The organism is Mesorhizobium sp. BR1-1-16, from assembly GCF_020165495.1.
Lineage (GTDB): Bacteria > Pseudomonadota > Alphaproteobacteria > Rhizobiales > Kaistiaceae > Kaistia.
The window spans coordinates 165,747-391,318 of the sequence record NZ_JAIUIE010000001.1; the positions used below are offsets into that span (position 1 = coordinate 165,747).

220 protein-coding genes and 2 tRNA genes (2 of these 222 cut by a window edge) are annotated in these 225,572 nt (G+C 65.4%); 125 read left to right on the plus strand and 97 right to left on the minus strand.

Annotated elements, in window-relative coordinates; genetic code table 11:
• On the minus strand, positions 1-617 hold the 5' portion of the coding sequence (locus tag LB518_RS00835) for an HAD family hydrolase (RefSeq protein ID WP_224571978.1). The gene continues 13 nt to the left of window position 1, outside the view; 617 of the gene's 630 nt are visible here — the first part of the coding sequence; its start codon is at positions 615-617; its stop codon lies beyond the left edge, outside the window.
• A 63-nt stretch (positions 618-680) separates the two neighbouring features.
• Positions 681-1,781: an A/G-specific adenine glycosylase gene (gene mutY, locus LB518_RS00840; protein ID WP_224571979.1), complete on the minus strand. Its 1,101-nt coding sequence runs from the start codon at positions 1,779-1,781 to the stop codon at positions 681-683.
• Positions 1,782-1,908: 127 nt separating this feature from the next.
• Between mutY and LB518_RS00845 the strand changes: the two genes are divergently transcribed.
• Positions 1,909-3,402 carry a pyruvate kinase gene (locus LB518_RS00845; protein WP_224571980.1) on the plus strand — a complete coding sequence of 498 codons (1,494 nt, stop codon included), beginning with the start codon at positions 1,909-1,911 and terminating at the stop codon, positions 3,400-3,402.
• Positions 3,403-3,405: 3 nt separating this feature from the next.
• Here the strand turns inward: LB518_RS00845 and smc are convergent, their stop codons facing one another.
• From smc to LB518_RS00860, 3 genes are all read right to left on the minus strand, one after another.
• Positions 3,406-6,867, minus strand: coding sequence for a chromosome segregation protein SMC (gene smc, locus LB518_RS00850; protein ID WP_224571981.1), 3,462 nt, complete (start codon positions 6,865-6,867; stop codon positions 3,406-3,408).
• 54 nt (positions 6,868-6,921) lie between these two features.
• The gene (locus LB518_RS00855; RefSeq protein WP_224571982.1) at positions 6,922-7,557 is read right to left on the minus strand and encodes a DsbA family protein; all 636 of its coding nucleotides are present in this window, start codon (positions 7,555-7,557) and stop codon (positions 6,922-6,924) included.
• A gap of 106 nt (positions 7,558-7,663) precedes the next feature.
• Positions 7,664-8,179, minus strand: a complete 516-nt coding sequence (locus tag LB518_RS00860) for a DUF721 domain-containing protein (RefSeq protein ID WP_224571983.1) — start codon at positions 8,177-8,179, stop codon at positions 7,664-7,666.
• A 234-nt stretch (positions 8,180-8,413) separates the two neighbouring features.
• Here LB518_RS00860 and LB518_RS00865 point away from each other — a divergent pair, with 234 nt between their 5' ends.
• The 5 genes from LB518_RS00865 to LB518_RS00885 all read left to right on the plus strand — a co-directional run bounded on the left by LB518_RS00865 (position 8,414) and on the right by LB518_RS00885 (position 11,190).
• Positions 8,414-8,800, plus strand: coding sequence for an AtpZ/AtpI family protein (locus LB518_RS00865; RefSeq protein ID WP_224571984.1), 387 nt, complete (start codon positions 8,414-8,416; stop codon positions 8,798-8,800).
• Between the two features lie 108 nt (positions 8,801-8,908).
• A complete protein-coding gene (locus LB518_RS00870; protein ID WP_224571985.1) occupies positions 8,909-9,661 on the plus strand; it encodes a F0F1 ATP synthase subunit A in 753 nt (250 codons plus the stop codon).
• 57 nt (positions 9,662-9,718) lie between these two features.
• A complete protein-coding gene (locus LB518_RS00875) occupies positions 9,719-9,946 on the plus strand; it encodes a F0F1 ATP synthase subunit C (RefSeq protein WP_073051441.1) in 228 nt (75 codons plus the stop codon).
• Between the two features lie 94 nt (positions 9,947-10,040).
• Positions 10,041-10,694 (plus strand): F0F1 ATP synthase subunit B, encoded by a 654-nt coding sequence (locus LB518_RS00880; protein WP_224571986.1) that lies wholly within the window; start codon positions 10,041-10,043, stop codon positions 10,692-10,694.
• Positions 10,695-10,704: 10 nt separating this feature from the next.
• A complete protein-coding gene (locus LB518_RS00885) occupies positions 10,705-11,190 on the plus strand; it encodes a F0F1 ATP synthase subunit B family protein (RefSeq protein WP_224571987.1) in 486 nt (161 codons plus the stop codon).
• A gap of 135 nt (positions 11,191-11,325) precedes the next feature.
• Here the strand turns inward: LB518_RS00885 and rnhB are convergent, their stop codons facing one another.
• Together rnhB and LB518_RS00895 are read right to left on the minus strand one after the other, a co-directional pair.
• Positions 11,326-12,036, minus strand: a complete 711-nt coding sequence (gene rnhB, locus LB518_RS00890) for a ribonuclease HII (protein WP_224571988.1) — start codon at positions 12,034-12,036, stop codon at positions 11,326-11,328.
• A 260-nt stretch (positions 12,037-12,296) separates the two neighbouring features.
• Positions 12,297-13,427: a PA0069 family radical SAM protein gene (locus LB518_RS00895; RefSeq protein ID WP_224571989.1), complete on the minus strand. Its 1,131-nt coding sequence runs from the start codon at positions 13,425-13,427 to the stop codon at positions 12,297-12,299.
• A 111-nt stretch (positions 13,428-13,538) separates the two neighbouring features.
• Here LB518_RS00895 and LB518_RS00900 point away from each other — a divergent pair, with 111 nt between their 5' ends.
• Positions 13,539-14,222 (plus strand): glycosyltransferase, encoded by a 684-nt coding sequence (locus tag LB518_RS00900; RefSeq protein ID WP_224571991.1) that lies wholly within the window; start codon positions 13,539-13,541, stop codon positions 14,220-14,222.
• Between the two features lie 12 nt (positions 14,223-14,234).
• Here LB518_RS00900 and moaB read toward each other — a convergent pair whose 3' ends face one another.
• The 4 genes from moaB to LB518_RS00920 form a co-directional block, all read right to left on the minus strand.
• Positions 14,235-14,789 carry a molybdenum cofactor biosynthesis protein B gene (gene moaB / locus LB518_RS00905; protein WP_224571992.1) on the minus strand — a complete coding sequence of 185 codons (555 nt, stop codon included), beginning with the start codon at positions 14,787-14,789 and terminating at the stop codon, positions 14,235-14,237.
• 23 nt (positions 14,790-14,812) lie between these two features.
• Complete coding sequence (locus LB518_RS00910) at positions 14,813-15,760, minus strand: 4-(cytidine 5'-diphospho)-2-C-methyl-D-erythritol kinase (protein ID WP_224571994.1); 948 nt, start codon at positions 15,758-15,760, stop codon at positions 14,813-14,815.
• A 65-nt stretch (positions 15,761-15,825) separates the two neighbouring features.
• The gene (locus tag LB518_RS00915) at positions 15,826-17,781 is read right to left on the minus strand and encodes a tetratricopeptide repeat protein (RefSeq protein ID WP_224571996.1); all 1,956 of its coding nucleotides are present in this window, start codon (positions 17,779-17,781) and stop codon (positions 15,826-15,828) included.
• A 95-nt stretch (positions 17,782-17,876) separates the two neighbouring features.
• On the minus strand, positions 17,877-18,896 hold the full coding sequence (locus LB518_RS00920; RefSeq protein WP_224571998.1) for a polyprenyl synthetase family protein: 1,020 nt from the start codon (positions 18,894-18,896) through the stop codon (positions 17,877-17,879).
• A gap of 191 nt (positions 18,897-19,087) precedes the next feature.
• Between LB518_RS00920 and LB518_RS00925 the strand changes: the two genes are divergently transcribed.
• The 4 genes from LB518_RS00925 to LB518_RS00940 all read left to right on the plus strand — a co-directional run bounded on the left by LB518_RS00925 (position 19,088) and on the right by LB518_RS00940 (position 21,339).
• Complete coding sequence (locus tag LB518_RS00925) at positions 19,088-19,321, plus strand: putative signal transducing protein (protein ID WP_224572000.1); 234 nt, start codon at positions 19,088-19,090, stop codon at positions 19,319-19,321.
• Complete coding sequence (locus LB518_RS00930) at positions 19,321-20,121, plus strand: tRNA1(Val) (adenine(37)-N6)-methyltransferase (protein ID WP_224572019.1); 801 nt, start codon at positions 19,321-19,323, stop codon at positions 20,119-20,121. Before LB518_RS00925 ends, LB518_RS00930 begins: the two co-directional genes overlap by 1 nt.
• A 35-nt stretch (positions 20,122-20,156) precedes the next feature.
• Positions 20,157-21,035, plus strand: coding sequence for a S49 family peptidase (locus tag LB518_RS00935; protein ID WP_224574236.1), 879 nt, complete (start codon positions 20,157-20,159; stop codon positions 21,033-21,035).
• A gap of 112 nt (positions 21,036-21,147) precedes the next feature.
• Complete coding sequence (locus LB518_RS00940; RefSeq protein WP_224572021.1) at positions 21,148-21,339, plus strand: hypothetical protein; 192 nt, start codon at positions 21,148-21,150, stop codon at positions 21,337-21,339.
• Between the two features lie 25 nt (positions 21,340-21,364).
• On the opposite strand, the gene glyS is transcribed toward LB518_RS00940, so the two are convergent.
• From glyS to LB518_RS00955, 3 genes are all read right to left on the minus strand, one after another.
• Positions 21,365-23,512: a glycine--tRNA ligase subunit beta gene (gene glyS / locus LB518_RS00945; RefSeq protein ID WP_224572023.1), complete on the minus strand. Its 2,148-nt coding sequence runs from the start codon at positions 23,510-23,512 to the stop codon at positions 21,365-21,367.
• 75 nt (positions 23,513-23,587) lie between these two features.
• Complete coding sequence (locus LB518_RS00950; RefSeq protein WP_224572025.1) at positions 23,588-24,508, minus strand: glycine--tRNA ligase subunit alpha; 921 nt, start codon at positions 24,506-24,508, stop codon at positions 23,588-23,590.
• Between the two features lie 164 nt (positions 24,509-24,672).
• Positions 24,673-27,102, minus strand: a complete 2,430-nt coding sequence (locus tag LB518_RS00955) for a mechanosensitive ion channel domain-containing protein (protein WP_224572027.1) — start codon at positions 27,100-27,102, stop codon at positions 24,673-24,675.
• Between the two features lie 338 nt (positions 27,103-27,440).
• On the opposite strand from LB518_RS00955, the gene acuI reads away from it, so the two are divergent.
• Positions 27,441-28,433 (plus strand): acrylyl-CoA reductase (NADPH), encoded by a 993-nt coding sequence (gene acuI, locus LB518_RS00960; RefSeq protein WP_224572028.1) that lies wholly within the window; start codon positions 27,441-27,443, stop codon positions 28,431-28,433.
• Here acuI and LB518_RS00965 read toward each other — a convergent pair.
• The 7 genes from LB518_RS00965 to ygfZ form a co-directional block, all read right to left on the minus strand.
• Entirely contained in the window at positions 28,430-29,044 is a 615-nt protein-coding gene (locus LB518_RS00965) for a 3'-5' exonuclease (RefSeq protein ID WP_224572030.1), read from the minus strand. The genes acuI and LB518_RS00965 overlap by 4 nt on opposite strands.
• Before the next feature lie 66 nt (positions 29,045-29,110).
• A complete protein-coding gene (locus tag LB518_RS00970) occupies positions 29,111-30,340 on the minus strand; it encodes a cell wall hydrolase (RefSeq protein ID WP_224572033.1) in 1,230 nt (409 codons plus the stop codon).
• 147 nt (positions 30,341-30,487) lie between these two features.
• Entirely contained in the window at positions 30,488-33,190 is a 2,703-nt protein-coding gene (ppdK, locus tag LB518_RS00975; protein ID WP_224572034.1) for a pyruvate, phosphate dikinase, read from the minus strand.
• Positions 33,191-33,275: 85 nt separating this feature from the next.
• Positions 33,276-33,635, minus strand: coding sequence for a YbaN family protein (locus tag LB518_RS00980; protein WP_224572037.1), 360 nt, complete (start codon positions 33,633-33,635; stop codon positions 33,276-33,278).
• A 16-nt stretch (positions 33,636-33,651) separates the two neighbouring features.
• The gene (locus tag LB518_RS00985) at positions 33,652-34,167 is read right to left on the minus strand and encodes a tyrosine phosphatase family protein (protein ID WP_224572039.1); all 516 of its coding nucleotides are present in this window, start codon (positions 34,165-34,167) and stop codon (positions 33,652-33,654) included.
• 80 nt (positions 34,168-34,247) lie between these two features.
• On the minus strand, positions 34,248-34,832 hold the full coding sequence (locus LB518_RS00990) for an HD domain-containing protein (RefSeq protein ID WP_224574239.1): 585 nt from the start codon (positions 34,830-34,832) through the stop codon (positions 34,248-34,250).
• A gap of 35 nt (positions 34,833-34,867) precedes the next feature.
• The gene (ygfZ, locus tag LB518_RS00995) at positions 34,868-35,752 is read right to left on the minus strand and encodes a CAF17-like 4Fe-4S cluster assembly/insertion protein YgfZ (protein WP_224572040.1); all 885 of its coding nucleotides are present in this window, start codon (positions 35,750-35,752) and stop codon (positions 34,868-34,870) included.
• A gap of 116 nt (positions 35,753-35,868) precedes the next feature.
• On the opposite strand from ygfZ, the gene LB518_RS01000 reads away from it, so the two are divergent.
• Entirely contained in the window at positions 35,869-37,203 is a 1,335-nt protein-coding gene (locus tag LB518_RS01000; RefSeq protein WP_224572042.1) for a dihydroorotase, read from the plus strand.
• 13 nt (positions 37,204-37,216) lie between these two features.
• Here the strand turns inward: LB518_RS01000 and LB518_RS01005 are convergent, their stop codons facing one another.
• From LB518_RS01005 to LB518_RS01025, 5 genes are all read right to left on the minus strand, one after another.
• On the minus strand, positions 37,217-37,624 hold the full coding sequence (locus LB518_RS01005) for a VOC family protein (protein ID WP_224572043.1): 408 nt from the start codon (positions 37,622-37,624) through the stop codon (positions 37,217-37,219).
• 60 nt (positions 37,625-37,684) lie between these two features.
• Entirely contained in the window at positions 37,685-38,380 is a 696-nt protein-coding gene (locus LB518_RS01010) for a hypothetical protein (protein WP_224572045.1), read from the minus strand.
• Between the two features lie 143 nt (positions 38,381-38,523).
• Complete coding sequence (locus LB518_RS01015; protein WP_073051422.1) at positions 38,524-38,772, minus strand: hypothetical protein; 249 nt, start codon at positions 38,770-38,772, stop codon at positions 38,524-38,526.
• 149 nt (positions 38,773-38,921) lie between these two features.
• Entirely contained in the window at positions 38,922-39,341 is a 420-nt protein-coding gene (locus tag LB518_RS01020; protein WP_224572047.1) for a TIGR02301 family protein, read from the minus strand.
• 84 nt (positions 39,342-39,425) lie between these two features.
• A complete protein-coding gene (locus LB518_RS01025) occupies positions 39,426-39,872 on the minus strand; it encodes an NUDIX hydrolase (protein WP_224572048.1) in 447 nt (148 codons plus the stop codon).
• 132 nt (positions 39,873-40,004) lie between these two features.
• Here LB518_RS01025 and LB518_RS01030 point away from each other — a divergent pair, with 132 nt between their 5' ends.
• Entirely contained in the window at positions 40,005-40,769 is a 765-nt protein-coding gene (locus LB518_RS01030) for an SOS response-associated peptidase (protein ID WP_224572050.1), read from the plus strand.
• A 34-nt stretch (positions 40,770-40,803) separates the two neighbouring features.
• Entirely contained in the window at positions 40,804-41,430 is a 627-nt protein-coding gene (locus LB518_RS01035) for a LysE/ArgO family amino acid transporter (protein ID WP_224574241.1), read from the plus strand.
• Between the two features lie 168 nt (positions 41,431-41,598).
• Here LB518_RS01035 and LB518_RS01040 read toward each other — a convergent pair whose 3' ends face one another.
• The gene (locus tag LB518_RS01040) at positions 41,599-41,802 is read right to left on the minus strand and encodes a hypothetical protein (protein ID WP_224572052.1); all 204 of its coding nucleotides are present in this window, start codon (positions 41,800-41,802) and stop codon (positions 41,599-41,601) included.
• Positions 41,803-42,039: 237 nt separating this feature from the next.
• On the opposite strand from LB518_RS01040, the gene LB518_RS01045 reads away from it, so the two are divergent.
• Entirely contained in the window at positions 42,040-42,885 is an 846-nt protein-coding gene (locus LB518_RS01045; RefSeq protein WP_224572054.1) for a DUF1499 domain-containing protein, read from the plus strand.
• On the opposite strand, the gene LB518_RS01050 is transcribed toward LB518_RS01045, so the two are convergent.
• Together LB518_RS01050 and wrbA are read right to left on the minus strand one after the other, a co-directional pair.
• Entirely contained in the window at positions 42,872-43,789 is a 918-nt protein-coding gene (locus tag LB518_RS01050) for an MBL fold metallo-hydrolase (protein WP_224572056.1), read from the minus strand. The two genes, LB518_RS01045 and LB518_RS01050, sit on opposite strands and share 14 nt — an antisense overlap.
• A 146-nt stretch (positions 43,790-43,935) precedes the next feature.
• Positions 43,936-44,535 (minus strand): NAD(P)H:quinone oxidoreductase type IV, encoded by a 600-nt coding sequence (gene wrbA / locus LB518_RS01055; RefSeq protein WP_224572057.1) that lies wholly within the window; start codon positions 44,533-44,535, stop codon positions 43,936-43,938.
• A 196-nt stretch (positions 44,536-44,731) separates the two neighbouring features.
• Here wrbA and LB518_RS01060 point away from each other — a divergent pair, with 196 nt between their 5' ends.
• Entirely contained in the window at positions 44,732-45,655 is a 924-nt protein-coding gene (locus LB518_RS01060) for an SMP-30/gluconolactonase/LRE family protein (RefSeq protein ID WP_224572060.1), read from the plus strand.
• Positions 45,656-45,744: 89 nt separating this feature from the next.
• Here the strand turns inward: LB518_RS01060 and LB518_RS01065 are convergent, their stop codons facing one another.
• Positions 45,745-46,167, minus strand: a complete 423-nt coding sequence (locus LB518_RS01065) for a MerR family transcriptional regulator (RefSeq protein ID WP_224572061.1) — start codon at positions 46,165-46,167, stop codon at positions 45,745-45,747.
• An 80-nt stretch (positions 46,168-46,247) separates the two neighbouring features.
• Here LB518_RS01065 and LB518_RS01070 point away from each other — a divergent pair, with 80 nt between their 5' ends.
• The 3 genes from LB518_RS01070 to LB518_RS24795 all read left to right on the plus strand — a co-directional run bounded on the left by LB518_RS01070 (position 46,248) and on the right by LB518_RS24795 (position 49,729).
• Positions 46,248-48,548 (plus strand): heavy metal translocating P-type ATPase, encoded by a 2,301-nt coding sequence (locus LB518_RS01070; protein ID WP_224572063.1) that lies wholly within the window; start codon positions 46,248-46,250, stop codon positions 48,546-48,548.
• A gap of 114 nt (positions 48,549-48,662) precedes the next feature.
• A complete protein-coding gene (locus tag LB518_RS01075; protein WP_224572065.1) occupies positions 48,663-49,409 on the plus strand; it encodes an invasion associated locus B family protein in 747 nt (248 codons plus the stop codon).
• 62 nt (positions 49,410-49,471) lie between these two features.
• The gene (locus LB518_RS24795) at positions 49,472-49,729 is read left to right on the plus strand and encodes a DUF2934 domain-containing protein (RefSeq protein ID WP_353619922.1); all 258 of its coding nucleotides are present in this window, start codon (positions 49,472-49,474) and stop codon (positions 49,727-49,729) included.
• A gap of 10 nt (positions 49,730-49,739) precedes the next feature.
• Here the strand turns inward: LB518_RS24795 and LB518_RS01085 are convergent, their stop codons facing one another.
• The 4 genes from LB518_RS01085 to LB518_RS01100 form a co-directional block, all read right to left on the minus strand.
• A complete protein-coding gene (locus LB518_RS01085; RefSeq protein WP_224572066.1) occupies positions 49,740-49,937 on the minus strand; it encodes a hypothetical protein in 198 nt (65 codons plus the stop codon).
• A gap of 168 nt (positions 49,938-50,105) precedes the next feature.
• Complete coding sequence (locus tag LB518_RS01090) at positions 50,106-50,900, minus strand: SDR family NAD(P)-dependent oxidoreductase (protein WP_224572068.1); 795 nt, start codon at positions 50,898-50,900, stop codon at positions 50,106-50,108.
• A 44-nt stretch (positions 50,901-50,944) separates the two neighbouring features.
• Positions 50,945-52,507 (minus strand): GMC family oxidoreductase, encoded by a 1,563-nt coding sequence (locus LB518_RS01095; RefSeq protein ID WP_224572070.1) that lies wholly within the window; start codon positions 52,505-52,507, stop codon positions 50,945-50,947.
• Positions 52,508-52,585: 78 nt separating this feature from the next.
• A complete protein-coding gene (locus LB518_RS01100; protein ID WP_224572072.1) occupies positions 52,586-53,299 on the minus strand; it encodes a GntR family transcriptional regulator in 714 nt (237 codons plus the stop codon).
• A gap of 172 nt (positions 53,300-53,471) precedes the next feature.
• On the opposite strand from LB518_RS01100, the gene gbd reads away from it, so the two are divergent.
• From gbd to LB518_RS01115, 3 genes are all read left to right on the plus strand, one after another.
• Positions 53,472-54,584 carry a 4-hydroxybutyrate dehydrogenase gene (gbd, locus tag LB518_RS01105; RefSeq protein ID WP_224572074.1) on the plus strand — a complete coding sequence of 371 codons (1,113 nt, stop codon included), beginning with the start codon at positions 53,472-53,474 and terminating at the stop codon, positions 54,582-54,584.
• A 107-nt stretch (positions 54,585-54,691) separates the two neighbouring features.
• Positions 54,692-55,723 (plus strand): aldo/keto reductase, encoded by a 1,032-nt coding sequence (locus tag LB518_RS01110; protein WP_224572076.1) that lies wholly within the window; start codon positions 54,692-54,694, stop codon positions 55,721-55,723.
• A gap of 99 nt (positions 55,724-55,822) precedes the next feature.
• On the plus strand, positions 55,823-56,071 hold the full coding sequence (locus tag LB518_RS01115; protein ID WP_224572085.1) for a BrnA antitoxin family protein: 249 nt from the start codon (positions 55,823-55,825) through the stop codon (positions 56,069-56,071).
• A 76-nt stretch (positions 56,072-56,147) separates the two neighbouring features.
• On the opposite strand, the gene LB518_RS01120 is transcribed toward LB518_RS01115, so the two are convergent.
• From LB518_RS01120 to LB518_RS01140, 5 genes are all read right to left on the minus strand, one after another.
• On the minus strand, positions 56,148-56,303 hold the full coding sequence (locus LB518_RS01120) for a hypothetical protein (protein ID WP_224572087.1): 156 nt from the start codon (positions 56,301-56,303) through the stop codon (positions 56,148-56,150).
• A 106-nt stretch (positions 56,304-56,409) separates the two neighbouring features.
• Positions 56,410-57,237, minus strand: a complete 828-nt coding sequence (gene ppk2 / locus LB518_RS01125) for a polyphosphate kinase 2 (protein WP_224574243.1) — start codon at positions 57,235-57,237, stop codon at positions 56,410-56,412.
• Between the two features lie 84 nt (positions 57,238-57,321).
• Complete coding sequence (locus LB518_RS01130; protein ID WP_224572089.1) at positions 57,322-57,564, minus strand: hypothetical protein; 243 nt, start codon at positions 57,562-57,564, stop codon at positions 57,322-57,324.
• A gap of 18 nt (positions 57,565-57,582) precedes the next feature.
• Complete coding sequence (locus LB518_RS01135) at positions 57,583-60,735, minus strand: efflux RND transporter permease subunit (protein WP_224572091.1); 3,153 nt, start codon at positions 60,733-60,735, stop codon at positions 57,583-57,585.
• Positions 60,732-61,865: an efflux RND transporter periplasmic adaptor subunit gene (locus LB518_RS01140; RefSeq protein WP_224572092.1), complete on the minus strand. Its 1,134-nt coding sequence runs from the start codon at positions 61,863-61,865 to the stop codon at positions 60,732-60,734. Before LB518_RS01140 ends, LB518_RS01135 begins: the two co-directional genes overlap by 4 nt.
• A gap of 304 nt (positions 61,866-62,169) precedes the next feature.
• Here LB518_RS01140 and LB518_RS01145 point away from each other — a divergent pair, with 304 nt between their 5' ends.
• From LB518_RS01145 to LB518_RS01175, 7 genes are read left to right on the plus strand one after another with little or no spacing between them, the layout of a single operon-like run.
• Positions 62,170-63,519, plus strand: a complete 1,350-nt coding sequence (locus LB518_RS01145) for a V-type ATP synthase subunit B (protein WP_224572094.1) — start codon at positions 62,170-62,172, stop codon at positions 63,517-63,519.
• A gap of 2 nt (positions 63,520-63,521) precedes the next feature.
• Positions 63,522-64,139 carry a V-type ATP synthase subunit D gene (locus tag LB518_RS01150; RefSeq protein ID WP_224572095.1) on the plus strand — a complete coding sequence of 206 codons (618 nt, stop codon included), beginning with the start codon at positions 63,522-63,524 and terminating at the stop codon, positions 64,137-64,139.
• Positions 64,136-65,929 carry a V-type ATP synthase subunit I gene (locus tag LB518_RS01155; RefSeq protein WP_224572097.1) on the plus strand — a complete coding sequence of 598 codons (1,794 nt, stop codon included), beginning with the start codon at positions 64,136-64,138 and terminating at the stop codon, positions 65,927-65,929. The genes LB518_RS01150 and LB518_RS01155 overlap by 4 nt, the downstream gene beginning before the upstream one ends.
• On the plus strand, positions 65,926-66,372 hold the full coding sequence (locus LB518_RS01160) for an ATP synthase subunit C (RefSeq protein ID WP_224572098.1): 447 nt from the start codon (positions 65,926-65,928) through the stop codon (positions 66,370-66,372). The genes LB518_RS01155 and LB518_RS01160 overlap by 4 nt, the downstream gene beginning before the upstream one ends.
• Positions 66,373-66,381: 9 nt before the next feature.
• Positions 66,382-67,074 carry a V-type ATP synthase subunit E family protein gene (locus tag LB518_RS01165; protein ID WP_224572100.1) on the plus strand — a complete coding sequence of 231 codons (693 nt, stop codon included), beginning with the start codon at positions 66,382-66,384 and terminating at the stop codon, positions 67,072-67,074.
• Positions 67,071-67,751 (plus strand): DUF2764 family protein, encoded by a 681-nt coding sequence (locus LB518_RS01170; protein ID WP_224572102.1) that lies wholly within the window; start codon positions 67,071-67,073, stop codon positions 67,749-67,751. The genes LB518_RS01165 and LB518_RS01170 overlap by 4 nt, the downstream gene beginning before the upstream one ends.
• Positions 67,748-69,541: a V-type ATP synthase subunit A gene (locus LB518_RS01175; protein ID WP_224572103.1), complete on the plus strand. Its 1,794-nt coding sequence runs from the start codon at positions 67,748-67,750 to the stop codon at positions 69,539-69,541. The genes LB518_RS01170 and LB518_RS01175 overlap by 4 nt, the downstream gene beginning before the upstream one ends.
• Before the next feature lie 26 nt (positions 69,542-69,567).
• Here LB518_RS01175 and LB518_RS01180 read toward each other — a convergent pair whose 3' ends face one another.
• From LB518_RS01180 to LB518_RS01190, 3 genes are all read right to left on the minus strand, one after another.
• The gene (locus LB518_RS01180) at positions 69,568-70,563 is read right to left on the minus strand and encodes an ABC transporter permease (protein WP_224572105.1); all 996 of its coding nucleotides are present in this window, start codon (positions 70,561-70,563) and stop codon (positions 69,568-69,570) included.
• A gap of 31 nt (positions 70,564-70,594) precedes the next feature.
• Positions 70,595-72,133 carry a sugar ABC transporter ATP-binding protein gene (locus LB518_RS01185; RefSeq protein ID WP_224572107.1) on the minus strand — a complete coding sequence of 513 codons (1,539 nt, stop codon included), beginning with the start codon at positions 72,131-72,133 and terminating at the stop codon, positions 70,595-70,597.
• Positions 72,134-72,247: 114 nt separating this feature from the next.
• A complete protein-coding gene (locus tag LB518_RS01190) occupies positions 72,248-73,171 on the minus strand; it encodes a sugar-binding protein (protein WP_502845781.1) in 924 nt (307 codons plus the stop codon).
• A 488-nt stretch (positions 73,172-73,659) separates the two neighbouring features.
• Between LB518_RS01190 and ggt the strand changes: the two genes are divergently transcribed.
• Complete coding sequence (gene ggt, locus LB518_RS01195) at positions 73,660-75,411, plus strand: gamma-glutamyltransferase (RefSeq protein WP_224572111.1); 1,752 nt, start codon at positions 73,660-73,662, stop codon at positions 75,409-75,411.
• A gap of 423 nt (positions 75,412-75,834) precedes the next feature.
• Here ggt and LB518_RS01200 read toward each other — a convergent pair whose 3' ends face one another.
• From LB518_RS01200 to LB518_RS01230, 7 genes are all read right to left on the minus strand, one after another.
• Positions 75,835-76,641, minus strand: coding sequence for a DUF1684 domain-containing protein (locus LB518_RS01200; RefSeq protein ID WP_224572113.1), 807 nt, complete (start codon positions 76,639-76,641; stop codon positions 75,835-75,837).
• Positions 76,638-77,411 (minus strand): ABC transporter ATP-binding protein, encoded by a 774-nt coding sequence (locus LB518_RS01205; protein WP_224572115.1) that lies wholly within the window; start codon positions 77,409-77,411, stop codon positions 76,638-76,640. The genes LB518_RS01200 and LB518_RS01205 overlap by 4 nt, the downstream gene beginning before the upstream one ends.
• Entirely contained in the window at positions 77,408-78,211 is an 804-nt protein-coding gene (locus LB518_RS01210) for an ATP-binding cassette domain-containing protein (RefSeq protein ID WP_224572116.1), read from the minus strand. The genes LB518_RS01205 and LB518_RS01210 overlap by 4 nt, the downstream gene beginning before the upstream one ends.
• Entirely contained in the window at positions 78,208-79,053 is an 846-nt protein-coding gene (locus tag LB518_RS01215) for an ABC transporter permease (RefSeq protein ID WP_224572118.1), read from the minus strand. Before LB518_RS01215 ends, LB518_RS01210 begins: the two co-directional genes overlap by 4 nt.
• Positions 79,050-80,009, minus strand: coding sequence for an ABC transporter permease (locus LB518_RS01220; protein ID WP_224572120.1), 960 nt, complete (start codon positions 80,007-80,009; stop codon positions 79,050-79,052). Before LB518_RS01220 ends, LB518_RS01215 begins: the two co-directional genes overlap by 4 nt.
• Before the next feature lie 118 nt (positions 80,010-80,127).
• Entirely contained in the window at positions 80,128-81,579 is a 1,452-nt protein-coding gene (locus tag LB518_RS01225; RefSeq protein ID WP_224574245.1) for an ABC transporter substrate-binding protein, read from the minus strand.
• Between the two features lie 358 nt (positions 81,580-81,937).
• A tRNA-Gln gene (locus tag LB518_RS01230) sits at positions 81,938-82,012 on the minus strand.
• 262 nt (positions 82,013-82,274) lie between these two features.
• Here LB518_RS01230 and LB518_RS01235 point away from each other — a divergent pair.
• The 7 genes from LB518_RS01235 (at position 82,275) to LB518_RS01265 (ending at position 89,035) form a co-directional block, all read left to right on the plus strand.
• The gene (locus LB518_RS01235; RefSeq protein ID WP_224572122.1) at positions 82,275-82,487 is read left to right on the plus strand and encodes a DUF4287 domain-containing protein; all 213 of its coding nucleotides are present in this window, start codon (positions 82,275-82,277) and stop codon (positions 82,485-82,487) included.
• A 249-nt stretch (positions 82,488-82,736) separates the two neighbouring features.
• A tRNA-Pro gene (locus tag LB518_RS01240) sits at positions 82,737-82,813 on the plus strand.
• A gap of 323 nt (positions 82,814-83,136) precedes the next feature.
• Positions 83,137-84,570 (plus strand): DUF3300 domain-containing protein, encoded by a 1,434-nt coding sequence (locus LB518_RS24585; RefSeq protein ID WP_286198532.1) that lies wholly within the window; start codon positions 83,137-83,139, stop codon positions 84,568-84,570.
• Positions 84,571-84,583: 13 nt separating this feature from the next.
• On the plus strand, positions 84,584-85,492 hold the full coding sequence (locus tag LB518_RS01250) for a DUF2950 family protein (protein ID WP_224572124.1): 909 nt from the start codon (positions 84,584-84,586) through the stop codon (positions 85,490-85,492).
• 152 nt (positions 85,493-85,644) lie between these two features.
• Positions 85,645-86,658: a phosphotransferase family protein gene (locus LB518_RS01255; RefSeq protein ID WP_224572126.1), complete on the plus strand. Its 1,014-nt coding sequence runs from the start codon at positions 85,645-85,647 to the stop codon at positions 86,656-86,658.
• Entirely contained in the window at positions 86,651-87,964 is a 1,314-nt protein-coding gene (eno, locus tag LB518_RS01260; protein ID WP_224572128.1) for a phosphopyruvate hydratase, read from the plus strand. The genes LB518_RS01255 and eno overlap by 8 nt, the downstream gene beginning before the upstream one ends.
• Before the next feature lie 84 nt (positions 87,965-88,048).
• Positions 88,049-89,035 (plus strand): NAD-dependent epimerase/dehydratase family protein, encoded by a 987-nt coding sequence (locus LB518_RS01265; RefSeq protein WP_224572129.1) that lies wholly within the window; start codon positions 88,049-88,051, stop codon positions 89,033-89,035.
• Positions 89,036-89,038: 3 nt separating this feature from the next.
• Here the strand turns inward: LB518_RS01265 and LB518_RS01270 are convergent, their stop codons facing one another.
• The 6 genes from LB518_RS01270 to LB518_RS01295 all read right to left on the minus strand — a co-directional run bounded on the left by LB518_RS01270 (position 89,039) and on the right by LB518_RS01295 (position 95,869).
• Complete coding sequence (locus tag LB518_RS01270) at positions 89,039-90,073, minus strand: energy transducer TonB family protein (RefSeq protein ID WP_224572131.1); 1,035 nt, start codon at positions 90,071-90,073, stop codon at positions 89,039-89,041.
• Positions 90,070-90,516 (minus strand): TonB system transport protein ExbD, encoded by a 447-nt coding sequence (gene exbD / locus LB518_RS01275; protein ID WP_224572133.1) that lies wholly within the window; start codon positions 90,514-90,516, stop codon positions 90,070-90,072. The genes LB518_RS01270 and exbD overlap by 4 nt, the downstream gene beginning before the upstream one ends.
• A 3-nt stretch (positions 90,517-90,519) precedes the next feature.
• A complete protein-coding gene (gene exbB / locus LB518_RS01280; protein WP_502845766.1) occupies positions 90,520-91,383 on the minus strand; it encodes a tonB-system energizer ExbB in 864 nt (287 codons plus the stop codon).
• A gap of 206 nt (positions 91,384-91,589) precedes the next feature.
• Positions 91,590-93,896, minus strand: a complete 2,307-nt coding sequence (locus LB518_RS01285; protein ID WP_224572134.1) for a putative bifunctional diguanylate cyclase/phosphodiesterase — start codon at positions 93,894-93,896, stop codon at positions 91,590-91,592.
• 64 nt (positions 93,897-93,960) lie between these two features.
• Positions 93,961-95,322: a glutamine synthetase family protein gene (locus LB518_RS01290; RefSeq protein ID WP_224572136.1), complete on the minus strand. Its 1,362-nt coding sequence runs from the start codon at positions 95,320-95,322 to the stop codon at positions 93,961-93,963.
• A 340-nt stretch (positions 95,323-95,662) separates the two neighbouring features.
• On the minus strand, positions 95,663-95,869 hold the full coding sequence (locus LB518_RS01295) for a hypothetical protein (protein ID WP_224572138.1): 207 nt from the start codon (positions 95,867-95,869) through the stop codon (positions 95,663-95,665).
• Positions 95,870-96,544: 675 nt separating this feature from the next.
• Between LB518_RS01295 and LB518_RS01300 the strand changes: the two genes are divergently transcribed.
• The 5 genes from LB518_RS01300 to LB518_RS01320 all read left to right on the plus strand — a co-directional run bounded on the left by LB518_RS01300 (position 96,545) and on the right by LB518_RS01320 (position 101,667).
• The gene (locus tag LB518_RS01300; RefSeq protein ID WP_224572140.1) at positions 96,545-97,798 is read left to right on the plus strand and encodes an ROK family transcriptional regulator; all 1,254 of its coding nucleotides are present in this window, start codon (positions 96,545-96,547) and stop codon (positions 97,796-97,798) included.
• A gap of 113 nt (positions 97,799-97,911) precedes the next feature.
• Entirely contained in the window at positions 97,912-98,913 is a 1,002-nt protein-coding gene (locus tag LB518_RS01305; protein ID WP_502845767.1) for a sugar ABC transporter substrate-binding protein, read from the plus strand.
• A gap of 95 nt (positions 98,914-99,008) precedes the next feature.
• Positions 99,009-100,127 carry an ABC transporter permease gene (locus LB518_RS01310; protein WP_224572142.1) on the plus strand — a complete coding sequence of 373 codons (1,119 nt, stop codon included), beginning with the start codon at positions 99,009-99,011 and terminating at the stop codon, positions 100,125-100,127.
• A complete protein-coding gene (locus LB518_RS01315) occupies positions 100,124-100,903 on the plus strand; it encodes an ATP-binding cassette domain-containing protein (RefSeq protein ID WP_224572143.1) in 780 nt (259 codons plus the stop codon). The genes LB518_RS01310 and LB518_RS01315 overlap by 4 nt, the downstream gene beginning before the upstream one ends.
• 374 nt (positions 100,904-101,277) lie before the next feature.
• On the plus strand, positions 101,278-101,667 hold the full coding sequence (locus LB518_RS01320; RefSeq protein ID WP_224572145.1) for a DUF3307 domain-containing protein: 390 nt from the start codon (positions 101,278-101,280) through the stop codon (positions 101,665-101,667).
• Here LB518_RS01320 and LB518_RS01325 read toward each other — a convergent pair.
• The 3 genes from LB518_RS01325 to LB518_RS01335 all read right to left on the minus strand — a co-directional run bounded on the left by LB518_RS01325 (position 101,657) and on the right by LB518_RS01335 (position 103,972).
• The gene (locus tag LB518_RS01325; protein WP_224572147.1) at positions 101,657-102,163 is read right to left on the minus strand and encodes a cyclic nucleotide-binding domain-containing protein; all 507 of its coding nucleotides are present in this window, start codon (positions 102,161-102,163) and stop codon (positions 101,657-101,659) included. The genes LB518_RS01320 and LB518_RS01325 overlap by 11 nt on opposite strands.
• Before the next feature lie 49 nt (positions 102,164-102,212).
• Positions 102,213-102,698 carry an iron-responsive transcriptional regulator RirA gene (gene rirA, locus LB518_RS01330; RefSeq protein WP_224572149.1) on the minus strand — a complete coding sequence of 162 codons (486 nt, stop codon included), beginning with the start codon at positions 102,696-102,698 and terminating at the stop codon, positions 102,213-102,215.
• 182 nt (positions 102,699-102,880) lie between these two features.
• Positions 102,881-103,972, minus strand: coding sequence for an ABC transporter ATP-binding protein (locus tag LB518_RS01335; RefSeq protein WP_224572151.1), 1,092 nt, complete (start codon positions 103,970-103,972; stop codon positions 102,881-102,883).
• Positions 103,973-104,190: 218 nt separating this feature from the next.
• On the opposite strand from LB518_RS01335, the gene LB518_RS01340 reads away from it, so the two are divergent.
• The 6 genes from LB518_RS01340 (at position 104,191) to LB518_RS01365 (ending at position 111,270) form a co-directional block, all read left to right on the plus strand.
• Positions 104,191-105,087, plus strand: coding sequence for a helix-turn-helix domain-containing protein (locus LB518_RS01340; protein ID WP_224572153.1), 897 nt, complete (start codon positions 104,191-104,193; stop codon positions 105,085-105,087).
• A 92-nt stretch (positions 105,088-105,179) separates the two neighbouring features.
• Complete coding sequence (locus LB518_RS01345) at positions 105,180-106,370, plus strand: efflux RND transporter periplasmic adaptor subunit (RefSeq protein WP_224572155.1); 1,191 nt, start codon at positions 105,180-105,182, stop codon at positions 106,368-106,370.
• A gap of 3 nt (positions 106,371-106,373) precedes the next feature.
• Positions 106,374-109,622, plus strand: a complete 3,249-nt coding sequence (locus tag LB518_RS01350; RefSeq protein WP_224572156.1) for an efflux RND transporter permease subunit — start codon at positions 106,374-106,376, stop codon at positions 109,620-109,622.
• A 138-nt stretch (positions 109,623-109,760) separates the two neighbouring features.
• Positions 109,761-110,363 carry a sigma-70 family RNA polymerase sigma factor gene (locus tag LB518_RS01355; protein ID WP_224572158.1) on the plus strand — a complete coding sequence of 201 codons (603 nt, stop codon included), beginning with the start codon at positions 109,761-109,763 and terminating at the stop codon, positions 110,361-110,363.
• Positions 110,360-110,818 (plus strand): hypothetical protein, encoded by a 459-nt coding sequence (locus LB518_RS01360; RefSeq protein WP_224572159.1) that lies wholly within the window; start codon positions 110,360-110,362, stop codon positions 110,816-110,818. Before LB518_RS01355 ends, LB518_RS01360 begins: the two co-directional genes overlap by 4 nt.
• Positions 110,818-111,270, plus strand: a complete 453-nt coding sequence (locus tag LB518_RS01365) for a periplasmic heavy metal sensor (protein WP_224572161.1) — start codon at positions 110,818-110,820, stop codon at positions 111,268-111,270. Before LB518_RS01360 ends, LB518_RS01365 begins: the two co-directional genes overlap by 1 nt.
• A 125-nt stretch (positions 111,271-111,395) precedes the next feature.
• Here LB518_RS01365 and LB518_RS01370 read toward each other — a convergent pair whose 3' ends face one another.
• From LB518_RS01370 to LB518_RS01395, 6 genes are all read right to left on the minus strand, one after another.
• Positions 111,396-112,538, minus strand: a complete 1,143-nt coding sequence (locus LB518_RS01370; protein WP_224572163.1) for a Gfo/Idh/MocA family protein — start codon at positions 112,536-112,538, stop codon at positions 111,396-111,398.
• An 8-nt stretch (positions 112,539-112,546) separates the two neighbouring features.
• A complete protein-coding gene (locus tag LB518_RS01375) occupies positions 112,547-113,302 on the minus strand; it encodes a sugar phosphate isomerase/epimerase family protein (protein ID WP_224572165.1) in 756 nt (251 codons plus the stop codon).
• Positions 113,303-113,367: 65 nt separating this feature from the next.
• Positions 113,368-114,456, minus strand: a complete 1,089-nt coding sequence (locus tag LB518_RS01380; protein ID WP_224572167.1) for an ABC transporter ATP-binding protein — start codon at positions 114,454-114,456, stop codon at positions 113,368-113,370.
• Positions 114,457-114,459: 3 nt separating this feature from the next.
• Positions 114,460-115,350, minus strand: coding sequence for a carbohydrate ABC transporter permease (locus LB518_RS01385; protein ID WP_224572169.1), 891 nt, complete (start codon positions 115,348-115,350; stop codon positions 114,460-114,462).
• Positions 115,350-116,237 (minus strand): carbohydrate ABC transporter permease, encoded by an 888-nt coding sequence (locus LB518_RS01390; RefSeq protein ID WP_224572170.1) that lies wholly within the window; start codon positions 116,235-116,237, stop codon positions 115,350-115,352. Before LB518_RS01390 ends, LB518_RS01385 begins: the two co-directional genes overlap by 1 nt.
• Positions 116,238-116,338: 101 nt before the next feature.
• Complete coding sequence (locus LB518_RS01395; protein ID WP_224572172.1) at positions 116,339-117,580, minus strand: ABC transporter substrate-binding protein; 1,242 nt, start codon at positions 117,578-117,580, stop codon at positions 116,339-116,341.
• Positions 117,581-117,780: 200 nt separating this feature from the next.
• Here LB518_RS01395 and LB518_RS01400 point away from each other — a divergent pair, with 200 nt between their 5' ends.
• The gene (locus LB518_RS01400; protein WP_224572174.1) at positions 117,781-118,827 is read left to right on the plus strand and encodes a LacI family DNA-binding transcriptional regulator; all 1,047 of its coding nucleotides are present in this window, start codon (positions 117,781-117,783) and stop codon (positions 118,825-118,827) included.
• Positions 118,828-118,836: 9 nt separating this feature from the next.
• Here LB518_RS01400 and LB518_RS01405 read toward each other — a convergent pair whose 3' ends face one another.
• Positions 118,837-120,648: an ABC-F family ATP-binding cassette domain-containing protein gene (locus tag LB518_RS01405; protein ID WP_224572176.1), complete on the minus strand. Its 1,812-nt coding sequence runs from the start codon at positions 120,646-120,648 to the stop codon at positions 118,837-118,839.
• Between the two features lie 131 nt (positions 120,649-120,779).
• Here LB518_RS01405 and LB518_RS01410 point away from each other — a divergent pair, with 131 nt between their 5' ends.
• The 3 genes from LB518_RS01410 (at position 120,780) to LB518_RS01420 (ending at position 123,668) form a co-directional block, all read left to right on the plus strand.
• Positions 120,780-121,346 (plus strand): sigma-70 family RNA polymerase sigma factor, encoded by a 567-nt coding sequence (locus LB518_RS01410; RefSeq protein ID WP_224572178.1) that lies wholly within the window; start codon positions 120,780-120,782, stop codon positions 121,344-121,346.
• A 22-nt stretch (positions 121,347-121,368) separates the two neighbouring features.
• Entirely contained in the window at positions 121,369-122,052 is a 684-nt protein-coding gene (locus LB518_RS01415) for an anti-sigma factor (RefSeq protein WP_224572180.1), read from the plus strand.
• Positions 122,053-122,318: 266 nt separating this feature from the next.
• Positions 122,319-123,668 (plus strand): PAS domain-containing HWE histidine kinase family protein, encoded by a 1,350-nt coding sequence (locus LB518_RS01420; RefSeq protein WP_224572182.1) that lies wholly within the window; start codon positions 122,319-122,321, stop codon positions 123,666-123,668.
• Positions 123,669-123,672: 4 nt separating this feature from the next.
• Here LB518_RS01420 and LB518_RS01425 read toward each other — a convergent pair whose 3' ends face one another.
• Complete coding sequence (locus LB518_RS01425; RefSeq protein ID WP_224572184.1) at positions 123,673-124,851, minus strand: aminotransferase; 1,179 nt, start codon at positions 124,849-124,851, stop codon at positions 123,673-123,675.
• 351 nt (positions 124,852-125,202) lie between these two features.
• Here LB518_RS01425 and LB518_RS01430 point away from each other — a divergent pair, with 351 nt between their 5' ends.
• Positions 125,203-125,775: a fasciclin domain-containing protein gene (locus LB518_RS01430; RefSeq protein WP_224572186.1), complete on the plus strand. Its 573-nt coding sequence runs from the start codon at positions 125,203-125,205 to the stop codon at positions 125,773-125,775.
• 91 nt (positions 125,776-125,866) lie between these two features.
• Here the strand turns inward: LB518_RS01430 and scpA are convergent, their stop codons facing one another.
• From scpA to LB518_RS01445, 3 genes are all read right to left on the minus strand, one after another.
• On the minus strand, positions 125,867-128,026 hold the full coding sequence (scpA, locus tag LB518_RS01435) for a methylmalonyl-CoA mutase (RefSeq protein WP_224572188.1): 2,160 nt from the start codon (positions 128,024-128,026) through the stop codon (positions 125,867-125,869).
• Positions 128,023-129,402: a methylmalonyl-CoA mutase family protein gene (locus LB518_RS01440; RefSeq protein ID WP_224572190.1), complete on the minus strand. Its 1,380-nt coding sequence runs from the start codon at positions 129,400-129,402 to the stop codon at positions 128,023-128,025. Before LB518_RS01440 ends, scpA begins: the two co-directional genes overlap by 4 nt.
• Before the next feature lie 106 nt (positions 129,403-129,508).
• Entirely contained in the window at positions 129,509-129,916 is a 408-nt protein-coding gene (locus LB518_RS01445) for a DUF4332 domain-containing protein (protein WP_224572192.1), read from the minus strand.
• A 158-nt stretch (positions 129,917-130,074) separates the two neighbouring features.
• Between LB518_RS01445 and LB518_RS01450 the strand changes: the two genes are divergently transcribed.
• The 3 genes from LB518_RS01450 to LB518_RS01460 all read left to right on the plus strand — a co-directional run bounded on the left by LB518_RS01450 (position 130,075) and on the right by LB518_RS01460 (position 133,771).
• Positions 130,075-131,667, plus strand: coding sequence for a helicase HerA-like domain-containing protein (locus LB518_RS01450; RefSeq protein ID WP_224572194.1), 1,593 nt, complete (start codon positions 130,075-130,077; stop codon positions 131,665-131,667).
• A 131-nt stretch (positions 131,668-131,798) separates the two neighbouring features.
• Positions 131,799-133,196, plus strand: a complete 1,398-nt coding sequence (locus tag LB518_RS01455) for a M20/M25/M40 family metallo-hydrolase (protein ID WP_224572195.1) — start codon at positions 131,799-131,801, stop codon at positions 133,194-133,196.
• Positions 133,193-133,771, plus strand: coding sequence for an LOG family protein (locus LB518_RS01460; RefSeq protein ID WP_224572197.1), 579 nt, complete (start codon positions 133,193-133,195; stop codon positions 133,769-133,771). The genes LB518_RS01455 and LB518_RS01460 overlap by 4 nt, the downstream gene beginning before the upstream one ends.
• Before the next feature lie 3 nt (positions 133,772-133,774).
• On the opposite strand, the gene LB518_RS01465 is transcribed toward LB518_RS01460, so the two are convergent.
• The 4 genes from LB518_RS01465 to LB518_RS01480 form a co-directional block, all read right to left on the minus strand.
• Entirely contained in the window at positions 133,775-134,998 is a 1,224-nt protein-coding gene (locus tag LB518_RS01465) for an RNA polymerase sigma factor (protein WP_224572199.1), read from the minus strand.
• A 69-nt stretch (positions 134,999-135,067) separates the two neighbouring features.
• Complete coding sequence (locus LB518_RS01470) at positions 135,068-135,421, minus strand: YciI family protein (protein WP_224572201.1); 354 nt, start codon at positions 135,419-135,421, stop codon at positions 135,068-135,070.
• 116 nt (positions 135,422-135,537) lie between these two features.
• Positions 135,538-136,470, minus strand: a complete 933-nt coding sequence (locus LB518_RS01475; protein WP_224572203.1) for a c-type cytochrome — start codon at positions 136,468-136,470, stop codon at positions 135,538-135,540.
• 6 nt (positions 136,471-136,476) lie between these two features.
• Positions 136,477-136,917 carry a c-type cytochrome gene (locus LB518_RS01480; RefSeq protein WP_224572205.1) on the minus strand — a complete coding sequence of 147 codons (441 nt, stop codon included), beginning with the start codon at positions 136,915-136,917 and terminating at the stop codon, positions 136,477-136,479.
• A gap of 297 nt (positions 136,918-137,214) precedes the next feature.
• On the opposite strand from LB518_RS01480, the gene LB518_RS01485 reads away from it, so the two are divergent.
• Both LB518_RS01485 and LB518_RS01490 read left to right on the plus strand, forming a co-directional pair.
• The gene (locus tag LB518_RS01485; protein ID WP_224572207.1) at positions 137,215-137,814 is read left to right on the plus strand and encodes a superoxide dismutase; all 600 of its coding nucleotides are present in this window, start codon (positions 137,215-137,217) and stop codon (positions 137,812-137,814) included.
• 119 nt (positions 137,815-137,933) lie between these two features.
• On the plus strand, positions 137,934-138,371 hold the full coding sequence (locus tag LB518_RS01490; protein ID WP_224572208.1) for a VOC family protein: 438 nt from the start codon (positions 137,934-137,936) through the stop codon (positions 138,369-138,371).
• A gap of 58 nt (positions 138,372-138,429) precedes the next feature.
• On the opposite strand, the gene LB518_RS01495 is transcribed toward LB518_RS01490, so the two are convergent.
• Both LB518_RS01495 and LB518_RS01500 read right to left on the minus strand, forming a co-directional pair.
• Complete coding sequence (locus LB518_RS01495) at positions 138,430-138,789, minus strand: hypothetical protein (protein WP_224572211.1); 360 nt, start codon at positions 138,787-138,789, stop codon at positions 138,430-138,432.
• 78 nt (positions 138,790-138,867) lie between these two features.
• Complete coding sequence (locus tag LB518_RS01500) at positions 138,868-140,967, minus strand: S9 family peptidase (protein WP_502845782.1); 2,100 nt, start codon at positions 140,965-140,967, stop codon at positions 138,868-138,870.
• A 164-nt stretch (positions 140,968-141,131) separates the two neighbouring features.
• Between LB518_RS01500 and LB518_RS01505 the strand changes: the two genes are divergently transcribed.
• The 13 genes from LB518_RS01505 to LB518_RS01565 all read left to right on the plus strand — a co-directional run bounded on the left by LB518_RS01505 (position 141,132) and on the right by LB518_RS01565 (position 150,613).
• Positions 141,132-141,620, plus strand: a complete 489-nt coding sequence (locus LB518_RS01505) for a Na+/H+ antiporter subunit E (RefSeq protein ID WP_224572215.1) — start codon at positions 141,132-141,134, stop codon at positions 141,618-141,620.
• Positions 141,617-141,898 (plus strand): MrpF/PhaF family protein, encoded by a 282-nt coding sequence (locus LB518_RS01510; RefSeq protein WP_224572217.1) that lies wholly within the window; start codon positions 141,617-141,619, stop codon positions 141,896-141,898. The genes LB518_RS01505 and LB518_RS01510 overlap by 4 nt, the downstream gene beginning before the upstream one ends.
• Positions 141,895-142,338, plus strand: a complete 444-nt coding sequence (gene mnhG, locus LB518_RS01515) for a monovalent cation/H(+) antiporter subunit G (protein ID WP_224572219.1) — start codon at positions 141,895-141,897, stop codon at positions 142,336-142,338. Before LB518_RS01510 ends, mnhG begins: the two co-directional genes overlap by 4 nt.
• On the plus strand, positions 142,335-142,889 hold the full coding sequence (locus LB518_RS01520) for a DUF4040 domain-containing protein (RefSeq protein WP_224572221.1): 555 nt from the start codon (positions 142,335-142,337) through the stop codon (positions 142,887-142,889). Before mnhG ends, LB518_RS01520 begins: the two co-directional genes overlap by 4 nt.
• A gap of 2 nt (positions 142,890-142,891) precedes the next feature.
• Positions 142,892-143,311, plus strand: coding sequence for a Na(+)/H(+) antiporter subunit B (locus tag LB518_RS01525; protein ID WP_224572223.1), 420 nt, complete (start codon positions 142,892-142,894; stop codon positions 143,309-143,311).
• On the plus strand, positions 143,308-143,709 hold the full coding sequence (locus tag LB518_RS01530) for a cation:proton antiporter subunit C (RefSeq protein WP_224572225.1): 402 nt from the start codon (positions 143,308-143,310) through the stop codon (positions 143,707-143,709). Before LB518_RS01525 ends, LB518_RS01530 begins: the two co-directional genes overlap by 4 nt.
• Positions 143,706-145,202, plus strand: a complete 1,497-nt coding sequence (locus tag LB518_RS01535; protein WP_224572227.1) for a monovalent cation/H+ antiporter subunit D family protein — start codon at positions 143,706-143,708, stop codon at positions 145,200-145,202. The genes LB518_RS01530 and LB518_RS01535 overlap by 4 nt, the downstream gene beginning before the upstream one ends.
• Positions 145,199-146,674 carry a proton-conducting transporter transmembrane domain-containing protein gene (locus LB518_RS01540; RefSeq protein WP_224572237.1) on the plus strand — a complete coding sequence of 492 codons (1,476 nt, stop codon included), beginning with the start codon at positions 145,199-145,201 and terminating at the stop codon, positions 146,672-146,674. Before LB518_RS01535 ends, LB518_RS01540 begins: the two co-directional genes overlap by 4 nt.
• Before the next feature lie 38 nt (positions 146,675-146,712).
• Complete coding sequence (locus tag LB518_RS01545) at positions 146,713-146,946, plus strand: hypothetical protein (RefSeq protein WP_224572239.1); 234 nt, start codon at positions 146,713-146,715, stop codon at positions 146,944-146,946.
• Entirely contained in the window at positions 146,939-148,615 is a 1,677-nt protein-coding gene (locus LB518_RS01550) for a proton-conducting transporter transmembrane domain-containing protein (RefSeq protein ID WP_224572248.1), read from the plus strand. Before LB518_RS01545 ends, LB518_RS01550 begins: the two co-directional genes overlap by 8 nt.
• A 272-nt stretch (positions 148,616-148,887) precedes the next feature.
• Positions 148,888-149,301: a Ros/MucR family transcriptional regulator gene (locus LB518_RS01555; RefSeq protein WP_224572250.1), complete on the plus strand. Its 414-nt coding sequence runs from the start codon at positions 148,888-148,890 to the stop codon at positions 149,299-149,301.
• A gap of 176 nt (positions 149,302-149,477) precedes the next feature.
• Positions 149,478-149,846 carry a helix-turn-helix domain-containing protein gene (locus tag LB518_RS01560; RefSeq protein ID WP_224572252.1) on the plus strand — a complete coding sequence of 123 codons (369 nt, stop codon included), beginning with the start codon at positions 149,478-149,480 and terminating at the stop codon, positions 149,844-149,846.
• 8 nt (positions 149,847-149,854) lie between these two features.
• Positions 149,855-150,613 carry a DUF6456 domain-containing protein gene (locus tag LB518_RS01565; protein WP_224572254.1) on the plus strand — a complete coding sequence of 253 codons (759 nt, stop codon included), beginning with the start codon at positions 149,855-149,857 and terminating at the stop codon, positions 150,611-150,613.
• 4 nt (positions 150,614-150,617) lie between these two features.
• Here LB518_RS01565 and LB518_RS01570 read toward each other — a convergent pair whose 3' ends face one another.
• Positions 150,618-151,061, minus strand: coding sequence for a SufE family protein (locus tag LB518_RS01570; protein ID WP_224572256.1), 444 nt, complete (start codon positions 151,059-151,061; stop codon positions 150,618-150,620).
• A 120-nt stretch (positions 151,062-151,181) separates the two neighbouring features.
• The gene (locus tag LB518_RS01575; protein ID WP_224572257.1) at positions 151,182-151,577 is read right to left on the minus strand and encodes a DUF5330 domain-containing protein; all 396 of its coding nucleotides are present in this window, start codon (positions 151,575-151,577) and stop codon (positions 151,182-151,184) included.
• A gap of 280 nt (positions 151,578-151,857) precedes the next feature.
• Here LB518_RS01575 and LB518_RS01580 point away from each other — a divergent pair, with 280 nt between their 5' ends.
• The 3 genes from LB518_RS01580 (at position 151,858) to LB518_RS01590 (ending at position 154,944) form a co-directional block, all read left to right on the plus strand.
• The gene (locus LB518_RS01580) at positions 151,858-153,627 is read left to right on the plus strand and encodes a PAS domain-containing sensor histidine kinase (RefSeq protein ID WP_224572259.1); all 1,770 of its coding nucleotides are present in this window, start codon (positions 151,858-151,860) and stop codon (positions 153,625-153,627) included.
• Positions 153,620-154,492, plus strand: a complete 873-nt coding sequence (locus LB518_RS01585) for a peptidoglycan-binding domain-containing protein (RefSeq protein ID WP_224572261.1) — start codon at positions 153,620-153,622, stop codon at positions 154,490-154,492. The genes LB518_RS01580 and LB518_RS01585 overlap by 8 nt, the downstream gene beginning before the upstream one ends.
• Positions 154,493-154,605: 113 nt before the next feature.
• Positions 154,606-154,944: a DUF1491 family protein gene (locus LB518_RS01590; protein ID WP_224572263.1), complete on the plus strand. Its 339-nt coding sequence runs from the start codon at positions 154,606-154,608 to the stop codon at positions 154,942-154,944.
• Here the strand turns inward: LB518_RS01590 and LB518_RS01595 are convergent, their stop codons facing one another.
• Entirely contained in the window at positions 154,945-156,327 is a 1,383-nt protein-coding gene (locus LB518_RS01595) for a DUF2336 domain-containing protein (protein ID WP_224572264.1), read from the minus strand. It lies immediately after the preceding gene.
• Between the two features lie 190 nt (positions 156,328-156,517).
• Here LB518_RS01595 and LB518_RS01600 point away from each other — a divergent pair, with 190 nt between their 5' ends.
• Complete coding sequence (locus LB518_RS01600) at positions 156,518-156,685, plus strand: hypothetical protein (protein ID WP_224572266.1); 168 nt, start codon at positions 156,518-156,520, stop codon at positions 156,683-156,685.
• Positions 156,686-156,866: 181 nt separating this feature from the next.
• Here LB518_RS01600 and LB518_RS01605 read toward each other — a convergent pair whose 3' ends face one another.
• From LB518_RS01605 to LB518_RS01625, 5 genes are all read right to left on the minus strand, one after another.
• Positions 156,867-157,448, minus strand: coding sequence for a DUF1254 domain-containing protein (locus tag LB518_RS01605; RefSeq protein WP_224572268.1), 582 nt, complete (start codon positions 157,446-157,448; stop codon positions 156,867-156,869).
• A complete protein-coding gene (locus LB518_RS01610) occupies positions 157,445-158,017 on the minus strand; it encodes a DUF1214 domain-containing protein (protein ID WP_224572270.1) in 573 nt (190 codons plus the stop codon). Before LB518_RS01610 ends, LB518_RS01605 begins: the two co-directional genes overlap by 4 nt.
• A 96-nt stretch (positions 158,018-158,113) precedes the next feature.
• A complete protein-coding gene (locus LB518_RS01615) occupies positions 158,114-159,247 on the minus strand; it encodes a serine hydrolase domain-containing protein (protein WP_224572272.1) in 1,134 nt (377 codons plus the stop codon).
• The gene (locus tag LB518_RS01620; RefSeq protein WP_224572274.1) at positions 159,244-159,681 is read right to left on the minus strand and encodes a VOC family protein; all 438 of its coding nucleotides are present in this window, start codon (positions 159,679-159,681) and stop codon (positions 159,244-159,246) included. The genes LB518_RS01615 and LB518_RS01620 overlap by 4 nt, the downstream gene beginning before the upstream one ends.
• Before the next feature lie 199 nt (positions 159,682-159,880).
• Positions 159,881-162,046 (minus strand): transglycosylase domain-containing protein, encoded by a 2,166-nt coding sequence (locus LB518_RS01625; protein ID WP_502845783.1) that lies wholly within the window; start codon positions 162,044-162,046, stop codon positions 159,881-159,883.
• A gap of 278 nt (positions 162,047-162,324) precedes the next feature.
• On the opposite strand from LB518_RS01625, the gene LB518_RS01630 reads away from it, so the two are divergent.
• The 3 genes from LB518_RS01630 to LB518_RS01640 all read left to right on the plus strand — a co-directional run bounded on the left by LB518_RS01630 (position 162,325) and on the right by LB518_RS01640 (position 164,596).
• Entirely contained in the window at positions 162,325-162,810 is a 486-nt protein-coding gene (locus tag LB518_RS01630; RefSeq protein ID WP_224572285.1) for a YcgN family cysteine cluster protein, read from the plus strand.
• 123 nt (positions 162,811-162,933) lie between these two features.
• Positions 162,934-163,914, plus strand: a complete 981-nt coding sequence (locus tag LB518_RS01635; RefSeq protein WP_224572295.1) for an aldo/keto reductase — start codon at positions 162,934-162,936, stop codon at positions 163,912-163,914.
• Positions 163,915-164,011: 97 nt separating this feature from the next.
• Positions 164,012-164,596: an NAD(P)H-dependent oxidoreductase gene (locus LB518_RS01640; protein ID WP_224572297.1), complete on the plus strand. Its 585-nt coding sequence runs from the start codon at positions 164,012-164,014 to the stop codon at positions 164,594-164,596.
• 204 nt (positions 164,597-164,800) lie between these two features.
• Here the strand turns inward: LB518_RS01640 and LB518_RS01645 are convergent, their stop codons facing one another.
• Complete coding sequence (locus LB518_RS01645; protein WP_224572299.1) at positions 164,801-165,754, minus strand: cation diffusion facilitator family transporter; 954 nt, start codon at positions 165,752-165,754, stop codon at positions 164,801-164,803.
• Positions 165,755-165,916: 162 nt separating this feature from the next.
• Here LB518_RS01645 and LB518_RS01650 point away from each other — a divergent pair, with 162 nt between their 5' ends.
• Both LB518_RS01650 and LB518_RS24595 read left to right on the plus strand, forming a co-directional pair.
• Positions 165,917-166,357: a toxin-antitoxin system HicB family antitoxin gene (locus LB518_RS01650; RefSeq protein WP_224572300.1), complete on the plus strand. Its 441-nt coding sequence runs from the start codon at positions 165,917-165,919 to the stop codon at positions 166,355-166,357.
• Positions 166,354-166,482 (plus strand): hypothetical protein, encoded by a 129-nt coding sequence (locus LB518_RS24595; RefSeq protein WP_286198533.1) that lies wholly within the window; start codon positions 166,354-166,356, stop codon positions 166,480-166,482. Before LB518_RS01650 ends, LB518_RS24595 begins: the two co-directional genes overlap by 4 nt.
• A 45-nt stretch (positions 166,483-166,527) precedes the next feature.
• On the opposite strand, the gene LB518_RS01655 is transcribed toward LB518_RS24595, so the two are convergent.
• Complete coding sequence (locus tag LB518_RS01655) at positions 166,528-167,040, minus strand: hypothetical protein (protein WP_224572302.1); 513 nt, start codon at positions 167,038-167,040, stop codon at positions 166,528-166,530.
• A complete protein-coding gene (locus LB518_RS01660) occupies positions 167,003-167,827 on the minus strand; it encodes a DUF4747 family protein (RefSeq protein WP_224572303.1) in 825 nt (274 codons plus the stop codon). Before LB518_RS01660 ends, LB518_RS01655 begins: the two co-directional genes overlap by 38 nt.
• On the opposite strand from LB518_RS01660, the gene LB518_RS01665 reads away from it, so the two are divergent.
• From LB518_RS01665 to LB518_RS01685, 5 genes are all read left to right on the plus strand, one after another.
• Positions 167,827-168,612, plus strand: a complete 786-nt coding sequence (locus tag LB518_RS01665) for a hypothetical protein (protein WP_224572305.1) — start codon at positions 167,827-167,829, stop codon at positions 168,610-168,612. The two genes, LB518_RS01660 and LB518_RS01665, sit on opposite strands and share 1 nt — an antisense overlap.
• A 715-nt stretch (positions 168,613-169,327) precedes the next feature.
• Entirely contained in the window at positions 169,328-169,813 is a 486-nt protein-coding gene (locus tag LB518_RS01670; protein WP_224572307.1) for a hypothetical protein, read from the plus strand.
• Positions 169,800-171,053, plus strand: a complete 1,254-nt coding sequence (locus tag LB518_RS01675; protein ID WP_224572308.1) for a DNA-packaging protein — start codon at positions 169,800-169,802, stop codon at positions 171,051-171,053. Before LB518_RS01670 ends, LB518_RS01675 begins: the two co-directional genes overlap by 14 nt.
• A gap of 23 nt (positions 171,054-171,076) precedes the next feature.
• Positions 171,077-172,291 (plus strand): phage portal protein, encoded by a 1,215-nt coding sequence (locus LB518_RS01680; RefSeq protein ID WP_224572309.1) that lies wholly within the window; start codon positions 171,077-171,079, stop codon positions 172,289-172,291.
• Complete coding sequence (locus tag LB518_RS01685) at positions 172,279-172,467, plus strand: hypothetical protein (protein ID WP_224572310.1); 189 nt, start codon at positions 172,279-172,281, stop codon at positions 172,465-172,467. The genes LB518_RS01680 and LB518_RS01685 overlap by 13 nt, the downstream gene beginning before the upstream one ends.
• Positions 172,468-172,597: 130 nt before the next feature.
• Here LB518_RS01685 and LB518_RS01690 read toward each other — a convergent pair whose 3' ends face one another.
• Both LB518_RS01690 and LB518_RS01695 read right to left on the minus strand, forming a co-directional pair.
• Positions 172,598-173,032: a type II toxin-antitoxin system VapC family toxin gene (locus LB518_RS01690; RefSeq protein WP_224572311.1), complete on the minus strand. Its 435-nt coding sequence runs from the start codon at positions 173,030-173,032 to the stop codon at positions 172,598-172,600.
• Positions 173,033-173,041: 9 nt separating this feature from the next.
• Entirely contained in the window at positions 173,042-173,281 is a 240-nt protein-coding gene (locus LB518_RS01695) for a type II toxin-antitoxin system Phd/YefM family antitoxin (RefSeq protein ID WP_224572313.1), read from the minus strand.
• 124 nt (positions 173,282-173,405) lie between these two features.
• Between LB518_RS01695 and LB518_RS01700 the strand changes: the two genes are divergently transcribed.
• From LB518_RS01700 to LB518_RS01725, 6 genes are all read left to right on the plus strand, one after another.
• The gene (locus LB518_RS01700; RefSeq protein ID WP_224572315.1) at positions 173,406-173,978 is read left to right on the plus strand and encodes an HK97 family phage prohead protease; all 573 of its coding nucleotides are present in this window, start codon (positions 173,406-173,408) and stop codon (positions 173,976-173,978) included.
• A 44-nt stretch (positions 173,979-174,022) separates the two neighbouring features.
• A complete protein-coding gene (locus LB518_RS01705) occupies positions 174,023-175,267 on the plus strand; it encodes a phage major capsid protein (RefSeq protein WP_502845784.1) in 1,245 nt (414 codons plus the stop codon).
• Between the two features lie 314 nt (positions 175,268-175,581).
• On the plus strand, positions 175,582-176,151 hold the full coding sequence (locus tag LB518_RS01710) for a head-tail connector protein (protein WP_224572318.1): 570 nt from the start codon (positions 175,582-175,584) through the stop codon (positions 176,149-176,151).
• Positions 176,148-176,480 (plus strand): phage head closure protein, encoded by a 333-nt coding sequence (locus LB518_RS01715; RefSeq protein ID WP_224572320.1) that lies wholly within the window; start codon positions 176,148-176,150, stop codon positions 176,478-176,480. The genes LB518_RS01710 and LB518_RS01715 overlap by 4 nt, the downstream gene beginning before the upstream one ends.
• Positions 176,477-176,743, plus strand: a complete 267-nt coding sequence (locus LB518_RS01720; RefSeq protein ID WP_224572322.1) for a hypothetical protein — start codon at positions 176,477-176,479, stop codon at positions 176,741-176,743. Before LB518_RS01715 ends, LB518_RS01720 begins: the two co-directional genes overlap by 4 nt.
• On the plus strand, positions 176,740-177,144 hold the full coding sequence (locus LB518_RS01725; protein ID WP_224572324.1) for a DUF3168 domain-containing protein: 405 nt from the start codon (positions 176,740-176,742) through the stop codon (positions 177,142-177,144). The genes LB518_RS01720 and LB518_RS01725 overlap by 4 nt, the downstream gene beginning before the upstream one ends.
• Here the strand turns inward: LB518_RS01725 and LB518_RS01730 are convergent.
• Positions 177,141-177,662, minus strand: a complete 522-nt coding sequence (locus tag LB518_RS01730) for a GNAT family N-acetyltransferase (protein ID WP_224572326.1) — start codon at positions 177,660-177,662, stop codon at positions 177,141-177,143. The genes LB518_RS01725 and LB518_RS01730 overlap by 4 nt on opposite strands.
• 83 nt (positions 177,663-177,745) lie before the next feature.
• Here LB518_RS01730 and LB518_RS01735 point away from each other — a divergent pair, with 83 nt between their 5' ends.
• Genes LB518_RS01735 through LB518_RS01775 form a run of 9 tightly spaced genes read left to right on the plus strand, consistent with a single transcriptional unit; the run spans position 177,746 to position 185,494 of the window.
• Positions 177,746-178,159, plus strand: a complete 414-nt coding sequence (locus LB518_RS01735) for a phage major tail protein, TP901-1 family (RefSeq protein ID WP_224572329.1) — start codon at positions 177,746-177,748, stop codon at positions 178,157-178,159.
• A gap of 2 nt (positions 178,160-178,161) precedes the next feature.
• Entirely contained in the window at positions 178,162-178,506 is a 345-nt protein-coding gene (locus LB518_RS01740) for a gene transfer agent family protein (protein ID WP_224572330.1), read from the plus strand.
• On the plus strand, positions 178,503-178,709 hold the full coding sequence (locus LB518_RS01745; protein ID WP_224572332.1) for a rcc01693 family protein: 207 nt from the start codon (positions 178,503-178,505) through the stop codon (positions 178,707-178,709). Before LB518_RS01740 ends, LB518_RS01745 begins: the two co-directional genes overlap by 4 nt.
• Before the next feature lie 3 nt (positions 178,710-178,712).
• The gene (locus tag LB518_RS01750) at positions 178,713-179,282 is read left to right on the plus strand and encodes a phage tail tape measure protein (RefSeq protein WP_224572334.1); all 570 of its coding nucleotides are present in this window, start codon (positions 178,713-178,715) and stop codon (positions 179,280-179,282) included.
• Between the two features lie 8 nt (positions 179,283-179,290).
• Positions 179,291-179,938: a DUF2460 domain-containing protein gene (locus tag LB518_RS01755; protein WP_224572336.1), complete on the plus strand. Its 648-nt coding sequence runs from the start codon at positions 179,291-179,293 to the stop codon at positions 179,936-179,938.
• Positions 179,935-180,825, plus strand: a complete 891-nt coding sequence (locus tag LB518_RS01760) for a phage/gene transfer agent baseplate hub protein (RefSeq protein WP_224572338.1) — start codon at positions 179,935-179,937, stop codon at positions 180,823-180,825. The genes LB518_RS01755 and LB518_RS01760 overlap by 4 nt, the downstream gene beginning before the upstream one ends.
• A 19-nt stretch (positions 180,826-180,844) precedes the next feature.
• The gene (locus LB518_RS01765; protein ID WP_224572339.1) at positions 180,845-181,285 is read left to right on the plus strand and encodes an NlpC/P60 family protein; all 441 of its coding nucleotides are present in this window, start codon (positions 180,845-180,847) and stop codon (positions 181,283-181,285) included.
• Positions 181,285-185,157, plus strand: coding sequence for a baseplate multidomain protein megatron (locus LB518_RS01770; RefSeq protein ID WP_224572341.1), 3,873 nt, complete (start codon positions 181,285-181,287; stop codon positions 185,155-185,157). The genes LB518_RS01765 and LB518_RS01770 overlap by 1 nt, the downstream gene beginning before the upstream one ends.
• A complete protein-coding gene (locus tag LB518_RS01775) occupies positions 185,150-185,494 on the plus strand; it encodes a DUF2793 domain-containing protein (protein WP_224572343.1) in 345 nt (114 codons plus the stop codon). Before LB518_RS01770 ends, LB518_RS01775 begins: the two co-directional genes overlap by 8 nt.
• 20 nt (positions 185,495-185,514) lie before the next feature.
• Here LB518_RS01775 and LB518_RS01780 read toward each other — a convergent pair whose 3' ends face one another.
• From LB518_RS01780 to LB518_RS01790, 3 genes are all read right to left on the minus strand, one after another.
• Positions 185,515-185,925: a hypothetical protein gene (locus LB518_RS01780; RefSeq protein WP_224572345.1), complete on the minus strand. Its 411-nt coding sequence runs from the start codon at positions 185,923-185,925 to the stop codon at positions 185,515-185,517.
• Between the two features lie 29 nt (positions 185,926-185,954).
• Positions 185,955-186,725 carry a DUF2092 domain-containing protein gene (locus tag LB518_RS01785; protein WP_224572347.1) on the minus strand — a complete coding sequence of 257 codons (771 nt, stop codon included), beginning with the start codon at positions 186,723-186,725 and terminating at the stop codon, positions 185,955-185,957.
• 261 nt (positions 186,726-186,986) lie between these two features.
• Positions 186,987-187,211 (minus strand): hypothetical protein, encoded by a 225-nt coding sequence (locus LB518_RS01790; RefSeq protein ID WP_224572349.1) that lies wholly within the window; start codon positions 187,209-187,211, stop codon positions 186,987-186,989.
• Positions 187,212-187,311: 100 nt separating this feature from the next.
• On the opposite strand from LB518_RS01790, the gene LB518_RS01795 reads away from it, so the two are divergent.
• The 13 genes from LB518_RS01795 (at position 187,312) to LB518_RS01855 (ending at position 201,678) form a co-directional block, all read left to right on the plus strand.
• Positions 187,312-187,698, plus strand: a complete 387-nt coding sequence (locus LB518_RS01795; RefSeq protein WP_224572351.1) for a hypothetical protein — start codon at positions 187,312-187,314, stop codon at positions 187,696-187,698.
• A gap of 71 nt (positions 187,699-187,769) precedes the next feature.
• Positions 187,770-188,066: a PepSY domain-containing protein gene (locus LB518_RS01800; protein ID WP_224572353.1), complete on the plus strand. Its 297-nt coding sequence runs from the start codon at positions 187,770-187,772 to the stop codon at positions 188,064-188,066.
• 16 nt (positions 188,067-188,082) lie between these two features.
• Positions 188,083-188,751: a response regulator transcription factor gene (locus tag LB518_RS01805; RefSeq protein ID WP_224572354.1), complete on the plus strand. Its 669-nt coding sequence runs from the start codon at positions 188,083-188,085 to the stop codon at positions 188,749-188,751.
• The gene (locus LB518_RS01810) at positions 188,748-190,109 is read left to right on the plus strand and encodes an ATP-binding protein (protein ID WP_224572356.1); all 1,362 of its coding nucleotides are present in this window, start codon (positions 188,748-188,750) and stop codon (positions 190,107-190,109) included. Before LB518_RS01805 ends, LB518_RS01810 begins: the two co-directional genes overlap by 4 nt.
• Before the next feature lie 101 nt (positions 190,110-190,210).
• The gene (locus LB518_RS01815) at positions 190,211-190,672 is read left to right on the plus strand and encodes an RT0821/Lpp0805 family surface protein (RefSeq protein WP_224572358.1); all 462 of its coding nucleotides are present in this window, start codon (positions 190,211-190,213) and stop codon (positions 190,670-190,672) included.
• A gap of 67 nt (positions 190,673-190,739) precedes the next feature.
• Entirely contained in the window at positions 190,740-191,840 is a 1,101-nt protein-coding gene (gene ccmI / locus LB518_RS01820) for a c-type cytochrome biogenesis protein CcmI (protein ID WP_224572360.1), read from the plus strand.
• A gap of 27 nt (positions 191,841-191,867) precedes the next feature.
• A complete protein-coding gene (gene ccmE / locus LB518_RS01825; RefSeq protein WP_224572362.1) occupies positions 191,868-192,338 on the plus strand; it encodes a cytochrome c maturation protein CcmE in 471 nt (156 codons plus the stop codon).
• A complete protein-coding gene (locus tag LB518_RS01830) occupies positions 192,335-194,314 on the plus strand; it encodes a heme lyase CcmF/NrfE family subunit (RefSeq protein ID WP_224572364.1) in 1,980 nt (659 codons plus the stop codon). The genes ccmE and LB518_RS01830 overlap by 4 nt, the downstream gene beginning before the upstream one ends.
• A gap of 5 nt (positions 194,315-194,319) precedes the next feature.
• Positions 194,320-194,775, plus strand: coding sequence for a cytochrome c-type biogenesis protein (locus LB518_RS01835; RefSeq protein WP_224572366.1), 456 nt, complete (start codon positions 194,320-194,322; stop codon positions 194,773-194,775).
• Between the two features lie 137 nt (positions 194,776-194,912).
• Positions 194,913-196,439, plus strand: coding sequence for a Do family serine endopeptidase (locus LB518_RS01840; RefSeq protein ID WP_224572368.1), 1,527 nt, complete (start codon positions 194,913-194,915; stop codon positions 196,437-196,439).
• 182 nt (positions 196,440-196,621) lie between these two features.
• A complete protein-coding gene (locus LB518_RS01845; protein ID WP_224572370.1) occupies positions 196,622-197,302 on the plus strand; it encodes a response regulator transcription factor in 681 nt (226 codons plus the stop codon).
• The gene (locus tag LB518_RS01850; protein WP_224572372.1) at positions 197,286-198,680 is read left to right on the plus strand and encodes a sensor histidine kinase; all 1,395 of its coding nucleotides are present in this window, start codon (positions 197,286-197,288) and stop codon (positions 198,678-198,680) included. Before LB518_RS01845 ends, LB518_RS01850 begins: the two co-directional genes overlap by 17 nt.
• Positions 198,681-198,726: 46 nt before the next feature.
• Entirely contained in the window at positions 198,727-201,678 is a 2,952-nt protein-coding gene (locus LB518_RS01855; protein WP_224572375.1) for a bifunctional [glutamine synthetase] adenylyltransferase/[glutamine synthetase]-adenylyl-L-tyrosine phosphorylase, read from the plus strand.
• Here the strand turns inward: LB518_RS01855 and LB518_RS01860 are convergent.
• Positions 201,644-203,965 carry a sensor histidine kinase gene (locus LB518_RS01860; protein ID WP_353619923.1) on the minus strand — a complete coding sequence of 774 codons (2,322 nt, stop codon included), beginning with the start codon at positions 203,963-203,965 and terminating at the stop codon, positions 201,644-201,646. The two genes, LB518_RS01855 and LB518_RS01860, sit on opposite strands and share 35 nt — an antisense overlap.
• 289 nt (positions 203,966-204,254) lie before the next feature.
• Entirely contained in the window at positions 204,255-206,885 is a 2,631-nt protein-coding gene (gene pepN / locus LB518_RS01865) for an aminopeptidase N (RefSeq protein WP_224572379.1), read from the minus strand.
• A 254-nt stretch (positions 206,886-207,139) separates the two neighbouring features.
• Between pepN and LB518_RS01870 the strand changes: the two genes are divergently transcribed.
• The 4 genes from LB518_RS01870 (at position 207,140) to LB518_RS01885 (ending at position 213,035) form a co-directional block, all read left to right on the plus strand.
• Positions 207,140-208,195, plus strand: a complete 1,056-nt coding sequence (locus LB518_RS01870; RefSeq protein ID WP_224572380.1) for a LacI family DNA-binding transcriptional regulator — start codon at positions 207,140-207,142, stop codon at positions 208,193-208,195.
• 60 nt (positions 208,196-208,255) lie between these two features.
• Complete coding sequence (locus tag LB518_RS01875; protein WP_224572383.1) at positions 208,256-209,311, plus strand: sugar phosphate isomerase/epimerase family protein; 1,056 nt, start codon at positions 208,256-208,258, stop codon at positions 209,309-209,311.
• Positions 209,312-209,424: 113 nt separating this feature from the next.
• Positions 209,425-210,597: a Gfo/Idh/MocA family protein gene (locus LB518_RS01880; protein WP_224572385.1), complete on the plus strand. Its 1,173-nt coding sequence runs from the start codon at positions 209,425-209,427 to the stop codon at positions 210,595-210,597.
• A gap of 488 nt (positions 210,598-211,085) precedes the next feature.
• The gene (locus LB518_RS01885; RefSeq protein ID WP_224572386.1) at positions 211,086-213,035 is read left to right on the plus strand and encodes a potassium transporter Kup; all 1,950 of its coding nucleotides are present in this window, start codon (positions 211,086-211,088) and stop codon (positions 213,033-213,035) included.
• 13 nt (positions 213,036-213,048) lie between these two features.
• Here the strand turns inward: LB518_RS01885 and LB518_RS01890 are convergent, their stop codons facing one another.
• Both LB518_RS01890 and LB518_RS01895 read right to left on the minus strand, forming a co-directional pair.
• Positions 213,049-214,212: an MFS transporter gene (locus tag LB518_RS01890; protein WP_224572388.1), complete on the minus strand. Its 1,164-nt coding sequence runs from the start codon at positions 214,210-214,212 to the stop codon at positions 213,049-213,051.
• A gap of 52 nt (positions 214,213-214,264) precedes the next feature.
• On the minus strand, positions 214,265-215,224 hold the full coding sequence (locus LB518_RS01895; protein WP_224572390.1) for a hypothetical protein: 960 nt from the start codon (positions 215,222-215,224) through the stop codon (positions 214,265-214,267).
• Between the two features lie 284 nt (positions 215,225-215,508).
• Here LB518_RS01895 and LB518_RS01900 point away from each other — a divergent pair, with 284 nt between their 5' ends.
• The 3 genes from LB518_RS01900 (at position 215,509) to LB518_RS01910 (ending at position 221,293) form a co-directional block, all read left to right on the plus strand.
• Positions 215,509-217,704: a putative bifunctional diguanylate cyclase/phosphodiesterase gene (locus tag LB518_RS01900; protein WP_224572392.1), complete on the plus strand. Its 2,196-nt coding sequence runs from the start codon at positions 215,509-215,511 to the stop codon at positions 217,702-217,704.
• 70 nt (positions 217,705-217,774) lie between these two features.
• Positions 217,775-219,010, plus strand: a complete 1,236-nt coding sequence (locus LB518_RS01905) for a winged helix-turn-helix domain-containing protein (RefSeq protein WP_224572394.1) — start codon at positions 217,775-217,777, stop codon at positions 219,008-219,010.
• A 102-nt stretch (positions 219,011-219,112) separates the two neighbouring features.
• Positions 219,113-221,293, plus strand: coding sequence for a putative bifunctional diguanylate cyclase/phosphodiesterase (locus tag LB518_RS01910; protein WP_224572397.1), 2,181 nt, complete (start codon positions 219,113-219,115; stop codon positions 221,291-221,293).
• An 11-nt stretch (positions 221,294-221,304) separates the two neighbouring features.
• Here LB518_RS01910 and LB518_RS01915 read toward each other — a convergent pair whose 3' ends face one another.
• Complete coding sequence (locus LB518_RS01915) at positions 221,305-221,949, minus strand: SGNH/GDSL hydrolase family protein (protein WP_224572399.1); 645 nt, start codon at positions 221,947-221,949, stop codon at positions 221,305-221,307.
• 211 nt (positions 221,950-222,160) lie between these two features.
• Here LB518_RS01915 and LB518_RS01920 point away from each other — a divergent pair, with 211 nt between their 5' ends.
• The 4 genes from LB518_RS01920 to LB518_RS01935 all read left to right on the plus strand — a co-directional run.
• Entirely contained in the window at positions 222,161-222,739 is a 579-nt protein-coding gene (locus LB518_RS01920; RefSeq protein WP_224572401.1) for a nitroreductase family protein, read from the plus strand.
• 403 nt (positions 222,740-223,142) lie between these two features.
• Entirely contained in the window at positions 223,143-224,435 is a 1,293-nt protein-coding gene (locus tag LB518_RS01925; RefSeq protein WP_502845785.1) for an ABC transporter substrate-binding protein, read from the plus strand.
• A 113-nt stretch (positions 224,436-224,548) separates the two neighbouring features.
• Positions 224,549-225,439, plus strand: a complete 891-nt coding sequence (locus tag LB518_RS01930; RefSeq protein ID WP_224572405.1) for a carbohydrate ABC transporter permease — start codon at positions 224,549-224,551, stop codon at positions 225,437-225,439.
• Positions 225,436-225,572 carry the start of a carbohydrate ABC transporter permease gene (locus tag LB518_RS01935; RefSeq protein ID WP_224572407.1) on the plus strand. The gene runs 676 nt beyond the window's last position, so 137 of the gene's 813 nt are visible here — the first part of the coding sequence; the start codon lies at positions 225,436-225,438; its stop codon lies beyond the right edge, outside the window. Before LB518_RS01930 ends, LB518_RS01935 begins: the two co-directional genes overlap by 4 nt.

The window sequence follows — 225,572 nt, forward strand, 5'->3', positions numbered from 1 at the left end:
CTGATCCCGTAGCGCTCGAGGTCGGCGCGCAGCGTCGCCGGGTCGATGAAACGCTCGGCGTTCCAGCCGGCCGCGCGCGCCGCTTCGATATTGGCCGGCATATCGTCGAAGAAGAGGGTTGCGGCGGGGTCGAGGCCATGGCTCGCGACGTGATGGTGATAGATTGCGACGTCTGGCTTCACCAGGCGGATATTGCCCGAGACCGTGATGCCCCTAAACGTCGTCAGATAAGGGAAGCGCGCCTGCGCCTCGGCGAAGGTATCCTCAGCGAAATTGGTCAGCGCGGTCACGTCATAGCCGGCGTCGATCAGCGCCTGAAGAATGGCGGCCGATTCCTCGATCGGGCCGGGGACCATCTCGTGCCAGTCGCGGCGCCAGGCGCGGATGTGATCGGCGCGGTGCGGATGCAGCGCGATCGCCTCGGCTTCGGCCTCGGCCCAGCTCCGACCGCGATCCTGCGCGAGATTCCAGTCATGTGTGCAAACCTCGGCGAGGAAGGCAGCACGCTCGGCGTCGTCAGGAATGAGCCGCCCATAGAGCAATTCCGGGTTCCACTGGATCAGCACATTGCCGATATCGAAGACGATGTGGCGGATCTCGGGGGTCGATTCAGGCATGGGCTGGCCTCCAGCTGTTGTTTGTGGCCCCGATCGGGGGCAGCGGCGGGAACTCGGGCGCGATCAGCGGCGCCTTTTGGTGATTCCAGGATGCGCTGCTTCGATGGCCTTTTTCATGACGCTCGGCAACGCTTCGCCGGGGAGATCATCCGGGCGCGACCACCAATGCCCATCCGGCGGGTTGAAACCGCGCGGCGGCGCGGCGGCATAGATGTCGAGCGTCAGGCGGAAATGCGTGAAGACATGCACCACCGGCGCCGCGCCCCGCTGCCAGTCCGCCCGGAAGGGCGCGTCGTCAAGCGCCTTATGGGATGGAAACGCCGGCAACCACTCCGTCCCGGGTACTTCGGTCATCGCGCCGAGCAAGCCCTTGTCCGGCCGCCGGCGCAGCAGGATCGCGCCATCGTCACGTCTGGCGACAAAAGCAGCGCCCGCGCGCTCCGGACGCGCTGACTTGGCGGCCTTGCGGGGAAAGCTCTCCTCAATGCCGGCGGCATGCGCGGCGCAGGATGCTTCCCATGGGCAAAGCACGCAGGCCGGGCGCCGCGGCGTGCAGATCGTCGCGCCGAGATCCATCATCGCCTGTGCATAGTCGCCGGGCCGGCTCGTTGGCGTCAGCTGCTGCTGAAGCGCGCGGATCTCCGGCTTTGCCGCCGGCAGTGGCGTTTCCACAGCGAAGACGCGGGTCAGCACACGCTCGACATTGCCATCGACCACCGCGGCCGGCTGGTCGAAAGCGATCGAGGCGATCGCCGCCGCCGTATAGCTGCCGATGCCGGGCAGCGCCGTCAGTCCGGATTCGGTTTGCGGGAATTTTCCGCCCAGCGTGCCGGCAACGGCTTCCGCCGCCGCCTTCAGATTGCGCGCCCGCGAATAATAGCCGAGCCCCGCCCAGGCCTTCATCACCTCCTCGGAGGCGGCAGCGGCCAGCGCATCGACATCAGGCCAGCGCGCAAGAAACGCCTCGAAATAGGGCTTCACCGCCGTCACGGTTGTCTGCTGCAGCATGATTTCCGACAGCCAGACACGATAGGGATCAGGCGCGACGCCGCGCTGACGCTCGGCCGGGCCAATGCGCCAGGGCAGCTTCCGAGCATGGCGATCATACCAGGCGAGAAGATCGGCGGGCGAGGGGGCGGGCCATTTCGGCGCAATTGTCATCATGAGCCCGAGTGTCGCCGAGCGCGCCGGCCCGCGCCAGTGGCCGATTGGCCGCTGGCGGATTGATCCGTGTCATCTCGTCTCCGCGGGCAGTCGCTATGGGGAAAGGGCAACCAAGCGGAGCGAGCCGATGACAGACGACGCCATGATCCTGCGGAGCGATGTCGAGACATTGCGCAGTGATGTCGAGGCCCTGGCGCGTGCCGTCGCGGCCGAGGGCGCGACGCTCTACGACCACTGGTCCGGCACCATTGAGCGCGCCGACTTCCAGCCAAGCGCCCGCAATCTCGCCCATTATCTCGCGCTTCGCCGGCGCGACAACCGTCCGCTGCAACGCCGGCTGATGGCGCATGGCCTTTCCTCGATCGGAAGGCTTGAAAGCCGCGTAATGCCGACGCTCGATGCTGTTCTCGCCGCGCTCGACGCGATTACCGAAAGGTCGCAGCGCCGCCCTTTCCCCAGCGAGGCGGAGTTCTTCGCCGGTGAGCAGCACCTCGCCGATCGCACGGCCGAAATCCTTGGGCCGCCGGCAACAGGGCGCGCTGTGCATCTGCTTGTGACCTGTCCGAGCGAGGCAGCCGACGGGCCGGACTTCATGCAGGGGTTGGCAAGGCTCGGCGTCGAGGCGGTGCGCATCAATTGTGCCCATGACGATCGTGACGCCTGGGCGCGAATGATCGGCCATGCCCGCGCGGCGGGGCTCGCCGCCGGCCGGCCGATCAAGGTGCTGATGGATCTCGCCGGTCCGAAGATCCGCACGGGCGCGATCCGCGAGCTCGATGGGCAGAAGCGGGTGAAGGACGGAGAGCGTTTCGCCATTGCCGCGCCGGGGCGCCTCATGGATGCGCCGGCGGACGTTCTGGCAGTCGAATGCACGCTGCCGCAGGCGCTCGCCGCCTGCCAGAAAGGCGAGCGCATCTTCATCGACGATGGCAAGTTGCCGACCATCGTGGTCGCGGTCGCCGATTGGGGCGTCATCGTCGAGGCGACCGGCTCGCCGGACGAGGACGGCTACAAGCTGAAGCAGGAAAAGGGCGTCAATTTTCCCGATACCGAATTCTCGATCCCAGCGCTGACGGAAAAGGACATCGAGGATCTCGATTTCGTTGCCCGCAATGCCGATGGCATCGAGTTTTCCTTCGTCCAGTCGGCTTCCGATATCGACGACCTGCACGCGGCGCTGGCCGCGATCCGACCCGATTGGCAGCGCCTTTCGCTGATCTTGAAGATCGAGACGACGCGGGCCCTCGGCAATCTGCCGGACATGATTGTCCGTGCCGGCTCGAAACAGCCGACCGCGATCATGATCGCGCGCGGCGATCTCGCCGTCGAAATCGGCTTCAACCGTCTCGCCGAAATGCAGGAGGAAATCCTCTGGATTGGCGAGGCGGCGCAGGTGCCGGTGATCTGGGCGACACAGGTGCTCGAGCACCTGATCAAGAAGGGCTTCCCCTCGCGCGGCGAGATGACCGACGCCGCCATGGCCGCCCGCGCCGAATGCGTGATGCTCAACAAGGGCCCGCATCTGATGAAGGCGATCGCCGAGCTTGAGACGCTCCTCGCCCGCATGGGCGGCCACCAATACAAGAAGACCCCGACGCTCCGGCGGCTGGCGAGTTGGTAGGCGTCAGCTCGCCTCCAGAAACCGCTCGGCGGTCTCCAGGTCGACCGAGACGAGCTGGCTGACGCCGCGTTCGGCCATGGTGACGCCGAAGAGGCGGTTCATGCGCGCCATGGTGATCGGGTTATGCGTGATTGTTATGAAGCGCGTGTCGGTGGTGCGCGCCATCTCGTCGAGCAGATTGCAGAAGCGCTCGACATTATGGTCGTCGAGCGGCGCGTCCACCTCGTCCAGCACGCAGATCGGCGCGGGATTGGTCAGGAACACCGCGAAGATCAGCGCCATCGCCGTCAGCGCCTGTTCGCCGCCCGAAAGCAGCGTCATCGTTTGCGGCTTCTTGCCGGGCGGCCGCGCCATGATCTCAAGGCCTGCTTCGAGCGGATCGTCGGATTCGGTCAATTGCAGTTCGGCCGTGCCGCCACCGAACAAATGCGTGAACAGCCGCTGGAATTCAGCATTCACCACGGCGAAGGCGGCCAGCAACCGCTCACGGCCCTCGCGATTGAGGCTGCCGATACCCTGGCGCAGCCGGCGGATCGCTTCGATGAGGTCGTCGCGATCCGTCGTCAGCTTGTCGCGCCGTGAGAGGTTCTCGTTGACCTCGTCTTCGGCGCGCAGATTGACGCCGCCGAGCTTCTCGCGCTCCTGCCGCAGCCGCTCGAGCCGCTTGTCGACCTGATCGAGATCAGGCAGCGGCGCCGCTGGATCGATTTCCGCGATCTTGGCGACTTCATGCGGTTCGCAATCAAGCGTCTCGGTGATGCGGGCCTCGATCTCCGATCGCCGTTCCTCGCTCGCCTTCAGCCGCTCCTCGGCGCGGCCGCGCTGTTCGCGCGCTTCCGAGAGCGCTGTCAGCGCGTCGCGAGCCGCCGTGTCTGCGAGCGCCTGTTGCCGTTCGGCCGCCGCCAGCTTTTCCGCCGCCTCGCGCCTGACGACCTCGGCCTTGCCGATCTCGAACACCACGGCACGGCGGCGGACCTCGAAATCAGCCGGCTGCTCGAGAAGCCTGGTGCGCTCGCTCTCGAGCGCGGCGCGCCGGGCTGCGAGACTTTCCATTTGCGTGGCCGCGTTTGCCGCGCGGCTCTGCCAGTTGCCGCGCTCGGTGCCGATCGCGGCCAGCCGCCGCCGTCTGAGTTCACCTTCGCGCAGCAGGCTCTCGGTCGCGGCGCGGGCTTCGGTATGGGCGGCGCGACGCTCGGCGAGTGCGGCGCGAAGCTGGTTGCAGCGCTCGGCCGCGGCGGAAGGATCGTCGGCCGCGCCGAGCGCCGCCCCCGCTGCGGCGCGGGTGGATTCGGCGTCCTGAAGCGCCGCGTCAACGCGGCTGCGCGCTTCCGCGACGGCGGCGCGACGGGCTGCCAGCCGGCCCTCTTCGCGTTCGGCGGCAGCGAGACGGCTGCGCGCGTCGTCGAGCGCCTTCTGTGCGTTCCGCGCGGCTTCGCGCGAGATGCGTTCGGCATCGCCCGCCATCCGCGTCGCCGAAACGGCGGCCTCCAGCGTCGCGCGGCCGTCCATCACCGCAGCCCGGGCCGCGCCGATCTCGCCGCGCAGTTCGGCGAGGCGATTGCGATTGGCGAGCCGGATCGCGGCGGCTGTCGGCGCTTCGGCGGTCGCGACAAAGCCGTCCCAGCGCCAGAGATCGCCCTCGCGCGAGACGAGCCGCTGGCCGGTCTTCAAGCGCGGCTGCAGCGCTGCGCCGGCGGCGCGCGACACAATTCCCGTCTGCGCCAATGCCCGCTGCAACAAGGCTGGCGCCTCGACATGGGCCCCGAGCGGCTCGGCGCCGGAAGGAAGCAGCGGATCCTCGTCCGCCGTCTCGGCGCCGGCCCAATGGGCGGCAGCGGACGGATCGTCGGACATATCGAGATCATCGCCAAAGGCTGCGGCGAGCGCTGCCTCGAAACCACGCTCCACCTGCAGCGCGTCGAGGATCGGCGGCCGTCGGCCCGAGCGGACACCAGCGGCGAGGATCTTTTCGAGCGTCCGCATCTCGGTTTCAATGCCCGAATGGGTGCGCTCGGCCTCGGCGAGCGGCGCCCGCGCTGCGCCCTCGCGCTCGCGCGCCTCGGCGAGTACCCGCTCCGATGTCGTCACGCGGGCTTCGGCAGCGCCGCGGGCGCGTTCAGCGGTCGCGACGGCCTCCTCGGCTGCGGCAAGCCCCGGCAGCCGCGCGATTTCGGCGGCGAGCGCGGCTTCGTCGCGGGCGACCCCGGCCGCTTCAGATCGAGCCCGCGTCAGCCGCTCGTCGGCCGTCTTCACCGCGCGTTCCAGTTCGGCCCGGCGCGCGGCCAGTGCGGCATGCGCCGCGGTCGCCTCGCCAAGTCGCCGCTCGGCTTCGCCCATCGCCGTCTCGGCTGCGCTCCGCCGCGTTTCCGCCGCCGCGCCGAGCGCCACCGACTGCTCCTCTTCGGCGCCGAGCCGCGCCTCCTCGGCGTCGAGCGCGTCCATCATGCCGGCATTCTCGCGCTGCAGCTTCTCCTCGCGCGCGATATCGGCGGCGAGATCCTTGAGGCGGCGCTCGAGATCGGCGAGCCGCTCGCGCATGCGCCGTTCCTCGGCCTCGATGCTGTCACGCGCCATGCCAAGCCGCTGCAGCGCGGCGGCCGCCTTGGCCTCGTTCTCGCGGGCCGCAGGAAGGGCGCTCGCCGCCACAGCCTGGTCTCGGGCCGCGCCGCTCTGCGCGTCGGAGCGTTCGCCGACCTTGGCCGTCGCGGCGGAAAGGTGGGCCTCCGCCTCGCGCATCTGCGCGGTCGCTGCGGTGAGGCGAAGATAGAGCGCCAGCGCCTCGGCCTTGCGAATGTCGCCAGAGAGGTTGCGATAGCGGTTGGCTTGCCGCGCCTGGCGGCGCAGCGCCTCGATCTGGCCCTCGATCTCGCCGAGCACATCGTCGAGCCGCTCGAGATTCTGTTCCGCCGCCTTCAGCCGCGTCTCGGCCTCGTTGCGGCGGGAATAGAGTCCGGAAATGCCGGCGGCTTCCTCAAGGATCGCACGGCGGGCCTGCGGCTTGGCGGAAATCAGCTCTCCGATGCGCCCTTGCCCAACCATGGCCGGCGAACGCGCGCCGGTCGAAGCATCGGCAAAGAGGAGTTGCACATCGCGCGCGCGCACCTCGCGGCCATTGATGCGGTAGACCGAGCCCGCCTCGCGCTCGATCCGCCGTGTCACCTCGAGCATGTCGGCGTCGTTGAAGGCGGCCGGCGCCGTGCGGGAGGAATTGTCGATCGCCAGCATCACCTCGGCGGTGTTGCGGGCCGGACGATTGCCGCTGCCGGAGAAGATGACGTCGTCCATGCCGGACGCGCGCATGTTCTTATATGAGCTTTCGCCCATCACCCAGCGCAGCGCCTCGACAAGGTTCGACTTGCCGCAGCCATTCGGGCCGACGACGCCGGTCAGTCCCGGTTCGATGACGAAATCGGACGCTTCGACGAAGGATTTGAAGCCGACGAGGCGCAGGCGCGTGAATCTCATCGCCACGCCCCTCGGGGCAACGGCCAGTCGGCCGTTCCCCTTTCGGTGGGAGCGTTAAGAAAGAAGCGCGTCAAAATCCTCGAGCGAGAGCGCACCCGGCTTTTTCACCCCGTCCACGAAGAAGGTCGGTGTCGCATTGACGCCAAAAGTGGTCGCGCCACGATCCTTCACCGCATTCACTGCATCGAGCAGCGCCTGGTTTTTCAAGGCGAGCTCGAAAGTATCCTGTGTAAAACCGACCTGCTTGGAAAGCTGCTGCAGCGCCGAGACCGGATCATCGACGAAGGCCCACTTGTCCTGCTGGTCGAAAAGCAGGTCGACCATCGGGAAGAAATTGTTGTTCGGGGCGGCATGCGCCAACATGAACCCGGCCGTGGCCAGCGGATCGAGCGGGAAGTCGCGCAGGATGAAGCGCACCTTGCCGGTATCGACATACTTTTCCTTGAAGGGCTTCCAGGTCGTATCGTGGAAATGCTTGCAATGCGTGCAGGTGAGCGAGGCGTATTCCACCACCGTGTGTGGCGCCTTCTCGTCGCCGAGGGACATGTCGCCGAGCGGGCCCGGCTTCAACAATTCGGTGACGTCGACCTTGTCGTCAGCGAAAGCCGCCGCGGGCAGCATGGCGACAGCTCCGGCCGCCAGCGTGCCAGCGCCGAGCCGGATCAAGAACTGTCTGCGGTTGAAGTCCACGGTCTCAGTCTCCCTGGAAAATAGCGACGTCGGTTCGACGCCACGATTGCCACGCCTCTGGTGAACAATGCCAGTGAAAATGCGGCGCTTTGCCGGCCGGACGCGTTCACGATCGCTCGACCTCGCCATAAACCGCCCGTCCGAGGCGCTCCAGCGCCTGCCGAAGTCCGTCGTTCTCCACGCCGGCAACCGCAGCTGCCGCCTCCCGCGCCGCCGCCGGCGACGTGGTCTTCGGCTTCCGGGGCTGCGGAGGGCCGTCGACCGGCCCCTGGATGATCCGCAGCGCGGTCACGGCGCCGAAGCCGAGAAAGCCATTGACCCGTTCGAGGATCACCGCCGTCTCATGCTGCAGATAGACGGCCATGCCGGCATCGACGCGCACGACCAGCGTCGCGCCCTTGCGCGCATTGGCGCCGGCTGCTGCACCCTCGCGCCGTGGCCAGATCAGCTTGTCCGGCTGGGTGGCGAGGGCATAACGCGGCCCGACCACCTCCGCCCAGGCCTGGATGAGATCGGCCGTCGCAAAGCCGCGCTTGGCGCAGACCGGCTCGATGACGGCGCCGACAAGGGCGCCGATCGCCGCTGCGTCGCGGGAACGGCCGGGTTTTGGTGAGCTCGCCATGACCGCTCTTGTCGCATGAGGCGACCGCCCCTTGAAGGGCCATGACGGCGGGATTCGGCAGCGCCCGGTGGACAAGGTGTGGACAGCAGTATAATAGATAAGCCGAATCAATGGCTTAAGTGGTGTTCACGCTGCCTTGACACGATTTATGCCCGTCACTATTGTGCGCGCGGTTTCAAGGGGGAAGGCAGGACGGTCAGGCGGCTTTTCCGAATACCCGACGAGGATGACGCGATGAGCGACAACGGATCGGCGGGGGACGGGAAAAGCGGCAGGGCCACTGCCAGTGAAGAAGCCGCGCTGTCCGAACGGCTGCGCGCGCTCGGCACCAAGCTGGATAAGGCTGAGGCCGAGGCGAAGCAGCAGGCGAAGGTCGAGGTTGCCAAGTCTGGCGGAATGCAGGGCATGGGCTTTGCGCTCCGCGTGGCGAGCGAGTTCGCTTCGGGCGTGCTGGTCGGTGCCGGCCTCGGCTGGCTCATCGACCGATGGCTGGGGACATCCCCGTGGGGATTGATCGGGTTGCTTCTGCTCGGCTTCGCGGCGGGCGTGTTGAACGTGCTGCGAGCGGTCGGCAAGGTGGCGCAGCCGGAAGAGCGGGTGAAGCCGCGCTCCGGCAAGTGAAAATGGCATGTCGAGGCTGGCATGCATCGCGGTAACGCCGCGGATATGACTGGCGAAGACGCCGCGGCATTCGCCGTGGCGGGGCACTAAGGCGAAGAGGCGGGCTCGGTGGCGAACGATCCGATCCATCAGTTTCAGATCCACGAGTATTTCCCGCTCGGCCAGTTCGGCGGAATGGAGTTCCATTTCACCAATTCGGCCTTGACGATGATCGCCAATGTGGCGGTCGTGACCGGCTTCCTCTATTTCGCCACCACCAAGAAGTCGCTCGTTCCCGGCCGTGTCCAGTCGGTCGCGGAGATGGCTTACGAGTTCGTTGCCTCGACGCTGAAATCGTCGGCCGGCACCGAGGGCATGCGGTTCTTCCCGTTTGTGTTCTCGCTCTTCATGTTCATCCTGACGGCCAATCTCTTTGGCATGTTCCCCTATTTCCTGACGGCGACGAGCCAGATCATCATCACCTTCGCGCTCGCGATGACCGTGATGCTGGTCGTGGTCGGCTACGGCTTCTATCGTCATGGCATGCATTTCCTCGGCCTGTTCGTGCCGAGCGGCGTGCCGGGCGCGGTCATTCCGCTGGTTTCCGCGATCGAGGTGATCTCGTTCCTCTCGCGGCCGATCAGCCTCTCCGTCCGTCTCTTCGCCAACATGCTGGCGGGTCACATCACACTGAAGGTCTTCGCCGGCTTCGTGGTGACCCTGGCGGGCCTTGGTGTCGCCGGCATCGGCGGCGCGATCGTCCCGCTGCTCATGACGGTGGCGCTGACGGCGCTCGAATTCCTCGTCGCTTTCCTGCAGGCCTATGTGTTCACGATCCTGACCTGCATGTACCTGAACGACGCCCTGCATCCCGGCCACTGAGCCGACGCAGGCGGAACGATCTCATCAGACTGAATTACCCTTCAAAGGAGAATGGAAATGGAAGCGGAAGCCGCGAAGTTCATCGGTGCTGGTCTCGCCTGCTTTGGCATGGCGGGCGCCGCCCTCGGCCTCGGCAACATCTTCGGCAGCTTCCTGTCGGGTGCGCTGCGCAATCCCTCGGCTGCTGACGGTCAGTTCGGCCGCCTCATCCTCGGCTTCGCCGTGACGGAAGCGCTGGGCATCTTCTCGCTGCTCGTCGCCCTGCTGCTGCTGTTCGTCGTCTGATTTCGGAGCGGCCGCCTTTCGCGGCGGCCTCCCGGTTCCTCATGCGGTGGCGTCCTGCCGCCGCATGACGCTCTTCCTCGATTCGGGGTCTCAGATGACTTGGCTCGTCACGTCCGCATCGGCCCAGGAAGCCGCGCCTCCGGCGCCGGCCGCTCCGCAGCCGAACTCGGCGCCTCCGCCGGCGCCCGCCGCCGACGCGCATGCGCCGTCGCCGGATGCAACGCATAGCGCCGTCGGCGCGCCGGAAGGGCACAAGGGTGCGTTTCCGCCCTTTGACGTGCACACGTTCCCGTCCCAGATCTTCTGGTTCGTGATCTGCTTCGGTGTGCTTTATCTCCTGATGAAGCGCCTCGTCGTGCCGCAGATCGCGGAAATCGTCGAGGGTCGCGCCGCCAAGATCGCCGGCGATATCGCCGAGGCGCAGCGTCTGCGTCTGCAGTCCGATACCGCCCTCTCGACTTATGAGAAGGCGCTGGCGGATGCCCGCGCGTCGTCGCAGAAGATCGCCCAGGCCGCGACCGACAAGGCCAAGGCGGAGGCCGATGCCCGTCGTCATGCGATCGAGGCCGAATTGACGGCCAAGCTCGCCGATGCCGAAGGCCGGATTGGTGACATCAAGACCAAGGCGCTCGCTGATGTCGGCGCGATTGCCGAAGATGCGGCCGGTGCTGTGGTTCATGCGCTGATCGGCCAGCAGCCGAGCCCCGAGGAAGTCTCCGCGGCGGTTTCGACCGTTCGCGGCAGCTGAGGACGACGCCATGGAGTTCGACGCCACATTCTACGCCCTCGTCGGCCTGATCCTCTTCCTGGTCCTGCTCGGCTATCTCGGCGTGCACAAGACGATCGGCAAGGCGCTCGACAACCGCGCCGGCGCCATCGCCAAGGAACTTGACGAGGCGAAGCGTCTTCGCTCCGAGGCGGCGCTGCTGCTGGCGGAATACCAGAAGAAGGCACGCGACGCCGAGGTCGAAGCGCGCGCGATCGTCGATCAGGCGAGCCGCGAAGCTGCTGCGCTCGCCGAGGAAGCCAAGACTGCGATGGAAGATTACGTCACCCGCCGCACCAAGATGGCGGAAGACAAGATCACCCAGGCCGAGCATGTGGCGATGCAGGAAGTCCGCTCCCTGTCGGCCGATCTCGCCGTCGCTGCCGCCGAGAAGATCCTTGCCGCCCGCCTCAAGGGCGACGCAGCGGCCGAACTGGTCACCTCCGCAATCAACGACGTCCGCAACCGTCTCAACTGAGACGCCGCAACGAATGCGTCCATTCAGACGGCCGGGCATCGCCCGGCCGTTTGCATTTCGCGTGTTGGCACTCAGGCGAAAGGGCAGGGACGCCGCAGATGCGAGCGACCGTCGCCCGGTGGTTGCGGCCGCTGATCAGGCGACGGCTTCAGCCAGAAGATCGTCCTCCGCCAGCAGCGCCGCAGGCGCGCAGCCTGCGAGAAGCGCGCGGATCGGCGCGAAGGTCGAGCGGTGCAGCGGCGTGGCGCCATGTGTGCCGAGCGCCATGAGATGTGCCGGCGTGCCGTAGCCCATATGGCGTTCGAAGCCATAGGCCGGATAATGCGTCGCAGCGCGGATCATCATGCGGTCCCGCGTCACCTTGGCGACGATCGAGGCCGCGGCGATGGAAACCGAGCGGGCGTCGCCCTTGACGAAGGCCTCCCCGGGACAGCCAAGCCCAGACGGCACGTCGATGCCGTCGATGATGGCGTGTTCCGCCGCATGGCTGAGGCCAGCCACGGCCTGGCGCATCGCCCAGAGTGTCGCCTGGCGGATATCGGTCGTGCAGATGCGGGTGACCGACCCGGCCGCGACGGAAACAATCGACGTCGCCATGATGACCGTGAACAACGCCTCGCGCTGCTCGCGGTCGAGCTTCTTCGAATCATCGAGGCCTGGCGGCACGCGTTTCGGATCGAGAATGACGGCAGCCGCAACCACCGGCCCGGCGAGCGGACCGCGTCCGGCCTCGTCGACGCCTGCAATCGCCCGAAGGCCAGACCGCCGCAGCCGCCGCTCGATCGCATCGGTCGGCGCGGGGGGCACATCAAAAAGCGGCGGCGAATCGGCGGAACGTCTGGCCATGCTGGAGAATCGCCGGATGTCATGGCCGAGGCAAGGCGGCGTCATGGCGCGGCGGCGCGCGAATTGCCGAAGATGGGTGGCCGACGACGCACCGCGCTCGCATCCGGCGGTCGCCGCTCATCGCTTACCCCTTGTCATTGCCGGGCTTGACCCGGCAATGACAGAGGAGCCGGGTATTGAAAGAGGAGGTTGTAAAGGAGCCGGCACAGGGCTGTGGCGAGGACTGCCGCAGCTCAGCCTCCGCCGCCTGTCGATCCGTCCTAGAACAGGCTCAGCTGGGACTCGGCCCTGGCTGGCGGCGAGAACAGATCGGTGCGGAGTTTCAGATTGCGGCGGTTGAGGCCGAGGCGCTTGGTAGCAATCTCGAAGCGGCGGCCGATCTGCCAGGCATAGGGGCCTTCGCCCTTTTGTCGCTTGCCGAAGGTCGCGTCGTAATCCTTGCCGCCGCGCATCGAACGCAGCACCGAGAGGACATGGCGGTAGCGATCCGGATAATGCCGAAGCAGCCATTCGCGAAAGAGTTCGCTGACCTCGAGCGGCAGCCGCAGCAGCACATAGCCGGCCTCGGTGGCGCCCGCCGCCGCAGCGGCGTCGAGAATGCGCTCGATCTCGGAATCGTTGAGCGCAGGAATGATCGGCGCCGTCAGCACGCCGACGGGAATGCCGGCCTCGGCAAGACCGCGAATCGCTTCGAGGCGCCGGGTCGGCGTTGCGGCGCGCGGCTCCATCGCACGGGCGAGCCGACGGTCGAGCGTCGTGACCGAGAGGGCGACCTTGGCAAGGCCACGCTCGGCCATGCGCTGAAGAATATCGATATCGCGCAGGACGAGCGCCGACTTGGTGACGATGCCAACCGGATGGTTGAAACGCTCGAGCACTTCGAGGATGTCGCGCATCATCCGGTGCTGGCGCTCGATCGGCTGATAGGGGTCGGTATTGGTGCCGATCGCGATCGTGCGCGGACGATAGGAGGACGCCGACAGCTCCTTTTCCAGTAGAGCCGCGGCCTCGGGCTTGAAGAACAGCTTCGATTCGAAATCGAGCCCCGCCGAAAGGCCCATATAGGCATGGCTCGGCCGCGCGAAGCAGTAGACGCAGCCATGTTCGCAGCCGCGATAGGGATTGATCGACCGGTCGAAGGCGATGTCGGGCGAATCGTTGCGAGTGATGATCACCTTCGCCTTTTCCGCCTGAACCTCGGTCTTGAACGGCGGCAGTTCATCGAGGCTTTCCCAGCCATCATCGAACGGGATCGACTGCAGCCGCTCGAAACGGCCCGATGCATTGCTCTCCGCACCCCGTCCACGCCGGCGTTCGGGATCGATGCCAGGCTGTACCGGGGCGACCAGCAGCGGATCGCGATCGGGATCAAGGGGACGAGCGAGCGACATGCCCTCAGAAATAGGAGAGCGCGTAGAACAAATCAAGAACATTAACTGCGAGCTGCAGAGTTCTGCGCATTCGCGTCGCGATTGATGAAAATTGCAGTTAAGAATGGAGCCATGATTAGCGTGATCATTCCCACTCGTAACGACGAGACGGCGCTGGCCCATGCGCTGGCCGCGCTGGTGCCCGCCGCGGCCGACGGCATCGTGCGCGAAGTGATCGTGGTCGACGGCGGCTCGACCGACGGAACGGCTCTGGTGGCGGACGCAGCCGGCTGTCGCTTCGTTGCCGGAAGTGGTGATATCGGCAAGGATCTGGCGGCCGCCGCCGCGGGCGCGCGCTCGGACTGGCTGCTGTTCCTGTCGCCTCAGGTCGCGCTCGAGCCGGCCTGGCAGCGCGAGGCGCATGATTTCATCGACCGCGTGCAGATGTCCGGCGAGACGGAACGCGCAGCTGCATTTCGTCATGCCCGCGCGGATTTCGGCTTCGCCCCGCGTTTCTCCGAGGTCATGGCCTCGGTTCGCGCGCGGCTGTTCACGGCGCCCTATCTCGACCAGGGTCTGCTGTTGACGACGCGGCTCTATCGCGATGTCGGCGGCCATCGCGCGCTGCCTGGCATGGTCGATGTCGATCTCGCCCGCCGCATTGGCCGCCGCAGGCTTTCGTTCCTGCGGGCGCGCGCCGTGCTGCGCGGCGATGGACGGACGCGCCAGCGCGCCGCGGCATTGCGCAATTCGGCCTGCCTGGCGCTGTTCGTGCTGCGAGTCCCGCCGCGCCTGATCGGCCGGCTGGCGGCCTGAAAGCGTCTCGCCTCAGACGCGGAGCTTGCCGCGCTTCAGGTGCTCGTCGAGGCGCGGCATGATCTCGACGAAATTGCACGGCTGGTGGCGGTAGTCGAACTGCGGCGCAATGATGCCGTCAAAGGCATCCTTGCAAGCGCCGGTCGAGCCGGGAATGACAAAGATGAAGGTTGAGTTGGCGAGTCCGGCCGTAGCGCGCGACTGCACGGTCGATGTGCCGATCTTGTCATAGCTGATGCGGTGGAAGACCGCCGAGAAGCCGTCCATTCGCTTTTCGAACAAGGGTTCGATCGCCTCTGGCGTCACGTCGCGGCCGGTGAAGCCGGTGCCGCCGGTCGTGATGATGACGTCGATGGTCGGCTCTGCGATCCAGCACGTGACGATCGTACGGATCTCATCGATATCGTCTGGCACGATTGCCCGCTCGGTCAGTTCATGGCCGGCAGCCACGATGCGGTCGGCCAGCGTCTGGCCTGACTTGTCCGTCTCGAGCGACCGGGTGTCCGATACGGCGAGGACGGCGAAGCGCACGGGAATGAAGGGTAGCGTTTCGTCGATACGGCTCATGGTCTCGCCTCCGCAGGAACGGCCTATCCTCCCACAATTTCGTCATGTCCGCGAGGCGCGGCCTCTGCCCCCGTTATCGTGGTGGCGGCTCTGACCCACCAGTCGGGCCGCGCGGCCGCGATCGACGATGCCGCGCGTCCCGCAGCTTCGGCATCGGCGAAGAGACCGAACACCGTTGCCCCCGAGCCGGACATCCGCGCCAGCAGGCAGCCGTCCGCAGCCGCGAGTGCGCGCTCCGCTGCGCTGATCTCCGGCGCCTCGGCGGCCGCCGGCGCGGCTAGGTCATTGCGCGTGCGCGTCGTCAGGAACGCTGCGAGCGTCGCGCTATCGTCGAAGGACGGCAGCGTATCCGACAGTGGAGGGTTGCCGGGACGGTCGAGACGACGGAACACCGCCGGCGTCGACACGGCAACCCCGGGATTGACCAGAACGAGGTCGAGCTTCGGCGCGCGGTCCCAAGGCTCCAGCATCTCTCCGATCCCCCGCGCGCGCAGCGGCGTCGAGCGGAGACACATCGGCCCGTCGGCGCCGAGCGTCAGGGCCAGCGCTTCAAGATCGGTGTTGCAGGTCGTGCCGGCGAGAAAGGCCAGAAGCCGCAGCGTTGCCCCGCCATCGGCCGAACCGCCGCCGATCCCGGATGAAACCGGAAGGTGCTTTGAAAGCCGCAGCGCCAGCGGCGGAAGCGCCGGGCAGCGCTGGCGGAAGGCCCGGTCGGCGCGCGCGATGAGATTGTCATCGCCTGCCGAAAGACCGGCCGCGAACGGCCCATCCACCATGAGGGCCGGTCCGGCATCACCCGGGAACGCCGTAATCTCGTCGCCGACTGAAGCGAACACGACGAGGCTGTCGAGACAGTGATAGCCGTCGGCACGGCGTCCGACGACATGGAGGGCGAGATTGATCTTGGCCGGCGCAAACACGGCGCCAACAGGCTGAGGATCAGCGGACAGCCCGGCTGAATGCAGCGCCATGAGTTTGGCCGGTCAGGCTGCGACCGCGCCGGAGCGCGGCGCCGTCCTCGCGCGGGCGCGGCGCATCAGGGCGCCGGCGGTACTTCGAGCACGGTGCCGGGTACGATCCGGTTCGGATTGCGCAGCTTGCCGCGATTGGCCTCGATCAGCTTCTGGTAAAGCTCGCCATTGCCATAAAGGCGGAGCGCGATCTTCCAGAGGCTATCGCCTTCGCCGACCGTGACGGAGCCGGGCACCGTGACCGGCGTCTGGTCTGCGCCCATCGTCGCATCGGTCACCGTATTGCCGGTGGCGGAAGCGACCTTGCTCTCCTCGACCTTGTCGAGGCCATGCGCGAGCTTCGCCAGGATGCGTTCCTTGGCGGCGGGCGTAGGATCCATGTCGCGGGCATGCGCCCACTGGAACGTCGCCTCGAGCTTGCGGCCGACCTTCCAATAGGCGTCGCCGAGATGGTCGTTGATGGTCGAATCGTCCGATTTCAGCGCGATCGCCCGCTCGAGCTGGCCCACGGCCTCGTCATAATGGCCGGTGCGATAATAGGCCCAGCCGAGGCTGTCGACGATGTAGCCATCATCGGGCTTCAGGTCGACGGCCTTCTTGATCATCGCCATGCCGCGATCGAGGTTGATCGACTTGTCGACCCAGCTATAGCCCAGATAATTGAGCACCTGCGGTTCATTGGGCGACAGCTTCAGCGATTGCAGGAGGTCGGCCTCGGCCTTTTCCCAGTCGCCCGCCTGCTCATAAGCGACGCCCCGGAAATAATAGAGCAGCCAGTTGCGCGGATCGGACGGGTCGATGGCGGCGATCGCCTTCGAATACATGTCGGCCGATTCGAGGAAGCGCTTATTGCCGCGATAGATCGTGCCAAGGCTCGTCAGCGCCTCGAAATCCTTCGGGTTGGCGGCAACGAGGCGCTTCAACTGGCGGATGGCGTCATCGGAGCGGCCGAGCGCGTCGAGGTCGACGGCAATCTGCATCTCGGCGGCACGGCGCAGCGGCGAGGCCTTCGGAATCTGCTGGAAAATGGCGATCGAGCGGTCGAACTGCTGCGCGCCCTGCAGCAGGTCACCAAGCGCCATGGTGATCAGGTCGGATTTCGGGTCGAGATAGCGGCCAAGCTGCAGATAGACCGTGCCGAGTTCATCGCCGCCCTTCTCGGTGCTGAGGGCCGAGCCGATGCCGTAAAGCACTTCAGCTGCGCCCTGCTGCACCGTCGTGATCAGCGGCGCGGGCGTTTTTCCGGCCTTGATCTCGTCGGCGAGCTTCTGGATCAAAGGCTGGGCCGGGCTCGTCTTCGTGTAGGTGTCGAGCGCCTTCAGCGCCTCGTCCTTCTTGCCGGCGCGCGCTTTCAGCCGGGCATAGGCCTCGACGATGCGCATCGAGGCGCTATCGGTCTGGTAGGCCTTGTCGATCGAGGCGAGCGCCGCGTCCTGGCGCCCGGCGACATCGGCGATCAGTGCCATGTTGAAGTTCTTGAACGTGCCGTACCATTCAGGGCCGTTCATCGTATCGACGATCTTGAGCGCCGCGTCCGTCTCGTTCTGGCCCTGTGCCGCCCAGGCGGCGAGGAGGCTCGCGGTCACATTGGCCAGCGGCCCGCGGTCGCCCTTGGCGAGGCGGGTCGAACTTTCGCGATAATTCTTGTCCTTGAGCGCCTGGATGCCGAGGACGATCTGGCCCATCCGGTTGGCATCGGACGAGAGAATCAGCCGCTCCGCGATCGGCAGCGATTCCTGGATGCGGCCATTCACCAGCAGCATCGAGAAGGTGCGGTCGAGCAGCATCGGATTGTCGGGATCCTGGCTGAGCGCATCCTCGAAAAACAGAGTCGCCGCATCGACATCGGCGGCGCGGGTCGCGCTGAGCGCGGCCAGATAGCTGCCGGAAAGCGTCGTTTCCAGATCGTCGGGCAGATAATCCGACAGCGTCTTCTCCGCATGCGCCGGACCTGTGGCGAGAGCGAGGAGAGCGAAGCCGGCCGCCGCTTGGCGAAGCCGGCGGGCACGCGAGGTCGTCATGCGGAGCACCGTGAGTTCGAACGTGACCGATACGGCCGAGGTTCAGCCACAAGCATGGCTGTTTTGCGGCTATGCAGCAAGCGAGGGGTCCCGCGTCAATGGGCCCGCTCGATGCAGAAGTCGACGACTTCGATCAGCGCGTTGCGATGGGCGCTGTCAGGGAAGGGCGCCAGGGCGTCGCGCGCGACCGCGCCATAATGGCGGGCCCGCTCGACCGTATCCTCGATAGCGCGATGCGAGCGGATGAGGCCGATGGCCTTTTCGAGATCGCCGTCGCCGATCTCCGCCTTTTCAAGGACGCGGCGCCAGAAATCGCGCTCCTGGTCCGAGCCGCGCCGATAGGCGAGCACGACGGGCAGCGTGATCTTGCCCTCGCGGAAATCGTCGCCGACCTTCTTGCCGAGATCGGCCTGCGAGCCGCCATAATCGAGCGCGTCGTCGATAAGCTGGAAGGCGAGGCCGAGATTGGTGCCGTAGGAGCGGAAGGCGGCGCGCATGGCGCGGTCGCCGCCGGCAATGATCGGGCCGACTTCGGAGGCGGCCGAGAACAGCGCGGCCGTCTTGGCGCGGATGACGGCGAGATATTCGTCCTCGGTCGTCGACATGTTCTTGGCGACCGAAAGCTGCATCACCTCGCCCTCGGCGATGACGGCGGCGGCGGTCGACAAGACATCAAGCGCCTCGATCGAGCCGACCTCGACCATCATGCGGAAGGCCTGCCCGAGCAGATAATCACCGACGAGCACGCTCGCCTGGTTGCCCCACAGCATGCGAGCCGCCAGTTTGCCACGGCGCATCTCGCTTTCATCGACGACATCGTCATGCAGCAGCGTCGCCGTATGCAGGAATTCGACGCTGGCCGCGAGCTTGACGTGACCCTCGCCGCGATAGGCGAACATCCGCGCCGCCGCGAGCGTCAGCATCGGCCGCAGCCGCTTGCCACCCGATGAAATCAGGTGATTGGCGACTTCTGGTATCATCGAGACATTGGAGCCGGCCTTTGACAGGATCAACTCGTTGACCCGCTGCATGTCGGCTGCGACGAGGTCAAGAAGAGGCTCGAGACTCGCCGAGGCTCTCTTCTTGCTGTCCTCGAGCGGAATGACCAAACCCACGGGCGCGCTCCCGGATTGCATTTTGACGGGACAATAGGGGCGCAAGCCGTCTGGAACAAGTGACAGGATGGCTCAGGGCGGTTGCATTGCCATTCTCGCCGCTCGCGACCGGCGTGGACGGGCATCCGCCTGTTGCTGTTCGCAGCGCCAATGCCTAGGCTGGGTTGTGCCTTTCGCACCGCCGGGGAACCATGGACGAACTCATCAGAACCAACGACATGGTCCTTATTTCCTTCGTCGACGCACTGCTCAAGGAGGCGGGTATCGACCATATCCTCGCCGATCAGAACATGAGCGTCATCGAAGGGTCGCTCGGCGTGCTGCCGCGCCGGATTCTCGTCGCGAGCGAGGATGTCGATGCAGCCCGACGCCTCCTGACCGAGGCGGGAATCGCCGACGAATTGAGGCCAAAGGGGCGCGGCTGATGGCAGCTGCGACGCGCGACGCCTTTCTTGGCGGCCGCGTGACGGCGCTTCAGCCAGTCGCCGGCCATCATCGTTCCGGCCTTGACGCCGTGCTGCTGGCCAGCGCCTTCGGCGCCGAGACAGCGGGAGAGGTGATCGATCTCGGCGCTGGCGCCGGTGTTGCCGGCATGGTGCTCGCGGCGCGCGCGGTCAATTGCACCGTGACGCTCGCCGAACGCGAAACCGAACTCGTTGCCTATGCGCGTGAAGCGGCGAACCTCACGGAAAACGCTGCCTTCGGCGCGCGGCTGAAGCCGGTCGCGGTCGACCTGCTCGATCCCGCCGCGCGCACCGGCTCGGGTCTCATCCCGGCGGCGTTCGATCATGCGCTGATGAACCCGCCCTTTCACGACGAGGGCAGCGTGCGCGTCTCGCCCAAGGCCGAGCGCGCCCGCGCACATGTGCTCGAAGCTGGCGGCCTCGACGCATGGTTCCGCGCGGCGAGTGCGCTGGTGAAGCCCGGCGGTACACTCGCGGTGATCCTGCCGGCGGCGCGTCTTCCTGATCTTCTCGCCGGCCTCGCCGGCCGTTTCGGCGGCGTCGCGCTCCTCCCGATCCATCCGCGCCCCGACGATGCGGCGATTCGCATCCTCGCCCGCGGCACCAAGGGTAGCCGGGCCCCGCTCGCCATCCTGCCGGGCCTCAAGCTCCACGCCGCCGCCGGATCGGCCTTTGGCGAGGCGGCGCAGGCGATCCTGGGGGATGGCGCTTCGCTTGGCGATGTCCATATGTCATGGGGTGCGCTGGCATTCCCTTCCTAGGCGCAGTCCCTTCATCCACGAGGTCCTGATTGTCGATGTCCTTCCTCGCTCCCGTCCGGCGCCTGCTGCCGGCTCGCTTCCGCAAGGAGGAGACCGTTGTCCCCGTCGTGCGGCTTTCGGGCGTCATCGGCCAGGTTTCGGCGTTCCGCCAGGGCATCACGCTCGCCGCCGTCGCGCCGCAGCTGCAGCGGGCCTTCACGATGAAGGAGGCGCCGGTGGTCGCGATTGCGATCAATTCGCCCGGTGGTTCGCCGGTGCAGTCGCATCTTGTCTTCAAGCGCATCCGCGCGCTCGCCGAGGAGCACAAGAAGGAAGTCATCGTCGTCGTCGAAGATGTCGCGGCCTCCGGCGGTTACCTGATCGCGCTCGCGGGTGATCGGATCATCGTCGATGCGTCCTCGATCGTCGGCTCGATCGGTGTCGTCTCGGCCGGCTTCGGCTTCACCGGCCTCATCGAGAAGCTCGGCATCGAGCGGCGGGTGCACACCGCCGGCGAGAACAAGGCGATGCTCGATCCGTTCCAGCCCGAACGCGAAAGCGATGTGCAGCATCTGAAATCGCTGCAGCGCGATGTGCATGACATGTTCATCGAACTCGTTCGCAGCCGCCGCGGCACGCGCCTCTCCGATGAGCCGACGATGTTCACCGGCGCGTTCTGGTCCGGCGCGCGGGCTGTCGAGCTCGGTCTTGTCGACGGTCTTGGCGATCTCCGGTCACATCTGCGCGAGCGCTTCGGCGACAAGCTGCGCCTCGCGTTGATCGAGCCGAAACGCGACCTGATGGCGCGCTTTGGTGGAGATCGCGGCGGCATCGGCGCGGCCGGCCCTCGTTCCGGCGCAATCCTGGCCGAAGCTGTCGATCACGCGATTTCAGCCGTTGAATCGCGTGCGCTCTGGAATCGCTACGGCCTCTGATTGAGGCCGCCGTTGCAGTGCGCTGCGGAAAGAGTCATGCTTCGTTTTCGCGAGGCCGCAATGCGCTTTCGGGCGCGGCGCTTTCGCCCGGCCATATGTGAGGAAAGGTCAGATGCCGCAAGTCGTTTTTGTTGCTCTCGTCGGAGCCCTCGGCATCGTCGCGCTGCGCGCCCTGGCTCGCCAGAAGGCCGCTGTCGCCATCCGCATCCGTGAAGCCGAGCGCGCCATGGCCAATCGGCCGCTGGCAACGCTGGTGCAGGATCCGGTCACCGGCATCTATCGCCCCGTGAACCGCGACTACTGATCAAGCCGATCCCAGACCGGCGGCCTCAGCCGCCGATCTTCGAGAAATCTGCCACGGCGCGCGTCGCCGAGCGGATGGCTGCGAGCAGCCGCAGCCGATTGACCCGCACGGCTGGGTCGTCGGCATTGACCAGCACCTTTTCGAAGAACGCATCGACCGGCGCTCGGAGCTTGGCGAGTGCGGTCATAGCGCCAGCATAATCCTCGCGCGACACTGCCTGCTCAGCCGCCGGCAGCGCAATGCCGATTGCCTCGGCGAGAGCTCGTTCCTCCGGCTCGATCAGCAGCGCCGGATCGACCGCGCCATCGAAGCGCTCGCCGCCCTTTTCCTCGGCCTTCAGGATATTCGCCGCGCGGCGATAGCCACCCAAGAGGTTCCGGCCGTCCTCGGTCGCGAGGAATGCACCAAGCGCTTCCACCCGTCGGACGATGAGCAATGGGACATCGTTGGTATAGGTCAATACCGCGCCCGTGAGGGAGGCGCCGCGCGCTGCCTGAGCACCGTGATCGACGTCTTGCCCAACAGAAAGAACCGCGTCGACTAGATCGTGGCGGGCACCACTGTCGCGCAACTGAACCTTGAGTCGGTCCATCAAGAAAACCAGGAGGTCGAAGCCAACCCCCGTTTTGTCGAACTGCCCCTCGAGTCGATCGAGATGGGGAAGCAGTATCGGCAGAAGTGGAAGCGGCAGTCCGTTCTCCAGCACGATCCTAATCACACCAAGTGCCGCGCGGCGGAGCGCGAACGGGTCTTTCGAGCCGGTCGGCTTCTCGTCGATCGCCCAGAATCCGGCGAGCGTATCGAGCTTGTCGGCGAGCGCGACGGCGATCGAGACCGGATTGTTGGGCACGCGGTCGCCAGGGCCCTGCGGCTTGTAGTGCTCCTCGATCGCGGCGGCGACGGCGGGCGCCTTGCCCTCGGCAGTCGCGTAATAGCGGCCCATCAGGCCCTGCAGTTCCGGGAACTCGCCGACCATCTCGGTGACGAGGTCAAGCTTGGCGAGCCGTGCCGCTTCCTGCGCTTCCGCGAAATCGGCGCCGACAAGCGGTGCGATCTCGGCGGCGAGGCGGACGATGCGCTCGATGCGCTCGGCCTGTGTGCCGAGCTTCTCGTGGAACACGATCTGCTCGAATTTCGGCAGGCGGCTTTCGAGCGTTTCCTTGCGGTCGGTATCGTAGAAGAACTTCGCGTCTGAAAGGCGGGCGCGGATGACGCGGCCATTGCCGGCGGCGATCGCCACGCCGCCATCACGCGCCTCGATGTTCGAGACGAGCACGAAGCGGTTGGCCAGATCGGTCGTACCGGGCTTGCGCAGCACGAAGCATTTCTGGTTGGCGCGGATCGTGGCGCGGATCACCTCCGGCGGAATTTCAAGGAAATTCTCCTCGAAAGTCCCGGTCAGGACGACCGGCCATTCGACCAGCCCGGCCACTTCGTCGAGCAGCCCCTCGTCCTCGACAAGTTCGAGGCCGAGCGCCAGCGCACGGTCGCGGGCGTCATGCAGGATGATGTCCTTGCGCCGCTCGGGATCGAGCACGACCTTCGCCTTTTCGAGCTTCTCGGCATAATCCTCGAACCGGCGAACGGCGAAGGCGTCCGGCGCGAGGAAGCGATGGCCGCGCGTCTCGTTGGACGACGCAATGCCATCGACCTCGAAGCGCACGATTTCCGGGTCCTCGGTCTCGGGCCCGAAGGTGCAGAGGATCGATTGCAGCGGCCGCACCCAATGGAGCCGGCCAGAGCCCCAATGCATGGATTTCGGCCACGGGAACGACCGGATGATCGCCGGCAACGCCTCGGCCAGAATGTCGGTTGTGTGGCGGCCGTGCTTCTCGATCACCGCGACATAGAAGTCGCCCTTTTTGGGGTCGGACTGGATCTTGGCTTCGTCGAGCGAGGCGAGACCGGCCGAGCGCAGGAAGCCCTGCACAGCCTGCTCGGGCGCGCCAACCTTGGGTCCCTTCCGCTCCTCGCGCGTCGGCGCGGAATGGGCGGGAATGCCGGTGATGGTCAGCGCGAGACGGCGCGGCGTCGAAAACGCCTTCGCGCCTTCATAAGTGAGCCCGGCGTCGACCAGCGCGCCGGTCACCAGCTTCTGAAGGTCGTCCGCCGCCTTCCGCTGCATCCGCGCGGGAATTTCCTCGGAGAAAAGCTCAAGCAGGAGTTCGGGCATTGGTTCGGACTCTAGCCCCTCGGTTCGGGAGGAGGGGACGAAAAAAGGAAGTCTTGATGGCGGCGGAGGCGCAAACTACGCCGCCTTGCCGCCGGCCTCGGTCTCCAACCAGGCGGCGCCGCAGGCCTTGGCGAGCTCGCGCACGCGCAGGATATAGCTCTGCCGCTCCGGCACTGAGATCACGCCGCGCGCGTCGAGCAAATTGAAGCGGTGGCTCGCCTTGATGCATTGGTCATAGGCCGGCAGCACCATCTTGTGACGCTGGTCGTTGGATTTCGGGTCGGGCGTACCGGCTTCCAGAAGCATCCGGCACTCGCGCTCGGCATCCTCGAAATGGCGCTTCAGCATCTCGATGTCGGCGTGTTCGAAATTGTGCCGCGAATACTCTTCTTCGGCCTGCTTGAAGACATCGCCATAGGTCACCTTCTCGGCGCCTTCGCGGCCGTTGAAGTTGAGCTCATAGCCGTTGTCGACGCCCTGCAGATACATCGCGAGACGTTCGAGGCCGTAAGTCAGCTCGCCCGAGACGGGGAAGCACTCGATGCCGGCGACATACTGGAAATAGGTGAACTGCGAGACTTCCATGCCGTCGCACCAGCACTCCCAGCCGAGGCCGGAGGCGCCGAGCGTCGGGCTTTCCCAATCGTCCTCGACGAAGCGGATGTCATGCAGCAAGGTATCGATGCCGATCGCCTTGAGGCTCTCGAGATAGAGCTCCTGCAGGTTCGGCGGGTTCGGCTTCAGGATCACCTGGAACTGGTAATAATGCTGGAACCGGTTGGGGTTCTCGCCATAGCGGCCATCCTTCGGCCGGCGCGACGGCTGCACATAGGCGGCGCGCCAGGGCTTCGGGCCGAGCGCGCGCAGTGTCGTCGCCGGATGGAACGTGCCGGCGCCGACCTCCATGTCATAGGGCTGCAGGATCACGCAGCCCTTGTCGGCCCAGAAGCGCTGCAGCGCCAGGATGAGGCCCTGGAACGACTTCTCGGGTCGCATATGCGGGGGAAGCTCTTGCGTGAGAGGCTCTTGGGACACCGGCAGACCTTCGCGGAAAAGTGGGGCGGCAGCGACCGCCTGAAAGGCGGCGCACCCTAATCGCGTCGCGAGCGCCCGGTCAAGGAAGCTCGGCCGATTGGCGCTGCCGCCGCTGACCACTCCGCTCAGTTCTCCTCGTGTTCCGGGCTGCGGGGCACGTCGAGCGTTTGGGCCGGCGTCAGGTCGGCGGCGCCGTCCTCGCGTTCCGCCTGGCCGCTGCGCCGCGTTGCCGCCGGCCGCGCCTCGCGCACCCGACCGGTAAATGTCAGCGGCGGTGCCTCGCCCGATTTCGGTTGGCCGAACCAGAGGGTGCGTTGCGGGAAGGGGATGTCGACGCCGTGTTCGTCGAGCACGGTCTTCAGCAGTTCGGTATAAGCCCTGCCAACCGACCATTGCTGGCCGGGGCTCGTCTTGATCCGGGCGCGGATGGTCACCGCGTTGTCGCCGAGCGAAATCACGCCCTGCATGTCGAGAGGCGCCAGGATATGGGCCTTGTGGGGCGTTTCCTGGAGCCTGTCGAAGGCGTCGAACATCAATTGCTTCACCTCGCCGACATCCTCGCGATAGGCGACACCGAGTTCCTCGACATGGAAGGCGAAGCCACGCATGAAATTGGACACGCTGTCGACCGAGGAAAACGGAATGACGTGGTAGACGCCGGACAGATCGCGAAGGCCGACCGAACGGATGGTCAGCCGCTCGACGACGCCGGAGATGCCGCCCGCGGTCACCACCTCACCCTCGTTCATCGCATTCTCGAGCTGGATGAACGCGCCGGTGATGATGTCTTGAACGAGCTTCTGCGATCCGAAGCCGACGGCAAGACCGACGACGCCGGCACCAGCGATGAGCGGCGCGATATCGACGCCGAGTTCGGACAGGACCAGCATCAGGCCGATCGCCGCAAAGACGATGGTCAGTGCGTTGCTGAGCAATGAGAACAGCGTCCGGGTTCGCGCCCGCATGTCGCGGCCGGAATGGGGATGAAGCTGGTATTCGATCCAGGACGTCGCCGCGAGCCAGCCTGCGATCATCAGCAAGAGGACGATGAGCGCGGCACCAAGCCGTCGGATCATCCCGGCATTGCCGGCGTCCGTGACCCAGCCGGACAAATCGACCAAGGCCCAGGCGTTGAGGACGGCGAAGAATACGACGACGGCGGTCGCGATCCGAACCGCAGCGACCATGGTCGGCACGAACAGGTTCACGCGGCGCTCGAGCATCGGCAGGCTCGTTTTCAGCGAATCGGGCAGTCGAACGCCGCTGCTGCCGGCCTGACGCGTGAAGCGCATGACGAGCGCACCGACGATGATCGAGACCATGCTCCACAAGGTCGCCCACAGCATGAAGCGAAGCGCATCCGCCGGCCTAGTCGACCAGACAACGAAGCCGGTTAGCAGATAGGCAATGAGCAGCACATGCCAGATGCCGGACATGCGGATGAGAATCTGCGCAAGCGCCCGGCTCTTGACCGTGTTCGACGCTTCCACGAGCTGATCGCGCACCGAATGCCGGTTGCGCAGGATGAGGATGATCGCGGTGAGCGTTGCGGCAACGACGATCGCCATCCGCACGCCGATGCCGAGGCGGAAGGCAATGACGTAGCTGACGGTTGGTCCCACGAATAGCAGGCCGTAGCCGACGAAGCTGACCAACGCGCTGGCGCGGCCCGACCAATATTGCGCGAACCCATCGGGGCAGGGCAGCAGTCGCAGATGACGATAGCGCCGGCGGAAAATGATGCGGAGCACCTGGCGGGCGATCTCAGACGCGACATAGGCCGCGGCGAATTGTGTCTCGACGAAGCCGAGCCTGGTGCTGCCCGTCATCTTGAGCCCGACGCCGATCATCGCAAATAGGGCGATCACCGTGGGCACAAAGTCGACCAGCGCCGCCACCGCGCCGATGAGCAGGCGCTGCCAGCGCCGCCGATGGGCGGCCCGCTGATCAAGATAGGCCAGCAGCCATTGTGCCATCGCCCGCAACAATGTGGTGAGCACGACGGCGATCACGATCATCGCAGCCGTGATTTGGGTTCGATCAAGCAAGCTCGACCATTCGACGGAAACGCTGCCATCGAAGATCGCGCGGAGATTGAGCAGGCCCGCCAAGGTGCGCTGGGCGATGTCCGAAACGTCCTGGCCGATCGATGCCGTCAGCGCATCGACATCTGCGGCAATGTCCACGGGGATCAGCGAGGAAGCCGCGGATTTGCTGCTCTCGTCCGGCTGCGCGGCAGCGGGCGTGGCGGCGTTCTGTAACTGCTTCAGGAACAGATCACGCGCCGTCGGATCGGCGAGAACCCGGGCCAGGGCTTCGCTGACGGCTTTCACCTCCGCTTGAGGATCAGCCTTGGTGGACTGGGTCGACGTTGTTGATGGCGCACTTTGAAGGTTCAGCTGCGCCCGGGCACCGCCGCAGCCTCCCGCAAGCGCGATCAATGCCACCACGACCAGAAGCAGAGCGTGGCCCGGCCAGGCGGTCCGTGCGCATGCCTGCCGTTCTGGGGCTCGGCTGCCATGGTTGGTCGCCCTCTCGCCAATCGCGCTGTCCATCCTGGTTCCTTCTCTTCCTGGAAATCCTCCCACCGCCGATACGCGTCGATCGCGTCGCCGGCTCCGCGGATATGCCGCGCATCCAATGCGCAGGCCGCGCGTCATGCCATTTCAGCATGCGCCCAGGAGGGAACGCCTCAATCGTCGACGGGTTCGACCCTCCGGCCGTCTTTATGCCCGGCGATGGCTGCCGGGTCGAGGCTGCAGGCCGGTTTGCTCTGGCCGCCGAGGCCCGATCTGGCGGGCAGCGCTTCGCCAAGACGGTCCAGAAAGACTAGGATATCGCCTGGCCATACCTAGATGTCGAAGACAGACCCGCGGAAAACGGAGATCATTTCATGTCGTCGTTCAAGGCCGTTGTGATCCGTCAGAACGAGGCGGCAGCGACGCAATCGGTGGGATTCGAATCGCTTGATGATGCCGATCTCATGGAGGGCGACGTCACCGTCCGCGTTGAACGCTCGACCGTCAATTACAAGGACGGGCTCGCAGTCACCGGCCGGGCGCCCGTCGTGCGTCGCTTTCCGATGGTTCCCGGCGTTGACGCGGTCGGCACCGTGGAGACGTCGGAAAGCGCCCTGTTCGCGCCGGGCGACCGCGTATTGCTCAATGGTTGGGGCGTCGGCGAGACCCATCTTGGCGCCTTCGCCGAACGCGCGCGCTGGAAGAGCGATTGGCTACTGCCTTTGCCTTCAGGCTTCTCGCCCGATGAGGCGATGGCGATCGGTACGGCCGGTTATACCGCGATGCTCGCCGTGCTGGCGCTGGAGCGCCATGACATCAAGCCGGGCGCCGGTCCCGTTCTCGTCACCGGCGCCGCCGGAGGCGTCGGATCCATCGCGATCGCTCTGCTGGCCGGCCTCGGCCATCACGTCGTCGCTTCGACTGGAAGAACCGAGGAGGCGGATTATCTGAAAAGTCTTGGCGCCGCCGAGGTGATCGACCGTGCGAGCCTTACAGGTCCGCCAAAGCCGCTCGCCAGGGAGCGCTGGGTCGGGGCCATCGATGCTGTCGGCGGTGCGACGTTGGCGAATATCCTCTCGATGATTCGCTATGACGGCGCGGTTGCGGCGTGCGGCATGGCCGGCGGTCTCGATCTTCCTGGCAGCGTCGCGCCATTCATCCTGCGCGGGGTGACGCTTTACGGCATCGATTCCGTCTATGCGCCGAAGCCTGTGCGTCTCGCCGCCTGGGAGAGGCTCGACCGCGATCTCGATCGCGCGAAGCTCGCCAGAGCCATGCGCCGCGTTCCATTCGACGGGGTCATCGAGGCAGCCCGCGATATCGTCGACGGCAAGGTGCGGGGACGGCTGGTGGTGGAGATCGGCTAGTCGGTACCGAATGCCTCTGCCTGCAGGCGGCCGCTGCGCATGAGGTGCTGCAGCGTGTAGGCGACCGAAAGGGCGTCATCGAGAGCGTCGTGCCCGCGCAGCGGCGGGTGCTCGACGCCGTAATAATCGGCAAGCTTGTTGCTCGGCGTTCTGGCGAGATCTTCGATCGGCATGCCGGCGGCGAGCAGCAGCTTGACCGCATTGTCGAACCGCCACGCCGGGATCGATGGCGCAATGCCGGCGACATAGCAGCTGATCGCGACCATATTCAGCTCGTCCTTGCCCCATGACCAGAACCTTGCTCCGCACGAGAACCGGTCGACGGCGGCCAGCGCTTCAGCAAGACCCACGCCTTTGGTCTCGATGTCGTCCTCGGTGATGCCGGTCAGCGCCGTGAAGAACGGATCGAGGCGGTAACGATTGCCGAAACGATCGACTGGACGGACATACGCCGAGAAGCGATCGAGGATAGCCACGTCGCCGTCGAGTCCGAGCTTCACAGCACCGATCTGCGCGATAACAGGATCCGGGTCGTGCGCGGCGCACCAGAACCGGCGCTGCGAGCCTTCGAGGCACAGGAATTCGCAATCGAACAGGATCGCGGTGTTCATCGCGATGCTCCCTCGCAGTCTCGCCGGGTGGCGCGTCGACCGGCTAGATGTCGCGCAGCGCGCCGCTCAGCTCCAGCCGCCGCCGAAGGTCTTGTAGAAGATGTGGTGCCCGATACGCTCCATCTTCTTCATCGTGCGTGCCCAGCGCGGCTTGACGTAGTTGGCGTGGTAGTGCGTCGCCGAGCCGACATCGGCATTCCACCAATTGTCCTGCGTGACGACACGGCGAGCCAGTTCCTGCGCCCGCCGCCAGGACGACATGTCGGTGATGCGGTCCTTGATGCCGTCACAGGCAAAGGAAAACTGGCAGGCGTCGCGCATGTCCTTGTTCTGGTAGACGACGCCGCAGATCGTATTCGGATAGGCGGGGTTCTTCAGGCGGTTGATGACCACCTGCGCCACCGCGAGTTCGCCCTTCACGGGTTCGCCGCGCGCCTCGAAATAGATCGCCGTGGCCAGGCATTTCTGCTCCGTCTTGGAGCGTGCATTCAGCGGAATTGGATTGGTGACCCACCAATGATCGGGCTTGCCGTCCTTGCCGATCGCCATCGGCTTCGCCAGCACCGCGTTGAACGGCGCCTCGATGGCGGCGGTGTCGTCGGGATTGGCATAGGCCTGCACCGCGAGGTCGTCGGCTGTCTTGCCGGGATGCGGCGCCCGCGTTTCGCCTGCGATCGAGGCGAGCACCGCCACGGGCGCGGCGACCGGCTTCGGCGGAACGACGGCAGCGACCGCCATCTTCGCGGCGTCGGTCGGCATCAGCATCGCCACCGCTTCGCTCGCCGCAGGCGCGCCAAACACCATGCCGAGCACGTCATGCTGCAGCACGCCGGCCGAAAAGCGAGATGGCGCGATCGGGCGCGGCCGTGACATCGCGGCATCGCGCTTGTCGTCGCGATTGACGCGCGGAGGGATGAAGTCCGGCGCAGAGACGAGACCCTTGCGCACGAGATCGAGCGTCGGTTCGACCGTGACATCTGTGCGCATGGCGAAGACCGGGTGCGCCTCGGGCGTGACGAGCGTCGGCACATAGCTGGCACCGGCCGGCGTCGGGACGAGCCGCGCGAGCCAACGCTGCGAAAGCGGAACGTCGCGTCCAAAAAGGCTTGCGACATCCTGGAAGGCAACGGTTGTCGAGGACAGGGCCAGCAGGCCGGTCGCGACAAGGCCTGAAAGCAGGGCGATCCGGCTGCGATTGGGGCGTCGACGACGGCGGCGAGCAACATAGAGGACGGCCGGCGGGCCGGGCGGCTGATAAATCGTCAGCGAGGACGAAGACGGCTCATGGCTGACCATCGGGCACGCAACTCCACGCGTACAGTCCGCTAAAGGCCGGTGTGGCACTCCGGCAACGCTCCTGAAATCTGCCGGATTAACCTTGAGAGCAGGTTAACGCCGGCGATCGCTGCGGCGGTTGTGTGCCGTTTCGGGAGCGAGCGGCGTTCAGGCCAGTTCGGGGAGGTCGGCGTTGGCCGCCGCCAGACCCCTGGCGGCGATCGCGGCTTGCGCGGCTGCGAGGCGGGCGACCGGCACGCGGAAGGGCGAGCAGGAGACGTAATCGAAGCCGAGCCCGGCGAAGAAATGGATCGAGGCCGGGTCACCGCCATGCTCGCCGCAGACGCCTAGCTTGATATCCGGCCGCGTTGCCCGCCCGCGCTCGGTCGCGATGCGGATCAATTCGCCGACGCCCGCCTGGTCGAGCGTGGCAAACGGATCGGCCGGCATCAGCCCGAGTGCCAGATAGGCATTCAGGAACGGCGCCGCGTCGTCGCGCGAGATGCCGAAGGTCGTCTGGGTCAGATCATTGGTGCCGAAGGAGAAGAACCGCGCCGTCTTGGCGAGGTCTCCGGCGGCGAGCGCGGCGCGCGGCAGCTCGATCATCGTGCCGAGTTCATAGCGCGGCGCGCGCCCATGCTGCCGCACGACTTCAGCCTCCGCGGCGCGGATCCGCTCATAGATGAGATCGAGCTCCGCTTTGCTGGCGACGAGCGGCACCATGATCTCGAGATCGACGGCAACACCGCTTGTGGCCTCGATTTCGAGCGCCGCTTCCAGCGTGGCGCGAATCTGCATCTCGACGATCTCGGGGAAGGAGATGGCAAGGCGTACGCCGCGATGGCCGAGCATCGGATTGGCTTCGGCCAGCGCCTCGCTGCGGGCGCGAATGCGGGCCGGCGGAATCCCCATCGTTGCCGCCAGTTCCGCGATCTCGGCCTCGCCAGTCGGTAGGAACTCGTGCAGCGGCGGGTCGAGGAGGCGGATTGTCACCGGCAAACCCGCCATGATCTCGAACAGGGCGGCGAAATCGGTCCGCTGCATCGGCAGAAGACGCGACAGCGCATCGGCCCGCGCCGCTGTCGGCTCGGCGAGGATCAACTCGCGCACCACCCCGATGCGGCGCTGGTCGAAGAACATGTGCTCCGTCCGGCAGAGCCCGATCCCTTCGGCGCCGAAGCCGCGAGCGGCGCGGGCGTCGGCCGGCGTGTCGACATTGGTGCGCACCTTCAGCGTGCGGAACGTATCGGCCCATTGCATGAGGAGCGCGAAATCGCCGGAGAGTTCGGGTTCGCGAAGCGGAACCGCGCCGACCAGCACGAGGCCGGTGCCGCCGTCGATCGTGATGATGTCGCCGCGGCGAATGGTCCGTCCGCCTGATGTCATCGTGCCGGATTTGAAGTCGACGCGGATCGTGCCGGCGCCGGAGACGCAGGGCTTGCCCATGCCGCGCGCGACGACCGCGGCATGGCTGGTCATGCCGCCGCGTGTCGTCAGGATTCCGCGTGCGGCGTGCATGCCATGCACATCCTCGGGGCTGGTCTCGACACGAACGAGGATCACCTTGCGCCCCTGCGCTCGCGCCGTCTCCGCCTCGTCGGGCGTGAAGACAACGGCGCCGCTCGCCGCGCCCGGCGAGGCCGGCAGGCCACGCGCAAAGATGTCGCCGCTGTCATCGGGGTCGATGGTCGGATGCAGCAGCTGCTCGAGCGTCCGCGGCTCGATCCGTGCCACCGCCTCCGCGCGGCTGATCAGGCCTTCACCGGCCATTTCCACGGCCGTGCGCAGGGCGGCACGAATCGTTCGCTTGGCCGGGCGCACCTGCAGCATCCACAGCCGGCCGCGTTCGATCGTGAATTCGAGATCGAGCATGTCGCGGTGATGCCGTTCCAGCCGCTCGGCAACAGCCGCGAAATCGGCATAGGCCGTGGGCATCAACTGTTCGAGCGACGGGGTTTCCGAGCCGGTTTCTCGGCGCGCACGCTCGGTCAGGTCCTGCGGGGTGCGCGTGCCGGAAACGACATCCTCGCCTTGCGCGTTGGGCAGGAATTCGCCCCAGAGGATCTTTTCGCCTGTTGAGGGATGGCGCGTGAAGGCGACGCCGGTTGCCGAGGTTTCACCGAGATTGCCGAACACCATCGCCTGCACCGTGACAGCCGTCCCGGCTTCGGCGTCGATGCCGTTGATCCGGCGATAGGCGATGGCGCGCGGATTGTTCCACGAGGCCATGACCGCGCCGATCGCGGCCCAGAGCTGCGCGTCCGGCGCCTGGGGAAACGCCGCCTCAGTCTCCTCGAAGACGATGCGCTTGAAGATCTCGCAGACCTGCTCCCAGTCGCTCGCCGAAAGCTCGGCGTCGAGCACGAGGCCGCGTGCGAGCTTCAGATCCTCCAGCCGCTCCTCGAACAGCGCATGGTCGAGACCGAGCACGATATGGCCGAACATCTGGATGAAGCGGCGATAGCTGTCGAACGCGAAGCGGCGGTCTTCCGAGGCGCGCGCAAGCCCTTCGACGGTTTCGTCGTTGAGCCCGAGGTTGAGCACAGTGTCCATCATGCCCGGCATCGACGCCGCGGCGCCGGAGCGGACCGAGACCAGCAGCGGATCATCGGCGTCGCCAAAGCGCCGGCCGGCGATGCGGCCGATCCCGTCGAGTGCTGCCGCGACTTCGCCGGTGAGCCCATCTGGAAAGACATGGCCACTGGCGAGATAATGTTTGCCGATCTCGGTCACGATCGTGAAACCGGGCGGCACCGGCAGGCCGAGCGCGCTCATCTCGGCAAGGCCCGCGCCCTTGGCGCCGAGCCGTTCCATTTCGGCGAGGCCGCCCTCGGCGGAACCGCCGCCGAATGCATAGACCCACTTCGCCATGTCGACGCGCTCCTGTCGGCGCCCCGTCGCGCCGCTTCTAGCTAAATCAGGCGCTTGCTGCATCGCAATACGAATTTAATCGGCTTCAGTGGCTGGGCCGAGACAGCACGAAGCCGGCAGAGGCGAGAAGCGCTGCCGCGACGAGAGTGGCGAGCCACGGCGCCGGGCGGACGAGGAACCAGAACATCGCGAAGCCGCCCGCCATGCCGACCACTGCGAACGCCTTGGCGAGCGGGGGGATGGCGCCATTTTCCCGCCACTGAACGATTGGCGGTCCGAAGATCGGGTGGGCGAGGAGCCAGGCCTCGAATCGCGGCGAGGAGCGGGCGAAGAACCAGGCGGCGAGGATCATGAAGACGGTCGTCGGCATCACGGGCAGCACGAGACCGATCACGCCAAGCGCCACCATCAGCCAGCCGGCGACGGCATAGAGCGGACGCTTCATGCCGCGCCGCCGTCCGCTAACGGTCGAGCGCGAGCGCGAAGGGATGGCCCTCGAACGCGTCATGGCCGCGGCCGATGCTCTCGATCGCCTGCACCATGCGGCCGCGACGGCCGAGCATCTCATCGGCGAAGCGCACGAGACGGAGATTGGGGGTCGCGGAGGCCGAGCCGGCGCGGATCAACGCGGCGATTTCAGCCTCGTCGCGTTCGGGACGCAGCGCGCAGACCGTGATGAAGGCGGCGGCGGTCGAGCGGCTGATTCCGGCGAAGCAATGGACGACGATCGGCTTCTCCGCCTTCCAGCCCTCCAGGAAATCGAGCAATTGCTCGACATGCTCGGCCGCCGGCGGCGTCATGCCTTCCATCGGTTCGAGGATGTCGTTGAAGCCGAGAAAGAGATGACGCTCCTCCGGGATCGAGGCGGGCCGTTCAACCGGCGTGTCGGCGTTGATCAGCGTGACCAGATGGCTGGCGCCGGTCTGCGCCACGGTCGAACCGATCCGGGACAATGAACAGACATAAACGCGCGGCATCATGAAACTCCTGTCATGCGAGGGCTGGCGCAAACGCCGCCCGCTTCTCTGCCTTCATGTAGTGCGGCACCGGCGCGGGGTCACGCCGAAAGCGCGGCGTCGCCCATGGCCGTCGTGAGCGCGCCGAAGCTGTCGAGAAAGCGCTGCTGCGCCATCGCGGTCGGCCACGGCTCCAGCGAGAGATGCGCCGGATCGATGCCGCGCGGCCTTCCGAAAAACGATGTCGCTTCGGCGCTTCCGAAGCCGGCCAGCTTCGTCGCCTCATAGTAAGCGGCGACCTTGTCCGCTGCCTTGATGGCGCGTGTCAGCGCCGGAGGGCGGTCGGCCGGCAGGCCGAAACGCAGATGGATCGCTGCCAGCAGACGCGCCTCGACCGCCTTGTACTCGCCGCCGACCAGGGCCTTGAACGGCGATATCATATCGCCGACGACATATTCAGGGGCGTCATGCAGCAGGGCTGCGAGTTGATCGGCGGGCGGCATCGCCGGAGCCAGCGCCAGCGCCACTTCGACAACCAGAACCGAGTGCTGCGCGACGGAAAAGGCATGGTCGCCGCGCGTCTGGCCGTTCCAGCGCGCGACGCGGGCAAGCCCATGCGCGATGTCGGAAATCTCGATGTCGAAGGGCGAGGGATCCGCGAGATCGAGCCGGCGGCCCGATAGCATGCGCTGCCACACCCGGGGTGTGGCGTCGGCCCGGCTCACGCCGCGCCCTCGTCATCGGCGCCGGCCGGCCAGGTGAACCGGGCAAAGGGCGGCAGCGTGACCGTCAGCGGAACGCCGCCGGCCATCGCCGCGCCGCCGCTATCGAGCGCCAGCTTTGTCCGATCGAGCCGAAGAAGGGCGATGCCGTGGTCGCCGGCGCTGGTGCCGAGGATTCCGAGCGCCTTGCCATCGGCCTCGACGGGCGTGCCGGGCGCCGGCAACGGCCCTCCCGAAACCATCACGGCGCGGCGGCGGGCCGTGCCGCGATGCTGCATGCGCGACACGATCTCCTGCCCGACATAGCAGCCCTTGCGGAAATCTAGCCCGCCGAGATCATCCATGTCGGCGTCATGCGGGAAGGCATCCCCGAACGCGAAATCGCGTCCACCCTCGGGAACGCCGAGCGCGATGCGATGCGCATGCCAGTCCTCGGCCGTCCGCTCGTGATAACCCGGCGCCGAGGGATCGATGCCGTTTGGCAGGATCGCGCGGAAGCCGAGCGCGGCAAGGCGCGGATCGGCGATGACCGTGCCCATGACGGCCGGTGCGGCCGTGCCGTCCCAATAGGCGACGACGGCGTGGCTTTCAGCGAGGCTCGCGATCTCGACCTTGGCGCGCAGCCGATAAAGCGTCATCCGCTTGGTGAAATCGGCGAGCGCAGCCCGGGGCAGGTCGATCAGGAAGCCGTCCACTGTCGCGGCGACCAGAAAATCGGCGAGAATCTTGCCCTGTGGAGAGAGTAGGGCGCCGAAACCCGCGCCGGTTGCAACAGCGCGCTCCATGTCGGTCGTCACGATGTTCTGCAGAAAGCGCTCGGCGTCCGGCCCGCCGATCTTGAGAACGGCGCGGTCGGCGAGGATGGCGAACGACCCCTCACGCATCGACATGGTTCCCATGCATTTCGGGAACTTGTGCAGCCGGCGCCTCTTCCTTAAGCCGGGAAAGAGTTGCCGCCGGGGCAGGGGCGGGACACGCGCAAGCACTGGGGAGGGCGGCCATGAACACTACCTATGAGCTTCTGTTTCGTAACGGCACCGTCGTCAATCACGACGGTATCGGCACGCCCGACATCGCCGTGAGGAACGGCCGTATCGCCGCGATCGGCGATATCGATCCCCGCCGCGCCGGCCGCGTCGTCGACTGTACCGGCCTCCATATATTGCCGGGGGTGATCGACAGCCAGGTTCATTTTCGCGAACCGGGCGCCGAACACAAGGAAGACCTCGAGACGGGCTCGCGCGCCGCTGTGATGGGCGGCGTCACCGCCGTCTTCGAGATGCCGAACACCAAGCCAACGACGACCAGCGCCGAAGCATTGGCCGACAAGGTGCGGCGCGGCACCGGCCGCATGCATTGCGATTTCGCCTTCTGGGTGGGCGGCACGCGTGAGAATGTCGCCGATATTCCGGAGCTCGAGCGGCTGCCGGGTGCTGCCGGCATCAAGGTGTTCATCGGTTCCTCGACCGGCGATCTCCTGGTCGAGGACGACGCCGGCATCGCGGCGATTCTCGGCAAGACTCGCCGCCGTGCCGCCTTCCACGCCGAGGACGAGCCGCGTCTCAACGAGCGGAAGCCGCTGCGCGTGCCCGGTGATCCGTCCTCCCATCCCGTCTGGCGCGATGCCACGGCGGCGCTGATGGCGACCGAGCGCCTCGTTTCGATCGCCCGCCGGGCCGGCGCACGCATCCATGTGCTGCATATCTCGACCGCCGAAGAGATCGCCTATCTCGCCGATCACAAGGATGTCGCGACCGCCGAGGCGACGCCGCATCACCTGACGCTCTCGGCCGATGATTATGCCCGGCTTGGAACACTCCTGCAGATGAACCCGCCGGTGCGCGACCGTGCGCATCAGGCCGGCGTCTGGCAGGGGCTGACCAATGGGATCATCGACGTACTCGGCTCCGACCACGCGCCGCACACGCTGGAGGAGAAGGCCAAGCCCTATCCGGACAGCCCTTCCGGCATGACCGGCGTTCAGACGCTGGTGCCGATCATGCTCGACCACGTCAATAATGGCCGCCTTTCCCTGGAGCGGCTGGTCGACCTGACCTCGGCCGGACCGGCACGAATCTTCGGCATCGCCCGCAAAGGTCGCATCGCGGTCGGCTATGACGCCGATTTCACCATCGTCGACATGAAGCGCCGCGCCACCATCACCAATCGCTGGATCGCCTCGCGCGCCGCCTGGACACCCTATGACGGCAAGCGCGTCATCGGCTGGCCTGTCGGCACGGTGGTGCGTGGCCGCGAGGTGATGTGGGACGGTGAACTCGTGTCGCCGTCGATGGGCGCGCCGGTTCTGTTCGGCGAGGCGCTGCCGCGCGGCTGAGCGGCCGGCGCCGTCACTGATCATCGATCTCCAGCTCGACCGACGGTACGGAGCGCCTGTGCGGGCCGTGATAGACCGCCTCGATATTGTTGCCGTCTGGATCGAGCAGGAAAGCGGCGAAGTAGCCCGGATGATACGGGCGCTCGCCTGGCGCACCATTGTCGCGGCCGCCCGCAGCGAGCCCCGCGGCATAAAAAGCCGCCACCTGATCGGCATCGGCGGCCTGGAAGGCCAGATGGCAGCGCCCGGTCAGTGGCGAACCGCCCGAGACGAACAGCTCATCGGCATAGAAATAGCCGTTCTCGACCGTCAGCTCGATCCCCAGCGGCGCGAGCACCGCTTCATAGAAACGGCGGCTCGCATCGAGATCCGCCGTCACGATCTGGATGTGGTCGATCATTCGGCCACGATGAAGCTTCATGTCGTCCTCCCACTTTGATGAGAGGAACAAAACACGAACGCTCTAGTCCGTCAATATGGATCAGTCACCGGCCTGGAACTCCGCCCACTTCCCGTCGGGCGTGATGCCGACCCGGTAGAACAGATAGGCGCCGTAGTTCTTCATCTCGTCGAAATCGGAGGCGGTCAGCAGGCGGAACAGTTGGACCATCTGTTCGGGTGTCAGCTTGTCGAGCGGATAGCGCGCGAAATAGGGCCAGAGATAGACCTCGTTCGGCGTGCCGACATCGACATGCACATAGCCGGCTTCGAGCACCTCGCTGAGAATCGCCAGGATCTCGCGCCCGTCCGGATCGCCGGACAGCGACTTCAGATAGGTGATCGGATCGCTGCTGTCACCTTCGTCTGCCCCGAGATTGGGCGGATGCGGGCCGGACTCGATGATGGGCTTCAGCTTGTTGATGTCGCCGGTCTTCGCTGCCGCGAGGATGTCGTTGCGCAGTTTCTGCACGGCCGGCGGCAGCTTGGAGAAGTCGTATTCGACCACGGGAACCGGCTCGTCGTCTGCCGGAGCAGCGCTCGCCGGCTGGTCGGGTGTCGGTCCCGCCGGCGGGCCATCTGCATCGCCGTCATCGCCTTGATCGGGCGGCGCGGTGATCGTCTGCGTCTGCACCGGCTTCGCGTCGACTGGCGCTGCCGCCCATGCCGGTGCACTGGCCGCGATGAGAACGGCGAGAATTGCGGTTCCGATCGGCGCCGCCAGATTTTGCCCGCGCATCGCTTACTCCCTGATGATCTGGTCTGCAGGGCCGAGGTGGTCAACCCGGCCGAGACAATGCTGGGCCAAGCGCCAAAAAGCGCTTCTGCCCGAGTTCGCGATCGGATCAGGAGATTGCGGCAGAACCGGGTTCCGACGAAAAACTACTGGATGGTCCGCAGCAGTGTGAACTCGCCACGGCGTACGCGATCCGGCAGCGAGACCGTGAGATCGGCAACCGCATCTTCGCCATAGGTGTCGATCAGGTCCGACAGGGCGGCGAACAGAGCGGCATGCGCCATGATGTCCGTGTCGATGCCTTCAGCAACAGCCTCGTCCCAGGCCTCGGTCAGATAAGCGAGAGCGGCGCGCTTCTGCTCGGCGATCTCGACGCGTTCGCGTTCCTCATCCATGAGCAGTTCACCTTCCGTTTGCTTGGGATCGATTCGATCTGCAGCGCGATCCGAATCGCCGACGGAAAAAACCTAGCACGCACAGACTCAGCGAGGACAGCTATCCTGAAGAAGGGGTTAATCCAACACTAAAAATCCGGTTAATTTGGTTAACGTGGCAGCGGTGCATCACCTCCATAGCGGGTGGTCACATCCCGCGTCAGACGTGCTCCCTCATCCAGATAGCGATCGACGGCGGCGATGGCAGCCGGCGTGCAACTCCGATAGAGCGCTGCAAAGCCCGAATAGCCTTGGTTGAACGCCGCCGTCAGGCGAGCCCGGCGCTCGGGAGAGGGTGCCTCGGCCGCCACCAGGGCCGCCATCTGGTCGCGCCAGAGCGTTGGTTCCGCGGCGCCGCAAAGCGGCCGCAGGTAGTGCAGCGCGCCGAGGATCTCGGCAAGACGCACCAGGGGCGCATCATAGGGCGGCTCGGCGGCCCGGACGCTTGCGGCTGCGAGCAGCACAGCGACCAGCATCGACGCGATGGCGCCAATGCAGAGGCGATGAATCAAAAGAGAGGCGGAACGCATGGCTGCCGGCGCTGGGGCCGGGAGGCCGGCCGTCTGATGGGGCGGATCATGGTCCGCCCGCCGAACGGGCGCAAGGCGCCGGCGTCACGCCATCGTCCGGGCTCGCTTGAGCACGCGGACGAGGTCCGGCGTGGTCGGCAGTTGCATCGCCTCGTCGATGGTCACCCAGGCCGCTTCAGCCGCATCGCTGGCCGCGACGGCATCGCCCTCGGCGTTTCCGGCATAGCTGACCACCACGAAATGGCTGTCGACGGCGTCGCTCTCGCCGATGATGACGTCGAGCGCTTCGACGAGACGCAGCGGCCCGGCGTTAAGGCCGGTCTCCTCCTGCAGTTCCCGCCGCGCCGCATCCTCGAGGCGCTCGCCCCATTCGACACGGCCGCCGGGCAGCGACCATTGGCCTTCGAAAGGCGGCTGGCCGCGCTTGACCAGCAGCACGCGTTCATCGCGCCAGAGCGCAATGCTGACGCCAAGGCCCGGACGCCGGGGCGCGGCGACTGTTTGGGGCGGAGCGGGTGCTTTATCGGGCATCGCGTCGGATTCCGGTTGAACGACGAAAGTTTCGCCGGGATTCGCCGCCCTGGGAAGAGCGCGCCCTGCAGGATGGGCATGACGAGCCCCTTTGCCGCTGCTAAAAGCGGAGCGTTGTGACGGATGATTGCGATGTGCGGACGTTATGCGCTGGCGGTGACGCCGGAAGATCTCGAACAGGAATTCTCGCTCATCCGTATCGAGTGGTTTCCGCCGCGCTACAACATCGCGCCGACCCAGCCGATTCACGTCGTTCGCGCCGAAAAGGGCGCGCGGATGCTTGGCCTCGTACGCTGGGGCCTGGTGCCGTCCTGGGCCAAGAACCCGGCCGATCTGCCGCTGTTCTTCAATGCCCGCTCGGAAACGGCGCCGGACAAGCCGGCCTTTCGTGGCCCGTTCCGTCATCGACGCTGCCTGATTCCCGCCACGGGTTTCTATGAGTGGAAGCGCGAGGGCGGGCGCAAGCAGCCCTTTCTTGTCCGCTCGCCGGAACGCCGCATCTTCGCCTTTGCAGGGCTTTGGGATGAATATGCCGACGCAAACGGCAATCTGCTCGACAGCGCCACGATCCTGACCACGGCCGCCAACGAGGATCTTGCGCCGATCCACGACCGGATGCCGGTGGTGATCGAGCCCGCCGATTATGATCGCTGGCTCGGCCTGGTCCCCGCAGGCAAGGAGGAACTCGTCTCCACGCTGGTGCCGGCGCGACAGGGCTTCTTTGAGACGGTTGCGGTCGATACGCGCGTCAACAGCGCCCGCGATGATGATGCGGGGCTGCAGGCGCCGCTTGCGGAGCGTCCGATGGCGGATCCGCCGAAAAGATTGCCGCCGCAGGGTGATAAGGGCTCCATCGCACCAGCCGATGACGACGATCGGCAGATGAAGCTGCTCTGACAAACCACATTTCCCCGGAGACACAATGATGGCCATGCCGCTCGCAGCGCCAGCGCTGGAGGGCTTCCTGCTCGGTGCCAGCCTCATCGTCGCGATCGGTGCGCAGAACGCCTTCGTGCTGCGGCAGGGGCTCGCGCGGCGGCATGTCTTCGCCATTGCGAGTTTCTGCTTTCTCGCCGATGCGATGCTGATCGCGGCCGGTGTCGCCGGCCTCGGCACCATTGTGCAGCAGTCGCCGCGCCTGCTGACGGTGGTGACCCTGGCGGGAGCCGCGTTCCTGTTCACTTATGGCATCATGGCGCTTCGCCGCGCGCTGCACCCGGGCGGACTTTCGGCGCGCGGGGCTGCGGAGACGAAGCTCGGCCCGGCGCTGTTGACCGTGGCGGCGCTGACCTTCCTCAATCCGCATGTCTATCTCGACACGGTGGTCCTGCTGGGCTCGCTGTCGGCGCGACACGAAGGCTGGGCGCGCTTTGCCTTCGGCGCCGGCGCCGCGCTGGCCTCTGCGACATGGTTTTTCGGGCTCGGCTATGGCGCTCGCCTGGCAGCGCCGCTCTTCGCCCGACCCGCCGCTTGGCGCGTGCTGGATGCGGTGATCGCGCTCGTGATGGCGGCGATTGCGATCTCTCTGCTGGCACAGGTGCTCGTTCCGTTGCTTTGAACGGTTCGCCAGCGGAATTGAGTTCTGGGGGTCGCGCTTCGCGCAACAGGTCCGGGCGCATGGCCATGGGCCATGTCGACGCTGTTACAACCGCTTGCCATCCGGAAGCGCATGGCCGTCCACGCGCTACCCCGATATGCTGCAGCCCTTACGGGCTGGTGTCAGGTGTCAGTCCTGCTCGCGTGCGGCGATGGCCATCTGCATCTGTTCGGATTTCTGAGCCGTCTTGGCGGCCGTCTTTCCGGACTTCTGCTGCTGGCGGATCGCAGCGACCAGCTCGGGATTGCCGAGCTCGCCATATTTCGAGCGCAGGTCGTGTTCCTGCTCACGTTGTGCTTTGGTCGTAAATGTAGAGTGATCTTTGCTGGTCATGATCTTTGCTTCAGTCCTTGGCGTATTCGCGTCGCCGTTCCGATCTTTCGCCGGTTGGCAAGCGCGAATGACGCATATGATCATTTAATATGGCAGATTCGTGTTTTAGAAATCCGTTAACGACGGCTAGACATTCGTCATGCAAGGTTTTGGACTTGAAAGACGTACTCTGTTGCCATTTCGACACATGATCGCGTTCACACTTTATTTCCATCTTGCATCAATGAGGCGCGGCTGATGCGCCGTCCGCAGCGCCCGATCCCGCTTGCCGCCATTTGGGCGCTCCGCCTTGCGGCGCTGCCGATCCCGCTGCTCATTCTTGCCGGACTGCTTCACCGCGCCTCGATGATCGCTCTGGCGCCGCTCTTCATCGTCATCGGCCTCGCCTGGCTGATGGCGGGTCTGGCCTTGATGGCCGCAGTCGTTGCCTTCCGCTCGATCTGGGTGAATGGCGGCGGCGGCGCCGCTCCGGCAGTCGGCGCGACGGCGCTGGCGCTGCTGGTGCTGGCAGTGCCCGCCGCGATCATCGTCGATCTTGTCCGCCTGCCGCGGATCGCAGATCTCTCGACCGATCTCAGCGATCCGCCGCTCTTCACGGCGGCTCCGGACAGCGTCGTCATGCGGCCTCTACCGAACGAGGTCGAGCGGGCCGCCCAGCTCGATGCCTATCCGGACATCCTGCCACGCCACTATCCCCAGTCACCCGAGCGCGTTTATCTGGCGATCGCGGGCCTCGTCGCGGCGCATGGCTGGACCGTGACGGACGCGCGGGCGCCGGACAGCGACAACGAGGTCGGATGGATCGAGGCGACGGCGCGCACCTTGCTGCTGGCGCTGCCGGCCGATGTCGTCATCCGCATCATCGCCGATGGTTCCGGCGCGTTGGTCGACATGCGCTCCGCCTCGCGGATTGGCGCGCATGATCTCGGCGATGATGCGCGACGCATCCGCGATTTCTTCGCAGACCTCGACGCGGCGTTGCAGGGCGTCCCGGAAGGGGAGGACGACGCGCGGCCGCAGGCCTTGGAGGGTGACGGCGTTCTGCCGCCCCTGCCAGAGCCGGCGCCCGTCAGCCGGAGCTGACCGGCGAGTAGGTGGCGGCGAGCCCGCTGCCGCTCATGACATTGAGCCGCCCGCGCGCCACGAGGTCCTCGATATGCGCCAGAACCGAGAGCGCTGCCGCGCCTTGCAGCGCGGGCGGCGTCTCCCGGTAGATCACGGCGACGATCTCGGCGATGGTGCGGTCGCCGCGCTCGATGCGGGCGAGGATGGCTGCCTCGCGCAGTTTGCGATGGGCCTTCAATGCGCGCACGAAGGTCGGCGCATCGGCGATCGGCGCGCCATGGCCGGGCAGATAGATCGTCTCCGGTCGCGCGGCGAGGACGTCGAGTGACCGCAGATAATCGGCCATCGAGCCGTCCGGCGGCGCGACGACTGTCGTCGACCACCCCATGACGTGATCGCCGGAAAACAGCATGTCGCTGCCGTCGAGCGCGAAGACCATGTGGTTGGCGGCATGGCCCGGCGTCGCGATCGCCTGGAGCGACCAGCCATCGCCGGAGAGGCGCTCGCCATCCGCGATCTGCTGGTCCGGCACGAAGGCACGGTCGGCGCCAGCTTCGAGCGTCGCGTCCTCGCCCGGACGCGGTGGCCGCGCGAAGCGATGCGCGCCAGCGGCGTGAACGGGCGCGCCGCAGGCCGCCTTGAGGCGCTCTACCCCGGCGGAATGGTCGCGATGCGTGTGGGTGACGAGAATCGCGTCTATCGTTTCGCCGGCCGTTGCCGCGATCAACGCGTCGATATGGGCGCTATCGTCCGGGCCAGGATCGATGATCGCGACGTGGCCGTGACCGACGATATAGCTGTTGGTGCCCCGAAAGGTGAACGGGTTGGCGTTCGGCGCGGTCACGCGGCGGACGCGGTCCCCCAGCGCCACGGCGGTGCCGGTCTGCGGATCAAAGTCGCGGTCGAAACAGATCTCTGCCATGAGCGGCAGTTAGAGACCATCGGCTGCCACTTCAACCTGAAATCCGCCACTGGCGGTTCCGGACACCCAAACAAGAACGCCCCGGACGAGCCGGGGCGTTCGATCCGTCACCGACGATGGGGGACGGAAATCTGCAGCGCCCGGGATCAGGCGGACTGCTTCGCGGCGATCTTGGCGACATGCGCGCCCTGATAGCGGGCGGCCTCGAGTTCGATGGCGGAGGGCTGGCGCGCGCCGTCGCCGCCGGTGATGGTCGAAGCGCCGTAGGGCGAGCCGCCCTTGATTTCCTCGAGGCCCATCTGGCCCTGGAAGGCGTAGGGCAGGCCGACGACGATCATGCCGTGATGCAGGAGGGTGGGGATGAAGCCGAGGATGGTCGATTCCTGGCCGCCATGCTGGGTCGCCGACGAGGTGAACACCGAGCCGACCTTGCCGACCAGCTTGCCCTGTGCCCAGAGAGCACCGGTCTGGTCCCAGAAATTGCGCATCTGCGAGGTCACGGTGCCGTAGCGCGTGCCCGAGCCGACAATGACCGCATCATAGTTCTCGAGCTCCGCCGGAGTGGCGATCGGCGCGGCCTGGTCCATCTTGTAGTAGGACGCCTTGGCGAGTTCATCCGGCACCAGTTCCGGGACGCGCTTGATGTCGACTTCCGCGCCGGCCGAGCGAGCGCCTTCGGCAACGGCCTCAGCCATTTTCTCGATATGGCCGTAGGCGGAATAATAAAGCACGAGAACTTTGGTCATGAATCTCAGTCCCTTTTGCGTTTGGTGAGCTTGTTTGGTCTGTTAGCGGCCCGAGGGGAAGCGCTTTTGCGGTGAACAGTCTGTCGCCCACGGACGATTGCGGCTGCAAGAGCGACTGGCGCGGCGTCCTTGCCTCTTCCAAACGCGATGACAGGCAGTATGCTCCGGCACGGGAGCGAAACGAGCCGGAGGAACCATGCTCGACAAGGAATTCATAACGCTGGACGAGCGGTTCCGTCGCTATGCGATGGGCAATGTCCATATCGAGAAGCTGTGGACCGGGAGCCGATGGGCCGAAGGACCGGCCTATTTCCCGGCCGGCAAATACCTGATCTGGTCCGACATCCCCAACGACCGGCTGCTGCGCTTCGACGAGACCGACAACTCGGTTTCCGTCTTCGCTTCGCCCTGCAACAATCAGAACGGCCACACGGTCGATCTCGAGGGCCGGCTGATCGCGTGCGAACATCGTGGCCGCGCCGTGACGCGGATCGAGCATGATGGCTCACGCCGCATCCTCGCCGATCGCTTTGAAGGCAAGAAGCTGAACTCGCCGAACGATGCCGTCGTGAAGTCGGATGGCTCGATCTGGTTCACTGATCCGAGCTACGGCATCGACGGCGAATATGAGGGCGATCACGCCATTTCCGAGATCGGCGCCTGCAACGTCTATCGCATCGACCCGATCAACGGTGCTGTCACAGCTGTGATCACCGACATGGTCAGGCCGAACGGCCTTGCTTTCTCGCCGGACGAGAAGCTGCTTTACGTCGCCGACACCGGCCTGACGCACAAGGCCGACTGTTCGCCGGATATCCGCGTCTACCACGTGGCCCCTGATGGCCGCAGCGTCAGCGCGGGACGCCGCTTCGCCACTTGCGACAATGGCCTTTTCGACGGCTTCCGCGTCGATATTCACGGTAATATCTGGAGTTCGGCCGGCGACGGCGTCCATTGCTTCGCGCCTGACGGAACGCTGATCGGCAAGATCCTCATTCCCGAGGTGGTGGCCAACGTCACCTTCGGCGGCCGCAAGCGCAATCGCCTTTATATCTGCGGCACCACCAGCCTCTATTCGGTCTATCTCAACACCCAGGGTGCCCTGCGCCCGAAGGTTTGAGCCGGACCAAGGCCCTCACCCCGACCCTCTCTCGCTCGCGGGAGAGGGCAGGGGTGAGGGTCTCGCCCGCCTGAAAAACCGCCCGTTCCTCAATGCGACTCGTGCAGGCAGGCCGTGTGGTCGCCGAGCACCTCGATGACGCGGCATTCGGCAACGCGGCCATGCTCGCCCTCGTCGACCATGCGCTTGACCTCGGCCCTCAGCGCCGTCAGTTGCGCGATCTTCTCATCGATCTCGGCAAGGTGCCGCCGCGCGATCGAATCGACATCACTGCAAGAATGGTCGGGCTGGTCGGAGAGATTGAGCAACTGCCGGATCGCGTCGACGGCGAAGCCGAGATCGCGCGCATGACGGATGAAGCGCAGCCTGCTGACCGATGCCGCATCATAGCTGCGGCGGTTGCTCTCCGTCCGGTCGGCCACGGGAAGCAGGCCGACATCCTCGTAGTAGCGGATGGTGGGAACCTTGACGCCCGTCGCTTTGGCGACGGCGCCGATCGAGATGGCGCGCATGCGAATTTCCTGCTTGATCCTCTAGTCGCTTGAGCATTTAGCCTCTCATCATCCGAATGCAAGGGATGAGAGGCATTGCCATGAACGCGCCGCTGACCACCGAGGAGCGCTACCGCATCGGCGGCATGGATTGCGCCGCCTGCGCCGCCAAGATCGACAAGGCCGTGCGCCGCATCGATGGCGTGCTGGAGGTTTCGGTTTCGGTGGCTGCAGGGACGATGACGGTGGCGCGCCGCAGCGAGACGTCGGTCGAGGGGGCGGTGACGCGCGATGTCAGGCTGCTCGGCTACAGCGCTGCCCGCATCGCCGGCCGCAGTGCGCCCGCCGCCGAGCACGATGTCCATCATGATCATGTCCATGATCATCACCACGACCACGACCATGACCATGCGGATCATGATCATGCCGCCCATGATCACGGCTCGCATGCGCCTGACGCCAAGGCCTCTGGCACCGACGCCGCACTGCCGGCCGGATTGCACGGTCATGACGAGGACGACGAGGCTGCCGGTATCGCCTGGTGGCGGACGCGCAAGGCTCGCCTGACCATCGCGGCCGGCCTCGCCATTGTCGCCGCCTATGGCGTCATGCTGGCTTTTCCGCCGCTCGGCCACTGGCCGTTCGCCGTGGCCATGCTGGTCGGCCTGGTGCCGATCGCCCGCCGCGCCTTCATGGCCGCGCGTTTCGGCAGCCCATTCTCGATCGAGACTCTGATGACGATCGCCGCGGTTGGAGCCGTCGCCATCGGCGCCAGCGAAGAAGCGGCCATGGTCGTGTTCCTGTTCCTGATCGGTGAGATGCTCGAAGGCGCTGCCGCCCGGCGGGCCCGCTCCAGCATCCGCGCGCTCTCGGAACTCCTCCCGGAAACGGCGCTGCTGGAGGTGGATGGCGCCACGACAACCGTTCCCGCCGACGCACTTGCAATCGGCAACATCATCCGCGTTCGGCCGGGAGACCGCATCGCCGCCGACGGGCTGATCCTTTCGGGGACGAGTGCCATCGACGAGGCGACGGTCACCGGCGAAAGCGTCCCGAAGCGCAAAGGCGAGGGCGATGTGGTCTTCGCCGGCACGATCAATGCCGATGGCCTGCTGCGCGTCGAGGTGACGGCGGCGGCCACCGACAATACGATCGCCCGCATCGTTCGCCTCGTCGAGGAGGCGCAGGAATCGAAGGCGCCGATGGAGCGCTTCATCGATCGTTTCGCACGGGTCTATACGCCCGGCGTACTGGTCGTGGGTGCGCTCGTTGCAGTGGTGCCACCGCTTCTCCTCGGCGCATCCTGGGATGAATGGATCTACAAGGGCCTCGCCATCCTGCTGATCGGCTGCCCCTGCGCATTGGTGATCTCGACGCCGGCCGCCATTGCCGCAGGCCTCGCCGCCGGCGCGCGGCAGGGCCTCCTGATGAAGGGTGGCGCCGTGCTGGAACGGTTGGCGGCAATCAACCGCGTTGCCTTCGACAAGACCGGGACGCTGACGCTTGGTCGCCCGATCGTGAGCGCGCTCGTCCCGTTCGGGACGGCGGACGAGACCGAATTGCTCACATTGGCAGCAGGGCTCGAAGCCGGATCGAGCCATCCTCTCGCCAAGGCGATCCTCACCCGCGCGGCCGAAGCCGGTATCGCGCCGCCGTCTGCCGACGACGCGACGGCTGTTGCCGGCAAGGGCATCGCCGGGCGGATCGGCGGTCGCTCGCTGTTTCTCGGCGCGCTGTCCGCGGGCGCGGACCGCGTGTCGCTGGACGAGGAAGCGCGCGCGAAGGCCGAGGCCATGGCGGCGGCCGGCGATAGCGTTTCCGTGCTGATGGCCGACGGCATCCCGCTCGGCCTCATCGCGATCCGTGATGGCGCAAGGCCCGATGCTGGGGCCGGCCTGCAGGAACTGAAGCAGATGGGAATCGGCTCGATCATGCTGACGGGCGACAATGTGCGGGCTGCGACCCGCGTCGGCTCGGAAATGGGTATCGAGGTCCGCGCCGAGCTTCTGCCCGAAGACAAGCAGCGCATCGTGACCGAACTGCGCGCTGCCGGCTTTCATGTCGCCAAGATCGGCGACGGCATCAACGATGCGCCAGCGCTGGCTGCCGCCGATGTCGGCATCGCCATGGGTGGAGGCACCGACGTCGCACTCGATACGGCAGACGCCGCGATCCTCAACAGCCGCATCGGCGACGTCGCCCGCCTGATCCGTCTCGCGCGGCGCACGATGGCCAAGATCCGCCAGAACATCGTCATCGCGCTCGGACTGAAGGCGGTGTTCCTCGTCACGACAATCCTCGGCATCACCGGTCTCTGGCCCGCCATTCTCGCCGATACCGGGGCGACGGTTCTGGTGACGATCAACGCGCTGACGCTTCTCGCCCCGCGGCGCAACAGCTGAGCGATATGGCGGCCGGCTTGCTCTGGCCGGCCGCCGCCTCCGCCGCCCTCAAGCAATTGTTAACGATAATTCCCGATGGTCGATCCTGCAGCTTGTCGGGATTGAAGCGGCCATATGAGCGATTCGTTTGAAGACCTGGAACCGCCGGACCCGCAATCGACCCTTTATAGGGTCGTCGAAGGGCTGACCGTGGTTGCCTTCCTGGCCGCGATCGTTCTCTGGCAATCCGACGAAACGCTGCAGGCCGCCCGGCATCTGTTTGCCCCGAGCGAAGATGCGGTGGCCCCGGTGGTCGTCGCCATGCAGCCGAGTTCGTCCGACATCCGCCTCGTCAATCCCTCGGCTCAGGCACCGCGCCGCACCACCGATCTCGATCTGGTGGAAACGGGCTCGGTCGCACGGCCGCAACAAGCCGCCGTCGCATCGGCGGCGGGCAGCGCCGCCACGGCACAGCCTATGCCGCTGGGCGAAGGCTGGTCTGCGGCATGTGATGGCGAAGACGGCCATTTCTGCACGGCGTCGCAGGCGCTGCGCGAGGCTGACGATCCGACGGTGGAAACGTCCTGGACCATCCAGCGTAGTGATCGCGGGCTCTATGGCATCTGGACGACGCCGACCGACGTGCTCGTGTCGCGCGGGATGGTGCTGATCATGGGCGACGGCCAGCCCAAGACGGTGCCTTATTCCGGCTGCGGGGCGCATTCCTGCCAGGTCCGGGCGCGGCTTGCCGGCGATTTCGTCGAATTGCTGAAGCGCTCAAAGCGAGTCTCGACCGAGATCGTGCTGAAAAACGGCAAGACGGTCACCTTCGACTTTTCGCCGGAAGGCCTGGACGCGGCCCTCGACAAGCTCGGCGTCTGAACCTTGAGCCTCCAGAGGCATTGACGCCTCGACGCGGTATGACACCGCAGAAGGAGGCAGTCATGGCATCACGCGACGAACGCATCCGCGAGCGGGCCTATTATCTCTGGCAGCAGGCTGGCGCCCCGGAGGGCAGGACCGAGGAATTCTGGCGGGACGCCGAACAGCACGAGGGCGTCGAGGGAGACGTGCGCACCGATCTTCCAAGCGCCGGCCCGCATGCCCGTCCCGATCTCATCAACAAGGACGCCACCATCGGCTCCGGCATGTTTTCAGATGCCAACGAGAATGACGATGGCAATGCCCAGCCGTCCGGCTGACCGAGCGGCGTCACTCACATAGGAGTGGCAGCGCCGGCGCACGGCCGCGCACATAGCCAAAGCTGATCGTCTCGGCGCGTGCGTCGGCGACGATCAGCAGCGTCTCCAGTGCAGCGCGCCAATCGCCATTATGCATGGCGATGATGTCGTCGATGCGCTCATCCAGTGCCGTCTGCTCGGGGTCGACCGGTTCGGTTCTTGCGCCCATGTTTTCCGTTCCGCGTGAGAAGATGTTCCTATTTTGTTCTCATTTGGCCTGGTGTCAATCGGTTGGCGTGGGTTATCCCCTCCAGGTCCGTCGATCGTTGGGGTAAGAGGCATTCGGGCGGCGCACTCGCCAGCGCGCCGCACCTTCGCTGCAGATGTTCTTTCCGACTCAGCGGAGAGTCAGGCCGCCGTCCACAGTGATGACTTCGCCCGTGGTGAACGAGGCGGCGTCGCTGGCGAGATAGACGACCGAGCCGGCCAGTTCGTCGACCGTGCCGATCCGGTTCATCACCGCGTCCTTGGCCCAGTGATTGGTCGCGACCTCGGGATGCTCGCGCAGAACTTCGATCGTGAGTTCAGTGGTGATGTAGCCCGGAGCGAGCGCATTGACGCGGATATTGTGCTCCGCCCATTCGGTCGCGAGCGCCTTGGTCAGCATATGCACGCCGGCCTTCGAGACATTATAGGCGGCCTGGCGGAACGGCCAGTTGACGATCCGGCCCGACATCGAGCCGATATTGATGATCGAACCGCTCTTCTGGGCGATCATCATCTTGCCGATCTCGCGGCTGACGAGGAACAAGCCGTCGAGATTGACGCCCAAGGTCGTGCGCCAGTCCGCGAGGCTATAGGTCTCGGCATTGCCCGGGATGATGATGCCGGCGTTGTTGACGAGGATGTCGCACCGGCCCCAGCGCGCGGCAACTTCCTGCGCCATGCGCTCGACATCGGCTTCCACCGAGACGTCGGCCTGGATAACGAAGTGATCGCCGCCCCTGCTGTTCAACTCTTCGGCCAGTTCCTGCGCCAGCGCGGTCGACGACCGCACGACGATGGCGATATCGGCCCCCTGCGCGGCCAGCGCTTCGCTGAGCGCGCGGCCAATGCCGCGTGAGCCGCCGGTGACGATGGCCTTGCGGCCGGTGAGATCGAACAGACGCGTGTAATCGCGCGGGGCTGCCATGGTTCAGTTCCTCCCGAATAAACTGAAAATTGTCGCCGGATAAGTCAGGCCGCGTCCTGCCGCCTGGACGGCTCGACCGTAGGATCTTCCCCCATCTGCTTCAACAGATGCTCGCCGGTGCGCAGCGCTTGCGCCACGATCGTCAGCGAAGGGTTGAAGCCTGTGGACGAGGGCAGGAACGAGGCATCGACGACATAGAGATTGTCGATGTCCCAGACCCTGCAATGGGTGTCGAGCACGGAGGTGGCCGGATCGGTGCCGAAACGGGCCGTGCCGCACTGATGCATCGCAACCTTGATGTCCATCTTCTGCGTGAGGATGATCGGATAGCCGAGCGCGCGCATATGGTGGCCCCAGACCTTCACCAGTTCGCCATGCGACTTGAGATTGTTCGCCGTATAGGCAACGCGGATATGGCCGTCCGGATCGACGCTGACGCGGTTCTCCGGGTCGGGCAGGTCTTCCGACATCAGCCACCAGTCGACGCTCCGCTCGGCGAAAAGAGCCATCAGCCATTCGGGCGCCCAGGGCGCCGTAACCGTGAGCATGCCGGCCTGCAGTTTACCGAGCCCCTGAACATTGCCGAGCGGGTAGGGCTTCTCCCTGTTGGCGAGGTAATAGTCGTTGATCGCCATCGACTTCTGGAACTTGACCCTGTTCTTCTTGAACGGCGAGACGGCCATCATGGCGGTGTTGTTGTGCGCCATGTAGTTGCGGCCGAGCTGGTCGGACTGGTTGTTGCCGAGGCCGCGCGGATGCTTGTCATTGGCCGAGCGGAGCAAGAGCGCCGCCGAGTTGATCGCGCCCGCCGCCGAGATGAAGGTCCCGCCCGAAATGGTACGCGTCTCGCCGTCATGATCGATCTCGACCGCCGTCACGCGGCGGCCGCTCGGATCGGTGATCAGCCGCCGCACATAGGCTTCGGTGACCAGCGTGACACCGCCCTTGGCCAGCGCCGGATTGACCAGCCGCACCTCGGCATCGCCTTTCGCGCCAATCTTGCAGGCGAAGCCGTCGCAGGTCATGCAGCGGGCGCAGGCGCCGCCATCGTGATAGTCGACCGCCATCGGCAGCGGGAAGGGATGCAGCCCGCGGGCACGCAGTTTCGCGTCGAACCAGGCGATCTCCGGCTCGTGGCCGATCGGCGGATTGGGCATCGGGCCCGAGCGCGGCGGCTCGATCGGGTCGATCCCGGCCTCGCCATGCGTGCCCATCAGCCGTTCGGCCCGCGCGTAATAGGGCTCGAACGTGTCGTAGGAGACGGGCCAGGCCGGGGCGATGCCGGCCTCGTGCTGCAGCTCCTCGAAGTCCTGCTTGCGGAAGCGCACCGTCGCGGCACCGAAGAATTTCGAATTGCCGCCGACATAGTAATAGGTGCTTGGGCTGAACAATTTGCCGTCGCGGTCGCGCCACTGCTCCTTGGCGGCGTATTTCCGCGTGTGGAAGATGGCGTCGACGCTCCAGTTGTCCGGCTCGCGCGGCAGGCGCGGGCCGCGCTCGATCATCAGGATGTCGCGGCCGGGCGCGGCGAGGCTGTTCGCCAGCGCGCCACCGCCGACGCCTGCGCCGATGATGATGATGTCGTAGCTGTCCTTGAGCGTCGTCATGGTCGTCTCCTCCAATCGCGGCGCAGTCTTCGCTGCATCCGCGCCTGAACGCGTGGGGTTTGTAGATGGCGCCGCCGGTCACGGGCTCTTGCGCCTGAAATAGCGTCCGTCCTCGTACATCGCGCTCATCACAGCGAAGGATGCGTCGAGATGAATCTTCATCGCGAGTTCGGCCTGATCGGCGTTGCGCCGCTCGAGCGCGCGCACGATCGCCGCGTGCTGTTCCGTGACTTCTGCGAGATGCCCGGGCACCGGCGCGCTCAACTGGCGCATCCGGTCGAGATGCGATTTGACGAGATTGATGAATTTCCACATGCGCGGATAGCGGCTGATCGCGGCGATCGTGCCGTGAAAGGCGTCGTCGACCTCGATATAGTCCGTGAGGGCCTCGCGCTGGAGAATGACGCGCATCGACGCGATCAACCCGTCGAGCCGCGCGATATCGGCATCATCGACGAAGGCGACGGCCCGGCGGACAGTCTCGATTTCGAGCGCCCGGCGGATAACGAAGCCTTCCTCCGCTACCTCGTAGGAGATCTTGCTGACATAGGTGCCCGAGTGCGGAAACATGTCGACGAGGTCTTCGTCGACCAGCCGCTTCAACGCCTCGCGGACGGGCGTGCGCGACACGCCATAATGCGCGCAGAGTTCCTTCTCCGAGATGGCGGCGCCCGGAACCATGGCCAGCCGGACGATCGCATGTCGGAGCTTCTCGTATATCTGGTCGGCCTTCTGAGGCGGCCGATCGCTGGCAGCACGCAGACCTCTTGGTGCGAAACCCGCGATTTCCATTGTCCTCGCCCGGCAAGCCCTGTCGGCGACCCCGCCGCAAATCTGGACCGGATCGAATAACTCATATATCGGTTGCCCTCGCAAGCGGCATTCGTCAGGATGACGTCCGGCGAGGGGACGCCTCCGCTTGCCTGCCGCCCTGAAGTCCCCCAGCATCTGGAATCCCGCCGCGATGGCCCTCATCACCTATCTGACCCGCATCGAATTCGACGAAGGCGCTGTGGCGAAGCTGCCCGCCATCCTCGATGGGCTCAAGGTCGCCCGTCCGCTGATCGTGACGGATCGCGGCCTCGTCGCCACTGGCATGGTCGAGCGGGTGGCGGGGCTGTTTTCGGCGCGCCCGGCCATCTTCAGCGAAACGCCGGCCAATCCCACCGAGGAAGCCGTGCTCAAGGCTTTCGCGTTGTTCAAGGAAGCCGGCTGCGACGGCATTGTCGGCCTCGGCGGCGGCTCGTCGATCGATCTCGCCAAGGCTGTGCGCCTCTTGTCAGGCCATCCCGGTCCGCTGGCGCAATATACCGCGGTCGAAGGCGGCGCGGCCCGGATTCATGGCAATATCGTGCCGATGGTCGCAGTGCCGACCACCTCAGGCACCGGCTCGGAAGTTGGCCGCGCGGCCGTGATCATCACCGCCGAGGGACGCAAGCTCGGCATCATCAGCCCGCATATGCTGCCGAGCGTCGCGCTCTGCGATCCGGAGCTGACCTACGGTCTGCCGCCCTATCTGACCGCCGCGACCGGCATGGATGCGCTGTCGCATTGCCTCGAGACCTTCATGGCGCCGGCCGTCAACCCGCCGGCCGACGCGATCGCCATCGACGGCCTGAAGCGCGGCTTCAAGGCGATCCGCACCGCCGTCAAGGATGGCGCCCACCGCAAGGCGCGCTGGGAGATGATGATGTGCGCGCTCGAAGGCGCGATGGCGTTCCAGAAGGGCCTCGGCGCCGTGCATGCGCTGACCCATCCGCTCGGCGCGGTGCGCGAACTGAACCTTCATCACGGCACGCTGAACGCCGTGCTGACGCCGGCCGTGCTTCGCTTCAACCGGCCGGTGATCGGAGACAAGTGGGATGTGATCGCCGAGATCGTCGGCGGCCCGCCGGATGAAGTCTGTGCAGCACTCTCGGCCGATATCGGACTGCCGTCGGGCCTCGATGCGATGGGCGTCACCGAAGCGATGATGGAGCATGTCTCCGGCGAGGCGCTGAAGGATCACTGCCACGCCACCAATCCGCGCCTCGCGACGCGCGCGGAGTATCTCGATATTCTCCACGCTTCCCGATGAAGCGACGTGTAGCACTGCGAAGCGCGGTTACTCGATCGTTCCGGCTGCCTCCATGCTATTGAAGGCGGCATAGCCCTCTATTCGATCATCCAACGGGAGGAAACGCCATGAAGGCGTCCGACAAGAAGCGCCTGAAGCGCGCGGGTATCGACCTGACCCTGCTCGGCCTTGGCACCGCACCGCTCGGCGGGCTCTACGCGCCCGTGCCGACCGCTGACGCCCGCGAAACCTTCGCGGCGGCTTGGGAGCGGGGCATCCGCTATTACGACACCGCGCCCATGTATGGGCTTGGCCGCTCCGAGCATCTCGCCGGCGAATTCTTGCGCGAGCAGGACCCCGAAGCCTTCCGCATCAGCACCAAGGTCGGCCGCCTGATGAGCTTCGACCGCCCCGGCCGCACGCTGCCGCCGGAACCGCCGAAGAACGAGTTCGATTCCGGCTGGAACAACGGCCTGCCGTTCCGCGAAGTGTTTGACTACAGCTATGATGCGATCCTGCGCTCTTATGACGACAGCCGCCAGCGCACCGGCCTCGGCCGACTCGATATCCTGTTCGTTCATGATATCGGCCGCGTCACCCATGGCGACCTGCACGAGCAGCATTGGAATGCCCTGACCAAGGGCGGCGGCTTCCGTGCGTTGACGGAGTTGAAGGCTGCCGGGCTGATCGCCGGCTTCGGCCTCGGCGTCAACGAGTGGCAGGTGACGCGCGATGCCATGCAGGAGACCGATCTCGACGTCTCGATGCTCGCCGGGCGTTTCTCGCTGCTCGATGACAGCGCGGTAGAGACCTTCCTGCCGCTTGCGCTGAAGCATGACGTTGACCTCGTCATCGCGGGCGTCTTCAATTCCGGCATTCTCGCGTCCACTTCCGGCCGCAAGAAGTTCAACTATGCCGACGCGCCGGCCGAAGTGATCGCCAAGGCCGAAAAGCTCGCCGCCGTCTGCCAGAGCTTCGACGTTCCGCTGCCCGCCGCCGCGATCCAGTATCCGTTCCGCCACAAGGCGACGACCGTCGTAGCGGTGGGGGCCAAGACGGCGAAGCAGATCAACACCAATGTCGACTGGTTCGAGCAATCGATCCCCGAGGAATTGTGGACGACGCTGGAGAAGGACGGGCTGATCCCGTCATTCAGCTGACCAGAAAGCGGCCCGGCCGGATCGATCGGCCGGGCCATCTCCATGCTGCTGGACGCGCCATCGGTAGCTGCGATCCGCAAGAGCTCGAGGAAGTGCCCGATGCCGTCTGATAGACCCCGCCGCCCGAAGGATCCGTTCGCGGCCGCCGAGGCGATGTTCGCCAAGAAGCGGGAGCCGGACATCAAGACGACTGTGCTGCCGAATGTCCGCGAACCCTTGTCGCTCAGGATCGATCGCGACGTGATCGAGCATTTCCAGAGTGACGGCCCCGGCTGGCAGGACCGCATGAACGCCGCCTTGCGCGCCGCCGCCATCGCAGGCGGCATGAAGACCGACGACGGAGAATAAGGCTAGCATTCGGTCGCGCCGCCGGGACGCGACCGCAGCAGCACTCAAGCTGGAATATAGGACGACGAGACGCGGCTCAGCAGGCGTCGATATCGCGCTTGAAGCCGGGGCCGCAGGCATTCGGCTGGTTGTTCATCGTCTGATAGACGCGCGAATTCGGGTTCGCCGTCGTGCAGGCCGCAAGCCCGGCCATCCCGGTGGCGAGCGCAAGTGAAAGAACAAGCATGCGCATGATGAACTCCTGATTGTGCCAATCTGACGGTCGCCACAGCGGCCAGCGGAGAGTCAATGATCAAGATGCGAAGTTGTTCAATTGGAGAGGGCGCAGTCAGCTTTGACTAGAACAACTCCGGGATCCTGTGCAGCGGCTGATCTGGCTCGACATAGTCGCCGGCCTTCTGGCGCTTCGGCAGCTTGACCTTGTCGACCTTGATCCGTTCATAGGGGACCTTCGACAAGAGGTGGCTGATGATGTTGAGGCGGGCGCGCTTCTTGTCGTCTGATTGCGCCACGAACCAAGGCGCCCAGCCGGTGTCGCTCGCCTCGAACATCGCATCGCGGGCCCGCGAATAGTCGTACCAGCGCTCGTAGGACAGCACGTCCATCGGCGACAGCTTCCAGACTTTCTTCGGATCGTCGATGCGCGCTTCGATGCGGCGCGTCTGTTCCTCGGGGCTGACCTCGAGCCAGTATTTCAGCAGGATGATGCCGGATTCGACCATGGCGCGCTCGACTCCGCCGACGCTGGCCAGGAACTTCGTCGCCTGTTCCTCTGTGCAGAAGCCCATCACGCGCTCGACGCCGGCGCGATTGTACCAACTGCGGTCGAAAACGACGACCTCGCCGGCCGCCGGCAGATGCGGCAGGTAGCGCTGCACATAAAGCTGCGACTTCTCGCGCTCCGTCGGCGGTGGCAGCGCGATGACGCGGAACACGCGCGGATTGACCCGCTCCATGATCGCTTTGATGACGCCACCCTTGCCGGCCGCGTCGCGCCCTTCGAAGAGGACGCAAATCTTGGCGCCGGACTGCTTCACCCATTGCTGCAGCCGCACCAGTTCGATCTGCAGCTTCTCAAGTTCGTCCTCGTAGGTCTTGCGTCCAAGCTTGGCCTTGACGCCAACAAGGCGCGTTCCCGCTGTCAGCGTCTTGAGGTCGACGCGCATCTCGTTCTTGCCATGGTCGCTCCTGCTCTTGTCGTCCTTGTTCTTTTCGCCCATCGCGCGTCTCCCATGGATTCAGCGGCTGCGCTACGCAGCCTGCGGACAGTCGTCGGCCATAATCGAGTAGGCCGCGTCGAACAGTTTCATCGTGATATCGCCATCCATCCGGTCGGGATCGGTAACGGCGTAGTAGATGGCGCGGCGGAGGATCGCGATCGGCTCGTCGGGATAGGCCCGCCGGATCGCCGCCGCGAGCTCATGCGCGTCACCGGCGCGGCGGGCCATGGCGTCGATCGCCAGTGCCAGTTCTTCGACATGGGGATCAATCATCATTCCCTCCTGTCCTGCTCATGCCGCCGCTCCGGCCGATCGTGCTTGCGCGGCCGATGGCGGCGGGGGTGCCTCGACGGCCTTCTTGTCCCGCTTCAGGCCATAGAAGGTGGAGTAGAGCACCGGAACCAGGACCATGGTCAGCAGCGTGCCATAGGTGAGGCCCGCCATGATCACGACGGCAAGGCCGATCCAGAAGACGTCCGAAAGCAGTGGGATGACTCCGAGGACGGTGGTGCCGGCGGCCAGCAGCACCGGGCGAAGCCGCGAAACCGCAGCCTCCACCGTCGCGTCATAGCGATCGAGGCCGCGGTCGATGCCGGCATTGATCTCGTCCAGCAGAACGAGCCCGTTCTTGATCATCATGCCGGCGAGGCTCATAGCCGCGAGCAGGGCTACGAAGCCGAAGGGCACGCCGGTGACGAGGAGCCCGAAGATGACGCCGGCCAGCGCAAACGGGATGGTAAGTGCGATCACCAGCGGCGGGCGCAGCGCATTGAACAGCGCCACCATGATGAAGATGGTGATGCCGAGCGCCGGAATCGCACCTGGAAGCAGCGAGGCCTGGCTCTTCGCGCTGTTCTCCTGCTCACCGCCCCATTCCATGCTGTAGCCGGGCGGCAGCGGCAGCGCCTCGATCTTCGCCCTTACGTCCTGGTAAAGCGTCGGGAAAGTCTTGCCCGGCGCTGCATTGGCCTGGACCGTCAGCGTGCGCCGGCGGTCGTACCGGGCGATAACCGCCTCCTGCGGCGCGATGCCGACGCCATCGACGATCTGGGCGAGCGGCACGCTGCGCGTGTTGGCGATGCCGCGAACGCCGAGCACGTCGATGTCGCCCGGCCGGTCGCGTTCGCTTGCGACATTCCGCATGACGATCGGGATGAGCTCGTCGCCGTCGCGGAAGGTTCCGATCGGCAGGCCGTCATAGGTGCGCCGGGTCGTCCGCGCGAGATCCTCGCGACTGACACCGGCCCAGGCGGCACGGACGGGATTGTAATCGGGCCTGACCTCCAGCACCGCTTGGCGCCAGTCGGTCTGCATCAGCCCTGCATCGGGACTGGCACGCAGAATGGCGAGCACGTCGTCGCCGAGCCCGCGTAGCACCGAAGGATCAGCCGTGCCGGGGCCACTGATCCTGAGTTCGAATTTCCAGGTGTCGCCGGGGCCGACGCCGAATTTGCGCAGCGGTGTCAGGGCCGTCGGAAAATTCTCGGTCAGCCAGGGCTGCAACTCGGCGATCAGGCCGTCGATATCGGCGAGGTCACGGACATTGACCACGAGCTGGCCATAGGCCGAGTTCTGGGCCTCCGGCTCGACCGGCAGATAGAAGCGTGGCGGGCCGGCGCCAACGAAGGTGGCGACTTCGGCGACGCGCGGATCGGCGCGCAGATGTTGGTCGATCGCGGCGAGATCGGCCGAGACCCGCTCGATGCGCGTGCCTTCCGGCATCCAGTAATCGACCATGAACTTCGTCATCGCCGCGTCCGGAAAGAACAGCTTGGTCACGCCGCCGAACGAGCCGAGCGCGGCAATGAGAACCGCGACGGCGATCGCGATGGTGGCAAAGCGAAAACGGATGGCCGTGTGCAGCAGCCTGCGAAAGCCATTGAAGAATGGCCCGCCAAAAGCCTCCGCGCTTGGACTGCCGGCTGGCTTCAGCATGGCGATGCATTGCAGCGGCGTGACTGTGACGGATAGCACCCAGGAGACGAGCAGCGAGATCGCGACGACCGAGAACAGGCTGGCGCAATATTCGCCGGCGCTCTCCTGCGAGGCGAAGATCGGATAGAAGGCCATGACCGCGATGACGGTCGCGCCGAGGAGGGCCATGGCCGGCTGGCTGGCGGCCTCGATCGCGGCGGCGCGGCGGTCCATGCCCTGATTGATGCGCACGGCATAGCCGTCGGCGATGACGATGGCATTGTCGACCATCATGCCAAGCGCAATGACCAGCGCACCGAGTGACATCCGCTGCAGGTCGATGCCGAAAATTGCCATCAGCAGGAATGTCGCCATGACCGTCAGCATCAGCGCGGTGCCGATCACCACGCCCATGCGCCAGCCGGACGGCACGGTGAGCACGACGAGCACGATCAGGATCGATTCGATCAGGCTGATGAAGAAGCCGCGCACCGACTGGTCGATGGTGTCGGATTGCCAGTTGACCTTCTCGACGCCGATCCCGATCGGCAGATCGAGCATCAGTTCGGCGAGCCTATTGTCGACGGCCTTGCCGACCGTCACGACATTCTCGCCCGGCCGGTTGGTAATGGCGATGCCAATCGCCGGCCGGCCGTTGAAGCGCATGATCTGGCTCGGCGGATCGACATAACCCTCTCGCACGGTGCCGACATCGCGCAGGCGGATGACCTCATTGTTGCCGCCCTGCGATTGCCGGTTGGCATTCTGGAGGAGATCGAGCGCCGTCGGCTGCAAGGCGAGGTCGCTGATTTCCTCGGCGAGGTTGAACGTTCCCGTCGGGACGATGCGCAGCTTGCTGTCGTTCACATACATCTGGCCGCCATCGACCACGGCATTCTGCGTCGCGAGGGCAGTGGCGATGGTCGCCTCGGAGATCCCGAGCTGGGCGAGCTGGCTCTGGCGGACATCGACATAGATCTGGCGATCCTGCACGCCCCAGAGATCAACGCGGGCGACGCCGGGCACGAGGCTCAGCTCGCGTTTGAGTTCGTCGGCATAGGTCTTGAGCTCGCTCGGCGAATAGCCGTCGCTGGTGACGGCGAGCAGCAGTCCGAACACATCTCCGAAATCGTCGATCACTCGCGGCTTGCCGGCGCCGGGCGGAAGCTCGCGCGCGGCCTCGTCCACGCGGGCGCGCACCTTGTCCCAGATGCCGGGCAGTTCCTCGGAGCTGTAGGAGGCCTTGATGTTCACCTTGATGCGCGAATGACCGGCGCGGGAAAAGCTCTCCAGCGAATCGAGCTCCTTCAGCCTCTGCAGAGCGAGCTCGATCTTGTCAGTCACCTCCAGCTCGACTTCCTCGGGGCTCGCGCCCGGATAACTGGTCGTGACGACGGCGGTCTTGATGGTGAATTCGGGGTCTTCGAGCTGGCCGAGCGTGAAGAAGGCGGCGAGCCCGCCCATCAGGATCAGCGTGGCCGCAAACCAAGTGACGGTCGGGCGATCGACGGCGAATTCGACGATCTTCATGATTTCGTCCCCGCCGCAGGCTGCGAGGGCGCGATCGCCGTGTCGGGAAGGCGGACGAACTCGCCTTCGGTGAGGCTGTTGGCTCCGGCGGTCACGACCCATTCGCCGGCCTTGAGCCCATCGGTGACCTGGAGACCGCCCTGTACGACGCGACCCACGGTGACAGGGCGGAGCGAAACCTTGCCCGTCGCCTTGTCGACGATCCAGACGGCGAGCGGCGCCTTGCCCGGATCGAGGGGGCGGAGCGCCGCCGGCGGCACGACGAGCTGCTTCGCGGCCTCGCCTTCATCGACGCTCGCGACGCGGAAATTGCCGGCCATGCCAGGCAGGATCACGACATTGGCGTCGGGGGATTGGTCGATTGCGATGGTGACGGGGTAGGTCCGCGTCAGCTGCGACGCCTCGGTGCCGATCTCGACCACCTTTCCCTTCAGAACCACATCCGGAAAGGCGTCGAAGCGAGCTTCCATGTCGCCAACGAGCGGCACCAGCGAGATCAGCGTTTCGGGAACGTCGATGACGGCCTCGATCTCGCGCAGATTCAGAAGGCGCACGATCTGCTGCTGCGCCCGCACCTCCTCGAACACCTCGGGATAGATGGCGACGACCCGCCCGGCGAACGGCGCCGTCAGCACGGTCCGGTCGAGATCGATCTGGGCGCGCTGCAATGCCGAGCGCACGGACTCGACCCGCGCCGCGGCGCCTTGCCGGGCGCTGAGCGCATCATCGCCCCGCGCCTTCGGATAGGTTCCGCTCTCCACCAGCGGCAGGATACGGTCATACTGGTCGCTCTTCAGCTGCAGATCGGCATTGGCCTGGTCGAGATCAGACCGAAGTCGTTCCATCTCCGCGCGATACGAGCTGTCGTCGAGGGTTGCCACCGTCGCGCTCTGCTCGACCTTCTGGCCGACTTTCACCGGCAGCGAGAAGATCTGCCCGGAGACGCGAAACGAGAGCATCGCCTCCTGCGCCGCCTTGGCGAGGCCAGGGAATTGCCGTTGGCCGAGCTCGGTCGCGGCGCCGACCTGGATCGCGGAAACAGGACGCGGCGGAGCGATCTTCGCCTCTTCCTTGTCCGAACATGCCGCGAGCAGCACGAGCAGCGGCAGCGCGAGAATGATCGTCTTCATGTTTGCGCCTCATCGCGACCACCCGAGCGATTGTTCTCGCGTGCACAAGGAGATGTACCCGTCAAAATTGATATGCGCGCCATATCAATAATAGTATGGCCGTACATGCATGCATCGATTGCAGATGGCGTGTACATTCTTCCAATCCATGCAGAAAGCGCGCGCCAACTTGATGGAAGTTCAAGCACATTACAGTCAAATATGACACTAGAGGATAATTCGATTTGATCCACGTCAATGTCTTGTTGGCGGCATGAAGTATTAATGCGCTGCAGCAAGTGCGTTGCGGGAGGACGGTTCGGCGATGTCTTTGGTGCCGATCACCTATGACCGGGTTCTGTCCATCATCGGCGATGTCCTCAGGATCGCCCTGCCGCCAGGTACGGCCGAGGATCCGAACGGCCCCCGCTTCGGAGATCTCGCGCTTGTCGGCGACGCCGGCGAGCTGCCGCGCCTTGCTCAGGTTGTGAAGCTTGCCGAAGGCGAGGCCTCGCTGCAGATCTTCCCTGGCTCACGCGGGCTCTCGACCCGCAGCCGGACCCGCTTCCTCGGCCATCCGCCCGAGGTTGCCTTCTCGCCGAACATCTTCGGCCGCGTCTTCGATGGTGCCGGCCGCGTGTCCGATGGCGGGCCGGCGCTCGACGACGAGCCGGTGGTCGAAATCGCCGGCCCCTCCGCCAATCCGGCGCGCCGGGCGCTCGCCTCACGCATGATCCGCACCGACGTTCCGATGATCGACGTGTTCAACTGCCTCGTCGAAAGCCAGAAGATCCCGATCTTCTCCACATCCGGGGAGCCGCATGACACGCTGCTCGCCCGCATCGGCATCCAGGCCGATGCCGATGTCGTCGTCTTCGGCGGCCTGGGCCTCGGATTCGACGAGTTCTGGCGTTTTCGCACGGCCTTCGAGGATGCTGGCGTGTTCGGCCGCACGGTGATGTTCGTCAACCAGGCTTCCGATCCGGTGCTGGAACGATTGCTGGTCCCGGACATGGCGCTCGCCGTGGCCGAGAAGTTCGCCAGCGAGCAGAAGAAGCGCGTGCTGGTACTTTTGACCGACATGACTGCCTTCGCCGACGCGCTGAAGGAAGTCGGTATCGCACTCGACCGGGTTCCCTCGAACCGCGGCTATCTCGGCGACCTCTACTCACAACTGGCCCGCCGCTACGAAAAGGCGGCCGTGTTCCCCGGCGGCGGGTCGGTCACGATCCTCTCCGTCACCAGCATGCCGGGCGGCGACGTCACGCATCCTGTGCCCGATAACACCGGCTACATCACAGAAGGGCAGTTCTATCTGCGTGGCGGCCGGATCGATCCGTTCGGCTCGCTGTCGCGGCTTAAGCAACACGTCATCGGCAAAGAGACGCGCGAGGACCATAGCGCGGTCATGAACACGATGATCCGGCTCTATTCGGGCGCGCGGGATGCCCAGCGCAAGCAGGCGATGGCGTTCGCGATGTCCGATCTTGATAACAGGCTGCTGAAATTCGGCGCCCTGTTCGAGGCGCGCTTCATGGATCTGGCGGTGTCGATACCGCTCGACGCGGCGCTCGATCTTGGCTGGGCGACCATGGCGGAATGTTTTTCGCCCGAGGAACTGCTGGTTCGCCAGAACCTGCTCGACAAATACTATCCCGCCCGGAAGGCGGCCTGATCATGGCCCGCATCCCGCTCAGCAAATCGCAGTTGCGCAAGGAGAAGGAAAATCTCGTCTCCTTCCGCCGTTATCTGCCGGCGTTGGACTTGAAGCGCCAGCAATTGATGGGCGAGCGGGTGCGTGCCGAACGTGGCATCGGCGAAGCCGAGCGCAAGGCCGCGGCGGCCGCGAGCGAAGCCGGCGCGGCATTGCCGATGCTGGCCGACGAGCGCATCGACGTGGCCGGACTGGTCACGATCAGGCAGGTTCGGCTTGGCACGCAGAATGTCGCCGGCGTCAAGCTGCCCGTGGTCGAGGCCATCGAAGTCGAGCGGGCGCCCTACGGCCGCATGGTGCGGCCGCATTGGGTCGATGCCCTGGTGCAGCATCTCGAAGCGGCCATCCGTTTGTCGGTTGAGGTCGAGGTGGCGCGCCAGCGTGTCGACGCGCTGCGCAAGGCGGTCGCGACAGTGACGCAGCGCGTCAACCTCTTCGACAAGGTGCTCATCCCCGAGACCGAACGAAACATCCGCCACATCCTCGTCTATCTCGGCGATGCCGAGCGCGCAGCCGTCGTCGGCGCCAAGATCGCCAAGCGCGCCCGCCAGGCACGCTCGGCGTCGGAGGCGCAGCCATGAGCATCGCACCGATGTGCCGCGTTACGATCTGTGGACCACTCGCCGAGAAGGAGCCGATCCTCGACGCCTTGCAGGGGCTTGGCGTCCTGCACGCGGTGCCGCTGAAGGCGCCCGATCCGCTGGCGCCGATCGATGCGGCCGGGCGACGCCGCGCCGAGATGGCCTTCCGCCATATCAGCGAGGCGCCGGAGCAGCTGCGGATCTATCGCAAGGGAACCGCCTTCGACGTCGACGCAGTGATCGCCGCAATCACGGCCAACCGGCTCAGACTGAAGCAGCTCTCCGATCGCCGGGACGCACTCGTGGCGCGCATTGAGGATGTTTCGGATTGGGGCGAGTTCCGCTTCCCCGAACCGGCGGCGCTTGGCGGTCAGCGGTTCTGGTTCTATTGCGTGCCTGTCAGGCAGAGAACGACGCTGGCTGCCCTGGTGCTTCCCTGGGCGATCGTCGGCCGCGCGCCAGACCGGCTGTTCGTCGTCGTGATCGCGCCCGACGAACCGCCTGTCGACTTGCTGCCGGTGCACCGCGTCCATATGGGCGCGAAGCCGCTGACCGAGCTTCGGGATGAACTCGACGCGGTGGAGATCGAGATCGAGCGGTCGGGCGCCGAGCGGGGCGAACTGACACGCTGGCGGCTGCTCCTGGCGCAGGACCTCGCCGCTGCCGAGGACAGGGACGCCCGCAACGCGCTCGCCGCCGAGACGCTCGACCGCGAGGCGCTGTTCGCCATCGCCGGTTGGGCACCGGAGGCGAGCCGTCCCCAGATCGAGCGCTTCGCCGGTGGGAGCCGCGCCGCGGTCGTCTTCGACGCGCCCGGCGAGGATGACCGGCCGCCGACCCTGCTGCAAACCGCAGATCCGCGCTTCGGCGCCGGCAGCGACTTGACCAATTTCTACACGACGCCTTCCTATCGCAGCTGGGACCCGAGTTTCATCGTTCTCGTCTCCTTCGCGATCTTCTTCGCGATGATCATGGCCGATGCCGGCTATGCGCTCGTCATAGGCCTCATCACCGCGTTCTACTGGAAGCGTATGGGCGCGACCGCGAGCGGGCGCAGGTTCCGCATCATGCTGGCGATGATCACGGTCGCATGCCTCGTCTATGGCGTGATGGCAGGGTCCTATTTCGGCGTCGCGCCACGCAAGGGCAGCTTCCTTGCCGCCATGGCGCCGATCGACATCACGTCGTTCGACGCGATGATGAAGCTGTCGGTGCTCATCGGCGCTGTTCATGTCGGCATCGCGCTCGCCATGGCCACATGGCGGAAGCGGTCCTCGCTCGCCGCGCTCAGTTCCGGCGGCTGGATCGTCGTGATCGCCGGCGGCCTTGCGATGTGGCTCGGCGAAGGGGCTCTCAAGGGCGCGGGGCCTCTTCTCCTCGTCGCGGGGTTTGGCGCGGTCTTCGTCGGCGGTGCCGCCGGTCGCAAGGTGACCGGGCCGAAGGACTGGCTGCTCAAGGCGGTCGATGGGCTGATGGGGCTTACGTCAGTCACCAAGCTCTTCGGCGACATTCTCTCCTATCTGCGGCTGTTCGCGCTCGGCCTTGCCAGCGCCTCGCTCGCCACGACCTTCAACACGATGGCGACAGGGGTCGATCTCGCGCGACCCGGCCTTGGACTGCTGCTGTCGATCCTGATCCTCGCCTTCGGCCACGCCATCAACTTCGTCATCGGCATCATGGGCGGCGTCGTGCACGGCCTGCGGCTCAACTACATCGAATTCTTCGGATGGGGCCTTCCTGACGAAGGCTACCCGTTCAGCGCATTCGCCAAGAAGGAGATCCGCGAATGAACGAGCTCATGGTCATTCTCGGATGGCTCGGCGTGTTTTCGCCCGTCGGTCTCGGGGCGATTGGCAGCGCCATCGGCGTTGCTGTCGCGGGTCAGGCGGCGATCGGTGCGATGCTGGAGACCGACAGCGGCTATGGCCGGTTCGTCGGTGTCGCCGCCATCCCGTCATCGACCGTCATCTACGGCATCGTGGTGATGTTCGCGCTGCAGCGGACGATCACGCCGGAGAACGGCGCTGGCCTTTTCGCGATCGGCATCCTGACCGGCCTCGCGCTGGCCTATGTCGCCGTCTGGCAGGGCAAGGCCTGCGCCAGCGCCATTTCGGCGTCGAAGTCCAAGCCGGAGATCTTCGGCCTGGCGCTTGCGCCGGCCGCCATCGTCGAGGGCTTCGCGGTGTTCACCTTCGTCTTCGCCCTCGTCCTCGCCGGCAACATCAAGGGATAGGAGGCCGGCATGGCAACGCAGCCCAGCAGCATGCCCGCCTCGGCCGGCGTCGAAGCCCTGATCGCGCGACTTCGCGACGAGGGCGTCGCCGCCGGACGGAGCGAGGCTGACAGGATCATCGATGCCGCGAAGGACAAGGCGCGCGCGATTGTGGCGAAGGCCGAAGCGGAGGCCGAGGCATTGACGAAGCAGGCGCGAAGCGAAGCCGAGAGCTATCGCCGCGCCGCCGAAGACGCGCTGAAGTCGGCTGCCCGCGACGCGGTGCTGCAGCTCAAGGAGCGGCTCGTGCGCCGCTTTGCCGATGAGATCGCGGGAGCGGTCTCCAAGGCCATGGTCGACGAAACGCTGCTGCAAAAGTTGATCGTCGCGCTGGTCGGCCGGGCGCGCGACGATGCGCAGATCGATCGATCCGGGGACGTAGAGATCGTGCTGCCGCGCGAGGCGATCGCGATCGATTCGCTGCGCCGCCGCCCCGAATCCGTCGACAAGGATCCGCTAACCGCCTTCGTGGCCGCGCGAACCGGCGACATGCTGCGCGAAGGCATCCGCTTCAGCCGCGCCGACGACACGGAAGGCGGCATCCGCATCGTGATGCATGACAGCGGAATCTCGGTCGACCTGACCGATCGTGCCGTGGCCGGTGCGCTTCTCGTTCATCTCCAGCCGCGCTTCCGCGCGCTGCTCGAGGGCGTCGTCTCATGAGTGGGCCGGAACGCTATGTGATGCTGATGGCGAGCCTCCCGGCCATCCGCTTCCTCGCCGACAAGGCGCTGCCGATAAACCAGGCGCGCCTCGGTGAGCGGCTGAAGCTGCTCGAGCCCGAGGATCGCGACGAACTGCTCGGCATCGCCTCGATCATTTCGTGGAACCGGATCGATGTCGGCGATGATGACGCGGCCTATCTCGTCCGTGCCGAGCGCATCATCGCCGGCATCCGCAGCGCGGCGCTGCGCGACGGCGTGCAGGAGCGTCTCGAGATCCGCACGGTCATCGCCGCGCTCCGGCGCCGTGCCGCGGGGGAAGATGTTCCGGCGTCGAATTCCGCCTTCGGCCTCGGCCGGCATGTCGAGACGATCCGCCGAAACTGGGCGCTGCCGGATTTCGGCCTCGCCCGCTTCTATCCATGGCTGGCCGCCGCGAAGGAGAAGCTCGACCAGGGCGATGCTTCCGGGTTGGAGCGGCTGATCCTCGACGTCACCTGGAATGCCGCCGCCCGTCGAGAATTCGGCCACGAATTCGATCTCGAGGCCGTGGCCTTCTACCTGATGCGCTGGCAGCTCGCGGACCGATGGGCCCGTTACGACGCCGACGCCGCGGCGCTGCGCTTCAAGGCGTTGCTCGATGCAGCCCTGTCAGACCGGCACGAGGTGAATGCATGACCGAGATCGCAACCGCGCGCATCACCGCAGTGCAGGAAGACATTGTCCGCCTGCGGCTGGACAACGCCTCGACGGGCCGGCTTGTCAAGAACGAGGTGGTCTATATCCGCCCGGCACGCGCGCCCGATGAGCGGCTGAAGGCCGAGGTGCTGCGCGTCGATGGCGACAGCGCCGATGCGCAGGTTTTTGAGAGCACCGGCGGCGTCGGGCTCGGCGACATGGTCGAGCAGGAGGGGCGGCTTCTCTCGGTGAAGCTCGGCCCTGGTCTGCTCGGCAAGGTCTATGACGGGTTGCAGAATCCACTTGAGGCACTCGCGGCCGGCCACGGACAGTTCCTGCCGCGCGGCGTCGCGGCGCCAGCGCTAGACCAGGCTGTGAAATGGTCGTTCTCCGCCGTGCGCCGGAGCGGCGACAGCGTCAGGGGCGGCGAGGTGATCGGCATGGTTCCGGAAGGGCCGATCCAACATAAGATCATGGCGCCCTTCGATCTCAGCGAGCCGCATGAGATTAGCTGGATCCGCGATGGCTCGGTGACGATCGAGGAGCCGGTCGCACGCCTCAAAGGTCCTTCCGGCATCGAGCGCGAGATCACGCTGGCGCAGGACTGGCCGGTGCGCGAGCCGCTGCCGCGTCGGCTGATCGCCAGCGGCGTGGCAGCGCGGCTTTATCCCGACGCGCCGATGATCACCACGCAGCGCATCGTCGATGTGTTCTTCCCGATCGTTCAGGGCGGCGCCGCCTGCATTCCCGGCCCGTTCGGAGCCGGCAAGACCGTGCTGCTGAACCTCATCGCGCGTCACAGCGACGTCGACGTCGTCATCCTCGTCGCCTGCGGCGAGCGCGCCGGCGAAGTGGTCGAGACGATCACCGAGTTTCCCCAATTGAAGGACCCGCGCACGGGTGGTTCGCTGATGGACCGCACGGTCATCATCTGTAATACCTCCTCGATGCCGGTCGCCTCGCGCGAGGCCTCGATCTATACCGGGATCACCATCGGTGAATATTACCGCCAGATGGGCCTCAGGGCGCTGGTCATCGCGGATTCCACCTCGCGCTGGGCGCAGGCGATGCGCGAGACCTCCGGCCGTCTCGAGGAAATTCCGGGCGAGGAGGCCTTTCCCGCCTATCTCGACAGCGCCATCAAGGGTGTCTACGAGCGCGCCGGCGTGATGCGTACCGCCGATGGCTCGGTCGGCGCGTTGACGATCATCGGTTCGGTGTCGCCCGCCGGCGGTAATTTCGAGGAACCGGTGACGCAATCGACACTCGCAGCCGTCAAGTGCTTCCTGGGGCTCTCCTACGACCGTGCATACAAGCGGTTCTATCCGGCCATCGATCCGCTGATCTCCTGGTCGCGCTATCGCCAGCAGCTTGCCGCCTGGTCGGCGAAAACGCTCGGCGATGATTGGGCGGGCAAGGTCGAGGCCATGATGGCGCTGCTCGTCCGCGGCGACGAGGTAGCGCGCATGGAGCAGGTGACCGGCGAGGAGGGGATCAGCCTCGAGGATTTCGTCGCCTCCGAGGCGGCGCGTTTCCTCGACATGGTGTTCCTGCAGCAGGACGCCTATGACGCGATCGATTCCTCCTCGTCGATCGAACGCCAGCGCGAGCTGTTCGGTCGCGTGCACCGGATCTGCGCCCGCGACCGATCCTTCGCTGACAAGGACGCGGCGCGACAGCATTTCACCAAGCTGACGGGGCTGTTCAAGAACTTCAACTACGCCGCCCTCGGCTCGCCGGAAGCAGAGCGGTTGCTCAAGGAGATCGATGCGCTCGACGCGACAACGTGAAACGTCGATCGCCGGGGATTCGCCGCCTATTCCCCGGCGGCCGTAGGCAGCGCCGCCACCTGCTTGCGGTCGTTCGTCCGCCTCGCCCGGAAGCGCACCAGCTGCTGGTCGGCAATCACGCCGATCAGAATGACCGTGCCCATCACGGCGAAGTTGAGCGAACTTGGAATGCCGAGCAGATTGACGAGGTTCTGCAGTTCCTGCAGCAGCACGACGCCGAGCAGCGCGCCGATGATCGAGCCTTCGCCGCCGCGGAGTGAAAAGCCGCCGAGCACCGCCGCGGCGATGGCGTAGAGCTCATAGAAATTGCCGTGGGCGGACGGGGCGATGGACCTTGTGTACATCGCGAAATAGACCGCCGACACCACTGTCAGCACCTGGCAGATGACATAGGCGGCGATGATGACGACGCTGGTCCGGATACCGGAATAACGCGCCGCCTCCTCGTTCTTGCCGACCGCGTAGAGATGCCGGCCGAAGATCGACCGGTGCAGCACCACCCACATGATCACCGCGATGATGAGCAAGGCAATGAAGGAGTTGGGCACGCCGAAGCTGCGGCCGGCCGTGATGAATTCGAGCTCCGGGAATTTCTGGCCGAAGCCGAAGCCGGCGGTCGAATCCTTGGTGTAGAAGCGCGCGAGGCCGCGATAGATCAGAAGGCCGCATAGTGTCACGACGAAGGGCTGCAAGCGGAGCTTGGTGATCAGCAGCCCGTGCACGAGGCCGATCACGACGCCCATGACGAGGACGATGGCGAGGGCCAGCGGCCAGGGCACGTTCTGGTTGGCGACGAGATCGACGAACAGGACGCCGGTCAGGGCGATGACCGAGCCGACCGAGAGCTCGATGCCGCCGGTCATGATGACGAAGGCCTGGCCGAGCGCCGATATGCCGAACATGCCGACAAGGTTGGCGGTATTGGCGAGATTGATCGGCAGCAGGAAGCGCGGATTAATCGCGGCGACGACGGCGCCGACCACCAAGATCAGGATGAGAAGCCCCAGATCTTTCTTTGTCATTGTTGCGTTCGTCCCTGTATCGCTACCGGCCCTAGCCGATGGATCGTCCCACTGCCAGCAACAGGATGTTCTCCTGGCTGAAGTCTTTCTTGTCGAGCGTGCCGGAAATCAGGCCTTCATGCATGACGGCGATGCGATCGGACACGCCGATGACTTCCTCCATGTCGCTGGAGATCATCAGGACGGCCACGCCGTTGTCAGCGAGGCCCCGCATCAGCCGGTAGATCTCGGATTTGGCGCCGATGTCGATGCCCCGGGTCGGCTCGTCAAAAATCATGACTTTCGGGCTCATCGCCAGCCATTTGGCGAGCACGACCTTCTGCTGGTTGCCGCCCGACAGCGAGCCGGTCCGCGTCATCACGGACGGGGCGCGGATTCCCAGTCGCTGGCGCTCGCGCTCGGCCGTGGCGACCTCCTTGCGGCGGGAGACCAGCAGGCCGGTTGCATGCGTCCCGAGATCGGGCAGCGTTATGTTCTCGGCGATCGGCAGATCGAGCAGCACGCCGGCGGCCTTGCGGTCCTCGGGAACCAGGAATACGCCCCGCTTGATGGCTTCGGTTGCCGAAGGGATCCGCACGTCCGCGCCCTCCAGAGCGATCGAGCCGCCAAGCGGCGCATCGATGCCGAACAGCACCCGCGCCAGCTCCGTTCGACCAGCGCCTACGAGGCCGGCAAGGCCAAGGATCTCGCCGCTCCTCAGCGAGATATCGAGCTCGTGATGCGGATAGGCCTCCGTCCGGATGCCCTTGGCCGCCAGGACCACCGGCCCCACCTTCGCCTCATGCGTCCCGACCTGCGCCTTGAGATCGCGCCCGATCATCAGCTTCACCATCCGGTCATGCGTGATCTCGCCGCGATCGAGGTTTCCCGCGAGCACCCCATCGCGCAGGACGACGACCCGTTCCACGGCGCGCTCGATCTCGTGCAGCCGGTGGGAGATGAAGATGACGGCGATGCCCTCGCCGCGGAGCGCCTCGATGGTCTCGAGCAACCGCTCGGTCTCGGAGATCGGCAGGCTCGACGTCGGTTCGTCGAGGATGACCAGTCGCGCATCCATCGACAGCGCCTTGGCTATTTCAACCATCTGGCGCTGCGCCAGCGACAGGTCGGCAAGGGGGGTCGACGGTCCGAAGCCTGCACCGAGACGCCGCAGCAGCGGCGCCGCCATCGCATGCATGCGGTCGTTGTCGACGAGGGCGAGGAAGCCGCCCCGCCGCGGTTCGCGGCCGATGAAGATATTGGCGGCAACGTCGAGATTGTCGAACAGGTTGAGTTCCTGATGCACGAAGGCGATGCCCGCCTTCATGCTATCGGCGACGTTGAGCGAACTCCGCTCGACACCGTCGATTGTGATCATGCCGGCGTCGGGCGCCGCCACGCCACCGAGTATCTTCATCAATGTCGACTTGCCGGCGCCGTTTTCCCCCACGAGGCCGATCACCTCACCCGGGCTGACCGTCATCGAGAAGTCGGACAGCGCGACGACGCCCGGATAGGCCTTGCGGATTCCGGCGAGCGACAGGAAGGGCTGGCGCAAATCATGCGCGGCGGTAGCGGCGACACTGGTCATGGCGGCTCGAACCCGGGGGCAAATGGCGCCGGCCGCGAGCGATCGCAGCCGGACGCCAGGCTCAACGTCACATGATCCGGCCGCGGTCTAGTCCGCGACCGGTGTCTGGGGCGTCTAGTTGCCCTGCATGGCCTTCAGATTGGCCACATAGGCGTCGATATCGGCAGCGTGCAGGATCTGTCCGGGAACGATGATCACGCCGTCGGCCGGGATGCCCGACTTGTCGCCCTTGAGGTAGGCAGCCATCAGCTTGAAGCCCTGATAGGCCCACTGGAACGGCTGCTGCACCACGGTGCCGGCGACTGAGCCTTCCTTGACGCCACCGAGCGTGATCGGATCGTCGTCGAACGCGATGACGGTGATCTTGCCGAGCTTGTCGGCATTGGTGAGCGCCTGGTAGATCGCGGGCGTGCTGTAGGAGTAGAAGCCGACCATGCAGGTGATGTCGGGATTGGCGACGAGGACGTCCTCGACGTTCTTCTTGGCGACCGTCTGGTCACCGCCGTCCGAGCGGGTGTCGACGAGGGTGATCTTCGTGCCCTTCACGCCCTCGTTGAAGCCCTGCGCGCGCTCCTTGTAGTTCGCCGCGTCGAGATGGCCGACGAAGCCCATGCACTTGCCGCCATCGGGCATCGCCGCCTTGGCGATCTCACCGGCCTGCTGGCCGAGCGAGACGTTGGACGAGCCGATATAGGCGATGCGCTTGCTCTGCGGCGCGTCGGAATCCGTGGTGAACAGCGCGGTCTGGCCGGCAATCTTGTTCAGATTGTCGGTCGCATTCGGATCGATGGCCGAGACCATGATCGCACTCACGCCGGCCGTGACGAGGTCATCCATGATCTGGTTCTGGATGGCAACGGTCGACTGGTCCGGATACTTGAAGACGAGATCATAGTCGGGCAACTCGCCCTGGGCCTTCTTCATGCCGGCCTCGGCGGCCTTCCAGAAGTCGGCAGCGATATTGACGACGAACGCCAGTTGCTTCTTGTCTTCCGCATGCGCGCCGGTGGCGAAACCGGCGAGCAGGACAGCACTCATCGCAAGTGATGTAATACGCTTCATGAGCATCTCCTCCCAAAGATGTAGCTTTTGAATACGACGGAGCTTTTGGCATTCGTCGGACTTTTCCACGGGCGCAGGACGCCCTTGGAATTTTCCCGGCAGCGTGTCGCCGGCCGGTCTCTCCCGGCGCCCCGTGGAGCGCGCCGGATCAGGCTCCTCCTTCCCGATCCGATTTCAATAGTCGTATTAATAGCGCCGGCGCAGCCTGATCGTCAATGAGAGGGAAGCGACGGAAACGCATCGTCGAGGGAGTGCTTGTTCTTCTCGGAGGCCCCGTCCGTGATCATCGGATTGACGTCGAAGACAATGGCCGGCGTCAGACAAAGCCGTCCTTCATGTCGGCAGCGCCGCGGGCTCATAGGATGCCGGCAACTTGGCTTCCATGAAGACCGGGCATTGTTGTTCGCTCTCAGCCAATTCCATGTAGCATTGCCGGATCTGTTGTTGCGGTGAGGGTAATCGCGATGCTGCGGCTTTTGATCGTTCTGATCGGCATGGGCTTTCTGGCCAGCCCGGCGCCGGCGGCTTCGCCAGGGCCTGTCGAGGGGCAGCGCGGCATGGTGGTCAGTGACCAGGCGCTGGCGGCAGAGGTCGGCGCGGAAATCCTGCGCGCCGGAGGCAACGCGGTCGATGCTGCGGTTGCGGTCGGATATGCGCAGGCCGTCGTCAATCCATGCTGCGGCAATCTTGGCGGCGGCGGCTTCATGACGCTTCACCTTGCGGATGGACGCGCCGCTTTCATCGATTTTCGGGAGGCTGCCCCGAAGGCCGCAGGCCCGAATGTCTTCCTGGACGGGGAGGGCAAGATCATCCCGCGCGCCAGCCTCGACGGCTGGCGGGCCGCTGGCGTGCCGGGCTCGGTTGCCGGGCTCGACAGCGCACTCGCGCAGTTCGGCACGATGAAGCGCGCCGACGTCATGGCTCCGGCCATCCGATTTGCGCGCGACGGATTCGTGCTCACGCGTCCCGATGCAGACATCATCGCGGCAGGATTGGCGGCCTTCAAAGCGGATCCGACGCTTGCGCAGGACTGGTTGCACAATGGCGAAGCGCTGAAGGCCGGCGATCGGCTCGTTCAGCCGCAGCTGGCGACGACGCTGCAGGGGATCGCCGATCTGGGTCCGGACTACTTTTACAAGGGACCGATAGCGGCGGCGATCGTGGCAGCCAGCGAGAAAAACGGGGGACTGTTCAGCCTTGAGGACTTCGCCGACTACAAGGCACGGACAGGCAGGCCGGTCGAATGCTCCTATCGGGGATATGACATCCTGACGGCAGCGCCGCCAAGCGCTGGCGGGCTCGCCGTTTGCGAGATCCTCAACATTCTCGAATTCTATCCCATCGGCTATCTCGGCTTTGGTTCGGCCGATACGGTCCATCTGATGACGGAAGCCATGCGGCATGCTTTCGTCGACCGCAACTCAGCGATCGGCGATCCGGCATTCGTCGCAAATCCCGTCGAGAAGCTGGTCTCCAAGGACTATGCGGCGGCACTCCGCCTGACCATCGATCCGCATAGGGCGACGCCTTCCGAGGCGTTGTCGGGCACGACGCCGCCTCATGAGGGCACGGAGACGACGCATTTTTCCGTCGTCGACAGAGCGGGCAATGCGGTTGCCGTCACCTATTCGCTCAACGCGTATTTCGGCGCCCGCGTCATGGCGCCGGGGACAGGCTTTTTCCTGAACGATACGATGGACGACTTCACCATCAAGGTCGGTGCCGCCAATATGTTTGGCCTGGTGCAGGGCGCGGCCAATGCCATCGCGCCCGGCAAGAGGCCGGTGAGCTCGATGGCGCCGACCATCGTGCTCAAGGACGGCAAGCCGTTCATGGTGCTCGGAAGTCCCGGCGGATCACGCATCATCACGGCCGTGGTCGAGACGATCCTCAATGTCGTCGATTTCGGCATGACCATCCAGGAGGCGGTCAATGCGCCGAGGGTGCATGCGCAATGGCTGCCGGATATTCTCTTTGCGGAGCCCTATGCCCTGTCGCCAGACACCAGCCGTGCGCTTGCGGAACGAGGCCATACGGTTCGCGTGCAAAAGCCCTGGGGCGCGGTCGAGGCCATCCTGCTTGGCGACGGCGCGGCCCAGAAGGGGGAACTGCCGTCGTTTGGCGATGATTCCGTACGGGGAGAGGTGCCGCGCGCGGGATATGTCTATGGCGGCAGCGACGCTCGACGTCCGGCTGGAGCTGCGAGCGCAGAATGAGGGCCAACGGGATCTGTTCATCTGAGGCCAGACGACAGCCGTGTAGACCTCGCCTTGTAGTCAAATTGCGAGGATTACGCCGCGGCCGGTGATCCATCCTCCGCGTCATCGACGATCGTCGGCGCCGGTCAGTTGATCAGCAGGACCAGAACACGCGCAATAGTCGCCCCATCCAGTGTCACCTCGGGTGGCCAGGACCCTTTGGACGGCAGACCGTTGGTGGCGATGGGCTGAACGCGTCGACGGAATCGAGTCCGCCTGGCGCCGTACGAGCAAAGGCGGAAAGAAGCCGTCATCGGATTTGGCGAGTTGTGGACAAATCAACGGGTTGCGCGGGGACGGGCAACGGCTCATCGCCGCGCCCATTCGCGAGACGCGCCAACAATGAGGTCGTTGACGACGAGCCCCGTCGCCAAACGCCGATCAGTGCCCCCAGCCTTCGGGCAGCCGCTTTTCGCCGGCCTCGATGCGGATCGGCAGCACGTTTTCGGGCGGCGGCAGCGGGCAGACCGCGAAATCGGTGAACGCGCAGGGCGGATTGATCGCCTTGTTGAAGTCGATGACGATCGACGTCGCCGTGACGTTCTCCCCATAGACGAAGCGCCCGGCGGGATAGGTCGCATCGCTTGCCGTCCGATCGCGGAAGACGAATTGCGGCGCCTCTGGCGTCCCATGCGTCGCGGTCAGCGAAAAGCGCTGACCCGCGAGCGTGAACACCGCCTGATGCGTCGCCTCGACATCCGTTGCAATCTGCTTGCTCGTGTCGACTGTCAGGCCGCGCGGGGCATCGAAGGCGACCCAGTCGGCGACGATCCGGAGATCTGGCTCGACCGGAAAAGATTCGATGCCCGGAAAGGCAGCCGGCGCAGCCGACCGTGTATCGCGGACGCGAAGCGCGTTCTCCCCGTTGATCGTCGTCAGTTCAAGCAACAGACCATCGACGAGCACTTTCGGGGGCAGCTTCTTGCTCGGCGAAAGATGCGCAGGCGGCGTTCCGTCCGCCGGCACGAAGTCGACCTCGCCATTGGCATGCTGCGTCAGGACGCCGAGGCGCGCGGGTCCGACCGGCAGCACGATATCGTTCGCGCCGTCGCTCCCGACGCTGAAGACGCCCGACGAGAGCCAGTCGCGCGAGATGAGATTCAGCCAGCCATCCGGCGCCTTCAGCGCGGCGAGGCGCTTCGCCCTCCAGCTTTCGAGATCGGCGAGATAGTCGCTGTCATTGGTCATGGGGAGGGTGCTCCGGAAACGAAGTCGGGAAGGCGCGGCACGCTGGCGAGCAGCTGCTGCGTATAGGCATGGGCGGGCGCTGCCAGAATGGCGCGAGTCGGACCGGCCTCGACGATCCGCCCACCGTCGAGGATCACGATCTCGTCGCAGAGCGAGGCCACGACGCCAAGATCATGCGAGACGAAAAGCAGCGTCGTCTCACGCGCGAGATCGCGGAAGAGATCCACCACCCGGACCTTGGTCGTGAGATCGAGCGCGCTCACCGCCTCGTCGGCGAGGACGACGCGTGGTCCGGCAACAATGGCCCGGGCAATGGCGATCCGTTGCCGCTGGCCACCGGAAAATGCCGCAGGGAAGCGATCGAGGATATCGGCATCGAGGCCGACCGATCGGAGAGCGGCGACGACCATGAACCGGCGATCGCCACCGACGCCGAGCGCCCTGAGTGGCTCCGAGACGATGGCCTGCACCTTTTGGCGCGGATCGAGCGAGGCGTAGGGGTCCTGGAAAACGGCCTGGACGCTCCTTCGATAGGTCCGCATCATCTGCTGGTCGGAAAGATCGAGCCGAGCACCGTCAAACAGCACGTTGCCGGTTTGCGGTCGCATCAGGCCGAGCAGCAGCTTCAAAATGGTGCTCTTGCCCGATCCCGACTGTCCGACAAGACCGATCGAGCGCCCGGCCGCGACAGAGAGCGAGACGTCGCGAAGCACCGGCCGTCCGCCTGGATAGGAATAGCTGACGCGATCGAGGCTCAGGATGTCGCTCATGCCGCCCCCAGCGCGCGATCGAAGCGCTCGGCGGCGGCAAGAAGCTCGCGCGTATAGGGATGGACCGGCGTCGCGAAAACCCGTCGCACCGGACCTTCCTCAACCACGGCGCCGGCCCGCATGACCACGACCCGCTCGACGATGCCGGCGACGACGGGCAGGTCGTGGCTGATGAAGAGGAGCGTCATGCCGCGTTCGGCGACGAGCCGCGCCAGCAGCGCGAGCATCTCTTTCTGTGTGGTGACGTCGAGCGCGGTCGTCGGCTCGTCAGCGATCAGCAGCTTGGGGCGGCAGGCCAGCGCCATGGCGATGGCAACGCGCTGGCGCTGCCCGCCGGAAAGCTCGTGTGGAAAAGCGCCTGCGATCCGCTCAGGCTCAGGCAGGCTTACTTCGTCCATCAGGCCCGACACGGCCTGGCGGATATCGCTCTTCCCATGGGGACGTCCTGCTCGACGCTCTGTTCGCTCCACGACTTCGCCAATCTGGCGGCCAACCCGCATCAACGGGTCCAGCGCTGTCAGCGGCTCCTGGAATACGGTCGCCGCAACGGCGCCCCGGAGCGCGGTCAGTTCGCGCTCAGTCGCGCCGATGATTTCGTGGCCATCAAGCCGCACCGATCCGGTTGCGCCGAGGCCAGCCGGGAGCAGGCCGATGATCGCAGAGGCCGTCAGTGACTTCCCCGAACCGGACTCGCCGATGATCCCCAGCCTCTCGCCGGCATCAAGTTTGAACGAGACGGAGTCGACGAGGCGTCGCCCGCGCGCGACGATGGAAAGATTGTGGACTGTGAGCAGGCTCATGCGCGCGCCCTCCTGAGTGGATCGGCAAGATCGCGCAGGCCGTCGGCAAAAAGATTGACGCCGATCGTCAACGAGACGAGGGCAAGGCCGGGCGCGATGGCGCCGAATGGCGCGCTATAGACAGTGCCCTGCGCCTCCTGCAGCAGCCGGCCCCAGGATGCGTTCGGCGGCGGCGCGCCGAGGCCGAGATAGGACAGCGACGCCTCTGCGATCACGGCAAGCCCGAATTGCAGCGCGAGATTGACCGAGAGCGTCGGCCAGATATTGGGCAGCACGTGCTCGCGCACGATCGCGAGCCAGGACGAGCCGGAGACGCGGGCGGCGGTGACATAGTCCGTCAGAATGACCCGCTTGGCGAGGATGCGCGTCAGCCGGGCGACCACCGCCGAAAGCGCGATGCCGAGCGCCAGGATGGCGGTGCCGAGCGAGGCCTGCTCGCTGGCGGCGACCACCAGCATCGCGATGAGCAGTGTCGGGAAGGCGATCAATATGTCGAGCGTCGCCGCGAGCGCGTCGTCGCGCCATCTGGTGGCGAAGGCAGCGATGATCCCGATCGTGACCCCGATCGCGGCTCCGATTGCAACAGCGCCAATCCCGACTTGAAGCGCGATGCGCGATCCGATCATGACCTGTGTCAGCACATCCCGTCCGAGGCGATCGGTGCCGGCCCAGTGGGCGAGCGAGGGCGGGCTGAGCCGGCCGCCGGTCATGGCGCCCGGATCATAGGGCGTCCAGACGAGTGTCAGCAGGCCAACAATGACATGGAGGCCGACCAGAGCGAGGCCGATCCGCCATGTCCAGGAGGCGGTGCGCCGGGGGGCTGAGGCAGCGACGGCCGTCATCGGCCGGTCCCCGTTGTGCGGAGCCGCGGATCGATGAATCGTTGCAGGATATCCGCCGCAAATCCGATCAGCAGCACGATCAGCGTCGAGACAAAAAGGACACCCTGGACGTTTGGATAGTCGCGCTGCTGGATGGCCAGCAGAAGCATCAAGCCGAGGCCGGGCAGCGCGAACACCTTCTCCACGACGACGGCGCCGAGCAGGGTGGTCGCCAGTTCGATGCCGAGGATCGAGACGACCGGGACCGCGCCATTGCGGATGCCGTGACGCACCAGCGCTTCCGGAAAGCGGGCGCCAAGCGCACGGGCAGTGCGCAGATAATCGGATGTGAGGACGTCGAGCGTCGACGCCCTGACATAGCGGATGAGCGATGCCGCGATGACCAGCGCGACGGTCAATACCGGCAGGGCGAGTGCGACCGCCGCTTCCCCCGGCCGCTCCCAGCCCTTCAGTGGGAAGCCGCCCGAAGGAAAGATCCGCCAGCGGATGGCGAAAAGCGCGACGAGCAGGATCCCGAGCCAGAACACGGGGATCGCGATTCCGAACTGGCTGAAGATCGAGATCGCCGCGCCATACCAGCGGTTGGCCCGCGCTGCCGCGACAATGCCGAGCGGCACGGCGATGACGACAGCGACCAGGAAGCCGCCGAGGGTCAGTGGCGCGGTCACGCTCATGCGGTTGGCGATCTCGCCGAGAACGGGGGCTTTGCTGACGAAGGATGTGCCGAAATCGAAGCGGGCAAGGCTGGTGATGAAACGCAGGAACTGCACCATTAGCGGCTGGTCGGAACCGATCTGTGCGCGGGCCGCGGCAATCTGTTCAGAGGTTGCGCCGACGCCGAGCAGCGCATTGGCTGGATCGCCCGGCAAGAGGCGCAGGAGGGCGAACAGCACGATGGCCGCGACGAACAGCGACAGGATGAGGATCACAGATCGCCGCGCGATGTAACCGGCCACGTTCAATCCTCTCGCCGCTTTGCCCGCACCCGAGCTATCACCAGTCAGGCCGGATGCGAAGCCTCGCGCCACCACGATCACCCTGCGAAAGGCGTCGTGGCGGCGTCAGGAGCGGACGTCAGGGCGTCTTCTTGATGTCGTAGGCGTAAAACTGGGAATTCAGACCGTTGACCGGATAGCCCGACACATTCGCCGCTGAAACGACGATCTGCGGATAGAGGTAGAGCCAGTTGCTCGCCGCATCCTCGGCGATCAGACGATTGGCTTGCTTGAGCTTCGCCGTCTGCTCATCGGCCGAGGTGGCCGTCTCGGACTCGGCGATCAGCTTGACGACTTCGGGGTTGTTGTAGCCCCAATAGAAATCCGGATTGCCATAGAAGACGATGTCGCGGTGGTTGACGTGCTCCTGCAGCGTCGCCTGGAAATCATGGCTCTTGTAGATCTTCGTATACCACTCGTTGGGCGTGATGATGTTGATGTTCATCTTGACGCCGATCTTGGCGAATTCAGCCTGCAGGAACTGCGCGACGATCGGATGGGGGTCGTAATCGGGCGTATCGAGCGTGAAGCTGAAGCCGTCCTTGAATCCGGCCTCGGCCAGCAGCGCCTTCGCACTCTCGACGTCGTACGGATCGACCTTGGTCAAGTCCTCATACCAGGGGTCGGTCGGCGGCACGAAAGAGCCGATGAGCGTGCCGTAGTCGCCCCAGATGGAATTGAGTAGCTTGGCCTTGTCGACAGCGCGGGCCAGCGCCTTGCGCACCTTCACATTGTCGAACGGCGCGACGCGATCGTTATAAGCGAGGATCTCCTTCGTCGTCGAAACGCCGTCAGTCACCTTGAACGCCGGATTGTCCTTGAACTGCGCCAGCGAGTCCGGGCTCTGCACCGAGGTGATCACGTCGACGGCGTTGGTCAGGAGCGCATTGTTGAGCGCGGTCGCGTCGGTGAAATAATTGAACACGACCTCGTCGTTTGTAGGCGCCGTGCCCCAGTAGCCGTCGAACTTGTCGAGCGCCAGCGCCGATCCGCGCCGCCATTCCGAAAGCTTGTAGGGGCCCGTGCCGTCTTCCTTGCCCGTGATGTCGCCCGCGGCGTCGTTGACGATCCAGACATAGGAGAGATTGTAGGGCAGCGAGATCGACCGGCTGGAGAGCGTGATCACCACGGTCTGGTCGTCAGGTGTCTCGATCTTGGCGATCGAGGAGAGGCTCTTCTTGCGGGAGCTCTTCGAGGCCTCGGCCGTCACCCGTTCGATCGACGCCTTGACGTCGGCCGACGTCAGCGGATCGCCGGAATGGAATTTGACGCCGCCCTTCAGCTTAAAGGTATAGGTCAGCCCGTCGTCACTTGTGGTGAAGCTTTCGACCAGCCGCGGTTCGACCGTTCCGGCATCTGTCAGCTGGAACAGCGCCTCATACACATTGCCGTTGAAGGCCTCGTTTATGCCCTGGCCGGCGCCCGCAGTGTTGTCGAGGTTCTGCGGCTCGTAGAGCGATCCGATGCGGATCGTCGCCGTGGGGTCGAAATCGGCGGCTGCCGCCACAAAGCCGGAGGCCGAGAGCAGCATGGCCGAAGCGAGAAGCCCCTTGCGTAGGAAAGCCTTTGTCGTCCGCATCATGACTCCTGTGGTCGCGAAACTGCACCGTGCCGACAAAATTATACCAAATGACGCGGCATCGCAGCGCCCGGACGCGCAATCGACGGCTGATATTTGGCTTCGGTGTAAAACAAAATACCAGGGGCGAGAGCTGTGAATGGCATCGGCGTAAATCGTCCCTTCCGGGAGCACAACGGTGCAAGAACGACCGTGGCGCCGGTGTCGAGGGGGCTGCCGTCGTGGTCTGCCGGTCAATACACTGCACGGCCGCTATTCGCGTTCGATGAGCGACATCCAAGAAACAGCCGACTTCCGCGTCTTCGGGAAGTGGCTGGGGCGGGAGGATTCGAACCTCCGAATGGCGGTACCAAAAACCGCTGCCTTACCGCTTGGCGACGCCCCATCGTGTCGAGCGGCCTGGCGCCGCAACGCTGGTGCTATAGCCGGAAGGCGAACGGGCTGCAACGGCGGCGACGGTGCGAACGCTCCGCATACCGGATGGTCCGTGATACGCAGTCGTTGCCCGTATCATGCCCCACTCGGACGGACAGGCGCCGCCGCTGCGACGATACTAGCCAGACGGCACGAGGCGTTGGCGAAGGCTTGCGCCTTGCCGGCCTTCTGATGAAACTGGCGTCAGCGCGTGATCCGGAGGAATGACCGCCATGACTGACCAGCCAATCAAAGGACCGGCTTCTTACTTTCCCTCCATCGAAAAGAAGTACGGGAAACCCATCGCCCATTGGCAAGAACTGGTGCGCAGCCACCTTCCAGCAAAGCACATGGACCTGGTAGCGATGCTGAAGAATGACCATGGCATGGGCCACGGCCACGCCAATGCGGTGGTGGCATACACGCTGGCGGCAGGGAGCGGCTGAAGACGCCGCATCTCGCTGCCGCAGACCTTGCCGCCTTTGGTTTCGTTCCATCCACGCGTCACTGCACCCGGCACCGCAGCGGCGTCCCCGACGATCCGCCGCGCGCACAGCCTTCGTCCCGCCATTCGGGCGTCCCGCTGCCCATCCGCTTCACCGTGACATCGAACGCCGCTTCCTATTCATCCACAGGGGCATTTCGGCGCTTGCGGCGCATCGAGGGCGTCGCTATAACCCCGCTCGCGATGGTCACGGAGTGTAGCGCAGCCTGGTAGCGCACGTCGTTCGGGACGACGGGGTCGCAGGTTCAAATCCTGCCACTCCGACCATCGCCAAATCCCCATCATCAATGTCTGATGCCGCGTGTTCCCGTGGGCGAGCGTCATGCCGTCCATGCGATCGCGTGCGCCCGCCGCCGCAGATTGCCGAGGCGTGCGCAATTGATCTGGCGCAATGCGGTTGTGTCGTGACCGTCTTCCATTGATGGCAGCGCACGTTTCTGTCGGTGTCCCTTCCAGGGGCAAATGTCTTTTTCGCCGGCTCCGTGCTAGAATAAAGTAAAAGCGTGGCCGGGGAGGGCGACATGACAGTTGGGAACAGGCTGGACGGCCGGAAGAAGCTTGGCTTCTTGTTAATGGCGACTGTCGCTTGCTTGACGTTCGCGGTCCCGATTCATGCGGCCGAGACGTCTGGGGAAGCGGCCACTCCCGCCGCCGGCCAGACGAGCGATGCGCCCGTGCCGGCCGATGCGGTGTTCACGACGGAAGAGTTGCGCACGCTGCTGGCGCCGATCGCGCTCTATCCCGATGCGTTGCTCGCGCAATTGCTTCCCGCGACGGCTTATCCGGTCGATATCGTGATGGCGGCGCGCTGGCTGGACAAGAACGCGGCGGCCGTCGGGAAGGGCGATTTCTCGGGTGCCGATGCGCAGGGTTGGGATCCTTCGGTGAAGGCGCTGGTACGCTTCCCCGACATCATCGAGCGGCTCAACACCGATCTCGATGCGACGAGCGATCTCGGCGATGCCTTCGTCAACCAGCCCGACGACGTTGCGGCGGTGATCCAGGACCTTCGCCGTGAGGCGCAAAAGGCCGGGTCGCTGAAATCGACGCCGCAGCAGACCGTGACGGTGCAGCAGCAGACCGGCAGCAATAATGCGACGACCGACTATGTCGTGATCGAGCCGGCCGAGCCCGGCGTCATCTATGTGCCGAGCTATGATCCGGCGACGGTCTATTACGAGGACAACAGCAATGTGGCGGCCGGCGTGATTGGCTTCGGCGTCGGCGTGGCGGTCGGTGTCGCGATCGACAATGCCTGGGACTGGGGCCGCGGCTGGGTCTATCCGCCACGCTGGCCCGGCTATCCCGGTTATCGTCCCGGCTATGGCGGCGGCATTAACAACGGCAACATCAATATCGGCAACGACGTCAATATCGGTGCCGGCAACATGCGCCCCTGGCGGCCCGATGCCGGGAAATATCATCCAGGCCAGGGCTCGAAGCCGGGCCTCGCCAATCGCCCGGGTTCGGGCGGCGCCAATCGCGTGAGCGGCGCCGGTCCCGGCACACGGCCGGGCGCTGGCAATCGGCCGGATGGCATCGCCAACGCACGGCCGGGCGGCGGCGAGCGCGGCGCCGCCATGTCGTCCGCCGGCGACAAGCTGTCAGCAGCCAAAGCAAGCGGCGCGGGTGCGGACAGGCTCAAGAATTCGGGTGCTGCCAAGAATGCTGGCGCCAAAATGTCTGGTGCCAAAAGCGCGGCTGTCGGCAAGGGCGGTGGCTCGAGGCAGGCGGCCGCTGCCAGGGCTGACAACAAGCCGTCAGCCAAGGCAGCCAGCAGGGCAGCCAGCAAGCCAGCGATGGCAAAGGCGCGTCCCGCTCCGAATCGGCCTTCAAACACCGCGTTCAGCGGAGCAAGCCTCGGTGGCGGCGCGTCCGGCGCGATGGTCAATCGCGGCGCGATCAGCCGCCAGTCGGTCGCGCGCCCGGGGGGCAGCCGGCCGCAGATGTCGCATGGCGGTGGCGGGCGCGGGGGACACGCCCCGATGCCGCGAGGCGGTGGTGGTCGTGGCGGCCGGCGCTAGGGGGAGAACGATCATGCGGATATTCGTCATCATCAGGGCGGCTCTTCTGCTCGGCATGGTCGCCGTCAGTCCCGCCGCATGGGCTCAGACCGTCTTCACCTCGCCTGCGGCGGCGGCGACGGCGCTCGTCGACGCCGCCAAGGCGCCCGGCAGCGGCAAGCTCGACGCCATCTTCGGTGGTGAAGCGACCGCCTTGCTGTCGTCGGGCGATGCCGAAGCCGATGCCCGCAATCTCGCGGATTTCGTCAGTCTCGCGGCACAAGGCCAGTCGGTCGTCGATGGCGACGATGGCCGGAAGGTCCTGGTTTTCGGTGAGGGCGGCTGGCGTTTCCCGGTCCCTCTCAAGGCGGACGGCGCTGGCTGGGCTTTCGATATTGCCGCCGGGCGCCAGCATGTCCGCGATATGACGATCGGCGAGAACGAACTCGTCGCGATCGGCGCCTGCGCGGACTTCGTCGCCGCGCAGAACGAGTATTTCCAGAGCTTGCACGACGACCAGCCGGTGCAGCAGTTCGCCCGAAAGCTCGTCAGTACGCCGGGCAGGCATGATGGTCTCTACTGGGAGCCGGCGAGCGCGAGCGATCGCAGCCCGCTCGGCGATCGCATCGTCGCGGCCGCCGTCGCGACCAGCGATGACCCGGCGGCGCCGCGTTCCTATCATGGCTATCGCTTCAAGATCTTGACGCGACAGGGAACGGCCGCGCCTGGCGGCGCGTATGACTATCTGGTCGGCGGACGGATGCTTGCCGGCTTCGCCATGCTGGCCTGGCCTGCGGCTTGGGGCGAGAGCGGCATCATGACCTTCCTCTGCGATCAGCGCGGCACGGTCTATGAGCGTAATCTCGGCTCGACAACCAGTGAGGTCGCGTCCGCGCTGCGGACCTTCAATCCGACCCCGGCCTGGCAGGAGGTCGCGCCTTAGCGGCGCGACTTCCAGTCTCGCCGCGGCGGATATGGTGCTTCACCTCCCGTGCGGCTAAAGGAGAGAGACCCAGCGCCTCGGGAGGAAATCGGGATGCGTCGCGGGATGAGCGCTGCCGGCCTTGAGCCGGCGGCAGGGCGGAGCGTCTCGCGATGACGGCCGCTGATTTCGAGACGCGGGTGCGGCGGCTCGTCGCCGATCTCGACCTTGCGCCGGCAGAGGCCGTGCGGAGCGCCGAACGACTCGCGGGCGGGGTTGCGTCGGATATCGGTGTCGTCGATCTCGGCGATCGCAAGATCTGTGTCAAATTCGCGCTCGAAAGGCTCAAGGTCGCGGCCGAATGGCATGCGCCGGTGCGTCGCAACCGGGCCGAATATGCCTGGCTCGCCTTCGCAGGCAGCGTCGTGCCGCGCTCCGTGCCGGCGCTCTTTGGCTGGTCGGCGGCTGAAAACGGCTTCGCGATGGAGTATCTCGACGGCTCCGACATCGTGCTCTGGAAAGCGGCACTGCTCGCGGCAACGACCCCAAAAGACGAGGCCGCCACGGTCGGCGATCTGATCGGGCGCATCCATGCGGCCTCGACGGCTGGAGATTTCGACGACGGGCCGTTCAAGAATGCCGAGGATTTCCGCGCGCTGCGGCTCGATCCCTATCTCCGCTTCACCGCCGGACGCCATCCGGCGCTGGCAGAACGTCTTGATGCGCTGTCCGATGGTCTCGATGTCGCACGGAGGGTATTGGTGCATGGCGATGTCAGCCCCAAGAACATCCTGCTGCGCGGCGGCACGCCGATCCTGCTCGATGCGGAATGCGCGACCATGGGCGATGCGGCGTTCGACGTGGCCTTCTGCCTCAATCATCTGGTCTTGAAGGCGGTGCATGTCCCGGCGATCCGTCCGGCCCTCATCGAAGGCATCCGCCGGTTCTGGATTGCCTATGCAGCCCATGTGACATTCGAGGATGCGGACGCGTTGGAAGTGCGTGTCGCGGCATTGTTGCCGGCGCTGATGCTCGCTCGCATCGACGGCAAGTCGCCGGTCGAATATCTCGGCGAAGCCGAGCGCGAGCGTGTCCGCCAGCTCGCGATCCCGCTTCTCGCATCACCGCCGTCGGGGCTGTCCGCTTTCCTCGATCGGCTTGTATGGGACGCCTCGATCCATGGCTGAGATTATCGCGATACGCGGCCGCCGCGTCTGGGATTCGCGCGGCAACCCCACTGTCGAGGCGGAAGTGGCGTTGGCGGGCGGTGTGCTCGGTCGCGCCATCGCGCCGTCAGGCGCATCGCGGGGCACGCGGGAGGCTCTGGAACTGCGCGATGGCGGCGACCGGTTGCGCGGCAAGGATGTTCAGGCCGCAGTTGCCCATGTCGGCGGGCCGATCGCGGCGGCGCTTCTCGGCTGGGAGGCAAGCGACCAGGCGGGGGTGGACGCGGCGTTGATTGCGCTCGATCCCTCGCCATTGAAGGCGACCATTGGCGGCAATGCGACCGTCGCCGTGTCTCTGGCGGTGCTGCATGCTGCTGCTGCCGCGGCCGGCAAGCCGCTCTGGCGCCATGTCGCGGATCACTACGGCCGCGTGCCGTCGCTGCCGCTGCCGGAAATCCAGATCTTCGGCGGCGGCGCCCATGCCGGCCGGCGCGTCGACATCCAGGACTTCATGGTGATGGTGCCCGGGGCCACGAGCTTCGACGAGGTTATGGAACTCACCAGCGGCGTCTACTTCGCCGCCGGCGAACTGATGGCCCGCAAGGGGCGCCTCGCCGGCGTCGCCGACGAGGGCGGATGGTGGCCGGAATTCTCCAGCAACGAGGAGGCGCTGGAGACACTGACCGAGGCGATCCATCGCTCCGGCGAGACGCCCGGCAAGCGCGTCGTGATTTCGCTCGATATCGCTGCATCGGAATTCGGCGATGGCGCAGCAGGCGGGCGCTATCGCCTCGCGCTGGACCAGACCGAGCGCGATACCGGCGGCATGATCGACATGCTCGGACGCTGGATTGATGCCTATCCGATCGTCTCGATCGAGGATCCACTGGCCGAGAACGATCCGGATGGCATGCGTGCCTTCACCGCCCGCTTCGGAGCGCGCCTGCAGATCATCGGCGATGATTATCTCGTCACCAATGCGCGCCTCGTCGAGGCCGCCGTCACGGATCAGGCCTGCAATGCGGTGCTGATCAAGGTCAATCAGGCTGGGACCGTCAGCGAGGCGGTCGAAACCTTCACCGTCGCCGAACAGGCGGGATGGAGTGCCGTCGTTTCCGCACGCTCGGGCGAGACCGAGGATGTCTCGATCAGCCATCTCGCCGTCGGCCTTGGCGCGGGACAACTGAAGGTCGGCTCGTTCACGCGCTCGGAGCGGATGGCGAAATGGAACGAGTGCCTTCGCATCGGCTCGGCCTTGCCGGCGGATGCCTTCGTCGGCGGCGGCCCGCTCGCCGCGACCTGGTGGGGCGCCGCCGCGCGTCGCTGAACAGGGCCGCCATCTGTCGCGTCCCCGCTTGAACCGGTTCAGTCCCGGCGCTAACGCTATGTCTCATTCCGGAGGAGATTCATCATGTCGCTCAATGTGCTTTTCGTCGGCGGTACCGGCCAGATTTCGCTGCCTTGCGTAGAACTTGCGGTCGCGGCAGGTCATCGCGTGACCGTGTTCAATCGCGGCCGTTCTGCCGAAACGCTGCCGGCCGGCGTTGAGACCATCATCGGCTACATGAAGGACCCCGCCGTCTATGGCGCGCTCGGCGACCGCCGGTTCGACGTCGTCTGCCAGTTCATGCTGTTCACGCCCGAGGAGATGGACGAGGATATCCGCGTCTTCGCAGGCAAGACCGGACAGTACATCTTCATCTCGTCCGCTTCCGTCTATGAGAAGCCGGCGCAGCACTACGTCATCACGGAGAAGACGCCGACGGTGAATCCCTTCTGGCCCTACAGCCAGAAGAAGATCGCCGCCGAGGCGAAGTTGAAGGCCGCGAAGGATCTGCCCTTCACGATCGTGCGGCCGAGCCACACGGTGCGTAACGGCTTGCCGAGCATGATGAATGATGGCGACCTGACCGCCCGGCGCATGCTGGCCGGCAAGCCCGTCCTGGTTTGTGGCGACGGGACGTCACCCTGGACGCTGACGCGCTCGGTCGATCTCGCGAAGCCGTTTGTCGGCCTGTTCGGCAAGGAGGCGGCGCTGGGCGAGGATTTCCACATCACCGCCGATCGCGGCCATGGCTGGGATCAGATCTATCGCGCGATCGCCAAGGGTCTTGGCGTCGAGGCGAAGATCGTGCATGTGCCGACCGATACACTCGTCCGCTATAACGCCGAGTGGGAAGGCCCGCTGATGGGCGACAAGACCTGGGCGGCGCTGTTCGACAATTCCAAGGTGAAGCGTGTCGCCGGTGATTTCACCTGCGCCGAGGATTTGGACACGATCCTCGAGGAATCGCTGCGTCACCTGAAGCTGCGCCTTGCGAAGCCGGCTCCGGACACCGCAACCTCCGACGCCTTGATGGACCGCATCGCCGCTGAGCAGGCAGCGCTCGGCGCCTGATGCTCAGCGGCTGAAGCGCACGGGCACCGTCAGGGAGATCCGGCCGCCGCCGAAACCTTCAGGCGGCGCCGGAACCGGGCTGGAACGGCGCACGAGGCTCACGGCCTCGTCGTCGAGCCGGCCGTCGCCCGACGAATTGGCAAGCCGTGCCGAGATCACACGGCCGAGCCGGTCGATGCTAAACGCAACCGACGCGGTGCCGGCGCTGGCGCCGCGCGGGAAGCGCTTGTGCCGGTTGAGATGGGAAAGCAGCCGGCTCTTCCACGAGGCGGGCGACACCGAGGCCTGACCGGCGCCGGAAACCGCGGCCGCCGATTTCGACGCCTTCGCTGCCTTCGCGTCGGCACTGCGCGGTGCCGCGAGGCTCTTCGGCCTGGCGGCAACCTTTCGCTCGGCCGGCTTCTTCGGCTTTGCAGTCTCTGCCGTGCGAACCGGTTTCGTCTTGGGCGGCTCAGGCTTGGGGGCCTCCGCCTTGGGCGGCTCGACTTTCGGTGGCTCGGGCACTTTCGGAGGCTCAGGCGGCGGCGTCTTCTCGGGCGGGGGCGGTGGCGTCACTGGCTCAGGCAAGGTCGGCGATGGCTCTGCCTTGGGTGGCGGCGGCGGCTCGACCGGCTTCACAGGCTCCGGCGGCTTCACGGGTTCCGGCGGCGGCAAAGGCTCGGCCGGCTTTTCGGGCACGACCGGCTTGACCGGCTCCGGTGGCTGAGGGGGGTCGGGCGGCTTGATCGGCTCCGGTGGCGGTGGCTCGGGTGGCGATGGAGGCCGCGCCTCTGGTTCGGCCGGCGGCTCCTGCTGCTCGTCAGGCGTGCTTTCGGCGCTCGCGACCGACTGGATCGGCACAATGTCAGGCGTCACGGCGAGCGGCGCCAGTTCGATCATCATCGCCGGTGGCGGTTCGCTCGCCGCGGCTTCAAGGGGCTGCCATTCGATGGCGAGCCAGACAGCGGCGCCGTGGGCGGTCGCCACCAATGTTCCCGCCAGCAGCCAGCGCAGCGAGCCCGCGGCCATGCGAGCGAACGGGCGTCCCTTCGTTCTCATGGCGCCGCCCCGGCCGGAGCAGCGCCGGTATCCTCGATGCCAACCAGCGCGATGCTGAGATAGCCGGATGCGCGCAGGAGGTTCATCACGTCCATCAGCTCGCGATACGCGACGGTGCCGTCGGCGCGCAGGAAGACGCGCTTGGTGCGATCGCCGCCTGTCGCCGTGTCGAGTTGGCCCTGCAGGGCATCCCGGGCAACGGCGTCGTTTCCAAGCGCCAGCGAAAGATCCGGTTTCAGCGTGAGGAACAGCGGCTTTTCGGGTCGCTCGGCAGGCGTGGCATTCGAGGATGGCAGGTCGACGGCGACATCGACCGTCGAGAGCGGTGCTGCGACCATGAAAATGATGAGCAGCACGAGAATGACGTCGATGAACGGCGTGACGTTGATCTCCGAGACCTCGGCGACGTCGTCGTTGTCGGTATTCTTGAGCGAAACGGCCATGGTCTACTCCGCCGCAGCGAGGTCGACACCGCGCGGGCGCGGGGCGTTGCTGGCGACAGCCAGCCGTCCGCGATCGAGGTCGCGCGAGACATGCTGCATCACTTCGCCGGCGGCATCGGCGAGCTGGGCGCGGTAGCCGGCGATCGAGCGTGCGAAGACGTTGTAGATGATGACCGCCGGAATGGCGGCGACGAGGCCGATGGCCGTCGCGAGCAGCGCTTCGGCGATGCCGGGTGCGACGACGGCAAGGCTGGTCGTCTTGGTCTGGCTGATGCCAATAAAGGCGTTCATGATGCCCCAGACCGTGCCGAACAGGCCGACAAACGGCGCCGTCGAGCCGATCGTCGCGAGCACGCCGGTGCCGCGCGACATCGATCGTCCCGCACGGACCTCGATCCGCGACAGCTGGATCGCCAGCCGCTCCTTGATTCCCTCCGGCGAGAGATGCGCCGAGCGGCGCAGTTCGAGCGTCGCCGCCTGTGCAAGGTCCGCGACGGGGCCGGATCGCGTCCAGCCGCCGCCGAGCGCGCGGATCGCCTGGTCGAGGCTTTCCGCCTCGGCGAGGCGCCGCGTCGCGACCCGCGCCTTGCGCTTCGCGGCCAGGAGTTCGAGCGCCTTGGCGAGCCAGATCGTCCAGGTGACCAGCGAGGCAAAGGCGAGCCCGCCCATGACCGCCTGCACGACGATGTCGGCATCGCGCACCATCGTCCAGGGCGAGAGCGATTCGGGCAGCAGGCTGGCAACCGCCGCCTCGCTTTCCGGAGCCGACGTCTGCGCAGCGGCCGGCATCGCCATGACGGCGATCGCAGCCGCCGTGAACAGCCCGGCAAAGAGTGAAGTCAGGTCGAGCGGCGCCCGCTTGGTCATGGCAGCCCATCCCCGCAGTTCAGAATGATTTCAAAGTGCTTATCTACAATTGATCCAATGTAGATCGCACTGGCGGCCTGATGACTGCAGTAGGACGCCCGAGGAATCAAGAAGTAATTCTAAGAATTGAAAGATTAGATTTTGAATAATAACAAAGAAGGGCCGACTGGCATCGCCTGGAGCCTGCGGTTTCGTCGGCTTGCCGATCAGGCTCTCGCGGCGCGGCGCCCGGCAGAGCGCGTCGCGAAGCTCCCAATGAACGAGGGAACGGCTTCGGCGGGGAGCGGCTCCGAGATGAGGTAACCCTGAACGAGGTGACAATCCAAACCCCGGATCGCCTCCATTTCGGCGCGGGTTTCGACGCCTTCGGCAACGATGTCGAGGCCGAGGGCCGTCGCCAGCGCGACCATCGACCGAACCACGGCTGCCGTCTTCGGGCTGCTATCGAGGTCGGTCACGAAGGTCCGGTCGATCTTCAGCGTGTCGCAGGGCAGGGTGATGAGGTGGGTCAGCGATGCGAAGCCGGTGCCGAAATCGTCGAGCGCAACAGAAAATCCGAGTTCGCGCAGCGCTGTGAGCGTCGCCACCATCTTCTCGCCATCGCGCGATACCACGGTGGTTTCCGTCACCTCGATAGAGAGTTGGCTGCTCGAAAGACCGCGCAGTGCCATCTTCCGGTGGAGATCTGCGGCGAAGGCCTCGCTTCGCAGATCGAAGGCCGTCACGTTGAGGCTCACATGCAGCGGAATGGCGCTTCCGCGCCATTTGCTGAGGTCCTGCGTGACCTGGTCGATCATTGTCGCGGTGATGGCACGGGCGAGATCGGGCTCGTCGAAGGCCTCGATGAACCGGGCCGGCGTGAGGATGCCTTCGGTCGGATGATGCCAGCGCGCGAGCGCCTCGAAACCGACGAGCTGCTCGGTCCTGAGGTCGAGAAGCGGCTGATAATGGGGCCTGACCTCGCCAGCGAGGATGCCGCGCGCCAGCGATTGCATCAGCCGTGTCCGCCGATCGGCCTCGGCGCGCATCGCCGGCTCGAAGAAGACCGGGCGGGCGCGTCCGTTGCGCTTCGCGCGATAGACGGCGAGGTCCGCCGCGGCCATCAGCTCCATTTCGCCCTGTGCGTCGCCGGGAAAGACGGCGATGCCGGCACTGATGCTCACCGGTACATCCTGGCGCAAGACCGTCAGCGGCCGCATCACCTCGGCCAGCATCCGGGCAACGGCGCTCTGGGCTGCTTCGGCATCGATGGCGTCGATGAGCAGGACGGCGAACTCGTCGCCGCCAAGCCGTCCCGCGACATCGGTCGAGCGGATGGTTCGTGTCAGGCGCGCCGAGACCTCGCGCAGGACGACATCGCCAGTGCTGTGTCCGAAGCGATCATTGATGTCCTTGAAATGGTCGACATCCAGAATGCAAAGGGCCACCCGACGCCCCGTGCGCCGGGCGTCTTCGATGATCTGGTGAAAGCGCGTCTCGAAATAGCTGCGGTTTGGCAGATCGGTAAGGCTGTCGAAGCGGGCGCGGTAGATCAGTTCGGCTTCGAGCGCTCGGTTGCGCTCGATTTCGGCGCGTAGTTCGCCGGACGACGCTTCGATCGCCTCGTTGGTTGCGCGGAGATTCTCGGCTTGCAGTGCGAGCAGTCGGTTGGCCGTGAGCAGTTCGTTGCGCTGGCGCTCGATCGCGCGCGCAGCTTTACGCTGGGGTCCCAGATCGACATTGGTCACGGTCAGTCGATCGCCGTTCGGCGCGATGCGCAGTTGCCGCTCGACGATCTCGCCGTGCTGCGAGTAGCGCGTCTCGAAGACGTCGCGCTGCTGGCTTTCGACGGCGGCGATCATCCGCTGCAAGATGCCGTTGGTAGCGGCAATAGGGAAGTTCTGGATCAAGGACGTGCCGATGACCGCATCCGGCTCTCTCTTCATCCTTGATGCGCCTTCGGCGTTGATGGCGATCGTCTTGAAATCGCAGATCCCGCCGGTCTCGTCGCGAACCGCTTCCATCACGCTGATGCTGTCGGTACTGGCGTTGAACACCGACCGCATCAGGTCTTTTGCGTCCTCGCGGCTGCGCACATAGACGACGAGTTCCCGGGTCGTGCCGGTTCGAACTGGCAGAAGCAGGCGCTCATTGGTGCCGATCGAATTGAGACCGATATGGTCCTGGACAGCGAGACGCGGCCGTTCACCCCGAACGGCATCGGTATAGCGCCGCACGAAGGGCTGGACGCCGGGATTATCCAGGTCTGACAGGCGCCGTCCGGTGGGATCATGGCCGAACAGCGAGATGATGGTTGAGCCGACCTGGCGATAGACCAATGTGCCGTCGACAGGCGAAAGGATCATCAGCCGGTCCGCGATCTTGCCGGCTGGACCGGCGAGAAACGTCGCACGCTCGGGAATGCCACAGGCATCGGCTTCTGCAGCTTTCCAGGCCGCCAGCAGGTCGCGCACGTCGCAGAAATGCGTCGCGTCGTCGATGCTCCCTTCGATATCGTTGACAGCCCCGATCACATCGCCCTCATGATTGGCCGTGCAGACCTGCGTCAGGTTACCCGAATTGACTTAAGTCAAGCTTTCAGGCGAGCCGCAAGTAAAGCTGAAAATCAAGATCGGGAATTTCGGCGAAGAACCGTTCGCACTCGGCTTCCTTGATGGTCAGGAAGAGATCGACGAAGCGCGCACCCAGTCGTCGCGGCAGGAAGTCTGAGACGCGCGCCGCAGCGAGCGCGCCATGCCAGGTCGTCGGCAGGCTCGGAGCGATCTGCTCATAGCCGTTGCCGACGATCGGCGGGCCGGGGTCGATCGCCTTCTCGATGCCTTCCAGCATGCCGGCAAGGACTGTCGCGAGCGCAACATAGGGGTTGGCGTCCGCGCCACAGACGCGCTGCTCGAGGTGGCGGCTCGCGGGCGGGCCGGCAGTGACGCGAACGGGCACGGAACGGTTGTCGATCGCCCAGGCCGGCCCGACGGGGGCATAGGAATTGGCTTTAAAGCGGCGATAGGAATTGGCATTCGGCGCGAACATCGCAATGCTCTCGGCCATGGTCGCAAGAAGGCCGCCGATCGCGTGCTTCAGCAGCGGATTGGCCTCGCCTTCTCCGGCAAAGAGATTGTTGCCCTCGGCATCGGCGAGGCTGGCATGGACATGCATGCCGCTGCCGGAAAAGCCTGCATAGGGCTTGGCCATGAAGGTCGCGACATAGCCGTGCTTTTCGGCGACGCCCTTGACGAGCCGCTTGAAGAGGATGGCGTCGTCGGCAGCGCGCAAGGCGTCGGTCTGATGGCCCAGCACGATCTCGAACTGCCCTGGGGCATATTCCGAAATCAGCGTTCTCGCCGGCAGGCCCATCGCCTTGGCCCCGGCATAGACCTCATCGAGAAAGGGCGAGAAATCCTCGAGATCCTGCAGGAGATAGGCCTGCAAGCGCTCCTGGCGGAAGCCGCTCTTTCCGAGCGGCGGGCGCGGCCGCCCTTCCAGCATGGCGGCGCGGTCGATCAGATAGAATTCAAGCTCGATCGCGACGACCGGATGATAGCCTGCTTCGATGAGCGCAGACGCGGTGCGCGAGACCGCATGGCGGGGATCGGCATCGCTCGGGCTTCCGTCTTTCTCGAACGAGGTCAACACCATCTGGGCGGTCGGCACCGCGAGCCATGGCGCCGCGGTCAGCGTCCCGGCAACGGGAATGCAATCGCGGTCTGAATCACCTTCGTCCCAGACGAGCCCGGTTTCCTCGACATCGGCCCCGGTGATGTCGAGCGAGAGGATCGAGCAGGGCAGGGGCCGGCCATGCCGGAAAGCGCCGACCAGCTCCTCGCGGCGCAGGATCTTGCCGCGCTGCACGCCGCTCGGATCGGTGATGAAAGCCTCGAACTGCTCCACCTCGGGATGCGCGGCGAGGAAGGCCTCGGCCTCCTGCGGATCGAATCGATTCATGCCCTGGCCTCGCTTGCGCCGGCGACGATGTCGGAGGCCTCCGCTATCAAAAGGACGGGAGGTTCGACGATATCGCCACATGTCGCAGGTGATGCCAGTACCCGCGGCAACGGCAAGCCGCCGGGATCACGATCATGCGCGCGCTCCGAGCGCGCCTTTGAAGCCGGGAGATCAGACGGGATGGCTGCGGATTCGCGCGCTAGGCCGACATTTGCCTTGCCGCTGAGATCATCGATGGAATGCAATTGACGCTCTTGGCCCCCGATGCTTCGGGCCAGCATAGCGCACAGTTTCGGCGGAATTGAAGGCCCCGCGCGCCTTACGTGCGGGGCCGCCCGATCTATTCGGCGGCGCCGAGGGCAAAGGCGGGCGCCAAGCGACGCCGGACCTTGCGGGCGGCACGCTCAGCCGCGATCGCGTCGGGGAACATCATCCCTTCCAGCGCAGCAAAGGTGCGCTCCAGGGCGTGGAATGCGAAGGCGCGGCCGGATTTCACCAGAATACCCGCGGCTTTGTCGTCGATTTCGATGATGTAGTTGTCGAACACCGATAGCCTCCATTCGCCAACCTCGTTCCAAGCAAGGACCGGGCCACGATTGAGCAATTGTTTTCGAAGGTCGGGTCAGCCGAAGGGAAGCCCATCGGCCGGCTCGTTCCAATGCAGGACGTCAGGCTTGGTTCCGCCCGCCGCGACAGCGGACACGATGCGCGGATTGGGTGTTCGCGGACATGAGATCGAGGGTCAACGGAAGCCTCCTCGTGAAGAGATTTTCCGCCACGAACCTCTTGTCCGTGGCGCTTTAGCGTTGGTTTCGCGGTGCAAGCTGTTGGTCAAATTCCCGCGGCATCGGTGCGATGCGACGCCCATATGGCGCCGATGGCCGCCTAGCTACCAGCCAAGGATTTCCGTTTTTTGACAGTTCTGGAGATGGTTTTCGCGGGCTCCTGTGACGCCCCTCGGCTGACCGGCGGGTCGGGTCCGCAAGAGCTGAACGTGCCGCAGCGGTCGGCACGGCGTGTTCTGTGCAGATGCACGGCGTCATGCTCATCGATGAGGCGGCGTCCGGCTTTAGCCGCACAACGGCAGAGCGCCGCCATTTCGTGCCGCGGCGCAGCAACGAATTGCGTTGACTCGCGGAGGGAGCCGACGATTAACTGCACCAGAATGAATTAATGAAGCGGCGAAAACGTCGCTGCCCGATAGGGCGCAGGGAGGGTATCGGTGGAGAGGCCGGGCAACGGACGCGGGAGTAATTCCGCGCAGCTCCGACGCTATAACGAGCGGCTCGTCCTGCAGCGGCTCCGCCGCGCGGGCGAAGCCTCGAAGGCTGATCTTGCCCGCGCCGCCGACCTCACCAACACCGCTATCGGCGGCATCATCGAGAAGCTGGTCGATCTCGGCCTGATCGAGGCGGTTGGCAAGCGTCATGGCGGCGGCCGCGGCCAGCCGGCAACAATCCTCAGGCCCAATCCGGAAGGCGCCTATGGCATCGGCGTCCGCCTCGATCGTCGGTCCATCGAAACCGTGCTGATCAATTTTGGCGGACGCATCCTGGCGCGCCGGGACTATGACGGCGTGCTGCCGGCGCCTGAAGAAGCGCTTGCAATGGTGGCGCGCGATATCTTTGAGCTTCATGACATGCTGGCTCCGGACGCGCGGGCGCGTTTCGCCGGAATCGGGGTCGCCCAGCCCTATAATCTCGGCGCCTGGCTCGGCCGGCTCGGCCTGCCGCCGTCGGCGTTCGAACGTTGGGACGCGTTCGATTTCCCTGCCCGTCTCGAAGAGGAGACCGGGCTGCCGGTCTTCGCAGAGAATGATGGCAGCGCTGCCGCCATCGCCGAGCTCTTTTATGGCGTCGGGCGCAGCGCGGATGACTTCTTCTATCTCTTCATCGGTCCGGCGATCGGCGGCGGGATCGTGACGGGCGGCGACTGCCTGCGTGGCAGCCACGGCAATGCTGGTGACGTCGCCGTCATGCCGGTGGCGCCGAGCCGCCTTGCGTCGGCGCCGGCACCGGTTGACGGGCGCGACCTGCTCATCACCCGGGCGTCGCTGAACGCCCTGGCGCGCCATCTTTCCTATTATGGCGAACCCTCCGACAGTGCACTGGCGCTGGAGACTGCGTTGCGGCGGCAGCATCATGCCGTCGACGAATGGCTCGACGACATGGTCGACGCCCTCGCGCCGGCCGTCTGGTCAGCGATCGCGCTGCTCGATGTTCCGCTCGTCGTCGTCGATGCGGACATCGATGCCGGGCTCGTTGGCGCGGTGCTCAGCCGCCTCGGCGCGGCCCTTGATGCGGCAAAGCCGGAGGCGCGACGTCCTCCGCAGCTGCAGCGTGGCTCGTTCGGCCGCGACGCGGGCGCCATTGGCGCCGCGAGCCTGCCGATGTTCTATCATTTTGCACCGCGCGCCTCGATCCTGACGCGTGCGGACGACGAACGAGGGGGGAGGGACCTTCTCGTCGAAGCCTAGAATGCGGCGGTCGCTGGAGGGCGGCCGCCTGAAATCCGGGAGGAGCCGGACGTGTTGCGGGGGGACTGGTCGCTCCGCGGCGCAAGATGAAGACCGACCAGGGAGGAGAAGTCATGCTCAAGAAAATCGCGCTCGCCGCCAGCATTTTGACGCTGTCGGCCATGCCGGTTCTGGCCGATGAGGTCATCGGCCTCATCACCAAGACCGAGACCAACCCGTTCTTCGTCAAGATGCGTGAAGGCGCGCAGGCGAAGGCGACAGAACTTGGCATCACACTGCAGACCGCCGCCGGCAAATACGACGGCGACAACGACGGCCAGGTGGCAGCGATCGAAAATCTGATCGCGGCTGGTGCCAAGGGCTTTGCGATCGTGCCCTCGGATTCGAAGGCCATCGTCCCGACCATCCAGAAGGCGCGGGATGCCGGCCTCAAGGTGATCGTGCTCGACACGCCGCTCGACCCGATGAACGCCGCTGACGCCACGTTCGCCACCGACAACCGCAAGGCGGGCATGCTGATCGGCGAATGGGCCAAGGGAACGATGGGTGACAAGGCCAAGGACGCGAAGATCGTGTTCCTCGATCTCGCCACCAACCAGCCGACCGTCGATTACCTGCGCGACCAGGGCTTCATGCAGGGCTTCGGCATCGACGTGAAGGACCCGAACAAGTACGGCGACGAGGACGATGCACGCATCTGCACGCACGAAATCAGCCAGGGCGACCAGGAGAAGGGTCGCACGGCGATGGAGAACGCGCTGCAGAAGTGCCCGGACGTCAACCTGATCTACACGATCAACGAGCCGGCCGCAGCGGGCGCTTGGGAAGCGCTGAAGGCCGTCGGCAAGGATGACGGCAGCGTCATGATCGTCTCGGTCGACGGCGGCTGCCCGGGCGTCAAGAACGTCCAGGCCGGCGTCATCGGCGCTACCAGCCAGCAATATCCGCTGAAGATGGCTGCGATGGCCCTCGAGGCGATCCATTCCGGTACGCTGCCGACCATCGATCCGGCCGTCGGCTTCTTCGACACCGGCGCTCAGCTCGTCACCGCCAAGCCGGTCGACGGCGTGCCCGCGATCTCGGTCGAGGAAGGCCTGAAGCTCTGCTGGGGCTGAGCATAGCCTGAGGCCGGGCCTCGGCCCGGCCGTATAGAAAGCGGGAGCCGCAGCAGCGGCTCCCGTGGTCTGGCGACAGGGGAGGAGTTCGCCGCATGAGTGACAACGCTTCGGGCTCGACGTCTGCCGAGAGCGGACTTGCCGGCGCTGACCAGTCGGTCGCCAGCTTCGACGAAAACGATGTCGGCTTTGTCCGCCGCATCCAGAGTTTCCTGCATCAATATCCGACCAGCATTCCCTTCATCGTGCTGATCATCGGCGTCGCGATCTTCTCGGTCGCCGCGCCGGGCAAGTTCTTTGCGCCCTTCAATTTCTCGCTGGTTCTTCAGCAGGTGACGATCATCGCGGTGCTCGGCGTCGCGCAGACGCTGATCATCCTGACCGCCGGCATCGATCTCTCGGTCGGCGCGATCATGATCCTCTGTTCGGTCGTCATGGGCCGGACCGCCGTCGTCTATGGCGTCCCGGTCGAGATCGCCTTTCCGCTCGGCCTCATCTGCGGAATCGCCTGCGGCCTCGTGAACGGCTTGATCGTCACGCTGCTGCGCCTGCCGCCCTTCATCGTGACGCTCGGCACCTGGAGCATCTTCGGCGCGCTCAATGTCTGGTATTCGCGAAGCGAGACCATCCGATCGCAGGACATGCAAGAGGCGGCGCCGTTCCTGCAATGGACCGGATCGCTGTTCAAACCGTATGATTTCTTTTCGAAGACGCTCGGGCTCGACTGGACCTTCCTCAAGGGCTGGGTGCTGACCTACGGCTCGATCGTGATGCTGCTGGTCGCGCTCGCCGTCTGGTATATCCTGAACCGCACCGCCTTCGGCCGCCATGTCTATGCGACCGGCGATGATCCCGACGCCGCCCGCCTTGCCGGTATCAGCACGACCAAGACGCTGATTGGCGTCTATGCGCTGGCCGGCTTCATCTGCGCCATCGCGGCCTGGGTTCTCATCGGCCGTATCGGCGGCGTCAGCCCGCAGGCCGGGCAGACCGCCAATCTCGATTCGATCACCGCCGTGGTGATCGGCGGCACCAGCCTCTTCGGCGGGCGCGGCTCGATCATCGGCACGCTGATCGGCGCGCTCATCGTCGGTGTGTTCCGCAATGGTCTCGCGCTCTCCGGTCTCGAACTGCTCTGGCAGGATTTCGCGGTCGGCGTCTTGATCATCGTTGCCGTCACCATCGACCAGTGGATCAGGAAGCTATCGGCATGAGCACGGAACCGATCCTTCAGGCCCGGGGCCTCAACAAGCGCTACGGCCGCGTTGTCGCGCTCGACAACGCCGATTTCGACCTGATGCCGAACGAGATTCTTGCGGTCATCGGCGATAACGGCGCCGGCAAGTCGACGCTGATCAAGGCGTTGACCGGCGCGGTCATTCCCGATTTCGGCGAGATCCGTCTCAACGGGCAGCCGATCGCCTTCAAGAGCCCGATCGATGCCCGCAACCGCGGCATCGAGACGGTCTACCAGAACCTCGCTGTCTCGCCCGCCCTGTCGATCGCGGACAACTTGTTCCTCGGCCGCGAGAAACGGCGTGACGACTGGATCGGCAAGATCTTCAGGACCCTCGACCGCAGCTACATGCAACGCGAGGCGCGGCAGAAGTTGTCCGAGCTCGGCCTGTTGACGATCCAGAACATCAATCAGCCGGTCGAGACGCTGTCCGGTGGCCAAAGGCAGGGCGTCGCGGTCGCCCGCGCCGCGGCCTTTGGCAGTCGCGTGGTGATTCTCGACGAGCCGACGGCGGCGCTGGGCGTCAAGGAATCGCGCAAGGTGCTCGAACTGATGCTGCGGCTGAAGGCGAGGGGGCTGCCCATCGTCCTCATCAGCCACAACATGCCGCATGTGTTCGAGGTTGCCGACCGCATCCACATCCACCGCCTCGGCAAGCGCATCGCCGTCATCGATCCGAAGAAGCATTCGATGTCGGACGCTGTCGCGATCATGACGGGAGCCATGGCGCCGCCGGCCGCCGAAGCCGCCTGACCTGCGGTCGGGACGTCTGGAGTGAGGTCGACGCAACCGCGGCTCGAGCTTTTCGTCGATGACGTTGCCCGTTCGCTCGCCTTCTATGTCGGCGGGCTCCGATATCCCGCTTGGCAAGGGCGTGGAGATCGTGCTGGGGGTCGACGACGTCGTTCGCCTCCATGAGCGTGTCTGCGCCAGCGGCTGGCCCGCTGGCGGCGGCACCGATGCGGGGGACGGACCGACTTCCGCCTCCTCGATCCGGACAGCTACTATCTGTGGTTGATCAACTGAGTTGACCGCGAGTTGTGACGGACGTCACAGGTCCTCATCCCAAGCGATTCTAGAGTGTTCGTCCGCCGGCATTCTCTGCCCGGACGCGAGGGGAGCCCGGATTGGACGACACAGCGCTTGCCGTGATCGCCGCTCTCGGCCTGCTGCAGGTCAAGCATCTGCTCTGCGATTTCTTTCTCCAGACGCCACGCCAGATCGCCATGAAGGGTCGCTACGGCCACCCTGCCGGCATTGGCCATGCCGCGCTGCATGCGGCGGCCACGCTGCCGATCTTCTTTGTGCTGCCGGCGAGCCTGCCGGTCGCGCTCGCGATCATCGCGGCGGAATGCGTGCTGCACTATCACATCGACTGGGTGAAGGCCGTGACCGGCGAGCTCTATGGCTGGACCGTGCGCGACAAGGATTATTGGCGAGGCCTCGGCATCGATCAGTTCGCGCACCAGATCACCTATCTCGGCATCGTGCTCGTCCTGCTGCCGATCACGGATTGACGGGCGGCTGTCGCCCGAACAGTCGGCGCATCGCCTCGATGATCTCCCGGGTCCGGCTTTCGGTAGCGCGCGGCGCATCCGGCGAGCTCAGCCGCGTACGACGCTCGGCAAGGAGCGCGCCCATCCGGTCGAGGAGATCGGGCGAGCGGCGGAACATCGCCTCGAGCGCGACCTTGGTGATTTCGACGGCGATGGTCGTCTCGATCGCCGTGACGGTCGCGGCCCGCCGGGCCCCGGTGAGCATCGACATCTCACCGACGATCTCGCCGGGTCCGAGCGTCGCCACCGGCCGTGCCGCCCGGCGGTCCGCGACGGCAACGCCGAGGCGCCCCGTGACGATCGCCAGCATGAAGCCGCCGAAATCGCCCTCGTTCATGACGATCATGCCGCGCGTATAAGTGACGAGGCGGCAACGGGTCGCCAACTCGCTGCGCTGTTGCGGCGTCAGGGCGTCGGCGAACAGGCTGATTCGACCGAGAACGTCCTGGATATCCATGATGATCTCTCGTCGAGAGTCGGGCGCGGCGCCCGCGATCCCGGGTCGGTCAGGAGACGTGCATCGGCAGCGATGCATCCGCGAAGCTCGGCATCGATTCGGCCGAGAGATCCAGGAGGCTGCGCAATGCGCCACGATCACGCGCCACGTCGGCGATCGTGTAGCGATCGAGCACTGCAAAGAAGGCGCCGAGCGCTTCGCTGAGAATCCGATTCACGCCGCAAGAATCGACCAGCGGGCAGTCGCGATTGGCGGTGTCGAAGCAATCGGTCAGGAAGAAGTTGCTCTCGGTGGCGCGGACAACGGCGCCGATGGTGATCTCATGCGCCGGACGCGCCAGGCGGATACCGCCATTGCGGCCGCGAATGGTCTCGACGAAGCCGCTCTCGACCAGCACATGCATGATCTTGAAGAGATGCAGCTCGGAAATCCCGTAGGTCGTGGCGATATCACGAATACGGCTGTTATCCGTCGTATTGGCGGCGCAGTAGAGCAGCACGCGGATCGAATAGCTCGTCTGCTGGGTAAGACGCATGCGACATCCCTCGCTGACACCCGATGGCGGCCCCGTTCGGGCCAGCCTGTTATGGGCACTAAAGATCCTTCTTAAAGTCTCCTTTGGAAGGTTTCAACCGCCGGCCAGCGGAGGGCGGGCAAAGCAAAGGCCCGGAAGCTGGGCTCCCGGGCCTTCAAAATCGTTGACGCGTGCGCGTCTGATCAGATCAGCGAGCCATTGACGACCGCCTGGCCATCCTTGTCGAAGAGGTGAACCGTCTTCGGGTCGATGATGATGCGGACATTGTCGCCCGAGCGCTGGCCGGCGAGTCCGTCGGCCTTCACGACCGTCGATTCGGTGCCCTCGACATCGACATAGATCATCGTCTCGCCGCCGAGATGCTCGGACAGCACGACCTTGCCGGGGACGCCGGTATCGGTCGGGGCGATCGTGAGATGCTCCGGACGAACGCCGAGCGTGTACGGGCCGGGGCTGATCGAAGCGCCGCGGGTCGGGATCGCGATGGTCGAGCCGCCGGGCAGAGCGATGATCGCCGAACCGCCGGTGACCTCGGAGACGTTGACGTTGAACAGATTCATCTTCGGGCTGCCGATGAAGGTCGCGACGAAGAGATTGTTCGGGCGGTGGTAAAGCTCGAGCGGCGAGCCGACCTGCTCGATGCGGCCGGCGCTGAGCACGACGATCTTGTCGGCCATCGTCATCGCTTCGACCTGGTCGTGCGTGACGTAGATCATCGTCGCCTTGAGATCATTATGCAGGCGCGAGATCTCGATGCGCATCTGCACGCGCAGCGCGGCGTCGAGGTTCGACAGCGGCTCGTCGAACAGGAACACGTCCGGTTCGCGCACGATGGCACGGCCGATGGCGACGCGCTGGCGCTGACCGCCCGAAAGCTGGGCCGGACGGCGATTGAGCAGCTCCGTGAGGTGCAGCATCTTCGCCGCCTTGGCGGTGCGCTCCTGGATCTCAGGCTTCGGCATCTTCGCCATCTTCATGCCGAAACCGATATTCTCGGCCACGGTCATGTGCGGATAAAGAGCGTAGGACTGGAACACCATCGAAACGCCGCGCTCAGCCGGAGCCAGGCGGGTCACGTCGCGATCGCCGATCCGAACCGAGCCGTCCGTGGTGCCTTCGAGGCCCGCGATCAGACGGAGAAGGGTCGACTTGCCGCAGCCCGACGGCCCGACGAACACGCAGAATTCGCCGTCCTTGACCTCGAGGTCGACGCCGCGAATGATCGGCACTTCGCCGAACGATTTCTGCACCTGACGAAGCGTCAGACTTGCCATTGAACTTTCTCCCAAATGTGAGGGCGCGAAACGCCGAGGCATTCCAAGCCCATAACAGGCTAGTTTCCTCCGGGCGCTAACGTCCACGATCCTAAGGCGGGAGTAAAGTACGAAATCGTCATTTGCTGATACGATCCCGCTAGTTTGATAAGGTATGGCCGCTGGCGCTCGCCTTCGCCTGCGCTATGATCCGCCCGTCCAATCGGGCGACAACCCTCATGCACTATCAGGAATTCCTGGTCGATCCCGACCATCTAACGCCGGAGCGCGGCTCCTTCAATGTGGGCAGCATCAATCGCGTCCGCCTCATGCGCTCCGCGCATGTGCACAGCCATGTCGAGATCAACCTGATCGTCGAGGGACAGATGACCTATCTGTTCAATGGCCGGACGGTGACGCTGAAACGCGGCGATCTCGGCATGTTCTGGGCGGCCATTCCGCATCGGGTCATCGAGGTGGAGGCGGGGACCCGCTTCATCTGCAGCGACCTGCCGATCGACATGTGCCTGGCAATGCCGGGCTGCGAAGCGCTCAAGACCGCCTTGCTACAGGGCGGCCTTCTTGTGGCCGCCAAGGTGCATGCCTTCGAGCAGCCGCTCTTCGAATCCTGGCACCGGGACCTGACCGAACGCCGCGAGACGATGCTGGCGGTGGTGCGTGACGAGCTTGCGGCGCGGCTGCGGCGATTCGAACTCGACGGCTGGCGCGACCTCGCCTCCGACGACGAGGAGCGTCGTGCCCGCGAGGCGGATCCCGACGCCGCCGAGCCGCACCGCGACAAGGTGCATCGCATGGCGCGCTATATCGCCGAGCATGCCACGGCGCCGATCGCCGTTGCCGACATCGCGGCGTCCGTCGGGTTGCATCCCAACTACGCGATGACATTGTTCCGTCGGACGCTCGGGATGACGATCAATGAATATGTGACGCGCCAGCGGCTGATGCTGGCGCATGGCCGCCTGCTCGCCAGCGATGGCGATATCGCGGCCATCGCCTTTGAGGCCGGCTTCGGTTCGCTCAGCCGCTTCTACGAGGCGTTCCGCGAGCGTTATGGCTGCACGCCGCGCGACATGCGCCGCAGCTTTCGGGAGACCCGCGCCGCCGCAGCGATCTGATCGAGCCGGCGACGAATTATTTCATCGGCGGGCGACGGATGCCGTGTTCTGGTTCGTATCATGCTGGTCGAACCTCGGAGCCGGATCAGCCTATGGCCGTTTGGAAGCAACTGCTGCTATGCGTCGTCGTCCTCGTGATTGCAGGCGGCGGCTGGTACGCCTACCAGCATCGGGACGCACTTTTCGGCGGGGCGGAAGGGCAGCAGGCGGCCGGAGCAGGCGGACAGCAGGGCGGCGCGGGCGGTGGCCGGCGCGGCGGTTTCGCCGCTGGTCCGACGCTTGTTGTCTCTGCGCCTGTTGGCAGCGACATCGTGACTGACAATGTCCGCGCGGTCGGCACTGTCTTGGTGCCGCAATCGATCAACGTCTATCCGCAGGTGACCGCCGAGGTCACCGAAATACTGTTCAAGGCTGGCGACAAAGTTGCCAAGGGACAAGCGCTGGTCCGCCTCGACGATGCCGACCAGAAGGTCGCGCTCGACCTCGCGCAGGTGGCGCTCAGCGACGCCAAGAAGACGCTTGATCGCTCGCAGAAACTCGCCAACACGAACAACCTCACGCTTTCAGCGCTTCAGGATGCGCAATCGGCGGAGCGCAGGGGCGAGATCGGCGTGCTCAGCGCCCAGATCGCGCTCGATCGGCGCACCATCAACGCACCTTTTGAAGGCGTCGTCGGCATCAGCAATCTCTCCATCGGAGACCTGGTGACGCCGACGACCGTCATCACAACGCTCGATGATCCCTCGGTGATGAAGGTGACCTTCCTCATTCCCGAGCGCTATGCCGGCCGCGTCGCTCTCGGCCAGGCCATCACTGCCTTGGCGGAGTCGAAACCGGGGACGGTCATCAACGGCAAGCTGACGGCGATCGATACGCGTGTCGATTCGACGGCCCGGACGCTGAAGCTCGAGGCAACGCTGGATGCGGCGGCTGCGCAGGCAATCGGCGTCAGGCCCGGCATGGCGATCAAGGTCGAGCTGCCCTTCCCGGGGGACAAGCAGCTGGCGGTTTCCGCGCTGTCGATCCAGTGGGACCGCAGCGGCTCCTATGTCTGGAAGGTCGCCGGTGACGGCGTGGCGCGGGCGCCAATCACGATCCTCGAGCGGCAGAGCGGCCGCGTCCTGGTCGCGTCCGACGATCTGAAGGAGGGCGACCGGATCATCGTCGAGGGACTGCAGCGGCTGCGGCCAGGCGTCAAGATCGCCGAGGCCGGGCAGGCGTCTGACGTCAAGCCTGCGGCTAGTGGTGGCAATGGCGCGAAGCCGCTGGCCCAGGGGAGCTGACGCATGACCGACAAGAGCGCCGAGCCCCAGCACCATCACCACGAGATCGAGCACGATCCGATCCCGAAATCGGGCACGAAGCCGAGTGGCATTTCGGCGCTGTCCGTGCGCCGGCCGGTGCTCGCGATCGTCGCCAATATCCTGATCGTCGTCGCCGGCCTCGCCGCGATCGGCGGCGTCGAAATCCGCGAACTGCCGAACATCGATCAGCCGGTCGTCACCATCACCACCACTTATGATGGTGCGACGCCGGATACGATGGACAAGGAGGTGACGAGCGTCATCGAGAACGCCGTCGCCGGCGTTTCCGGCTGGACCGACATCCAGTCACAGTCGACGAGCGGCCGCAGCCGCGTCACCGTCCAGTTTTCCGACGCGACGGATATCAACGTCGCCGCCAATGATCTGCGCGATGCCGTCGGCAATGCCCAGCGCAATCTGCCGACGGATGCCGATCCGCCAACGATCGCCAAGGCCGATACCAATGGCGACGCGATCATGCGGCTTGCGGTCACCTCGAAGGTCCAGAACATCGAGCAACTCACCCAGCTCGTGAACGACACCATCGTCGATCGCCTGAAATCGGTGGCGGGTGTCGCCACCGTGCAGGTCAATGGCGACCGCTCGCCGATGATCAGCATCTATGTCGATCCGATGCGGCTCGCGGCCTATGGCTTGACCGTCGCCGATCTCAAGACGGCGCTCGCGACCGTGGCGCTCGACGTGCCCGCTGGCAATCTCACCGACATCAACCGGACGATGTTTGTGCGCGCCGATGCGAGCGTCAAAGGCGCCGACGACGTCAAGGCCATCCGCATCAAAGGTGACACCCGCGTGGGCGATGTCGCCGATGTCGTCTTCGGTCCCGCTGCGAAATCCTCCACGCTTCAGGTCAATGGCAGCACGGGCGTAGGCCTCGGCATCGTGCGCCAGGCGAGCTCCAACACGCTCACCATTTCCACGGGCATCCGCCAGGCGGTCGACGAATTGAAGGCGACGCTGCCGGCCGATGTCAGCGTTCGCATCACGTCCGATGACGCCAATTTCATTGCAGGTTCCTTCGAGGAGGTCGAGCGCAGTCTCGTCCTGTCGATCGCGATCGTCATCGGCATCATCTATCTGTTCCTCGGCTCGCTGCGCACGACGCTCATCCCCGCCGTCACCGTGCCCGTCTCTCTGCTCGGCACCATTGCGGCGATGTATCTTATGGGCTTCTCGCTCAATATCCTGACGCTGCTGGCGCTGGTGCTGGCGACCGGCCTCGTCGTCGACGACGCCATCGTCGTGCTGGAGAACATCGCCCGCCGCCGTCACGAGGGCATGGGGCCGCGCGCCGCAGCGGTGCTCGGCGCCAAGCAGGTGTTCTTCGCCGTCATCTCGACCACGGCGACGCTCGCCGCGGTGTTCATTCCCATCTCGTTCTTCAAGGGCACCGCGGGTCGCCTCTTCTCCGAATTCGGCTTCGTGCTGGCCTTTTCGGTGGCGCTGTCCGCCTTTGTCGCGCTGACCCTCGTCCCGATGCTGGGCTCGCGCCTGCTCGGTGATGGCGATCATGGCGGCGAGGCCAAGGGCAACCTCTTCAATCGCGCGCTCGGCGCGATCGGACGGCGCGGCCATCGGCTCTATGAGCGCCTGCTCGACGCCTCGCTGCAGGCGCCTGTGGTCGTCATCCTGATCAGCGTTCTGTTCGCCGGCGGCGCGTTTCTCGCCTTCGAAACCCTGCCGCAACAGCTGACGCCGCAGGAAGATCGCGGCGCGGTGATCGTCTCGCTCTCGACGCCGCAGGGCTCGACCATCGACTACACGCAGGGCCAGATGCAACTGGTCCAGGCGGCCGTGCAGCCGCTGCTCGATTCGGGCGAGGCAACCAATTCCTTCTCGATCGCCGGCAATTTCAATAACCCGAACAGCGGCTTCATGTTCGTGACGCTCGCGCCGTGGAGCGAACGTCACCGCAGCCAGCAGGCGATCAGCGCCGAGGTCGCGGCGAAGGTCCGCAACATCCCGGGCGCCGTGGTCAATATCCGCCAGCCGAACAGCCTTGGCATCCGCGGCGGTGGTCAGGGCCTGACCTTTGCGGTGACCGGTCTCGACTACGACACGATCTCGAAAGGGGCGACGGACCTCATCAACACCCTGTCCGCCAATCCGGCCTTCTCGAATGTCCAGCTCAACTATGATCTGAACCAGCCGCAGCTTCAGGTGAAGATCGACCGCGACCGCGCCGCCGATCTCGGTGTTTCCGTCGCCGATGTCGGCACGATTGTCTCGACGCTGCTCGCCAGCGCCGATATGGGCGACTTCTATATCGGCGATGACAAGATCAACATCCGCGCCATGGCGCCGGATGGGTTGATCGTGACGCCGGGCGACCTCGAGAATGTCCAGGTGCGTACGGCGGGCGGCACGATGATCCCGCTGTCGTCGGTTGTCACGGTCAGCGAGGAATCGACCTCGCCGACGCTCGCGCGCCAGTCGCAGCGCCGCGCCGTTCCGATCACAGCGACGCTTTCGCAAGGCGTCGATCTTGGCTCGGCGATGAGTGTCCTGAACGAGGAGGCGAAGCAACTCCCGGCCGGGCTTGGCATCGTCTATACGGGCGAGGCGGCCACGCTCAACGAGACCTCGAGCGGTGTGCTCACCACCTTCGGCTTCGCTGTGATCATCATTCTCCTGGTGCTCGCGGCGCAGTTCGAGAGCTTCGTCGCCGCCGCGATCCTTTTCGCGACGGTGCCGTTCGGTGTCGCCTCCGGCATCTATGCGATCATGCTGTCGGGCGGTTCGCTGAACATCTACAGCCAGATCGGCCTTGTGATGCTGGTCGGCCTGATGGCGAAGAACGGCATCCTGATCGTCGAATTCGCCAACCAGCTCCGCGACGAGGGGCTATCGGTACGCGATGCCATTCGCGAGGCCTGTCTCGTCCGTCTCCGTCCCGTTCTGATGACCATGATCGCGACCGTGCTCGGCGGCCTGCCGCTGATCCTGACCGGCGGTGCCGGCTCGGAGGCGCGGGCGGCGCTGGGCTGGATCATGGTCGGCGGGCTCGGCTTCTCGGCGCTGGCAACGCTGTTCCTGACGCCAGTTGCCTTCCTGCTGCTTGCCGGGCTCAGCAAGCCGCGCGTCGCGGAGGAAGAGCGGTTGATGCGCGAACTCGCCGCCGCCGAAGATGACGACCGTCGCCGCCGCAAGGAAGCCGCCGAAGCGGGGGAGGCCGACACGCGGCCGCCGCTGCAGATCGCGGCCGAGTGAGGCGAGATGGCGCGGTCACCCGTCATGAATGCTGGACGCGAGGCTGCCACTGCGGCGCCGATGCGTTATCGTCTCATGATCGGCGGTAAGGCTGAATCGGCGCCCGGCGCGGCCCGGATGAAGGACGAAAGCTCATCCTTGAGCGAGATCGACGAAAAAGCGGCGGCCGACGCGGTCCGAAGCGACGAGGCCTTGATGCGCGCGGTTGCCGATGGCGACGGCGAGGCTTTCGGCCGCGTCATCGCGGCCGAAGCGCCGCGGCTGACGCGGTTTGTCGCTGCCGTCCTCGGCGATCTTTCCGAGGCTGAGGAAGTCGTGCAGGAGGCGCTGATCCGGCTCTGGCGCAACGCCGAAGCCTGGGAACCGCGCGGCCGGATCGGGACGTGGCTGCATCGTGTCGCCTATCGCCTCTCCATCGATCGCCTTCGCCGCCGCCGGCCGCATATCGACATCGATGAGCTTGAAAATGTTCTCGAGGACGAGGCGCCGACGCCGGAAAGGCAATTGGTCCGCGTTGAAGACGTAAGGTTGGTGCATGAAGCGCTCGACCGGATGCCGGATCGGCAGCGAGCCGTGATCGTCCTCGCGCATTTTCAGGAGCTGAGCCAGGCAGAAGCCTCGGCTGTGATGGGCATGAGCCAACATGCCTACGAATCCCTGCTCGCCCGCGCTCGCCGCCGCCTGCGCGGCATGCTTGCGGGGGAGGAGACGGGAGACCGGGAGGAATGGACGGAATCATGAGCAACACCAGCGAACACGAAACCGAGGCGCTGCATCGCGGTCCGATCGGGCTGCGCGACGCCGTTGATCATTGGGGTGCCGATCTCGGGCGTTGGCCGGACCGCGCTCTGGCCGCGCATGGGCGAGAGGCCCTGCTCGCCGACCGCTCCTTCCGCGCTTATCGCGACGACGCGCAGGCGCTCGACATCCGGCTGAAGACGGTAGCCACCGCCCTCGATGCACGGATTGCCGCCGGCTCGCTTGACCGTATCCGTGCCGGTGTTCTTGCCAAGGCGGCGCCGCGGCCCGTGCGCTGGCACCGCCGTCTGGCGGCCGCGGCAGCCGTTGTCGTCGTGGCCGGCGCGCTCGGCGGCGCTTCGGGCTTCGTCTTCGCGCCGGCGGGCGAGGACATGCGGGTCGCGAGCGTCGTTCAGCTTGATCCGCTGCTGTTCGGCCCGTCCGAGTTCGGCTTCTGATGACGATCGACCTGAAGCCGCGACGGCGGATCAGCTGGCTGTGGTTGGCGCTCGTATGCTCTCTGGCGGTCAATGCTTTCGTGCTGGGCGCGTTCGTCACGGAGCGGCTTGGCTTCCGTCATGGCGATGGCGGTCCCCGTGCCGTCAAGATGGAGCTGCGCTGGCTGAAGGACCGGCTCTCGCCGGATTCGGTCACCACGATCGAGGCATCGCTGGATAAATTGAAGCCGGATGTGCTGACCCGGCTTCAGCGGTTGAAGACGCTGCGCGCCGAACTCGCCGTTCTCGCCGCCGCGCCGGAGCCAGATCGCGCCGCCATCGACGAGCATCTCCGCGAGATCCGTATCGAGGTCGGCGCCATGCAGGAGCAGATCCAGTCGCGCACGTTCGACTCGGTGCTCGCCCTGCCGGCCGACCAGCGCGCTGCGCTCGGCAAGCCGCAGGATGACTGAGCGAGCTGCGGAAGACAGACCGGACCGCCGTCGCGACGCGTAACAATCAATGGTGCGGCGTGCGAAATTCCCAAAGAAAAGGGGCCGCCGAAGCGGCCCCAGTTGGGAGGAAACGAAGCCCTCGCTCAGCGTGGCGCGAGCAACCGCGCAGCGTCTTCGGCGGTAAGTGGTGCCGGACGCTCGGTGGTGGTTGAAAGCGTGATCACCTGGCGCGACGCCGCTGCCTCGAGCACCGAGACCATGACATCGAGGGCGTGCAGCGCGACGCGGCCGGAGCAGCGGGGCTCGCGGCCATTTTCCGCCGCATCCAGCATGTCGGCAACACCGAGCATGCGGTAATTGGCATGGCCGTGATCGTCGCCCCAGTTACCCTTGCCGAACGGTGCGTCCTCGGTGCCGACTGCAATGAAGTCGCCGCCGCGCTCGGAATACTGGATCGTGCCGCCGAAGAAGTTCGGGTCCGGCACCAGCATCGTGCCTTCCGAGCCATAGAGCTCGATCGGGTTGATATGGCCGTGCTTCCACACGTCCCATGAGGCGGCGAGCGTCACCTGCGCGCCGCTCTTGAATTCAAGCACCGCATTGATGGTGGTCGGCGTGCCGACCGGCACGGTCTTGCCCTTGAGCGGCCCTTCGGCCGTGACGGTACGCTCCTCGAAACCCTTCGAGGCGAAGGCCGTCACATGGGTGACCGGTCCGACCAGGTTGACGAGCGCCGCGATATAATAGGGTCCGAGATCGAGGATCGGCCCGCCGCCCGGCTGGAAGAAGAAGCCGGGATTGGGGTGCCAATGCTCCATGCCGTGGCTCATCACATGCATGGTGCCGGAGACGACACGGCCGATCTTGCCTGCGTCGATCAGCTTGCGTGCCGTCTGGCCGCCGCCGCCGAGAAACGTGTCCGGCGCGCTGCCGAGTTTCAGCCCGCGCGCGTCGGCTTCCGCCACCAGCTTCTTGCCGTCCTCGACCGAAAGCGCGAACGGCTTCTCGGAATAGGCGTGCTTGCCGGCGGAGAGGATGGCGTGGCTGATCTCGTAATGCGCCGACGGGATGGTCAGGTTGATGACCGTGTCGATCTCGCCGTCCTGAAGCAGTTCGTCAACTGTCATGGCGCGGACGCCGAAGGCATCGGCCCGGGCCTTGGCGGCGGCCGGTACGATATCGGCGACTGCGACGATCTTCGTGCCGGGAAAGAGCGGCGCGAGCTTGAGATAAGCCTGTGAGATGTTGCCGGCGCCGATGAGTCCGATCTTGTGGATGGTGGTCATGACAGCTCTCAGACAGCGAAGGACTTGATGGCGGCGAAGGAACGCTCGGCGAAGCGCTTCCAGTCGGCCGGATTGTCATGCTCGGCGACGAGAAGGCCGGCATTCGGCGCCTTCTGGATATGCGGCCACAGCGCGGCCCAATCGACGACGCCATGACCCACATCGGCCCAGCCATCCTCTACGGTGGTGCCGGCCGGAGCGATGTCCTTGATATGGAACGCGATCACGTCCGAGGCCAGCTTGTCGATCTCGGGCGCGGCATCCTTGCCGGCGCGGACGACCCAGCCGAGATCGAGTTCCGAGGCGACGCCATTGCCGATCAGATGATCGATCGGACGCGAGCCATCGGAAAGCGTCGCATACTCGAAATCATGGTTGTGATAGCCGAGGCCGAGGCCGGCCGCCTTCACCGTCTGCGCCGTGGCCGCGAGCTTCTCGCCCAGCTTCTTCCAGCCATCGACATCGGCAGGCCGGTCTTCGGCACCGAGATAGGGGATGACGATGGTGTGAGCGCCGATCGTCTTGGCGATATCGATGAACCGCGCCGTCTCGCCGGTCACGCCGTCCATCGGCGCATGGAAAGTCGGCGTCGCCAAGCCAACGGCATCGACCTTGGCGCGGTAGCCGGCCGGGTCTTCGCCATAGAGCGGATAATAGGGCTCGACGGCGTCATAGCCGATCTTCGCGAGGCCCTCGAGCACGGTTTCGAGCGGCGGAAAATTGCGTGCGGAATAGAGCTGGAAGGAGATCTTGTGCTTGGGCATGGAGGCTCTCGTGGATCTGGCGGGTGAGAAGGGCGAGGGGAGGCGGCGCTCCGCGTCGCGAGGAATCAGAGGCGTGCACCACCTGTTTTATCGAAGATCGACGCCTGCGAAGGCGAGAAGAAGGCATCGACCGTCGCGGGGGTGGCGACATGATCGTCGCCATCGATGCGCACCGCGAATTGTGTTCCCGAAACATGGCCCCAGACAAGGCTGTCGGCGCCCATCGGCTCGACGAGGTTGAGATGGATCGGCAGGATGGTCGCGTCCTCGGCCTTCTCCTTGAGCTCGATCTGTTCGGGACGGATGCCGATCGTTGCTGGCTGTCCGTCCTTTGCGTCGCCTGAGAATTCATAACCGCTGATGTCGAGGCGCGTTCCGTCCGAAAGGACAAAGCCGGGCGCGCCGATGCCAAGAGCGAGCGTGCCATCGACGAAATTCATGCCAGGCGATCCAACAAAACCGGCAACGAAGCGATTGATCGGCCGGCGATAGATTTCCTTCGGGCTTGCCAGCTGCTGGATCACGCCGCCATTCATCACGGCAATGCGGTCCGCCAGCGTGAGCGCCTCGATCTGGTCATGTGTCACATAGATCATCGTCGAACCGAGTTCGTGATGCAGCCGCTTGATTTCGACGCGCAGCTCGGTGCGCAGTTTTGCGTCTAGATTGCTGAGCGGCTCGTCGAACAGGAAGACATCGACATCGCGCACCAGCGCCCGGCCGATCGCGACGCGCTGGCGCTGTCCGCCCGAAAGCTCCGAGGGGCGTCGACCCAGCAGCGGCTCGATCTGCAGGATCTTGGCGGCCTTGGCGACGCGCTTCTCGATCTCGTCATGCGGCGTCTTGGCCATCTTCAGGCCGAAGGACAGATTGCCCTTCACCGTCATGCGTGGGTAGAGCGCATAGGACTGGAACACCATGCCGATGCCACGGTCCTTCGGCTCCTCCCAAGTGACGTTCTTGCCGCCGATCCAGATCTGGCCCGCCGTAACGTCCAGCAGGCCAGCGACGGCATTGAGGAGGGTGGACTTGCCGCAGCCCGACGGTCCGAGCAGGACGATGAACTCGCCCTCGGCGATGTCGAGATTGAGCGTCTTCAGAACCTTGAGCGTACCGAAATCGATCTCGAGATCGCGGATGGAAACGGTGGCCATGGATTACCCCTTCACGGCGCCGGCGGCGATGCCGCGAACGAACCAGCGACCCGACACGAAATAGACGATGAGCGGCACCAGCGCGGTCAGGATGGTTGCCGCCATGTTGACGTTGTATTCGCGCTCGCCGGTCGTGGTGTTGACGACATTGTTGAGCTCGACGGTCATCGGGAAGTTTTCGCGCCCGGCGAAGATCAGGCCGAACAGGAAGTCGTTCCAGATCCCGGTCACCTGCAGGATCACGGCGACGATGATGATCGGGGTCGACAGCGGCAGCATCAGGCGGAAGAAGATGGCCCAGAACCCGCCGCCATCGACGCGCGCCGCCTTGAAGAGATCGATCGGGATGCCCGCATAGAAATTGCGGAACAGGAGCGTCATCAGCGGCAGGCCGAAGATGGTGTGCACCACGACGATGCCGGGCAGCGAATTATAGAGCCCGACCGTCGAGAGCATCCGGACCAGGGGATAGAGGAACACCTGATAAGGGATGAAGGCGCCGAGCAGCAGCACGGCGAACAGGAAGTTCGCGCCGCGCGGCCGCCAGAACGACAGGGCGTAGCCGATGGTGGCGCCGAGCGCGATCGAGACGATGACGCTCGGCACGAGAATGCGGAAGGAATTCAGGAAGCCGACCTTGATGCCGTCGCAGTTGACGCCCGTACAGGCATAGGTCCAGGCCTTGATCCATGGCTCGATGGTCGGCGCCAGCGGGAAGGAGAATAGATTGCCGAGGCGGATCTCGGCCATCGGCTTGATCGAGGTGATCAGCATCACATAGAGCGGCAACAGGAAGAACGCGGCCGAGACGACGAGAAAGGCATAGACGCCAATCCGCGCGGGCGTGAGCCGGGTCGGGCGCGGGCCCTGCGGTTCCATGGTCGTGGTCGACATCATGCACCTCGTCCGCGCTGGCCGCGGAAATATTGCGAATAGAGCCAGGGCGCCAGCACCACCAGCACGGTGATGAACATCACGGTCGAGGCTGCGGTGGCGAGGCCGACATTCTGGCGGTTGAACAGATAGTCGATGACGAACTTCGCCGGGACTTCGGTTGAAATGCCGGGCCCGCCGCCCGTCAGCGCGATGACGAGGTCGTAGACCTTCACCACGGCGGTCGCGAGCAGCACGGTCGCCGTCACGAACATCGGCGAGAGCATCGGCACGATGATGTGCAGATAGACGCGCCAGGTCGGGATGCCGTCGACCTTGGCGGCCTTCCAGAGCTCCTGGTCGACGCCTCTGAGGCCCGCGAGCAGGATCGCCATCACGAGCCCCGAGGCCTGCCAGATGCCGGCGATCGCGATCACATAGATCGCGCGGTCGCCGCGCACCAGCCAGTCGAAGGTGAAGTCCTGCCAGCCCCAGTTGCGCACGGTCTGCTGCACGCCGAGCGTCGGGTTCAGCGTCCACTGCCAGACAAGGCCGGTGACGATGAAGGACATGGCATAGGGATAGAGGAAGATCGTCCGGAACACGCTTTCGGCGCGGATCTTCTGGTCGATGAAGACCGCCAGCAGGAAACCGAAGATCAGGCAGCCAATGATGAAGCAGGCGCCGAAGATGAAGAGGTTTTGACCGGAGATGATCCAGCGCTCGGTCGCGAACAGCCGCTCATACTGTTTCAGGCCGACAAAATCGTAGGTCGGAAAGACCTTGGTGCTCGTGAAGGAAATCCGAATCGTCCAGGCGATCGTCCCGAGATAGGCGAAGATCACGATCAGCCAAGCCGGGAGCAGGGCGATCTGGGCCGCGATCGAGCGGAAAAAGCGCGGTTTCATGCTGGTCCTCCGGCCAAGCGCTGGCGATAGACCGGCAGGGCCAGCCTATCACGCGCTGAAAGGGCTAGGGCGAGCGCCTTGCGCCCGCCCCGTTGCCGTTCTTACTTGGCGCCTTCGACGATCGAGGCGATCGAGGCGACGAAGTCGTCGGAGGTCTTCGACTTGTCGGAGAAGAAGCTCGCAATCGCGTCGGTGAACGAGCCCGAGACGTCAGGCGAGATCAGGATGTCGGTCGATTCGACGACATTGCCGGCCTTGGCGAGTGCGATGCCCTGGGCGGCGCAAGCGTCGACCTTGGAGAGATCGACATCGTCACGAACCGGGATCGAGCCCTTCTTGTTGTTGAAGGCGACCTGCGCTTCCGGCGACAGGAGAACCTTCTCGAGCAGCTTCTGGGCCTTGGTGGCTTCCGGATCCTTGTTGACCGGGAACACGAAGACGTCGCCGCCGATCCAGAATTCCTGATTGCCGAGACCGGGAATGCAGCCGACATCGGTGCCCGGCGTCTTGCCGGCAGCGATGACTTCGCCCTTGGCCCAGTCACCCATGAAATTGAAGCCAGCCTGGCCGGTCACGATCATGGCGGTCGCCTGGTTCCACTGACGACCCTGCATGCCGGCATCCGTATAGTCGCGCAGCTTCGCGAAGATATCGGCGACCTTCTTGAACTCGGGCGACTTGACGGCGTCGACGTCGAGATCCTTGTAGATCTTGTAATAGAGATCCTTGCCGCCGGCGCCGATCAGGACGTTGTTGAAGGTCAGCACCTGCGTCCACGCATCGCCCGACTGGGCAACCGGGACAATGCCCGCTGCCTTGAGCTTGTCGCCCGCGGCGAAGAACTCGTCCCAATTCTTCGGTGCGGTCGCGCCGGCCTTCTCGAGCGCCGCCGGGGAGTACCACAGCCAGATATTGGAGTGGATGTTCACGGGCGCGGCGTAGATCTTGCCGTCACGCGTCACGGCGGCGAGCACCAGCGGATTGATGTGCTGCTTCCAGCCTTCGGCGTCGGCGACGTCGTCGAGCGGGGAGAGCAGGCCCTGCGTCACCAGTTCGTCGAACTGCTTGCCGGTGTTGAACTGCATGGCGGTCGGCGGATTGCCACCGACGATCCGGTTGATGCCGGCGGTGCGGGCCGCGTCGCCGCCGCCGCCTGCAACGGCCGCATCGACCCATTCACCACCCGCCGCATTGAAGGCGGCTGCAAACTCCTGCACGGCGGCAGCTTCGCCACCCGACGTCCACCAATGGATGACCTCAGCCTTTTCGGCCGCGCTGGCCGAACCGACCATCAGCGCAACCATCGCAGCCGCGCCGAACATCGCCTTTGTCATACGCTTCATCGGAATCCCTCCCAGGTTCAGGCGCAGAAATTGCAACGCGCCTATCGCTACGGATAGCCAGACCACTCCCCGCGATACTGGCCGTCCGAATTCTTGTAATCGATTACATCTACTGTATGCTTCCTGGGTCGGCTGTCAACGCCAAGTTATTTTGCAGTGCAAAAGAATGCCGGCCAAACGGGTAGGAGACGGGTGGGGCCATGTCTGAAGACGAGATCGCGCCGGTCGCGAGGACCGTGACGATTCAAGACGTTGCTCGGCTTGCCGGCGTATCGACGGCAACCGTGAGCCGCGCCATCGCTTTGCCTGATCGGGTCGCCGAGGCGACGCGGGAAGCTGTATTTTCCGCGATCCGCGAGACCGGCTACACCCCCAATGCTGCAGCGCGGTCTCTGCGCGCCAAGGCCACGCGCATGGTTCTCGTGCTGCTGCCGGGCCTCGGCAATTCATTTTTCACGCCGGTCCTGGACGCGCTCGAGGAGGTGTTTTCAAGCCAGGGTTATGGCGTGCTGGTCGGTTATGCCCGGCAGAGCCGCAGCCGCGAGACTCATTACGCGCGGCTGATCCGCGGCGGACAGGTCGACGGCGTCCTCGTGATCACCGGCAATGTCCCGCGTGACGAGGAATTCGTGGCCGTCCCCGAAACGGTGCCGATTTCGCTGATGTTCTCCGACATCCCCGGCACCGATCAGTTCTCGGTTTTTGATGTCGACAACCGCCTGGCATCGGCGACCCTGGTTCGTCACCTGATCGCCGAGGGTCACAGGCGTATCGCCCACATATTCGGCCCCGAGGGGAGCACGGAATCGGAAGAGCGGCTGCTTGGCTACCGAGATGCGCATGCCGAGGCGGGCCTACAGGTGGACGACGCTCTCGTCTGGCGCGGCGCCGGCAATTTTGATTTCGTTTCCGGCGATCGCGCGGCGGCCTTCTATCTCTCGGCGGCCGAGCGGCCGACCGCCGTTTTCGCCGCGGCCGACGAAATTGCGCTCGGCTTCATGCGTGGCCTCAAGAATCACGGGGTCTCGGTGCCGGACGACGTTTCCGTGGTCGGTTTCGACGATACGGAATATGCGGAACATTACGATCCCGCGCTGACCACCATGCGCCAGCCGCGAACCGAGCTCGGCCGTCTCGCCGCAGCCGACCTGCTGCGGCGGATGATGGCGAAGGGCGAGACGCTGCCCCGCACGCATTTGCGGTTGCCTTGCGAACTGATCATCCGCGAGAGTGTGAGGAGGCTCTGAGCGGGCGTCCTATCCGCCGAGCTCTTCCTTGAGCATTTCAAGCGTCAGCCATTCCTCTTCCGCCGCCGCGCGTTCGCTGCTGGCGGCCGAGAGGCGCGCCGAGGCCGTGTCGAAGGTCTTGCGATCGTTCGAGTAGAGGCCGGGCTTGGCGAGCGCTGCCTCGAGCTTCGCGATCTCGGCCGAAAGCTGCTCGATTTGGGCCGGCAGCGTTTCCAGCGCATGTTTCTGCTTGAAGGAGAGTTTCGCCCGGCTGGGCGCCGCGGCTGCTCGGGGCTCGGACGGCTTCTTTGCTGCCTTTGGCTCCGCCTTGTTGACCGAGCGCTGCGGCGCTGCGGCGCCCCGCTGCGCCAGCATGTCGGAATAGCCGCCGGCATAGTCGGTCCAGCGTCCATCGCCCTCCGCGACGATGACCGAGGTCGCCACGCGGTCGAGGAAGTCGCGGTCGTGGCTGACGAGAAGGATGGTGCCAGGATAGTCGTCGAGCAGCTCTTCCAGCAGGTCCAGCGTCTCGAGGTCGAGATCATTGGTGGGCTCGTCGAGCACCAAAAGGTTCGACGGGCGGGCGAGGGCGCGCGCCAGCATCAAGCGGCCGCGTTCGCCGCCGGACAGCGCGGTGATCGGTGCGCGCGCCTGTTCGGGCTGGAACAGGAAGTCGCGCATATAGCCGATGACGTGACGTGCCTCCCCATTGACGATCACCGTGTCACCGCGGCGGTCGGTCAGAGCCTCGGCAAGCGTCATGGCGGGGTCGAGGCTGTCACGCTTTTGATCCAGCGTCACCATCTCGAGATTGGTGCCGAGCTTCACAGAACCGCTATCAGGCGCAAGCGCTCCTGTGAGCAGGTTGAGCAGGGTCGTCTTGCCGGCGCCGTTAGCCCCCACGAGGCCGACCCGGTCGCCGCGCTGGATGCGCATCGAGAAATCGCGCACGATCGCACGATCACCGAACGATTTCGAAATGCCGCGCGCCTCGATCACCGACTTGCCGGACAATTCGCCCTCGGTCGCGACCAGCTTGACCTGACCGACCGCGCCGCGCTGCTCGCGCCGCTCGGTCCGCAGTCCCTCGAGCTTGCGGAGCCGACCCATATTGCGCTTGCGCCGTGCGGTGACGCCGTAGCGGACCCAGTCGAGTTCCTGCGAGATCTTGCGATCGAGCCGCTCGCGTTCCTTCTCCTCCTCGTGCAGCACAGCGTCGCGCCATTCTTCGAAGGCGGAAAAACCTTGCTCAAGACGTCGCGTATTGCCACGGTCGAGCCAGAGCGTCGCCTTCGACAATCGCTCGAGGAAGCGGCGGTCATGGCTGATCAGGACGAGGGCCGAACGCATACCGCGCAGCGTCTCCTCCAGCCATTCGATGGCCGGCAGGTCGAGATGGTTCGTCGGTTCGTCGAGCAGCAGGATATCGGGCTCCGGCGCGATGGCGCGCGCCAGCGCGGCGCGCCGGGCCTCGCCGCCCGAAAGACTTGCCGGCTGTTCCTCGCCGGTGAGGCCCAGCGCCTCCAGCAGCATGGTGGCCCGATAGGCATCGTCGCCCGGCCCGAGGCCAGCTTCCACATAGGCGCGGGTCGTCGCGAAGCCGGAGAGATCCGGCTCCTGCTGCAGATAGCGCAGCGTCGCGCCTGGCTGCAGGAAGCGCGTGCCGGCGTCGGGTTCGATCGTGCCGGCGGCGATCTTGAGCAGGGTTGATTTGCCGGACCCGTTGCGGCCGACGAAGCAGAGCCGTTCGCCCGGCGACACCGAAAGCGATGCATTCTCGATCAACGGTCGGCCGCCAAAGGTGAGGCGGATGTCCTGGAGCAGAAGAAGGGGAGGAGCCATGGGCGCGATGTAAGGGTGCCGGCATGCCCGAGGCAAGCGCCGTGGCGTGAATTCGAACGTGCCCCATGGTCCTCGGCTTAGAACCGCACTAAAAAGCTTCGGGCGACTAGGTCGGTCAGGGGAGAGGCGATTTGATCGAAACCGTGCGGGAGACGCCGCCAGGCGAACTCGACACCCTGATGTCGGCGGTCGCCCATGGTGACGAAGCCGCGTTCCGTCGCCTCTATGAGCAGACGTCACGGAAACTCTTTGCCGTCATCCGCCGTATAGCTGGAAGCGAGGCAGCGGCGGAAGAAGCGTTGCAGGAGGCGTTCCTCCGGATATGGAATCATGCCGATCGGTTTGATCCGGCCCTTGCCTCGCCGGTGACCTGGATGACGACGATCGCGCGGCATGCCGCCATCGATGCCATTCGCCGCGGGGCGGAGCGGGTGTCGGCGGCGGCGGTGGTGATCGACGAAGAAATGGCCGAACGGCTCGCTGGACCATCGACGATGACGGACAGCCTGGCGGGCCGTCAGTTGCAACGGTGCTTGGAAGCGCTCGGGGAAGATCGCAAGGGCATGGTGGTACTCGCTTATTGCCAGGGCTGGAGCCGTGAGGAGTTGTCGCGCCGTTACGACAAGCCGGTGGCGACGGTGAAGACGCTGCTGCGCCGCAGCCTGATCGCTCTGAAGGAGTGTCTCGGTGGCCGTTGACGACGAAAGAGGACCCGGGCCGTTGGACGACGATGTCGACGCCCTGGCGGCCGAATATGTCATCGGCGCGCTCGACAGAGGCGAGCGCCGCGCCGTCGAGACGCGCATGTTGCGCGAACCCGTCATGGCGTCGGCGGTTGCCGCCTGGGCCGACCGGCTTTCCCCGCTCGATGCCGATGCCGGCGAACTCGCGCCGCCGGATCGCGTCTGGAGTGCGATCGCCGCCCGAATCGGCGGGGATGTCGGCGTCGGTCAGGTGATCCATCTCGAACGCTCGCTGAAGCGTTGGCGCGTCGCGACGGGGATGGTCGGCATCGCTGCCGCGTTGCTGGCCGTCATCGTTGCCCGCGAGGCGCTGGTTCCGCCGTCGCCTCCGCCAGGCGCGAGCTATGTCGCGGTTCTCGGTGGGGAGGGCGGAGCGCCGGCTTTTGTTGCCTCCGTCGATACCGGTGCCGGCACGATCCGCCTGCGCCGCGTCGGCACGGCGCCGCCTCCGGACAAGAGCTTCGAATTGTGGAAGGTGCCGGAGAGCGGTCCGACCGTCTCGCTCGGCGTTGCCGATAGCGAGCGCGAACTGAAGCCTCTGGATGTCTCGCTGAAGCCCGGCGAGCGGCTGGCGATTTCCGTCGAGCCGAAGGGCGGTTCTCCGACCGGCCAGGCGACGGGCCCGGTGGTCTATATCGGTACGCTGTTGCCCGCTGAATGAGGGCGCTTCGTGATCAATTCCTGCCGCATTGATCAAGGAAGGCAACCCAATGTCCATGTTGGCGTTGCACTTCGTGACTCTGCGGACGTTTGTGGTTGGGAATGACGATGCTTGAAGAGGTCGCGCCACATTCAGGGCAAGACGACCTGCCCGCGTTTCTGCGGCAGTCCGGCGAGATGGGTGAGCTAATAGCGGCTCATGATTGGAGCCAGAGCGAACTTGGCCCGATCGCTGGATGGAGTGCATCCCTGAAGTCGGCAGTTTCGATGATTCTGGCGGCCACGCCGGCCATGGCGCTGCTATGCGGCCGCCAGGGGCTGCTGATCTATAATCGCGGCTATGCCGAGGTCTGCGGCAAGCGCCATCCCGCTATACTCGGTAGCAGCGTGCTCGCGGCTTGGCCGGAAGCGGCCGAGTTCAACGGTCATGTTCTCGATGTCTGTCTCGGCGGCGAAAGCCTCACCTATCACGACACGCCGCTCACGCTGACACGCAACGGCTTCCCCGAGCAGACCTGGTTCGACCTGAACTATAGTCCCCTCCGCGACGAGGACGGCAACATTATCGCCGTGTTTGCGGTCGTATCCGAGGTGACGTCGCTCCACCTCGCCCAGGACGAACTGCACAGCAAGCAGGAGCGATTCAGTCATGCGCTGAGCGCAGCGGGCGTAATCGGCATCTGGGACTGGCATTTCGACACCGATCTGATGTTCACCGATGCGCGCTTCGCCGATTTCTACAGCGTCGATGCAACGCGAGCATCGACGGGCGCGCCGCGCGCCGAGTTTGATGCTCATGTTCATCCGGATGACCGCGCCTATGTCGAGGAGGAGACGCAGCGCGTCGCCGCCAGTGGGGGCGACCTCTCGATCGAGCATCGCTTGATCGGTCGTGACGGATCGGTGCGCTGGGTGATGGTGCGAGGCACGGGCTTCCCCGATGCAGATGGCCAGCCCGCCCGCCTCTCGGGGGCGGCTGTCGAAATCACCAATCGCAAGAAGGCGGAGGAAGCGCGCCGCCTGCTCATCCGCGAGCTTCATCACCGCATCAAAAATACATTTGCTGTCATCGCCGGCATGGTGACGATGACGGCCCGCTCAGCCGCGGATGTCGGCGAGATGGCGGATGTTCTGCGCGGGCGCCTGGTTGCGCTTGCAGCGGCGCACGAACTGATTCGACCGGCCATCACAGCGGAGGTCGGCCATACCGAGCAGACGACGCTGGCCGATCTGTTCACCGCGATCCTGACGCCGCACCTCTATTCACCCGAACAGTTCACGCTGACGGCTCCGCCGGTGGAGATCGGCGTAACCGCCGCGACGAGCCTTGCGCTGGTGCTGCATGAACTGGCTACCAACGCGGCCAAATATGGTGCGCTCTCGACCTCGAAGGGTCGTCTTGACGTGACCGTGCGCTGCGACGAGACGAAGCTCGAATTGGATTGGATCGAGAGCGGAGGACCATCGGTGTCTGGACCGCCGCGCCATCAAGGCTTCGGCAGCCGTCTCGCAAGCATGAGCATTGTCGGCCAGCTCGCCGGCTCGATCGATTTCCAGTGGAAAGAGACGGGCCTCGATGCGCGGCTCGTGATGTCGCGCGAGCGTCTCGCGCGTTGAGGTCTCAGGCGACGGCGCGGTCGCGGTTCTGGAGCCAGGCGCCGAGCCGGTCCAGGGCCGCGTCGAGAATTTCGTCGCGCTTCGAAAAGCAGAAGCGCACGAAATTGGACGGGGCTTCTCCCGCATAGAACGCCGATACCGGAACGGCGGTGACCCCGCCTTCCAGAGTCATCTGCCGGCAGATCTCGACATCCCCGCCCGTAAGGCCGAGAGGTGATACGTCTGCCGTGACGAAATACGTTCCGCTGCAGGGTACGACTTCGAAGCCGAGACGGGTGAGGCCAGCCGAAAGCCGGTCCCGCTTCGCCGCGAGCGCGCCCGAAAGATCGCCATAATAGGCGTCTGTCTTGCCAAGTCCGAAAGCGACGGCCTTCTGGAGATTGGGCGGCGTCGTGAAGGTGGTGAACTGGTGCGCCTTGGCGATCGGATCGAGCAGGGCAGGCGCGGCGGTGACATACCCGACCTTCCAACCGGTCAGCGAGAAGGTCTTGCCGGCCGAGCCGATGCGGATCGCACGCTCGCGCATGCCGGGCAGCGTCATCAGCGGGATATGCGCGCGATTATCGAACAGAATGTGCTCATAAACCTCGTCGCAGATCGCATAGGCGTCATATCGCACGCAGAGTTTAGCGATCGCGGCGAGTTCCTCGCGCGAAAACGCCTTGGCCGCGGGATTCATCGGATTGTTGATCAGGATGGCCTTGGTGCGCTCGGAAAACGCCGCTTCGAGCGCGGCGACGTCGAGTTTCCATTCGGGCGGCGTGATGCGCACGAGCCGCGGAATGCCGCCGGCGCGGCGGACGAGCGGCAGATAGCAATCGTAGAGCGGCTCGATCAGCACCACCTCGTCGCCCGGCTCGATCAGCGCGGCGATGATATCCGACAGTGCCTCGGTCGCCCCGGAGGTGACAAGCACCTCACTCTTCCAGTCGACATCGAGCCCGTAAAAGCGCGCGTTTGATTCCGCAACGGCCTGGCGTAGTTCGGGCACGCCCATCATCGGCGGATATTGATTGGGACCGGCCAGCAGGGCTTCGGCTGCGAAGCGGCGCACGTCCTCCGGCCCGTCGACATCCGGAAAACCCTGGCCGAGATTGATGGCCTTGTGCTCGATGGCAAGCCGCGACATGACCTCGAAGATCGTCGTCGGCAGCCCGGTATAGACGGGGTTCGTCGGCTTCATGAAATTCTCCGCTCGGCGGCGGACATTATGTCCGCCCCAGAACCTGCGCAAGCAAAGCGATGCTCCAAGCCGCGGCGGATTTGAAAACTCGGGAGATCACGCGCTCGTGATCATCTTTTCCTACGCGAAATGAAACCGGTTTGCTCGGGCCCTCGTATCAGTCATTGTAAGCAACGACAGAGCTCACAGAGCGAGCGGAAGTCACTTCATAAATAAACGCAGTAAGAACAGAGAGTATCGTCTCTCTGAGCGGGTAGATTTTGTCCAAAGAAGTGCCACCTGCTGGTCGAGTTTGCTTCTAGATCTGTGTCGGTCCGTCGGGCCGATGAAAATCCAACTGGAGGATAAAGCATGTTTCGTATGACCACTCTGGCCCGTGCGGCCGCCATCGCCGTTGTCGCCCTTACCGGCACCGTTGCCTTCGAGGCGCCGGCTTCTGCCAAGACCGTGATGGTCGGCGGCGCCCCGATGTATCCTTCGAAGAACATCATCGAGAACGCCGTCAACTCGAAGGATCACACGACGCTCGTTGCAGCGGTCAAGGCCGCTGGTCTCGTCGACACGCTGTCGGGCCCCGGTCCGTTCACCGTGTTCGCCCCGACCAACGAAGCGTTCGCCAAGCTGCCGGCCGGCACTGTCGATACGCTGGTGATGCCCGCCAACAAGAAGATGCTGACGAGCATCCTGACCTATCACGTCATTCCTGGCCGGGTCACAGCAGCCGACATCATGGCAGCCGCGAAGAAGATGGGCGGCAAGGCCGAGTACAAGACCGTCAATGGCGAAACGCTCACCTTCATGGTGAAGGGCAAGTCCATCACGATCGTCGATGCCAAGGGCGACAAGGCCAAGATCACCATCCCGAACGTCATGCAGTCGAATGGTGTGATCCACGTCATCAACACGGTGCTTCTGCCGGGCTAATCAACGGCCAATCCGCTGCCGGAGGCTGGTCACCCGCGCCAGCCCGAGGCGGAGCCGTCCCGACGCATAGCGTCGGGGCGGCTTCTGCCGTTCAGTCGGCGGGCCGCGCCTGCGCATAGCCGAGGCGGTCATTGAGGCGCTCGAGGAGATCAGCCGCGGCGTCCGTGATGACGGTGCCAGGCGGGAAGATCGCCTCGGCCCCCGCCGCGTGCAGAGCAGCGAAGTCCTGGCCTGGGATGACGCCGCCGACGACGATCATGATATCGCCGCGCCCGGCCGCATCGAGGGCCTCTTTCAGGGCAGGGACCAGCGTGAGGTGACCCGCGGCAAGCGAGGAGACGCCGACGATATGGACGTCGCCGGCGATGGCCTCGGCGGCAGCTTCCTCGGGCGTCTGGAAAAGCGGGCCGATCTCGACATCGAAGCCGAGGTCGGCAAAGGCGGAGGCAACCACCTTCTGGCCGCGGTCATGGCCATCCTGCCCGACCTTGGCGACGAGGATGCGCGGCCTGCGGCCCTCGTTCTCCTCGAATGCTTCGGCGAGCGCACGGACATGCGCGATCGCTTCGCCTGCCGAACTCTCGCCGGCATAGATGCCTTCGACAGCGCTCGGTGTCGCCTCGTGTCGGCCGAACACGGCTTCGAGCGCGGCGCTGATCTCCCCGACCGTCGCGCCGGCACGGGCGGCTTCGATCGAGAACGCGAGCAGATTGCCGTTTCCGCGCGCGGCCTCGGTGAGCGCCAAAAGCGCTTGTGACGTCGCCGTGTTGTCCCGCTCCCGCTTCAACCGCGCCAGCTTTTCCAACTGCGCGGCCCGCACCGCGGAGTTGTCGATTTTCAGCACGTCGACCGTCGCCTCATCCTCCCGGCGATAGGTGTTGATGCCCACGACGGTCTGGTCGCCGGCGTCGATGCGCGCCTGCGCCCGCGCTGCGGCTTCCTCGATCCGGCGCTTCGGAATTCCGGCGGCGATCGCCTTCGCCATGCCGCCGAGAGCATCGACCTCGGCGATATGCGCCATCGCCCGCGCCGCGAGATTCGCCGTCAGGGTCTCGACGAAATGCGACCCGCCCCAAGGATCGATGAAGCGCGTGATGCCGCTTTCCAGCTGCAGGATGAGCTGCGTGTTGCGGGCGATGCGGGCCGATGCGTCCGTCGGCAGCGCGAGGGCTTCGTCGAAGGCATTGGTGTGCAGCGACTGCGTGCCGCCCTCCGTTGCCGCCATAGCCTCGACGGCCGTGCGGATGATGTTGTTGGCGACGTCCTGCGCCGTGAGCGACCAGCCGGATGTCTGGCAATGTGCCCGGAGGGCGAGCGACTTTGCACGCTTCGGTGCGAAGCGTTCGGCGACGAGGCGGGACCACAGCATGCGCGCGGCGCGCAACTTGGCGATCTCCATGAAGAAATCGGTGCCGATGGCCCAGAAGAAGGAGATGCGCGGGGCGAAATCGTCGACATCGAGGCCGGCGGCAACCCCGGCGGCGATATAGTCGAGCCCATCGGCGAGCGTATAGGCTAGCTCCAGATCGGCCGTCGCGCCGGCCTCCTGCATATGATAGCCCGACACCGAGATCGAGTTGAACTTCGGCATCTCGCGCGAGGTATAGGCAAAGATATCCGAGACGATCCGCATCGAAGGCTCGGGCGGATAGATATAGGTGTTGCGGACCATGAACTCCTTGAGGATGTCGTTCTGGATCGTGCCCTGAAGCTGGTCTGGCCGGACGCCCTGTTCTTCCGCCGCGACGATGTAGAGCGCGAGGATCGGCAGCACGGCGCCGTTCATCGTCATTGACACGCTCATCTTGTCGAGCGGAATTCCATCGAAGAGCTGCCGCATGTCGAGGATCGAATCGATCGCGACGCCGGCCATGCCGACATCGCCGGCGACGCGCGGATGATCGCTGTCATAGCCGCGATGCGTCGCGAGATCGAAGGCCACCGATAGGCCCTTCTGCCCGCCGGCAAGGTTGCGGCGATAAAAGGCGTTGGAGGCCTCGGCGGTCGAGAAGCCGGCATATTGGCGGATCGTCCAGGGCTGCTGGACATACATCGTCGGATAGGGACCGCGCGTGAACGGCGGCAGGCCGGGCATGGTCTCGGCAAAACTGGCCGCAGCGCGTTCGGCGGGGCCGTAGCTGTCGTGAATGGCGATCCCTTCGGCCGTCACGGCGGGCGGCGTTGCGGTGCCGCTGTCGTCGAGAGGTTCGACAGCGAACGGAATGGCGGTGAAATCGGGAAGGGAAATCATGAGGCGGCGCCTTCGAACGGCGCCGATGTCCGCCGGGGATGCAGCCCCGCCGTTTGGCCGCCTTCGCCCGCGATCGGCGGTTCTGGCCTCCCAGCACCTTCAGCGCGGAAATGCGTGACGCCGACGATGCCGCGTTCGCCGGATGCGAGCGCCGTCTGCCGCGCCTCGGCGGCTTCCGCCACGTCGGCCTGCAGCCGCTCCCATGCGCTTGATTGGAACAGGCCGCCGTCGCGTTCGATCATCTGGAAGCGTCGCCATCCTTCCTCGGCAAGTGCCTCCGTCAACGCTTCGATCGTGCCCGAGCCGGCACCGGGATCGGCGACCCTTGCGAGCCTCGCTTCCTCAATCAGGACGGCCTGCGTCGTCAGCGCGAGCCGCTCGGCTTCGACATCATGCGGTTCGACCGCCGCGGTGAACGGGAGCACGGTGAGAGAGTCCGCGCCGCCAAGGCCGGCGGCAAGCGCGGCAATGGTCGTCCGGATCAGATTGGAATTCATGTCCTCGGCGGCCAGCATGCGCCAACTCGTTTCGGCATGCAGCGCGAGGCGCTGCCGTGGCAGGCCGCCGGCCGCGAACAGGCGGGCGTGCAACAGCCGGATTGCGCGGAATTTGGCGATGGTGACGAACTGGTCTTCATCGGCCGCGAGCGCAACATCGATCGCACGGGCGGCGACGTCTTCGGACGTGCCGCAGTCGAGTAGTGCGCGGAGTTGTGCCAGCAGCGCGGCGAGGGCATAGCCGAGCTCCATCGAGGGCGTACCGCCGGCGGCATGGACGAGGCGCGCGTCGGCGCAGGCGAAGGGCCCACCATAGCCGCGCGCGGCAAGGCGGGTGACCAGCGCTGCAAATGCCGGCATGTCCGCGGCATCGGACCGGCCGGATATAGGGGCGGTGATCGGGTCCAGACCGAACGCGATCATCAGCAATTGCGGATCCAGCCGACCGTCAGCGACCGCAGCGTCGACTGCGTTGGCCAAAGCCTCTCCATCCGACCCCCCCGACAGGCGCCAATGGCCGCGATCGAGCGGCGCATCTGCCAAGAGCGCCGCAAGGGCAGCCGGCGACAGGCCGTCGCCATAGTCCGCTGCCGACCCCGCCGAGACGACTTCGAACCCGTCGGCTCCGGTCGCAAGTGCGGATGCGATGGTTGTGGCGTCGGTTCCACGCCCGAGCCGCTGCAACCGCGTCCACGCTCTGCCGCTGCGCGACCAGAGCGGCGGCCTGTCTACCGCGGGAAGGAGGGGATCGATCGCGATTCCGGGTTCGATCTTTGCCGCCAATGTCGAAAGCGGCTGTCCGGCCAGCGATTTTTGGGCGAGCCGCTGCCAGTCGGCTTCACTCGGCGCCGGCCAAGGTCCGGCCGGATGATCCTGCATGGCCTGCTCCTGCGTTCGGTCCCGAACGCTGTGTCGCGCCGCTATAAAGCTGCGACGCGTTCAGCCTGGAGGGGTGGCGCGATCGATGCGATCGCGGACCACGCCCTCAATAGGTCATGACGGCCGGCAGTGTCTTGGCCTGCTCTATCCAGTCCGCTACCTGCGTCTCCGAAGGTAGCTGGCGCACGAGCTTACGCGTCGCGTTCACTTCCGCCATCTTCGCCGTCAGATTATCGGCGCGACGCTGCTTCAACTCCTTGATTGTATCGACGCCGGATGCCTCCAGAAGATCAGAAAACTCTTCCGCGACGCCCTTGAGGCGCATGAGGTCGGCCTTGTTTGTCCAACCAAGGATCTTCGTCTCGTCGATGCCGGTGGTGGTAGCGAGTGCCTTGCGGCCCTTTGGATCCTTCCCCGCTTCAAGCAATTGGTCGGTCGACTTGATGCCGGCAGCGCCGAGCTTCTCGGCGAATGTCTTGCCGATGCCCTCGATGTCGATGATCGGATAGCTCACACATGCCTCCCTCAGCAGCAGGCCGACGGAACGCGGCCATTGCGGATGTTCGCGCCATGCGGCGCGGAAGGCAATATGATGGCGTCGCTTGATTTCGTGCCGCCAAATCGCGACCTTGCCGGTTCGCAGGAAAGCGCCAATTGCCCGGAGACGCCTCGATGCCCCTTCTCGAACCCGACAAGATCTTCATGGGCGCGAGCGAAAAGCCGGAATATCTGCTGCTGCCGCTCGCCAACCGCCATGGGCTGGTCACGGGCGCGACCGGCACGGGGAAGACCGTGACACTGCAGGTGCTGGCGCAAGGGTTTTCGGACGCCGGCGTCCCGGTCTTCTGCGCCGATATCAAGGGTGACCTCTCCGGCATCGCCAAGGCCGGTACCGCCAAGGATTCGATGCTGAAGCGGGCCGACGAAATCGGCTTCAAGGACGAATATCGATTCGCTGCCTGCCCGGCGGTGTTCTGGGATCTCTTCGGCAAACAGGGCCATCCGATCCGCACGACCGTGAGCGAGATGGGACCCTTGCTGCTTTCGCGGCTGATGGGGCTCAACGACACGCAGGAGGGCGTGCTCAACATCGCCTTCCGCATGGCCGATGAGAACGGCCTGCTGCTGCTCGATCTCAAGGATTTGAGGGCGATGCTTGGCTTCCTCTCGGACAATGCCGCCGCGGCCTCCCGTTACGGCAATGTCGCGAAGACTTCGGTCGGCGCCATCCAGCGCCAGCTGCTGATCCTTGAGAATCAGGGCGGCGACGCCTTCTTCGGCGAGCCGGCGCTTGCCATCGCCGACATCATGCGCACGACGATCGACGGGCGCGGCGTCGTCAACGTACTGGCGGCCGACAAGTTGATGGCCGCGCCGCAGCTTTATGCGACCTTCCTGCTCTGGCTGATGTCGGAGCTGTTCGAAGTGCTGCCCGAAGTCGGCGACCCGGAGAAGCCGCGGCTCGTCTTCTTCTTCGACGAGGCGCATCTCCTCTTCGACGATGCACCGAAAGCGTTGCTGGCGCGGATCGAGCAGGTCGTGCGGCTGATCCGCTCGAAGGGCGTCGGCATCTATTTCGTCAGCCAGAACCCGCTCGATGTGCCGGATACCGTGCTTGGCCAGCTCGGCAATCGCGTGCAGCACGCGCTGCGCGCCTATACGCCGCGCGATCAGAAGGCGGTGAAAGTCGCTGCTGAGACCTTCCGGCCCAATCCAGCCTTCAGCACCATGGAAGCGATCACGCAGCTTGGCGTCGGTGAAGCTCTCGTCTCGACGCTGGAGCCGAAGGGCGTGCCGAGCATCGTCGAGCGGACGATGATCCGTCCGCCATCCTCGCAGCTTGGCCCGATCACCGACGAGGAGCGCCGGCAGATCATCGCCGCGAGCCCGATCGGCATCGCCTATGACAAGACGGTGGACCGCGAGTCGGCCTATGAGGTGCTCGGTCGCCAGGCCGGGGAACTGACGACGACAGCGCCTGCCCCCGTGCCAGCTGGAACGGATCCCGCCGCGCCACCTGCGCCCGCGCCTGCCGGCGGTATCGATCTCGGCGGCATTCTCGGCGGGCTTCTCGGGACCAATACCCGTCGCGGCGAGCGGCTGACGGCGACCCAGCGCGTTGCCCGGGAAGTGACGCGCACCGTAACCAACCGCGTCGCCGGACAGGTGGCGGCCGATATCGGCAAGAGCATCGGCGGTTCCATGGGCTCCTCGGTCGGCCGTGCCATTGTCCGCGGCATGCTCGGCGGCATCCTGAGGCGGTGACCCAAGGCGCTGGATAAGCGCGTCCGGCACTCGCGACCCGTCGTGCTGCGCTGATCGAGTGTCTTTCCTTCGCGAAAGGCTCGGCGTATGTCCTGAGGACATCAGCGCCCCCGTCCGATGGAGCCCCTGCCGTGACAGACCGTCTCGACGACGTCCTCGCTTATATCGATGCCGACCTCGACAAGAGCGTCGAGCGCTTGTTCCGCCTCGTCGAGATCGAGAGCATTTCGACTGACCCCGCCTATGCCGGCGCCTGCCTGCAAGCGGCGGAGTGGCTGGCCGACGCTCTAGGCGCGATCGGGTTCGAGGCGGCTGCCAGGCCGACACCGGGACATCCGATGGTCGTCGGCCGCTCAGCCGGTGGCGCAGGGCCGCATGTGCTGTTCTACGGCCATTACGACGTCCAGCCCGTCGATCCCGTCGAGCTCTGGTCGAGCCCGCCGTTCCAGCCAAAGCTGGTGACGGCCGCGGACGGCACGAAACAGATCGTCGGGCGCGGCACTGCCGACGACAAGGGCCAGCTCATGACCTTCATCGAGGCCTGCCGCGCCTGGAAGGCCGTGACCGGCGCGCTGCCGATCCCCGTGACGGTACTGCTCGAAGGCGAGGAAGAATCCGGCGGGCACAATCTGGCGCCGTTTATGGCGGCCAACAGGCAGGAACTCACCGCGGACTTCGCCTTCATCTGCGACACCGGCATGTGGGATGCGAAGACCCCAGCCGTCACGACCATGCTTCGCGGCATGGTCGGCGAGGAGATCACCATCACCGCCGCCTCGCGCGACCTGCATTCCGGCATGTATGGCGGCGCCGCGCGCAATCCGATCCACGTCCTCGTCAATGTTCTCGACGGTCTTCGCGACGAAACCGGCCGCGTGACCCTTCCCGGCTTTTATGATGGCGTCGGCGAACTGCCGGAGGCGATCCGGAAGCAGTGGGAAGGCCTCGGCTTTGACGAGGCGGCGTTCCTTGGCGAGGTCGGCCTCTCGATCCCGGCCGGCGAGGCGGGGCGCAGCGTGATCGAAAAGATCTGGGCCCGGCCGACCTGCGAGGTCAACGGCATTTGGGGCGGCTATACCGGCAAGGGCTTCAAGACGGTCATCCCGTCCAAGGCGCATGCCAAGGTTTCCTTCCGCCTCGTCGACCAGCAGGACCCCGAGGCGGTCCGTGAGAGCTTTCGCGCCTATATCCGCTCGATGCTGCCCGCCGACTGCAGCGTCGAATTCATCGGCCATGGCGGCTCGAAGGGCGTGCGGCTTCCCTCGGACAGCCCTGCGCTCGTCAAGACGCGCGACGCACTCAGCGCCGAATGGGGCAAGCCCTGCGTCACGATCGGCGCGGGCGGCTCGATCCCCGTCGCTGGCGATTTCAAGAACATCCTCGGGCTCGACGCCCTGATGGTTGGCTTCGGCCTCGACGACGATCGCATCCACTCGCCGAACGAGAAGTACAATCTTTCGAGCTATCATGGTGGCATCCGCTCCTGGGCGCGGATCCTCGCGGCTCTTTCAGAAGGCGCTGGCAAATGAGGCTCTGCGTCTTCTGCGGCTCCAATGAAGGGTTCCGCCCGGAATACCGTAACGCTGCAGTCGCGCTCGGCCAGACCATCGCCGCGCATGATTCGGCGCTCATCTATGGCGGTTCCAAGGTCGGGCTGATGGGGGCTGTGGCCGATGCGGTTCTCGCCGCAGGTGGCACGGTGATCGGCATCATTCCGCAGGCGCTGGTCGACAAGGAGGTCGCCCATCACGGCCTGACCGAGCTCCACGTCGTCGGCTCGATGCATGAGCGCAAGGCCAAGATGGCTGACATGGCCGAGGGCTTCGTCGCGCTGCCGGGCGGGATCGGGACGCTGGAGGAACTGTTCGAGATCTGGACCTGGGCGCAGCTCGGCTATCACGGCAAACCGGTTGGTGTGCTCGATATCGCCGGCTTCTATGGCAAGCTGCTCGCCTTCCTCGATCATCAGGCGGAGGAAGGCTTCATGCGGCGGGAGCATCGCGACATGCTGATCGTCGAGAATGATCCGGAGCAGTTGATCCAGCGCTATCGCAACTATCAGCCGCCGCAGATCACCAAATGGATCAAGTCTGGCCAGCGCTGAGGATCAACTGACCAGTCGTCGCGCCCGCTCGTCGAGATAGGCGCGAATGGCCGGGTCTTCCGCCAATGCGATGGCGCTTCGAAAGGCCTCGACGGCCTCGTCGACGCGGCCCGCCTGGGCCAGAAGTTCGGCATGCGCGGCATGATAGGGCTGGTAGCCCGCGACTCGCTCAGGCTCAAGTTCGGCGAGGAGAGCGAGACCGGCGGTCGCGCCCTCCGCATCCGCGACTGCAACAGCGCGCGCGACGGCGACGCCGATGCGCGGCGCACGCCGCCAAAGTTCTTCATGCAGCAGCGCGATCATCGCGGCGTCGGGCCGGCCGATCAGCCGCATCCCCGTGAGCGCCGACTGGATCGCCGCTTCGATCTGGAACCGCCCCGGCGTATCCAGCGCCGCGGCACGCCCCAGCATGAGCTCGGCCTCGGCGAGCATCTCGCGCGACCAGAGCGCTGTATCCTGCTCGGAGAGCGGCACATAGCGGCCGTCCGGTGCGCGTCTGGCCGGGCGCCGCGCCTCGCAATAAAGCATCAGCGCCAGAAGGCCGAGCGGCTCCGCATCGCCGGGCATCAGCGCAGCGAGAACCCGCCCGAGCCAGATCGCCTCGGTGGCAAGGCTCGGCGCGCGGGCGCCGGCGCCGCCGGCGATCTCGTCCCATCCGCTGCCGTAGGCGGCATACACAGCCTCGATAACGCTGGCTAGCCGCGCCGGCAGTTCGGTCCGCTCGGGGACGGCAAAGGGAATGCCGGCATCGCGGATCTTCGCCTTGGCGCGCACCAGCCGTTGGCCCATGGTCGCCGCCGGCACCAGGAACGCGGCGCCGATCCTGCTGGCGTCGAGGCCGAGGACGGTCTGCAGCATCAAAGGCGCGCGGATCGCCTCGTCGATCGCCGGATGGGCGCAGACGAACATCAGCTTCAGCCGCTCGTCGGGATAATGCGGCGCCATCGGATCTGTCTCCTCGGCGAGCGCCGATAACAGCAGCAGCGAGCGCTCCAGGGCCGCGTCGGCCGTTCGCTTGCGGAGCCGGTCGGTGATACGTCGCCGCGCGACGGCGACGAGCCACGCCTCGGGCGCATCGGGAACCCCGCTCTCGGGCCAGCGCTGCAGCGCCGCCACGACGGCATCGGCGAGCGCATCCTCGGCAGCCGCGATGTCACGGCCGCGGCTGGCGAGGATCGCGACCAGCCGGCCGAAACTGTCGCGAACGGCCTGCTCGACAGGTTGCAAAGCGGAACCCTCCTGAAAGGCAGCCGGTCGCGCCGGGACGAACCCGGCGCGATGGCGCCTTATATCGCCTCACATCTCCGACGGGAGCGTTGGCCGCACCTCGACGCCCGTGGCCGCGCAGGGGGCCTTGGCCGCCCAGCCGAGGGCGGCGTCGAGATCGGGAACATCGATCAGGAAGAAGCCGCCGAGCTGCTCCTTGGCCGCGGCGAACGGACCATCCTGGACGTGGCGCTGCCCGTCCTTGAGGCGGACCGTGGTGGCCGCCTGTGGCGCATGCAGGCCCGCCCCGCCGCGGACGACGCCGCTGGCCACGATCTCGTCGATATAGGCGCGCCAGGCGCCCCAATATGCAGAGTCGTCCTCGCGATGGTCGCGGGTCTCGAAGTTCTTCTCGGTCTCGTAGAACATGATCGCGTACTGCATGACGGTCTCCGATCGGTTCGGCGCCCTGGCCGGAAGCGGGAAGATCCCCTCTTCACGGCCATGTCGGATGAGCGTCGCTCATTTCGACATCTGCAGCGCGGAAAAAATCGCCGTCTTCAGTCGGAGGCGGTTCGGCCATCGGATCGATCGAGGGGCGGCAGGTCTTTCAGATAAGCCGCGATGGCCGCGCGATCGGATGCGGGCAGGTGGGCGAGGTTTTCCTGGACGTCGACCATCGTGCCGCCGACCGAGTCGAAATCAGGCGTCATGCCCGTTTCGAAGAAGTTGGCGATATCCTCGGCAGACCAATCGCCGATGCCGCCCTTGCCGCCGGTGATGTTGGGGACGAAGCCTTGCCCCGAGGGGTTGGGCGCGCCGGCCAGATGATGGGTGAAGTCCAGTCCGCCGATGGCATTGCGCGGCGTATGACACTCGTTGCAATGGCCGGGGCCCTCGACGAGATAGGCGCCGCGGTTGATCTCGTCGCTCTTGGTGGGGTCGGGCTCGAACGTCCCGCCATTGAGATAGAGGAGTTTCCAGAGGCCAAGCCCCCGGCGGATCGAGAACGGGAACGGCAGCTCGTGCGGGGGGCTGTCGGTCGCGACCGGCGGCAGCGTATCGAGATAGGCCTTGAGGTCGACGATGTCGGAGACCGGCATGCGTTGGTATGACGTATAGGGAAAGGCTGGATAAAGGTGTTCGCCGCCTGGCCCGAGCCCGCGCTTCATCGCGTTGACGAAGTCGAGCGTCGACCAGTTGCCGATGCCATGCGTCTTGTCCGGCGAGATATTCGGCGGATGGAAGGTGCCGAAGGGCGAAACGATCGGTTCGCCCCCGGCCAGAATCAGCTTGTCGTCGCCTTTGGCGCCCGGCGCGGCGTGGCAGGAGGCGCAGCCACCCGCCCAGAACAGGAGTTCGCCCTTGGCCGGATCCCCCGGGCGGTCCGGAATTTCCGCCGCCGAAAGCGGCTTCGGTTCAGTCAGCAACCAGAAGCCCGCGCCACCGACGATGGCGAGGACAATGATCGCGACGACAAGGCGGCGGAGCATCGGCGCTTAGTCGGACAGGCGGTAAAGCTGGTGACAGCTCTTGCAGTTCGCACCGACGACCGCGAAGGCCGCCTTGAACGCGTCGGCGCCTTGATCGGCCGCGGCTGCGGCCGCCTTGGCGTCGCTGGCGAGCTTCGCGGCATGGGCCTCGAAGTCGGCCTTGTTTTCCCAGATCTTGGGCGATGCGCCCTTATCGGCGGTCTCGGAGCCGGCAGGGAACAGGGTCGGGAAATCGGTGGCCTTCGCAGCGACGGTCTCCATGGCGGCCTTTGCCGCGGCGGCGTCGAACGGAACCTTGCCCATGGCAAAGCCCGCGGACGTCTTGATCGCCCCGCCGATCGCCTTCATGTCGGCCTCGCGCTGCTTGCCGAGATCGGACGCCGCCATGGCAAGGCCGGCCGACGCGACAGCGACTGTGAAGCCGATGACCGCAATGATTTTCCGCATCCCTGAATCCCCTTTGTTCGGAACTGGTCCAGACTGTGACGCGAAGCGGCCTCGCGGGGCAAGGCGGAGGCCCGCCATAACGCAAAAATGATGGTGCCGTGATCGATGCGTGGGGCAGGGCGTTGCGCATTGTCGGCAGAACGCGAACGGCTCGTTTCGGAGCCGGTGCAAACCCGATCTCTGCGGTTGCCGCTGGCCGGCAGGGTGCCTATGGTGCAGCCGGAACGTTCATCGCGGCAGGCCGTTTTCGACGCGGTAGCCCGATTTCCAAACCTATCGTCGACAGGAGTTGTTCCGATGGCCTTCGAACTTCCCCCGCTCCCCTACGACTACGAGGCGCTCGCGCCCTTCATGTCGAAGGAGACGCTCGAATACCACCATGACAAGCACCATCAGGCTTACGTCACCAACGGCAACAACCTGCTGAAGGGCTCGGGTCTCGAGGACAAGAGCCTCGAAGAGATCGTCAAGGAGAGCTATGGCAAGAATGCCGGCCTCTTCAACAATGCCGGCCAGCACTACAATCACATCCATTTCTGGAAGTGGCTGAAGAAGGACGGCGGGGGCAAGAGCCTCCCCGGCAAGCTGCAGGCCGCTGTCGACAGCGACCTCGGCGGCTACGACAAGTTCCGGACCGATTTCATCGCCGCCGGCACGACGCAGTTCGGCTCGGGCTGGGCCTGGCTTTCGGTCAAGAACGGCAAGCTCGAGATCTCGAAGACGCCGAACGGCGAAAACCCGCTCGTCCATGGCGGCGCGCCGATCCTCGGCGTCGATGTCTGGGAACACTCCTATTACATCGACTACCGCAACGCCCGCCCGAAATATCTTGAGGCGTTCGTCGACAGCCTGATCAACTGGGACTACGTCCTGGAGCTCTACGAAAAGGCCGTCTAGGGCGTCTGCTCGAAGCAAGAATTGGAAAGCCCCGGCCTAGTGCCGGGGCTTTTGTTTTATGGTCACGAGGATGCTGGCGCTGGATTTCACGCCGAGGCCAAATATGGGAGTCTGACGAGATGGCGCTCAAGCGGATGGACAACGTAGGAATCGTCGTTGACGACCTTGGCGCGGCGGTCGATTTCTTTCGCGAACTTGGCCTTGAGCTCGAAGGGCGGGCCACGATCGAAGGAGAATGGGCCGGGCGGGTCACCGGACTGGGCGATCAGCATGTCGAGATTGCCATGATGCGTACGCCGGACGGCCATGGCCGGTTGGAGCTCTCGCGCTTCATAGCGCCGCCGGTCGTCGCGGACCACCGGAACGCCCCGGTCAATGCCCTCGGCTATCTCCGCGTCATGTTCGCGGTGGACGACCTTGACGAGACCCTTGCAAGGCTCAGCAGTCACGGCGCTCAACTCGTCGGCGAAGTCGTCCAGTACGGCGACATGTACCGGCTCTGCTACATCCGCGGGCCTGAAGGGATTCTGATTGGCCTGGCCGAAGAGCTTGGCTGATCGGGACATCGACGCTGGCGACGAGCCGCCGATGCCACCAACAATATGAGTTTGCGCCTCAAGCCTTCTGCAGTCCGCGCTGGCAGAAAGTGAAGTCCATCAGTTGCGGCCATTCTGACTGGACGTCGTAGAGCCAGCGCTTGCACGCCGCCTGCGTCTTGAAGCAGCCATTGCCCCAGGCTGGCCAGAGGCCGGTATCCCAGGGGTTGGGCTTGGAGCCCGAGAAGCGCGAGAACCAGACATTCTGCGGCCCGACCTGCGCCGCCAGCGCCCGGCAGTCGCCGGCCGAAACATTGTCGCCAAATCCCTGGATGCCATAGAAGCGCTGACCACCGCCTGGCGTCGTCGCCGTGCAGGAGGCGACGGCGAAGGCGAGCATGGCGGCTGCTGCGGTCGAGCTGATCGCGGTCTTTGACATTGGCGGACCTCCCCAGGCTGGCTCGGTCCCGTCGATCGACGGGACCGTCATTGCAAAGTGTCGCCGCCTGCGGAGACGTCAAGCGCGGCCGGCGACCTTCAGCACGAAAGCGGTGGCAAACGCCGTCTCCTTCAGGCTGTCGAAGCGCCCGGAAGCGCCGCCATGACCGGCGTCCATATTGGTCTTGAGCAGCAGCGGCGCATCATTGGTCTTGGTGGCGCGCAGCTTCGCGACCCATTTCGCCGGCTCCCAATAGGTCACGCGCGGATCGGTGAGCCCGCCGATGGCGAGAATCGGCGGGTAGGCCTTGGCCGCGACATTGTCGTAGGGCGAATAGGCGGCGATCGACTGGTAGTCGGCCGCGCTTTCGATCGGATTGCCCCATTCCGGCCATTCCGGCGGCGTCAGCGGGAGCGTGGCGTCGAGCATGGTGTTGAGCACATCGACGAACGGCACCTCGGCGACGATGCCGCCGAAGAGATCGGGCGCCATGTTCGAGACCGCGCCCATGAGCATGCCGCCGGCCGAACCGCCCCAGCCGACGATCTTGCCGCGCGATGTGAAGCCTTCCGACGCCAGATATTCGCCGGCGGCGATGAAGTCGCGGAATGAGTTCTGCTTCTTCTCGCGCCGCCCATCGGCATACCAGCGGAAGCCCTTGTCTTTGCCGCCACGGATATGGGCGATGGCATAGACGATACCGCGATCGACCAGCGAGAGACGCGTGATGCTGAATGATGCGGGGATGGTGATGCCGTAGGAACCATACCCGTAAAGCAGCAGCGGCGCGCTGCCATCGAGCGGCGTATCCTTGCGATAGAGCAGCGAAACCGGAACGGTCTCGCCGTCGCCGGCCCGTGCGAAGACGCGGCGCGTCACATACTGGCTCGCGTCATGGCCGGAGGGGACCTCCTGCTCCTTGCGCAGCACCCGCTCACGCGTCGCCATGTCGTAATCATAGACACGAGACGGTGTCGTCATCGAGGAATAGGTGAAGCGCAGCATAGTGGTGTCGAATTCATAGCCATCGCCGAGGCCGAGCGAATAGGCCTCCTCGTCAAAGGCGATCGCGTGTTCCTCGCCGCTTGCAAGCTCACGGATGACGATGCGCGGCAGCCCGCCCTCACGCTCGAGACGGACCATGAAGTCCTTGTAGACCGTGAGGCCGAGGATCAGCCGGCCCGGCTGATGCGGCACGAGGTCGGTCCAGTTCTCGCGGCCCGGATTGGCCACGGGCGCCGTGACGATCTTGAAGTCTTCGGCGCCGTCGGCATTGGTCAGGATGAAAAACGTGTCGCCGTTGTGGTCAACGTCATATTCCTCGGCCGGACGACGCGGTGCGATCAGACGCGGCGCCGCCTCGGGCGCCTCGGCGTCGATGAGATGCACTTCCGACGTCTCGTGATCGTGCGAATCGACCAAGAGGTAGCGACCGGACTGGGTCTGGCCGATGCCGAGGAAGAAGCCGGGATTGGTCTCCTCGAAGACCAGCACATCCTCGCTGGTCGGGCTGCCGACGCGATGGCGATAGATCCGGCAGGGGCGATGATTGTCGTCGAGCACCGTGTAGAAAAGCGTCCGGCTGTCGGCCGCCCAGACGGCGCCGCCCGTCGTCGTCTCGATCGTGTCGGCGAGGTCGATACCGGTCTCGGCCTCGCGCACGCGGAGCGTATAGGCCTCCGAGCCCTTGTCGTCATAGGCCCAGGCGATCAGCGCATGATCAGGGCTGTGGTCGGCGCCACCGATCTCGTAGAAGGCGTGACCCTTGGCCATCGCATCGACATCGAGCAGCACGGTTTCCGGCCCGCCCTCGCGCGCTGTGCGCACGATGCGCGGCTGCTCGGCGCCTTCGAGATAGCGCGAGGCATAGGCATAGGGGCCGTCCGGAGCGGGAACCGAGGAATCGTCTTCCTTGATCCGCCCGCGCATCTCCTTGAACAGCGTCGCCTGCAGCGCCTCGGTATCGGCCATCTCGGCCTTGGTATAGGCGTTCTCGGCCTCGAGATGCGCCCGGATCTCCGGCGCCAGCGCGGATGGATCGCGCATCACCTCCTGCCAGTTGTCGGCGCGAATCCACGCATAGTCGTCCTGGCGCGCGATGCCATGGGCTTGGAGTGTGACGGGATGTTTGGCGGCAATGGGCGGATTCACGAGCGGGAAATCTCCGGAGGGGCAGATGGCGGGGCCAGGATGTTCGTTGCAGCCTAGATAGAGGCCCGCTCGCGCGGCGCCAAGCACTGGTCCGGCCCGGTTACGTCTTGGGTTGATCGCTTTTGCATGCTTTGGTGTGCGCGGACACGAATCGCAACGCGCCCGGGGGCGCCTCCGACGACAAGGGCCCGATGATCCGCACTGTCAGCCTTGCGCTCTGGCTGTTCGCCTTCTGGCTGCTGCTTTCCGGCCACTATACGCTGTGGCTTGTCAGTGCAGGCATCGTGATTTCGGCCGGGATCGCTTTTGTCGGCCGCCTGACGGGCTTCGCGGACGAAGAGGGCCATCCCGTCGAGCGCATCGTCGGCGGCCTCGGCTACTGGCCGTGGCTCGTCATTGAGATCGTGAAGTCCTCCATCGACGTCGCGCGTACGATCCTCGACGTGCGGAGGCCGATCGAGCCCGAATTGTTCGAGATTTCCGTTGGCCCCAAGACAGCCGTCGGCGCCGTCACCTATGCCAATTCGATCACGTTGACGCCGGGTACCGTGACGGTCGGGATCGATCGGGAGCATGACCGCTTCACCGTGCACGCGTTGACCAAGGCAGGCGCTGAAGGCGTGCGGTCCGGCGAGATGGATCGGCGCGTCGTGGCTTTCGAGAAGGAGGGCCCGGCGTGATTCTCTTTGCGGCCCTCCTCGCCGTTCTCGTCGCCGTTGTTCTGATGACGTTCCGTACCGTGGCGGGACCGACGACCTTCGATCGACTGCTGGCTGCCAACTCCATCGGCAATGGCGCGATCCTGATCGTGGCGCTTTATGGCTTTCTCACCGAGCGACCGGATTTCATCGACCTGACGCTGACTTATGCGCTGCTCAACTATGTCGGCGTGTTTGCTGTGCTGAAATTCTTCCGTGCTGGTTCCGAAGACGAGGAACAGGCGGAGGAGGCGCGATGACCGATATCCTCGCCAATATCGTCAGCGGCGTCCTCATTCTTGCCGGCGCCGGCTTCTTCCTGACGGGCGCGATCGGTTTCATCCGCATGCCCGATCTCTTCACGCGCCTGCATGCCGCTTCGCTGTCCGATACAACCGGCATGGCCTTGATCCTTTCTGGCCTCGCCGTCCATGCCGGCTTTACCGTCGCCGCCGTGAAGCTCGTCTTCCTCATCCTGTTCCTGCTGTTCATGGGACCGGCCACCACGCATGCGCTGGCGGCCGCGGCGCTGGCGGCCGGGGTCAAGCCGCTTGGCGCGATGCGCCATGCTGCCAAGAAAGGACCCGGCAAGGCGGCCGACACCGTGAAGACCGTTGCAACCTCGGAAGCGAAGGCAGCTCCGAAAAAAGTGCCGAAGAACACGCCCAAGAACACGTCCAAGAAGGGGAGGCGGCGGTGAGCACCATCGATCCGGTCTTCGTCGAGGCGTTTCTTTCGCTGGCTTTGATGCTGCTGGTCATGGTCCTGGCCGTCGCGATCGTCCGCATTCGCGGGCTGTTTGCAGTCGTCGTGTTGCTCGGCGCCTACAGCTTCGTCATGGCGACGCTGTTCGTCGTTCTCGATGCCGTCGACGTCGCGATGACAGAAGCTTCGGTCGGCGCCGGCATCTCGACGGTGCTGTTCCTCGGCGCGCTCTATCTGACCGACGTCAAGGAAGCCACGGGAACGGCACGCCGGATCGCGCCGCTGTTCGTTGCCGCCGTCACGGCCGCCGTGCTGGTCTGGGGCATGAGCGATCTGCCTGATTTTGGTTCGTCGGCGCAGCCGATCCACGCTGTCGGCGCTGATTATCTCGGTCGCACCTTGCCCGACACGGGTATCCCCAATGTCGTGACCGCAGTGCTCGCAAGCTATCGCGGCTTCGATACGCTCGGCGAGACCGCGGTCGTTTTCACGGCGGCGATCGGCGTGCTGGTGCTGCTGCGCCGACGCAGCGGCGAGAGGTCATAGCCATGCGCCGCGATATCGTGCTGCGCGTTGCCGCCAAGTTCATCATGGCGCCGCTCATCCTCTTTGCGCTCTATGTCCAGTTTCATGGTGATTACGGTCCTGGCGGCGGCTTTCAGGCCGGCGTGATCGCGGCGGCGGGCGTGATCCTCTATGCGATCATCAATGGCCTAGGCGCGGCGCAGAGGCTGGTATCAATGGCTCTGGTCGAGCGGCTGATCCCTGCCGGAGTGCTGGTCTATGCGTCTGTCGGCCTCGTCTCGATGGCGCTTGGCGGCAACTTCCTCGACTATAATCCCCTGGCACATGACCCAGTCCACGGCCAGGAATGGGGCGTCTTCTTCGTCGAGGCCGGCGTGTTCCTCACTGTCTTCTCCAGCATGATCGCGATCTACTATGCTTTCGCGAGCCGGAGGGCGTCATGAGCCTCGTGGCGATGCTTGCCTCCGAGGCGACGCGTTTCACGATCGTCCTGGTGATGGTCGCGGGGCTCTATATCGTCATCGCCCGCAATAACATGATCAAGAAGCTGGTCGGACTGTCGCTGTTCCAGTCCTCGGTCTACCTGCTCTATCTGCTGCCCGGGAAGATATTCGGCGGCACGGCGCCGATCCTCGATCCGCGTTTCGATGTCTATGCCAACCCTCTGCCGCATGTTCTGATTCTGACCGCGATCGTGGTCGGCATCGGCACGCTGGCGCTCGGCCTTGCTCTCGCGATCCGCATCAAGGAAGCCTACGGAACCATCGAGGAGGACGAGGTGCTGGCCAGGGATCGCGGGCAGGCGAGTCCCGCCACCCGCAAGGCGGGCACGCGCGGATGAGCCTCATCGCCGCAGTCGACCAGCATCTGCCGGTTATCATCGTGCTCGCGCCGCTGCTCGGCGCGCTGCTGGTGGCGTTGATCCGCGTCGAGATCGCCTCATGGCCGATCGCCGTCATCGCGGCGCTCGTCAGTGCCATGGCCGCGTTCCGCCTTGTCTTCGGCGTGGAAACGCTCGGCGTCGTCTCTTATCGCCTCGGCGGCTTCGCTCCGGACCTCGGCATCGAGTATCGCGTCGATGCGGTGAACGCGCTCGTTCTGCTTCTTGTAACGGGCATATCCCTCGCGACGCTGGTTTATGCTCGCCGGAGCGTCGCGGATGAGATCGATAGCGGACGCGTGCCGTGGTTCTACGCCATGATGTTGGTGGCGATGTCCGGCCTGCTCGGCATGGCGATCACCGGCGACGCGTTCAACGCCTTCGTCTTCCTCGAGATCTCCTCGCTCTCGACCTATACGCTGATTGCACTCGGCCGCGACCGGCGGGCTCTCGTCGCCGCCTACCAATATCTGATCGTCGGAACGATCGGCGCGACCTTCTATGTCATTGGCGTCGGCCTCCTTTATCTGTCCACCGGCACGCTCAATCTCGCTCTGATCATCGAGCGGCTGCCGGACGTCACGTCGCCGCGCGCGCTGATCGCCGCCGAAGCCTTCATCCTCGTCGGCATCGCCCTGAAGCTGGCGCTCTTTCCGCTGCATGCCTGGCTGCCCAACGCCTATGGCTATGCGCCCTCGGCGGCGACGGTCCTGATTGCCTCGACCGCGACCAAGGTCGCGGTCTACCTGATGGCGCGCTTCCTGTTCGGCGTCTTTGGCATTCATGTCGAGCTCGGGCCGGTTTCGGTCACGGGCGTATTGATCGTGCTCTCGCTCGGCGCGATGTTCGTCGCCTCCGCCGCCGCGGTATTCCAGCGCGACGTCAAGCGCTTGCTTGCGTTCTCCTCGGTCGCGCAGATCGGCTACATCACGCTTGGCCTCGCGCTTGCCAATCCGGCCGGATTGACCGGAGCATTTCTGCATATCGTCAACCACGCGCTGATGAAGGGCGCCGCCTTCATGGCGATCGGCGCTGTGCTGCTGCGGTGTGGTTCGTCGCGGCTCGACGATCTTGCGGGCATCGGCCGGACCATGCCGGCGACGTCGGTCGCGTTGACCATTGCGGGTCTTGGCCTCATCGGCGTGCCCGGCACGAGCGGCTTCGTGTCGAAATGGTATCTCGTTCTCGGCGCCTTCGACGACGGCAAGGGGTGGCTGGCCTTCCTGATCGTCGCCAGCTCCGTGATTGCCGTTCTCTATGTCGGCCGCATCCTCGAGGTCGTCTGGTTCCGCGAGCCCAGCAAAACCGCGCTCGCTGCGCGTGAGGCGCCGCTCGGCATGCTGTTGCCGACGCTGCTTCTGGCCGGCCTCACGATCCTCTTCGGTATCGACGCCGAGTTCCCCGCCCGGCTGGCCGGCGCTGCGGCGTCGGCGCTTCTCGGGGGGCGGCCATGACCGTTTTGTCCATGAGCGCGATGATGAGTGGACCCTCATTGCTGGGGCTCGCGCTCATCATACCCGCCGTCGTCGCCGTTCTGGTTATGCTGCTCGGGCGACGGCCGGATCTTCGCGAGGCGGCCAGCCTTGTCGGCGCGCTGCTGCTGTTCATCGCGATATGCGCTTTGCTGGTCGATGTCCTGGCGGGCGCGCGGCCGGCGTTGCCGCTCGTTCGCATCGCGCCGGGGCTGGAGCTCATCCTCCGGGTCGAGCCGCTCGGCATGCTGTTCGCGATCGTCGCGGCGACGCTTTGGATCGCCAATTCCGTCTATTCAATCGGCTATATGCGCGGCAATCAGGAACCGCGGCAGACGATGTTCTTCGCGGCCTTCGCCGTCGCCATCGCGGCGACGATGGGCGTCGCGCTCGCCGGCAATCTGGTGACGCTGTTCCTGTTCTACGAGCTTCTGTCGCTCTCGACCTATCCGCTGGTCACGCACAAGCAGTCGCCAGCTGCGATGCGCGCCGGCCGCATCTATCTGCTGACGCTGATCGGCGCCTCGATGATCCTGCTGCTGCCAGCGATCATCTGGACGGCTTTCGTGGCGGGAACGACCAATTTCCAGATCGGGGGCATTCTCGCCGGCAGGATCGGCCCGCTGGCGATGGCGGTGCTTCTAGGGCTGTTCGTCTTCGGCGCCGCCAAGGCGGCCGTGATGCCGCTGCATCGCTGGCTGCCGGCGGCAATGGTCGCGCCGACGCCGGTCTCGGCGCTTTTGCACGCGGTTGCCGTCGTGAAGGCGGGTGTCTTCACCATCCTCAAGGTCACCATCTATATCTTCGGCCTCGATACGTTGCAGGCGACCGGCGCGTCGCAATGGCTCGTCTATGTCGCGGGCTTCACCATTATCGCCGCTTCGCTCGTCGCGATGACGGCAGATGATCTGAAGCGCCGGCTCGCTTATTCGACCATCGGCCAGCTTTCCTACATCGTCATGGCCGCGGCACTCGCGACCCCCGCCGCCGCGATCGGCGCCGCCATTCACATCGCGGCCCACGCAGTCTCCAAGATCACGCTCTTCTTCGCAGCCGGATCGGTCTATACGGCCGAGCATGTCGACAAGGTCAGCCAGATGGACGGTATTGGCCGGCGCATGCCCTGGACCATGGCGGCGTTCGCCATCGGCGCGCTGTCGATGATCGGCCTGCCGCCGACCGCCGGCTTTCTCGGAAAATGGTTCATGCTTTCGGGCGCGGGCAGCGCGCATGACTGGTTTGCGGTCGCAGTCATCATCGTCTCGACGGTGCTCAATGCAGCCTATCTGCTGCCGATCGTGACGCGGGCGTTCCTGAAACCCGCCGGTGGTCCGGTGGCCGAGGCGCCGCTTGCCATGGTCGTGGCCCTCACGGCGACAGCGGTCGGTACGATCCTGCTCTTCCTTTTCCCCGAGGTTCCCTATCGCCTCGCAAGCGCTCTGGTGAGCCGATGATCCCTTCGAAAGCGATTGACGCCGAAAGGATTGGTCCGATGACGATGAGGCGCCGTCTCATCGCGGGAGCATTGGCCGCGTTCCTGGCCGTGTGCGTCGTCGCTGACTTGTTCGTCGCGCATCATCCGGCCTTCGGCATTGACGGCACGGCGGGCTTCGCCGCCTGGTTTGGCATCATCGCCTCGGCCGTCGCGATTGCATTGGCGCTTGGATGGAGCCGGATCGCTGGTCGTAGCGAGATCGTGGCCGAAGAGGAGGAGCGCGATGGCTGAGACTCTGCTTCTCGCGCCCTGGCTGCCGCTCCTCGTCGGCAGCGTGCTCGTCGCGGTGCTGCGCGGCCTGGTACAGGATGTCGTTTTCGTCGCCGCGCCGATGCTGGCGCTGGTCTTTGTCTGGATGGTGCCGCAGGCGGCAGGTCCCGGCATCGATTGGCTCGGACTGACGCTGATGCCGATCGCGTCGGATCCGACGGCCCGCCTCTTTGGGACTGCCTTCGCGCTCGCCGCGATCGGCGGCGCAGTCTTCGCACTGCCACAGCGCAGCAGCACCGAGCGGGCCGCCGCGCTACTTTATGCCGGGTCGGCTCAGGGTGTGGTCTTCGCGGGCGATCTCGTCACCTTGTTCCTCTTCTGGGAAGTGATGGCGATCGGTTCTGCCGTTGTCATCTTCTCCAACGGCGCCAGTAGAGCCGGCCTTCGCTACGCGCTGATGCATGCCTTCGGCGGCGTCCTCTTCTTTGCCGGCATCGCCGCATCGATCGGCAGCGGCGGCACGGCGATCCGTCCCTTCGCGGCGGACTCGATCGGCTCGGTGCTGATGCTGGCCGGAATCCTGGTCAACGCGGGCGCGCCGCCGGTATCCGCCTGGGTCGCCGATGCGTATCCGCGCGCATCATGGTCCGGCGCGGTATTCCTCTCCGCCTTCACGACCAAAGCCGCGGTCGCCGTCCTGATCCGCCTTTTCCCCGGGGAGGCGGCGCTGGTTCCGATCGGACTGATCATGGCCGTCTACGGGATGGTCTATGCGTTGCTGGGGAATGACATCCGCCGCATGCTGTCCTATTCGATCGTCGGCCAGGTCGGCTTCATGGTCGTAGCCATCGGGATCGGGACGCCGTTGGCCCTTGCGGCGGCTGCGGCGCATGCCTTCGTGCACATCCTTTACAAGGGCCTGCTGATGATGGCTGCCGGGACGGTGCTGCGGGCGACCGGAACCACGCGCCTGACGGCGCTCGGTGGTCTCGCCCGGTCGATGCCCTTTGCCACGGCAGCGATGATCCTTGGCGGACTGGCGCTCGCCGCGATGCCTCTTACCGCCGGCTTTGTCAGCAAATCCGCGATCATGCAGGCGCTCGCCGAAGAGCATGCCGCGGTCGCCTGGTTCGCGCTCACGGCCATCTCGGCCGGCTCGATGCTGTATGCGGGCCTGCGCCTGCCCTGGTTCGCCATGCTGCGGTCATCGACGCCTCCACCATTGAGCCTGGCAACTGCACCGGCGATGAAGCTGGCGATGGGAGGCGTTGGGCTGGTTCTTCTCGTCGTTGGAGTGGCGCCGAGTCTCTTGATGCGAATCGTACCCGGTATCGATGCCGTCGCGGTGCTCACGCCAGATCATATTCTCTTTCAGCTGCAGCTCCTCATTGGCTCATCTATTTGTTTCGTTTTGTTTCTGGGATTACTTGCACCGCGTGCGCGCGCTATACGGGATACAGACTGGTTGTGGCGATCACTCCCACAATTGCTGGTCAATGCTGTTCGTGCGATATCTCGGAGAGGGGTCGCAACGATTCCGTCCAGGGCCGAAGTCGAGGCTAAAAAAATCCGTGATCTGTCAGAGGCTTGGATGCAGCGCACGATGGACGCCGGGAACTGGCGGACGGGAGATATAGCCCTCGTCGCGACGGCGCTTCTCGGCATTTGCCTGTTTATCGCCGCCATGTGAGGTATGGCCGATCAATTCTGCTGGAAACGACAAGGTCCACTGGAGACCAATCGACGCGTTTCGAAAGATGTGTAATGTCGATTTTTTCCACCCTGTGTGCACTTGTATTCTCCTACTTCGACTTATATAGAACGCACGAAATATACGTTCAGGCTGCGTCCCGTCGCGGTGTGTTGGTTCCACGGCAATTGAGAATTGCCAGAGGGGTCGGCAAGTCGTCCCGGAGCGCCCCGGTTATTTGCACGAGTTATCGATAGAGGTTTGGTGGAATGATGAGCGAGAAAATCGTCGGTAGTGACTTGATTGATCTGACAGCTGACATTGTGTCGGCTTACGTCAGCAACAACTCCGTCTCGGCGCACGATCTGCCGGGGCTGATCTCGGAAGTCTTTCAGGCTCTGAGCCGCACTCATGGCGGTGTCGTCGAGCCGGAGCCTGAGCCGCTGAAGCCGGCGGTCAATCCGAAGAAGTCGGTTTTCCCGGATTTCATCGTTTGCCTCGAAGATGGCAAGAAGTTCAAGTCGCTGAAGCGGCACCTTCGCACGCATTACGACCTGTCGCCGGAAGAGTATCGCGAGAAGTGGGGCCTGCCGGCCGACTATCCGATGGTCGCTCCGAGCTATGCGGCCGCCCGTTCGGAACTGGCCAAGAAGATGGGCCTCGGACAGCAGCGCAAGCGCCGCTGATCCGACCTCGAACGGCCTGATCTTGAAGCCCGGCCTTGGCCGGGCTTCTGCTTTTTTGGGGGCTTTTGTCCGCAGCCCAAAGAAATCTATCCCCGCTCCGCCAAACTGGATTAGCCTACCACTAGGAAGTAATTCCTAATCAGGCAATCTGAAGTTGGTGCGAGGATTGAGTCATCATGCATACTGAAAGCGGCGGTGAAGCGTCGGGACGGCGACGTTCTGGCGATTGCGATGAGGCGACGCGCCGCCTCCTGGCCGAGACCATCGGGACCGCGCTGGCGATCCGGCCCGACCGCATTCTGGGCGGAGCCCGCGGGCCGGCGCGCATTGCGTTCGCTCGTCAGCTGGCAATCTATCTCGCCCGGACACGGCTTGGACTTTCATTCACCGAAACGGGACGCCTGTTTCAGCGCGACCGCACGACTGCAGCGCACGCCTGCCGCCGCATCGAGGAATCGCGTGACGATGCCGCTACCGATGCCCTTGTCGATCGGCTCGATCAGATGGTCGTCGCCCGGCTGAGGTCAGGCGAGGTGCGGCCATGAAGGCGGATATGACCGAGCGTCGGCTCGCCCGACGCCTCGCTGGATCCGGCACTCATGCTGAACTCGACGATGCGGGCGAGGCTTGGTTGGTCGGCTGCGACGGTGCACGACGCGGTAATGTCGATGCCGGCGCGCTCCGCCGGTTGCGCGCACGTGGCGCACTTTTCGAAGAGGCCAGGGGGCATTATCGCTTGTCGGATGCGGGCCGAGCGATGGTTCGCCGCATGCTGGCCGGCGGGGACGATCTCACGCTGCAGCATCAGACACGCGAACGGCGGATCATCGAAACCGATGGCGTGCGCCACGCGGTGACCGTCGATGCCGGCGAAAGCCCGCTTGGCTGGCTCCGGGCCCGCAAGGGCCGCGATGGGCAGCCATTGATCGACGATGCGGCCTTTGCCGCCGGTGAGCGGCTGCGCGCCGATTTCACGCGCGGCCAGTTGATGCCCGGCATCACCGCCAGTTGGAACCCGGCAGGAGGCGGGGGCCGCGGCGCCGGCGGCGCTGGGGGCATTGCCGAGATCACGGAGGCGGGCCTCGCGGCGCGCATGCGCGTCGAACGCGCCTTGCGGGCCGTAGGCCCGGAGCTTTCAGGCGTGGTGGTGGATTTCTGCTGCTTCTTGAAGGGGATCGACCAGATCGAGGGCGAACGCGGCTGGCCGAAGCGATCGGCCAAGCTGGTGCTGCGGCTCGGGCTTGACGCTCTGGCCCGGCATTATGGCTTCGATAATGTCGGCGCTGCCGCCAGCCGGCAGCGCGCCGGCTGAGAGATCAGAGCGTTGCGGCGGCAGCTTCGTTGCGGATGCGGGCGACCATCGAGCGCAGGCCGTTGGAGCGCTGTTGCGACAGGTGATCCTTGAGGCCAAGCGTCGCGAATATCGCCTCGGCATCGACGGCGAGGATCTCGGCCGGCGTCCGGCCCGAATAGAGCGCGATGACGATCGCCACGAGGCCGCTGACGATCAGCGCATCGCTGTCCCCGAGGAAGTCTATCCGCCGCGTACCGTCCTCATCGCGAATCGTCTTCTGCAGCCAGACCTGGCTGGCGCAGCCCTGCACCTTGTTGACGTCGTTGTGCGCTTCGGCCGGCATTGGTGCGAGCGCGCGGCCGAGTTCGATCAGATAGCGATAGCGATCTTCCCATTCCTCGAGGAAGCCGAAATCTTCGATGATCTGTTCGATGGTCGGGGGAGCGCTCGTGGTCATGGCGGGCATATAGCGCTTCGTCGCCATCAGGGGAACAGCAGCGGCAGCAATCCCGGCTGAAGAAAAGGCGACGCCGAAGAAGGGCAGGGACCCGGCGGCGCTTGGCGGACGAGCCGCCGAAATGAATGCTCAGGCGTTGCCGGCGCCTTTGGCGAGAGGCTTGGGCGGATGGCTCGTCGCCTTGACCGGCGGCTGCCATGCGGGGGACGCATCCTCGGTCGTCAGCGTACCCAAGGCAACGGGCGCGGCGGCAGCCGGTTCGGATGGCGCCTTGGCATCGAAACGGGAGACGAGGGTCGCTGCACCGTGCCAGGCGCGTGTTCCGACGGCCTGCAAAGCCGCGCCGCCATGCGTGCACACATCCGGCTGCCTTGCGCAGATCCCCGAAAGATCGGCGACGATCCCGCGCGCTGCCAGGACGGCGTCCACGGCACCGACACTCGCGCTTTTACCGCCCGTCGCGGGATCGCCCGGAATGAGCAGCAGCACGATCGACAGCCAGAACACGGCGCGAATGATGAACATGAGGTGCCCTCCGAACGCAGATACAAAGTCCAGGTCGCCACGCTTTCCGTGATCTGACGAGAGCAATGCACCAGGCGGCTGAAGGCTGCGTTCAGCTCTACGGCTGATATTGATTCAAATTGTATCGATCATCCTGAAGGCGCGCGCCTCCCCGAAGAGATGGCGCAGGCCGTGCCTTCAGCGTTCCTTAAGCCGGAACTGCGAGCATGAACTCATCCCGCCAGAGGCGTCTTGCGGGGCGCGGCCGATGGCCGGAACGGCCGCCAACAGTGTTTTGCGTATGACGGTTTCCTTCGAGCCCTTGCGGCGGATCATGGATGGGCTGGTGCATGGCTCGGCGACAGGCGATGCGCTTGTCGCAGGCCGTCATCGCGCATTCATCGCCGCTCATCTGGCCGCGGGGCTCGCCGCGCTGATGGCGATGCCTCTCTGGCTGGCGTTCGCAGGCCTGCCGTCGCCCGCCATCGCTGTCGCCTTCCTTTGGCTGGTGACGCCGCTGCCGATCGCCGCCTTTCTCTCGCGCACCGGCCGCTATGCTGACGCGCATCTCCTTTCAGCCCTGTCGTTGACCGGTCTCGTCGGCTGGATCGCCGCGTTTACCGGCGGGCTCGCCTCTCCGGCGTTGGCTTGGTTTGCGGTCGTGCCCGCCGAGGCTGCGCTATCCGGCTCGCGCCGTGTCGTCGTCAGCGCGGCTGCCCTGGCCGCCGCGGCGCTCGCGATTCTCTGGGCGCTCGCATCGGCCGGCCTCTCCCCCGACCCCTTGGGGATCTCGCCGTTATTTGCTCCGGCTGTCGTCGGTGGCGCCGTGCTGTATGCCGTGCTGGTCGCCATCCGCATCGAGACCGTCCATAGCGAGGCGAGTGTGGCGGCCCGGCTCGGAGATACGCGCTATCGGCTGCTTGCCGATAACGCCACTGATCTCATCACCCGTCACACCGCCAATGGCGATGTCGCCTTCGCCTCGCCGGCGGCGCGCGCTCTGGTCGGATGTCCGCCCGCCGATCTCGTCGGCCAGGGTCTGTTCTATCGTGTTCATATCGCGGACCGTCCCGCTTTCCTGCGCGCTTTGTCGGAGGCCGATCGCACCGGCGCCAGCATCACCGCCGAATTCCGTCTGCGCTCAGGAGCGGGCGAGGGCGGTCCCTATCTCTGGGCGGAAATGCGCTGCCGGCCGGTCATCGATCCGGCGTCGGGGCGGACCGTGATCGCCGTCACGCGCGACATCAGCAGTCGCAAGGCGCAGGAGACGGCCTTTGCAGAAGCCCGCAGCGCGGCCGAGCAGGCCAACCGCGCCAAGAGCCAGTTCCTGGCCAATATGAGTCACGAACTCCGCACGCCGCTCAACGCGATCATCGGCTTCTCCGACATTCTGGAACAGCAGCTGTTCGGGCGCTTCGAATTCGAGCGTCATCGCGACTATGCCCGCCTGATCCGCTCGTCCGGTGAACATCTGCTCGACGTGGTCAACAGCATTCTCGACATGTCGAAGATCGAGGCCGGACGGTTCGAGATCCATGTCGAACCCGTTGCGGTCGCAGGCCTCGTCGATGGCGCGATCGAGATGATGTCCCATCAGATCGCCAGCCGGCAGCTCAAGGTGGTTCGTCGCGTCGAGCCCGGACTGCCCGATATCGTGGCCGATCGCCGGGCCTGCAAGCAGATCCTGCTCAACCTCATTTCGAACGCGGTCAAGTTCACCGAAGCCGGCGGTAGCATCACGATCGCGAGCCGCCAGGGCCGGGACGGCGTCGTCATCGAAGTCGTCGACACCGGGATCGGCATCTCCGCTGACGACTTGCCTCGTCTTGGTACGCCATTCGTTCAGGCCGATTCAGACATCAATCGCCGCTATGAGGGCACGGGCCTCGGACTGTCCGTGGTCAAAGGCCTCGTTCATCTGCATGGCGGCACCATGGCTATTGCCAGCGAACCTGGTCGAGGCACCAGTGTCTCGGTGACGCTTCCGGCTGATAAGGCGAAGCCGGCGGCCGAGTGGCGCGCGAGCGGTGCGGACGAGGTCGCATTCGAAAGGGAGCGGCGCATTGCGTGAGCGGGCGGCGAAACCGCGTCCGGTTCGGCGGCGCGATGTCTACACCGAGGCGGACGGTCTGTTCGGCCGCATCACCGATCTCGTCATCGAGAATCCGGTTCGCTCCGGGGGCTTCGTCATGGTCGTGATGGTGATCGGCACGATCATCTCGAACGCGGCCTATTTCCAGACGACTCATCATCCCGCACCGTTCTTCGTCACGCGCGCCGCCAACGATGCGGCAGCGCCGATGCCGAAAGCGCGCGTCGATGCGGCTCCAGCCCCGACGCAAAGTCAGAGCCAGACCCAGACCCATTCAGCGGCGGCTCCGGCCGCAACCATTCCGCCCCTGCCGACCGCCGCCCCGGACAGCGTAACCCTCGTGACCGACACGCAGCGCGCATTGGCAGAGCTGAAGCTCTATGACGGGCCCATCGATGGAAAGATCGGTCCGCAGACCCGGGCTGCGCTGTCATCCTTCGAAATGCGGATCGGCCTCGTCCCCACTGGCCAGCCGAGCCCTGGCCTTCTGGTGCAATTGAAGAAGGCACTGCCGCGCAGCAGCGCCGCGACGCCAGCCGAGATCGCACCGCCGGCGCTCATCCCGACTTCGGCGACGTCGGGCGGCACTCCCGATGTGGCTGCGTCCGACCCCACCGCAACTGGATCCATTGATCACGCCCAGTCCGCTGCGCGCATCCGCAAGGTGCAGACAGCATTGAACGACATCGGCTACGGTCCGATCCGGGTCGACGGCAAGGGCGGCGGCGACACCGAGGATGCGATCCGCCGTTTCCAGCTCGACAACGGGCTGGCGCTCACCGGCGAAGCCGACGACGCGCTGATGGCCAAGCTCGTCATGATCGGCGCAATGAAATCGATCTAAATCGGCAACATACGATCGGCTTGCCGGTTGACTGTTGATGTCATGGCGACCATTCAGCCGCATAGATCGCGGCTGGCGAGTCATCCTCAAACGTGAAGCCAGGAACGGAAACGATGCGCGTGACGTCGGCCCTTTGGGTTGCGGCCTATGTGCGGCGGGCCTTTGTCGAGGGCGCGTTCGCGGCGGTGACGCGGCGCGGCGCGCAGGAGGCGGGGGCCATCTTCGTGGTCGTCGACCGCCTTGACGGCATGTTCGACCTCTATGGCCAGGCGCCGCAAAGCGCATTCGGTACGGATCGGCCGGCCGACCGTCTGTTCACCTTGGTGGAGGGCGCGATCGATCGCGAACGCCTCGCGGCCCGCATCGCTTCAGAGACGCGGTTCGATCCTGATCTCTGGGTCGTGGAGCTCGAGCAGAAAACTGGCGAGCCGCTCCTCGACCTTGTCGAGTGATCAGCGGCCGCGCAGGCCGAAGGTGCTGCGTTCTGGCGGTTCCTGGACGGTAGCCTCGCGCCGCGGCTGCATCGCAGCCGGCGCCAGGCTGCGCCGCAGCTCCAGATCGGCGAAGAGCGGCGCATGAGCCGGCTTCTGCGGTGGGGCGCCGCTTCGCCAGCCGGCGATCAACTCCGCCGCAACGCTCTCCTTGGTCTCCGCCAACAGCCGGGCCAGCCGTTCGAAATTCTCGATGCCCGCTGCAATCACCGGGTTGGCGAACAGCAGCACATGCTGCGCCTCGTCGTCGGAAAGGCCGATGCCGCGCAGCAAGACCACCAGCGCCTCGCCCGAGGGGTCGTCCATCAGAGCCGCGACTTCGGCCTCGGGCAGGCGCAGACCCTGCGCCAGCGTACGAACCAGGGCGTCGCGCTGACGCTGGCGGGCGAGAGAAGCGAGCCGCGCCCGGCCGAGCGCCAGCCGGAAAGCGTGGTCGGCGTCGATAACCGACGTGCCTGAATGGGGCGATGTCGGGTGACCAGCGATCTCTTGCAGGAGCGCAAGCCGGCCGGTCCGATCGAGGTTGAGAAACGCGGCGCCGCCTTGTTGCGCAGCGACACCTGGGGTTTCGACCCGTGTCTCCGGCGCCGATGTCTCGGGCTCAGCAGCGGCAGCCTCAGCCGTTTCAGGCGAGCGCGAAGACGAGATCCGTGAATGGCGTTCGCGGTCCTGAGCCTCGAAGGTGGATGCGAGGGCGCGCACCGCAGCGAAGATTTCGCGCGCTTCGGCGCTGATCGGCGCCATGGGCGCCGGCTCCTGGTCTGCCGGTGTTTCCTCCGGCGCGGCGCCCTGATCGTCAGGCTCGGCCGTATCGGCCACCGTCATTTCGACCGTCGGAATATCCTCTTCGACAGCTTGCGATGCATCGGCTTCGGCTTCGTCTTCGATGGCGAGGGCCTCGCACTCCGTCATCACCTCAGGATAATGCGCGACGCGGGCGATCACGTCCGCATCTTCGGTGAGCCGGAGCGCTGCAACGACGAGGGGAGAAAGATCGGCACGGGTCGCGATCAGGCGGTGATGGCCATGTCCGGTCGAGGCCATGATGGTGAGAAAATCGAACTCGCCCAGCGCCGGCGAGCGCTTCAGGATCGGGCTTGCGATCTCGAGGAGATCCTTGCCGAGCTGGCGCAGGATCGCCGATGGCGCATCCTGGCTCCTCGACAATCGCTCGGCGACGAAAGCGCGATCGGCTGCCGAGACGCGCGGCAGGAAATGGGTTGCGAGTTCCTCGAACCGGCGGATCTCATCCGGGTCGTGGGTTGCCTCGAGCACGAACAGCTCCGTGGTGGCCCTCAGGAGGGCGGCATCGCGGCTTTGCAGGTTGGACACGGCCATGGCCATGAGACCATCCGAAGGAAATGAGGGATGCATGATGACGCGGATACCAGGAGAGCGAAGCGCTCGATGCTCAGTCTCGCGGTAAGTCGTTGACGGACTGTTAACCTTGCGGGCGGTTTAATGATTTTCATCAGAACGAGAGCATCCATGGCGGTCGACGCGGTCGAACGCCTGGGGTCTCCGAGGGGGCTGCATGGGAAGCATCCTGCCCTACACGACGGCGACGCGTCGCCGCACGCGCCCTTTACCGAGGGGCACGCCGCGCGGCGAGATCGTCATCTTCCCGGGCGTCCGCATCGAGCGCGACGCCCCTACGCCTCCAACAATGCCGCGTCCGGCTCCCGCCAAGGCAGGCGGCTGAGACCGACATAGGACTTGATCGGAGGCGACGGGCGAGCTCCGGCAGTATTGCGCCGAAGAGCTGTCACCCTTTGCGGAGCGACATCCTTGGCTGAGCAGCGGGCTACGGACCGAACCAGCGTGCCCGTCGGCTCAGCCCGAAATGCCTGAATGAGGCTCGGCGTCGGGGGCGAGTCCCCTCGTCAGGAACCAGCCGTGCCGCTTCCATTGCCGGGCGCCGTCAGGCTGGCCTGGCAGTCTGCCGCACCGAGCGCGGCTTCGGTGGCCGGGGCGAGCGTCGGGTTCGGGACGAAGGCGCGGATGAGCACGAAGCCGCGTTCCAGTGGCAGTTCGATGACGATGGCGCGGTCGAGCGCGGCAAGCGGATTCTCACGCAGTTTCGCCATCTGCAATGGTGTCGCGATCACGAGGTCGATATCGCTGCGCTCTGCCGTTCGGTCGTTGAGGCTGTAGACATTGCTGCCGCGCCGATCGAACACGGCCAGCGACCAGAATTCCTCCGGCATTGTCGCGCGAATACGGATCGGCCCTTCCTCCAGAGTGAAACGGCAAGCGGCATGAGCCATGGCCGGATCGAGATCGGTCAGCGGCTTCGTGACCGGCGCGTTTGCCGGCAGCAGATGAAAGGCGCCGTCCGGGCCGAGCCGTCCAAGCGAAGTCCAGGCATCGCGCGTCGCGAAATCCGGTACGAGCAGGATGGCAGCGATATGGATGATACCGCCGAGCAGCAGCCCGCCAAGGCCGTAGAGGAGGAGATGCTTCATCGGCAAGACCGCCTTGCGATCGCAGGCAGGGTTGCCTCGCCGATGCCGCTGGAGGTCAGCGGCGTATCGTAGAGCCGGAGTGTCAGGCGTAGCGGGCCGCTGCCGGTAACCGGAAGCCAGTTGCCCGGCTGTGGATCTCCGGCGAGGGCGATCGCAAAGCTTCCGTCCTCGCGGCGCAGGATCTCGCGAGCATGGAAACCGCTTCGATGCGCAGGTGTCTCGAACAGGTTGCCGTTCTTGTCGGTGACTGTGAGCGTCCAGAGCCGTGCCGCTGGTGTCTGTCCGTTGATGAAATAGCTGCACCGCGCCGTAAGCGCGGCGCCGCTGTCGTCGGTGTCGGCGACAAAGGCGATGCCCTCGCCGTCACCGAGCGGCAGCGCGCCGCTGCGGGCGAGCTCCGCCCGGCTGTAAGGGTCGGCATTCGGGCTGCCGAGTTCCGGCCAGGCCGTCCAGGCACCGCGCGTGACCGCGCCGAAGATCCGCTCGCGATCGAGCACCAGCCAGGCAGAGCCGAGGCCGACTATGACTGCGATGGCGATCGCCACGAGAAGATTGATCAGCAGACGCACGCTTGGACCCGGTTAAGGTCATCGACGATAGCGGGTTGCCCGGCGCAGCGCCAATCATCGCGCGCCCTTGAAGGGGCGCGCGGGCCAGGCTGCCGGTCAGCCATAAACGGCGTCGCGGATCGCGTCGGGATAGGCCCCGCCGACACCCGCGAGCGCCGTATTGCTGAATGAGACGACCGACAATGCCCGCGCGGGATCGACGAACCAGGAATGGCCGTAGACGCCGCCCCATTGCCATGTGCCCGGCGAGAACGGCGCCCCGCTTGCCTCGGGATGATGATGGATCGACCAGCCTAGGCTGAAGCCGCGTCCGGCAACGCCTGTGTCGAAAGCGCCGATGGCGTTCTCGGACAAGAGGGCGACGCTCTTCGGCGAGAGGATGGGGCTGCCACCCTGGCGCACGGCTTCCAGGAAACGAAGGAAGTCGGGCGCGCTACCAACCATGCCGGCGCCGCCTGATGCGAATACCGCCCGGTCGAAGGCGCGCGACGGCGAGAACGTGACACTCGACTCGGGATTGCCGATGGTGTGCGGGTCGTCCATGCGCACGGCACCGTCCGCCCCGTCGCCATAGGCTGCGGCGAGACGGTCGACTTTCGAGGGATAGAACTCGGTATCCTCAAGGCCGAGCGGCCGCGTCACCTTGGCCGCGACGAGTTCGGGCAGGCTGGCGCCAGCGGCCCGTTCGAGCAGCCCGCCCAGCACATCGATCGCGACCGAATAGCGGAAGGCCGATCCGGGCGCGAAAGCCAGCGGCTGCGCGGCGATACGCGTAAGATTCTCCGCCATTGAAAGGCTCGGCCCTGCGAGGCCTTCGCAGATCCCGGCGGCGGCATCATAGCCGTAGATGAGGCCGCTGGTGTGGGTGAGCAGATGGCGGATGGTGATGACCGGCGTGCTGCCGTCGGCGAGCTTGGGGCGGAAGCCCGGCAGGAACCGTGTGACCGGATCATTGACGCCGATGATGCCGTCGTCGACGAAGGCGAGTGCGGTCGCGGCAACCATCGGCTTGGTGACCGAGGCGAGACGGAAGATCGTGTCCTGGCTCGTCGGGATGCCGGCTTCGCGGTCGGCATGGCCGGCGGCGCGTGCATAGGCGATCGCACCGTCCTTGGCGACCAATACCACGGCGCCGACGATGCGGCTCTCGGCGACAGCCGCGTCGATGACGGCATCGATCCGGGCGGCAAGGGCGCCGGGGGCGAATTGGGCTTCGGGTGATGCGCTCACGTTCTCTCCGCCGCTGCAGGGGTGGGGCCATGATCGGCCGCTCGTGCTTCGACGCCGGTTGTGTATCCCTCCGCGTCGACGGTCAACGGGCCCTTAGATTGATCGAGCATCACAAGCTCATTGCCGAAGGGGTCCCGGACACAGGCGCAGCGGCCGATCGCGATATCGAACGGCGCCTCGACCGCTTCGCCGCCAGCTTCCAAGAAGCGCTGGAAAGCGGCTTCCACATCGTGGACCAGAAGATCTGACTCCGGCCCGACGCGACGGTGCAGGACCAACTCGGCGTCAGTCTCCGGCAGGGCCAGACCGGCTGCTTCCTCGTCCCGCCAGATGAGCCGATGGCCGAGCTTGTCGCGATAGAAGGCGAGCGCGGCGTCGAGGTCGTCGACCTTGAGCAGCAGGTTGTCGATCTTGCGAAAGAGCGGCTCCGGCATTGGGTTCTCCTGGCGAGTCTTGCGTCAGCTGGGGTCGAGGATGTCGCGCGTCGTCTTGTTCTCGATCAGACGACACACGCTGACGACTCAATCAATAGGCGTTCGTCTATTTCGCACGAGCTTTGAGGGCATGGAGGTCAATCAACCTCGTCCCAGTCATCGGGACAATGGCCGCGAGGGTGGGCGGCAGCACGTCCGCTCAGCGCGTGATGGCGGTCAGGCTTCCGCTCGCCTGCTCGAGTTCCGCGAGGCCCGTCGCGCGCGTCCGCGTGACAGCCGCCGCCTTGGCGGGGCGGACTGGCGGCGCATTGCGCAGCAGGGTATCGATTTCGATCAATCGGGCCGTCGTCGCCCCGGACATCATCAGCGGAGCCTGGTCGGCAGCGTTCACGGACGCCATCGCCTCGGGGCGTTCGCCATCCTGCGGCGGGTCATCGAGATAGGGGATCGGTTTCAGCGTGATGCCGTTATGGGCGACCGTCATCACCTTGTTCCACGTCTGCGCGGGCAGCGAGCCGCCGGTCATCTTGTTCGAGGAGGTGAAGTCGTCATTGCCGAACCAGACGCCGCCGACATAGTTGCCGGTGAAGCCCATGAACCAGGCATCGCGATAGGCGTTTGTCGTGCCGGTCTTGCCGGCGGTCTTGATGCCCTGCAGCTTTGCGGCTCGGCCCGTGCCGCGCTCGGGGACCTGCGAAAGCATATAGTTCATCTTGGCGACGGTATCGGCGTCGAGAACCCGTTGCGGCGCCGGGATGTCGCGCTTGCGGTCGAAGACCACCTCGCCCTGGCTGTTGGTGATCTCGGTGAAGGCATAAGGCTTGGCCTTGAGACCGCCATTTGCGAACACGGCATAGGCGCCCGTCATGTCGAGCACGGTGACTTCGGTCGCGCCGAGCGGCAGCGACTTCGAATTGATGATCTTGGTGGTGATACCCATGCGGTGGGCGAGGTCGATAATGGTCTCGCGGCCGACGACGCCGGCGAGCCTGACAGCCACCGTATTCAGCGAGTGGATCAGCGCGGTCGTGAGCGGAATGTTGCCCATGAACTTGCCGCCATAATTCTTCGGCGACCAGTTGCCAATCGAGATCGGCGCATCTCGGACGATGGTCTGCGGCGTATAGCCATGCTGGATGGCCGCTGTGTACACGAAGGGCTTGAACGAGGAGCCGGGTTGGCGAAGCGCATCCGTGGCGCGGTTGAACTGGCTCTCGCCATAGTCGCGTCCCCCCACCATTGCGCGCACAGCCCCGTCGGGCTCGGCGATCACCATCGCAGCCTGGCTGACGCGATAGCGCTCGCCGGATTCGCGGAGCGAACTCTCGATCGCGTCGTCGGCGGCCTGTTCAAGGCCGAGATCGACCGTCGTGCGCACCGTCAGGCTGCGGTCGCCGTTCGGCACCTGCTTCTTCACCTCGTCGAAGGCCCAGTCGAGAAAATAATCGGGTTCGGCAACCGTGCTGGCGCGCATCACATCTGCCGGCTTGCGCCGTGCTCCGAGCACCTGGCCCTCGGTCAGGAAGCCGGCCTGCACCATATTGGTCAGCACTTCATTGGCGCGCGCCCGGGCCGCCGGCAGGTTCACATGTGGCGCGTAGCGGGTCGGCGCCTTGTAGAGCCCGGCGAGCATCGCGGACTCGGCAAGGTCGAGATCGGTGACCTTCTTGCCGAAGTAGAACTCTGCCGCTGCCGCCGCCCCGAAATTGCCGCCGCCCATATAGGCGCGGTCGAGATAAAGCTGCAGGATGTCGTGCTTGGAAAGATTGCTTTCGAGCCAGAGCGCCAGAAAAGCTTCCTTGATCTTGCGGTCGATCGTGCGTTCGTTCGAAAGGAAGAGGTTCTTGGCAAGCTGCTGCGTGATCGACGATCCGCCCTGGACAACCGCGTCGGAACGCAGGTTTTCGAAGAGCGCGCGGGTCGTTCCGAGGATGTCGATCCCGAAATGCGTATAGAAGCGGCGGTCTTCGGTGGCGAGCGTCGCCTTGATCAGGCTGTCGGGCATCTCCTCCAGCGGCACGGCGTCGGAGTGGCGGACGCCGCGCTTGCCGATTTCGGTTCCGAAGCGATCAAGGAACGTGACCGAATAGTCCTGCTGCGCCATCCAGTCGCCATGTGTCGCGTCGAAGGCTGGCAATGCCAGCATCAGCAGGACGATGCCGCCGCCACAGGCGAGCGTCAGCCCATCGCCGAGCAGCTCGATCGGCGCGCGGGCAAGGCCGCTGACCCGGAAGCGGCGCATGAAGCGCGAGGCGCCTTCGGCGCTTTCGACCATCTGGTGCCAGAGCGTGAAGAGGCCGGAATCGATCAGCGCGTCGATCTCGATCAGCCGGAGCGCCTGCCTTTTCGGCGGCGGCGCAACGATTGTCGGATTTTGGCCCGCGACCGACTGGGAGGGATCGACAGTCTCGCCGCCGCGCAGCGCCTTGACGATCTCGCTGCCGGACCGGCTTGCCGCATCGGCGCCTGGCGCAAAAAGGCCGCGCCGCCGTCCGAACCAAGTCGTGATACGATCGAGGACGTTCGCCAAAGCCTGTTCCGGGGCACGTTGTGGACCATCCGCCGGCCATCTGTTCCAATGTCGGACAGAATGCCGCCTGGACCATCCGGTTCTGGACGATTGATTAAGGATACGCAACTCCCATGCCCGTTCAAGAAGACGGCAAGGCCCTCGATCCCGATCTTCCTTTCTGGAAGCGCCTGACGCTCGAGGAGATGAGCAAGGCGCAATGGGAATCGCTGTGCGACGGCTGCGCGCGCTGCTGCCTGAACAAGCTCGAGGATTGGGACACCGGCGAGATCGTCTGGACGGCGGTGGCCTGCCAGTTGCTCGACGACGAAAGCTGCCGGTGCTCGGATTATCCGAACCGCAGCACGCGGGTTCCTGATTGCATCCCGCTCGATCCGGAGAAGGTGCGCACGCTTTCCTGGCTGCCGGGGACCTGCGGCTATCGGCTCGTCGCCGAGGGACGCGACCTCTACTGGTGGCATCCGCTCGTCTCGGGCGATGCGGAAACCGTGCATGAAGCTGGCATTTCGGTGACTGGACGCACTGTGAGCGAGGCCGATATCCCGATCGAGGACTATGAGGATTTCCTGGTGACCTGGCCGGCCGAGCGCCCGGATTAACCGCAGGATTCCGCCGCCGATCGGTACAATCACGAAATGTCGACTACGATCGCGGCGACGTCTGCGCTAAGCTTGCCTTACCTTTCGCATCGTTTTTCCCACCATGATTGGAGGATACGCGCCATGGATTATACGCGCCTCGGCCAGACTGGCCTTGAAGTTTCGCGGATCTGCCTCGGTTGCATGAGCTATGGCGACCCGGCCAGGGGTACGCATAGCTGGTCGCTGCCCGAGGAAGAGAGCCGGCCCTTCATCAAGAAGGCGCTCGATCTCGGCATCAATTTCTTCGATACCGCCAATGCCTATTCTGAGGGGACGAGCGAGGAATATGTTGGCCGCGCTCTGAAAGACTATGCGAAGCGCGACGAAATCGTCATCGCGACCAAAGTATTCGGCCGTATGCGTCCCGGACCGAACGGCGCCGGCCTTTCGCGCAAGGCCATTCTCGCCGAAATCGACGCCAGCCTGAAGCGGCTCGGCACCGATTATGTCGATCTCTACCAGATCCACCGTTTCGACCCCGCGACGCCGATCGAGGAGACGCTCGAAGCGCTCAACGATATCGTCCGCGCCGGCAAGGTTCGCTATATCGGCGCCTCCTCGATGTTCGCCTGGCAGTTCGCCAAGATGCTCGCCACCTCCGACAAAAACGGCTGGGCGCGCTTCGTCTCGATGCAGGATTATGTCAACCTGCTCTACCGGGAGGAGGAGCGCGAGATGCTGCCGCTTTGCCGCGAGGAGGGGATCGGCGTCATTCCGTGGAGCCCGCTCGCGCGTGGCCGCCTGACCCGCGACTGGGACGAGAAGACCGCCCGGGCCGAGACCGACGAATTCGGCAAGACGCTTTATGACAAGACCGCCGAGGCCGACAAGAAGGTCGTCGAGGCCGTTGCCCACGTCGCGTCGGAGCGGGGCATCGCCCGCGCGCAGGTGGCGCTCGCCTGGGTCCTGCAGAAATCGCCGGTGACGGCGCCGATCGTTGGCGCGACCAGGATCGAGCATCTCGAGGATGCCGCCGGCGCGCTTTCGGTGAAGCTCGACGACTACGAGATCGCCCATCTCGAGGCGCCCTATGTGCCGCATGCGGTGGCCGGCTTCGTCTGAGCCGCGACGCACCACCAACGCCCGCGCGCTTTGATCCGCATCAACGCGCGCGCGGCGACGGCCGATAGGCTGGCTCCATCGACCAGGGAGCAGGGCCTTGAGCCAGCGGATCGTCATCCTCGACGGACATCCCGACCCGGCCGGCGGGCATTTCTGCAATGCGCTTGCCGATGCCTATGCCGAAGGCGCGCGCGAGGCCGGGCGCAGCGTGGAGACGATCCGCCTCGCCAGCCTCGACATTCCGCTCCTGCGCTCGAAGGATGACTTCGAGCAGCGCGGCGTGCCGGAAGGCCTCGTCGCGGCGGCGGCGGCGATCCGCGACAGCGATCACATCGTCATGATCTTCCCCCTCTGGCTCGGCACGATGCCGGCGCTGGTCAAGGCCTTCTTCGAACAGGTGTTCCGCCCGGGCACGGGCTTCGCCTATCAGGAAGGCCGCTTCCCGAAGAAGCTGCTCGCCGGCCATTCGGCCCGCCTGGTGGTGACCATGGGCATGCCGGCGCCGCTCTATCGCTGGTTCTTCGGCGCCCATGGCGTCAAGGGCATGGAGCGCAACATCCTCGATTTCGTCGGCATCAGGCCGGTCCATGAAAGTTTCTACGGCAATGTCGAGGGCGCGAGCGCGGAAAAGCGCGCCGCCTGGCTCGCCGAGATGCGCGCGCATGGCGCCAACGGTGATTAGGGCGATCAGCGCCTGAAGCGATCGGCCGCGCGGGATGGCGCGGCCGGCAAGGCCCGGGAGGGCGCGGCCGGAGAGAGGGGGCGAGCGAAGCGTGGGGGCGCGTCGCTCCCCGCTCGCTCCGGCCAGCGGCCCGCCCGAGCCGGATCGGCCCTCTCCGCCGCGCCGGTCCCGGTCAGGCGGCGCGCTTCGGCGCTGGCCGGCTGCTCAATCGGCCCATTCGGGATCGGTGGTGAAGGCGATGGTGAGCCAGCGGTCCGGGCTCTCGTCGCCGATCGCAGCGCCGATTTCATCGCGGAGGCGATCCCAATCCTCGAGCGGCCGCGCCGGCAGCCCTGATGGCACGATGAAATAGATCTCGATCTGCCGGCCCCGGCCGACCCGCGCCACATAGGCGCGATAGGAGAGGAATCCCTCGCGCGCGACGATCCCGGCCGCGACCGCGTCGACCGCGCGCTTCAGCTCCGGCGGCGTCACCAGCAGGATATCGGCCAGCGCCCGCCGCACCGTGCCGATCGGGATCGGGATGATGGCGAGCGAAACGAGCGCCAGCGCCGCGGGATCGACATAGGGCGCGACGAAGGCGAGCGGCGTCCCCTCCGCGAAGAAGCCGAACAGGAAGGCGATGAGCAGCGCGCCCGAAAGCGCCGCCGACATCAGCCAGGACTTGGCGTCCAGCGCCACGAAATCCGAGCCGATCGACCGGTTGGCGCGCCGGCAATAAAGCGCCATGGCGAGCGCGGCGGAAAGCGCGATCCCCGCATAGAGGATCGCCGCCGCGAAGGGCAACGCGTTGCCGCCGGTGATCAGCGTCTTGACCGCGTTGATCAGCGCATAGACGGCCGCGCCGATCAGAAGCGTGCCGTTCAGGAGCAGCACGATCGGCTCCAGATGCCAGAACCCCATGGTGAAGCGCTCGGCGAGCTTGCCGCGCGGCGAAAGCCCCGAGGTCGAGCCGGCAATGAGGCTCGCCACCGAAAGCGCAACCAGCGTCATCGCAGCGTCGGTGAGCGCATAGACGCCGTCAAAGATGATCGCCGAAGACCCGGTCATCAACCCGACCAGCACGCCAAACACCGCCAGCGCAACGGTGGCGACAATGGAAACGCGAAGAACGGACTGCTCGGCGTTCAGGGCGGCAGGCGGGGCAAGACGGACCATGCGCCGTGATCGCACGGCGCGGGGTCAGGGGGAAGGGTGGGGAGAGGAAGCAAATGCTGAGCAAAAAGAAACGACAGCCTTCGGTCACCTGACGGCATGTGTTGACAGGTGACGGCATGTGATCATACTCTAATCACATGACGGCAACTGAATGAGGCACCCATGCGGGCGATCAAGTGCAAGCGGATCATCGACGGCAAGACCTACAACACAGAAACGGCAACCCAGATTGCCGGATGGGATGAGGATACTGATGGTCCCTGGGACACGGGCGAGTACCTCTATCAAACTCGTTTTGGAGCCTTTTTTCGGTATTGGTATCTCGAAGGGGCAAACGAAGACGATTACGAGAAGATCGAGCCCTTGACCCCGGAGGACGCGCAGATCTGGCTCGAAAAGAGAACGAGCTGGAATCCCGAACTAATTGAAGCCCTATTTGGCGCCATGCCGGAGGCCGGGTCGGGCGAAATCAAATACACGCTGCGCCTGCCGGAAAGCCTCCGCAACAAGCTCGCGATCCGTGCCGAAGAAAACAAGCAATCCCTCAACGCATGGATCGTGCGGTGCCTCGAGCGCTGCGCTTCCAATGGAAGTGCAGAATGAGCAAGATCGAGATCGATGCTTCAAAGGCCCGCCTGCGGCTCTCGGCCGAAGGCGCTGTGGCCATGATTATCGGGTGCACGCTGGCGCTTGTCATTCTAGCCGCGGCGTTTCGTTACCTTGCCTAACAAAGCGAGTCTGCACCCGTTCCCCTTCAAATAAGCGAATCGCAGTTAATGCGAGCCCGGATGATTGTAGAGTCGTGCCGTCCCAAACAGTGAAACTGCCACGACCAACCCCATAAGTACTGCATAGGTGAGCAACCAAAACCCTACTAGGTCCAGAAGAAGCAGGAATTTAGCCGGAATGACGAGTGTGTACATAAGGCCAGCAGTTTGAAACAAGATAAAGTGCACAAATTTTGAGGCGAGGTCAATGTAGTAGGAGTCTTCTCTGCCTTCCTCTGCAAGCACCTTGAACATACTCGTGGTCGGGAAGGCGAGAACAATTGCCATCGCACCTAGCGAAAAGCCGAGCAAGGCGGGCAAGCTCGCCAAAGCGCCAAGAGACCAAAATTCCAGTCGCCCTGTGAGAAGCGCTAAAAGTGACATCAGTGCTGCCAATAGCGATGCCGGAGATTTCAGAAGCGCCAGGCTGCCACCATAGACCTTCCAGTAATGCGCAAAGTCGTTAGCGAAGACGCTAAATTCAGCCCAGGCCAGATATCGTTGAAAGTAGACGCGCAAAGAAGTTGTCACCTTTCTCCATTTCGACGACAATTTTCTTAGGCTGGTCGCGAGTAGAGAGCTCCGCTTTTGTGCCATCGGCGTATCGCCCTTCGCCCTTCACTACGCCGTTCGTGGCACCAACTTCAGCTTGTTCCCGGTATTCGGCATCAAGAGTGATTCGCGCCGCCTCAGGGGCTTTTTGTATCCTTGTTTCGAGCTTTTGCGCATGAAGGGCATCGAGCTTATCGTTTATGCGCTTCACTGCCTGAGGTGACGCGCCATCAGGGTTCGGCCTAACTACCCTGATGAACAGCGTGTCCAGCCTTGGCAGTGCCAATATTTTCTCAACTGCATCCTTCTCCGGCACCAACGTCACTTCTACAGTCGGAAAATCTGAACCTAGCACCGTAGCGCTTAGCAGTCCGGCGAATATTCGGTGAACGACCGTCGCTCCCACCGTTTGGTCGAGGTCGTTACGCGTCTCAAAATACAGCTGATGCGTCTTTTCGTTAAATACGAAATCGAACGCGCGGAAGTTTGGTCGCGCGTTAGGCGGTATGGAAATAGTCTTTTTTAGGTCTGGGTCGATCTGCTGACCCTTATCGAGGTCAATCCATGGCCCTTCAAGATCGATCTCTGTCCAGATAAGAATTTGTCCTTGCAGGATATGCCTATATCTCTCGTTTTGCGTAGGATTAGTGATTCGAGCATAATCAACCCCACGCGCCTGGACGATTATCCGCGCCGCGCGAGCAAAAATCCCCCTGTATGCACCCGTTTCGTGCGGGTTCGCAGCAATGTTCAATGAAAAAACAGAAACTCTTCTGGCCAAATGAATCCCCCCCCGTCAGGACGATGGGTAATAAGCACGAACTCGGCAATGTTGCGAATCAGCCCTCATTGGCGGACTCTGCTGGAGTCTTGGCCGGACCGGGTGGTTTGAAACGATCCGCTTCTTTGCGCGGCTTCGGCGCCCTCCGGAGCAGAATCTTTACCGTCTGCTCAAATTGTCTGTCTTCATTCTCAGAGTCCATCGTGGTTCGAACACCGTACTTTCCGACCAAGCCACTGAAATTGGATTACATCTATTTTCATGTTGGTAGGCTGACAACCTGGTGGTCCGGAGCCGAAGACGCAGTGGATGTTTGTCTCGAAATGATGTCGAAAATCATCGAGGACCCGCTCTATCAGAGGCCAAGAAGCACTAAACGACGAGTGACAGCGTTCAAGTCGTTCTTGAAGACAGTCCCGTTCGACCCGCCTCATCTATCGAGAGGCGAATCGCTGATCGCCCGCTTTTCCAAAGTCGCCCGACATCGGCACAAGATCATTCACGGGGTTGTCTCCTATGGAACCTGGGAGGGTAAGACATGGAAGAAGCAGGGTGGATGGGTGAGATTTGCTAGTTTCAGCCTCGATGATGGCGCGCTGGATTTCACAGACTTTGAACTCGCTGAAATCGAAGAAATCAGCGACGAGGCCTTATCGATCTGCTGTGACTTTTGGGACTGGATAGCCGAGGATCTCGGGTGCTCGGCCCCTCATGAGACAAACAAGTTCATCGACAAATTGCGCAGCCGATTGGCCTGACGCCTCCCATCCCGCAAGGCGAGACGCAATTTCTGTCAACTCACCCATACACGGGCAGGCCTTCCGTGCATTCTCCGGCAATCAGGGGTCTTCTCTGACAAAGTAGCTAGGAATAAAATCCTTGACAGCGTGACGCTGCTTCGGTACCTTTCAGGCATAGTCGGAAAGTTGCGTTTCGGGGCGGTGGCGCTGATGAGGGGCGTCGTCCCGGCGAAGGCCGGGAGCGAGGCTGATCGGCGTCGGTTGGCGTTCTTGGCCGTCGCCGGGATTGCGGCGTTGCCGGTTGGGCGCTCCCTGTCCCTCTGATGTCATTGCCGGGCTTGACCCGGCAATCCAGTCCTCTGGCGTGGTTTCGCGGGGCGGACGGCCGGGTCGGCTGTGCGGGCGGAAGGAAGTCTGGATTGCCGGGTCGAGCCCTTCAATGACAGAAGCGAGAGCCCCGCCATGACAGAAGCGAAAGCCGGCCATGACAGAAGCGAAAGCCGGCAATGACAGAAGGGCGAGCCGGGCCATGACGGAACGGAGTTGCAGCCAATGATGGAGGACCGCGCGTCCGGCCCTGGCAGCGGAATAGAGGTTCGGCCGTGGCGCGTTCATGCGAGGGCGGCCATGATGGGGGCATGAGGGAGCGATCGCCCTGACGGGGCGGGCTTCTTGCGATGGATGATGGTTTCAATGGCGCCCTTGGGCGCCTTTTTGTTTTTGGGAGGCGGGCTTGCCGAAGGTTTCCGAGGCGCAGTGGGCCGTCATGCGGGTGCGTTACGAGACGACGCGCGATGCGGTGAGCGCCATCGCCTCCGACGAGGGCATTTCCTATGAGGCGCTGTGGCGCCATGCGAAGCGCGCCGGCTGGGCGAGGCCGGGCGCGGCGCCGAAGATTCCCGAGATGGGCGATGACGACCGGCTGCTCGGGCGGCTCTTCCGCGCCTTCGAGCGGCAGGTCGCCGATCTCGAGCAGCGGTTTCTGTCCGGCGCCGGCAGCGTCGAGGAAAAGGACGCGCGCACCTTGAGCGTCCTGGCGCGGACCTTCGAGACGCTCGCCAAGATGCGCGATGAACGGGGGGGGCCGGTGGATGAAGGCAGCGTCGATCTCGACGATCTCAGGGCGCGCCTTGCGCGACGCCTGGAAGCGCTCGGTCCATACGGGGTGGCCGCCGCTGGAGCTGACGGCGCGGATGGCGGCGGGGATGACCGACGCTGAGTTCGCGGCGCTTCATGGCGATTGGGATTTCTGGGCGCGCGACGATCAGCTGCCGCCGCCGGGCGATTGGCTCACCTGGCTGATGATCGGCGGGCGCGGCGCGGGCAAGACCCGGGCCGGCGCCGAATGGGTGCGCGGGCTCGTCTTCGGGCGAAAGGGTTATGCGACAGCGCCGGTCGGGCGGATCGCCTTGATCGGCGAGACGCTGGCCGATGTGCGCGATGTGATGATCGAGGGGGTCTCGGGCTTGCTCGCGGTGCATCCAAAGGGCGAGCGGCCGAACTGGCAGCCCTCGCGGCGCCGGCTCGAATGGCCGAACGGGGCGAGCGCGCTCTGCTTTTCGTCTGAGGATCCGGAAAGCCTGCGCGGGCCGCAATTCGAGGCGGCCTGGGCGGATGAGCTCGGCAAATGGCGTCATCAGGAGTCCTGCTGGGACATGCTGCAATTCGGCCTCCGCCTCGGCGCGCTGCCGCGCCAGCTGGTGACGACGACGCCGCGGCCGACGCCTCTGTTGAAGCGGCTGATCAAGGCGGAGCGGACGGTGATCACGCGGGCCGGGACCAGCGCCAATCTCGGCAATCTCGCGCCGGGCTTCCTGGAGCGCGTCATCGGCCGTTACAAGGGCACGCGGCTCGGCCGGCAGGAGATCGATGGCGAGCTGATCGACGATCGCGTCGATGCGCTGTGGAGCCGCAATGCGATCGAGGCGCTGCGGGTCGGCGCGGCGCCGAAGCTTCAGCGCATCGTCGTCGCGGTCGATCCGCCGGCGACGAGCCGCAAGGGGGCGGACGCCTGCGGCATCATCGCCTGCGGCGTCAGTGAGGATGGGACGGGCTATGTGCTGGCGGATGCGAGCCTTGCCGAGGTGAAGCCGGCGCGCTGGGCCGGCGCCGCGGTCGCGCTCTATCATGCGCTGGAGGCGGACATGCTCGTCGCCGAGGTCAACCAGGGCGGCGACATGGTCGCGAGCGTCATCGCCGAGGTCGATCCGCTGGTGCCGGTGACGAGCGTCAGGGCGACGCGCGGCAAATATCTCCGCGCCGAGCCGGTCGCCGCTCTTTATGCGCAGGGTCGTGTCCGCCATGCCGGCACGTTTCCGGCGCTTGAGGATGAACTCGCCGATTTCGGCCCGGACGGGCTTTCGAACGGCCGCTCGCCGGACCGGCTCGATGCGCTGGTCTGGGCGCTGACGCGGCTGATGCTGCGCCCGCCGGCCGAGCCGCGCATTCGCGCGTTCTGAGCCTCTTCAACAGGGATGACATCATGTTTGAAACGCTGAGGGCGCGGCTCTTCGCGCGCGCCGCGCCGCATCCGCCGGAAGAAAAGGCCTCGCGCACCGCCCCGCTCATCGCGCTGCAGGCGCAGGGGCGGGCGGTCTGGTCGCCGCGCGATGCGGCGAGCCTGGCCCGCGAGGGCTTCATGAAGAACGCCGTCGTCTATCGCGCGGTCATGACGATCGCCGAGAGCGCCGCGTCCGTGCCGCTCTCCGTGTTCGACGGGGCGGGCGAAAAGGCGGATCACCCGCTGCTGGCGCTCCTCGCCGAGCCAAACCGCCACCAGAGCGGCACCGCTTTTTTCGAGGCGCTCTATGCCAATCTGCTCGTCGCGGGCAACGCCTATGCCGAGCTGGTGATGCTCGGCGGAGCGCCGGCCGAGCTGCATGCGCTGAGACCGGACAGGATGAAGGTCGTGCCCGGCGCCGATGGCTGGCCGGAGGCGTTTGATTATGCAGTCGGCGGCCAGACGGTGCGCTTCCACGATCCCGGAGAGGGCGGCATCGCGCCGGTGCTGCAACTGCGGTTGCATCATCCGCTCGATGATCACTATGGCTTCGCGCCGATCGAGGCGGCGGCGATGGCGCTCGATATTCACAACGCCGCCGGCGCCTGGAACAAGGCGTTGCTCGACAATTCCGCTCGACCCTCCGGCGCGCTCGTCTATCGCGGCGAGGGCGGCGCGACGCTCTCCGCCGACCAGTTCGAGCGGCTGAAGGCGGAGCTGGAGACGAATTATACCGGCGCGGTCAAGGCCGGGCGGCCGCTGCTGCTCGAAGGCGGGCTCGACTGGACGTCGATGGCCCTCACCCCGCGCGACATGGACTTCATGGAGGCGAAGCATGGCGCGGCGCGTGAGATCGCGCTCGCCTTCGGCATTCCGCCGATGCTGCTCGGCCTGCCCGGCGACAACACCTATGCCAATTATGCAGAGGCCAACCGCGCGTTCTGGCGGCAGACCGTGCTGCCGCTGGTCGGACGCACGGCGGCGGCGTTCGCCTGCTGGCTCCGCCCGGCCTATGGCGGTTCGGTGCGGCTCGCCTACGACGCCGATGCCATCGACGCGCTGGCGGCCGAGCGCGAGTCGCTCTGGCGGCGCGTGGAGGCGGCAAGCTTCATCACGCGCGACGAGAAGCGCCAGGCAGTCGGCTATGGCCCGGCCGAGGATGCAGGCGGGGAAGGGGACGCGGCATGGACGAGCTGACCCGCGCCTTCGCCACGCGCGGGGATCTCGCCCATCTCGCGCTGTTCCTCTGGGCGACCAGTTCGAGCGGATTGCTGATCTGGACGCTGCGCGAGCTCGCCGCCTCCAATCGCCGCTTCAACGATTTCGTCGCCGAGATCGCGCGGCTGAATCACTTTTTCAACGACGACGGCTAACCCATTCGGGAGACGAGACAATGCCCGCAATCCTCAAGCAGCTTCTGAAGCACTCGAGGCAGGATCATCGCGCTGTTTTCCGCGATTTCGCGGGCGTGCTGGAACGGCTGCTCGCGCGACGGTGAGATGCCTAACTGGCCGCGAGGCCGGACACCGGCAGCCCCAGCATAGTGCCGGCCCGCGCGAAGCCCTTGTCCAGCGTGAAGATACGCTCGGCGTTCCGATTGGCGGCGATTGCGAGATGCAGGGCGTCGCCGCCGCGAAGGCCGGTCTCAGACTGTGCGAGATAGCGCCGCGCGAGGTCGAAATCATCTTGTCCAGGCAGGATGACGGTGAAACGGCCTTCGATCAGGGCCTCGAACCCGGCCGTCGTCCGCGCTGCTGCATTGGCATCAATCCGCTGCATGCGCACCTGCCGCGCGACCAATGAGGCAAATTCGACCCGCGTCCAGTGACTGGTCGCGGCCGCTTGTTCGCCGAACGCGACCATGAAGGACACGATGTCGCCGCTGGTCTCTTCCGGCAAAACCAAGGGCACCAGGAAGCTAGTATCGAAATAGACCATCGCGGCTGCTCAGCGCTCCTCGTCGCGCATTTCCCGCAACAGCTCGGCGCTTGACCGGTCGAGTTTCGGCAGACTGGCACGCAAGGCTGCCAGTTCCTCGAACGGGATCGACGTCTTCGGCGTTTCGGCGGCGCGAAGCTGAGCAACCGCCCGGCCGTGACGGGTGATCACAATGTCCTCGCCCGCCTCGACCCTGTCGAGCAACTCGCTGAGATGAGTTTTGGCGTGAGCCAGATTGACCGTGAGCATCTCGGCCTCCGTTTGATGACCAGAAAAATAGTCACGGCCTCCCCGATCGTCAATCGATCCTCCGACCCCTCTTGAAAATCTGTCCAGCCAACGCGGCCCCACCCTGGCCGGCGAAGGAGAATGCATGTCTCAACCTGGCTATCCGGCCGCGTTTCCCGCGCTTGAACAAAAGGCCGCGGCGGTCGATCTTTCGGGCGTCGATGCCGAGGGCGCCTTCTCGGGCTATGCGAGCCTGTTCGGCTCGGCCGACCTTTCCGGCGATGTCGTGATGCCCGGTGCCTTCCTGCGCTCGATCGCGCGGCGACAGGTCTCTGGCATCCGCATGCTCTACCAGCATGACCCGACCGAACCGATCGGCGTCTGGACCGAGATCCGGGAAGATCAGCGCGGCCTCTACGTCCGGGGCCGGCTGATGCTCGACGTGGCGCGTGGCCGCGAGGTCGCGAGCCTGATGCGAGCCGGCGCGCTCGACGGGCTCTCGATCGGCTTCAAGACGGTGCGCGCCCGGGCCGACCGGGCGAGCGGCGTGCGCCACCTGACCGAGATCGACCTCTGGGAAATCTCGATCGTCACCTTCCCCATGCAGCCGGATGCCCGCGTCCAGGCCGTCAAGTCCCGCGCTCCACAGCCGGCTGCCCGGCTTGCGCTCCGCATGCGCCGCGCGGCGCGCTCCCTCAACGAAAGGAACCCCAAATGAACCAGCCGATCACTGACATCCGTGCAGTCGAAGCCCCCGGCCTCATGGCGCCGGAACGCAAGGCCGCGGACGCCAAGCCGTCCGAGACCAAGGCCGCCGAGCATGGCGAGATCGGCGCCGCTTTCGACGATTTCCTGCATGCCTTCGAGGCGTTCAAGGAAACGAATGACGAGCGGCTCGGTGAGATCGAGCAGAAGCTGTCGGCTGACCCGCTGACCGTCGAGAAACTCGACCGCATCAACCGCACGCTGGACGAGCTGACGCTGAAGAGCCGCCGGCCGCCGCTTTCCGGCGAACCGCGTGGCGAGCGCCGGCCGAGCGAGCACAAGGCGGCGTTCGAGGCCTATGTGCGCGGCGGCAATGAGGACGGCATGCGCCGGCTGGAGCAGAAGGCGCTCTCGTCCGGCTCCAATCCCGATGGCGGCTATCTGGTGCCGATCGAGACCGAGGCCGAGATCGGCAAGCGTCTTGCCGCCATCTCGCCGATCCGCGCCATCGCCGATGTGCGGCAGGTCTCGAGCGGCATCTATCGCAAACCCTTCATGACGGCCGGTCCGGCGGTCGGCTGGGCAGGAGAGACCGACGCCCGGAGCCAGACCGCATCGCCGACCATCGCCGCGCTCGATTTCCCGGCGATGGAGCTCTACGCCATGCCGGCCGCGACGGCGGCTCTGCTTGACGACAGCGCCGTCAATATCGATCAGTGGCTCGGCGCCGAGGTCGAGGCCGCCTTCGCGGCGCAGGAGGGCACCGCTTTCGTCACCGGCGACGGCACCAACAAGCCGAAGGGCTTTTTGAGCTACACGACGGCGGCGGAATCGGCCTGGGCCTGGGGCAAGCTCGGCTACATCCTGACCGGCGTTTCCGGCGCGCTGCCGGCCTCCAACCCCTCCGATGTGCTGATCGACCTCGTCTATGCGCTGAAGGCCGGCTACCGGGCCAATGCCCGCTTCGTGCTCAACCGCCGCACGCAGGCTGCGATCCGCAAGCTCAAGGACGCCGATGGCAACTATCTCTGGCAGCCGGCGGCCGTTGCTGGTGGCGATGCCTCGCTGCTCGGCTTTCCGGTCACCGAGGCGGAGGACATGCCGGATATCGGCGCCAATGCGCTCGCGCTCGCCTTTGGCGATTTCAAGCGCGGCTATCTGGTCGTCGACCGTCTCGGCGTGCGCGTGCTGCGCGATCCCTATTCGGCCAAGCCCTATGTCCTCTTCTACACCACCAAGCGCGTCGGCGGCGGCGTGCAGGATTTTGACGCGATCAAGCTGCTGAAGTTCGGCACAACCTAGGAAGGGCGGCAGGTTGGGCCATGCCGGCCTGCAAAGGGCGGTCTTCTGCGCTTCCGGTGCTCACGTACTGACGTACGCTCCGCTCCGGTTCTCGTAGTCCACCCTTTTCGGCACGGCCTGACCCAACCGGCCACCTTTCCTGCGTGCGGGATGGCACCCGGTCGGCCCTGCCAAGGGCGGCCCCCTGTTCTCAAGCTTCTGAAATCGGTGTTGGCTGATGGCGCGCCTCCCGCCGCAGCCGACGCCCGGGCGGCGCCACGGCCACGGGGGCGCCGCTTCTTTTTTCTCCGGCAGGCATTTTCAAGGAGGCATTCATGACCACCGCGCTCATTTCCGGCCCGACGATCGAGCCCGTGACGCTCGCCGATGTGAAGGCGCATCTGCGGCTCGATACGCCCGACGAGGACCGCCTGCTGCAGGCGGCGATCGTCGCGGCGCGCGTCCATATCGAGGCCGTCACGCGGCGCTGCCTCGTGCACCAGCTCTGGCGGATCTATCTCGACGAATGGCCCGAGGGCCGGTCCGTGCCGATCCCGCTGTCGCCGCTGATCGCCGTCAATCAGGTGACGTTTTACGACGTCGCCGGGGTCCCGCGGCAGTGGGGCGCCGAGAACTGGCGCGTCGATGTTTCCGCCTCGCCGGCTCGGCTCATCGCGAAGCTTCGGCCCCAGCCGGCGCTCTATGACAATGGCATCGAGATCGACGTCGTTGCCGGCTATGGCGTCTCCTCGATCGACGTGCCGGCCCCGCTGCGCCAGGCTGTCATGGTGCTCGTCGCCAATTGGTATGAGGCGCGCGGCATGGTCGGGCATGAGTTCGCCGGAGCCATCGCGCCGCCCGGCTTCGATGCGCTCATCGCGCCCTACAAGGTGCGCCAGCTGTGAGGGGTGAATTCGAACCGGGCTGGATCGCCCATCGCATCACGATCGAACAGGCGGCCGAGAGCGCGGATGGCGCAGGCGGCAGCATCGCCAGCTGGGCGCCGCTCGTCGCTGTCTGGGCCGCCATCGAGCCCGTGCGCGCCGTGGCCGATACGGGCTCCGACCGGCTCGGCAGCGCGATCACCCACCGCGTCACCATCCGTCATCGCACCGACGTCATGGCCGGCATGCGCATCCGCCATCGCGGCCGCCTGCTGGCCATCAACACCGTCACCGACCCCGACGAGCGCCGCCGCTTTCTTCTGATCGAGGCCCGCGAGGAGACGACATGAGCGGAACGGATATGACCCGTCGCATCATGGCGGCCGCGCGCCGACCGATCGCGGCGGCGCTCGGCGGCGAGGCGCGCCGCGCGGCCGGCCTTCTGGCGGCAAGCGCGCCGGGAACCAGCGCGTCGATCCTGCCGCGCGATGGCGGCGCACTGGTGACGCTCACCGGCCCTGGCCTTTTCGCCCGCGAGTTCGGTGCGCTCGACAGCGCCAGCGACCCGGTCATTGCTCCGGCCATCGGCCGGATGAAACGGAGGACGACATGAACCCGGCCGCACTCGACCTGCAGGCTGCCATTCGCGCGCGGCTTGTCACCGATGCCGATCTTCTGGCGGCGCTGGGCGGGCCGCGCATCCATGACGGCGCGCCGCGCGGCACGGACTTTCCCTATGTGACGCTTGGCGATACGGGCCAAGCCGACTGGAGCGATGGAACGGCCGATGGTGGCGATGTCAGCCTCACGCTGCATGTGTGGTCGCGCCAGGCCGGCAAGAAGGAGGCCTGGGCGATTGCCGGCATCCTGATGCGCCTGCTGCACGACGAGCCGCTGGCGCTGGCCGACCATCACCTCGTGACGCTGCGGGTCGCCTTCGCCGAAGTCAGCCGCGATCCCGACGGCATCACCGAGCATGGCGTCGTCAGGCTTGCTGCACTGGTGGAAGGCTAGGCCGGAGCGCATCTGGCCTGCCGACGGGTCTCCCAATCCGGGCGCAGCATCGCCATGACGAGTTCGTCGCGATGCTCGCCTTGAAAGAACACCGCGCCGCGGGCCGTTCCCTCGATGCGAAAGCCAACGCGTTCATAAGTGCGGCGGGCGCGCTGGTTCTCGGGGAAGAGGCCGATCGCCAGGCGATGGCAGGTCGTCTCCTCGAAGACGCGATCGACGACGCCGGCGAGAAGCGCGCTGCCAAGTCCCCGGCCGGGGTCGGTGACGACGATGCGCTTCACCAGCGCGACGCCGTCCCAGGACTGCCAGTCGCGGATGATGACGAAACCGATCGGGCGGCCTTCTTGCCGGCCGATGAAATAGGCGTGGCGGGTGTCGTTGATCAGGACGCGGTGCTGCGCCTCGCTCGAACGGCCGACGAGATCGGCATAGGCCTCGATGCGCTCGGTTGCGATCACGAAGGCGAGGTCTTCGGGCCCCGCCCGCGCGACATCCACCGATCCGATCAATCCACTCATTCCGCGCCCTCCGCTTTCCGCGCCGATCCTAGCGCGCATCGCGGCCGTTCGAGGGCGCAAATCCACAGCCGAAAGGACATCTCATGACCGCGCAGAAGGGCAAGGACCTGCTGCTGAAGCTCGACACCACCGGCGCCGGCGCCTTCCAGACCGTTGCCGGGCTGCGCACGCGGCGCATCGCCTTCAACGCCGAGACGGTGGACATCACCGACACGGATTCAGCCGGCCGCTGGCGGGAATTGCTGGCGGGGGCCGGCGTCCGCCGCGCCAGCCTTTCGGGCGCCGGAATCTTCCGCGACGCCGCCACTGACGCCGCGATGCGCAGCCTCTTCTTCGACGGGACGATCCGCGGCTATCAGCTGATCATCCCGGATTTCGGCACCATCTCCGGCCCGTTCCAGATCACCGCGCTCGAATATGCCGGCGAGCATGACGGCGCCGTCACCTATGAGCTGGCGCTCGAATCCGCCGGCGCCATCGCCTTCGCGGAGGCTTGAGGATGACCGGACCGATTGAAGGCCCGGTCGCCAACCGGCATCGAGGCGAAATCGACGCCGTGCTGGATGGCCGGCGCCATGTTCTCTGCCTGACGCTCGGCGCGCTGGCGGAGCTCGAAACAGCGTTTGGGGCGGCGGATCTCTCGGCTCTGGCCGGGCGCTTTTCGGAAGGACGGCTGACGGCGCTCGATCTTGTCCGCATCATCGGCGCGGGTCTTCGCGGCGCGGGAGCGAGCCTGAGCAACGCCGATGTCGCCGCGATGCGCGCTGAGGGCGCGGCCGGCGGCTTTGCGCGGATCGCGGCGGATCTCCTGACCGCGACCTTCGGCGGCGAGGCGGCGGCGTGAGCGCGAGGCCCTTTCCCTGGCGCGATGCCATGGCGATCGGCTTTGGCGTGCTCAAGCTCTCGAGCCATGACTTCTGGGCCCTGACGCCGCGCGAATTGGCCGCCGCGATTGAGGGCCTCGGCGGCGGCGCCGCACAGCCGCTGGACCGCGCCGCATTTGACGCGCTGGCGCGGCGCTATCCCGACTTCAGCCAAGGAGGTTGAGCCATGCCGACCGTCGTCGACGAACTTTCCGTCAAGGTCAGCGCCGATACCAGCGGCTTCCGCACGGCGCTCGATGAACTCGCCAAGCGCGCCGACAGCTTTTCCGGCGTGATCGCCAAGGCCTTCACCGGCGCGGTGACGGGCGGCAAGGATTTCGAGGACGTGCTGAAATCGCTCGCGCTCAGGCTGTCCTCCATCGCGCTCGGCGCGGCGTTGAAGCCGATCGAGAGCGGCGTTGGCAGCCTGCTCTCGGGCCTCATCGGCCAGGCCGGCGCCACCGCCTTTGCCAAGGGCGGCGTCGTGCCGTTCGCCGATGGCGGCGTCGTCTCGCGGCCGAGCTATTTCCCGCTCGGGCGCGGTCTCGGCCTTGCCGGGGAGGCGGGCGCCGAGGCGATCCTGCCGCTGCAGCGCGGCGCCGACGGAAGGCTCGGCGTCGGTGCGGGCGGCGGATCCGGCAATGTCACCGTGAATGTCGCCATCCAGACCCCGGACGCCGCGAGCTTCCGAAAATCGGAAGCACAGGTCACGGCCTCGCTCGCGCGCGCCGTCGGCCGCGGCCGGCGCGGCCTTTAGGAGAGACCATGCCGCTCATCGAAAGTTTTCATGATGTCCGCTTCCCGACGGGGATCGCCTTCCGCTCAAGCGGCGGGCCGGAACGCAAGACCGAGATCGTGGCGCTCGGCTCTGGCCGTGAGAAGCGCAACCAGCGCTGGGCCGACTCGCGCCGCCGCTACGATGCCGGCTATGGCGTGCGCTCGCTGGCCGATATCCATGACGTGATCGCCTTCTTCGAGGAACGGCGCGGGCGGCTGTTCGGCTTCCGCTGGCGCGACCGCACCGACGACGCCTCGGCGCCGCCCGGCACTGCGCCGACGCCCTTCGACCAGCCGATCGGCACCGGAGACGGCGCAACGGCGCGCTTCCAGCTCGTGAAACGCTATGGCGGCGATTTTGCAGCCTATGACCGCGTCATCGCCAAGCCGGTCGCCGGCAGCGTGGTGGTCGCCGTCGCCTCGGTCGCCGCCGATCCCGCCAACGTCGCGGTCGACCATGCGACCGGGATCGTCACCTTCGCCGCCGGCCATGTTCCCCCGGCCGGGGCGCTGGTGACGGCGGGGTTTCGCTTCGATGTTCCCGTGCGCTTCGACACCGACGAACTCACCATCAATCTCGCCGCCTTCGAGGCTGGCGAAATCCCCTCGATCCCGTTGGTGGAGATCCGGCCGTGAAGACGCTGCCCGAAGGACTTGCTGCCCATGTGTCAGGTGAGACGACGACGCTCTGCCAATGCTGGCGCGTGACACTGAAGGACGGCACCGTGCTCGGCTTTACCGACCATGACCGCGACGTGAGCTTCGAGGGCACGGTCTTCGAAGCCGCGAGCGGCCTGTCAGCCAGCGAGGCGGCGGCGGCCGAAGGTTTTTCGACCGGCGGACTCGAGGTCGCGGGGGCGTTGTCGTCCGACAAGGTCAGCGATGCGGACCTCGCAACGGGCCGTTTCGATCATGCCTGCGTCGAGGTCTTCGCCGTCAATTGGCAAGCGCCCGCCGAGCGGCTTCTCGTCAGCGCCGGCCATATCGGCGAGGTGGTGCGCGAGGATGGTGCCTTCCGCGCCGAAATCCGCGGGCCGCTCGCGGCGCTCGACGCGCCGCGCGGCCGCAGCTTCCGCGCCGCCTGCGATGCCGATCTCGGCGATGTGAGATGCGGCGTCGACCTGACGGCGGCGGCCTTCGCGGCCAGCGCGACGGTCATGGCATCGAGCAATGGCCGCCTCATTGCCGTCAGCGGGATCGATGCGTTCGCGCCGGGCTGGTTCGAGCGCGGGCGGGCCGTGTTCGCGAGCGGCGCCAATGCCGGATTTGCCAGCGCCGTGAAGACGCAGCGCGTGATCGAGGGTGTGATGACACTCGAACTCTGGACCGCCGCGCCGCTCACGATCGGCGTTGGCGATGGGATCGCGCTCACCGCCGGATGCGACAAGCGCTTCGTCACCTGCCGCGATCGTTTCGCCAATGCGCTCAACTTCCGCGGCTTCCCGCATATGCCGGGCAATGATTTCAGCCTCGGCTATGCCCGCTCGGGCAGCCATAATGACGGCAGCCCGGTCGTCTCCTGAACCGATCGGAACCCATCTCATGACATCCGTCACGCGCGCGGCGCTGGTTTCGGCCGCGCTGGGCTGGCTCGGCACGCCCTATCGCCATCAGGCCTCGCTGAAAGGCATCGGTGCCGATTGCCTCGGCCTCGTGCGCGGCGTCTGGCGCGAGGTCTATGGCGAAGAGCCGGAGGCGATGCCGGCCTATACGCCGGATTGGGCCGAAGCGCGGGGCGCCGAGACCCTCTGCGATGCCGCCGCGCGTCATATGACGCCCCTCGATCCGGGGTCGGCGCTGCCGGGCGACCTGCTGCTCTTTCGCTGGCGCGAGGGATTGCCGGCCAAACACGCTGCGATCCTCGCCGAGCCCGGCCGTTTCATCCATGCCCATGACGGCGCCGCCGTCGCGATGGCCTCGCTCACCCCTTGGTGGGCGCGACGGCTCGCCTTTGTCTTTTCGTTTCCGGGAGTGACCCACTGATGGCGACCATCGTCCTCCAGGCTGCCGGCGCGGCGATCGGCGGCGTGTTCGGGCCGCTCGGCGCGACGCTTGGCGCGGCGGTTGGCGCGCTGGCCGGCAGCGTCATCGACCAGTCTCTGTTCGGTACGTCGACCGAAGGTGCGCGGCTCTCCGATCTCGATGTCCAACGCTCGGAGGAGGGCGCCCCGATCCCACGCCTTTATGGTCGTGGGCGGCTTTCGGGGCAGGTGATCTGGGCGACGCGCTTCGAGGAAGTGACGAGCGAGGAGGGCGGCAAGGGCGGCCCGAGCGTCACGAACTATGCCTATTACGCCAATTTCGCCATCGGCCTTTGCGAAGGGCCGGTGGCGCGCATCGGCCGCTGCTGGGCGGATGGCGAGGAACTCGATCTCTCGACCGTGACGTGGCGGCTCTCGACCGGCATGGAAGGGCAGCCCGCCGACAGCCTGATCGAGGCGAAGCAGGGAGCCTCCGGCGCGCCGGCGTATCGCGGTACGGCGGTCGTGGTGTTCGAGCGGCTTCCGGTCAGCGACTATGGCAACCGCCTGCCGCAAATGGCCTTCGAGGTCTTCCGCCCGATCAGCGGGGTCGAGGAAGCGATCCGCGCGGTGGTGATCATCCCGGCCGCGTCGGAATTCGCCTATGATCCCGAGCCGGTCTATCGCGTCGAGACGGCGGGGAGCCGAGAGACGGTGAACCGCCACACCGACGGTGCCAAGACCGATTGGCGCGCTTCACTCGACGAATTGCAGGAGATCTGCCCGCATCTCGAACGCGCCGCTCTCGCGGTAAGCTGGTTTGGCGATGACCTTCGCGCCGATCGCTGCACTGTGGCGCCGCGCGTGGAAACCGCGTCGGGCAGCACGTCGCCCGGCTGGAGCGTCGCGGGGCTCGACCGCGGCACGGCCCGTCTCGTCAACCAGATCGACGGCCGGCCCGCATTCGGCGGCACGCCATCCGATGGCAGCGTTGTCAGGGCGATCGCCGACATCAAGGCGCGAGGCCTCGGCGTCACCTTCTATCCGTTCCTGATGATGGACGTGCCCCCGTCGAGCGGCCTCGTCGACCCGTATGGCTATGGCGATCAATCGGCCTATCCCTGGCGCGGGCGGATCACGGCCTCGATCGCGCCGGGGCGGCCCGGCACGCCAGACAAGACGGCGGCGATGACGGCCGAGGTCGCCGCCTTCATGGGCAGCGCCGCGCCGGGCGATTTTTCCATTGTCGGTGGCGGTGTTGTGTATTCCGGACCGCCCGAATGGAGTTATCGCCGCATGGTGCTGCATGCGGCGCATCTCTGCGTTGCGGCCGGCGGTGTCGATGCCTTCCTGATCGGCTCCGAACTCGTTGGTTTGACGACGCTCCGCTCCGGCCCCTCCACCTATCCCTTCGTCGCCGCGCTACGGTCGCTTGCAGCAGATGTCCGCGCTGTGCTCGGCGGGACAACGCGCATCAGCTATGCCGCCGACTGGAGCGAGTATTTCGGTCACCAGCCGGGCGATGGCAGCGGCGATGTCCATTTTCATCTCGATCCGCTCTGGGCCGATGCCAATATCGATGCCGTCGGCATCGATCTCTACGTGCCGCTTGCCGATTGGCGCGATGGCAGCACGCATCGCGATGCCGAGGTCGCCGAAAGCGGGCACGACATCGCCTATCTCCAGGCCAATATCGAGGGCGGCGAAGGCTTCAACTGGTACTATGCCAGCACCGCCGATCGCGCGGCGCAGATCCGCTCGCCGATCACCGACGGTGCCTATGGCAAGCCATGGGTTTATCGCTTCAAGGGGATCAGCGACTGGTGGGCGAACCGGCATGTCGATCGGCCGGGCGGCGTCGAGGCGGGAACCCCTACGGCTTGGATCGGCGGTATGAAGCCGATCTGGTTCACCGAGCTCGGCTGCCCCGCGGTCGACAAGGGCGCCAATGAGCCGAACGTCTTTCCCGATCCGAAAGTCGGCGGCGCGCGACTACCGCATTTTTCGCATGGCGGCCGCGACGCTCTGATGCAGGAGCGCGCGCTGTCGGCGCTGCTCGCTTATCGCGATCCCGCTGCACCGGGCTTCGTGGCAAACCGCAATCCGGTTTCGCCTGTCTATGGCGGGCGGATGGTCGATGTCGGCTGGAGCCATGTCTGGGCCTGGGATTCGCGGCCTTATCCGGCTTTTCCGCTGCTTGGCGATGTCTGGTCGGATGGCGGCAATTGGGAGACCGGTCACTGGCTGAATGGCCGCCTCGGCGCGCTGCCGGTCAGCCGGCTCGTTGGCCGCATTCTCTATGACTATGGCATCACCGGCGGCATGGTCGGCGATCTCGACGGCATGCTCGACGGCTATGTCGTTGAGCGCATTGGCTCGGCGCGCGATGCCTTGAAGCCGCTCGCCGACATCTTCGCCTTTGCCGTGGCGGAATCGGGCGCGGGCGTCCGCTTCGTCAGGCGCGGATTGCCGCGGCTGGCGATCAACACGGACGATCTCGTCGAGGAAGAAAGCTCGGCGCTCGTGACGATCCGGCGGGCGCAGGAGACTGAGTTGCCAGCGGAGCTGGCGCTTGGCTTCTATGATGGTCTTTCGGATTACCGCAGCCGTCAGGTCACCTCGCGGCGGCTGGAAACCGTGAGCCGCCGACAATCCTCGCTGAGCGCGGCGATGGTCACCGATGATGGCGTCGCGGTGGCGCTGGCCGACGCCCGGTTGCAGGATATCTGGGAGGCGCGCGAAACCGTTTCCTTCGCACTGCCGCCGCATGCGCTGGCAATCGAGGCGGCGGACATCGTCTCGTTCACGCATGAGGGCAGAACGCGTCTCCTGCAGGTCACGCGGATCGAGGATGGCGATATGAGGCGCATCGAGACGCGCGCCCTCGATCCGACTGCCTCGGCGCAGCCGGTCGGCAGCGGCGCGAGCACGCCGCCTACCTGGCGCGCCGAGGCTGGGCCGCCGGATGTCGTGGTGCTTGACCTGCCATCGCTCTCCGGGGCCGAGCCCGGCGCGGCACCTCGGCTTGCAGTCTTTGCCGATCCCTGGTCGGGGCCTGTATCGATCGCGATCGGCAGCGCCGAGGCCGGCTATATCGCCCGCCAACGGGTCGATCAGCGGGCGGTGCTCGGCGCCATCGTCGCAGCAATCCCACCGGGACCGATGGCGCGCTTCGACGAGGCGACCGTGATCGAGGTCGCGCTCGCCGCCGGGGCGCTGTCGGCGCTGCCGCTGGAGGCCGTGCTGAACGGCGGCAATCTCGCCGCGATCGGCACCGAGGACGACGGCTTCGAGCTGATCCAGTTCTGCGAGGCCGTTCTCGTTGGCGCAGGACGCTGGCGGCTGTCGGGCCTGCTGCGTGGTCAGGGCGGCACCGGCGATCTTGCGGCGCGTGGCCACGCGGCCGGTGCGCGTTTCGTTCGGTTGAATGCCGCGACGCCGCTCTTCGCGCTCGATGCGGGCGAAATCGGGCTTTCGAAGCGTTTGCGCGCAGGGCCGCTCGGCAGTCCCTATGACGCCGATCAATTCACCGATCGCGGGTTCATGGTCGCGGGGCGCGGTCTGTTCCCGCTGGCGCCGGTGCATGTGCGTGGGAGACGCGATCCCACCGGCGATGTCGCCCTCACATGGATCCGCCAGACGCGGCAGGGCGGCGACCGCTGGGACCAGCTGGAAGTGCCGCTCGGCGAGGAAAGCGAGGCCTATCGCGTCGAGCTTTTCGAGGCGGCCGCATTGAAGGCGATCCGTGTCGTCGCCAGCCCTGTCGCGCTGTTCACGGCCGGCGAACTCGCGGCCGTGCTGTCGTCGCCGGACGCGGTCTTCACCGCCCGCGTCTGCCAGTTGAGCCCCACCGCTGGTGCGGGCCTTGCCACGGAGATCACGATCGATGTCTGACCCGCTCGCGACGCCGCATCTGGCGCTGCCCTATATCGCCGCCGCGCAGGCGCAGAAGCACGTGACGCATAACGAGGCGCTGCGGCTGCTGGACGGGATCGTGCAGCTGGCCGTCGAGGCCTCGGGCGCGGTCACGCCGCCAGGCAGTCCGGTCGAAGGCGCGCGCTATCTGCTCGGCGCCTCGCCCTCGGGTGCCTGGGCCGGACAAAACGGTGCGTTGGCATTGTTCGTCGACGGCGCCTGGCTCTTCGTGACGCCGGAAATCGGCTGGATTGCCTATGACAAGGCTGCGGACGCGGTTGTCGTCCGCAAGGTCGCGGGCTGGACGGCGCTGTAGCGCCGCCCAGCCGGGTTCACTCAATAAGGAGCGGGAACCACCTGGTAGACGACGCCCGATGGCGCGTAATACGGGCTGTAGTAGACGCCGCCGCAGCCATAAATGACGGTTGGGCCGGCAATCGTTGTGCAGGTATGCGGCAGCGAGGCGACGGTGGCGCCGACCGCGAGGCCGACAGCCGCGCCGGCAACTGCTGCACCGGCGACAGCGCCTGCTGGCGCGCCCCAGCCATAGCCGTAACGGGGCGCATAGCCATAACGCGGGCCGCCAGCAACGAAGCCGCCGCTATAGGCGTGAACGCCGCCAGCCGGGCCGCGCCATACGCCGCCGCCATGCGCCGCCACCCAGGCGGAGGCCGGCATCGCCGAAGCGATCAGGGCTCCGGCCGCGAGAAGCGAGAGAACGGTTTTCGAAACAAGGTTCTTTGACATGATGTTTCCTTCAGCGTCTCGGGGTCGGATCAGGGCGTGCCAGCGGGCAGGAAGCCGATCGCCGTGGCGTCCTTCGGCGGAGTGAAGGTAAAGCTGTCGGCAGCCGGCGTCGCCTTCAGGTTCCACGACCGGAAGCTGACAAGGAAGCGAGGCTCGCGCGGCACGTCGTTGTAGATGACCGTGAACAGGCGGGGCAGGTTCGTCGCCGGATCGATCCAGAGCTGCCATTCCAGGCCCTTCGCCGCGAAGACGAGATGTTCGGTGGTAACGCCATCGATGGTCGCGGTGCCGACGTCGTAGGCGTTGGTCAGCCCCTTGGAGAAGATCGCATAGGGATCGCTCGACAGGAAATCGGCGACCGAGAATTCGATGCCGCGCGCTTCGGCGAGCTTCTGGAAGAAGGTCTCCATCTTGTCGGCGCCGATCTCGCCCGAAACATAGAGGTTCTTCGCCTTGTCGAGCGCCGTGAACGTCTTGCCGTCATAGATGAAGCTGGTCTCGGCGCCGTTGACGACCGCTTCGGCGCGGAACTTGTTCGGCCGCTCGGCGGTGATGTCGGCGGTGGTCGCCAAGGTGATCATCTGGCCCTGCGAGGAGGGCACCTCGCGGAAATCGGTGATCGACAGCTCGATGGCGTTCGCCGCCTTCAGCGTGTCGCTCATCTTCTTCAGGAGATCGAGCGCGCCCTGCTCGATGATCGGCTTCGGCGCTTCGTCCGCTGCCAGGGCCGGTGCCGCAAACGGCGCCAGTCCGAGAAAACCGCATAGGACTGCGGCGCGCCACGACATCTGCTTCATCATGTTTCGGCCTTTCAGGAGAGAGACGAATCCCGCACCGCCCGATGCCCGCGAGATCCCGCGCGGAGCAGAGTCATAATTGATTGCGGAATGATGAAGATTGCGCCATCGCAAGAAAAGAGCGGTGCAGGGCGCAGAAAACAGAAGAGCCCGCCGTCGGGGGATCGGCGGGCTCACCGGTGTGGGACCGGCTGGTGGACCGCTTGCGCGATCCGCTCAATCAATCGCGCGCCATCGATGTGGTTCCGGCAGATACTGCTTTTTTCAGACCGAGAGGGCTTCGCCGACCAGGACGGCTCCGGATCCGATGGTGTCGAGCAGTCCGAAGACGCCGACATCGTGCCTGCCCGACCAATGATGGTGGATGACCTCGTAGGTCGTTTCCGCGCCGATCAGCGCGACGACGAGGAACAGGGCTTTCCAGCCGTTGCGCACGAAATGGCCGGACATGATGCCGCCGAGGGCCGAAACGACAATCGCTTTCAGCATTTAACCGCTCCGCTGCCCCGCAGCGCTCAAGCTATTGCGCTGAATTCTGGCGAAGGCATGGCATTTAGCCGGCCGCGCCATGCATCAAGGGAGATACAAGATGCAGGACGACAAACAGCCTTCGAACCTCGCCGGCCGCCTCGCGGATGCGCTCACGCCAGCGATCGCGGCCGCGGCCGGGCGAAATGGAACCGTCATTTCCAGCGCGGAGCTGCCGGCGCTGGGGATAGCGGTTGCCGACGCCATTGCGGGTGATCCGGCACTCGGCCATGTCACGAATGCCGAGCCCTGGTATCGCTCGCGGGTCACCTGGGGCGCGATCATCGCCGCGCTCGCACCACTGATCGCGCTTCTTGCCGGCCATGAGCTCGGCGCCGACGAGCGCTCGGCGCTGATCGACATCGCCATGGCCGGCGGCAGCATAGCGGGCGCCCTGATTGCCCTGCATGGACGCTGGGTCGCCAAGGTGCCGCTCGGAAGCCGCTGACGCGTTGTTCCGCCTGCGGTTCCGCGCTACCCATTCAGCCGGTGTTCATCCGCTCCTGCTAAAACGGCCCCATGTTCACGCATCGCATCAGCGCCGTGCTTCTCGTGGCCGCCCTTGCCCTGTCCGGCATGGGCGGGGCTGCCCGCGCGCAGGGCTGCCTCTCGCCCGGCGAGGCGCGGCAGGCGGTGCAGAACGGCGAGGCGATCTCGCTCAGCCAGGTGCGCGGCAATCTGCCGGGCGATGTCGTCTCGGCCCAGCTTTGCCATGGCGGCGGCGGGCTGGTCTATGTCGTCAATGTGCTCGGGGCGGGCGGCAAGGTCGAACGGCTGCAGATCGACGCCCGTAGCGGCGCGATCGCCGGTCGCTGACAGCGGAGCGGAATTCATGCGCATTCTCGTCGTCGAGGACGATCCCGATCTCAATCGCCAGCTGGCCGATGCCTTGAAAACCGCCGGCTACACGGTCGACAGCGCCCGCGACGGCGAGGAGGGCCATTTCCTCGGCGAGACCGAGCCCTATGACGCTGTCGTCCTCGATATCGGCCTGCCGCGCATGGACGGTATCAGCGTGCTCGAAGCCTGGCGCCGGGAAGGCCGCAACATGCCGGTCCTGATCCTCACGGCGCGCGACCGCTGGAGCGACAAGGTGCAGGGCATCGACGCCGGCGCCGATGACTATGTCGCCAAGCCCTTCCATATCGAGGAAGTGCTCGCCCGCATCCGCGCGCTGGTGCGCCGCGCCGCCGGTCATGCGACCAACGAGATCGAATGCGGACCCGTGCGCATCGACACCAAGGCTGGCCGCGTCACGGTCGACGGCAACCCGATCAAGCTCACAGCCCATGAATACAAGGTGCTCGAATATCTGATGCACCACCGCGACCGCGTCGTCTCGCGTACCGAACTGATCGAGCATCTCTACGACCAGGACTTCGATCGCGACTCGAACACGATCGAGGTGTTTGTCGGCCGGCTGCGCAAGAAGGTGGCGCCTGATCTGATCGATACGGTTCGCGGCCTCGGCTACCGGATCATCACGCCGAAGGCCTCATGAAGCCGCGCTTCGATTCGCTCGCCTTCCGCCTCGTCGCGGGCGCCTCGGTCTGGGCTGCCGTGGCGCTGATCGCCGCCGCCTTCATCCTGACCTCGCTCTATCGGGAAACGGTGGAGCGCGGCTTTGACGAGCGCCTCGGCGTCTATCTGAAGACGCTGGTCGGCAATCTCGCGATGCAGTCGCCCGGCCAGCTCGGCGATCCCGGCAATCTCGGCGAACAGCGCTTCGAGCTCATCTATTCCGGTTGGTACTGGCAGGTTCGCAAATCCGGCGGTCCGGTGGTACTCGCCTCGCGCTCGCTCGCCACCGACACGCTGGATATCGCCAAGGCGACCAATGTTGGGACGGTCGACGGCGTCGAATCTGCCGTCTTGACCGGTCCGGACAATCAGGAGCTGCGCGTCCTCAGCCGGACGATCATCTTCGATGCCGATCACCGCTATGATGTTCTCATCGCCGGCAATGCCAGCCAGCTCGAAGCCGAGATCCGCAATTTCCAGACCAGCGTCGCGCTGACGCTGGCCGTGTTCGGCATCGGGCTCATCGTCGCGGTCGGCGTGCAGATCCGCTGGGGGTTGCAGCCGCTCGACCGTGTCCGCCACGGGCTCGCCGAAATGCGCAGCGGCCGCGAACAGCGCTTCGAAGGCCCGTTCCCGGCCGAGCTTGAACCGCTGGCCAAGGAGCTCAATGCGCTCATCGCCTCGAACCAGGAGATCATCGAGCGCGCGCGGACGCATGTCGGCAATCTCGCCCACGCGCTGAAGACGCCGCTCAGCGTCATCACCAACGAGGCGCGGGCCGGGCAGGGGCCGCTCGCCGCGAAAGTCAGCGAGCAGGCCGAGCTCATGCGGACGCAGATCAACCATCATCTCGACCGCGCCCGGATCGCTGCGCGCTCCAAGGTCATCGGCGCCATCACCGAAGTCGAGCCGGCGCTGGAGCGACTGGTCCGCGCCATGAGCCGCATCCATGGCGACCGCGACCTGGAACTTGATGTCGCGGCGGGGCTGCGCTTTCGCGGCGAGCAGCAGGACCTCGAGGAGATGGTCGGCAACCTCGTCGATAACGCCTGCAAATGGGCTGAGAGCCGCGTCGTCGTGACGGCGATGCTCGAGCGCGAGAACGACGATCAGGCGCTGGTGATTCGCATCGACGATGATGGCCCGGGCCTGACCGAGCCGGAAATGCTGGAAGCGACGCGGCGCGGACGGCGGCTCGACGAGAGCAAGCCAGGCTCGGGCCTCGGTCTTTCGATCGTTACCGATCTTGCCGCCCTTTATGAGGGCGATTTCCGAATGAGCCGCGCGCCGCTGGGCGGCCTCAGGGCCGAGCTTCGACTGCCGGCAGTCATGGCATGATTACTGAAGATCATCTTCCGGTAATCAAACTTCCGCCATGCTGTTGTAGGAAGGGCGCCCAGTAGAAACGACGCCGAAGCGTCGCAAGGATGAGAGGCAGCATGCGGATCGCACCATTCGTCGTCATCGGGGTCACGAGCCTTGGCTTGGCCGCCTGTCAGGGCGGGCCGACCAATCAGCAGGTCGGCATCGTCAGCGGTGCCGCGCTCGGCGGCCTGGTCGGCAATCAGTTCGGATCGGGCAGTGGCAAGGTGGCGGCAACGATCGCAGGCGGCCTCGTCGGTGCCTTCATCGGCAATGCGATCGGTGTCAGCCTCGATGCGCAGCAGCAGCAGCGTGCTGCCGATGCCCAGTTCGAGGCGCTCGAGACCGGCCGTCCCGGCGCTCCGGTTGATTGGCAGCAGGGCGGCGCCCGCGGCGAAGTCATTCCCGGACCGCGCTACCGCGTCAACTCCTATGAGTGTCGCGACTATACGCATCAGATCTGGATCGATGGGCAGCCCCAGACGGCCCGCGGCACCGCTTGCCGTCAGCCCGACGGCACCTGGCGCCCGGTGAACTGAGCCCGCGACAGATTGCGGGATGCGGAGCGCTGCCCGGCCCGCTATTGAGTGGGCCGGGATGGAACCGATGCTGCAATGGATCCTCATGGCCGCGATGACGGCCCTCGCTTCGCTGGCCGTGCTGGTGCCGCTTGGCCGCCGCCCGGCCGATGCCGAAGGGTCCGCGCGCTCAATCTATCGTGATCAGCTGAACGAGCTCGAGCTTGAGCGCGAGCGCGGCCTGATCGGCGATCAGGAGGCCGAGGCGGCGCGGATCGAATTGTCCCGCCGCCTGCTCCGGCCCGACGCCGTTCGATCGACTTCCGAAAGGGGCGGCCGCCGGGCCGTAGCGGCCGGATTCATCGTCGCGGCCATCCTGTTGCCGATCGTGGCGCTCGGCACCTATCTCGCGCTCGGATCGCCAGCGACGCCGGATCAGCCGCTGGCGAGCCGCAGTACGGTGGCGGCCGATGCCGATATCGCGACGCTGATTGGCAAGGTCGAGCAGCATCTGCGCGATGATCCCGGCGACGGCGCCGGCTGGGAGCTGCTTGGTCCCGTCTATCTGAAGCTTGGTCGCTTCGACGATGCGGTGCGCGCCTATGGCAATGCCATCCGCATTCTCGGCTCGACCGCCGATCGCGAGGCCCTGCTCGGCGAGGCGCTTACCAGCCAGGCGGGGGGCCTCGTCACATCCGACGCCAAGGCGGCGTTTGACCGCGCGCTGCACCTCGATCCGAAGAATGACCGGGCCGGCTTCTATGAAGCTGTCGCCGTCGGACAGACCGGCGACAAGGACGCTGCGATCGCGGCGTGGAAGACGCTGATCGCAGGCGCGCCCGCCGACGCACCCTGGCTGCCGGTGGCGCAGGCGGAATTGCAGCGCGTGACCAATCCCGCGCCCGGGCCAAGCGCCGCCGACATGGCCGATGCCGCTGGCAAATCCACCGGCGAGCAGCAGGCGATGATCGAGGGCATGGTTTCCGGCCTCGCCGCGCGGCTCGATACCGCGCCAGAGGATACCGATGGATGGTCGCGGCTTTTCCGCGCCTATATGGTTCTCGGCAGGCCGGATGAGGCCACGGCCGCCCTGGCGCGCGCGCGGACGGCACTGGCTGGCAAGCCCGACCTTCTTGCGGGCGTCGAGAAGGCCGCGGTGGACAATGGCGTTGCGGCGGCGAAACCGTGATGATGGGCGTGTGAGGCGGAATCCAGGATGACGCGGAAGCAGCGACGTCTCACCTTGATCGGACTGGCAGGCCTTGTGCTCGCGAGTTCCGTTGGGCTCATTTTGTTCGCGCTGTCCGATGGCATCGCCTTCTTCGCGACGCCTTCAGAGATCGCCGCCAATCCTCCGGCGCCCGATCGACGGTTGCGGCTTGGGGGTCTCGTCGAGACGGGCAGCGTCGTCAAGGACGGACCGAAGATCAGTTTCGCGGTGACCGACGGCAAGGCGGCGGTCCCGGTGCGCTATACGGGCATGCTGCCCGATCTCTTCCGTGAAGGGCAGGGCGTCGTCGCGGAAGGCAAGGTCGATGCGGCCGGCTATTTCCAGGCCGATACGATCCTCGCCAAGCATGACGAGACCTATATGCCGAAGGAAGTCGTCGAGGCGCTGAAGAAGAGTGGCGAGTGGCGGCCGGAAGCCGAGGCAACGGGCCCCGAACCGAAATCGGTGACGCGGTGATCGTCGAACTCGGTCATTACGCACTCGTCCTCGCTCTGGCGCTTTCGATCGCCTGCGCGGCTTTGCCGCTTTATGGCGCGCTGGCCGGTGACAGGCGGCTGATGGCGATTGCCGCGCCTGTCTCGATCGCGCTGTTCGTCTTTGTCGCCGCAAGCTTCGCCGCGTTGACGCACGCTTATCTCGTTTCCGATTTCTCGGTTCGCAACGTCGTCGAGAACTCGCATTCGTTGAAGCCGCTCATCTTCAAGATCAGCGGCGTGTGGGGCAATCACGAAGGCTCGATGCTGCTCTGGGTGCTGATCCTTGCGCTGTTCGGCGCGCTGGTCGCGGCCTTCGGCAACAATCTGCCGATGCGGCTCAAGGCACTGGTGCTCGCCGTGCAATCGGCGATCGGCACGGCGTTCCTGCTGTTCATCCTGACGACGTCGAACCCCTTCCTGCGGCTGGTCCCGGCGCCGGTCGAGGGCAATGACCTCAATCCTGTGCTGCAGGATATCGGCCTCGCGATCCATCCGCCGCTGCTTTATCTCGGCTATGTCGGATGCTCGATCTCCTTCGCCTTCGCAATCGCAGCGCTGATCGACGGCCGCATCGATGCGGCCTGGGCGCGCTGGGTGCGCCCCTGGACGCTGACCGCCTGGATCTTCCTGACGCTCGGCATCGCGATGGGCTCGTACTGGGCCTATTACGAACTTGGCTGGGGCGGCTGGTGGTTCTGGGACCCGGTCGAGAATGCGAGCTTCATGCCCTGGCTCGCGGCGACGGCGCTGCTTCATTCGGCCGTCGTGATGGAGAAGCGCGATGCGCTGAAGGTCTGGACGATCCTGCTCGCGATCCTCACCTTCTCGCTCTCGCTGCTCGGTACCTTCCTCGTTCGCTCCGGCGTGCTGACCTCGGTGCACGCTTTTGCGACGGATCCGACGCGCGGCATCTTCATTCTCGTCATCCTCTGCCTGTTCATCGGCGGCAGCTTTTCGCTGTTCGCCCTGCGCGCCGGCACGCTGGCGCAAGGCGGCCTCTTCGCGCCGATCAGCCGCGAGGGTTCGCTCGTCCTCAACAATCTGCTGCTGACGGCGGCCTGCGCGACGGTCTTGGTCGGCACGCTCTATCCGCTGGCGCTTGAGGCGCTGACGGGCGAGAAGATCTCGGTCGGCGCGCCCTTCTTCGACATGACGTTCGGCCCGCTGATGGTGCCGCTGCTGATCGCGGTGCCGTTTGGGCCGTTCCTCGCGTGGAAGCGGGGCGATCTGCTGGCCGCGAGCCAGCGGCTTTTCGCAGCCTTTGCCGCCGTTCTGCTGACGATCGGCGTCGGTCTCCTCTTCGCGGGCCCGTCAAAGGCGCTGACCTTCTTCGGCATCGCGCTCGCCATATGGCTGCTCGTCGGCTCGCTCTCGGAATTTGCCTTTCGCGTCAAGCTGTTCCGGGCGCCGCTCGCCGAGAGCGTCCGCCGCGCCCGCGGGTTGCCGCGTGCAGCCTTCGGCATGACGCTCGCGCATTGCGGCCTCGGGCTTACCGTGCTCGGCATCATCGTCTCCACGACATGGAACACCGAGACGATCACGACGATGAAGCCCGGCGACAGCGTGACGATCGGGAGCCGCATCGTGACGCTCGATGGCTTCCTGCCGGTTTCGGGCGGCACTTATACCGGCACGGCCGCCCGCTTCACGGTCCGCGAGGGCGGCACGACCGTCGCGACGCTGGCGCCGGAGAAGCGGCTCTATTCGGTCCAGAACATGCCGACGACGGAATCGGCGATCCACAGCTTCGGCCTGTCGCAGCTCTATATTTCGCTCGGCGACGTGAAGGCGGATGGCACCACCGTGGTGCGCATCTACTACAAGGTCATGATCCTCTTGATCTGGCTCGGCGCGATCGTGATGGCGCTCGGCGGGGCTCTGTCGCTGTCCGATCGCCGGCTGCGCGTCGGCGCCCCGAAACCGGCCCGTGCCAGCGCGGCAGTGCCAGCGGAATGACCCTGATGCGGCGGCTGCTCGCGGCTCTTTTCCTGGTCGTTTCGCTCATGCCGGCCTTTGCCGTCCAGCCCGACGAGGTTTTGCCCGATCCGGTGCTGGAGGCGCGGGCACGGTCGCTTTCGGCCGAACTGCGCTGTCTGATCTGCCAGAGCCAGTCGATCGATGATTCCGATGCGACGATCGCCCGCGACCTCCGCATCCTGATCCGCGAAAGGCTGAAGGCCGGCGACAGCGACGCCGCGGTGAAGGCCTTCCTCGTCGATCGCTACGGCGAATATGTGCTGCTGCGCCCGGCCTTTGCCTGGCATACGCTGCTGCTGTGGGCCGCCGCGCCGCTGGTTCTCATCATTGGCGCTGCCCTCTCATTCGGTCTCTTCCGCCGCCGCCGCGCCGCCGAGCCGGCCGCGCTCACGGCCGACGAAGAGCGCCGCGTCGAGGCACTTCTCGCCCGCGACGATTGAAGCGCCGCAACATTACGAAACATTCATGCGTGTGACAGCCGTCCGTAAGGTGGGCGGCAGCATTCTCTCCCTCGAGAGCTTCGGTTCCCCCCGGACCAACAGCTCACCCGATGCTTCCACGTTGGAGAGAAAACCAGATGACCGAACAGACCCCGAAGGTTGGCAGCCGCCTCCGCACCCGCCTGGTGCTGGGCACCGCGGCGGCCGCGCTGATTGTCGGCGGCTTTGCCGGCGAGGCCGTCATCGGCAGCCGTTCGCCTGCTTATGCCGACGCCGTCCGCGTGCAGTCGGCCGCCCCGCAGCTGCCGAACTTCGCCGACCTCGTCGACAAGGTGAAGCCGGCGGTCGTCAGCGTCCGCGTGAAGTCGGAAGTCGCCGATGCGTCGGATGAAGACAGCGGCAATGGCAATGGCTTCAGCATGCCGAACCCCGGCCAGTTCCCGCCCGGCTCGCCGATGGAGCGCTTCTTCAAGCAGTTCCAGGACCAGCAGAACGGCATGGGCGGCAACAAGCGTCCGCAGATGCACAAGGCGATCGGCCTCGGCTCCGGCTTCTTCATCTCCGAGGACGGCTATGTCGTCACCAACAACCATGTCGTTGATGGTTCGACCGACTTCACGGTCACCGATTCCGCCGGCAAGGAATATACCGCTCGCCTGATCGGCACCGATCCGAAGACGGATCTCGCGCTGCTCAAGGTCGATGACACCAAGCAGAAGTTCACCTATGTCGAATTCGCTCCCGGCGATGTCCGCGTCGGCGAATGGGTCGTGGCCGTCGGCAATCCGTTCGGCCTTGGCGGCACGGTGACGGCTGGTATCGTCTCGGCGCTCGGCCGCGACATCGGCGCCGGCACCTATGACGACTTCATCCAGATCGACGCCTCGGTGAACAAGGGCAATTCCGGTGGCCCGACCTTCAACATGAATGGCCAGGTCATCGGCATCAACACCGCCATCTATTCGCCCTCGGGCGGCAGCGTCGGTATCGCCTTCGACATTCCGGCCGCCACGGCGCAGCGCGTCATCGGCGATCTGAAGGATCACGGCGAGGTCGTCCGCGGCTGGCTCGGCGTCCAGATCCAGCCGATCACCCGCGATATCGCCGACAGCCTCAACATGGCTGACGCCAAGGGCGCGCTCGTCGCCGAGCCGCAGGAGGGCAGCCCCGCCACGCTCGCCGGCATCAAGTCGGGCGATGCGATCGTCAGCGTCGACGGCAAGACCGTCGAGGACGCGCGCAATCTCTCGCAGATCATCGCCGGCTATGCGCCGGGAACGACGGTCAAGCTCGGGATCGTGCGCAGCGGCAAGAACCAGACCGTCGAGGTCAAGCTGGGCAAGCTGCCGAGCGAGGACAAGATGGCGAGCGCCGACGAGCCGGCCAAGCCGGCATCGGTTGCGGATCTCGGCCTCGCGCTGACGGCGGCGCCTGACGACAAGGGCGTGGTCGTCTCGGAAGTCGATCCGGATGGCGCGGCTGCCGAGCAGGGCATCCAGCCCGGCGATGTGATCCTCGCCGTCGGCGGCAGCGAAGTCTCTCGCCCCGGCGATGTCGAGCGCGAGGTCGTCGATGCCAAGAAGGCCGGCATGAAGGCGGTTCTCGTCCGCATCAAGTCCGGCGACCACACCCGCTTCGTGGCACTGCCGTTCGGCAAGGCCTGATCAGCAAACCCGGCCCGATCGCCTCGGCGATCGGGCTACCCGCTTCGCGGTCCGCTCGTGGTGTGTTTTTGCTGCGAGCCACCGCAAGATCGGCAGGCGGCGCCCCCCGCCTGCCGTTTTCTTTTCGCGCGCCCGTTGTTCCGGCGCTGCCGTCCTCCCTCTGAATCGGCTAACGTTTCGAAATGCGCATCCTGCTTGTCGAAGACGACCGAGAAACCGCCGCCTATCTCGTCAAGGCGCTGAAGGAAGCCGGCCATGTGCCCGACCATGCCGCTGACGGCGAGGAGGGCGCCTTTCTGGCCGAGACCAACCGCTACGATGTGATGGTCGTCGATCGCATGCTGCCGAAGAAGGACGGGCTGACGCTCGTCGCCGAGGCGCGCGGCAAGGGCAACGATACGCCCGTGCTGATTCTCTCGGCACTCGGGCAGGTCGATGATCGCGTGACGGGCCTTCGCGCTGGCGGCGACGACTATCTCGCCAAGCCCTATGCGTTTTCCGAACTGCTCGCCCGTGTCGAAGTTCTCGCCCGCCGCCGCAAGCCCGGCGAGGCCGAAACGTTGCTGCGCGTCGGCGACCTCGAACTCGACCGCCTCAGCCATACTGTGCGCCGCGCACAGACACCGATCCCGCTGCAGCCGCGCGAATTCCGCCTGCTCGAATATCTGATGAAGCATGCCGGCCAGGTGGTGACGCGCACCATGCTGCTCGAGAATGTCTGGGACTATCATTTCGATCCGCAGACCAATGTCATCGACGTGCATATCTCGCGCTTGCGTTCCAAGGTGGACAAGGGCTTCAGCGAAACGCTCGTGCATACGGTGCGCGGCGCTGGATACATGATCCGTGACAGCCATCGCTAAGGTCGTCCGCACGACCGCGTTCAAGCTGGCGGCGACCTATTTTGTCGTCTTCACCGTGTTCGCCGTAGTATTCGTCGGCTGGATCTCGCGCGAGACGGATCGCATCCTGACCCAGCAAGTCCAGGACTCGATCGAGGCGGAGATCGGCGTCCTCGCCGACGAAGGTCTCTCGAAGGGCCTCACCGGCATCGTCGCGGCGATCGAGCAGCGCAGCCGCGTTCCCGGCGCCAGTCTCTATGTGATCGCCGATGCGAGCGGCAATGTCGTCGCCGGTAACGTGACCGAGGTGCCCTCGGCACTGCTGCAGCGCAGCGGCCTCGATCCGGTGACCATTCCCTATAAGCGGCTCGAGGGCGACAGCACGCGCCATCTCGCGATGGTCCGCGTCCTGCCGCTGCCGAACGGTCTGCGCATGCTGGTCGGCCGCGATGTCAGCGATATCGAGCGCATCCGCGTCGTGGTCGCCAAGGCGATGATGATCGGCGTCGGATTGCTCATCGCGCTGGCGCTGCTCTCATGGTTCTTCGTCAGCCGCCGCGTGCTGAAGCGTATCGATCAGGTTTCGGCGACGAGCCGGCGGATCATGGACGGCGATCTCTCAGGCCGCCTCGAAGTGACCGGCACGGGCGACGAGTTCGACCGTCTCGCCGCGAGCCTCAATGCGATGCTCGACAGGATCGAGGCGCTGCTTTCCGGGCTCAAGGAAGTCTCCGACAACATCGCCCATGACCTGAAGACGCCGCTGACCCGCCTCCGCACACGCGTCGAGGCGGCGCTGGCCGGACCTGCGCGGACGGATGAATATCGCGCGGCGCTGGAAGCGACGATCGAGGATTCGGATCAGCTCATCCGGACCTTCAATGCGCTGCTGATGATCGCCCGCATCGAGGCCGGTTCACCGGATGGGGCGATGGCCTCGATCAATCTCGCGCGCGTCGTCGCCGATGTTGCCGAGTTCTACGAGCCCGTGGCGGAAGAGGCCGAGGTCTATCTGGCGCTGTCGCTGGAAGAGCCGCTGCCGATGCTCGGCAGTCGCGAACTGATCAGCCAGGCGCTCGGCAATCTCGTCGACAACGCGATCAAATATGTAAAGACCGGTGACGAGCCACCCGCGCCGGCACGCGTCGAGGTGACGGCGCGGCGCGAGGGCGGCGACATCGTCATCCAGGTTGCCGATAATGGTCCCGGCATTCCCGCCTCCGAGCGCGAGCGTGTGCTGGAACGCTTCGTCCGGCTGGAGAAGAGCCGCTCCCAGCCCGGCAGCGGCCTTGGGCTCAGTCTTGTCGATGCCGTCGCGCGGCTCCACCATGGTAGCCTGTCGCTCGGTGACGCTGGACCGGGGCTCGTCGTGACGCTCCGTTTCCCAGCCGAAGGCTGACGCGGGGAGGCGTCCGTTCGCCATGGATGATTCGGATCAGACCGCTATGGCATCGCTCGCATCGCTGATCCGCCCGCTCGTCGCGCCGCCAAAGGCGATGGCGCGGAAGGCGGCCCTTCGCGATCTCGCCGAAGCGGTGAAGAGCGCGGACTGCAGCGAGATCTGGTCTGCACTTACCGATGCGCATGCCGATCTCGCGTCCTTCACCGCATCGGTCTTCGCGGCCTCTCCCTTCCTGAAGGATACAGCGCTCGCCGACATATCACGCTGGCTCGAGATCCTCGCCGCGCCACCCGCCGCGCGCTTCGAGCGCATTCTGGCCCGCGTCGGCGAACTCTGGCGGAGCGGCGAGGAGGCTATCCTCATGGCGGGCCTCCGCCACGCCCGCGCCGAGGTCGCTTTGCTCGTCGGGCTCGCCGATCTCGGTGGCGTCTGGTCGGTCGAGGATGTGACCCGCCGGCTGACGGAATTTGCCGATGCCGCGATCGACGCTTCCGCCAGTTTTCTGCTGGCCGATGCGGCAGCCGCTGGCGCTCTCACACTGGCTGATCCCGATGCACCCTGCCGCGACAGCGGCTGGATCATCATCGGGATGGGCAAGCTCGGCGCGGCTGAGCTGAACTATTCGAGCGATATCGACCTAATCGTGCTGTTCGATCCCGAGCGCGCCCGCGTTGCCGACCGCGACGAGATCGGCACCTTCTTCGTTCGCCTGACGCGACGGCTGGTCAAGCTGCTGCAGGAGCGAACGGGTGATGGCTATGTCTTCCGCACGGATCTGCGCCTTCGTCCTGATCCCGGCTCGACGCCGCTCGCGCTTTCGACCCCGGCGGCCTTCCAGTATTACGAATCGAGCGGCCAGAACTGGGAACGCGCCGCGATGATCAAGGCCCGGCCGGTCGGCGGCGACATCGCGGCTGGCGCGACGTTCCTGGGTGAGCTAACGCCGTTCGTCTGGCGCAAATATCTCGACTTCGCCGCGATCGCCGACATTCATTCGATCAAGCGGCAGATCCACGATCATCGCGGCCATGAGAGCGTGGCGATCGCTGGTCACAACATCAAGCTCGGCCGCGGCGGCATTCGCGAGATCGAGTTCTTCGTGCAGACGCAGCAGTTGATCGCAGGCGGCCGCGATCCCGATCTGCGCGGCCGCAGCACGATCGAGATGCTGGACACCCTGGTGGCGAAGGGCTGGATCGAGCCGGAGGCCGCCACTGATCTCGCGCGTTGTTATCGGCTGCTGCGTCAGGTCGAGCATCGGCTGCAGATGATCGCCGACCAGCAGACGCATACGCTGCCGGCGGATGACGACGCGCTCGATACGGTCGCGCGGCTCTCCGGCTTCCGCACGGTCAAGGCGTTCTCGGCAGCGTTGCGCGCCGCGATGGAGACGGTGCGCGACTATTATATCCGCCTGTTCGAGACCGCACCGCCGCTGTCTGCGAGCATCGGCAGCCTGGTCTTCACGGGCGATGACGAAGATCCGGAAACTGTGTCGACGCTAGGCGAGCTTGGCTACACCAATCCGCGCGAGGTCAGCCGGACTGTGCGCGGCTGGCATTTCGGTCGCTATCCCGCGATGCGGTCCGCGGCTGCCCGCGAGCGTCTGACCGAGATCACGCCGGCGCTTCTCGAGGCGTTCGCGACCTCGGACAATGCCGATGCTGCTTTCAACGCTTTCGACCGGCTGCTGGCGCGATTGCCGGCCGGCGTGCAGCTCTTCGCGCTGCTCAGCTCCAATCCTGGACTGCTCAATCTCATCACGCTGGTGATGGGAACCGCGCCGCGCCTCGCCGACATCGTGACGGCCCGGCCGCATGTGCTCGACGCGCTACTCGATCCCGCCTTTTTCGGCCGGCTGCCGGATCGCGCGACCATCGCCACGCGGCTCGATGCCATGCTGGACGACGCCGCTGCTCTTGAAGAGGTGCTGGACCGCATCCGCATCTTCGGCAAGGAGCAAGCCTTTCTCATCGGCATCCGCGTCATCGCCGGGACGGTTGGCGCGCGTGCTGCCGGCTTCGCCTATGCCGATCTGGCCGAATTGCTGCTCGCGCGCCTGCTCGATCATGTCCGGGCCGCATTCGAGGCGTCATATGGCCGCGTCAAGGATGGGCGTATCGCGCTGGTGGCGATGGGCAAGCTCGGCGGCCGCGAAATGACGGCAGCATCCGATCTCGATCTGCTGCTGCTCTATGATTTCGACGAGAGCGAACCGGCCTCGTCCGGCGAGAAGCCGTTGATGGGCAGCCAGTATTTTGCGCGCCTGACACAGCGTCTGATCGCGGCCATCTCGGCGCCGACCGCCGAGGGCGCGCTCTATGAGGTCGATTTCCGGCTGCGGCCGTCGGGTAATGCCGGTCCTCTCGCCACTCATATCGGCGCCTTCAAGGACTACCAGACCAAGTCCGCCTGGACCTGGGAACATATGGCACTGACGCGGGCGCGCCCGATCGCCGGCGACGCCTCGCTGATGCACGAGGCGTCGGCAGTCGTGGCGGAAGTCCTTGCTCAGCCGCGCGCGGCGAAGAAGATCGCCGCTGATGTGCTCGACATGCGCGCTTTGCTCGAGAGCGAAAAGCCGGCTGAAGGCCCTTGGGATTTGAAGCAGGCGCCTGGCGGGCTGATCGATATCGAGTTTGTCGCGCAATATCTGCAACTGGTGCATGGCGCGGCGCATCCGGCTATCCTCGATACCGAAACCGAAACGGTGCTGGCCGCCGCTTCGCGGGCGGGCCTCTTGCCGCCGGCCGAGGCCGAGGTGCTGTTGCCGTCGCTCAGGCTGTTCCAGCGGCTGACGCAGATCCTGCGTCTCAGCGTCGGCGGCGCGTTCAGCGCAGACGCGGTTCCGAAGGGTTTGCTGGCGCTGCTGGCCCGGGCGGCCGAGCTCCCCGATTTCGCGACTCTCGACGCGCATCTCCGCGCCACCGAAGCCGATGTCCGCGCCGCCTTCGTGCGGATTATCGGGAAGGTTCCGCCGAAGCCCCGAGCCTGAGCGCGGCGCCGGCCGAGGCGCCTGTAGGGGTTGGCGCACCGATTTCGTGGCCGGTCGGCAGGCGGATCGAGACGATGGTGCCCTTGCCCTCATGGCTGCGGATGCGCATCGCGCCGCCATGCAGCTCCGCCAGCGAGCGCGTGATGGCGAGGCCGAGACCCGAGCCCTTGTGGCTCTTGGTGAACTGGTTCTGCACCTGTTCGAACGGACGGCCGAGCTTCTTCAGCGCATCTTTCGGAATGCCGATGCCGGTATCCTCGATCGACAGCGTCACGGCGGTGCCGATCCGACGGGCGCGCACGCTGACGCGACCACCTTCGGGCGTGAACTTCACGGCATTGGACAGAAGGTTGAGCACCATCTGCTTCACGGCGCGCCGATCGGCAACCAGTTGCAGATGTGGCTCGACATCGGCCTCGACCGAGACATGGCGCAGCTCCGCCTCGGCGCCGACGACGCGCGAGGCCTCGTCGACGATCTCGTCCAGCGACAGCGGCTCCATGTCGAGCGCGATCCGGCCGGCCTCGATGCGGGCCATGTCGAGCACGTCGTTGATGACGTTCAAAAGGAAATTGCCGCTCGCATGGATGTCCTCGCAGTATTCGAGATAGCGCGGCGAGCCGAGCGGCCCGAACAGGCCCGAGCGCATGATCTCCGAGAAACCGATGATCGCGTTGAGCGGCGTGCGCAGCTCATGGCTGATATTGGCAAGGAACTCCGACTTGGTCTGGTTGGCGGCGTTGGCCCGGTCCTTCTCTTCGGAATACTTTTCGGCCAGTTCCACCATTTCGCGCGCCTGCTGCTCCATTTTCTGTCGTGACTGCCGGAGATCGGCGATCGTTGCCATCAGACGCCGCTCGCCATCGATCAGCTTCTCTTCGTGGCGCTTGATCGTGGTGATGTCGGTGCCGACCGAGACGAAGCCACCATCCTTGGTGCGCCGCTCATTGATCTGCAGCCAGCGGCCGTCATTGAGCTGGGCCTCGAAGGAGCGGCCACCGGCCTCATGGCGCTCATCCGTCGGGATCTGGGTGCGCACGATCGGCTGCCGACCGGCGGCGACGACCTCGGCATAGGGCGTGCCCACCTGCAGCACCGAATCCGGAATGCCGTGCAGCTGCTGGTATTTGGAATTGCACATCACCAGCCGGTTCTCGGTGTCCCAGAGCACGAAGGCCTCCGAGATCGTCTCGATCGCGTCGCGCAGGCGGATATCGGCGGTCCGCGAACTCTCGGCGAGGCGCATCTGTTCGGTGACGTCGACCGCGATGCCGATCAGATGCGGCTCGGCCTCGTCGGCGTCGACCAGTTCGACGCGGATGCGCAGCCAGACGAAGCCGCCGCTGGCTTTCCGCATCCGGAACATGCGATCGACCGTGGTTTCCCCGGTCTCGTAGAGCGCCTCGACGAGATCCATGAGATCGCCGTCGTCGGGATGGACGAGCGCGTTGACCTCGCCAAAGCCGAGCAGCGTGTCTCGCGGCGTCATGCCCACCAGCTCGAACATCGATTTCGACCAGAACAGGCGTCCGCGCGCGACATCCCAGTCCCAGAGGCCGCAACGGCCGCGGCGGAGCGCCGTGTCGAACCGCGCATAGGTCTCGTGATAGATGCGATCCGCCTGCTGCGCCCGCGCCGACTGGGCGAAATAGCCATAGAGGATGACGAGCAGGATCGCGCTCGTACCGACAAAGACCGTGACATTGATCGAGACGTCGTCGCGCCAGCCGCGATAGACGGCGGCCAGCGGCGTCGTCGCGGCGACATAGCCGAGCCCGCCCGAGAGCTGGCGCAGCGTGCCAAGCGCAGCCCCGTCGCCTTCGAGCTGCACCGGCAGGACGCCGGCGCGCTCGCCGAAGATGATCATCGGCTGGGCGTCGTGCACGACATTGTCGAAGTCGAGCCCTTCCTCGCTGGGCGAGCGCGGCGCGGTCGCGAGGATGCGGCCCGTCGGATCGGTGACGAAGATGCGTCGACCCATATCGGTCGCGACCGGGGGCAGAGCCGCATCCAGCACGGTCTGCAGCGCCATCGCATAGCCTTCGGTCGGCAATGACGGCTCCTGGCGGGTCAGCCGTTCGGCGACGACGGTCGCGACCATGCTGAGCATGTCGCGCGCCTCCGCCTCGCGCTCGAGCCGGAGGTCGTAGAGATGGACGATGCGCGAGAAGGCAACGAACAGCAGGAAGATGATGATGATGACGGGGATGCAACGGCGAAGGATCGGCTCGGCCGCCAGCAGCTTCTCGTAGGTCGGCTGAGCGAGCAGTCGAGCGTGACCGCGCACAGCTTGCTTCCTTGCGAACATGGTCTTGGCGATAGGCAAATGTTCGCTCTGAGACGCACCGGCTGTTTCTGCCCGCGCCATGCCAGCCCCCTGATTTATGCTGTCATCGGGCGACGCCACACCCCGAATCAGGTCCATTTGAATCGACCCGAATCAGGTTGTCTAGGCTGAATTCACCTTTCGTTAATCATATTCATTAACCACGCGGAAACCCTCGGCTTCCGTCTGTGGAAGGCCTCTGAGAGCCATGCGGAAGCCGCGTACTTCGCGCGGCCGAGGCCTCGCTGGGTCAGGCGAGGGTGCGCGTGACGATGTCGCGTGTGTCGGGCGAAAGGCGGGAGGCGGCCGCGATCCTCTCCAAGGCCCGCTCCGCCTTCGCGCGGCGCAGCGGTTCCAGCGAGCGCCAGGAACGGAAGGCGATCAGCAGCCGGGCCGCCGTCTGTGGGTTGCGCTGGTCGAGATCGAGGACGAAATCGGCAAGAAAATCGTAGCCAGCGCCGTCTGGGCGATTGAATTGCGTCTGGTTGGCGCTTGAGAAACTGCCGACAAGGGCGCGGACGCGGTTGGGGTTCGATACGGCGAAGGAGGGATGCGCCAGCAGCGCCTTCACGCGGTCGAGCGTTTCAGGTGAGGGGACGCTGGCTTCGAGCGTCAGCCATTTATCGAGCACCAGCGGGTCATGCTGGTAGGCGTCGTGGAACATGTCGAGCGCAGCCTTGCGTTCCGGCAGGGCCGCATGGCACAGCGCCGCCAGCGCACCGAGGCGATCGGTCATGTTGTCCGCGGTTTCGAACTGCCACACGGCCGCGCCGATTGCGGCTCGGCTGCCCGAGGCGACCATCAGATCGAGGATCGTATTGCGCAGCGAGCGGCTGCCGGCACTGGACGCATCAGGAGTGAATCCGCTCTCCGTCGCCAGCGCGGCGTGGATTGCCAGGAGTTTCGGGCCGAGGCTCGCGACGATTGCCTGACGCAACTGACGCCGAGCGATGGCGATGGCGTCCGGATCGACATTCTCGCCGATTTCGCGCGCGATGTCGGCCTCGCTCGGCAACTGCAAGACTTGAGCGCGAAACGCCGGCTCGAGCCGCTGGTCATCGATGACGACGCCCAGCGCATCGACCAGCGCCGGATCGGCGGGTTCGGTCGTTGATCCGTTGGCGGCGCCGGCAACGAGGTTGCGCATCGCCAGCGTCTGCGCCGCCTGCCAGCGGTTGAACGGATCGCTGTCGGCGCGGACCTGGAACAGGAGATCCTCGGCGCTGATATCGATGGCGAGCCGGGCCGGAGCGGAGAAGCCGCGCAGCAGCGAGGGCACCGGCCGCGCTGTGACGCCCTCGAAGACGACGGTCTGGCTTGCTTCGGTCAGGTGAATGACATCGCCATCGACGCGCGAACCGGTCGCGGCCGAATAGTCGAGATCACCGCCATTCGGCCCGATCAGGCCGAAGCGAATTGGGATGTGCATCGGCCGTTTCACCGGCTGCCCTGGCGTTGGCGACAGGCTCTGCGCAAGGGTCAGGCGATAGCGCCGCTTCGCGGGGTCATATTGGCCCTTCGCGGTGACCTGCGGCGTCCCGGCCTGGGCATACCACAGCTTGAACTGGCGAAGGTCCGTGCCGGTCGCCTCCTCGAAGCAGGCGAGGAAGTCCTCGATCGTGGCGGCGTCGCCATCATGGCGCTTGAAATAGAGATCGATGCCGCGGCTGAAGCCATCCTCACCGAGGATCGTCTTCAACATGCGCACGACCTCAGCGCCCTTCTCATAGACCGTCGGTGTATAGAAGTTGCTGATTTCGTGATAGATTTCGGGCCTGACGGGATGAGCGAGGGGGCCGCCATCCTCGGGAAACTGCCGCGCCTGCAGCGTCCGCACATCGGCGATGCGCTTCACGGACCGCGAGCGCATGTCGGACGAAAATTCCTGGTCGCGGAAGACTGTCAGGCCTTCCTTCAGGCAGAGCTGGAACCAGTCGCGGCAGGTGATGCGGTTGCCGGTCCAGTTGTGGAAATACTCATGCGCAATGACGCCTTCGACATTGGCGTAGTCGATGTCGGTCGCGGTGTTGGGATCGGCGAGGACGTATTTGTCGTTGAAGACGTTGAGCCCCTTGTTCTCCATTGCGCCCATGTTGAAATCGGACACGGCGACGATGTTGAAGACGTCGAGGTCATATTCGAGCCCGAACGCCGTCTCGTCCCAGCGCATCGAGCGCTTCAGCGCGTCCATCGCATAGAGACACCGCGCTTCCTTGCCATGCTCGCAATAGATCCTGAGATCGACGACACGGCCGGATTGCGTCGTGAAGCTGTCTCGGATCGAGCCGAGATCACCCGCAACGAGGGCGAACAGATAGGACGGCTTCGGGAACGGGTCGTGCCAGATCGCAAAATGGCGGTTGGTGCCGGGAATGTCGCCATGGCCTGCGGGATTGCCATTGCCGAGCAGGATCGGCGCCTCGTCCTTCCGCGCCTCGATGCGGGTCGTATAGACGGCCAGCACGTCGGGCCGGTCGAGGAAATAGGTGATGCGCCTGAAGCCCTCGGCCTCGCATTGGGTGCAATAGGTGCCGCTGCTGCGATAAAGCCCCATCAGCTTGGTGTTCGCGGACGGGTCGACGATCGTTTCGACCTCGAGCGTAAACGGACCGCTTGGGACGTCGATGACCGTCAGCAGCGACGGAGTCGCGGTGAAGCGGCCCGGCGCAAGAACAACGCCATTGAGCTTCAACCCCGAAAACTGGAGTTCATCGCCGATGAGCTCGAGCGTGGTTGGCGCGCCGGGCTCGGGGCGGATCGCCAGCCGCGCCGCAATGCGCGTCGCCGACTTGTCCAGCCGCACGTCGAGATCGACTTTGTCGATGCGAAAAGACGGCGGCGTATAGTCGACCAGTCTGAACGGCGCCTCGGCTGCCTTCATCTTGTCCTCCCGAACGGTGCCGTCTTGAGATGACGGTTCACATATCTCTTGCAGGTGTGGCAGACAGCGCTGTCTGCACCGCTTTCCCGATGCTGGACCCATGCCTTGAGGGAATCTTCCATAACTTCAGCCCCGGCGCAAACGATCAACCGACGATTGTGGGTGAAAGGCAAAGTGGGTCCACCGAAAATATGTGGGGTGCCTTACGAACCGGGTGCACACCGCTCCGATTGAGTTGCCTACCTCAGTTTCTGATGGTAACTCATCAGGCGGGAGGACAGCGCTTGACCAAGACCACGCTCCAGGATGTTGCGCGGGAAGCAGGCGTCAGCCTCGCGACGGTCGATCGCGTGCTGAATGGCCGTGCCGGCGTCCATGCGCGGACCATCGAGCGCGTCCAGGCCGCCATTGACCGGCTCAACTACCAACCGGATCGATTGGCCTCGCGCCTCGCCCGCGGCCGAGACTATCGTTTCGAGGTCGTCCTGCCGACCGGGGCGAACGACTTCATGCGCCTGCTCGAGCAGGAGTTTCGCGATACCGCCGATCGCTACATGCATGAACGGGTTCGCATCACCTTCACCCATGTCGACGTCTTCGATGGCGAGGCGCTGGCAATGGCGCTCGAGCGCCTTCCCGTCGACCTCGACGGCGTCGCCCTGGTCGCGCTCGATCATCCGGCTGTCGCCGAGGCGGTCAATATGTTGACCGATCGGGGCACGACTGTCGTGACGCTCGTCTCCGACCTGCCGGGGACCCGCCGCGCGCATTTCGTCGGCATCGACAACTACGCCGCCGGCCGCACTGCTGCGACGCTGCTCGGCCGGTTCCTCGGTCACCGCAGCGGCAAGGTCGGCCTCATCGCCGGCTCGCTCGCCTTGCGCGATCACACCGAACGCCAATATGGCTTCGAGCAGGTGGTCCAGCGCGAATATCCGGATCTTGAGGTCCTGCCGATCAGGGAGGGTCGCGACGACGACGACCGCGTCGAGCGCGTCGCCGACGCGCTGCTCGCCGATCACGCCGATCTCGTCGGCATCTATAATGTCGGCGCAGGAACGGCCGGCATCGTCGCCGCGCTCGATCGATCCGGGCGCGCGCGCGAGGTGGTGTTCATCGCGCATGAACTGACGCCGCCCAATCGTCGCCAGCTGATCCGCGGCACCATCGACGCCCTGATCAATCAGGACGCTGGCCACATGGCCCGCAGCGCGGCCCGCATTCTGCTGGCGGCGCGCGAGGGCATGCCGATCGTTCCCGGGCAGGAGCGGATTCGGATCGACATCTTTGTCAGGGACAATGTTCCCTGATGCCCGATCGGCGCGGCCGATGCCGTGCCCGGAGGCTTTATTTCAACAAGGAGGATGCTCATGAAGACGATCAAGGGTCCGGCGATTTTTCTCGCCCAGTTCGCCGGCGACGCGGCCCCGTTCAATTCGTTCGACGCCATCTGCGGATGGGCCGCTTCGCTCGGCTACAAGGGCGTCCAGATCCCGACCTGGGACAGCCGCCTGATCGACCTCGACAAGGCTTCGGATTCCAAGGATTACTGCGACGAACTCGCCGGCACTGCCGCCAAGCATGGCCTGGAGATCACCGAGCTCGCCTCGCACATCATCGGCCAGCTCGTCGCCGTTCATCCCGTCTATGACGAACTGATGGATGGCTTCGCCGCTCCCGCGGTGCGCGGCAATTCGAAGGCACGCCAGGAATGGGCCGTCGATCATCTGAAGCGCTGTGCGCGCGCCTCGAAGAATCTCGGCCTGAAGGCGCATCCGACCTTCTCGGGCGCGCTCGCCTGGCCGTTCCTCTATCCGTTCCCGCAGCGGCCGGCTGGCCTCGTCGAGGAAGCCTTCGCCGAGCTCGGCCGTCGCTGGACGCCGATCCTCGAAGTGTTCGAGGAGAACGGCGTCGACGTCGCCTACGAGATTCATCCGAGCGAGGATCTGCATGACGGCATCACCTTCGAGATGTTCCTCGCCGAAGTGAAGGATCATCCGCGCGCCAACCTGCTCTACGATCCCTCGCACTTCGTGCTGCAGCAGCTCGACTATCTCGACTACATCGATATCTATCACGAGCGCATCAAGGCGTTTCATGTGAAGGATGCCGAGTTCAACCCGACCGGCCGCCAGGGCGTCTATGGCGGCTATCAGAGCTGGGTGAATCGCGCCGGCCGCTTCCGCTCGCTCGGCGACGGGCAGGTCGATTTCGGCGCCATCTTCTCGAAGCTGACGGCCTATGACTATGACAGCTGGGCCGTGCTCGAATGGGAATGCGCCCTGAAGCATCCCGAGGACGGCGCGCGCGAGGGTGCCGAGTTCATCAAGCACCACATCATCCGCGTCACCGAGCACGCCTTTGACGATTTCGCCGGTGCTGGCACCGACGAGGCCGCCAACCGCCGTATTCTCGGCATCGCCTGACGCATCGCGGCTTCGCGGACCGGAGTTCGCGAGGCCGCTTCACGTCCGCTTATCCTGCGTCGTCGCCGGTCCTCCGCGGATCGCCCGGCAACGCTTCAGTGAAGGAACACGACATGGCCATTGAAGGCAGCAAGGAAGAAGCCGCGGGCGGACGCATCCGTCTCGGCATGGTGGGCGGCGGGCAGGGCGCGTTCATCGGCGCAGTCCACCGTATCGCGTCGCGCATCGACGACCAGTATGAACTCGTCGCTGGCGCGCTATCCTCCGAGCCCGCGCGGGCGAAGGCATCGGCCAAGGATCTCGGCATCGCCGACGATCGCGCCTATGGCTCGTTCGCCGAAATGGCGAAAGTGGAAGCCGCGCGTCCCGATGGCATCGAGGCCGTTGCGATCGTGACGCCGAACAACATGCATGCGCCTGCCGCCAAGGCGTTCCTCGAAGCCGGCATCCACGTCATCTGCGACAAGCCGCTGACGACGACCGTCGCCGAAGCCGAGGAACTCGTCGCGCTCGCGAAGAAGTCCGGCAAGGTCTTCGCCGTCACGCACAACTACACCGGCTATCCGATGATCCGCCAGGCGCGGGCCATGGTCGCGGCCGGCGAACTCGGCACCCTCCGCCTCGTGCAGGCCGAATATCCCCAGGATTGGCTGACCGAGAAGGCCGAGGCCACGGGCTCCAAGCAGGCCGAGTGGCGCACCGATCCGAAGCGTTCCGGCGCCGGCGGCTGCATTGGCGATATCGGCACGCATGCCTATAACCTCGCCTGTTTCGTCACGGGCCTCGAGCTCGACGAACTGCTGGCGCAGCTCTCGACCTTCGTCGAGGGACGGCTGCTCGACGACGACGTCGAGATCCTGCTGCGCTGGAAGGGCGGTGCCCGCGGCATGCTCTGGGCGAGCCAGGTGGCCGTCGGCCATGAGAACGGACTGAAGCTCAGGGTCTACGGCACCAAGGGCGGCCTCGAATGGACGCAGGCCGATCCGAACTATCTGTGGTTCACGAAGTTCGGAGAGCCGAAGCAGCTGCTGACCCGTGGCGGCGCTGGCGCATGGCCGGAAGCGGCGCGCGTCACCCGCGTGCCGGGTGGCCATCCCGAAGGCTATCTCGAGGGTTTCGCCACCATCTATACCGAAGCGGCCCGCGCCATCCGCGCTGCCCGCGAAGGCAAGCCGGTCGATGCCGACGTGATCTATCCCTCGATCGAGGATGGCCTCATCGGCATGAAGTTCATCGAAGCGGCTGTGAAGTCATCGCAGGCGGGTAACGTCTGGACCAAGGTCTGAACGAAGGCGGCGGTAGCCGCTGTGGGCTGTGATGGAAGGGGCGCCTCCGGGTGCCCCTTTTTCGCTTAAGAGATCAATCGTCGCGCCAATGCTCGCGACGAGCGCAATGGAAACGAAGCTGAATCGGGCGGCGGTGTTGCCGCCGGGCCACGCATGCACCATCTATCGGCACTAGGCCGCCACATCGTTGGTCTGCCTCGGCCGGTCACTGGTCGCCACCGCTTCGTCCTGGCGGCGGGGCCCGGCAAACAAGGCGGCGCCGGTTCGATAAATCTTGAAGCGGATGCGAATTAATCATTGTTTGCGGAGAAGCGCGAAAAAGCGTCAACATTCGTTAACGCCCATTGCGGCTTGGTTTCGGCGGGCGGCGGGGCGCTGCGAAGAGGCATTTGTCTCGACCCGCTGTTCCGCTATCGTTGTGCGGTGCACTCCATCTGCTATAAGCACGCCCGGCCGCCGGTGCGCGCGGTGAACGAGATGACCTGTCAATGGTTCTGAATGTGCAGGGCGGAGACGAGGCTCAGGCCACGGCTCCTGTGGCGGGCTCGCCCGCCGCCGAGCAATCCGGTCACGGTTCCGTGCATGCCGGCTTCTGGACGCTGGCCCTCGGCTCGGTCGGCGTCGTCTATGGCGACATCGGCACGAGCGTCATCTACGCGCTGCGCGAGGCGCTGCATGCCGCGCGGAGCGCGCATGGCATGGTCATCCGCGAGGATGTCATCAGCATCATTTCGCTGATCCTCTGGACGCTGACCATCATCGTCACGCTGAAATATGTCGTCATTTTGCTCCGCGCCGACAACAATGGCGAAGGCGGCACGCTGTCGCTGATGGCGCTCGCGACCCGCACCGTGGGCAAGTCGGCGCCGATCATCTTCGTTCTCGGCGTGGCCGGCGCGGCGCTGTTTTACGGCGATGCCGTCATCACGCCAGCCATCTCGGTGCTCTCCGCCGTAGAAGGCATCAAGCTGGTGACACCGGCGCTCGACGATTTCGTCGTGCCGATCACCATTGCCATCATCGCGGCGCTGTTCCTCGTGCAACGCTATGGCACGGCGCGCGTCGCCTCGCTGTTCGGTCCGATCACCGCCGTCTGGTTCATCGTCATGACGATCGGCGGCTTCATGCATATTGCCGACGATCCTGCGATTTTCGCGGCGCTCAACCCCTATCACGCGGTGCGCTATATCTGGGTCAACGGCCACACCGGCCTGATCGTCATCGGCGCGGTGTTCCTGTCGGTGACCGGGGCCGAGGCGCTCTATGCCGATCTCGGGCATTTCGGTCGCAAGCCGATCCAGGCTGCCTGGCTCGGCTTTGTGTTTCCGGCGCTTGCCGCCAACTATCTGGGGCAGGGCGCGCTGGTGCTGGCCCACCCCGAGGCTATCGCCAATCCCTTCTTCCTGCTGTTCCCGGAATGGGCGGTGCTGCCCGTCGTGATTCTCGCCACCATGGCGACCGTGATCGCGTCACAGGCCGTCATCACCGGTGCGTTCTCGATGACGCGTCAGGCGATCCAGCTGAAGCTGCTGCCGCGCATGGATATCGAGCACACGTCGGAGCAGCATGCCGGCCAGATCTACATGCCGCAGGTCAATACGCTGCTGATGATCGCTGTGCTGATGCTGGTCGTGCTGTTTGGCTCGTCCAGCCGCCTGGCGACCGCCTATGGCATCTCGGTGACCGGCGAAATGGTCATCACGGCCTGCCTCGCCTTCATCGTCGTCTGGCGCTTCTGGCGCTGGCCGGTTTGGGTCGCCGCGCTGCTCATCGCGCCGTTCCTCGTCATCGATCTCGTCTTCCTCGGCGCCAATCTGATCAAGATCACCGAGGGTGGTTGGGTGCCGCTGCTCTTCGCCTTCTCGATCATGGTGATCATGCGGTCCTGGGTTCGTGGCACCAAGATCCTGTTCGACAAGAGCCGCCGCAACGACGTGCCGCTCAACGAACTCGTCAAGAACCTCGAAAAGAGCAGCGTCGTCCGCGTTCCCGGGACGGCGGTGTTCCTGACCAGCGACCCGGAAACCGCGCCGTCCTCGCTGCTGCACAGTCTCAAGCACTATCGCGTGCTGCATCAGAAGAACGTGCTGCTGACGGTCATCTCGTCCAACGTGCCGCATATCGACGATGCCGACCGCATCCGCATCGAGCCGGTCAATGACAGCTTCACGCGGGTGTTCATGACCTTCGGCTATATGGAGACGCCGAACGTGCCGAAGGCGCTTGGCCTCTGCCGCAAGCAGGGCTGGAAATACGACATCATGTCGACGTCGTTCTTCCTGTCGCGCCGCTCGATCAAGCCGGCGAAGGACCGCATCTTCTCGCGCCTGCAGGACAAGCTGTTCATCAAGCTTGCGATCAATGCAAGCGATGCGACCGAATATTTCCACATCCCGACCGGCCGCGTGGTCGAAATCGGGACGCAAATGACGATCTGATCCGAGAGCCGGTTCAGACGTCTCTTCTGCTTGGCTGGCGCGCCGGCCTGGCCAGGAACACCATCAGCGCCAGGAAGCCGGCGGCGACCGACACCGGCAGTGCTTCGGCGCCGAACAGGTCGATGAGATAACCGATCGGCGTCGCGCCGATGACCGATCCGGCGGAATAGGCCATGCCGAAGCCCGTCGAGACGATGGCCAGACGTTGGCCGCGGAAGTCCTGCCCGATCAGCACGATGCCGAGTGTATAGACGCCGGCGATCGTGCCGCCGGCCATGAACAGGACGGGCTGCAGCGCGATTCCCTCGCCCATGACGAAGGGCAACAATGCCGTCGCGACAGCCGCGATGAGAGTCGCGCCGACCAGCACGATGCGTCGTCCGTGGCGGTCGGCCAACCAGCCGAGCGCAACGACCAGCACAGCCTCGCCGAGCGCGAACGTCGCCACGAGGCGGGACGCGGCCGCATCGGACAGTCCATGTGCCAGGCCATAGAGCGGCAGCAGGCTCTGCATGGCCGTCTCGCCGATGCCCGACATGAAGGCAACGAGCAGGATCGGCCCGCCGAGGCCGATGGCGAGGCGCCACTGGCTGATGCCCTCCGGCGCCGCATCATGCTCGGTCTCGACGACGGACGCGGAACGCGTCGACAGCACGGCCGAAAGCAGGGCACCGACGGCGAGCGGGATCATGGCGGCGATCAGCGGCCAGGATCCGGTGACGCCGGTTGCGCCGAGCGCAAGCGGTCCGAGAAACTGGCAGATCGCGTAAAGCGTCCCGGAGGCAGCGATGATGCGGCCACGACGCCTGTCGTCGAGTTCGCCGTTGAGCCAGATTTCCGTCGTCGTCCACAGCGCCGAAAAGCACGTGCCCATCACGAAGCGCGCGACGAACCAGACCGCGACATGGGGAACGAGCAGGATGGCGCCAAAGGACAGGAAGGGCACCGCGAATAGCACCGCGACCAGCCGGCCGATGCCGAGTCGTTCGATCGTCGCGGGCAGGAACGGACCGACGAAGAGGATGCCAACGCCGGCCAGCGAAGCGTTGAAACCGATCAGCCAGCTCGCGAGTTCGCGCTTTTCCAGGGCCAGCGAGAAGAAGGGATAGCTGTAGCCATAAAGCAGCGCCTCGGTTCCGATCAGGCATAAAATGCCAGCGACACGCCATGACCGCACGATCGGCAAGCTCCCTGGAGGCTGCGGCCGGAGCCGGACGGCCGTGTTCCGCTCAGAAACGGAGCTCCGAGACGATATCCTGTACGGGCAGGTACATGCCGCCCGACTGACCGTCGCGGCCTGCGACGAACTCGGCACCTTCGAAGCGCGCGGCGATCCACTTGCGGCAGAGCCTTTCGGCGTAGACCACCGGCATCTCGTGGCTATGGGTTTCCTTCACCGTTTCGGCAAAGACCGGATCGTTGTGCGGGGCGGTCCAGGAGCGGCGATCTTCGGACAGCGCGACGGAGCGCTGCGGCACGGCCGAGACCCGGTTGTACATCGAGATCGTATTCTCGGACATGTTCTGCCAGGCCGTTGCACAGCGATGCAGGAGCCGCTCGAAGTCCGATCGCTTGTCGATCTGATGCGGCGCGCAGTGGAAGTGCCGCTTGGCGAGATCCTTGACCAGCATGCCGAACGCAAACGCGTCCGACGTCGTGTTGATCGCCAGGAACGGGGCGCTCAGCGATGGGTCGTAAAGTGGATCGGCGATCGCTCCGGCGTGGCGGCAGAAGGCGACCGGAAAGAACTCGTAGGTGGTGGTCAGCCCTGTGACCGGGCACTCAATCTCGAAGGGAATCGCGATCGTCTGCGCGTTGATCAAAGCGCCGGCGCTGTCGGCAAACCCGGCATCGGTCATGATCTCGCCGAGCTTGCGCAATTCCCCGAGCGAATCGGCATAGTCGGTCTCGAGGCTCGGAACGATGGCCAGAAAACCCGTCTTGCGATGCGCCTCAACTTCGCTTCGGAACGATTCCAGCGCGGTCAGGAACTGATAGCCGTTGCGAATATGCTCGACCATATAGCGACCGAGCTGGAATTCCCGCTTGCCCGCCGAGCAGCGGACATCGTTGTCACGCCATTGCTCGAAATCGGATTCTGAAACAACGCCCGTTGCCGACGAGACAGGGCAGCGGCCCATCCCGGACGGAGCCGCAACCGGCTCCTCATCGACCTGTCCCCGACGCATTGCGTGCCTCTTTACGCAGAACAACAAGACTTGGCCAGTTGCGTGGCGACAACCTGAGCGAGAAAATCAACGCATTGTTAACTTTAGTGGAGCGCGCGATCGAGTTCAAGAACGCCTCGCACTCCTGTGCTAGTTTTTAGGTGTCGAGTGGTCGCTCCACCCCGGCAGCTTGCTAGCCGTCAGAAGGGGGCAAGCCCGGAAAATGGCGGCGATATGCGCGTGCTTCTTAAGCCAATGTCAAATTTCATGGCGGAGAATGCGGCGTAGATTGGAGCCTGTTGCCGATGTCGAATGTTGCCGGCCGGATCACCATGAATCTCGTCGCGGCGATTTTCGTCACCGTCGTCACGGTGACCGCAGCCGTGTCGTGGATGGCTGAGGAGCAGAACAAGCAGGCTCAGATCAACACGGGCACGATGGTCACGGGTGGCATCGTGGCCATGGAGGACAACGTCAAGGCGTTTGCCAATGACTACGCCTGGTGGGAAGCCGGCTACAACGCCTACATGGCCCATGACACGGCCTGGGTCGACGCGAATTTCGGTTCCGGTATCAAGGATACGCAGATCTCCGACATTCTGGTGATCATCTCACCGAAGGGAGATATCCCCTATGCCTGGGCCATCGACGACGACCATGGCGCGCCGCGCGAGATTTTCTCGCCCGATATCCGCGCCAAGATTGCGAAACTCGCAATCGGCATGCCTGTGGAGAACGAGGCTGCGCGGGTTGCCTATTTCCGCGTTGGCGACAGCATCCTGCTGATCGCGGTCGCGCGGATAGCTCCCGTCTCACGTGCCTCGGAAGTGGACCCGGCGACGCTGCCCTTCCTTGTGCAGGGCATCTACCTCGACCAGAAGCGGCTGCATGAACTCGGCAAGCAGTTCCTGATCGAAGATCTCACGATCAAGTTCAATCCCAGTCAGGCCGAGCTCAACGACGATTATCCTGCGATCCGGGATTTTGACGGAAGTCTGATCGGGGCCTTTGTGTGGACGCCGCCGACACCCGGCTTCGCTGTCCTGAAAAACGTCGTCGCGCCAATCGCTGGCGGGCTTTTCGTCTTTTGCCTCATCGCGATGTGGACGGTGCTCCGTGCCCGGCGCCTCGCATTGCTGCAGGCTCAGAGCGAAAAGCATGCCGTCAGCGCCGCCCGAACCGACAGCCTGACCGGGCTGACCAATCGCTTCGGTTTCAGCGAGCTCAGCGAGGGGCCGGCATTTGCCGAGGCATGTCGGCGCGGCGAGGCGGCGATCGTCTATCTGGACGTCAATGGCTTCAAGGCAGTCAACGATTCGATCGGTCATCAGGGCGGCGACGAACTCGTGCGCCGGCTGGCCGAACGGCTCTCGATGATCATGCCGCCGGACGCGCGGTTTGCCCGCGTCGGCGGCGACGAATTCGCGCTGGCGCTTGTCGGCCGCGCCGCGCCGCAGGCCGTCGCCGGCGTCGCCTCGGCGATGGTGCATGCGCTCGATCAATCCTTCACGGTTGGCGGCTTCCAGTTCCAGGTGACGGCCGCCGTCGGCTATGCTGTTGCCGAAGGCGACGAAACGACCCCATCCGAACTGCTGCGCCGGGCTGATCTGGCGATGTATCAGGCCAAGAATTCCGCCGAGCGCGAAGCGGTTCCCTATCATTCGGGACTCGAGACCGGCGCACTGCACAAGAAGCGGCTCGGCTTCGCGCTGCGCACGGCTCTCGACGAGAAGGCGCTCTCCGTCGTCTATCAGCCGATCGTCCGCGCCAGCGATCTTGCGGTCGTCTCGCTCGAGGCGCTTGTGCGCTGGAATTCGAAGGAGTTCGGCCCTGTCTCGCCGGCCGATTTCATCCCCGTCGCGGAAGAGACGGGCTTCATCCACGACATCGGCCGCTTCGTTTTTCAGCAGGCCTGCGAGGACATGGCGGATTGGCCTGGCCTCAAGATCTCGGTCAATGTTTCACCGGCGCAGCTCCGCGACCCGAACTTCGCCAATGATCTCGCCTCCATTGCACGTCGCAACGGTGTCGTGCCGAACCGCTTCAAGCTCGAATTGACGGAAGGGCTGCTGGTCCGCAATCCCACGATCGCCAAGCGCAAGCTGGCGCGGCTGAAGTCCATGGGATTCGGTCTCTCGCTCGACGATTTCGGAACCGGCTTCTCGTCGATCGGCTATCTGCGCCAATTCCCGTTCGACTGGCTCAAGATCGACAAATCGTTCATTTCCGAGCTCGGCACCAATCCGACGGCAAACGCGCTGATCCAGTCGATGATCGCCCTCGGCGACGCGATGGATATCGCCGTGGTGGCCGAAGGGATCGAGACAGGCGAACAACTCAAGCTGCTGCGGCTGCTGCAATGTGAGTTCGTGCAGGGCTATCATCTCGCGAAACCGATGCCGGCGGCCGACATCACGGCCTTGCTTGCGCGTCTCGGCGAGGGAAGGCGGATGTTTTCCGGCCCCTCCGACTCGGGTTACGCAGCCGAACGCACCAGTTGATCGCATGCGCGACCTGGTAGCCCCCATCGACGGTTAGCTGTTTCCGCGACCGCCAGCACGAGGCTCCGGCATGCCCACTCTTCCCGACACGGCCGGTGTAAGCCTTTCCGCCGACGATGCGCGCCATCTCTTTCTTGCCGCGCAAGGGTTCGGTGGACGCCGTACGGCTGCCGCCTCGCGCTGGCCGCAGATCGAGGCGGCGGTGGCGCGGATGGCGCTGCTGCAGATCGATTCCGTCAATATTCTGGTGCGCTCGCACTATCTGCCGGTGTTCAGCCGGATCGGCGCCTATCCACGTGCCGCGCTCGATACCCGCGCCTTCGAGAGCGGCAAGCGCCGCGCATTTTTCGAGTTCTGGGCGCATGAGGCCTCGCTGCTGCCGCTCGAACTCTACCCACTGATGAAGTGGCGAATGCGCCGCGCGGCGGCAGGCAGCGGCATCTATGGCGGGGTCCATCGCTTCGCCAGTGAGAATGCACCTTATGTCGCTGCGGTTCTCGCCGAAATCGGCGCCCGCGGCGCGCTGGCCGCCTCCGAACTCGATGACCCCGGCGAACGCAGTGGACCATGGTGGGGCTGGCACAAGGGCAAGACGGCGCTCGAATATCTGTTCTGGACCGGAGAGGTCACAACCGCGTTCCGGCGCGGCTTCGAGCGTGTCTATGATTTACCCGAGCGTGTGTTGCCAGCCGCAATCCTGGCCGCGCCGGAGCCCAACGAGTCTGACGCGATCCGCAGCCTCGTCGCCCGGTCGGCGGTCGCGCTGGGCGTCGCCACCGAGGTTGATCTTCGCGATTATTTTCGCTTGCCCGTGACTGAGACCCGCCAGGCCATCGCGGCGCTGGTCGAGGAGGGCACGTTGCTGCCGGCAACGGTGGCGGGCTGGCGCCATCCAGCCTTCCTGGCGGCCGGTGCAAGCTCGCCCGGAAAGCTCGGCCCTTCGGGGCTGCTGTCGCCATTCGACCCGCTCGTCTGGCACCGGCCGCGGACGGAGCGGATCTTCGATTTTCACTATCGGCTGGAGTTCTACACGCCGGGACCAAAACGCGTGTTTGGCTATTTCGTGATGCCGTTCCTCTATCGCGGCGCTCTTGTCGGCCGCGTCGACCTGAAGGCGGATCGCGCTGCCAGCGTCCTGCGCGTTCCTGGCGTCTTTCTCGAGCCGAAGGTCAAGCGGTCCGAGCCTGTACTCGCCGCGCTCGCCGCCGAACTAGTTCACCTCGCGACATGGCTCGAGCTTGGCGAGATCGCTATTGGCGGGACGGATGCGGCGGCTCTCTCACTGTCGGCAATGCTATCGCGATAGACCTGCATTTTCAGAATCGCCCCGCGTTTTGTGCGAAGACTTCATCTGTCTTTAAATCTCCAGGGCCTCTTAATGGCTAGATTGTAGCGGGCCCTGGATCCAATGAGACTTTTCCGACGGCCGACGGCGAGGTTCGCTGTCCAGGTGGCGCTTCCCGCGCTGTTGATCGTCGCCGCCGCGATCTTCGCCGGACATCTTATTCTCAACGACATGGCCGATCAGGTCGACCGCAGTGAAACGCGGAGCGTCGAACGCTCGGTCAACGCAGCGCTTAATTCGTTCCTGACGCGGCTGCGCGAGACCCATGGCGATTACGCAGTGTGGGACGATGCCGTCCGTGATCTCTACGGCAAGGTCGATCTCGCTTTTGCCGAAAGCAATCTCGCCGACTCGACGCGTCAGGCAATTCTCTTCGACACCGCCTATCTCCTCGACGAGAACGACCGGTCGATCCTCGGCTACACGCATGGCAGCGTGGCGATGCGGGCGGCGAGCGACGAATTCGGCCAGGCGCTCGAAGTGCTCGTCGCCAAGGTTCGTGCTCAGTCGAAGCCCTATGACGCCGAGACGGGTTTCCTGCGCGACCGCGCGGGCGCGATCTATGCGATCGCCGTCGGGTCGGTCATGCCTTCGAGCAATGCGGTGGCGAGACCGCTCGGCCGCCCGAGGCTCCTGGTACTCGGCCGCTCGCTGGATGGCGCCGCGTTGCAGCGGATAGGCCAGGAATTCGCGCTGGACGGGCTGGCATTCGTTTCCAGTTCAGCACCGCTGCGACCCGGCGTCCGCATCAACGATCCCTCCGGCAACGAAATCGCGACGCTGACATGGTCGCCCTCGATCGAGGGGTTGGAGGCCTTTCAGCGGGTGCTGCCGACGGCCTTTCTGGCGGTCGGCCTCATCTGCCTGACAATGCTGTTCCTGATGGCGATCGGCTATTTCAATCTGGTCGAGCTCAGCAAGCGCGAGCGGCAGGCAGTGTTTGCCGCCAATCATGACGAGCTCACCGGTCTATCCAACCGTGCGGCGTTCAGCCGAATGCTCGACAGGGCCACGGTCGAGCATCGGCGAGAGGAAACGCCGGTGGCCCTCGTCTACATGGATCTGGACGGCTTCAAGGAGGTCAACGACGCCTATGGTCACGCGTCTGGCGACTTCCTGCTGAAATATGTCGCGTCCGGCTTCGCCTCGATCTGCGAGGGTTCGGGCACGCTTGCCCGCGTCGGCGGTGATGAGTTCGCCCTGCTGCTCGATCGGGCCGAAACCGTCGAGCGGGCCGAGGTTTTGTGCGAGCGGTTCATCCGCTTCCTGGATCAGCCTGCGGCGGTCAATGGCCGCATGGTCTCGATCGGCATCAGCATCGGCGTGGCAGTGATGGCGCAGGAAGCGCTGTCGGCAGAGGAATTGCTGCGGCGATCCGATGTCGCGATGTATCTCGCCAAGGAGTTCGGCCGCAACCGGGTCGCGTTCTACGACCGGTCCATCGATGCGGCCCGGTCGGAGCGCATGGCGCTCGCCGACAAGCTGCGCGAAGCGATCAAGGCTGATCAGCTTGCGGTCGTCTACCAGCCGATCTTCGATGCGGGTTCGATGCAGCCGACCGGTGTCGAGGCGCTGGTCCGCTGGCTGCATCCGGAGATCGGGCTGGTGCCGCCGGACATCTTTGTACCGATCGCGGAGGAAAGTGGGCTCATCGATCAGATCGGCGCCTTCGTCATCCGGCGCGCCTGCCGCGATGCCCTTGACTGGCCCGACGTCAGGCTGTCGGTCAATGTCTCGGCGGTCCAGTTCCGCAATCCGAAGTTCGATGTCGCGCTGGCCGAAATGCTCTCCGAGGTCGGCTTTCCGGCCGAACGCCTCGAGATCGAGATGACCGAAACCCATCTCGTCGCCAATCCTGAGCGCGCCCAGGCCATCATCGCCAACCTGCGCGCGCGCGGCGTCACCATTGCGCTTGACGATTTCGGCACTGGCTATTCGTCGATCGGCTATCTCCGGCGCTTTGCGTTCGACAAGTTGAAACTCGACCGCTCGCTCGTGGTCGGCATCACCTCCGACGAGACGGCGCGAGAGCTCTGCGAAGCGACGATCGCGCTCGCGCGGGCGCTCGACCTCAGGGTGACGGCCGAAGGCGTCGAGACGGAGCGCGAAGCTGCGCTGCTGCGAATGGCCGGCTGCGACTATCTGCAAGGCTACGCGTTCGCACGGCCCATGACCGCCCAGGCGGTGGCGAGTTTTCTTCTCTCCACCCTTCCTTCGGCGTTTGTCTTGCCCTGGTCAGGCTGAGGCGCCGGGCCTCAGGCGAGCGTCGCAACCGTGGCCGCTACAGCCTTCCCCAAGGCGTCATGCGCATCCGGATCGAAATGCAGCCCGTCATAGGCGCTCGATTTGATGACGGTGCCGGCATCGAGAAACGCGACGCCGTGGGTGGCCGCGACAGCTGCGTAGAGCGCGCCGAGCTGCAGCGATTTTTCATAGCCGCCGACGAACATGCGCTCGATATGCACTGCTTCACCGCAATGGTTGAGCATCGGTGGTGGCGCGATGAGGAGAATCTTCGGCACGCCGCCATCGCGTCCAGCTTCGGCGAGCTTCGCGAGCTTGATCAATTCGCCAGCGCCCGCTGCAATGTCGGCTGCGGGCAACGCGAACCGCGCCTTCAAATCATTGCTGCCGAGCATGATCGCGACGACGTCGAGCGGCCGGTGGCTCCTGAGGCAAGCCAGCAGATAGGCTTTCCCGTTCATATGGGCCCCCTCGATCGGGTCGTCATGAACGGTGGTGCGACCTGGCAGCCCTTCCTCGATGACGCGCCAGCTGCTGCCCAGCGTTGCCTGCATGATTCCAGGCCAGCGCTCTTCGAAGGCATAGCGGCTGTCCGGCCGTGAAACCGTCGCCTCGCCGAAGGTATTGGAGTCGCCAAAGGCGAGCACCGTCTTCATGGTCTTCCTCCCCGATATCGGTTGATTGCCGATTGCGACGGCCGTCCGTGCAGGCAACTCAATAGCGGACTAATCCGCTGCTGCAACGCCCTATGAGGGCTGGCGGCGCTTTGCGCCTGTCGCTCCTGACCATGGCTGGCAAGCGGGCGGCGGTCGCCCTAGTCTCCGTTCGGCCGGATGCAGCCGGCGTCCCCTAAAGCAGGAACCCCCGATGCGGAAGCCAGCCGAGACCGACATACCCATCCTTGACGTCATCGTGGAGCGCTGGAGCCCGCGCGCGTTCGATCCTGAGCGGAAGATGACAGAGGCCGATCTCGTCCCGCTGTTCGAGGCGGCACGCTGGGCGCCGTCGTCCAGCAACTCCCAACCCTGGCGCTTTGTTTATGCCTTCCGCGGCGAGCCGGCCTTCGACGCGCTGCTTGCCGCGGCGGTCCCCGGCAATCAGGCCTGGGTCAAGCGAGCCTCGGTGCTTGCCTATTCGGTTGCCCGGCTTCATTCCGACAGCGGCCGCGCGCTCTGGCATAACCGACACGACACGGGCATGGCGCTCGGATATCTCCTGCTGCAGGCGACCGCGAACGGATTTGCCGTGCATCCATTTGGCGGCTTCGACAGCGAAAAGGTCATCGCGGCCGCAGGTATCCCAAGCGATTTCGAGCCCGTGGCCGGCCTCGCCATTGGTTACGCGGGCGATCCGGCGCTGCTTGGCGAGGGGGCCGCACGCGAGATGGAGCCTCGCCATCGGCGCAAGGTTGCCGAGTTTCTGTTCCACGGCCACTGGCCGCAATAGGGCTGGCCGGTCAATTGCGATGAGCGGGTTGAGCCCACCCGATCGCTGTTTGCGGTCCAAGGCTGGCTGAAACGGTTCCGGAATCGTTGGCTGAAAATCCGGAATAGTAAGTTTGACCACAAAGGCTGGTGATCAACGTGCAGCGCAGCATATCAATATGTTGTGCTTTGCTGCATCGTTGATGGCATATGTTGATCAGGCTCTATTTACTTCAGGAGTGTGAGAAAGGTGCTGCCTAAAAGGGTGCGACAGCTTGACAATATGCGCCCCGACACTCCTAATGATCCCGGAATTGAGGCGGATGAACGCGCTCGGCGTGTCGCGCGGGAGGAGATGGCGAATGGCCATTCTGCTCGGTGCGTCGGGCGGGATCCGGACATAACGGGAGGGTCTGATGAGAAAGATGACGCAATTGGGATTTGGCGCGCGGGCGGGTGGTCGCCTTGCGGCCGCTCTGGTCGGTGCCGCGATGCTGGCGAGCAGTGCCTTCGTCGGCGCTGCCTCGGCATCCGAGCTCACCGTCTGGTGCTGGGATCCGAATTTCAACATTCCGGCCATGAAGGACGCGAGCGAGCGCTATACGAAAGCGCATCCCGACACGACCTTCAACGTCGCCAACATCACCCAGGATGAAATCAACCAGAAGCTGCAGACGCAGTTCCTTGCGGGCGTCACCGATGGCCTGCCCGACATCGTCCTGATTCAGGACGACAACATCCAGCGCTTCCTGCAGTCGTTCCCCGGCTCTTTCGTGCCGCTGTCCGATTCCATCGACATGAAGAAGTTCGCCGACTACAAGGTCGCCGCGGCGACCTATGACGGCAAGTCCTACTCGCTGCCCTTTGACTCCGGTGTCGCGGGCCTCTTCTACCGCACCGACTATCTGGAGCAGGCCGGCTACAAGCCCGAGGATCTGCAGAGCATCTCCTGGGACAAGCTGCTCGAGATCGGCAAGGACGTGCTGGCCAAGACCGGCCATCCGCTGATCAGCATGGACTATAACGGCGACGACCTCATCGTTCTGATGATGCAGTCGACCGGCCAGTGGTATCTCAAGAACGGCAAAGAGCCGAACATCCTCGAAAATCCCGCGCTCAAGACGGCGCTCGAGACCTTCCAGAAGATGGCGCAGGCTGGCGTTATCAAGTCCGTCTCGGGCTGGACCGACTACACCGGCTCGTTCACCTCCGGCCAGGTCGCCACGGTGCCGCAGGGCGTGTGGATCACCGGCACGATCAAGTCGGTGCCTGAGCAGTCTGGCAAGTGGCGCGTGGCGCCGATGCCGATCCTCGAGGGTGTGGAAGGGGCGACCCACTTCACCAGCAATGGCGGTTCGAGCTGGTATGTGCTCGCCTCGTCCAAGCATCAGGATGAGGCTGTCGACTTCCTCAAGACCGTCTGGGGTTCGGATGTCGATTTCTACCAGGGCATCCTGATCAACCAGGGCGCCGTTGGTTCGCTGCTCGCCGCTCGCGAAGGCGCTGCCTACAAGGCCAGCGACCCGTTCTTCAACGGCGAGCCGGTCTGGCAGAACTTCTCCGACTGGCTGGCCAAGGTCCCGACCGTCGACTACGGCACCTTCACGCCTGAGGCTCGCATGGCCGTCCGGGCGCAGATCCCGAACATCGCCAATGGCGGCAATATCGACGACGCTCTGAAGGCGATCGACGCGCAGCTGCGCCAGCAGATGCAATAATCGCGTTTCCTTTCCATGGGGCGGGCCGAAGGCCCGTCCCGATCCAGCAGGTTCTTCCCGGTGCGGCTCAGGGGCTACACCGTGATGTGCGGCATCGATGATCGGAAGGGCGCATGGCGCAGACGCGTTTAGACCGTAGCGAGCAAGTCAACGGCTGGGCATTCGTCATGCCTGCTCTGGTCCTGCTCGGCATCTTCATGATCTACCCCATCATCTGGTCGCTCTGGATGAGCTTCCAGGTTGGTCGCGGCGCAAACTTCTCCTTCGGCGGCCTGGCCAATATCCAGCGCCTCGCCAATGACGCCCTGCTGATCAAGGCGCTCACCAACACCTGCATATTCTTCTTCATCCAGGTGCCGATCATGATCGTCCTGGCACTGCTGTTTGCAGTTGCCCTCAACGATCCGACGCTGCGGTTCCGGGGCCTGTTCAGGACGGCGCTGTTCCTGCCCTGCGTCACGTCGCTCATCGCCTATTCGAGCCTGTTCAAGTCGATGTTCTCGGCTGATGGCATTATCAACCAGACCTTGCTGACGCTCCATGTGATCGGCACGCCGATCCCCTGGCTGTCGGACCCCTTCTGGGCGCGGGTCGTCATCATCACCGCCATCACGTGGCGCTGGACCGGCTACAACATGATCTTCTATCTGGCCGCATTGCAGAATGTGGACAAGTCGATCTACGAGGCCGCCAGAATCGATGGCGTCCCGGCATGGGCCCGCTTCACGCGCATCACGATCCCGATGCTGAAGCCGGTGATCCTCTTCACGACGATCCTGTCGACCATCGGGACGTTGCAGCTCTTCGACGAGGTCAACAACATCACGCAGGGCGGCCCGGGCAATGCCACGCTGACGCTCTCGATGTATATCTACAATCTGACCTTCCGCATGATGCCCAGCTTCGGTTACTCGGCCACCGTCTCCTGGGTCATCGTCGTGATCGTCGCGATCCTCAGCTTCATCCAGTTCATGATCGCCCGCGATCGACGGAGGGCGTCATGAGCTTCGCGCTCCTGCGCCGGGGTGGCGTCTACGTCTTTCTCTCGATCGCCACCTTCCTGTCGGTGTTTCCGTTCTACTGGATGGCGGTCGGCGCGACCAATCAGTCGCCGGATATCGTTCGCGGCAAGCTGGG

Bases quoted from the DNA above. Each gene is read 5' to 3' on its own strand.
- LB518_RS01085 (WP_224572066.1), bottom strand. From the start codon at position 49,937: ATGGGCGCAAGAACCGAACCGGTCGACCCCGAGCAGACGGCACTGGAT.
- LB518_RS01145 (WP_224572094.1), top strand. From the start codon at position 62,170: ATGTCTTTGGTGCCGATCACCTATGACCGGGTTCTGTCCATCATCGGC.
- ygfZ (WP_224572040.1), bottom strand. From the start codon at position 35,752: ATGCGTGAGGGGTCGTTCGCCATCCTCGCCGACCGCGCCGTTCTCAAG.
- LB518_RS01800 (WP_224572353.1), top strand. From the start codon at position 187,770: ATGTTCACGCATCGCATCAGCGCCGTGCTTCTCGTGGCCGCCCTTGCC.
- LB518_RS01135 (WP_224572091.1), bottom strand. From the start codon at position 60,735: ATGAAGATCGTCGAATTCGCCGTCGATCGCCCGACCGTCACTTGGTTT.
- LB518_RS01855 (WP_224572375.1), top strand. From the start codon at position 198,727: ATGGCATCGCTCGCATCGCTGATCCGCCCGCTCGTCGCGCCGCCAAAG.
- LB518_RS01225 (WP_224574245.1), bottom strand. From the start codon at position 81,579: ATGCTGCTCTCGGCCTCCGGCTTTGTGGCGGCAGCCGCCGATTTCGAC.
- LB518_RS00875 (WP_073051441.1), top strand. From the start codon at position 9,719: ATGGAAGCGGAAGCCGCGAAGTTCATCGGTGCTGGTCTCGCCTGCTTT.
- LB518_RS01425 (WP_224572184.1), bottom strand. From the start codon at position 124,851: ATGAAGCCGACGAACCCCGTCTATACCGGGCTGCCGACGACGATCTTC.
- LB518_RS01880 (WP_224572385.1), top strand. From the start codon at position 209,425: ATGGCCATTGAAGGCAGCAAGGAAGAAGCCGCGGGCGGACGCATCCGT.
- LB518_RS00910 (WP_224571994.1), bottom strand. From the start codon at position 15,760: ATGGCGCTGCATTCAGCCGGGCTGTCCGCTGATCCTCAGCCTGTTGGC.
- LB518_RS01805 (WP_224572354.1), top strand. From the start codon at position 188,083: ATGCGCATTCTCGTCGTCGAGGACGATCCCGATCTCAATCGCCAGCTG.
- LB518_RS01305 (WP_502845767.1), top strand. From the start codon at position 97,912: ATGCTCAAGAAAATCGCGCTCGCCGCCAGCATTTTGACGCTGTCGGCC.
- LB518_RS01460 (WP_224572197.1), top strand. From the start codon at position 133,193: ATGAGGCTCTGCGTCTTCTGCGGCTCCAATGAAGGGTTCCGCCCGGAA.
- LB518_RS01630 (WP_224572285.1), top strand. From the start codon at position 162,325: ATGCCCGTTCAAGAAGACGGCAAGGCCCTCGATCCCGATCTTCCTTTC.
- LB518_RS01875 (WP_224572383.1), top strand. From the start codon at position 208,256: ATGAAGACGATCAAGGGTCCGGCGATTTTTCTCGCCCAGTTCGCCGGC.
- glyS (WP_224572023.1), bottom strand. From the start codon at position 23,512: ATGCCCGAACTCCTGCTTGAGCTTTTCTCCGAGGAAATTCCCGCGCGG.
- LB518_RS00915 (WP_224571996.1), bottom strand. From the start codon at position 17,781: ATGACGACCTCGCGTGCCCGCCGGCTTCGCCAAGCGGCGGCCGGCTTC.
- LB518_RS01910 (WP_224572397.1), top strand. From the start codon at position 219,113: ATGAGACTTTTCCGACGGCCGACGGCGAGGTTCGCTGTCCAGGTGGCG.
- LB518_RS01605 (WP_224572268.1), bottom strand. From the start codon at position 157,448: ATGAAGCATCTCCTCCTCTACGGCCTTGGCGGGCTGCTGCTCGGCGGT.
- LB518_RS01705 (WP_502845784.1), top strand. From the start codon at position 174,023: ATGGCGCCGGAACGCAAGGCCGCGGACGCCAAGCCGTCCGAGACCAAG.
- LB518_RS01900 (WP_224572392.1), top strand. From the start codon at position 215,509: ATGTCGAATGTTGCCGGCCGGATCACCATGAATCTCGTCGCGGCGATT.
- LB518_RS01770 (WP_224572341.1), top strand. From the start codon at position 181,285: ATGGCGACCATCGTCCTCCAGGCTGCCGGCGCGGCGATCGGCGGCGTG.
- LB518_RS01020 (WP_224572047.1), bottom strand. From the start codon at position 39,341: ATGCGTTCCGCCTCTCTTTTGATTCATCGCCTCTGCATTGGCGCCATC.
- LB518_RS01110 (WP_224572076.1), top strand. From the start codon at position 54,692: ATGAAGGCGTCCGACAAGAAGCGCCTGAAGCGCGCGGGTATCGACCTG.
- LB518_RS01440 (WP_224572190.1), bottom strand. From the start codon at position 129,402: ATGCAGGATCATCCGGCCGGACCTTGGCCGGCGCCGAGTGAAGCCGAC.
- LB518_RS01740 (WP_224572330.1), top strand. From the start codon at position 178,162: ATGACCGGACCGATTGAAGGCCCGGTCGCCAACCGGCATCGAGGCGAA.
- LB518_RS00925 (WP_224572000.1), top strand. From the start codon at position 19,088: ATGGACGAACTCATCAGAACCAACGACATGGTCCTTATTTCCTTCGTC.
- LB518_RS01120 (WP_224572087.1), bottom strand. From the start codon at position 56,303: ATGCGCATGCTTGTTCTTTCACTTGCGCTCGCCACCGGGATGGCCGGG.
- LB518_RS01535 (WP_224572227.1), top strand. From the start codon at position 143,706: ATGAGCCTCATCGCCGCAGTCGACCAGCATCTGCCGGTTATCATCGTG.
- LB518_RS24795 (WP_353619922.1), top strand. From the start codon at position 49,472: ATGGCATCACGCGACGAACGCATCCGCGAGCGGGCCTATTATCTCTGG.
- LB518_RS01815 (WP_224572358.1), top strand. From the start codon at position 190,211: ATGCGGATCGCACCATTCGTCGTCATCGGGGTCACGAGCCTTGGCTTG.
- LB518_RS01350 (WP_224572156.1), top strand. From the start codon at position 106,374: ATGACCGACAAGAGCGCCGAGCCCCAGCACCATCACCACGAGATCGAG.
- LB518_RS01925 (WP_502845785.1), top strand. From the start codon at position 223,143: ATGACGCAATTGGGATTTGGCGCGCGGGCGGGTGGTCGCCTTGCGGCC.
- LB518_RS01700 (WP_224572315.1), top strand. From the start codon at position 173,406: ATGTCTCAACCTGGCTATCCGGCCGCGTTTCCCGCGCTTGAACAAAAG.
- LB518_RS24595 (WP_286198533.1), top strand. From the start codon at position 166,354: ATGAGCAAGATCGAGATCGATGCTTCAAAGGCCCGCCTGCGGCTCTCG.
- LB518_RS01210 (WP_224572116.1), bottom strand. From the start codon at position 78,211: ATGAGCCTGCTCACAGTCCACAATCTTTCCATCGTCGCGCGCGGGCGA.
- LB518_RS01540 (WP_224572237.1), top strand. From the start codon at position 145,199: ATGACCGTTTTGTCCATGAGCGCGATGATGAGTGGACCCTCATTGCTG.
- LB518_RS01785 (WP_224572347.1), bottom strand. From the start codon at position 186,725: ATGATGAAGCAGATGTCGTGGCGCGCCGCAGTCCTATGCGGTTTTCTC.
- LB518_RS00985 (WP_224572039.1), bottom strand. From the start codon at position 34,167: ATGCCGCGCGTTTATGTCTGTTCATTGTCCCGGATCGGTTCGACCGTG.
- wrbA (WP_224572057.1), bottom strand. From the start codon at position 44,535: ATGACCAAAGTTCTCGTGCTTTATTATTCCGCCTACGGCCATATCGAG.
- LB518_RS01790 (WP_224572349.1), bottom strand. From the start codon at position 187,211: ATGCTGAAAGCGATTGTCGTTTCGGCCCTCGGCGGCATCATGTCCGGC.
- LB518_RS01385 (WP_224572169.1), bottom strand. From the start codon at position 115,350: ATGTCGACCACGACCATGGAACCGCAGGGCCCGCGCCCGACCCGGCTC.
- LB518_RS01130 (WP_224572089.1), bottom strand. From the start codon at position 57,564: ATGATTGATCCCCATGTCGAAGAACTGGCACTGGCGATCGACGCCATG.
- LB518_RS01680 (WP_224572309.1), top strand. From the start codon at position 171,077: ATGTTTGAAACGCTGAGGGCGCGGCTCTTCGCGCGCGCCGCGCCGCAT.
- LB518_RS01765 (WP_224572339.1), top strand. From the start codon at position 180,845: ATGACATCCGTCACGCGCGCGGCGCTGGTTTCGGCCGCGCTGGGCTGG.
- LB518_RS01190 (WP_502845781.1), bottom strand. From the start codon at position 73,171: ATGAGTGCTGTCCTGCTCGCCGGTTTCGCCACCGGCGCGCATGCGGAA.
- LB518_RS01315 (WP_224572143.1), top strand. From the start codon at position 100,124: ATGAGCACGGAACCGATCCTTCAGGCCCGGGGCCTCAACAAGCGCTAC.
- LB518_RS01180 (WP_224572105.1), bottom strand. From the start codon at position 70,563: ATGACAAAGAAAGATCTGGGGCTTCTCATCCTGATCTTGGTGGTCGGC.
- moaB (WP_224571992.1), bottom strand. From the start codon at position 14,789: ATGAGCCGTATCGACGAAACGCTACCCTTCATTCCCGTGCGCTTCGCC.
- LB518_RS01650 (WP_224572300.1), top strand. From the start codon at position 165,917: ATGCGGGCGATCAAGTGCAAGCGGATCATCGACGGCAAGACCTACAAC.
- LB518_RS00930 (WP_224572019.1), top strand. From the start codon at position 19,321: ATGGCAGCTGCGACGCGCGACGCCTTTCTTGGCGGCCGCGTGACGGCG.
- LB518_RS01200 (WP_224572113.1), bottom strand. From the start codon at position 76,641: ATGACCAATGACAGCGACTATCTCGCCGATCTCGAAAGCTGGAGGGCG.
- LB518_RS01710 (WP_224572318.1), top strand. From the start codon at position 175,582: ATGACCACCGCGCTCATTTCCGGCCCGACGATCGAGCCCGTGACGCTC.
- LB518_RS01340 (WP_224572153.1), top strand. From the start codon at position 104,191: ATGCACTATCAGGAATTCCTGGTCGATCCCGACCATCTAACGCCGGAG.
- LB518_RS01325 (WP_224572147.1), bottom strand. From the start codon at position 102,163: ATGGATATCCAGGACGTTCTCGGTCGAATCAGCCTGTTCGCCGACGCC.
- LB518_RS01915 (WP_224572399.1), bottom strand. From the start codon at position 221,949: ATGAAGACGGTGCTCGCCTTTGGCGACTCCAATACCTTCGGCGAGGCG.
- LB518_RS00950 (WP_224572025.1), bottom strand. From the start codon at position 24,508: ATGCGACCCGAGAAGTCGTTCCAGGGCCTCATCCTGGCGCTGCAGCGC.
- LB518_RS01810 (WP_224572356.1), top strand. From the start codon at position 188,748: ATGAAGCCGCGCTTCGATTCGCTCGCCTTCCGCCTCGTCGCGGGCGCC.
- LB518_RS01565 (WP_224572254.1), top strand. From the start codon at position 149,855: ATGACCGAGCGTCGGCTCGCCCGACGCCTCGCTGGATCCGGCACTCAT.
- LB518_RS01175 (WP_224572103.1), top strand. From the start codon at position 67,748: ATGACCGAGATCGCAACCGCGCGCATCACCGCAGTGCAGGAAGACATT.
- LB518_RS01035 (WP_224574241.1), top strand. From the start codon at position 40,804: ATGCCGCTCGCAGCGCCAGCGCTGGAGGGCTTCCTGCTCGGTGCCAGC.
- LB518_RS01755 (WP_224572336.1), top strand. From the start codon at position 179,291: ATGCCGCTCATCGAAAGTTTTCATGATGTCCGCTTCCCGACGGGGATC.
- ppdK (WP_224572034.1), bottom strand. From the start codon at position 33,190: ATGGCGAAGTGGGTCTATGCATTCGGCGGCGGTTCCGCCGAGGGCGGC.
- LB518_RS01690 (WP_224572311.1), bottom strand. From the start codon at position 173,032: ATGGTCTATTTCGATACTAGCTTCCTGGTGCCCTTGGTTTTGCCGGAA.
- acuI (WP_224572028.1), top strand. From the start codon at position 27,441: ATGTCGTCGTTCAAGGCCGTTGTGATCCGTCAGAACGAGGCGGCAGCG.
- LB518_RS01685 (WP_224572310.1), top strand. From the start codon at position 172,279: ATGGACGAGCTGACCCGCGCCTTCGCCACGCGCGGGGATCTCGCCCAT.
- LB518_RS01345 (WP_224572155.1), top strand. From the start codon at position 105,180: ATGGCCGTTTGGAAGCAACTGCTGCTATGCGTCGTCGTCCTCGTGATT.
- LB518_RS01215 (WP_224572118.1), bottom strand. From the start codon at position 79,053: ATGACGGCCGTCGCTGCCTCAGCCCCCCGGCGCACCGCCTCCTGGACA.
- LB518_RS00980 (WP_224572037.1), bottom strand. From the start codon at position 33,635: ATGAAGCGTCCGCTCTATGCCGTCGCCGGCTGGCTGATGGTGGCGCTT.
- LB518_RS01600 (WP_224572266.1), top strand. From the start codon at position 156,518: ATGGGAAGCATCCTGCCCTACACGACGGCGACGCGTCGCCGCACGCGC.
- LB518_RS01235 (WP_224572122.1), top strand. From the start codon at position 82,275: ATGACTGACCAGCCAATCAAAGGACCGGCTTCTTACTTTCCCTCCATC.
- rnhB (WP_224571988.1), bottom strand. From the start codon at position 12,036: ATGGCCAGACGTTCCGCCGATTCGCCGCCGCTTTTTGATGTGCCCCCC.
- LB518_RS00990 (WP_224574239.1), bottom strand. From the start codon at position 34,832: ATGCTATCGGGCCGCCGGCTCGATCTCGCGGATCCCTCGCCCTTCGAC.
- LB518_RS01380 (WP_224572167.1), bottom strand. From the start codon at position 114,456: ATGGCCACCGTTTCCATCCGCGATCTCGAGATCGATTTCGGTACGCTC.
- LB518_RS01840 (WP_224572368.1), top strand. From the start codon at position 194,913: ATGACCGAACAGACCCCGAAGGTTGGCAGCCGCCTCCGCACCCGCCTG.
- LB518_RS01025 (WP_224572048.1), bottom strand. From the start codon at position 39,872: ATGCCCGATAAAGCACCCGCTCCGCCCCAAACAGTCGCCGCGCCCCGG.
- LB518_RS01870 (WP_224572380.1), top strand. From the start codon at position 207,140: ATGGTAACTCATCAGGCGGGAGGACAGCGCTTGACCAAGACCACGCTC.
- LB518_RS01060 (WP_224572060.1), top strand. From the start codon at position 44,732: ATGCTCGACAAGGAATTCATAACGCTGGACGAGCGGTTCCGTCGCTAT.
- LB518_RS01075 (WP_224572065.1), top strand. From the start codon at position 48,663: ATGAGCGATTCGTTTGAAGACCTGGAACCGCCGGACCCGCAATCGACC.
- LB518_RS01570 (WP_224572256.1), bottom strand. From the start codon at position 151,061: ATGCCCGCCATGACCACGAGCGCTCCCCCGACCATCGAACAGATCATC.
- LB518_RS01595 (WP_224572264.1), bottom strand. From the start codon at position 156,327: ATGGCCATGGCCGTGTCCAACCTGCAAAGCCGCGATGCCGCCCTCCTG.
- LB518_RS00865 (WP_224571984.1), top strand. From the start codon at position 8,414: ATGAGCGACAACGGATCGGCGGGGGACGGGAAAAGCGGCAGGGCCACT.
- LB518_RS01750 (WP_224572334.1), top strand. From the start codon at position 178,713: ATGCCGACCGTCGTCGACGAACTTTCCGTCAAGGTCAGCGCCGATACC.
- ggt (WP_224572111.1), top strand. From the start codon at position 73,660: ATGCTGCGGCTTTTGATCGTTCTGATCGGCATGGGCTTTCTGGCCAGC.
- mnhG (WP_224572219.1), top strand. From the start codon at position 141,895: ATGACCGATATCCTCGCCAATATCGTCAGCGGCGTCCTCATTCTTGCC.
- LB518_RS01140 (WP_224572092.1), bottom strand. From the start codon at position 61,865: ATGAAGACGATCATTCTCGCGCTGCCGCTGCTCGTGCTGCTCGCGGCA.
- LB518_RS00895 (WP_224571989.1), bottom strand. From the start codon at position 13,427: ATGTCGCTCGCTCGTCCCCTTGATCCCGATCGCGATCCGCTGCTGGTC.
- LB518_RS01310 (WP_224572142.1), top strand. From the start codon at position 99,009: ATGAGTGACAACGCTTCGGGCTCGACGTCTGCCGAGAGCGGACTTGCC.
- LB518_RS01780 (WP_224572345.1), bottom strand. From the start codon at position 185,925: ATGTCAAAGAACCTTGTTTCGAAAACCGTTCTCTCGCTTCTCGCGGCC.
- LB518_RS01575 (WP_224572257.1), bottom strand. From the start codon at position 151,577: ATGTTCATCATTCGCGCCGTGTTCTGGCTGTCGATCGTGCTGCTGCTC.
- LB518_RS01505 (WP_224572215.1), top strand. From the start codon at position 141,132: ATGATCCGCACTGTCAGCCTTGCGCTCTGGCTGTTCGCCTTCTGGCTG.
- LB518_RS01170 (WP_224572102.1), top strand. From the start codon at position 67,071: ATGAGTGGGCCGGAACGCTATGTGATGCTGATGGCGAGCCTCCCGGCC.
- LB518_RS01040 (WP_224572052.1), bottom strand. From the start codon at position 41,802: ATGACCAGCAAAGATCACTCTACATTTACGACCAAAGCACAACGTGAG.
- LB518_RS01470 (WP_224572201.1), bottom strand. From the start codon at position 135,421: ATGCAGTACGCGATCATGTTCTACGAGACCGAGAAGAACTTCGAGACC.
- LB518_RS01090 (WP_224572068.1), bottom strand. From the start codon at position 50,900: ATGGCAGCCCCGCGCGATTACACGCGTCTGTTCGATCTCACCGGCCGC.
- LB518_RS01205 (WP_224572115.1), bottom strand. From the start codon at position 77,411: ATGAGCGACATCCTGAGCCTCGATCGCGTCAGCTATTCCTATCCAGGC.
- LB518_RS01730 (WP_224572326.1), bottom strand. From the start codon at position 177,662: ATGAGTGGATTGATCGGATCGGTGGATGTCGCGCGGGCGGGGCCCGAA.
- LB518_RS01885 (WP_224572386.1), top strand. From the start codon at position 211,086: ATGGTTCTGAATGTGCAGGGCGGAGACGAGGCTCAGGCCACGGCTCCT.
- LB518_RS01000 (WP_224572042.1), top strand. From the start codon at position 35,869: ATGAACACTACCTATGAGCTTCTGTTTCGTAACGGCACCGTCGTCAAT.
- LB518_RS00940 (WP_224572021.1), top strand. From the start codon at position 21,148: ATGCCGCAAGTCGTTTTTGTTGCTCTCGTCGGAGCCCTCGGCATCGTC.
- LB518_RS01365 (WP_224572161.1), top strand. From the start codon at position 110,818: ATGACGATCGACCTGAAGCCGCGACGGCGGATCAGCTGGCTGTGGTTG.
- LB518_RS01485 (WP_224572207.1), top strand. From the start codon at position 137,215: ATGGCCTTCGAACTTCCCCCGCTCCCCTACGACTACGAGGCGCTCGCG.
- LB518_RS01065 (WP_224572061.1), bottom strand. From the start codon at position 46,167: ATGCGCGCCATCTCGATCGGCGCCGTCGCCAAAGCGACGGGCGTCAAG.
- LB518_RS01665 (WP_224572305.1), top strand. From the start codon at position 167,827: ATGAAAAAACAGAAACTCTTCTGGCCAAATGAATCCCCCCCCGTCAGG.
- LB518_RS01480 (WP_224572205.1), bottom strand. From the start codon at position 136,917: ATGCGGAAAATCATTGCGGTCATCGGCTTCACAGTCGCTGTCGCGTCG.
- LB518_RS01270 (WP_224572131.1), bottom strand. From the start codon at position 90,073: ATGAGAACGAAGGGACGCCCGTTCGCTCGCATGGCCGCGGGCTCGCTG.
- LB518_RS01050 (WP_224572056.1), bottom strand. From the start codon at position 43,789: ATGGCAGAGATCTGTTTCGACCGCGACTTTGATCCGCAGACCGGCACC.
- LB518_RS01545 (WP_224572239.1), top strand. From the start codon at position 146,713: ATGACGATGAGGCGCCGTCTCATCGCGGGAGCATTGGCCGCGTTCCTG.
- LB518_RS00965 (WP_224572030.1), bottom strand. From the start codon at position 29,044: ATGAACACCGCGATCCTGTTCGATTGCGAATTCCTGTGCCTCGAAGGC.
- LB518_RS01580 (WP_224572259.1), top strand. From the start codon at position 151,858: ATGACGGTTTCCTTCGAGCCCTTGCGGCGGATCATGGATGGGCTGGTG.
- LB518_RS00900 (WP_224571991.1), top strand. From the start codon at position 13,539: ATGATTAGCGTGATCATTCCCACTCGTAACGACGAGACGGCGCTGGCC.
- LB518_RS01675 (WP_224572308.1), top strand. From the start codon at position 169,800: ATGACCGACGCTGAGTTCGCGGCGCTTCATGGCGATTGGGATTTCTGG.
- LB518_RS01530 (WP_224572225.1), top strand. From the start codon at position 143,308: ATGAGCCTCGTGGCGATGCTTGCCTCCGAGGCGACGCGTTTCACGATC.
- mutY (WP_224571979.1), bottom strand. From the start codon at position 1,781: ATGATGACAATTGCGCCGAAATGGCCCGCCCCCTCGCCCGCCGATCTT.
- LB518_RS00880 (WP_224571986.1), top strand. From the start codon at position 10,041: ATGACTTGGCTCGTCACGTCCGCATCGGCCCAGGAAGCCGCGCCTCCG.
- LB518_RS00860 (WP_224571983.1), bottom strand. From the start codon at position 8,179: ATGGCGAGCTCACCAAAACCCGGCCGTTCCCGCGACGCAGCGGCGATC.
- pepN (WP_224572379.1), bottom strand. From the start codon at position 206,885: ATGAAGGCAGCCGAGGCGCCGTTCAGACTGGTCGACTATACGCCGCCG.
- LB518_RS01010 (WP_224572045.1), bottom strand. From the start codon at position 38,380: ATGCGCGGGCAAAATCTGGCGGCGCCGATCGGAACCGCAATTCTCGCC.
- ccmI (WP_224572360.1), top strand. From the start codon at position 190,740: ATGCTGCAATGGATCCTCATGGCCGCGATGACGGCCCTCGCTTCGCTG.
- LB518_RS01015 (WP_073051422.1), bottom strand. From the start codon at position 38,772: ATGGATGAGGAACGCGAACGCGTCGAGATCGCCGAGCAGAAGCGCGCC.
- exbB (WP_502845766.1), bottom strand. From the start codon at position 91,383: ATGACCAAGCGGGCGCCGCTCGACCTGACTTCACTCTTTGCCGGGCTG.
- LB518_RS01845 (WP_224572370.1), top strand. From the start codon at position 196,622: ATGCGCATCCTGCTTGTCGAAGACGACCGAGAAACCGCCGCCTATCTC.
- LB518_RS01375 (WP_224572165.1), bottom strand. From the start codon at position 113,302: ATGCCCAAGCACAAGATCTCCTTCCAGCTCTATTCCGCACGCAATTTT.
- LB518_RS01475 (WP_224572203.1), bottom strand. From the start codon at position 136,470: ATGCTCCGCCGCCTTGTCGTCGCGATCATTGTCCTCGCCATCGTCGGT.
- LB518_RS01185 (WP_224572107.1), bottom strand. From the start codon at position 72,133: ATGACCAGTGTCGCCGCTACCGCCGCGCATGATTTGCGCCAGCCCTTC.
- smc (WP_224571981.1), bottom strand. From the start codon at position 6,867: ATGAGATTCACGCGCCTGCGCCTCGTCGGCTTCAAATCCTTCGTCGAA.
- LB518_RS00955 (WP_224572027.1), bottom strand. From the start codon at position 27,102: ATGGACAGCGCGATTGGCGAGAGGGCGACCAACCATGGCAGCCGAGCC.
- LB518_RS01395 (WP_224572172.1), bottom strand. From the start codon at position 117,580: ATGAAGCGTATGACAAAGGCGATGTTCGGCGCGGCTGCGATGGTTGCG.
- LB518_RS01030 (WP_224572050.1), top strand. From the start codon at position 40,005: ATGTGCGGACGTTATGCGCTGGCGGTGACGCCGGAAGATCTCGAACAG.
- LB518_RS01400 (WP_224572174.1), top strand. From the start codon at position 117,781: ATGTCTGAAGACGAGATCGCGCCGGTCGCGAGGACCGTGACGATTCAA.
- LB518_RS01095 (WP_224572070.1), bottom strand. From the start codon at position 52,507: ATGACGACGCTCAAGGACAGCTACGACATCATCATCATCGGCGCAGGC.
- LB518_RS00885 (WP_224571987.1), top strand. From the start codon at position 10,705: ATGGAGTTCGACGCCACATTCTACGCCCTCGTCGGCCTGATCCTCTTC.
- ppk2 (WP_224574243.1), bottom strand. From the start codon at position 57,237: ATGCGCGTCGACCTCAAGACGCTGACAGCGGGAACGCGCCTTGTTGGC.
- LB518_RS01930 (WP_224572405.1), top strand. From the start codon at position 224,549: ATGGCGCAGACGCGTTTAGACCGTAGCGAGCAAGTCAACGGCTGGGCA.
- LB518_RS01420 (WP_224572182.1), top strand. From the start codon at position 122,319: ATGATTCTGGCGGCCACGCCGGCCATGGCGCTGCTATGCGGCCGCCAG.
- LB518_RS01735 (WP_224572329.1), top strand. From the start codon at position 177,746: ATGACCGCGCAGAAGGGCAAGGACCTGCTGCTGAAGCTCGACACCACC.
- LB518_RS01005 (WP_224572043.1), bottom strand. From the start codon at position 37,624: ATGAAGCTTCATCGTGGCCGAATGATCGACCACATCCAGATCGTGACG.
- LB518_RS01335 (WP_224572151.1), bottom strand. From the start codon at position 103,972: ATGGCAAGTCTGACGCTTCGTCAGGTGCAGAAATCGTTCGGCGAAGTG.
- LB518_RS01290 (WP_224572136.1), bottom strand. From the start codon at position 95,322: ATGAATCGATTCGATCCGCAGGAGGCCGAGGCCTTCCTCGCCGCGCAT.
- LB518_RS01115 (WP_224572085.1), top strand. From the start codon at position 55,823: ATGCCGTCTGATAGACCCCGCCGCCCGAAGGATCCGTTCGCGGCCGCC.
- LB518_RS00935 (WP_224574236.1), top strand. From the start codon at position 20,157: ATGTCCTTCCTCGCTCCCGTCCGGCGCCTGCTGCCGGCTCGCTTCCGC.
- LB518_RS01725 (WP_224572324.1), top strand. From the start codon at position 176,740: ATGAACCCGGCCGCACTCGACCTGCAGGCTGCCATTCGCGCGCGGCTT.
- LB518_RS01920 (WP_224572401.1), top strand. From the start codon at position 222,161: ATGCGGAAGCCAGCCGAGACCGACATACCCATCCTTGACGTCATCGTG.
- LB518_RS01720 (WP_224572322.1), top strand. From the start codon at position 176,477: ATGAGCGGAACGGATATGACCCGTCGCATCATGGCGGCCGCGCGCCGA.
- LB518_RS01525 (WP_224572223.1), top strand. From the start codon at position 142,892: ATGCGCCGCGATATCGTGCTGCGCGTTGCCGCCAAGTTCATCATGGCG.
- LB518_RS01165 (WP_224572100.1), top strand. From the start codon at position 66,382: ATGGCAACGCAGCCCAGCAGCATGCCCGCCTCGGCCGGCGTCGAAGCC.
- LB518_RS01070 (WP_224572063.1), top strand. From the start codon at position 46,248: ATGAACGCGCCGCTGACCACCGAGGAGCGCTACCGCATCGGCGGCATG.
- LB518_RS01795 (WP_224572351.1), top strand. From the start codon at position 187,312: ATGCAGGACGACAAACAGCCTTCGAACCTCGCCGGCCGCCTCGCGGAT.
- LB518_RS01620 (WP_224572274.1), bottom strand. From the start codon at position 159,681: ATGCCGGAGCCGCTCTTTCGCAAGATCGACAACCTGCTGCTCAAGGTC.
- LB518_RS01895 (WP_224572390.1), bottom strand. From the start codon at position 215,224: ATGCGTCGGGGACAGGTCGATGAGGAGCCGGTTGCGGCTCCGTCCGGG.
- LB518_RS01560 (WP_224572252.1), top strand. From the start codon at position 149,478: ATGCATACTGAAAGCGGCGGTGAAGCGTCGGGACGGCGACGTTCTGGC.
- LB518_RS01775 (WP_224572343.1), top strand. From the start codon at position 185,150: ATGTCTGACCCGCTCGCGACGCCGCATCTGGCGCTGCCCTATATCGCC.
- LB518_RS01635 (WP_224572295.1), top strand. From the start codon at position 162,934: ATGGATTATACGCGCCTCGGCCAGACTGGCCTTGAAGTTTCGCGGATC.
- LB518_RS01045 (WP_224572054.1), top strand. From the start codon at position 42,040: ATGCGCCGTCCGCAGCGCCCGATCCCGCTTGCCGCCATTTGGGCGCTC.
- LB518_RS01495 (WP_224572211.1), bottom strand. From the start codon at position 138,789: ATGTCAAAGACCGCGATCAGCTCGACCGCAGCAGCCGCCATGCTCGCC.
- LB518_RS01150 (WP_224572095.1), top strand. From the start codon at position 63,522: ATGGCCCGCATCCCGCTCAGCAAATCGCAGTTGCGCAAGGAGAAGGAA.
- LB518_RS01550 (WP_224572248.1), top strand. From the start codon at position 146,939: ATGGCTGAGACTCTGCTTCTCGCGCCCTGGCTGCCGCTCCTCGTCGGC.
- LB518_RS01370 (WP_224572163.1), bottom strand. From the start codon at position 112,538: ATGACCACCATCCACAAGATCGGACTCATCGGCGCCGGCAACATCTCA.
- LB518_RS01405 (WP_224572176.1), bottom strand. From the start codon at position 120,648: ATGGCTCCTCCCCTTCTTCTGCTCCAGGACATCCGCCTCACCTTTGGC.
- LB518_RS01645 (WP_224572299.1), bottom strand. From the start codon at position 165,754: ATGGTCCGTCTTGCCCCGCCTGCCGCCCTGAACGCCGAGCAGTCCGTT.
- LB518_RS01590 (WP_224572263.1), top strand. From the start codon at position 154,606: ATGCGCGTGACGTCGGCCCTTTGGGTTGCGGCCTATGTGCGGCGGGCC.
- LB518_RS01490 (WP_224572208.1), top strand. From the start codon at position 137,934: ATGGCGCTCAAGCGGATGGACAACGTAGGAATCGTCGTTGACGACCTT.
- LB518_RS00970 (WP_224572033.1), bottom strand. From the start codon at position 30,340: ATGGTCAGCCATGAGCCGTCTTCGTCCTCGCTGACGATTTATCAGCCG.
- rirA (WP_224572149.1), bottom strand. From the start codon at position 102,698: ATGCGTCTTACCCAGCAGACGAGCTATTCGATCCGCGTGCTGCTCTAC.
- LB518_RS01100 (WP_224572072.1), bottom strand. From the start codon at position 53,299: ATGGAAATCGCGGGTTTCGCACCAAGAGGTCTGCGTGCTGCCAGCGAT.
- LB518_RS01450 (WP_224572194.1), top strand. From the start codon at position 130,075: ATGCCCCTTCTCGAACCCGACAAGATCTTCATGGGCGCGAGCGAAAAG.
- gbd (WP_224572074.1), top strand. From the start codon at position 53,472: ATGGCCCTCATCACCTATCTGACCCGCATCGAATTCGACGAAGGCGCT.
- LB518_RS01555 (WP_224572250.1), top strand. From the start codon at position 148,888: ATGAGCGAGAAAATCGTCGGTAGTGACTTGATTGATCTGACAGCTGAC.
- LB518_RS01255 (WP_224572126.1), top strand. From the start codon at position 85,645: ATGACGGCCGCTGATTTCGAGACGCGGGTGCGGCGGCTCGTCGCCGAT.
- LB518_RS00845 (WP_224571980.1), top strand. From the start codon at position 1,909: ATGACAGACGACGCCATGATCCTGCGGAGCGATGTCGAGACATTGCGC.
- eno (WP_224572128.1), top strand. From the start codon at position 86,651: ATGGCTGAGATTATCGCGATACGCGGCCGCCGCGTCTGGGATTCGCGC.
- scpA (WP_224572188.1), bottom strand. From the start codon at position 128,026: ATGATTTCCCTTCCCGATTTCACCGCCATTCCGTTCGCTGTCGAACCT.
- LB518_RS01265 (WP_224572129.1), top strand. From the start codon at position 88,049: ATGTCGCTCAATGTGCTTTTCGTCGGCGGTACCGGCCAGATTTCGCTG.
- ccmE (WP_224572362.1), top strand. From the start codon at position 191,868: ATGACGCGGAAGCAGCGACGTCTCACCTTGATCGGACTGGCAGGCCTT.
- LB518_RS01835 (WP_224572366.1), top strand. From the start codon at position 194,320: ATGCGGCGGCTGCTCGCGGCTCTTTTCCTGGTCGTTTCGCTCATGCCG.
- LB518_RS01160 (WP_224572098.1), top strand. From the start codon at position 65,926: ATGAACGAGCTCATGGTCATTCTCGGATGGCTCGGCGTGTTTTCGCCC.
- LB518_RS01695 (WP_224572313.1), bottom strand. From the start codon at position 173,281: ATGCTCACGGTCAATCTGGCTCACGCCAAAACTCATCTCAGCGAGTTG.
- LB518_RS01430 (WP_224572186.1), top strand. From the start codon at position 125,203: ATGTTTCGTATGACCACTCTGGCCCGTGCGGCCGCCATCGCCGTTGTC.
- LB518_RS01360 (WP_224572159.1), top strand. From the start codon at position 110,360: ATGAGCAACACCAGCGAACACGAAACCGAGGCGCTGCATCGCGGTCCG.
- exbD (WP_224572133.1), bottom strand. From the start codon at position 90,516: ATGGCCGTTTCGCTCAAGAATACCGACAACGACGACGTCGCCGAGGTC.
- LB518_RS01155 (WP_224572097.1), top strand. From the start codon at position 64,136: ATGAGCATCGCACCGATGTGCCGCGTTACGATCTGTGGACCACTCGCC.
- LB518_RS01250 (WP_224572124.1), top strand. From the start codon at position 84,584: ATGCGGATATTCGTCATCATCAGGGCGGCTCTTCTGCTCGGCATGGTC.
- LB518_RS01390 (WP_224572170.1), bottom strand. From the start codon at position 116,237: ATGAAACCGCGCTTTTTCCGCTCGATCGCGGCCCAGATCGCCCTGCTC.
- LB518_RS01905 (WP_224572394.1), top strand. From the start codon at position 217,775: ATGCCCACTCTTCCCGACACGGCCGGTGTAAGCCTTTCCGCCGACGAT.